Below are 230,686 nucleotides of genomic sequence, written 5' to 3'. Positions count from 1 at the left end.
AGGCCGAGGACGACGTCTGGGTGCTGCACATGGACGACGACACCGGCGTCGGCCCGGACACCGCCGCCGCCGTCGCGCAGTTCGTCAACCGGCAGCGCCGGGCCGGGGACGACGCCAAGCACATGGCGCAGGGCATCCTGACGTACCCGCGGGAGAACGCCGTCTCCACCTTCACCTGGCTCGCCGACGCGATCCGCCCGGCCGACGACATCGCCCGCTTCCGCGCGATGACCGGCACCGGCACCCCGATCGCCGGCGTGCACGGCGAACTGCTCCTGATGCGCTCCTCGGTGGAGGCCACCATCGGCTGGGACTTCGGCCCGAAGACCATCGTCGAGGACGCCCAGATGGCGCTGAACTTCTGCCAGCGCTACCCGGGCCGCAGCGACTGGTTCAACGGGCGCTGCTACGGCGCCTCGCCGGCCGGCGTCAAGGACTTCCTCAAGCAGCGCGAGCGCTGGGCCTGGGGCCTGGTCGCGCTCTGCTTCAACAGGACGATCCCGCTGCGGTACCGGCTGTTCATCGGGATGGGCATGGTCAGCTGGGTGCTCGGTCCGCTCCAGCACGTCGGCCTGGTGCTGCTGGTCGCCTGGTTCACCGGCACCTGGAACACCTCCCCGGTCACCCAGTCCGTGGTGCTGGTCTGGTCGATCAACTTCGCCTACGTCATCTGGACGTACTGGGAGGGCCTGCGCCTGAACGTCGTCGCCTCGGCGAACCACCGGCGCAAGTGGTGGGAGCCGATCGTCGTGGTGGCGGCCATCCCGCTGTTCTCCTTCCTGGAGGGCTGGGGCGGCCTGCGCGGGCTGATCAAGTTCCTCAAGGGCGAGGAGAACAAGTTCGTCGTCATCGCCAAGCCGGCCTGATCGGAGGTCACCGCTGTGAAGCGCCCCGCCATCTTCATCCTGCCGACCGTGGTGGTCGCCGTCACCGTCGCCGTCCCGGTGGTCTGGGGGGACCACCCGCTCAAGTTCGTCCACCAGCGCCCGACCGCCGTGCACTGGGCCGGCTCCGCGACCGAGCAGGGCCGGGTCTGGGGCTTCGGCAAGGACGCGCCGCCGGCCGAGGACACCGGCCCCAAGGTGGCCCGCCCGTGGGCCAAGGGCAGCCCCGAGTGGGGCGTGCAGGTGTACTGGCTGGACGATCCGGCGGACCCGGACAACTTCGTCCAGGGCAAGGTCGACCGCATCGTCAAGTACGTGGTCGGGCTGAACGCCAACTCCCTGTCGGTGACCTTCCCGTACTACACGACGGGCACCCGGTCGAACGCCGTCGCCGCCCGGCCGACCACCCCCACCCCGGAGCGGCTGGCCCTGCTGCTGGACGCCGCCCACCGGGCGGGCCTGCGCACCACCATCCGTCCGATCATGGACGAGGACGTCTTCGACTACCTCAACACCCTCAAGTGGCGCGGCAACATCGCGCCGACCGACCGGGACGCCTGGTTCGCCAGCTACGCCGCCTTCCTGACGCCCTACCTGAAGACCGCCCAGGAGCACTCCGCGGCCGAGGTCACCATCGGCACCGAGTTCAACTCGCTGGAGGGCGACCCGCGGTGGCCCGGTCTCATCGACCAGGCGCGGAAGACCTTCCACGGCGAGCTGGTGTACGACGCGAACTTCGACAACTGGTCCAAGGGCCCGATAGCGGTCCCGGCGGACGGCACGGGCGTGGACGCCTACCCGCCGGCCAAGTCGGCCGGTGACGACGCCCCGGTCGCCGACCTGAAGGCCAGCTGGAACGCCTGGCTCGACAAGCGGGGCAGCGGTCCGCAACCGACCACCAAGCTCACCGAGGTGGGCATCCCGGCGCAGAAGGGCGCCTACAAGACGCCCGGCGAGTACTACAAGAAGACCGAGCTGAACGAGGCCGTCCAGGCGACCTGGTTCACCGCGGTCTGCCAGGTGGCGCAGGAGCGCAAGCTGCGCGGACTGTACTTCTGGTCGCTGTACTTCGGCATCGACCCGAACCTGCCGACCAACCAGGACACCCCGCGGATGGACTACGCCGGGCGCCCGGCCTCCGAGCAGGCGATCCGCGACTGCTTCGCGCAGACCTACGAACTGCCGCCGTCCTAGGCCCCGGTTACGGCGTGGTCCGGCCGGGCTTGGTCGAACTCGGCTGGCCCGTGGGCTTGGTGGCCGTCGGAGTCGGAGTCGGCGTGGGCGTGGGCGTGGGTGCGGGCGTCGGTGTCGAGGCCGGCGTCGGGGCGGCGGTGGGCGGCCCCGCCGGCGGTCCGGTCAGCCCGTCCGCGATCTGCTGCTCCAGCCACGGCGTCACGAACCGCATGCCGGCCGGAGTGAGGTGCACCCCGTCGTTGGCGGGGGTGACCCAGTGGCCGTCGCGGTCCCTCCACACGCACGTCTCGTACGGGCAGAAGAAGGTGTTGAGGTCGACCAGCCGGACGGCGCCGGCGGTGGCCTTCACGTAGGCGGCGACCTGCTGGTCGTAACAGGTGCCCCAGCCCTTGTTGATGGCGCCGTTCTCGACCCGTTCGTTCATCAGCAGCACCCGGGCGCCGGGCGCGCGGCGACGGACCTGGTCCACGGCCTGGGTGAGCTGGACGGTGTAGCGGCTCCGGTAGTCCTCCTCGCAGGGGCTGAGCCAGCTGCCGTCGAGGTACTGCTCGGCGGCGTCCCAGCCGAGGTGGATCACGACGGCCTGCGGGGCGGCGCCGGTGAGCTGCCGGTCCCACGCGGCGGCCCGGTCGCGGCACTCCCGGCTGGTGTCGAACTCCTCGCCGGAGGTGGTGCGCACCTTGTCCGGGTCGAACACGCCGCAGCCGCTGATCCCGCCGTCGACCACCCGGTAGCGGTCGCCGTGCCGGTAGAGGCCGGTGGCGAGGTCCTGGGCGAAGGAGTCGCCGAGGACGAGGACCGCGGGCTTGCCGCTCGGCCCGGACCGCATGTCGTACTGGACCCAGGCGGGCAGGTACCAGGCGCCGGTGGTGGCCACCGCCGTGGCGACGGCCAGCAGCGGGACGGCCGGGAAGGCCCGCCAGCGCAGCACCCGCAGCTTCTCGGTGCCGGTGTGCATCAGCCAGGCCAGTACCCAGGAGAGCGGCGCGCCGATGGCGAGCAGCAGTTGCGGCGAGATGTCGTCGACGTAGTGCTGGAGCAGCCAGTACACCGGCAGGTGGAGCAGGTAGAGGCTGTAGGAGATGGTGCCGGTGAGCCGCAGCGGGGGCAGCGACAGCAGCCGGACCAGCGGGCCCCGGTCGTGGCAGAGCGAGGCGGCGAGGACGGCGGCCAGCGCCGCGACCACGGCCAGACCGCCCTGGTAGAGCAGCGGCTCGTGGTAGCCGCTGACGGACAGGCTGGCCCAGACCAGGCCGCCGAGGGCCGCGGTCCCGAGCAGGGCGGGCGCCAGGGTGCCGGCCGCTGCGGAGCGGTCGAGCAGGCGCCGCCGGGAGCGGGTGGCACGGTCGCCGTCGGGGGCCGCCGCGCGGACCTGGCGGCGCAGCCGCAGGTAGACGGCGAAGGCGGCGGTGGCGCCGGCCGCGAAGCCGACCGCGCGGGTCTCGGTGCCGAGGTAGAGGCGGTCGCTGTTGTCGCCGTTCCACAGCAGCGGGGCGGCGAGCGCGGCGACGATGAACAGCCCGGCGGTGACGACGCCGGTCGCGCGCAGCGAGCGGCGGCAGAGGCCGAAGACCGCGAGCAGCAGCAGCGGCCAGAGCGCATAGAACTGCTCGGTGATGCTGAGCGACCACATGGCCGCGAGCGGGTCGATGGAGGCGAAGTGCTGCCAGTAGGCGTCGCCGCGGGCCAGTTGGGCCCAGTTGGCGACCTGGCCGAGCGCGGCGAGCGCCTGCGGGCGGAGGTCCCTGACGTCCCGTAGCGGGCTGACCAGTGCGGACAGCGCGACGACGAGGAGGACGGTGGCGAGCAGTCCGGGCAGCAGCCGCTTGGCCCGGCGGCGGTAGAAGACGCCGAGCCGGATGCCGTCGGTGCGGTCCAGTTCGCGGATCAGCACCAGGGTCACCAGGAAGCCGGAGAGGACGAAGAAGACGTCCACGCCGAACAGGCCGTTCTGGAACCAGTTGGTGTGGTACAGCAGGACGGAGGCGATGGCGAGGCCGCGCAGCCCGTCGACCGCGGGGAAGCGGACGGAGGGCGGCAGCGGCCCGCGCGGCCGGGGCGTCGGTGCGGGGATCGCGTAGCGGCTGGTGGCCGGGGGCTCGATGCCCCGGGAGGTGCGCATGTCCTGGAGCGTGGGGCCGCTCGCGGGCGTGCCGAGGCGGGGCCCGTCGTCCATGTGGTGCGTCCCCCCGGGATCGGTCGGCTGCCGCGACGTGGCATCAGACGTGATCTGTGGTTTATATCAAAAGACGTCCGTTGATCGTCTGTTGGTCACCGGGGAGGAGGAGGGCCGACGGCGCCCCGGCCGGGCTCAGAACGCCAGGCTGTAGACCATCAGGTCCATGCCCGGGTACGGGGACCAGTCGCGCTCGGGGGTGCGGCGGAAGCCGGTCCGCTCGTAGACGCGGTGGGCGGCGGTCATCTGCGGGCGGGTGGAGAACGCCATGCCGTCCAGGCCGAGTTCGCGGCTGCGGGCGATGGTGGCGCGGACCAGGGCCTCGCCGACGCCCCGGCCGCGGGCGGCCGCGGCGGTGGCGAGCATCCGGATCTCGCCCTCGCGCGGGCCGGCGATGTCGGCCCACTCGGTGCCGCCGACGGCGTAGGTCACGCAGCCGAGGACCCGTCCTTCGGCCTGGTCGACCGCGACCAGGAGTTCGGCCTCCCGGGCCCGGCGGGCGGCGTCGCGCAGGAGCTCGACGTAGCTGCTCTCGGGCGAGGTGTGGCCGTCGCCGACGAAGGCTTCGACGGTGATGCGGCCGGCGTCGTCGAGGTCCTCCGGAAGGGCCTGGCGGATGAGGATGTCCATCCCGTCAGTGTGCCGGAGCCGTCCGGGGTGGTGATCTCCGGGGTGGCCCGGACCGGGAGGGTGGCCGGGTCGGCGGAGGGGCGCAGCGAGGCGGCGGGCATGGTGCCGTACAGCCGGTCCAGGCGTTCCGGGCCGGCGGGGTAGCCGCCCGAGCGGTGCCAGTTGTCGCGGCCGGTGGCGGCGCTGCGGGCGACCTCCCGGCCGATCAGGGTGCCGAGCAGGCCGAAACTGCCGACGGCCCCGACCAGGGCGATTGCGCTTGCGAGAGTCCCGGTGTCCATGGCTCCACTCTGGCCGGGCCGGGCGGCGGCCACGAGTGGCAGGAATGACTGATCCCATCGAAAAACTGCCATCCGGCCCTTCCGTCCCCGGTGCCCGCCGGGGCATCCTGGGCGGCATGCTGAAGAACGTGGTCGCGGTGGTGCTGGAGGAGATCCACCCCTTCGAGCTCGGTGTGGCCTGCGAGGTCTTCGGCCTCGACCGCACGGCCGACGGCCTGCCCGGGTACGACTTCGCGATCGCCGGCGCCCGCCCCGGGCCGCACACGACGCACTCCGGGTTCGCGGTGGACGTCCCGCACGGCCCCGAGCGGCTGGCCGGGGCCGACCTGGTGGTGGTCACCGCGACGACGATCCGCCCGGAGTACCCGGAGCCGCTGCTGGCGGGGCTGCGCTCGGTGGTGGCGGACGGCGGCAGGGTGCTGTCGATCTGCAGCGGCGCCTTCGTGCTCGGCGCGGCCGGGCTGCTGGACGACCGCCGCTCCACCACCCACTGGCGGCACAGCGAGGACCTGGCCCGGCGCTTCCCGCGGACCGCCGTCGAGCCGGACGTGCTGTACGTGGACGACGACCCGGTGATCACCTCGGCCGGGACGGCCGCCGGCATCGACGCCTGCCTGCACCTGGTGCGCAAGGTGCAGGGCGCCGAGGTGGCCCGGGGGATCGCCCGCCGGATGGTGGTGGCGCCGCACCGGGAGGGCGGGCAGGCCCAGTTCGTGAGCCGCCCGCTGCCCGGCGGCGACGGCGACTCGCTGGCGCCGCTGCTCGACTGGATGCGCCACCACCTGGACCGGGACTGCACCGTCGAGCAGTTGGCCGCCAGGGTCCACATGTCCCCGCGCACCTTCGCCCGCCGCTTCCAGCAGGAGACCGGCACCACGCCGCACCGCTGGCTGACCGGGCAGCGGGTGCTGCTCGCCCAGCGGCTGCTGGAGTCCACCGCCGAGCCGGTGGACGCGATCGCCGCCCGCTGCGGCTTCGGCAACGCGGCCGCGCTGCGGCACCACTTCGGGCGCCGGCTGGGGACCACGCCGCTGGCCTACCGGCGCTGCTTCGCCGGCCCGGACGACGAGGCGCGACCGGACGAGCGGGCGTGACCGGACGACGAGGCGTGACCGGACGAGGCGGCGTGACCGGGCGAGGAAGTGCGACCGGACGGGGGAGTGCGGCGGCGCGTCAGTTCCCCGGGGCGAGGTGGTCGACGCTGTTCCAGCGGTCCGGGTGCAGCCGCCCGTCCTGGGCGCGCCACAGGCTGGTGGAACAGTTGCGCACCGGCGCGAGCGCGGTGAGCCGTTCCTCGGTGAGCCGCTCCAGCACGTAGCGCAGCATCAGCACCGTGCAGTCGTGCGCGACCAGCAGGACGGCCCGCCCGGCCTCCTCCTCGCAGACGTCCCGCAGCAGGCTGCGCACCCGCAGCGCGACGTCGGCCCAGGACTCGCCGCCGGGCGGCCGGTAGTACAGCTCGCCCATCTTGCGCCGCCGGGCGGACTCCTCCGGGTGCTTGGCCTCGATCGCGGCCCGCGTCAGCATCTCCAGGACGCCCAGTTCGCGGTCGCGCAGCCGTTCGTCGTGGCGCACGGCGAGGGTGACCGGGACGGCGCCGAGCCCGGCGGCCTGGGCGAGCGCGATCCGGGCGGTCTCGGTGGTGCGCACGTACGGCGAGCACCAGACGCTGCGCGGGCGGTCGGCGCTGGGCAGGGCGGCCCACCAGCGGCCGAGCGCCTGGGCCTGCTGCTGGCCGTGCAGCGACAGCGGGATGTCGGCGTCCCGGCAGCTGATCGGGACGCTGAGCGCGCCGGCGGCCTCGGCCAGCTGGAACTCGACGTTGGCGGTGGACTCGCCGTGCCGGGTGGCGATCAGCACGGACGGCAGCCGGGTGGCCGACGCCGGGCGGTGGGTGGTGAGGTGGTGCGGGCTCTGGGTGGACTGGTGCTGGCCGTTGAGGGTGGTGCCGAGTTCTGCCATGGCCGCGTGCTCCCCGTGGGTCGATCAGTTGCCGGCCGGTCGCCGGTCCGGTCTGGTGGTGCCCTGCGAAGGCGGCTGTTCATACATATGATCGCGCCGCCTTCTCCAGTGTTCACGGAGAGGGCGGCGCGATCACAGGGCGCGTGCGGCGCGAATCAGTGCGCCGCTACGGGCTCCGGCGCGTTCTTCGGCTCCTCGTCGCCGGCCTCGGCGCTGTAGTCGGCGGGCCTGGTCTCGTCCGGGCCCTCGGGCGCCTTGACGGCGCGCAGCACCAGGGTGAGCGCCACCGCGACGATCAGGTTGAGCGCGAAGGCGGTCAGGCCGATGTAGCCGATCTCGCCGATGCCGGGGATCGCGGCCGCGTTGCCGCCGAAGTGCTTGGTGGCGGGGCTCGCGATGCCGTAGGCCTTCCAGGTGCCGTAGGCCATGCCGGCCGCCCAGCCGGCGAACAGCGCCCAGTGGTGGAACCAGCGGGTGAACAGGCCGCCGACGATCGCCACGAAGGTCTGCAGGATCCACAGGCCGCCGAGCAGCTGGAGGTTGATCGCGGCCTGCTTGTCCATGCCGAGCACGAAGACCAGCGCGCCGACCTTCACCAGCAGCGAGACCAGCTTGGCGATCCGGGTCTCGTCCGCCGGGGTGGCGGCGGGCTTCAGCCACTCCTTGTAGACGTTGCGGGTGAACAGGTTGGCCGCCGCGATCGACATGATGGCGGCCGGCACCAGCGCGCCGATCCCGATCGCCGCGAAGGCCACGCCGGTGAACCAGTCCGGGAACATGTCGGCGAACAGCTGCGGCACGGACAGCTGGGCGTTGAACTTCTTGTCGCCCTTGCCGACGCCCGCCGCGATGGCCATGAAACCGAGCAGCGCCAGCAGGCCCAGCATCAGCGAGTACGCGGGCATGATCGCCATGTTGCGGCGCACCGTGCCGCGGGACTTGGAGGCCAGCACACCGGTCACCGAGTGCGGGTACATGAACAGCGCCATCGCCGAGCCCAGCGCCAGCGTCGCGTACGTCCACTGCTTGTCGCCCGGGAGGGTCAGCGAGCCGGCGGACTTGGGGGCGCTGAACTTGTGCGCGGCCGCGTCGAAGATGTGCCCGTAGCCGCCGAGCCGGATCGGGATGTAGATCACCGCGACGATGATCACGATGTAGATCAGGGCGTCCTTGACGAAGGCGATCAGCGCCGGGGCGCGCAGCCCGGAGGAGTAGGTGTACGCGGCCAGCACGCCGAAGGCGAGGAACAGCGGCAGGTCCTTGACGAACCAGTTGGCGTTCTCGCCGCCGCCGACGCCCAGCACGTCCAGCACCGCCTGGATGCCGACGAGTTGGAGCGCGATGTACGGCATGGTGGCCAGGATCCCGGTCAGCGCGACGACCAGGGAGAGCGGCCGCGAGCCGTACCGGCCGCGGACGAAGTCGGCCGGGGTGACGTACCCGTGCACCCGGGAGACCGACCAGAGCCGGGGCAGGAAGAGGAAGACCAGCGGGTAGGCGACGATCGTGTACGGCACCGCGAAGAAGCCCGCCGCGCCGGTCGCGTAGACCGCCGCCGGGACGGCGACGAAGGTGTACGCGGTGTAGAGGTCGCCGCCGAGCAGGAACCAGGTGACCCAGGTCCCGAAGCTGCGGCCGCCCAGGCCCCACTCGTCCAGGTGCGCCGCGTCGTCCGCGCGCCGCCAGCGGGCGGCGAGGAAGCCCATCACGGTGACCAGGACGAAGAACAGCACGAAGACCGTGAGGGCCGGCACGTTGACGTGGCTCATCGCGCGCCACCCGCCTTCCGCGCGGCCTTGCGGGCCTTCTCGTCCCGGTTGATCAGCAGGTACGCGGCCACGGTGAACACGGCCGACACCGGCACCCAGAGCAGCTGGTACCAGTAGAAGAACGGCACCCCGCCGACGCCGGGGTCGGTCTTGTCGTACGAGGACACCCACAGCATCGCGACGATCGGCACCAGCAGGGCGAGCCCGGCCAGCACCCGTTCGGGGGTCACCGCGGGCACCCGGTCCCCGGGTGGCTCGGGCATGACAGGTTCGACGGTATCGGGATCAGACGGCATCTTCGGCTCCGCTCCGGAGGGTTCTCCCCGTCGGCGCCGCAGCCCTCGGGGCACCGCACGCCCCCGCGAACCCGCCGAGCAGCACCATCGGTGATCGACAGTCAGTACGGCTGCGCAATCTAGGGCATGGAGTGATCCATGTCACCGGGGTCGGTGCAACTTCCCGCCATCCGGACGGCATCCGGTCGCATTCGACCGGTACCGCCCCTCCCGTGACGCGAACGGGCACCGGCGCGCGCGGGTCGCGCGCGCCGGTGCCCGTGGTGCGCGGGGGGAGTGCCCCGCCCGAACTGCTTCGCCTCGAACTGCTCCGTCCGGAACTGCTCCGCCCCGGACTGCTCCGCCCGGACTACTCGGGGCGCTTGAGCCGGGTGATGAACTTGTAGCGGTCGCCGCGGTAGATCGAGCGGACCCACTCCACCGGGTCGCCGTCGGCGTCGAAAGAGTGCCGGGAGAGCTGGAGCATCGGCAGCCCGAGGTCGGAGCCGAGCAGGCCGGCCTCGCGCGGGTTGGCGAGGGTGGTCTCGATGGTCTCCTCGGCCTCGGCCACGGTGACCCCGTACACCTCGCGCAGCGCCGCGTACAGCGAGTTGTGCTTGGCGAGGTTGCGCCGCAGCGCGGGGAAGCGCTTGGCGGACAGGTGGGCGACCTCGATGGCCATCGGGTCGCCGTTGGCCAGCCGCAGGCGCTCGATCCGCAGCACCCGGCCGCCGGGCTTGATGTCGAGCAGCGGGGCGAGCCGGTCGTCGGCGGTGATGTAGCCGATCTCGATCAGCCGCGAGGCGGGCTCCAGGCCCTGGGCCCGCATGTCCTCGGTGTAGGAGGTGAGCTGGAGGGCCTGGGCGACCTTGGGCTTGGCGACGAAGGTGCCCTTGCCCTGGATGCGCTCCAGCCGGCCCTCGACGACCAGTTCCTGCAGCGCCTGGCGCACGGTGGTGCGGGAGGTGTCGAACTGGGCGGCCAGCGCGCGCTCGGGCGGGACGGGGGTGCCGGCCGGCTGGGTCTCGGTGAGCTGGAGCAGGTGGCGCTTGAGACCGTAGTACTTGGGGACGCGCGCGGTCGGGTCGGCGCCGGCCTGCGTCGGGAGGTTTTTCACCTCGGGGTCGTTGACCTGGGCGGTGGTTCCCCCGTCGCTGCTCATCGGACCTGTTCTCCCGCTTCTCGCGGGGCCTTTACGGGCCCCGCCACATAGTTAACGGGTGACATCGTTGCATGTATGGCTACGGAACGAATACCTCATCACGCGATGAACGATGTGCGGTGTCGGCTTGATAACGGGTGGTCCGGATCGGTCGAACAGCCGTTGACAGGCCCATTGGTCTAGGCCAAGCTCCAGGCATCTGGTCTACACCACTAGGCCGGTCACTATGAATCCCCCCACCCGCTCGAAGGGGTCCGCGGCACCTTTCCCCCCGCTTTACGTGGGTCTGCCGCTGCCGCCCGACGGGGGTAACCCAGGCATCCCTCAGGAGGATGGCGTGAAGCGTCAGCTCATCGCGGCGGTCGGCGTCGCAGCAATGGTCGTCGGCCTGGCGGCCTGTGGCTCGGACGGCAAGAGCAAGGACAACGCCGGTTCGAACTCGTCGTCCGCGGCGGGCGCCAAGAACTACAGCGGCAAGACGCTGAAGGTGTGGCTGATGACCGGCTCCGCCCCGAAGGGCTGGACCGACGCGGTCAAGAGCGAGTTCGAGACCACCTACCCGGGCTCCAAGGTCGACTTCCAGATCCAGGAGTGGGACGGCATCGGTCAGAAGGTGACCGCCGCGCTGTCCGAGGGCTCGGTCGACGTCGTCGAGCTCGGCAACACCCAGACCTCCGGCTACGCGGCCTCGGGCGGCCTGCTCGACATCACCAAGGACAAGTCCGCCCTGGGCGGCGACGGTTGGAACGCCAACCAGAACGAGGCCGCCCAGCTGGACGGCAAGCAGTTCGCCGCCCCGTGGTGGGTCTCCAACCGCGTCGTCGCCTACAACAAGGACCTCTGGGCCAAGGCCCAGCTGACCGACGCGCCGAAGACCCTGGACGAGTTCTACGCCGACCTGGACAAGCTGAAGGCCACCGAGGGCGTCGTCGACCCGATCTACCTGCCGGGTCAGGAGTGGTACACCTACTTCGGTCTGCTCACCGGTGAGGGCGGCAAGATCGCCAAGAAGGACGGCGACAAGTGGGTCGGCGGCCTGTCCTCGCCCGAGGCGCAGAAGGCCTTCGAGACCTACAAGAAGCTGCAGGGCTACTCGGCCACCGGTCCGAAGGACAAGGACGAGGCCACCCCGCAGCAGAAGGACGTCTTCGGCAAGGGCAACGTCGGCACCATGATCGCCCTCGGCTGGGAGCTCCCGGCGGAGAAGGACATGCCGAAGGACAAGATCGGCTTCTTCCCGCTCCCGGGCAAGACCGCTGACAAGCCCTCCGGCGTCTTCCTCGGCGGCTCGAACCTGGCGATCGGTGCGCAGAGCAAGAACACCGACATGGCCAAGGACTTCCTGAAGATCGCCCTCAACGACAAGAACGAGGGTGCGGTCGCCGCCGCCGGCAACATCCCGAACAAGGCCGCGCTGAACAGCCAGCTCACCGGCGACTTCGCGAAGGCCGCCCAGTCCGCCTCGGCGGTCGGCGCGGTCACCCCGATCACCCCGAACTGGGCGAGCGTCGAGGACAAGCCGAACCCGATCAAGGAGTTCCTGACCGCCGCCCTCCAGGGTGGCGACTACGCGGCCACCGCGAAGAAGTACGACGACGAGATCGCGAAGCGGCTCAACCAGAAGCAGTAGGCACCGAGCGGCGTCGCTCACCGACCCCCGGCGGGGGGTCGGTGAGCGACGCCTGTCCGTCGTGGTTCGGGTTGTGAGGAAGTGAGAACGATGGCTGTGCATTCGGAGCGGGTGCAGACGCAGTCCCCGGATTCAGGGAAGGCTGCCGTGGCCGGAATTGAGACGAGTGCCGCCGGTGGTGGCGCCGACGGCACCCCCCGCAAGGGCGCCAGACCCGCGGGCGGGCCGAGCCTCGGCGCACGCCTGGCACCGTACCTGCTGCTGCTGCCCGCCACCGTGGCGACCCTCGCCCTGCTCGGCTGGCCGCTGGTGAAGACGGTCCTGCTGTCGTTCCAGAACCTCAACAAGCGCCAGTTCGTCCAGCACCTGACCGAGTGGAACGGCTTCGACAACTACAAGGAGCAGCTGACCGACCCGGACTTCTGGGCGGTCACCGGGCGCACGGTCGTCTTCACCCTGGTCAACGTCGTGCTGATCATGGTCGGCGGCACCCTGATCGGCCTGCTGCTCAACCGCCTCGGCAAGCGGATGCGGCTGCTCCTCTCGGTCGGCCTGCTGATGGCCTGGGCGATGCCCGTGGTCGCCGCGACCACCGTCTACACCTGGCTGTTCGACCAGCAGTGGGGCGTCGTCAACTGGTTCCTGGACAAGCTGGGTTGGCACGCGATGGCCGACTACAACTGGATGAGCGACCAGTACTCGACCTTCTTCGTGGTGATCCTGCTGATCGTCTGGCAGTCGGTCCCCTTCGTGGCGTTCAACATGTACGCCGGACTGACCACCATCCCCAAGGAGCTCTACGAGGCCGCCCGGATGGACGGCGCCGGCGCGTCCAAGATCTTCGGTTCGGTGATCTTCCCGAACCTGAAGCCGTTCTTCCTGGCCACGACGTTCCTGGAGATCATCTGGGTCTTCAAGGCCTTCACCCAGGTGTACGCGATCAACGGCGGCGGCCCCGAGAACCTGACCCGCACCCTGCCCGTGCACGCCTTCCTGGAGGGTTCGTCCGGGCAGCACTACGGCATCGGCTCCGCGATCGCGGTGCTCACCATCCTGATGCTGGGCGCGATGATGGCGTACTACTTCCGCATCATGATCAAGCAGGAGGACGAGCTGTGAGGCGCTCGCTCATCGGACGTACCTGGCCGAACGTGATCGCGGTCGTCCTCTTCGTCTTCTTCATCTTCCCCGTCTACTGGATGATCGCGACTGCCTTCAAGCAGGACAACGACATCATCAGCAAGACGCCGGTCTTCATCCCGTTCAACGGGACCCTCGACCACTTCACCACCGCGATCAACGCGCCCAACTTCTGGACGTACGTCACCAACAGCCTCATCGCCACCATCGGCGCGGTGCTGATCTCGCTGGTGATCGCGACCCTCGCGGCCTTCGCCATCGCCCGGATGAAGTTCCGCGGCCGCAAGGCCTTCGTCCTGGTCGTCATGGTCGCGCAGATGGCGCCGTGGGAGGTCATGACCATCGCGGTCTACATGATCTCGCGCGACAACGAGATGCTGAACAGCCTCGTGCCGCTGACCTTCTTCTACATGATGATGGTGCTGCCCTTCACCATCTGGACGCTGCGCAGCTTCATCGCGGCGGTGCCGAAGGAGCTGGAGGAGTCGGCCATGGTGGACGGCTGCACCCGCTCCCAGGCCTTCGTGAAGGTGATCTTCCCGCTGCTGGCCCCCGGCCTGATGTCGACCTCGCTGTTCGGCTTCATCACCGCGTGGAACGAGTTCCCGCTCGTCCTGATCCTCAACAAGGAGGAGGGCAAGACCCTCCCGCTGTGGCTGTCGTCCTTCAAGACCGCCTTCGGCAACGACTGGGGCGCCACCATGGCGGCGTCCACGATGTTCGCCATCCCCGTGCTGATCCTGTTCGTCTTCCTGCAGCGCAAGGCGGTCGGTGGACTGACCGACGGCGCCGTGAAGGGCTGAGAAACGTGAGCATCCTCGTCCCCACCGCCCCGGTCAGCGACCAGCTGCACCGCGACGCGCTGACCGTCCTGCAGCCCGGCTTCGTCGGCACCGAGCCGCCGCAGTGGCTGCGCCGCCACCTCGCCGCCGGGCTCGGCTCGGTCGCGCTGTTCGACCGCAACGTGGTCGACCTCGACCAGCTCGCCAAGCTCACCAAGGCGCTGCGCGAGGAGAACCCCGACCTCCTGATCGCCATCGACGAGGAGAGCGGCGACGTCACCCGGCTGGAGGCGGGCTCCGGCTCGTCCTGGCCCGGCAACCTCGCGCTCGGCGCGATCGACGACCCGGCGCTGACCCGGGACGTCGCCCGCGAGCTGGGCCGGGCGCTGGCCGCGGCCGGCGTCAACTACAACTGGGCGCCCACCGCGGACGTCAACTCCAACCCGCGCAACCCGGTCATCGGCGTCCGCTCCTTCGGCGCCGACCCGGAGCTGTGCGCCCGGCACACCGCCGCCTGGGTGGAGGGCCTCCAGTCGGCCGGCGTGGCCGCCTGCTCCAAGCACTTCCCGGGCCACGGCGACACCGCCGTCGACTCGCACCACGGGCTGCCGGTCATCGACGTCGACCTGGACGTGCTGCGCTCGCGCGACCTGATCCCGTTCCAGGCGGCGATCGCGGCCGGCACCAAGGCCGTGATGACCGCCCACATCATGATCCCGGCGCTCGACCCGAAGCTGCCGGCCACCCTCAGCCCGCTCGTGCTGCGCGACCTGCTGCGCGCGGCCCCGGCCGACGGCGGCCTCGGCTACCAGGGCCTGATCGTCAGCGACGCGATCGAGATGGGCGCCATCGCCGACACCTTCGGGATGGGCCGGGGCACCGTGCTGGCCCTGGCGGCCGGCGCGGACGCGATCTGCGTCGGCGGCGGGCTGGCCGACGAGGAGACCGTGCTGATGCTGCGCGACGCCATCGTGGCGGGCGTGCGGGCCGGCGTGCTCTCCGAGGAGCGGCTGGCGGACGCCGCCGACCGGGTCCGCTCGCTCGGCAGCTGGGGCCGGATCTCGGCCCAGGGCGAGCGGCCGGAGCCGGACCTCGCGGTCGGCCTGCGGGCCGCCCGCCGGGCGCTGAAGGTGGTCCGGGCGCCGGGCCACGAGCCGCAGCCGGTGTCCGAGCGCCCGTTCGTGGCCTCGTTCTCGGACGAGCCGAACATCGCCGTCGGCGACGTCACCCCGTGGGGCGTGGCCGGCATGCTGGCCGACCGCTTCCCCGGCACCCGCACCCGCGCGGTCTCGGCGCCCGAGGCCGCTCCCGAGCTGCTGGACGCCCTGGTCGCCGAGCTGGTGGCCGGCGCCGAGGGCCGCCGCCTGGTGCTGGTGGTCCGGGACGCGCACCGGCACGCCTGGATGTCCGCCGCGCTGGGCCGCCTGGTGGCGGCCCGGCCGGACGCCGCGGTGGTCGAGATGGGGCTGCCGCAGTCCGAGCCGGTCGGCGCGCTCTACATCGCCACCCACGGTGCCGCCCGGGTCTGCGGGCTGGCGGCCGTGGAGGTGCTCACCGGGCAGCCGGGAGCCATCGGCTGAGACCGAGGGGGGCGTCACCGGGAGTGTCCGGGAGGCGTCGGCCGACGGGCCCGTCATGCGCATGTCGCATGGCGGGCCCGTTCCGTTTTCCCGCCGTTCGACCTGCGGATCCGTCAGGTGACCGTGCTCTCTCAAGTGGGCCTTAAATCCACCTTAAGTCCCACTTAGGGTGACGGTACGGCGACTGATCGCCACGGGGTACAACGGCTCTGCAACGGCCGTGGCGACGGGGCCATTTGGCCGTTGACACCACCTATGGTCTAGGCCAGAGTCCAGTCATCCGGTTCGAAATTCAACCTCACCGGATGTGGTATCGGCCCTCCCCGAAGCTCTTCGCCCCTGCCCGGACCCTCCGTTGCGGGCGCCATCACGCTGCCGGCGGGCAACACGGCTCTAGCACCCTCGGAGGATGGCGTGAAGAAGCGTCAGCTCATGTCGACGTTCGGAATCACTGCGCTGGCGATCGGGCTGACGGCCTGTTCATCGGCCGGTACGGCGTCGAAGGACGGCAAGAGCCCCGGCGCCGACCCGAAGGCCGCGAGCGGCACCGTCACCGTCTGGCTGATGGACGACGCCCAGAAGAACTGGCCCGACCTGGTGCAGCAGGTCAACGACCAGTTCGCGGCGAAGTACCCGAACGTCACCCTCAAGCTCGCCTACCAGGGTTGGGCCGACAAGGTGACCAAGCTCGACAAGGCGATCGCCGACGGCTCCGCGCCCGACGTGGTCGAGCTCGGCAACACCGAGACCATGAAGTACGTGCTCTCCGGCGCGCTGGCCCCGGTCGACCGGACCACCTTCGACAACTCCGACAGCTGGATCAAGGCGCTCGCCAACACCTGCACGTACCAGGACAAGCTCTGGTGCGTGCCCTACTACGCCGGCGCCCGGGTCGCCATCTACAACGCCGCCACCTTCCAGCAGGCCACCGGCAGCGCCGAGTTCCCCAAGACCGAGGCCGACCTGACGGCGGCCCTGGACAAGGTCGCCGACAAGAACAAGGCCGACAAGAGCTACTCCTCGCTCTACCTGCCCGGCCCGTACTGGTACGCCGCGATGAGCTACGTGGCCGCGTACGGCGGCAGCATCGCCAAGTTCGACAGCTCCGGCAACTGGCACGGCACCCTGCACGACGCCAAGTCCCAGCAGGGCATCAGCCACTTCGTCGACCTGGTCCGCAAGTACACCAAGGGCGACCTGACGGTGAACGAGCAGAACCAGTTCGAGTCGATGGCCCGCGGGCGCGCCGGGTCCTTCTACGGCAACGGCTACGAGGCGGCCAGCGTCGTCGCGCCGGGCACCGGCGACCCGAGCCTCAAGGACACCGTCAAGATGGCCACCATGCCCGGCCCGGACGGCAAGCCGCTGCCCACCTTCATCGGCGGCTCCGACCTCGCGGTCACCGCCAAGTCCACGCAGGTCGAGCTGGCCACCGACTGGGTGCGGATGTTCACCAGCACCAAGTCCCAGCAGACGCTGGCCGACAAGGACATCCTGCCGAACAACCTCACCCAGCTGAACCCGCTGAAGAACAAGCCGACCACCGCCGCGGCGGCCAACGCGGTGCCGGACGCCTGGTTCACCCCGCTGGCCCCCGGCTGGGGCGCGATCGAGAAGCAGAAGATCCTGCCCGACATGCTGACCGGCATCCTCAAGGGCAAGTCGGTGGACCAGGCCACCAAGGACGCCGACGCCGCGATCGACCAGCTGATCAACAAGGCGTCCTGACCCCGCGCCGCCGTCCAGGCCCGAGGGCCCGTCCCGTCCGGGGCGGGCCTTCGGGTGTGCCCGCCGGGGGCGCCCCCCGTAGGATTGCGGCAGGAAACCACCGCAGCGAGTGTGCGGACTCGCCGCCGTAGAGGTCCCCTCCGGGCAACCTGCCCGGAGGGGTCGAACCATCTCATCGGAGGCACATCCTGATGTCCGACCCGCAGACTGTTTCCGTTCCCGGCCGGATCATGGCGGCGGAGATGGCCGAGCAGCCGGCCGTCCTCCAGCGCATCCTCGACGAGGGTGCCCCGAAGATCCGCCAGATCGCGGCCGAGATCGCCGCCCGCAACCCTCGCTTCGTCCTGCTGACCGCGCGCGGCACGTCCGACAACGCGGCGCTGTACGCCAAGTACCTGATCGAGATCCTGCTCGGCAAGCCGGCCGGCCTGACCTCGATGTCCACCACCACCGCCTACGGCGCCAAGCCGGACCTCACCGACGTCCTGGTCGTCACCGTCAGCCAGTCCGGCGGCTCGCCCGACCTGGTGGCCTCCACCAAGGCCGCCCGCGAGGCCGGCGCCATCACCCTCGCCGTCACCAACAACGCGTCCTCGCCGCTGGCCGAGGTCTCCGAGTTCCACATCGACGTGCTGGCCGGCCCGGAGAAGGCGCTGCCCGCCACCAAGACCTACACCGCCGAACTGCTGGCGCTCTACCTGCTGGTCGAGGGCCTGCGCGGCGGCGACGGTGCGGCGGCCAAGGACCTGCCCGGCCTGGCCGCCGCCGTCCTGTCCCGCCACGCCGAGGTGAAGGCGCTGGCCGAGCGGTACCGCTTCGCCCAGCGCCTGGTCATCACCTCGCGCGGCTACGGCTACCCGACCGCCCGCGAGGCGGCGCTGAAGCTGATGGAGACCACCTACATCCCGGCCTCCCCGTTCTCCGGCGCCGACCTGCTGCACGGCCCGCTGGCCATGGTGGACAACGTCTCGCCGGTCATCGCGATCGTCCCGGACGGCAAGGGCGGCGAGGCCCTGCAGCCGGTGCTGGACCGCCTGCGCGGTCGCGGCGCGGACCTGGTCGTGGTCGGCCAGCAGGCGCAGGTGGACGCCGCCTCGGCCGGCTTCGCCCTGCCGGCCGGCGTGCCGGAGGAGGTCCAGCCGATCCTGGAGATCCTCCCGCTGCAGCTGCTGGCCTACGAGGTCACCATCGCCCGCGGCCAGGACCCGGACGCCCCGCGCGCCCTGGCCAAGGTCACCGAGACGCACTGAGGCACGGCGCCACGCGATCGGGCCCCCGTCCACAGGCTGTGGACGGGGGCCCGACTCGTTGAGCGGCGGAGCATGGCTTCGGCGGGGGAGTGCCCGGAGAACGCGCCGCACCCCCGGAGCCCGGCGCACCCGGAAAGCACTACGGGCCACGGCGCCGACACGGGACCCTCAACCCATGCGGCACCGCAGCCCGGAGCTGTCGTCGGTCGCCGGAGTCGATCGAGAACTGTGCGGGGTCCTCGTTCGGCGGCGTCCGACCGAGGAAAGGCCTCGCGCGGTCAGGGCAGTTGCGCGGTGGGCCTCTCCTTGGTGCCCTTTCATTGTGGACTAGACCAATCTGGGTTGTCCAGGCCGCTCCCGAAATTGGTCTGGACAACTTCGGGCAGCGGGCTCCGCCGCAGGCCCGGCGCATGATCCCGTTCCCCGGTCCGCCGCGCCCCGCCCCGACCGGCGGCGCTACCCTCGCCATGTGCCCTCGCTGAACGAACTCGTCCGCCGCCACACCACCCTGACCGGGGCCGATGTGGAATGGCTCCACATGCTGGTCTCGGAGTGGCAGCTCCTCTCCGACCTCTCCTTCGCCGACCTGGTCCTGTGGATCCCCACCTGGGACGGCATCCGCTACGTCTCGGTGGCGCAGATGCGGCCCAACACCGGCCCCACCTCCTACCAGGACGACATGGTCGGCCACCTCGTCCCGCGCGGGCGCCGCCCGCTGCTGGACGCCGCCTTCGACGAGGGCCGCATCGTGCGCGAGGGCGACCCGGAGTGGCGCGAGGAGGTGCCGGTCCGGGTCGAGTCCATCCCGGTCCGGCGCGAGGGCAAGGTGCTGGGGGTGATCGCCCGCAACACCAACCTGCTGACGGTCCGCACCCCCAGCCGGCTGGAGCTCACCTACCTGCAGAGCGCCTCCGACCTGGCCCAGATGATCGCCGCCGGCAGCTTCCCGTTCCACGGCGTCGAGCAGATCGACATGGACGCCGCCCCCCGGGTCGGCGACGGCCTGATCCGGCTCGACGCGGACGGCATCGTCACCTACGCCAGCCCCAACGCCCTGTCCGCCTACCACCGCCTCGGCCTCACCACCGACCTGGTCGGCAGCCACCTGGGCCGGGCCACCGCCGAACTGGTCCCGCCCTCCCGGGCGGCCGTGCACGAGGCGCTGGTGAAGCTGGCGAGCGGCTGGGCGCCGCGGCAGACCGAGGTCGAGGTGCAGGGCGGGGTGGTGACCCTGCGGGCCATCCCGCTCAAGCCCAAGGGCACGCTGACCGGTTCGCTGGTGCTCTGCCGGGACGTCACCGAACTGCGCCGCCGCGACCGCGAGCTGATGACCAAGGACGCCACCATCCGGGAGATCCACCACCGGGTGAAGAACAACCTGCAGACCGTCGCCGCCCTGCTGCGGCTGCAGTCCCGCCGGATGGAGTCGGAGGCCGGCCGGGCCGCGCTGGACGAGGCGGTGCGCCGGGTCGGCTCGATCGCGATCGTGCACGAGACGCTGTCCCAGGCGCTGGACGAGCAGGTGGCCTTCGACGAGATCGCCGACCGGGTGCTGGCGATGGTGATGGAGCTGTCCCAGGACGGCCGGGTGGCGACCCGCCGCAGCGGCAGCTTCGGCATCCTGTCCGCCGAGGTGGCCACGCCGCTGTCGATGGTGCTGACCGAACTGCTGCAGAACGCGCTGGAGCACGCCTTCGGCCCGTCCGCCTCCGGGAACCTGGAGGTCAGCGCGCTGCGCGGGCGGGCCCCGGCGACCGGGGCGGGCTGGTCGGACAGCTGGAACGGCGGCGCCCGGCCGGAGGAGTTCCTGCTGATCACGGTGCAGGACGACGGCCGCGGCATGCCCGAGGGGTTCGACCCGCAGACGGCCGGCAACCTCGGCCTGCAGATCGTCCGCACGCTGGCCACCGGCGAGTTGGGCGGCACCTTCGACATGGTGGCCGGTCCGGACGGCGGCACCAAGGTGGTCCTGGAGATCCCGGTCCGCTGATCCGCCGGCCGGTCCGAGGTACCGGTCCGCGGTGCGGGCCTGCGGTGCGGTCCGCGAAAAGGTGCATCGAGGCGCGCGGTGGGGGCGTGCACTCGGCGAAAGCGCCGGGTGCCCACCCCACGAGCCCGGTACGGGTCGGCCCGCGCGGGGGCGCGCCAGGGTGCGGGCGCGCCGGGGCGCGCACACGGACCGGGGTGCGAAAACAGAAACGAGGCCCTGTCGACCGGGGGGGGTGGGTCGACAGGGCCTCTCAACCCGTTCCGGCCGTCGGGGGGAGTCGGCCGGAACGGGGGCTCTGGGTGGTGCGACACCTCGCCCGTGCGTTGCACACGGTGAGCGCCACAGCTCCACGATATTGCTCTAAGTGAACAGTATCAAGTGGCTGGACGGTCCGGTGTCGCGGGACCTCGCCAGGCAAGGCCCTTTGTGCGGAAGGCTTCACCAGGAGGTGCAGGGAAGCCTTTGATCATGTGTTGATCGGTGTTTCGGTTACTGCTGGTGTTACGGCGTGTGATCAGGCGGTGCGGGCGCGGTTGCGGGCGGCACGGCGCTTCATCGCGCGACGCTCGTCCTCGCTCATACCGCCCCAGACGCCGGCGTCCTGGCCGGTCTCAAGAGCCCACTGCAGGCACTGCTCCATGACCGGACAGCGGCGGCACACGGCCTTGGCTTCCTCGATCTGCAGCAGAGCAGGACCGGTGTTCCCGATCGGGAAGAACAGCTCCGGGTCCTCTTCGCGGCAGACAGCGCGGTGGCGCCAGTCCATGGTCGTCCAACTCCTCCTGCCGGCGGGGGTCACCCGGTCGGCATAATCGATGGCTTGTGAATGTGGCTTGTGAATGTGAACGCTTTCACGAATCCCGCAATAGCAAAAGAGACCAAAGGCCCGCCGGGGCCCGGGTGGTCTGTGCTAGGGAGGGATTCGGCGATTCGAGGGACGCTCCGCGGTCGACACCCGTCAGGTTCTGAGGTTGCCGTCGCTGCGATGCGTCCCGATCGCCATGTAGAGGTTCGCAAACCTCGGGCCCGGATACAACCCCCTTCAGGGAGGAATTTTTGATTCTTCGGTGTCGCCTAGCTCACAGCCAGTACTTCTATGGAGTGAAGGGGGCTTGTGCGTTCGAGAAGAAGGGTGAAACCCCCTTCCGGTCACACAATCACACGCAGTGCCCGCCGTACGCCTGTGAAACTGACGCGACTCCTGTCTCCAAGGTGGTCCCCGTCAACCTGGAACGGGGCCGGTTCCTCTGAAACCAAGGTGAAGTGTCTGACGTCGTGATAGGAGACGACGTGCTTGCCGGACGGGCCGGCCGGCGGGGCGCCTTCGCTCGAAGAGGCGTACGACCGCAGGATCTGACGGATCGTTCGGACGGTGCCGAACGCCGTCATCCGGGTGATCCCGAAGACGTCGAGATCGGTGTCGAAGGAGGCGAGCGGTGAGGGGTACACCGGGCGGTTGCCGAGGAACGTCCACGGCGAGGTGTTGCTGACTATGGCCAGGGCCAGGCCCGGCACGCCCTCGCGGCCCGGTAGTTCCAGGGCCACGGGGCCGGAACGACGCTGCTCACGCTGGGTGACGTAGTGCCGCAGCGCCTGCCCCACGTAGAGCGCGTGGGTGGACTTGCGCCCCAACCGGCGCTGTTCCTCGACCCGGCCGACCACCCCGGCGTCGAAGCCCAGGCCGGCGGTGAAGGTGAACCAGCGGTCCGGGAGCCCGTCGGTCATCGCCTTGCCCAGGCCGACCGGCCGCTCGCTCCCGTGCTCCAGCGCGTACAGCAGGGCGCCGGTGGCCTCCACCGGGTCGTTGGGCAGGCCCAGCGCGCGGGCGAACACATTGGTCGAACCGCCCGGCACCACGGCCAGTCGCGGGACCTTCTCGCCCGGGCCGTGCGCGAGCAGCCCGTTCACCACCTCGTTCACGGTGCCGTCGCCGCCGAGCGCCACCACCAGGTCGACCGTGCCGTCCTCCGAGGCCTCGCGGGCCAGGTCGCGGGCGTGGCCCCGGTACTGCGTCTCGGCCACCTCCAGCTTGAGGTCGCTGCGCAGCGCGTGGATCAGTACGTCCCTGGTGCGGCCACTGGTGGTGGTGGCCTTGTGGTTCACGACCAGGAGAGCGCGCATGGGGAAAGCCTACGGGTCGGTACGGACCAACCGGCGGCTACCCTGCTGGAGTGACCGCAGAATCCTCCGCACCCGTACCCACGGCGGGCCCCGCCCGCCCCCTGCCGCTGACCGTGGGCGCCGCCATCACCGCCCTGGAGGGCGCCGCGCTGGCCGTCGTCGGCGTCTGGGACATGGTGTCCGCGCTGTCCGGCCAGTCCAAGCAGCTCGCCCTGAACGAGTTCGGCGGTCTGGTCATCGTGCTGCTCGGCGTGCTGCCGGTGCTGGCCGCCCGCGCGCTGCTCAAGGAGCGCCGCTGGGGCCGCAGCCCGGCCGTGCTCACCAACTCGATCTGCCTGCCGATCGGGTACTACATGCTGGAGAGCGGCGGCGCGATGATCGGCGTCGGCGTGCTGGTCGCCCTGCTCGGGCTGGTCGGCATCGGCGCGCTGCTGAACCCGAAGTCGACGGCGGCCCTGTACGCGTCGCACGAGGGCTGAGCGCACAGGGCCGTCGGGGGCCGGCCGCCGGCTGAGCGGCCGTCAGTCCTACTCCTCCACCAGGAGCTTCTCCCGCAGCTGGGCCAAGGTCCGGGCCAGCAGGCGGGACACGTGCATCTGGGAGATCCCCACCTCGGCGGCGATCTGCGACTGGGTCATGTTCCGGAAGAACCGCAGCACCAGGATCTTCTGCTCCCGGGGCGGCAGTTGGGCGAGCAGCGGCTTGAGCGACTCGCGGTACTCGACGCCCTCCAGCGCCTCGTCGGTGGCGCCGAGGGTGTCCGCCACGGCCGGCGACTCGTCGTCGCTGTCCGGGACGTCCAGGGACAGCGTGGAGTACGCGTTGGCGGACTCCAGGCCCTCCAGGACGTCCTCCTCGGAGATCCCCAGGTGCTCGGCGAGCTCGTGCACCGTGGGGGAGCGCCCGTGCCGCTGGGAGAGCTCGCTGGTCGCCGTGGTGAGCGACAGCCGCAGCTCCTGGAGGCGGCGCGGCACCCGGACCGCCCAGCCCTTGTCGCGGAAGTGCCGTTTGATCTCGCCGACGATGGTCGGCGTGGCGTAGGTGGAGAACTCGACCCCGCGCTCGTGGTCGAAGCGGTCCACCGACTTGATCAGGCCGATGGTGGCGACCTGGGTCAGGTCGTCCAGCGGCTCGCCCCGGTTGCGGAACCGCCGGGCCAGGTGCTCGACCAGCGGGATGTGCATCCGCACCAGCTGGTTGCGCAGCTCGACGCGCTCCGGGGAGCCGTCGGGCAGCGCGGACAGCCGGACGAACAGCGCGCGGGCCGCCTCCCGGTCCGGTGCGCCCGAGCGGTGCGGGGCCGGGGCCGGTGCCTGGACGGGCACCGCGGTGCGGAGGTCCGCGGCCTCGTCCGCCGGATCGGACGGGGGCGGGGATGCGGGCGACGGTTCAGACGTCGGCTCGGTCGGGTGGCTCATCCGGTGGGCGTCCTTCGGGTGCGCATCGTCGTTGGCGGCGAGGCCAGGAACGCTCGCCTGGGTCGGTACGGCAGGTCCCGCCGTCGCGAGGCCGGTACGGTCCAGATCACTCACGGCCATTCCCCCGTTCCGTTCCGGGAGCACCGGGGCCCTCGGGCCCCGGCATCGTCTCGTTGGTCGTACCGCGTGGGGGGCGGTACCGGGCGCCGCCCGCCCGGCCCCTGATCGGGGACCTGGCGGACGGCCCTTGTGCGGTGCTGGTCGACGCCCCGGCTAGTGGGCGACGGGGCCGCCGCGCTTCTTGTGCAGGCTGATCGACACGGTCTTGTCCTCGCCGACCGAGGAGTCGACCTCGCCGGCCAGGGCGGAGAGCACCGTCCAGGCGAAGGTGTCCCGTTCGGGCGCCTTCCCGTCGGTGGTGGGGGCGGCGACGGTCACCTTCAGCGAGTCGCCGACCAGCCGGAACTCGCAGGTCAGGACGGAGCCGGGCACCGCCTGCTGGAGCAGGATGGCGCAGGCCTCGTCGACCGCGATCCGCAGGTCCTCGATCTCGTCGAGGGTGAAGTCGAGCCGTGCCGCCAGGCCGGCCGTCGCTGTTCGCAGGACCGAGAGGTAGGCACCCGCCGCGGGCAGCCGGACCTCCACGAAGTCCTGCACTCCGGGCTCGCCGTCGATCTGGGACACCCTCACCTCCTGGGTGACGCGCTGTGCTTCCGGGCCGGTGGCCGCGGCACTGTCTGTTGCTTGGCTCAACTGCTTCGCCCCAACTGTCCAGAGGGGTGGTGCGGTACGTACCGGTCATACCCTTCGCGGGGCGACCGGACGCCGCGTATCCGCCTGAGACCTTACCGCCTTCCGCACGCCGGCCGGGGCTCGGGAGTCACTCATGGTAAGCCATCGCGACGCAGGGTGGCAGGGGTTCGGACGGTCCGTTCAGTGTCCGCCGCCGCCGGCGGCGGCGAGCGCCTCGCCGGTGAGCCGGTAGACGGTCCAGCCGTCCATCGGCACCGCGCCGAGGGACTTGTAGAAGTCGATCGAGGGCGTGTTCCAGTCGAGCACCGACCACTCCACCCGCGCGTAGCCGCGTTCGACGGCGATCCGCGCCAGTTCCAGCAGCAGCGCCTTGCCGTGGCCGCCGCCGCGGGACTGCGGGCGGACGTACAGGTCCTCCAGGTAGATCCCGTGGGTGCCGCGCCAGGTCGAGAAGTTGAGGAACCAGAGCGCGAAGCCGACCGGCTCGCCGGTGGCGTCGTCCTCGGCGATCAGGCCGAACAGCGCCGGGTCGGCGCCGAACAGGGCGTCGCGCAGCTGCTCCTCGGTGGCCACGGCCTCCTGCGGGGCCTTCTCGTACTCCGCGAGCTCGCGGATCAGGGCGAGGATGACGGGAACGTCGGTCACGACGGCGGTGCGGATCATGCCGCGAGCCTACTGCGCGCCCCCGCCTCCGGCCCAGGCCCGGATCGGGGCCCGGGCCGGAGGCGGGCGGGTCAGCGGGCGGGGACGGTGCGCAGGTAGTCGGCCAGCGCGGTGATCGCGGCCGGGTTGCGCGGGCTCTCCACCAGGTCGACGTAGTCCAGGACGAAGATCCGGTCGTTCCTGACCGCCGAGACACCGGCCAGCGGGGGGAAGGACTTCAGGAAGGCGCGCTTGGCGTCGGCGCCGGTCTCGCCGTAGTTGTTGATCAGGATCACCTCGGGGTCGCGCTGGACCACGCTCTCCCAGCCGGCGGTGACCCAGGTGTCCGCGAGGTCGCCCATCACGTTGGTCCCGCCGGCCTTGGCGATGATCTCGTCGGCCGCGGCGAACTTCCCGGCGGTGTACGGCTTGTCCTGCCCGCTGTCGTACAGGAACACGGACGGCCGGCGCTCGGGCTGCGGGGCGGCGGCGACCTGCGCCTTGAAACCGGCGACCAGCTTGTCCGCCCGGTCGCGGACGTCGAAGATCTCGCCGAGGTTGGCCAGGTCGGTGTAGAGCGCGTCCAGCGGGGACATCACGCCGCGCTCGGTGCCCTTGCCGCTGCGGCAGGACTCGCTGAGCACGTACGAGGGGATGCCGAGGTCCCCCAGCGCCTGCGGGGTGAAGCCGCGGCCCTCGTCGAAGCCGTAGTGCCAGCCGGCGAAGACCAGGTCGGCCTTGGCGCCCAGCACGATCTCCTTGGTGATCTCCTTCTTGGAGAGCCACGCGGTCTGCTGGTAGCCGTCCTTCCAGGCGACCTGGTCGACCCGGCCCTTGTCGTCGGGCATCACGTAGCCGGCCATCCGGTCGGCCAGGCCGAGGGCGAGCATCAGCTCGGTGATGCCGACGTCGTTGGTCACCGTCCGGGCGGGCTTCTGCGGGAAGGTGAGCTTGGTGCCGCAGTTCTCCACGGTCACCGGGTAGTGGGCGGAGGCGGCGGTGGCGTCGCCGCTCGGGGCGATCTCGGCGCCGCAGGCGGTGAGCCCGAGGGTGAGCAGGGCGGTGATGGCAACGGCCTTGGTGCGCACGGGGGTTCCTTCGGGGGGTGGGTCAGATCCGGTCGAAGAGCAGTTGGACGGCGCCGGTCACCGGGTGCCGGACGGGAGTGGCCCGGACGCCGAACACCTCGGCCAGCAGGGCGGGTCGGAGCACCTCGGCGGGCGGCCCCGAGGCGACGATCCGGCCGGCCCGCAGCACGTACAGCAGGTCGCAGTGGCCGGCCGCCAGGTTGAGGTCGTGCAGCGCGGTGAGCACCGTCGGGCCGGCCTCCCGGACCAGCGCCAGCACGTCCAACTGGTGGGCGATGTCCAGGTGGTTGGTGGGCTCGTCCAGCACCAGCAGCCGGGGCTCCTGGACCAGCGCGCGGGCGATCAGCACCCGCTGCTTCTCGCCGCCGGACAGGCTCAGGAAGCCCCGCCCGGCCAACTGCTCGGCGCCGGCCCTGCGCAGCGCCTCGGTGCAGCGCGCGTGGTCGTCCGCGCCCGGGCCGCCCAGCCCGCGCCGGTGCGGCAGCCGGCCCATGGCGACCACCTCGGCCACCGTGAAGTCGAACTCGGCGGAGTGCTCCTGGGGGAGTGCGGCCACCCGCCGGGCGGCCTCGCGCGTGGTCAGCGCGTGCAGGTCCGCGCCGTCCAGCCGGACGGCCCCGGCGGCCGGCCGCAGCGCCCGGTAGACGCAGCGCAGCAGCGTCGACTTGCCGCTGCCGTTCGGCCCGACCAGCCCGACCACCTGCCCGGCGGCGGCGTCCAGGGTGACGTCGTGGACCAGCCGGGCGCCGGCCAGCTCGACCGAGACGGAGTCCAGGGCGAGATCCATCAGCGGCCTCCGAAGGAATAGCCGCGACGGCGCATCAGCAGCAGGAAACAGGGCACCCCGAGCACCGCGGTGACCACCCCGACCGGCAGTTCGGCGGGCGCCAGCAGGGTGCGCGAGACGATGTCCACCCAGACCAGCAGCAGCGCCCCGGCGAGCGGCGCGACCAGCAGCACCCGGCGGTGCCCGGCGCCGACCAGCATCCGGGCCAGGTGCGGCACCATCAGCCCGACGAAGCCGATCGCCCCGCTGACGGCCACCACCGTGCCGGTGACGGCGGCGGTCACCACGAACAGCTCGCGGCGCAGCCGATCCGGGTCCACGCCCAGCGAGGCGGCCGTCTCGTCGCCCATCGCGAGCGCGTCCAGCCGGCCGGCGGAGCAGGCCAGGTACGCCAGGCCGGCCAGCACGGTGGCGGCGGCGATCGGCACCGAGCCCCAGGTGGCGCCGCCGAGGCTGCCGAGCAGCCACATCATGGCGTCCCGGGCGGCCTCGCCGCGGGCGGCCGCGAAGACCATCAGCGCGGTGACGGCGGAGAAGCCGTAGGAGAGCGCGGTGCCGGTGAGCACCAGCCGCAGCGGGGTGAGCCCGTAGGCCGTGCGCGCCGCGAGGTAGACCAGCACCATGGCGACCAGCGCGGAGCCGAACGCGGAGGCCGAGATCGCCCACACCCCGAGCGAGGCGAAGGCGCCGAGCAGCAGCACGGCGTTGGCGCCGACGGCCGCGCCGGAGGAGATGCCGAGCACGAACGGGTCGGCCAGCGCGTTGCGCACCAGGGCCTGGACGGCGACCCCGGTGGCGGCCAGCCCGGCGCCGACCACGGCGGCCAGTACGGCGCGCGGCAGCCGGATCTCCCAGACGATCGCGTAGGCGGCGGCCTCCTCCGCCTCCAGCCGTCCGCCCGTCAGCCCGGCGGCCAGCAGCCGCAGGGCGCGGGGCAGGCCGATCCCGGAGGCGCCCAGTGCCACGCCGCAGAGCAGCGAGAGCAGCAGGGCGGCGGCCAGGCCGACGGCGAGCGGGAGGGCGGGTATTCGGCGGGCGGGCGGGCTCGTTGCGCCACTGCCCGCGGCTGCGGTGCTGCTCACGGTGCGCCTTGCCTCGGGCCGCGGGTGCGCGGGGGAGGCACCGGTCGGGGGCGGGTCCGGGCGCCATCCCCTCGCAGTCCACGGCGAGTTGTCGGGAGTTCAGCGGCCGGGGGCGATCGGGCTGGCGCGGCCACCAGGGCCGCGCTCACCGTTGCGGGTCAGCGCCGGATTCGCACCGGACTTCCCCCTCGGACGCCCTGGCAGCATAACAGTCGTAAAGGCTAGGCAACCCTTACCGGGCCCGGATGGGGCGTGGACGCACGACCGCCCCCGTCCGGGCTCGCGGACGGGGGCGGTCGGGTGGCGACGCGTCAGGCTCAGGCCTGCTTGGTCTCCCAGAAGATCTTGTCGACCTCGGCGATCAGGTCCAGCAGGGCCTGGCCGGTGGCGGGGTCGGTGGACGCCTTGGCGGCCGAGGCGGCCTTCAGGGTGTCGTTGATCAGCTGGTGCAGCTGCGGGTACTTCTCGAAGTGCGGGGCCTTGAAGTAGTCGCTCCACAGCACCGAGATGTGGTGCTTGACGGCCTCGGCACGCTGCTCCTTGATGATCAGGGCGCGGGTGCGGAAAGCCGGGTCCTCGTTGGCCTGGTACTTCTCCTGGGTGCCCTTGACCGACTCGGCCTCGATCCGGGCCTGCGCCGGGTCGTACACGCCGCAGGGCAGGTCACAGTGGGCGTGGGCGGTGGCGCGCGGTGCAAACAGACGAGAGAACATGGGAGTCCTTCCTTAGATCGTCTTCCCGCGCCCGAGATTACCCTTCCGCACCCGGGGTTTCGCGATCGGGCGGTGGGCCTAGGGCAAAAGGCGGACCCGGAACCGGGGTAATCCGGACATCGAACGGATCGAACGGGGTGACGGTCCGTACGGCAGACTGGGACCGGGCGGTCCGGGAGGAGGAGTCGTGGCGCGGAGCACGGAACCGGCGGGCGCGGAGCCGATGGGCACGGAACCCCGGGGGCGGGGCGGCGGCGCGGTGCCGTTCGGGCTGGTCGACGTGGCGGGCCCGTCGATGGTCCCGACCCTGCGCGAGGGCGACCAGCTGCTGGTGCGCTACGGCGCGCCGATCCGGCCCGGCGCGGTGGTGCTCTTCCGGCACCCCTTCCAGCAGGACCTGCTGGTGGTGAAGCGGGCCGCCGAGCGGCGTCCGAGGGGCTGGTGGCTGCTGTCCGACAACCGGCCGGTGGACAGCGACAGCCGCAGCTACGGCCCGGTCCCGGACGAGCTGGTGCTCGGCCGGGTGCTGCTGCGGCTGCGCCCGCGCCCGGCCTGGCTGGCGCCGGGGCGGCGGCTGGAGCGGCTGCTGCTGGGCACCCGGCTGGCCCGGGTGCCGGGCCTGGCCCGCCGCCTGGGCGTCTGGGCGGACGAGCTCTGACCCCCTGAGTCCTGCCCTGCCCTGCCCTGCCCTGCCCGGCCAGTGCCTAGCCGGCGGCGCCGAGTGCCGCGGCCTCGGCCTCCTGGCGCTTGCGGGCCCGGTACGCGGCGACGTTGGCGCGGGTCGCGCAGCGGTCCGAGCAGTAGCGGCGGGAGCGGTTGGTCGAGGTGTCCAGGTAGGCGTTGCGGCAGGGCGCGGCCTGGCAGATGCCGAGCCGGTCGGCGCCCAGCTCGGTCAGGTGGACGGCCAGGCCCATGCAGGCGACCGCGCTGAAGTGCGCGGTGGCGGTGGGCGAGTTGTCGGCCAGGTGCAGGTGCCAGCGCGGCCGGCCGGCGTCGTCCAGGTAGTCGTGCCCGGAGACCAGCGGGCTGACCGGGTACTCCATCAGCAGGCTGTTCAGCAGGTCGACGCCCCGGATCTCGTCGCCCTCGGCGGCGGCCTCGAAGACCCCGCGCAGCCTGGTCCGCACCGCCCGCAGCCGGGGCAGGTCGGACTCGTCGGCCTGTGCGGCGGCCCGCGAGGAGTCGGAGAACAGGCCGCGCACCGCGTCCACGGACGTCAGGGTGTCGGTGCCGCGCCCGGGCTCCTCGGTGTTCACCAGCCGAACGGCGAGATCGGCGTAAGAGGCGAGCTCCACGGAGGTCCTTCCAGAAGGTCGGTAACGGGCTGATTGCGTCCAGCCTATTACCTGGGTGGGGAAAACGTCGGCGCCCGGCAGGAGCAGCCTGCCGGGCGCCGGTCGGTACGGTTCTACAGCACCTTGGAGAGGAAGGCGCGGGTGCGCTCGTGCCGGGGGTCGGTGAGCACCTCGCGGGGGTTGCCGGACTCGACCACCACGCCGCCGTCCATGAACACCAGCGCGTCGCCGACCTCGCGGGCGAAGCCCATCTCGTGGGTGACGACCACCATGGTCATGCCCTCCTCGGCGAGGCCGCGCATGACGTCGAGGACGTCGCCGACCAGTTCGGGGTCGAGCGCCGAGGTGGGCTCGTCGAACAGCATCAGCTTGGGCTTCATGGCCAGAGCGCGGGCGATCGCGACGCGCTGCTGCTGGCCGCCGGAGAGCTGGGAGGGGTAGTTCTTCGCCTTGTCGGCGAGGCCGACCCGCTCCAGCAGGACCATCGCCCGCTCCCGGGCGGCGGCCTTGCTCTCGCCCTTGACCTGGACCGGCGCCTCCATGACGTTCTCGACGGCCGTCATGTGCGGGAACAGGTTGAAGCGCTGGAAGACCATGCCGATGTCGCGCCGCTTGACGGCGACCTCGCGGTCCTTGAGCTCGTAGAGCTTGTCGCCCTTCTGCTGGTAGCCGACCAGTTCGCCGTCCACCCAGAGGCGTCCGCCGTTGATCTTCTCCAGGTGGTTGATGCACCGCAGGAAGGTCGACTTGCCGGAGCCGGAGGGGCCGATCAGGCAGAACACCTCGCCCTGCTTGACCTCCAGGTCGATGCCCTTGAGCACGTGCACGGAGCCGTAGGACTTGTGGACGCCCTCGGCGCGGACCATCGGCTGTCCGGTGGCGGCGGCCGGGGTCTTGCTCAGGTCGGTCATACGTGACCACCTCCCTCGAGCCCCGGGACGACGTCGGCGCCGGTCTTCGGGGCGGGCTTCCCGGCGAACAGGCCCCGCAGCCGCTGCAACGGGGTGGGCGGGAGGGTCCGGTTGGAGCCGCGGGCGTAGTAGCGCTCGATGTAGTACTGGCCGATGGTCAGCAGCGAGGTGAAGAACAGGTACCAGAGGCTGACCACGATCAGCAGCGGGATGTTCTGGTAGTTCCGGGAGTAGATGACCTGACCGGCCCGGAAGATCTCCTCCAGGGAGATCACGCTGACCAGCGAGGTGGTCTTGAGCATCGAGATGGTCTCGTTGCCGGTCGGCGGGATGATCACCCGCATGGCCTGGGGCAGGACGATCCGGCGCATGGTCTGGAACCGGCTCATGCCGAGCGCGTGGGCGGCCTCGGTCTGGCCCTCGTCCACCGACTGGATGCCGCCGCGGACGATCTCCGCCATGTAGGCGGCCTCGTTGAGGCCGAGGCCCAGCAGGGCGGCGACGAAGGTCGGGATCAGGACGTTGGTGTCCGCGGACCAGAACTCCGGCCCCCACGGGACGCCGATCGACAGCTTGGCCCAGATCAGGCCGAGGAAGTTCCAGAACACCAGCTGCACCAGCACCGGGGTGCCGCGGAAGACCCAGATGTACATCCAGGCGGTGCCGGAGAGCAGCGGGTTCGGGGACAGGCGCATCACGGCGAGGACGATGCCGCCGATCACGCCCATCAGCATGGAGAGGACGGTCAGTTCCAGCGTGACGACCATGCCGTGCACGATGCTGTCGTGGAACAGGTACTGCCCGACGATGTCCCACTTGAAAGCGGGGTTGGTGAAGAGGGCGCTCAGCAGCATCGCCGCGAGCAGGGCGATGACGACGGCGCCCACCCAGCGTCCGGGGTGGCGGACCGGGACGGCCTTGATGGTCTCAGGCCGTCCCTCCTCCGCCTTCCCCTTGTCCAGAGAGTTCACGGTGTGGCCTCGGGGGAGAGATGGAGCAGGCGGACGGTCAGTTCACGGCGCCGTTGACGGTCGACTTGTCGAGGGCGCCGGACTCGACGCCCCACTTGGTGAGGATCTGCTTGTAGGTGCCGTCGTCGATCAGCGACTGGACGGCGCCCTGGATCGCGGGGGTGAGCTTGGAGCCCTTGGCGACGGCGACGCCGTAGGGGGCCACGCCGTAGGTGGAGCCGAGCTTCTCCAGCTGGCCGCCGGCCTGCTTGATCGCGTAGTCGACGACCTGGGAGTCGGCCATCATCGCCTGGTCGCGGCCGGAGACGACGGCGTTGGTGACGTCCGTCTGGAGGTCGAACTTGTCGCCGTCGTTCTGGATGCCCGGCTTCCCGGCCTTGGCGCAGTCCGGGTTGCGGGTGTCCTTGATCTCGTCGGCCTGGGTGGTGCCGGTCTGGACGGCGACCTTCTTGCCGCACAGGTCGGCGGGGTCGACCTTGTCGGGGTTGCCCTTCTTGACCGCGATGGCGCTGCCCGAGTTGAAGTAGGTCACCATGTCGACGATCTGCTCGCGCTCCTTGTTGTCCGTGAAGGACGACATGCCGAGCTGGAACTTGTTCGACTGGATGCCGGGGATGATCGCGGTGAAGCCGGAGTCCTGGACGTCGGCCTTCAGCCCGAGCTTGGCCGCGATGGCGTTGGCCAGGTCCACGTCCATGCCGATGACCTTGCCGCTGTCGTCCTTGAACTCGTCCGGCGCGTACGAGGCGTCCGCGCCGACCACGAGCTTGCCGGAGGACTTGACGTCGGCGGGGACGAGGGCGGCGAGCTTGTCGTCGGCCTTGACCGCGTTGACGGTCGCGGAGGCGTTGGGCGCGCCGCTGCCACCGTCGCTCTTGCTGCTGCTGCAGCCGGTCAGGACGAGGGTGACGGAGGCGGCGACCGCGCCGGCCGCGAGAAGCCGGGTGCGCTGGGTACGCGGGGTCATGAGGGGGATCTCCTCCTGAGGGAGAGGGGCGGGCGGAGCGCGCCGCGGGGGGCGGCACACCGGGCTGGCAGGGCCGTGCGGCGCTGTACGGGTGTATTTCGCTGTACGTCGTCGTACGTGCAGGGCCGGGTGGTGCGATGCCTGCGCGGCAGGGCCGCACAGGTTGCTACGGGGTACTGCTTCCGCCACCCTCCGCCGAGGTGGACGTCGAGCGAACCGCCTCGACCAGTGGCCGGCTCGATCCGAGATGGGGGGAATCCTGCCATCTGTGGACGGTCAGATGGCCCTCATCCAGATCAAAATCGGATAACGAGGGCCCGGGCTGTCCGCTATTCGGACTTATTCCGTGTTCCTGTCACCCCGTGCATAAGTATGCAGATCCCTCCGCCCGGTGCCCGGAGGCCCGCCGCCCCGGCGCGGATGCCGCCGTCGGCCACGGCGCAGGGGCGTGCGGCCGCCACGGTGACGCGCGGGTGTACGCGGAATGGCGGACACGCGATCCGGCCATCCCGCCCTGCCGGGCCCGGCGGCGGGTGTGTCAGAATTCGGTACCGGGTGACCCCCGAACGCTCGAACCAGACCGACGAGCCCCGACAGGCTCGGGGTGTCCGGGAACGGAAGTCATCACGTGGCTCCGTATCCGGGACGCCGACTCCCCAGCGCGTCTGCGTTCACTCCTGCGGGTGCGCGTGCCGCCATCACCGTTGCCGCCGCCGGAGCCCGGCGCTTCCGACGCCGGGCCCCAATGAGGCGACAGCTCGGCGATGAACTGCACGTGACGAGGACGAAAAGGCATAGGTGCGATGCCTTGGTCCGTCCTACGCTCGGCCCGGAAGCACTACGCGGACCAACAAGACCCATAAAACCCTCATCCGAGGGCGCCGCCCGACGGCAGCGCCCCGACCCAGCCCCCCGGGTCCGCTTCGGCGTACCCGGTTTCCGGTTTCCGGACGGGTCGTCCTGTCCGTCGGTCGCGCACCCTCGCCAGATCAATGACGAAGAGGTCATCGTGGCAGCGGAGATCATCAGCAGCACCCAGGACACCGTCGATCCGGTCGACGCCGTTTTCGCGCTCCACCGCGGCGGCAAGATGGAGATCCGGGCGACCGTCCCGGTGCGCGACGCGGACGACCTGTCCCTCGCCTACACGCCCGGTGTCGCCCGCGTCTGCACGGCCATCGCCGAGCAGCCGGAGCTGGTCAACGACTACACCTGGAAGTCCAACACCGTCGCCGTGGTCACCGACGGCACCGCCGTGCTGGGCCTCGGCGACATCGGCCCGGAGGCCTCCCTGCCCGTGATGGAGGGCAAGGCCATCCTGTTCAAGCAGTTCGGCGGCGTGGACGCGGTGCCGATCGCGCTCGCCTGCACCGAGGTCGACGAGATCGTCGAGACCGTGGTGCGGCTGGCGCCCTCCTTCGGCGGCGTCAACCTGGAGGACATCTCCGCCCCCCGCTGCTTCGAGATCGAGCGCCGGCTCCAGGAGGCCGTGGACATCCCGGTCTTCCACGACGACCAGCACGGCACCGCGATCGTCACCACCGCCGCCCTGTGGAACGCGGCCAAGGTGACCGGCCGTGAGATCGGCTCGCTGCGGGCCGTCATCTCCGGCGCCGGCGCGGCCGGCATCGCCATCGCCAAGATGCTGGTGGCGGCGGGCATCGGCGACGTCGCGGTCTGCGACCGCAAGGGCGTGGTGTACGACGGCCGCGGCGACCTCACCGACGTCAAGGCCGAGATCGCCGAACTGACCAACCGGACCGGCCTCAGGGGCACCCTGGCCGACGCGCTGGCCGGCGCCGACGTGTTCATCGGCGTCTCCGGCGGCACCGTGCCGGAGGAGGTCGTCGCGACCATGGCCGCGGGCGCGTTCATCTTCGCGATGGCCAACCCCACCCCGGAGATCCACCCCGAGGTCGCGCACAAGTACGCGGCGGTCGTCGCCACCGGGCGCAGCGACTTCCCGAACCAGATCAACAACGTGCTGGCCTTCCCCGGCATCTTCGCCGGCGCCCTCCAGGTGCGGGCCAGCCGGATCACCGAGGGCATGAAGCTGGCCGCCGCCAAGGCGCTGGCCGGTGTCGTCGCCGACGAGCTGACGCCGCAGAAGGTCATCCCCTCGCCGTTCGACGAGCGGGTCGCCCCGGCGGTCACCAAGGCCGTCGCCGAGGCCGCCCGGGCCGAGGGCGTGGCCCGGATCTGACGATCCGGGCGCCGCTGCCGGGCAGGCCCGGAGCGAGCGGCGCCGCCGACACGGCCGGGGCCGGGACACGCGTCACACCCGCGCGTGGTTCCCGGCCCCGGCCGGCGCGGCTATCGTCCGCAGCATGTTTGCTGCCTACGCCGCACGTATCGACGCCGATGACCCGCTCGGCGGACTGGAGTTGGGTGAACTCCCCGAGCCGCAGGCCCGCCCCGGATGGAGCGTGGTCACGGTCAGGGCCGCCAGCCTCAACCACCACGACCTGTGGTCGCTGCGCGGGGTCGGCCTGCCCGCCGGACGGCTGCCGATGATCCTCGGCTGCGACGCCGCCGGTGTCGACGAGCACGGCAACGAGGTCGTCCTCCACTCGGTGATCGGCCAGAGCGGCCACGGGGTGGGCCCGGACGAACCCCGGTCCATCCTGACCGAGCGCTACCAGGGGACCTTCGCCCAGCAGGTGGCCGTGCCGACCTGGAACCTGCTGCCCAAGCCCGCCGAACTCAGCTTCGAAGAGGCCGCCTGCCTGCCCACGGCCTGGCTGACGGCCTACCGGATGCTGTTCACCAACGCCGGGGTCAAGCCCGGCGACACCGTCCTGGTGCAGGGCGCGGGCGGCGGCGTGGCGACCGCGCTGATCGTCCTCGGCAAGGCCGCCGGGCTGCGGGTCTGGGTCACCGGCCGGGACGAGGCCAAGCGCCGCCGGGCGGTCGAGCTCGGCGCCGACGCCGCCTTCGAGAGCGGCGCCCGGCTGCCCGCCCGGGTGGACGCGGTGATGGAGACGGTCGGCGCCGCGACCTGGGCGCACTCGGTGAAGGCGCTGCGCCCGGGCGGCACCGTGGTCATCTCCGGTGCCACCTCCGGCCCCAACCCGAGCGCCACCGAGCTGAACCGGATCTTCTTCCTGGAGCTCAAGGTGGTCGGCTCGACGATGGGGACCAAGGAGGAACTGGCCGGGCTGCTCTCGCTGTGCGCGACCAGCGGCGTCCGGCCGGTGATCGACTCGGTGCTGCCGCTGGCCGAGGCCCGGGACGGCTTCGCGCGGCTCGCCAAGGGCGACGTCTTCGGCAAGATCGTGCTGACGCCGTGACGCCGTGACGCCGTGACGCCGTGACGCCGTGACGCCGTGACGCCGTGACGCCGTGACGCCGTGACGTCTTGTGGTCCTGGCGTCGTCCGGCCCCGACGCCGGTGCGGCCCTGACGCGGACCGGCCCGGCACGCTCCGCGGAGCGTGCCGGGCCGGTGGTGGTCCGGCGGCCTGCCGGTCAGCCGAGCAGGCGCTTCAGCCGCTCGCCGGCCGAGCCCAGCACCGAGCGGGCCTCGGCCAGCTTGTCGCCGCTCACGCCGCCGTCCCGGGCCGCGTCGCGGACCTGGTCGCGGAAGCGGTCGAGCAGCCGCTCCAGTTCGCGGGCCGGGTCGCCGTCCGGGTCGGTCCGCGCCCACGGCGGCAGGTCGGCCGGGGCGGTCGGCGTGGTCGGCTCGTCCTTGTCCAGGTCGATCTGGGTGACGGTGACCTCCTCGGCCGGCCCGTCGGCCGGATGGCCCCAGCGGGCCGCGTCGGCCAGCCCGGACAGGCCCTTGGTCAGCTCGGCCAGGCCCTCGGCCAGGCCGGTCGGCCAGTCGCCCTTCGCGGCGTGTTCGCGCACCTGCTGCTCGACCCGGCGCTTGATCCGCAGCGCCTCCTGCTGCGCGGCCGTCCGCGAGGCCTTGGCCTGCTCGCGCAGCCGGTGGGCCTCCTCCTCGGCGGCCTTCGCCTTGGCCTTGGCGGCCTTCTCCTGCTCCCGGGCGCGCTTGGCCTGGTCCTTGGCCTGCCGCTTGAACTGGGCGAACTCCTCCTTGGCGCGCTGCCAGGACTCGTTGTCGCCCCACGGGCCGGACCACGGGTCCCCGCCCTCGGCGCGGTCCGGCCGGGGGGCCTGCCGGGCGGCCTGCCACAGCTCCTCGCGCAGGTCCTTGGCGCTGTCCCGGACGTCCTCGCGGATCGCCCCGGCGAGCTGCGCCACGGAGTCGTGGATCTCCACTTCCAGGTCGTCCAACTCGCCCTGTCGGGCTTCCAGTTCGGCGCGCCCGGCGTCGGTCAGCCGGTAGACCTTGCGGCCGCCCTCGGTGCTGTGGGTGACCAGGCCCTCCTGCTCCAGCTTGGCGAGCCGGGGGTAGACCGTCCCGGCGGAGGGTGCGTACAGGCCCTGGAAGCGCTCCTCCAGCAGGCGGATCACCTCGTAGCCGTGCCGCGGGGCCTCGTCGAGCAGCTTCAGCAGGTAGAGCCGGAGCCGGCCGTGGCCGAACACGGGCGTCATCTCACGCCTCCTTGGTGAGGTCGGGCTTGCCGAGTCCGGCCGGGAGCTCCTTGACGACCACCGGCGTCTCGTCCTCGGGGTCGGGGCGGCGCAGCACGGTGACGCCGCCGGAGACGGTGGTCACGGCGAGGCTGCCCCGGCCGTCGCCGAGCTGGCCGGACAGGCGTTTGGCGCCCCAGCTGCCGCTGAGCTTGAGGCCGTCGAAGGTGCTGGAGATGTCGCCGCTGGTGGAGCCGGCCTCGACCTTGGCGTCGGCCAGCGAGGGGATCCGGATGACGACCGGGCCGCTGACGGTGGTGACCTTGATGTCGGCCGGGTTGGCGACGTCGAGGTCCAGGGTGACGGCGCCGGTGACGGCGTTGGCCTGGATCCGGTCGGCGGTGCCGGCGACGACGGTGAGCTGGCCGGAGACGGTGTTGACCTTGAGCTGGCCGGCCACCGACTGGGCGTCGACGTCGCCGGTGACGGTGTTGGCCTCGGTGCGGCCGGTCAGGCCGACCAGGGTGGCGTCGCCGCTGGCGCTCTGCACCGAGACGTGCCCGGTGATCCCGGAGACGGTGGCGCCGGCCGAGACGGTGCCGACCTTGACCTCGGCGTCGGCCGGGACGGTCAGGGTGACGCCGGCGACGCGCTTGCGCTTGAAGGAACTGAAGAAGCCCTTGACCGCGTCGACCGACTTGAGCCGGTCGCCGAACTCGCCCCAGCTGTTGATGTCCTTGTAGGTGACCGTCAGGACGCCGTCCACCAGGGTCACGTGCAGCGGCTCGCCCTGGAGCTCGGTGACCTCCAGGCGGGCCGGGCCCTCGGCCGCCACCACGTTCACCGTGCCCTCGATGATCCGCACGTGCAGCGCCCGGACCGCCTCGTCGATGGTGATCCTCTCGGGACCCTCGACCGTCCACTGGCTCATCTCTGCCGCCTCCCGTTGCCGATCGCGATGTATCGCGTTCTCTTTTAAAGACGATATATCGCGTGACGCGCAAGTCAAGCGTGCCGTCCCGGATCCCGCCCCTGAGCCGGCCCGGAGCCGCCCCCGAAGCGCCCCCTACGGGCGGGCGCGGATGCGTGAGGGGCCCGGCAGGCGATCGCCTGCCGGGCCCCTCGTCAGCGGTTCAGTGCGACGGCACCGCACCGGTCACTCGTCGTCCTCGTCGTCGAGCCGGGCCAGCCAGGTGGCCAGCCGCTCGACCGGGATCTCGAAGTCCGGGTTGAGGTCGACGAACTCGCGCAGTCGCTCGGCCAGCCACTCGAAGGTGACCTCCTCGTCGCCGCGCCGGTTCTGCAGCTCCTCGATGCCGCGGTCGGTGAAGTACACGGGTTCACTCCGGTCCGGTGGGGATTGACCTGGTCAGGATAGTCGGGGACGCCCGCGGCCCCCGTCTCCCAGGGGAGGACGGGGGCCGCGGGCGTCGGTGCTCCAGCGCCTCGGGGCGTCAGGGCCTCAGAGCGAGTAGACCTCTTCGATCAGCGCCTGCTGCTCGGCGGCGTGCCGCTTGGCCGAGCCGACCGCCGGGGACGAGGCCGTCGTGCGGGCGACGCGGCGCAGCCGCGAGCCGTTGGCGCTGCGGCCGACGACGACCTGGAGGTGGTCGACCAGGTTCATCGCGATGAACGGCCAGGCGCCCTGGTTGTCCGGCTCCTCCTGCGCCCAGACGAACTGGACGTCGTCGCCGTAGCGGGCGAGCTCCTCCTGGAGCTCGGCCACCGGCAGCGGGTAGAGCCGCTCGACCCGGACGATCGCGGTGTCGGTGACGCCGCGCTCGGTGCGGGCCGCCGCCAGGTCGTAGTAGAACTTGCCGGCGGTGATGACGACCTTGCGCACCTGCGCCGGGTCGACGGTGTTGTCACCGATGACCGGGCGGAAGGAGCCGGACAGGAACTCCTCGGTCGCACTCGCCGCGGCCTTGAGACGCAGCATCGACTTCGGGGTGAAGACGACCAGCGGCTTGTGGTGCGGGTTGTGCGCCTGCCAGCGCAGCAGGTGGAAGTAGTTCGACGGCAGGGTCGGCATGGCGACCGTCATGTTGTTCTGCGCGCACAGCTGCAGGAAGCGCTCCGGGCGGGCGGACGAGTGGTCCGGGCCCTGGCCCTCGTAGCCGTGCGGCAGCAGCAGGGTGACGCCCGAGTGCTGGCCCCACTTCTGCTCGGCGGAGGCGATGTACTCGTCCACCACGGTCTGCGCGCCGTTGACGAAGTCGCCGAACTGCGCCTCCCACATGACCAGCGAGTTCGGGCGGGTCAGCGAGTAGCCGTACTCGAAGCCCATCGCCGCGTACTCCGACAGCAGGCTGTCGTAGACGGTGTAGCGGGCCTGGTCCTCGGTGAGGTACTGCAGCGGGGTGTAGTCCTCGCCGGTGTTGCGGTCGATCAGGACGGCGTGCCGCTGGCCGAAGGTGCCGCGGCGGCTGTCCTGGCCGGCCAGGCGGACCGGGTGGCCCTCCATGAGCAGCGAGCCGATGGCGAGGGTCTCGCCCGTCGCCCAGTCGATGGTGTTGTCCTCGACGGAGGCGGCGCGGCGCTGGAGCTGCGGCAGCAGGCGCGGGTGGACGGTCAGCCAGTCCGGCAGGTTGACCTGCGAGGCGGCGATCCGCTTGACCATCTCCTGGGAGATGCCGGTCTGGATGTTGACCGGGAAGTCGGCGACCGGCTTGCCGGCGGTGGCCGGGGCGGGGGTCTGGGCGGCGTCGCGGACCTCGGCGAAGACCTTCTCCAGCTGGCCCTGGAAGTCCTGGAGCGCCTGCTCCGCCTCTTCCATGGTGATGTCGCCGCGACCGATCAGGCCCTCGGTGTACAGCTTGCGCACCGAGCGCTTCTTGTCGATCAGGTCGTACATCAGCGGCTGGGTGAACGACGGGTTGTCGGCCTCGTTGTGACCGCGGCGGCGGTAGCAGATGAGGTCGATCACGACGTCCTTGTGGAACGCCTGGCGGAACTCGAAGGCGAGCCGCGCGACGCGGACCACGGCCTCCGGGTCGTCGCCGTTGACGTGGAAGATCGGGGCCTCGATCATCCGGGCCACGTCGGTGCAGTACATCGAGGAGCGCGAGGACGCCGGGGCGGCGGTGAAGCCGACCTGGTTGTTGACCACCAGGTGGATCGTGCCGCCGGTGCGGTAGCCGCGCAGCTGCGACATGTTCAGGGTCTCCGCGACGACGCCCTGGCCGGCGAAGGCCGCGTCGCCGTGGATCTGGATCGGCAGCACCGGGAAGGTGGTGCCGCCCTGGTCCAGGATGTCCTGCTTGGCGCGGGCGATGCCCTCGACGACCGGGTCGACCGTCTCCAGGTGGGAGGGGTTCGCGGCGAGCGAGACCTTGATGGTCTCGCCGTCCAGGCCGGTGAAGGTGCCCTCGGAGCCGAGGTGGTACTTCACGTCGCCGGAGCCGTGCATCGACTTCGGGTCGAGGTTGCCCTCGAACTCGCCGAAGATCTTGCCGTACGGCTTGCCGACGATGTTGGCCAGCACGTTCAGGCGGCCGCGGTGGGCCATGCCGATGACGGCCTCGTCGAGGCGGTGCTCGGCGGCGGCGTCGATGGTGGCGTCCAGCAGCGGGATGAGCGACTCGCCGCCCTCCAGCGAGAAGCGCTTCTGCCCGACGTACTTGGTCTGCAGGAACGTCTCGAAGGCCTCGGCCGAGTTCAGCCGGCGCAGGATGCGCAGCTGCTCCTCGCGTTCGGGCTTGGAGTACGGCTTCTCCAGGCGCTCCTGCAGCCACTTGCGCTGCTTCGGGTCCTGGATGTGCATGTACTCGACGCCGACGGTGCGGCAGTACGTGTTGCGCAGCAGGCCGAGGATGTCGCGGAGCTTCATCATCTTCTGGCCGCCGAAACCGCCGACCGCGAACTCGCGCTCCAGGTCCCACAGGGTGAGGCCGTGGGTGGTGACGTCCAGGTCGGGGTGCTTGCGCTGCTTGTACTCCAGCGGGTCGGTGTCGGCCATCAGGTGGCCGCGCACGCGGTACGCGTGGATCAGCTCCATGACGCGGGCGGTCTTGTTGACCTCGTCGTCGTGGGTGGTGGCGACGTCGGTGGCCCAGCGGACCGGCTCGTACGGGATCCGCAGCGACTCGAAGATCTCGTCGTAGAACCCCTTCTCGCCGAGGAGGAGGCGGTGGATCTCGCGCAGGAACTCGCCGGACGCCGCGCCCTGGATGACGCGGTGGTCGTAGGTCGAGGTCAGCGTCATGATCTTGGAGACGCCCAGGCGGGACAGGGTCTCCGGGGCGGAGCCCTGGAACTCGGCCGGGTACTCCATGGCGCCGACGCCGACGATGGTGCCCTGGTTCTGCATCAGGCGCGGCACGGAGTGCACGGTGCCGATGCCGCCGGGGTTGGTCAGCGAGACCGTGACGCCGGTGAAGTCGTCCATGGTCAGCTTGTTGGCGCGGGCCCGGCGGACGATGTCCTCGTAGGCCTGCCAGAAGCCGAAGAAGTCGAGGGTCTCGGCCTTCTTGATGGCCGCGACGACGAGCTGGCGGTCGCCGTTCGGCTTGACCAGGTCGATGGCCAGGCCGAGGTTGACGTGCTCGGGCTTGACCAGGAAGGCCTTGCCGTTCTCCACCTTGTAGCTGTAGTTCATGCCCGGGGCGGCCTTGATGGCCTGGACCAGGGCGTAGCCGATCAGGTGGGTGAAGGAGACCTTGCCGCCGCGGGCGCGCTGCAGGTGGTTGTTGATGACGATGCGGTTGTCGATCAACAGCTTCGCGGGCACCGCGCGGACCGAGGTCGCGGTCGGCACCTCCAGCGAGGCGTCCATGTTGGTGGCGACGGCCTTGGCCGGGCCGCGCAGCTGGATCAGCTCGGGGCCGGCGGGCGCGTCCGCCGCGGCGGCGGCCGGAGCGGCCGGGGCCGGGGCGGCGGCCTTGGGGGCCGGGGCCGGGGGCGCGACGGGAGCTGCGGCGAGCGGCGCGGGGGCCGGCGCCGGAGCGGCCGGGGCGGCCGGTGCGGCGGGGGCGGTCGCGGCCGGAGCAGCAGCAGCGGGCGCGGGGGCAGCGGCAGGGGTCGGCGTGGGGCCGGCCTGGGTCGCGGCCTGGGTCACTGGGGTCACCTCGGTACCGGGCTTGTAGTCGGCGAAAAAGTCCCACCAGGCTCGGTCGACCGAGTTCGGGTCCTGGAGGTACTGCTGGTAGATCTCATCGACGAGCCACTCATTGGGACCGAAGCCAGTGGAGCTAGCCGAGCTATTGGGGGTTTCAGGGGACTGTGGCGACACGGCGGCAACCGCCCTCTTCCGCTTCCTTTTGGGATGTTTGGACAGCGGGGATTAAGGCTACGCCCCTGACCAGTGATCGCGCAGTCCCCGGGCCCCAGGCGTCGCCCAGATCACAGTCCTGACCTGCAGTTTGGCTGAAAATGTGCGTTAGAAAGCCGTATCTGAGGGGAACCGACCGCCTCCATCCATAGGGCATATCCGGACAAAACCGGACAAAGCCCCATGGGGATCATCCAATGATCTTCGTGTACGTCTGTGTCGCTTCTGTGACACATCCGACCCTCAGCGCTGCCCCGGCAGCCGGACCTCGATCCGGCAGCCGCGCGGCGACTCGGCGACCGCGATCCGACCGCCGTGCAGGTCCACCGCCCAGCGGGCGATGGCCAGGCCGAGGCCGGTGCCGCCGTCCGAGCCGGGCCCCTGGGCGGTCGCGGTGCCGCTGCGGCTGAACCGCTCGAACACCCGGCCGCGGTCGGCCGGCGGGATGCCCGGGCCCTCGTCCTCGACCTCCAGCAGCAGGCCGCCGGGCCCGCCGTCGGGCCGCGCGCGCACCGTCACGGTGCCGCCGGGCGGGGAGTGCTTGCAGGCGTTGTCGACCAGGTTGGCGACCACCTGGTGGAGCCGTTCCGGGTCCGCCACGCCGGTCAGGCCGGTCGGGCTGACCTCCAGCGCCAGCCGGACGTCGCCGCGCCGGGAGAACGCCCCGCCGGCCGTCGCGCCGTCCACGGTGACCCCGCGCAGCACGCCGTCCAGGAACTCGCGCACCTCGAAGGGGCGGGCGTCCAGGTCGACCACGCCGTCGTCGATCTTGGAGAGGTCCAGCAGGTGGGTGACCAGGCGGCCGAGCCGCTCGGTCTGCTCCAGGGCGGCCCCCAGGGTCGCCGGATTGGGCTGGACGACGCCGTCCACCACGTTCTCCAGCACGGCGCGCAGCGCGGCGATGGGCGTACGCAGCTCGTGCGAGACGTTGGCGACCAGCTCGCGGCGGTGCCGGTCGGCGGCCCCCAGGTCGGCGGCCATCTGGTTGAAGGTGGTCGCCAGTTCGCCGATCTCGTCGCGCGAGTTCACCTCGACCCGGCGGCTGTAGTCGCCGGAGGCCATCGCGCGGGCGGCGGCCGTCATCTCGCGCAGGGGGGCGGTCAGCCCGTGCGCGAGGAACTGCATGAAGAGCAGCGAGGCGATCATGGAGAAGACCATGATGATCCGGATCTGGGTCTCGGACCGGATCGCCACGACCACCATGCCGGTGGCCAGGAAGACGGAGACGATCACCAGCAGGGCGAGCTTGCCCTTGATCGAGCGGACCGGGTCGAGCGGCCGGATGTCGGCCCAGACCCGGCGGGCGGCGCGGGCGGCCAGCGTCTGCGACCGCGTGCCGCCGGTGTCCCCGTTGCGTTGCTGTGGAAAGGTCATTGGTCCCCTGTGATCCCCGCGTACGTCCCCCGCGTGGTGCGCGGCAGTTCGGGACACGGGCCCCCCGGAGGCCCGTCGCCCGAGGCTCGCCGCTAGGAGAGCGGGGCCTCCAGCGCGTACCCGACGCCGTGGACGGTACGGATCCAGCTCGCGCCGATCTTGCGGCGCAGCGCCTTGACGTGGCTGTCCACGGTGCGGGTGCCGGACGCGTCCGTCCAGTCCCAGACCTCGGCCAGCAGCTGCTCGCGGGTCAGCACGGCGCGCGGCTGCGCGGCCAGGCAGGCGAGCAGGTCGAACTCGGTGGGCGTCAGGTGGACGTCGCCCGAGGCGAGCCGGACCCGGCGCTGCACGTGGTCGATCTCCAGCTCGCCGAAGCGCAGCGAGCCGAGCGCGGGCGTGCGGGCCGCCTGCTGGGCGCGCTCGACGCGGCGCAGCAGCACGTTGACCCGGGCGGCCAGTTCGCGCATCGAGAACGGTTTGGTCATGTAGTCGTCGGCGCCCACGCCGAGGCCGACCAGCAGGTCCGTCTCGTCGTCGCGCGCGGTCAGCATCAGCACCGGCACCGGGCGCTGCGCCTGGATCCGGCGGCACACCTCAAGGCCGTCGAAGCCGGGCAGCATGATGTCGAGGACCACCAGGTCCGGCTGCCAGGTGTGGAAGCCGTCGACCGCGCCCGGCCCGTCGTGGGCCACGGCGACCTTGAAGCCCTCCGCGCCCAGCCGGGCCGCGATCGACTCCGCGATCGTCGGTTCGTCCTCCACCACCAGCACTCTGCGTTGGCTGCTCACCGTGCCGCCGCTGTGGTTGTTGTCCTGCTGAAGTTCTGTCACGGTCACGCCACCGCCCCCAGGGCTGCGGGCCGGCCACCTGTGGGGATGGCGGGCTCCGCTCGTAGTCTTGTTCCGTCGTGGACTGTGCCGGGTCCGCCGTCCCGTCGTGCGTGCGGGTCGGCGGGCGGATTGTCGCCCGCCCACTTCTCCCGCGCACTTCGCAGCGTACGGACAGCGGATGCCTCCCGGCAGGTGGACCGGACGTTTCCGGCCCGTGGGCCGGCCGTCGGGCCGCCCTCGGAGCCCACTGCACGAGTGGGCACGGGCCGATACCTTACCCGGCGATTTTTCTCTGCGTAACGGTACGTATGCAGTCGAGTTGACGCCAAGTCGCCGGTCAGAGCCCCTGTCGGCGCGCTCACCGGAAGAAGGTCTGGACCAATATCAGGAATCCGGTCGACCGGTTTCCTGACGGTCTTCACCGGCTTTTCTCAGATGCCTCTCAGAACCTCGACGTAACGTGGCCACGACAACGCCCCGCAGGGCGGGATCCGCGGCGCGCGCCGGTACGTTGGGCACCTGGGTGAGGGGCCGGTGGCTGCCGGCGTGGAGCGGAGGGCGGCATGGCTGGACTGCGGCGAGGTGCCGGACGGGTCGGGGCGTCGACCGCCGGCCCGCCGTACGGGATGCTCCGGCACGGTCTGCGCACCGGCGTCGTCGAGTGGCTGCTGGCGCGGGTGCCGACACCCCGGCGGAACCCCTTCACCCTCGGCTACCTCGCCGTGGTGGGCGCCACCACGACCTTTGCCAAACTCGCCGATCCGGAACTCGTGCAGCGGCTGCAGGAGGCCTCCAGTTCCGACGGCCACAACCTCCTGCAGCACCCCCTGCGCGCGCTGGTGCTCAGCGGCTTCTGGGTGGCCGGCGAGGTGTGGATGCCGTACCTGTGGGGATTCGCCGTCACCCTCGCGCCGCTGGAGCGCCGGATCGGCCCCGCCCGGGCGGCGGCGGTCTTCGCGATCGGGCACGTCACGGCCACGCTGCTGTCCCAGGGTGTGGTGATCACCGCGGTGGAGACCGGGCGGATGGAGGCCGGGGCGCTGGACTACCTGGACATCGGCGTCAGTTACGGCGTGCTCACCTGCCTGGGCGCGGTGGCCGGGCTGCTGCCGTGGCGCGGGCGGCTGGTCGCGCTCGGCGGCGCCGGGCTGCTGATCGCCGAGCAGATCCTCACCGAGCGGGACCTGGTCACCGCCGTGGGACACCCGGCCGCGGTGCTCACCGGGGTGGCGCTGTGGCGCTGGCTGCGCCGGGCCCAGGCCCGCCGGCCGCGGCCGAAGCCGCGGACGCGCCGGGTCGAGGCGCCGGCCGCGGGCTCCTCGCCCGCGCCGGGCGGCGCTCCGGTCCTGGACGTGCGCTGACCCTTCCGGGCGCCGCCCCCGGACGCTTTTGACGGCACTTCCCGCGCCCTTCCCCTGCTCGCTCCACACCCCCTCCTGTTCGCTCACGGCGAACACCGCCCCGGGAACATCCGGCGCGCGCCAGGCCTTAGTCAGGTCGACTCAACTTCACTGACTGGGGAGAGATCATGGCATCGACGTCCACACCGCTCACCCTGCCCGTGCTGCCGCTCGACGACGAGGTCGTCCTGCCGGGCATGGTCGTCCCGCTGGACCTCAAGGACACCGAGGTGCGCGCCGCGGTCGAGGCCGCCCGCGCGGCGGCCACCGGCACCGGCAAGCCGCAGGTCCTGCTGGTCCCGCGGGTGGACGGCTCGTACGCGGCGGTCGGCACCCTGGCCACCGTCGAGCAGGTGGGCCGGCTGGCCGACGGGGAGCCGGCCGCGCTGGTGCGCGCCGTGCGCCGGGTCCGCATCGGGGCCGGCACCACCGGCCCCGGCGCCGCCCTCTGGGTGGAGACCACGCCCTTCCGGGAGTCCGCGGTGGACACCCCGGTGGCCGGCCGGGCCGCCGAGCTGGTCAAGGAGTACAAGGCGCTGTCCACCCAGTGGCTGCGCAGGCGCGGCGCCTGGCAGATCGTCGACCGGGTGGCCCAGATCGAGGGCGTCGGCGAGCTCGCCGACAACATCGGCTACGCGCCCTTCGCCACCGCCGAGCAGAAGCTCAAGGTGCTGCTGGAGGCCGACCAGGTCGCCCGCCTGGAGTACGCGCTGACCCTGCTGCGCGACCACCTCGCCGAGGAGGAGGTCAACGACACCATCCGCAAGGACGTCGAGGAGGGCGTGGCCAAGCAGCAGAAGGAGTTCCTGCTCCGCCGTCAGTTGGAGGCCGTCCGCAAGGAACTGGCCGAGCTCAACGGCGACCCGACCGACGAGGAGGGCGACTACCGCGCCCGGGTCGAGGCCGCCGACCTGCCCGAGAAGGTCCGCGACGCGGCCCTCAAGGAGGTCGACAAGCTGGAGCGGGCCTCCGAGCAGTCCCCCGAGGGCCCCTGGATCCGCACCTGGCTGGACACCGTCCTGGAGCTGCCCTGGAGCGAGCGCACCGAGGACGCGTACGACATCGCCGGCGCCCGCGCGGTGCTGGACGCCGACCACGCCGGCCTGGCCGACGTGAAGGACCGCATCGTCGAGTACCTCGCGGTGCGCAAGCGCCGGGCCGACCAGGGGCTCGGGCTGGTCGGCGGCCGGCGCGGCGGCGCGGTGCTGGCGCTGGTCGGCCCGCCCGGCGTCGGCAAGACCTCGCTCGGCGAGTCGGTGGCCCGCGCCATGGGCCGCACCTTCGTGCGGGTCGCGCTCGGCGGCGTCCGGGACGAGGCCGAGATCCGCGGCCACCGGCGCACCTACGTCGGCGCGCAGCCCGGCCGGCTCGTGCGGGCGATCAAGGAGGCCGGCTCGATGAACCCGGTCGTCCTGCTCGACGAGATCGACAAGGTCGGCTCCGACTACCGGGGCGACCCGGCCGCCGCCCTGCTGGAGGTGCTGGACCCGGCGCAGAACCACACCTTCCGGGACCACTACCTGGAGGTCGAGCTCGACCTCTCGGACGTCGTCTTCCTCGCCACCGCCAACGTGCTGGAGGCCATCCCCGAGCCGCTGCTCGACCGGATGGAGCTCGTCCGCCTCGACGGCTACACCGAGGACGAGAAGGTCGTCATCGCCCGCGACCACCTGCTCCCGCGCCAGCGCGAGAAGGCCGGACTCGGCGGCGACCAGGTGAGCGTCGACGAGGCGGCGCTGCGCCGGCTGGCCGGGGAGTACACCCGGGAGGCCGGCGTGCGGAACCTGGAGCGCTCGATCGCCCGGGTGCTGCGCAGGATCGCCGCCCAGGCCGAACTCGGCGAGCGCGAACTGCCCGCCGCGATCGGCCCGGACGACCTGCGCGCCCTGATCGGCCGGCCCCACCACGTGCCGGAGGCCGCCCAGGCGCCGGCCGAGCGGCGCACCGCCGTCCCCGGCGTGGCCACCGGCCTCGCCGTGACCGGCGCCGGCGGCGACGTCCTCTACATCGAGGCCTCGCTCGCCGACGCCGAGACCGGCGGCACCGGACTCACCCTCACCGGGCAACTGGGCGACGTGATGAAGGAGTCCGCGCACATCGCGCTCTCCTACCTGCGCTCGCGCGGCGCCGAACTGGAGCTGCCGGTCACCTCGCTGCGCGACCGCGGCGTGCACCTGCACGTCCCCGCCGGGGCCGTCCCCAAGGACGGGCCGAGCGCCGGCATCACCATGACCACGGCGCTCGCCTCGCTGCTGTCCGGCCGCAAGGTGCGCACCGACCTGGCGATGACCGGCGAGGTGTCGCTGACCGGGCGGGTGCTGCCGATCGGCGGGGTGAAGCAGAAGCTGCTCGCCGCCGACCGGGCCGGCGTCACCACGGTGATCATCCCCAAGCGCAACGAGGCCGACCTGGACGACGTCCCGGCCGAGGTGCTGGAGCGGCTCACCGTCCACCCGGTGGCGGACGTGCGGGAGGTGCTGGAGCTGGCCCTGGAGCCGGCCAAGGTCCTGGCCGCGGCGGCCTGACCGGGCCGCGCCGGGTCGACGGGAGGACCGGCGGGAGCATCGACGGGAGGACGGCGTCTGCGCGTGCCACACTGCGGAGATGCCGTCCCCCACGCAGCGCGCCCTGGCCCGGGTGCCGGCCCGGCTGCGTCCGTTCCTGGTGCGGCACCGCAGGCTGGTGAAGTTCCTGCTGGTCGGCGGCGCCTGCTTCACCCTCACCCTGGTCATCGACTTCGAGCTGAAGTTCACCGTGCTGGAGCACAAGCCGGTGGTCGCGCTGACGGTCGCGACGGTGATCTCGACCGTCGTCTCCTACGTGCTCAACCGCCGCTGGGCCTTCCGGACGGCCGGGCACCCGCGCGAGGCACTGCTGTTCTTCCTGGTCAGCGCCATGGCGATCGCCGTCAACGACCTGCCGCTGGCACTCTCCCGCTACGCCCTGGACCTGCGCGAGCCGTACGTCGGCCCGTTCGTCCAGGAGACCGCGGACTTCCTCAGCGGGATGGTCGTCGGCACCTTCGCCGCGATGCTGTTCCGCTTCTGGGCGATGCAGCGGTGGGTCTTCACCCGGCCCGCCGAACGGGCGCACCCGAGGTACGAACCCGGTTACGCTGCACCCGAGATGCCACGGGATGCGCCATAAGGCCGTGAGGTGAGGGTTATGCGCGGGGAACCGGACGCGGTTCGGAGCGGGCCCGCCAGCCAGCAGGGGATGCGCCGGGCCAACCTGGCCCTGGTGCTCGGGGTGATCGCGCGCGCCCCGCGCTCCCGGGCCGAGGTGGCTGCCGAGACCGGGCTGACCAGGGCCGCCGTCTCCTCGCTCGCCGAGCAGCTGATCGCCGGCGGCCTGGTCGTCGAGGAGGGCCCGGCCACGCCCAGCGGCAAGGTCGGCCGCCCCGGCACCGCGCTCGGGCTCAACCCGCTCGGGCCCGGCGGCCTCGGCGCCGAGATCGGCGTGGAGCACCTCGGCGCCTGCGTGGTCGACCTGAGCGGCGAGGTCCGGACCTGGCGCCGCCGCGAGGTCCGCAACCGGGGCCGCCGGCCCGCCGCGGTCATGGCCGACCTCGCCGAACTGCTGCACGCGGCCGTCGCCGAGTCGGGCCTGCGCCCGGCGGGGCTGACCCTGGCCGTCCCCGGGCTGGTCGGCACCTCCGGCGGGGTGCTCCAGCGGGCCGCCAACCTGGGCTGGCGGGACGTCCCGCTGGCGGCCGAGCTGCGCCCGGCGCTGCGCGCGGCCGGCGCGGCCGAACTGGCCGAGCTGCCGGTCGAGGCGGACAACGAGGCCAACCTGGGCGGGCTGGCCGAACGGTGGCTGGGCGGCGGCCCGGAGGACTTCCTGTACGTCTCGGCCGAGGCCGGTGTCGGCGCGGCGATCGTGGTCGGCGGGCGGCTGCTGCGCGGGGCGCGCGGCTACGCGGGCGAGTTCGGCCACGTACCGGTCCACCCGGACGGCCACCGCTGCGCCTGCGGCGCGCACGGCTGCCTGGAGCAGTACGCGGGAGAGGCGGCCGTGCTGCGGGCGGCCGGGCCGGCGGGCGCGCGGGGCGACTGGGTGACGCTGCTCGCCGGGCGGGCCGGGGCCGGGGACGGGCCGGCCCTCGCGGTGCTGGCCGGGGCCGGTTCGGCGCTGGGCATCGCGGCCGCCGGGGCGGTCAACCTGCTGGACCCGGCCGAGGTGGTGCTGGGCGGCGGCTACGCCCGGCTGGCGCCCTGGCTGCTGCCGGCGATGCGGGCCGAGCTGGCCGCCCGGGTGACGGTGCGGCCCTGGTCGGACGAGCGGCTGACGGTGTCCCGGCTGGGCCGGCGCGGGCCGCTGTTGGGCGCCGCGGTGGGCGTGGTGCGGGCGGTCGTCGCGGACCCGGGCCGGCTCGCCTGCGGCTGACCTCCCGGCCCCGGACGCACCCGAGCCCCCGGCCGGGCGGCCGGGGGCTCGGGGTGGGCAACGCGGGGGGTCAGGCCTCGGAGGACGCCTCGGCGGCGACGATCTCGCGGCCGCCGGAGCGCGGGCCGCGCAGCACGGCCAGGTAGGCAACGCCGATGCCGACCAGCGCCCAGACCACCAGGACCACGATCGGCATGGCCAGGTTGGTGGAGCCGAAGTAGGCGATCGACTTGGTGGCACTGGTCCCGGCGCCGTTCGGGATCAGCGAGCCGATGGCCCGCCAGAACGGCGGCATCATCGGTGCCGGGTAGACGCCGCCGGCGCTCGGGTTGCCCAGCACCACGAAGATCAGCACCGCGACGCCGATGCCGATGACGTCGAACAGGCACTGCAACGCCATGGTGAACGCGCCGACCGTGAACACCACCAGGGCGCCGATGCCGGTCAGGGCCAGGATCGAGCCGGGCAGCGCGTCCAGCACCGGTCCGGCGATGATCGTGCCGCCGAGGCCGGCGCCGACCGAGTACAGCGCCAGCACGCCGAGGCGGATCAGCAGGCGGTGGACGTTGGCGGGCTTGGAGCCGGCGCTGATGCCGAGGATCGAGGCGACCAGGTAGCCGCCGACGCACCAGCCGATGACCAGGTAGAACGCGGAGAGGCCGTTGGTGTCGCCCTTGGCGAGCGGCACGACGTCCTCGACCTTGACGGTGCGGCCCTGGGACTTGTCCAGCGCGGTGGTGATGGACTCGGCGGCCTTGGCGGCGGAGGTGCCGCGGGCGCCGCCGACCAGCAGGGTGTCCTCGGTGCCGGTCGGGTTCACGACCAGCGCGGCGTAGATCTTCTGGTCCTTGATCTGCTGGGTGGCCGTCTCGGCGTCCGGGGCGGTGACGGCCTTGACGGCGTCGTCCGGCACGGATTCCAGCCCCTGGACCAGCTTGGGGGTGACCTGCGGCGGGGCGACCACCGCGATCGACAGCTCGTGCGGGGCCGGGTGGTGCAGCGCCCCGACGTACGAGGTGATGAAGCCGAGCTGCAGCAGCAGCACGCCGATCACGAGCAGTGCCGCACGCGGTGTGACCGCGCCCTTCAGTTCAGCGACGAAACCCTGCCCCGGGGCGGCCATCCACATCTCCTTGTGTATTGGGGGAAAACGGATACTTCATACCATGAACTAGTTGGCTTGTCGCACCCCGCGCGCCGCGTTCCAGCCAGTGTGGCTGCGGGATACTGGCGCGGTGAGTGACGAGGAATCCCTGCTGGCGGTGGAGCGCGAGGTCGCGTTGATGTTCCGGCGGGGCCGGGCCAGAGTGGCGGAGCTCTCACGCCGGGTGCACCCCGAGCTGGAGGGGATGGCCTACAGCATGCTCGGCTACATCGAGCAGGCCGGGCGGGTGCGGGTGACGGACGTCGGCGTGCACTTCGCGGTCGGCAAGGCCACGGTGAGCCGGCAGATCCGGGCGCTGGAGGAGCTGGGCCTGGTGGCCCGGGAGACGGATCCGCTGGACCGTCGGGCCGCGCTGGTCTCGCTGACCGAGGACGGGCGGCGGCGCTACCTGGCGGCCCGGGACGTCCGGATGCGGCGGGTGCGGGAGCTGCTGGGCAGCTGGTCGCCGGAGGACGTGGACCGCTTCGCGGTGCTGCTGCACCGCTTCAACGACGTGATCGGGGAGCCTCCGGCGGAGTGACCGGGGGCCGGGCCGCGGGGCGGGGGCCGGTCCGCGGCGGCCGGGACCGGGTCCGGGGCGGTGGCCGGGGCGGTGGTCGGGGCGAGGACTTTACTTGGGCTTGAAGAAAGTTGCCTTAGTCAACCATCGGGCCTATGGTTGCGTAAGGCAACGATTTTTTCCTGCCCGCGCACCCCCCGCCCCCGCCCACTCCTCCCGCCGAAGGACCCAGATGACCGTCACAGCCGAGGCGACCGTCGGAGCCGCCGTCGACGATCAACCGATGACCCACCGGCAGGTGATGGAGGCGCTGTCCGGCCTGCTGCTCGGCCTCTTCGTGGCCGTGCTCTCCTCGACCGTCGTCTCCAACGCCCTGCCGCACATCCTCACCGACCTGCACGGCGGCCAGTCCGCCTACACCTGGGTGATCACCGCGGCCCTGCTGACCCTGACCGCCTCCACCCCGATCTGGGGCAAGCTCTCCGACCTCGTCAGCAAGAAGCTGCTGCTCCAGATAGCCCTGCTGATCTACATCGCCACCTCCGCCCTGGCCGGCCTCTCCCAGAACACCGCCGAGCTGATCGCCTGCCGCGCCCTCCAGGGCATCGGTGCCGGCGGTGTGGTCGCGCTGGGACAGATCTGCCTGGCCGCGATGGTCCCGCCGCGCGAGCGCGGCCGTTACAGCGGCTACTTCGGCGCGGTCTTCGCACTGGCCACCATCGGCGGACCGCTGATCGGCGGCGTCATCGTGGACACCTCGTGGCTGGGCTGGCGCTGGTGCTTCTACGTCGGCATCCCGTTCGCGCTGGCCGCGATCCTGGTGGTGCAGCGCACCCTCAAGCTGCCGGTGGTCAAGCGCAAGGCGAAGATCGACTACCTGGGCGCGCTGGTCATCACCGGCGCCGTCAGCCTGCTGATGATCTGGATCACGCTGGCCGGCACGAACTACGACTGGCTGTCCTGGCAGACCGCCGCGATGGTCGGCGGCGGCCTGCTGCTGGGCGCGCTGGCCGTGGTGATCGAGCGCCGCGCCGCCGAGCCGATCATCCCGCCGGACCTCTTCAAGTACCGCACCGTCACCCTGGCCGCGGTGGCCAGCGTGCTGGTCGGCGTCGGGATGTACGGCGCGACCACCTTCCTCAGCCAGTACTTCCAGCTGGCCCGCGCCAAGTCCCCGACCATGGCCGGCCTGATGACCCTGCCGATGATCCTCGGCCTGGCGCTCGCCTCCACCGTCGCCGGCCGGCTGATCACCAAGTACGGCAAGTGGAAGGCCTACCTGGTCGCCGGCACGGCGCTGCTCGCGATCGGCTTCGGCCTGCTCGCCACCGCCCGTGTCGACACCGACTACAAGCTGCTCTGCGTCTACATGGCGATCACCGGCATCGGCCTCGGCCTGACCAGCCAGAACCTGGTGCTCGCGGTGCAGAACACGGTGCCGCGCCACGAGCTCGGCGCGGCCAGCTCCGTGGTGACCTTCTTCCGCACCATGGGCGGCGCGATGGGCGTCTCCGCGCTCGGCGCGCTGATGAACAGCAAGGTGACCCACTACCTCGCGGAGAACCTGGCCGCCGCGCACATCCCGGCCGCGAGCGCGGCCGGCGGCGGGGGCATCCCGGACCTGCACAAGCTGCCCGCCCCGATCGTCCCGCTGGTGACGGACGCGTTCGGGCACGGCGTCGGCACCGTCTTCCTGTGGGCCGCGCCGTTCGCGGCGCTGGCCTTCGTCACGGTGCTGTTCATCCGGGAGACCGCGCTGAAGACCAGCCAGCAGGGCTGACTCCGGGCGGGGACGCGCGAACGGGCCGGGGAGTGTGGATCACACTCCCCGGCCCGTTCGGTTCGTCCCGCGCGCGGGACGGCGGGAACCGTCGGACCGCGCCCTACGGCGCGGCGATCAGGACCAGGCCGTAGACGACGGCCGCGGCGCAGAGGCCGAAGCAGGCGTAGGCGCCGGCCAGGGCCAGCCGGCCGCCGCCCGGCTCCTGGGCGGCCTCGCCCTCGCGGGCGCTCAGCGCGGCCTCGCGGCGGGACAGGGCCAGGATGCCGAGTGCGAAGACGGAGACCACGGCGACGGTGATGCCGAAGCTGGCACCGGCGGTCTGGGCCAGGGCGTTCCACTTGATGTGCATGGCGGGTGCTCCTCAGCCTGCGGCGCTCAGGCCGCGACCGTGGTCGAGGCGGGGGTGGGGGCGTTCGCGGGGGCGGCGGTGGCGGGGACTTCCACCGGGGTGACCTCGTTGACGTCGTTGACGTTGTCCGCGCCGACCGGCTGGCGGCGGGAGATCAGCCACATCGCGCCGGAGCCGGCCACCAGCACGGCGCCCACCAGGACGATGCCCCAGGTGCCCTGGCGGACCAGCAGCGCGGCACCGCCCGAGACCAGCGCGGCGGCCGGCAGGGTCAGCGCCCAGGTGTAGACCATGCGGCGCACCAGGCTCCAGCGCAGCTCGGCCTTCGGGCCGCCGAGGCCGGCGCCCATGATGCCGCCGGAGCAGACCTGGGTGGTGGAGAGGCCGAAGCCCATGTGCGAGGAGGTCAGGATGACGGTCGCGGCGGCCGACTCGGAGGCGAAGCCCTGCGGCGCCTTGATGTCGGCGAGGCCCTTGCCCATCGAGCGGATGATCCGCCAGCCGCCCATGTAGGTGCCGAGCGCGATCGCGGCGCCCGCGGAGATGATCACCCAGGTGGGCGGCAGCGCGCCGTGCGGCAGGGCGCCGACCGACACCAGGGTCAGGGTGATGATGCCCATCGTCTTCTGGGCGTCGTTGGTGCCGTGCGCGAGCGAGATCAGCGAGGACGAGAAGATCTGGCCGGTCTTGAAGCCCTTGGTGGCGGTGGCCTCGTTGCCCTTGCGGGTGATCGCGTAGGCCAGCTTGGTGGCGCCCCAGGAGGCCAGGCCGGCGACCAGCGGGGAGGCGATCGCCGGGATCAGGATCTTGGAGACGACGGTGTCGAAGTTGACGCCGTTCATGCCGACGCCGACCACGGTGGCGCCGATCAGGCCGCCGTACAGCGCGTGCGACGAGCTGGACGGGAGGCCGCGCAGCCAGGTCAGCAGGTTCCAGAGGATCGCGCCCGCCAGTGCGGCGAAGATGATCTCGGGGTGGATGCCGCTCTTCTCGTTGACGATGCCGCCGGAGATGGTGGTGGCGACCTTCACGGACAGGAACGCGCCCGCGAAGTTGAGGACGGCCGCGATGGTGACCGCGACCTTCGGCCTGAGGGCTCCCGTCGCGATGGAGGTGGCCATCGCATTGGCGGTGTCGTGGAACCCGTTGGTGAAGTCGAAGGCGAGCGCCGTGATGATCACAACGGCTACCAGGAACGAGATGTGTTCCATACCCAAACAATCGTCGTAGTTGTCGCACGGACGTTGGTGTCGTCGCGACCGTAGGTCTGTTTGGTAAACGGAAGGTGAACTGAGCCGGGAATCGTGGTTCCGCTGGTGTCCCGGCGGTGTCCGGAAGCTTTCGGAGGGGTGTCGGCGGTCGCGCTGAGCTGGACATTAGCGAAGTTCGCCCCGGTTCGCTCCGGTTTGCTGAGAGCTGTCTCACAGATCAACCGAGAATTAACCTCCCAGTCCGGATGCGCCCTGTTTCCGGTGAGTAACCCGTGGGAGGATCTGCGGGATCCGGGGACGCCGGTGACCGGCTGGGGCGGGGAGGACCAACCCATGGGTGGGGCTGCACAGCGCACTGAATCGGCAGTCGTACGGCCCTGGCTGCGGGCGGCACTGCGCTGCGGAGCCGCCCTCGCGGCCGCCGCGCTCGCCCTCCCGCTCGCCGCCCAGGCCGCGTACGCCGCCCCCGATCCGGGCTCCTCGATCACCGCGGCCAGCCCGGGCGACGACCCGCTCGCCGCCGCCAAGGCCACCCTCGGCCCGCTGCTCGACCAGCTGCACACGCTCTACCAGAGCGCCGAGACCGCCACCGAGCAGTACAACGGCGCCGTCGCCAAGGTCGCCGAGCAGCAGGCCGCGCTCACCGACCTCCAGGGTCGGCTGGACCGCCAGCAGAAGCAGGTCGACGCCGGCACCGACATCGCCTCCCAGCTCGCCGCCGCCCAGTACCGCAACGGCGCCGCCTCCGCCTACGCCGAACTGCTGCTCTCCAAGGACCCGTACGAGGCCGTCACCATCGCGGAACTGCTCACCGCCGCCAGCCGCTCGCAGTCCGAGTTCCTGGACCGGCTGAAGACCGACCGCGAGGCCCTCGCCGGCCTGACGAAGCAGACCGAGGACGCGCTCAAGACCTCCCAGACGCTGGTCACCCAGCAGGACGCCGCCAAGGCCAAGGTCGCCACCGACCTCGCCTCCGTCGAGCAGCTGGTCTCCTCGCTCACCGGCGCCCAGCGCACCGAGCTGGAGAAGCTGGAGAAGGCCAAGGCCGACGAGGCCCAGCTCCTCTTCCTCGCCTCCGGCGTCCTCGGCAAGGGCGAGCGCACCCCGTCGGTGGCCGGCCGCGCCGCTGTCGCCTTCGCGCTCGCCCAGCTCAACAAGCCGTACCTGTGGGGCGGCACGGGGCCGGACTCCTACGACTGCTCGGGCCTCACCTCGCAGGCCTGGCTGCACGCCGGGCTGCCGATCCCGCGCACCAGCCAGGAGCAGTGGGCCCAGCTCCCGCACATCGCGCTGAACCAGCTGCGCCCCGGCGACCTGGTCATCTACTTCGAGGGCGCCACGCACGTCGCGATGTACATCGGCGGCGGGCTGGTCGTCCAGGCACCCCGGCCGGGCGCCGTCATCAAGGTGTCGCCGATCGGCTCGATGCCGATCCTCGGGGCGGTGCGGCCCGACCCGTCCGGCGCGGCGGACGAGGCCGGCGGCAGCTGGAAGGTGCCCGACCTGCCCGCCGGCTGGGACGCCGTCACCCCGATCGCGCCCAGCCCGGCCAACCAGGTCCCGACCGCCCCGGCCCCCGGCACGCCCGCCAACCCGCCGGCCACCACCCCGGGCACGCCGGCCACCACCCCGGGCACGCCCGCGGACACCGGCACCGGCACGCCGTCCGGCACCGGAACGCCCACCGATCCGGGCACGCCGTCCGGCACCGGCACCACCGCCCCCGGCACGCCCACGCCGACCCCGACGCCGACCCCGACCGGGACCGGCACGGGCACCCCGACCGGGACGGGCACCCCGGCGCCGACCGGCACGGGCCCGGCGACGCCCGCCCCGACCGGCACCGGCACCCCGGGTTCCACCGGCACCAGCACCGGCACCGCCGCCGCCAGCGGCTCGGCGAGCGCCGGGGCCCCGGGCAGCGCCACCGCGACACTGCCGCTCGGCAGCAACTGAGTCACGGCGAAGGCCGCCCGGCGTCCACGGACACCGGGCGGCCTTCGCGTGCGTCACGCCGGGGCGCCGGTGTCCGGCTCGAAGCGGACGACCACGGCCTTGGAGGTCGGCGTGTTGCTGATGTCGGCGGTGGAGTCCAGCGGGACGAGCACGTTGGTCTCCGGGTAGTAGGCCGCCGCGCCGCCGCGGGCCGCCGGGTAGTGGACCACCCGGAAGTGCGGGGCGCGCCGCTCGACGCCGTCCCGCCACTCGCTCACCAGGTCGACGAAGTCGCCCTCGGCCAGGCCGAGTTCGGCGGCGTCGGCCGGGTTGACCAGGACCACCCGGCGGCCGCCCTTGATACCCCGGTAGCGGTCGTCCAGGCCGTAGACGGTGGTGTTGTACTGGTCGTGCGAGCGCAGCGTCTGCAACAGCAGGCGGCCCGGCGGGACCTCGGGGGCGGTGAGCGGGTTGACGGTGAAGTTGGCCTTCCCGGTCGCGGTGGGGAAGGTCCGGGAGTCGCGCGGGCCGTGCGGCAGGGTGAAGCCGCCGGGGCGGCGGACCTTCTCGTTGTAGTCCTCGAAGCCGGGGACGACCCGGGCGATCCGGTCCCGCAGGGTGTCGTAGTCGGTGGCGAAGTCCTCCCACGGCACGGTGTCCCCGGGGCCGAGGACGGCGCGGGCCAGCCGGCAGACGATCGCGGTCTCGGAGAGCAGGCCGGGGGCGGGCGGGCGCAGGCCGCCGCGCGAGGAGTGCACCTGGCCCATCGAGTCCTCGACGCTGACGAACTGGGCGCCGGCGCCGGTGACGTCCCGGTCGGTGCGGCCCAGGGTGGGCAGGATCAGCGCGCGGGCGCCGGTGACCACGTGCGAGCGGTTGAGCTTGGTGGAGACGTGCACGGTCAGCCGGCAGCGGCGCATCGCCGCCTCGGTGACATCGGTGTCCGGGGTGGCCGCGACGAAGTTGCCGCCCATCGCGAAGAACACTCCGACCCGGCCGTCGCGCATCGCCCGGATGGTGTCCACCGAGTCGAGGCCGTGCGCGCGCGGCGGCTCGAAGCCGAACTCCTTGCCGAGCGCGTCCAGGAAGGCCGTCGAGGGCCGCTCGAAGATGCCCATCGTCCGGTCGCCCTGGACGTTGCTGTGCCCGCGCACCGGGCAGACCCCGGCGCCCGGGCGGCCGACGTTGCCGCGCAGCAGCAGGAAGTTGACCACCTCGCGGATGGTCGGGACGGCGTGCTTGTGCTGGGTGAGGCCCATCGCCCAGCAGACGATGATCTTCCGGGAGCCCAGCACCAGTCGGCCGAGCTCCTCGATCTGCTCCCACGGCAGGCCGGTCGCGGCGAGCACCTCGGCGCGGTCGGTCGCGCCCGCCTGGGCCTCGAACTCCTCGAAGCCGTGGCAGTGTTCGGCGACGAAGGCGCGGTCGACGCCGTCCTGCTCCAGGATCGTCCGGTTGAGCGCGCGGAACAGCGCGAGGTCCCCGCCGAGGCGGATCTGCAGGAACAGGTCGGTCAGCTTGGTGCCGTGGCCGACCAGGCCGCGCGCGTGCTGCGGGTTCTTGAAGCGCTCCAGGCCGGCCTCCGGCAGCGGGTTCACGCTGACGATGGTGGCGCCGGCCCGCTTGGCGCGCTCCAGCGCGGAGAGCATCCGGGGGTGGTTGGTGCCCGGGTTCTGGCCGGCCACGATGATCAGGTCGGCCTGGTAGAGGTCCTTGAGGCTGACGCTGCCCTTGCCGACGCCGAGCGTCTCGGTGAGCGCCGAACCGGACGACTCGTGGCACATGTTGGAGCAGTCCGGCAGGTTGTTGGTGCCCAGCCGGCGGGCGAACAGCTGGTACGCGAAGGCGGCCTCGTTGCTGGTCCGCCCGGAGGTGTAGAAGGCGGCGCCGTCCGGGGTGTCCAGGGCGCGCAGCTCCTCGGCGATCAGCGCGAAGGCGTCGTCCCAGGAGACCGGCGTGTAGTGGGTGGCGCCCTCGTCGAGCAGCATCGGCTGGGTGAGGCGGCCCTGCTGGCCCAGCCAGTAGCCGGAGCGCTCGGCCAGCTCGGCGACCGGGTGGGCGGCGAAGAACTCGGCGCGGATCCGGCGCTCGGTGGCCTCCTCGGCGACGGCCTTGGCGCCGTTCTCGCAGAACTCCGCGGTGTGCGTCCTGCCCGGCTCCGGCCAGGCGCAGCCGGGGCAGTCGAAGCCGTCCGGCTGGTTGACCTTGCGCAGCGTGGCGAGGGTGCGGAGGGTGCCCATCTGCTCGGCGGCCATCCGCAGGCTGTGGCCGACCGCGGGCAGCCCGGCCGCCGCGTGCTGGGGCGCGGACACCTCGGGGGCGTCCTGCGCCGGGTCGCTCTGCGGGGCCTGCTTGGCCATGACCGCTTCTCCTCGGCTCTGCTCGTCCGGCGGCCGCGACACCGGGGCCGCCGGGCCCGCCGCTTCGGCACGGGGGCTCGGGGCCCCATCCTTCCACCCGGGTGCGGACGGGGGGAGGGGGGTCGAACGGATCTTCGGGCCCCGAACCCGCTGCCGGGCCACCCCGGGGCCCGCCTTCAGGCCCCCCTCGTCCGGCCGGAGGGCGGGCGCGGCGGTGGCGGGGTGCGCTGCCCGCACGGCGGAGCAGGGGCGGCGACTGCCGACAGCGCTAGACGGGTGCCCTGGCGGCGGCGGGCGGGCGGGGGGTCGTCGACGGGCTCCGGGGCGGCGGCCGGGAGCGCGGCCAGCGCCCGCAGCAGCGCGCGGGCGGCGGCGTCGTTCTGCCGGAATCCCGGGGAGTCGGTGCGGGGCCGGGCGAAGGCGGCGGCGGCGCGCAGGCTGGTGTGCGGGCCGAGTGCGGTGCGCCGGGGGTGCGGGGCGCCGCCCAGGGCCGGGTCGAGCAGCCGGCTGTCGCCGGGGGCGATGGTGACCAGGCCGGAGCGGTGGGTGTACTCCTCGTCGGCGACCACCTCCTCCACCAGCCGCCCGGCGCGGTGCAGTTCGCGCAGCACCGGGTCGAGGGTGCGGGTCAGCTGGTGCTTGGGCAGGTACGCCTCGACCAGGGCGGTGGCGGTGACGGTGTGGCCCGGCACGGTGTCGCCGCCGGCCCGCCAGGTGCCGGTGGCCTCGTCCCGTTCGACCCGGACGCCCGCGCCCAGGAAGTGCACGATCCCGGCCTCGGAGAGGGAGAGCAGTTGGCGCAGCCGGAAGCCGGGCGGGCCGGAGGCGAGGTAGCTGAAGTAGCCGAAGAACCATCCGTCCACCTCCTCGGCGACCGAGCGGGCGGTGAGCCGGCCGGTCGCGAGGATGCGCGGGAGCTGGCCGAACAGCGAGAGCAGGGCGAGGAAGGCGCCGAGGTCGGCGCTGTGCGCGGGGTCGGCGCGGCGGTCGGCGTCGGCGGTGACGTAGGCGCGCAGGTACTGCTGGAGCTCCTCGGCGGAGCCGAGTTCGAGGCCGGCCAGCGGGTGGTCGAGCCGTTCGAAGTCGATCCGGTCGGCCGGGTCGGGTACGGCCTCGGCGACCAGGGCGGCCAGGTCGGGGGAGTACCAGTCGTGCCGGTCGAACCGGGCCAGGAACTCCGGCCAGGGCAGCGCGGTGCGTCCGGGGTGGGCGTGGAACAGCTCGTGGTAGTGCCCGAAGGCGGTCTCCTTGGCCATCAACGGCCAGAAGTCGCGCCGGAGTTCGAGCGGACCGCCGGTGGCGAGGACGGCGTCCACGGCGGCCGCGTCGAAGTACCGGGGGAGCGGGGCGGGCGGCCCCTGGAGGCGGTAGCCGGTCTTGGAGTGGTACGGGACGCCGCGCCGGGAGCCGAGGTGCAGCACCGGTTCGCGGCCGGACGGGCGGTAGCGCAGCCCGCCCCCGGTGGGCTCGAAGCGGCCGCCGCGCCCCTCGGTGAGCAGGGCGACCAGGTCGACGGAGGCCAGGCCGAGGCCGCGCAGCACGACGTGCTCGCCGGGGGCGATGCCGTCCAGGTCGGCGTCGGCGGAGTAGGCGGGCGGGAGGTGGAAGCGGCCGTGCCGGGCGGCGAAGTCGGCGTCGGCGGCGTACCGGGGGTGCGGGGCGGAGTCGAGGTGGCCGAGGGTGAGGGCGACGTGGTCGGCGGTGAGCGTCCGGCCGGTGAGGTGGACGGTCTGCGGGCCGTCGGGCGGGCCGTCGATCCGCCGGACGGTGTCCCGGTGCACGGTGACCGTGACGTGCGGGGGCAGGTCGGCGACGGCGCGGCGGAACGCCCAGTCCAGGTAGGCGCTCTGGGCCCGGCGGGTGGGGAAGTCGGTGGGCGCGAGGGTGTCCAGTTCGGCCCGGACGGCCGGGTCGGCGACCTCCCGGTAGGGCGCGAACTCCCGCCGCCGGAGCGCCCATTCGGCCAGCGAGGGGCCCGGGCGGACCGGCCCGTCGATGGTCGAGCGCTCGTCGGTGAACATGGTGACGTCCTCGGCCATCGAGTTCATCCGCAGCAGCGGGGACTGTTCGTGGCGCCAGATCCGGCCCGCGCCGGGCGGGTGCGGGTCGACCAGGTGGACGTGCAACGGCCTTTCGGCGGGCAGGAGTTCGGCCGCGTTGGCGGCGATCCGCTCCAGCAGCCCGGTGCCCCGCGGGCCCGCGCCGACGATCACCAGAAGACTCATGCCGCCACCTCGCGCAGCCGCCGCAGGGCGGCCCGGGCCCGCTGGAGCGGGGTGGGCGGCAGGCCGTCCCGGGTGGCGCCCTTGGCGTAGTGGCGCTCGACGTAGTACTGGCCTACGGACAGCAGGGTGGTGACCACCAGGTACCAGATGGTGGCGACCACCAGCATCGGGATGACCCGGTACGACTGCAGGTAGACCAGCTGCACCGAGTAGAGCAGGTCGGAGACGGCCAGCACGCTGACGATGCTGGTGCCCTTGAGGGCGCTGATCAGCATGTTCCCGGCGGTCGGCACGATCGAGCGCATCGCCTGCGGGACGACGATCCGGCGCAGCACCCGCCACCGGCCGAGGCCGAGCGCCGAGGCGGCCTCCAACTGGCCGCGGTCGACGGACAGGATGCCGCCGCGGATCACCTCGGCGGCGTACGCGGTCTCCAGCAGGGTGAGGCCGATGACGGCGGTCAGGGTGGGGCCGATCAGGTTGACGGTCTTGACGGTGACGAACTCGGGGCCGAACGGGATGCCCAGGCCGAGGGTCGGGTAGAGCGCGCCGATGTTGAAGAAGAACAGCAGCTGCACCAGCGGCGGGGTGGAGCGGAAGATCCAGATGTAGCCCCAACCCAGCGTGCGCAGCACCGGGTTGCCGGACATCCGCATGACGGCGAGGCCGGTGCCGAGGACGAAGCCGAGGGCGAGGGTGACGGCGGTGAGCCAGAGGGTCAGGGTGAGGCCGTTGAGCACCGACCCGGCGGTGAACCAGTCGGCGACCACGTCCCACTGGAAGGCCTTGTTGCGCACCACGGAGTTGACGGCCATCGCGGCCAGCAGCAGAGCGATCCCGGCGCAGACCCACTGCCCGGGCCGGCGGCGGGCGACGATCCGGGCGCCGGGGTCGGGCGGCGGTCCGGGGCGGTCGGTGGCGCCGGCGCCGGTGGGGGCGCCGACGGGGGCTGCTGTGGAGCGGGCGGGGAGGAGGTCCTGCGGGCTGGCCATGGCGGCGGCTCCTGGCGGAGGTGCGGGCGGGCGGGAGGTACGGGTGTGGTCACGTACGGCCGTCGCACCGGCCCGTGTCCCTCAACACGGCCGGCGCTGTGCACTGCACTCCGCCGTGATCGTACGCATGCGCGATCGACGGCTGTCAAGGGTGGTCCGGGCCCCGACCGGGGCCCGGCGCGGACCGGTCGCAGGGCGACAGGAGATCGCAACAGAGCGGCAATGATGGGTGGTTGACGGACCACTTGGCAGGCTGTTCAACTTGAGGCCATGTACGCCGAGCAGCCCCTGGTCACCCGCGACCACATCGACTTCGGTCGGGTGTGGTCCGCGGCGTGTCGCGGCTGACCCGGCAGCGGGCCGCCCGTCCGGCCCTGATCTCCCGCGGGGAGCCCTCCCTCGGTCTGCCCCGCCGCGGGCCGGGACCAGCCGTCCGCAGCTGACGGCGTCCCAGGCGCACGCTGCCGTCCGACGACCGCGCACTGAACTCCGGCAGTACTCCCTCGTCCACGCCTGCCTCCCACCTCCTCCCGCCGTGCGCGCGCCGACCCCACCGTCGGCGCGCCCGCCGCGCACCCGTGTCCACGGCCGCCCCGCCCCGGCCGGCTCCGGCCTGCCCACCCGCAGTCCACCGGACTCCGCTCACCCCGAAAGGTTCCGCCATGCCCGTCGAATTCCTCGGTATCGCCGCCACCGGCGACGGCTCGGAGACCACCCCCCGCTCCACCGCAGCCTTCGACCGCGACTACACCCTGCGGCTGGCCCGGGCCCACGAGGACCACGGCTGGGACCGGGTGCTCTTCGCGTACGGCGCAGGCTCCCCGGAACCCGCGGCCGCGGCGGCCTTCCTCGCCTCGCACCTGGACCGGCTGCAGATCCTGCTGGCGCACCGGCCGAACGTCTCCTACCCGACCTTCGCCGCCAAGACCTTCGCGACCCTGGACCAGATCAGCGACGGGCGGCTGACCGTCCACTTCATCACCGGCGGCAGCGACCACGAGCAGCAGCGCGAGGGCGACTTCCTGTCCAAGGACGAGCGCTACGAGCGCACCCGCGAGTACATCGGCATCGTCAAGAAGGCGTGGACCAGCCGGGAGCCCTTCGACCACGAGGGCGCCCACTACCGCTTCAACGACTTCGTCTCCGACGTCTTCCCCGTCCAGCAGCCGCGCCCCGGGGTCTCCTTCGGCGGCTCCTCGGACGCCGCCTACGCGGCCGGCGGCGCCGAGGCGGACGTCTACTGCCTGTGGGGCGAGCCGCTGGCCCGCACCGCCGAGCAGATCGAGCGGGTGAAGGAGGCGGCCCGGGCCGCCGGGCGCACCGACGTGCCGCGGATCCAGGTGGCGTTCCGGCCGATCATCGCGCCGACCGAGGAACTGGCGTGGGAGAAGGCGCACCGGACGGTGGCCGCGATCAGGGCCCGCCGGGAGTCCGGGGAGCTCGTCCGCCGGGGCCGCCCGCGCGGCGCCGCAGCGCCCGAGGCGGTGACACCCGAGAACACCGGCTCCCAGCGGCTGATCGAGATCGCCGAGGCCGGCGAGCGCTACGACCGCGCGCTGTGGACCCCGACCGCCGCGGCCACCGGCGGGGCCGGCAACTCCAACGCCCTGGTCGGCACCCCGGAGACGGTCGCCGAGGCGCTGCTCGACTACTACGACCTCGGCGTGGACATCCTCTCCGCCCGCGGCTACCACCTGCTGGACGACGCGATCGACTTCGGCCGCCACGTCATCCCGATCGTCCGCGAGGAGGTCGCCAAGCGGGACGCCGCCAAGGCCGCGGCGGCGGCCGAGCACGCCGAGCGGACCGAGCGGGACCGGCACCAGCTGATCGCGGTGCAGGCGTGAGCGCTCCGGACCGGTGGGCCGGCCCGGCGGCCGGGTTCCGCCGGGTCACCATCGACGACCCGCTGGTCGAGCCGCTGCTGCGCGAGCTCACCCACGAGTACGTCAGCCGCTACGGCCCCGAGGCGCACCAGGAGATGACCCGCTACCCCCGGGACGCCTTCGCCGAGCCGCACGGCGTCCTGCTGCTCCTGCTGGAGGACGGCGAGCCGGTCGCCGGCGGCGCGTACAAGCGGTACGACGAGCGCACCGCCGAGCTGAAGCGGATGTGGACGCACTCCGCGCACCGCCGCCGCGGCCTGGCCCGCCGGGTGCTGGCCGAGCTGGAGCGGACGGCGGCCGCCGCCGGTTACACCCGGGTCTACCTCACCACCGGTCCGCGCCAGCCCGAGGCCAGGGGCCTCTACCTGGCGTCCGGCTACACCCCGCTGTTCGACGTCGCCGCCGATCCCCTGACCATCGGCCCGCTCCCCTTCGAGAAGCACCTGCCGGTGCTGGCTCCGACCCCCTGAAAGGCCCCCCGTGAGAAGCACCACCGTCCGCCGCCGCCTGCTCGCGGCCACCGCCCTGCTGCCGGTGCTGGCGCTGGCCGCGTGCGGCTCGGACCCGAAGATCGCGGGCCCGGCGGGGGCGAGCGGGCCCGCCGCCACCGCCGTCTCCCAGGACGTCGTCTCCGGCCTCGCGAAGTCGGACGCCGCCGCCGCGCTGCTGCCCGAGGAGGTCCGCAAGGCCGGCACGCTGACCTTCGGCACGTCCTTCGGCTCGCCGCCCACCGCCTTCTACGCCGACCAGGCCACCAAGAAGCCGGCCGGGATCGACGTGGACTTCACCGACGCGGTGGCCAGGCTGCTCGGGCTGACCGTGCAGCGCCAGGAGGCCGCCTTCGAGACCATCCTGCCCGCCCTGGACAGCGGCAAGTTCGACGTCGGCACCGGCAACTTCGGGGTCACCACGGCCCGGTTGAAGACCATCGACTTCGTCACCTACATCGACGACGGCCAGGGCTTCGCCGTCCGCAAGGACAACCAGGCCGTCCAGCCGGTCACCGACCTGCTCCAGCTCTGCGGGCTGACCATCGGCACCGGCGCCGGCACCACCTTCGAGACCACGCTGAACGCGAAGCGCACCGCCTGCACCGACGCCGGGAAGAAGCCGTACGAGGTCAGGGCGTTCAGCGACCCCGGGGCCGTGCTCACCGGCCTCCAGCAGGGCCGGGTCGACGTCCTGATGTCCACCATCAACGGCCTGCGCTACCAGGCCGCGCAGGAGGCCTCCGGGACGCGCTTCCTCGGCGAGTTCCACCGGCTGGACGTCGGCTTCGCGTTCAAGAAGGGCTCGAAGCTCACCCCGGCCTTCCAGGCGGCGGTCAACCAGCTGATCAAGGACGGGACGTACGAGCGGATCCTCAGGAAGTGGGGGGTCGCCGAATCGGCGATCAAGGAGTCCCTGATCAGCCCGCCCGAACACCAGTGATCCCCGGGTCTGCCGAAGGAGCCCCCCGATGACCGCCAGCACCACCGCGACCTCCCAGGCCCAGGCCCAAGCCCAAGCCTCGGCCAAGGCCCGGGCCGAGCGGGCACCGGCGTCCGGACCCGATCCCGGTCCGGGCACCGGCACCGGCCCCGGCCCCGGCTTGGACCTCGACGAACTGGCCGGCCTGCGGGCCGTCCCCGCCCGGCACCCCTGGCGCTGGGGGATCGGGGTCGCCGCCCTCGTCGTGCTCGCCCAGTTCGCCCACGGCCTGGCCACCAACCCCGGCTGGGACTGGGCCACCTTCCGGGTCTACTTCACCGCCGACACGATCGTCCAGGCGGTCGGCCGCACCCTCGAACTCACCGTCTACGGCACCGGGCTGGGCTTCCTGCTGGGCGCCGTGGTGGCCGCGATGCGGCTGTCCCGCAGCGCGATCCTCCAGTCCGTCGCCTGGGCGTACGTGTGGGTGTTCCGCTCGATCCCGCTGATCGTCCAGCTGGTGTTCTGGTTCAACCTGTCGTACCTCTACAAGCGGTTCGGGATCGGCATCCCGTTCGGCCCGACCTTCGGGGACTTCGAGACGGTCGGCGTGCTGAGCGCGCTCGGCGCCGCCGTGCTCGGCCTCGGGCTGCACCAGGCCGCGTTCGCCGCCGAGATCATCCGCGGCGGCGTCATCGCGGTGGACGCCGGCCAGCGGGAGGCCGCCACCGCGCTCGGCATCCCGCGCTGGCGCCAGAGCTGGCGGATCGTGCTGCCGCAGGCGATGCGCGGCATCCTGCCGTCCGCCGCCAACGAGGTGATCTCGCTGCTCAAGGGCACCTCGGTGGTCTACGTGATGGCCATCGGCGAGCTCTTCTACCAGGCCCAGGTGGTCTACGGCCGGACCGGCCGGGTGGTGCCGCTGCTGATGGTCGCCACCGTCTGGTACGTGCTGCTGACCACGGTGCTGTCCATCGGCCAGTACTACGTCGAGCGCTACTTCGCCCGCGGCGCGCAGCGCACCCCGCCGCCCACCCCGCTCCAGCGCGCCCGGGCCTTCGTCCGGAGCCTGCCCGCCCGCACGCCGACCACCCGCACGCCGACCACCCGCGCGGCGACCGCGGGCACCACCGGAGGACGTCGATGACCACGCTCACCAGGACCGGACCGGCGGCCGCACCGATGGTGCAGGTCCGCGGGCTGCACAAGAGCTTCGGGCCGCTGGAGGTGCTGCGCGGCGTCGACCTGGACGTCCCGGCCGGCTCGGTCACCGTGGTGCTCGGCCCGTCCGGCTCCGGCAAGTCCACGCTGCTGCGCGCGATCAACCACCTGGAGAAGCTCGACGGCGGCTACGTCGCCATCGACGGCGAGCTGATCGGCTACCGGCGCTCCGGCGACCGGCTGTACGAGCTCAAGGAGCGCGAGGTGCTGCGCCAGCGCACCCACATCGGCTTCGTGTTCCAGAACTTCAACCTGTTCCCGCACCTCACCGTGCTGGAGAACCTGGTCGAGGCGCCGATCGCCGCGCTGCGCCGCCCCCGGGCCGAGGCCAGGGCGACGGCGCTGGCGCTGCTGGAGCGGGTCGGGCTGGCCGACAAGGCCGCCGCGTACCCCCGGCAGCTCTCCGGCGGCCAGCAGCAGCGGGTGGCGATCGCCCGGGCGCTGGCCCTGGAGCCGAAGGTGCTGCTGTTCGACGAGCCCACCTCGGCGCTCGACCCGGAGCTGGTCGGCGAGGTGCTGGACGTCATCAAGGACCTCGCCCGGACCGGCACCACCATGATCGTGGTCACCCACGAGATCGGCTTCGCCCGCGAGGTCGCCGACACCGTCGTCTTCATGGACGGCGGCGTGGTGGTCGAGCAGGGCCCGCCGGCCGAAGTCCTGGACCGCCCCCGGCACGAACGCACCCGGGCCTTCCTCGCCAAGGTGCTCTGAGCCGAGGCGTTCCTGAGCCGAGGCGTCCTGAGCCGAGGGCCTCCGGTCCTTCCCGCCGCACCGAAACCCCCTTCACCGAGCAGGAGTTCCGCCATGCCCCTACCCCGTCGCGCCCTGGTGGCCGCCGCCGGCGCCCTCGCCGCCGCCCTCGCCCTGACCGCCTGCGGCGGCGCGTCCTCGGGAGCCACGGCGGAACTCGCCCCGGCCAAGGGCAGCACCGCGCCGAACGGCGCCGTGGTGAACCTGGCGGCCGACCAGAACCGGGTGACCACGGCCAAGGTCGACGCGATCGCGGCGCTCGTCCCGGAGGAGATCAGGAGGAAGGGGACGCTGGCCGTCGTCGACTCCCTCGGCACCACCCCGCCGCTGGACTTCTACGCCAACGACGACAGGACCATCATCGGCGTCGAGCCGGACATCGCCACCCTGGTCGGCAACGTGCTCGGCCTCAAGGTCGAGTTCAACCCGGTCTCCTGGGAGAACATCTTCGTCGGCCTGGACAGCGGCAAGTACGACGTCGGCCTCTCCAACATCACCGTCACCGAGGCGCGCAAGGAGAAGTACGACTTCGCCACCTACCGGCTGGACGTCCTCGGCTTCGAGGCCAGGAAGGGCAGCGGCCTCAAGGTCGCCGGCGCCAGGGACCTGGCGGGCCGGTCGGTCGGCGTCTCCTCCGGCACCAACCAGGAGAAGCTGCTGATCTCCTGGAGCGAGGAGAACACCAGGAACGGCCTCAAGCCGATCGACATCAAGTACTTCCAGGGCACCGAGTTCTACCTGGCGCTCTCCTCCGGCCGGATCGACGCCTACGTCGGCCCCAATCCCAGCCTGGCCTTCCACGTCGCGCAGACCGGCGAGACCGAGATCGTCGGCACCTACTCGGGCGGCGGCGCGGACGTCCTCGGCAAGATCGCCGCGACCACCCGCAAGGGCAACGGGCTGGTCCAGGCGCTCAACGGGGCGCTGAACGAGGTGATCAGGAACGGCAGCTACGGCCAGGTGCTCAAGCGCTGGGGCCTGGACAACGAGGCGGTGCCGGCCTCCGAGGTCAACCCGCCCGGGCTGCCCAAGCCGTAGGGCCCGTCCGTTCACCCGTTCGCCGCCCCCCGCCGCTATGGTGACCCCTCCGGCGGCGAACACCGCCCGGACACGGCGGACTTGGGGGAGGACATGCAGCAGGGGGAGGTGCTCGACGGCCGGTACCGGCTGGACGAGTGGCTGGGCAGGGGCGGCTTCGGCGTGGTCTGGAAGGCGACCGACCAGCGGCTCGACCGCGAGGTCGCGGTCAAGCTGCTGCTGGCGGAGCACGCCGCCGACCGGGAGGCCGTCGGGCGGTTCGTCCGCGAGGCCCGCACGGCCGGCGGCCTCTCCAACCCGCACATCGTGACCGTGTACGACTACGGCCTGGTCACGACCGCCGCCGGGGGGACCCACTACCTTGTGCTGGAACTCGTCCGCGGCCGGGCCCTGTCCGACATCCTCAAGGACGGCGTCCCGGACCAGGAGGCCGCGCTGAAGTGGATGCGCCAGGTCTGCAAGGCACTGGACGCCGCGCACCGTTCGGGCGTCGTCCACCGCGACATCAAGCCCGAGAACGTGATGGTCGACGCGGGCGGCAAGGCCAAGGTGCTGGACTTCGGCATCGCCCGGCTGCTCACCCAGTCCGCGGTGCTCACCTCCACCGGCAGCGTGGTCGGCACCGTCCCGTACCTGGCGCCCGAGTGCTGGTCCGGCGCCGCCGTGGACGGCCGGGCCGACCTCTACGCGCTCGGCGTCATGCTGTACGAACTCTGCGCCGGGCGGCGCCCGTTCCGCGCCTCCTCGGCCGCCGAGTACATGTACAAGCACCTGGAGGAGACCCCGCCCCGGGTGCGCAGCACCGATCCGGCGCTGGCCGACCTGGTCGCCGGGCTGCTCGCCAAACGGCCCGCGGACCGGCCGGCCACCGCCGCCGAGGTGCTGGAACGGCTGCGCCGGATCCGACCGGGGGTGCTCCGCCCGGACGACCCCAGCCCGGAGCAGCTGCGCCGCCGGGCCGACCAGGCCTGGCGGCGCGGCGCGCAGGGCGCCCCCGGGGAGGCCGTCGAGATGCTCACCGCGCTCATCCCCGACCTCGCCCGGATCTGCGGCCCGGCCGACCCGCGCACCCTGCGCACCTGCCACGACCTGGCCATCTGGCTGGCCCAGGACGGCAGCCCGGGCACCGCCGTCGCGCTGCTGCGCGAGCTGGCCGCGGAGCCGGCCGCCGAACCGGACGTCCGGGCCGACGCGCTGCGCGACCTGGACCGCTGGCTCCGGGAGGCCGCCCGGAGCGGGCCGGGCCGGCCGCGGGCGCTGAGCCTGGCCGGCCTGCTCGGCGGCGGCCCGCAGGGCGGCTGAGGGCCCTCGCCGCCGTACGGGCGGGAGGCTGTCAACCGTGCGGGCCGCTGATTCGGCGTCTGCGGCGACTGTGGGAATTGATAGGAATCCGCCCACCGGGACTGTCTGGTTCACGGCCGGTGGCGTTGATATACCTCGTTGCCGGAGTCGGGTGCGGTGTCTTCGGCCGCCCCGGCGAGCTGCGACGAAAAGGCTGGTGACGGATCGATGAAGCTCCTCCGCGTCGGACCCCCGGGCGCCGAGCGCCCGGTCGTGCTGGGCCAGGACGGCATCGGGTACGACCTCTCCGGGCGTGCCCGGGACATTGACGGGGCCTTCCTGGCCGGGCTGGACACCGCCGCCCTGGCGCGGGACGTGGCCGCCGGGGCGCTGCCCCGGGTGGACCTCGCCGGGCAGCGGGTGGGCGCGCCGGTCGCCCGCCCGGGCAAGGTGGTCGGCATCGGGCTCAACTACCGCGACCACGCCGCCGAGGCCGGGGTCGCGGCCCCGGACGAGCCGGTGATCTTCCTCAAGCCGAGCTGCACCGTGGTCGGCCCGTACGACGAGGTGCTGGTGCCGCGCGGCGGCGAGAAGACCGACTACGAGGCCGAGCTGGCCGTCGTGATCGGCCGCACCGCCCGCTACCTGGCCGGGCACGAGGAGGCCGCGGTGGTGATCGCCGGCTACACGATCGCCAACGACGTCACCGAACGGGCCTTCCAGTTCGAGCGCGGCGGCCAGTGGGACAAGGGCAAGTCGGCGGAGACCTTCACCCCGCTGGGGCCCTGGCTGGTCACCGCGGACGAGGTGGCCGACCCGCAGCAGCTGCCGCTGCGGCTGTGGGTCAACGGCGGGCTGCGGCAGGACGGCAACACCGGAAAGATGATCTTCCCGGTGCTCGAACTGGTCCGCTACGTCAGCCAGTTCATGGTCCTGGAGCCGGGCGACGTGATCGTCACCGGCACCCCGGCCGGCGTCACCCTGGGCCACCCCGGCACGCCGTTCCTGGCCCCGGGCGACATCGTCGAGATCGAGATCGAGGGCCTCGGTCGCCAGCGGCAGGTGCTCGGCAGGGCGTAACTCCCCGCCGGCGCGGCACCGGCCGCCCCGACCCCGGGCACGGGGGTCGGGTCACCGGGCCGCCAGCACCTCGCGCAGCCGCTCGGCCCGCGACGCCTGCGGCCCCTCCAGCGCGAGCAGCACGGCCAGCACCTGCGCGGTCTGCGGGTCGTGCAGCGCGGTCGCCGCCGCCATCGCCGTGAACTGGTCCACCAGCCAGTCGCGCAGCTCGCCCACCGGCAGCGTGCGCCCCTCGTCCAGCCAGGTCAGCGACGCGCCCTCGACCACCGCGATCCACGAGCGCACCAGCAGCGTCAGCCGGGGCCCGGCCTCCCGCACGCCGAGGTGCCGCAGGGTCCGCTTGAGCGCCGCCCGCCGGACGTCGTCGACGATCGCCGAGGTGCGGGCCGTCTCCACCACCGAACCGCCGCGCAGCAGCGCGGAGTAGCCGGCGTCGTGCTCGGCCACGAAGGCGAAGTAGCCGTCCAGGACGGCCGCCAGCTGCTCGGACGGGGTCCCGGCCAGCGGGACGGCGAAGCGGCTGGTCAGCTCGTCGGCCGCGCTGCGCAGCGCGGCCTCGTACAACTGCTGCTTGCCGCCCGCGAAGTAGCGGTAGACCAGCGGGCGGGAGGCTCCGGCGGCCTCGGCGACGTCGTCCAGGCCCACCTCCTCGGGCGGCCGGGCGGCGAACAGTTCCAGGGCGACCGCGATCAGCTGTTCGCGGCGCTGCTGCACCGGCAGCCGCCGGTAGCCGGTGCGGCGCGGGCGGGGGCCGGGTGCGGCCGGGGCGGGCACCTGGCCGGTTGCCGTGGCGGGGCGGGCTTCCATGGCGGTCAGCGTAATGGGCGTGGGCCCGATCGGATCCTGTCGTGTGCGGTGGTTTCCCGAACGTGTGTTTGCGTGCGTCCGCCCGGCGGGTTCGACCGGTGCATGTCACCGATCGCCCGGTTATGGCTTGCAATCGGCCCCCGCCACGCCATGATGTCCGAATGGTTGAAGAACTGATCACCTCCGACGCCACCACCCCGCGTCGCGTCGCCGACGGTTACGTCCGGGCCCTGGCCGAACTCGACCCGCTGACCGCGGTCTACCTGGGGTTCAGCCCCGAGGACGACCGGCTGCCCGACCTCTCGCCGGCCGGTGCCGAGGCGATCGCCGACCTCGGCCGCCGCACCCTGTCGGCCCTCGCCGAGGCCGAACGCTCCGACGCCGCGCAGGACGAGGCGGAGCGCCGCTGCGCCCGGCTGCTGCGCGAGCGGCTGACCGCCTCCCTCGCCGTCCACGAGGCCGGGGAGAACTTCCGCGCGGTGCGCAACCTGGGCTCCCCGGTGCACGAGGTCCGGGACGTCTTCACTCTGATGGGGACCGACACCGAGGCCGAGTGGCAGGTGGTCGGCCGCCGGATGGCCCGCGTCCCGCTCGCGCTGGCGCAGTACCGGGAGACGCTGGCCGCCGGCATCGAGCGCGGCCTGCTGTCCGGCCCGCGCCAGGTGGCCACCGTGGTCGGGCAGCTCGGCGAGTGGCTGGAGGGGGACGTACCCGGCGGCTGGTTCGGCGAGTTCGTCCAGGGCGCGCCGGAGGGCCTGCGCGCCGAGCTGTCCGGGCCCGCGCTGGCCGCCGGGGAGGCGCTGGCCGAGCTGCGCGACTGGCTGCGCGACGTCTACGGCCCGGCCGCCGCCGACACCCCCGACACCACCGGCCGCGAGCGCTACCGCCGCTTCGTCCGCTTCTGGACCGGCTCCGACCTGGACCTGGACGAGGCCTACGCGTGGGCCTGGGGCGAGTTCCACGACCTGCTCGCGCAGATGGAGGCCGAGGCCGAGAAGGTCCGCCCGGGCGCCGACCCGATGGCGGCGATGAAGTGGCTGGAGTCGGACGGCCCGGCCGTGGAGGGCGCCGAGGCCACCCGGGTGTACCTCCAGGAGCTGATGGACCGGGCGGTCCGGGACCTCCAGGGCACCCACTTCGACCTGGCCGAGCCGATCACCCGGGTCGAGTCGAGGATCGCCCCGCCCGGCAGCGCGGCCGCGCCGTACTACAGCGCGCCCTCGCTGGACTTCAGCCGCCCCGGGCGGACCTGGCTGCCGGCGCTCGGCCGGGAGCGCTTCCCGGTCTGGGACCTGGTCTCCACCTGGTACCACGAGGGCGTCCCGGGCCACCACCTGCAGCTCGCGCAGTGGAACTACGTTGCGGACCGGCTCTCCACCTACCAGGTCAGCCTGGGCGGGGTGAGCGCCAACCTGGAGGGCTGGGCGCTGTACGCCGAGCGCCTGATGGACGAGCTCGGCTACCTCACCGACCCGGGCCACCGCCTCGGCTACCTCAACGCGCAGATGATGCGCGCGCTGCGGGTGATCGTCGACATCGGCATGCACGCGGGCCTGGACTTCCCGGCCGACTCCCCGTACCTGCCGGGCGAGCCGGTCAGCCCGGAGGCGGCCCGGGAGTTCTTCGGCCGGTACTGCGGCCTGACCCCCGACTACCTGGACAGCGAACTGGTCCGTTACCTGGGCATGCCCGGCCAGGCCATCGGCTACAAGCTGGGCGAGCGCGCCTGGCTGCGCGGCCGGGCGGCGGCGCGGGCGGCGCACGAGGCGCGCGGCGAGGAGTTCGACCTCAAGGCCTGGCACATGGCGGCGCTCTCGCAGGGCTCGCTGGGGCTGGACGACCTGGTCGACGAGCTGTCCGCGCTGTAGGGCGGACGCCGGCCCCGGGCCTCGTCCGCGAGTCCCGGGGCCGCTGGTCCTTTGGTCCGAAAAGGTCGATTTGGTGAGGTTTTTCCTTGCCATCCGCCCGTGCGGGAGCTTCGCTTGAAGGCGACTGCGTGACATCCCCGACTGCGTGACCCCTCCGTACCCCTCCGGAAGGCTGACCAGTGTCTGCGCAAACCGCCACCGGTCATGAGAACGCGGACAGCCGCCGCTGGTGGGCGCTGGCCGTCATCGCCGTCGCCCAGCTCATGATCGTCCTCGACGTCACCATCGTGAACATCGCGCTGCCGTCGGCCCAGCGGGACCTGGGCATCTCCGACGCCGACCGGCAGTGGGTGATCACCGCCTACACGCTCGCCTTCGGCGGCCTGCTGCTGCTCGGCGGACGGCTGGGCGACCTCTTCGGCCGCAAGCGCGTCTTCACCGTCGGCCTGCTGGGCTTCGCCGCCGCCTCCGCCCTCGGCGGCTCGGCGGACGGCTCCGCCATGCTCTTCGGCGCCCGCGCCCTCCAGGGCGGGTTCAGCGCCCTGCTCGCCCCCTCGGCCCTGGGGCTGCTCTCCACCACCTTCACGGACCCCAGGGAGCGCAGTACGGCCTTCGGCGTCTTCGGCGCGATCGCCGCTGGCGGCTCCGCGCTCGGCCTGATCCTGGGCGGGCTGCTGACCGAGTACCTGGACTGGCGCTGGTGCCTGTTCGTCAACGTCCCGATCGCCGCCGCCGCGGCCCTCGCGGCCACCGGCCTCCTGGAGCGCGACAGCGCCGCCAGGGGGCGCCGGGTCCGGCTCGACCTGCCCGGCGCGCTGCTCGGCTGCGGCGGCCTGCTGGCGATCGTCTTCGGCACCTCCGAGGCCGTCACCCGGACCTGGGGCGACGGGCTGGTGCTCGGTTCGCTGGCCGCCGGCCTGGCGCTGCTCGCGGTGTTCGTCCTGGTCGAGCGGCGCACCACGCACCCGCTGCTGCCGCTGTACATCGTCGCCGACCGCAACCGCGGCGGCGCCGCCCTCTCGGTCGGCCTGGCCATGATCGGCATGTTCGGCCTGTTCCTCTTCCTCACCTACTACCTCCAGGTCATCAAGCACTTCTCCCCGGTGCTGTCGGGCGTCTCCTTCCTGCCCATGACGGCCGCCATCGTGCTCAGTTCGACCGGCTTCGCGGCCCGGCTGATGACCAGGGTGCCGACCCGGAACCTGGTCTGCCCCGGGCTGCTGCTCGCCGCGGCCGGCATGGCCTGGCTGACCCGGATGACGGTCGACGGCCCGTGGGCCGGCACGGTGCTGCCCGCCGAGCTGCTGCTCGGCTCCGGCATGGGCCTGGTCTTCATGCCGTCGATGAACCTGGCCACCCTCGGGGTCTCCCCGCGCGAGGCGGGCGCGGCCTCGGCCACCATCAACTCGGCCCAGCAGGTGGGCGGTTCGTTCGGCACGGCGCTGCTGAACACGGTCGCGGCCAGTGCCACCGCGTCGTTCCTGGCCACCCGGATCGCCTCGTCGCCGGTGGTACGGGCCCAGGCCACGGTGCACGGCTACGTGGTCGCGAACTGGGTGTCGACGGGCGTCCTGCTGCTGGCCGCGCTGATCGCCTTCCGGGTGATCGACCACCGGCCGGCGCCCACGGTGACCACCGTGGGCCCGGGTGAGGCGCACGCGGGCGCCTCCGCGACCGTCCCGGCTGAGCCCCGACGAGAACCCTGAAATTTTCAGCAAGTCCTTGCAGTCAACCTCCGGCGCCTGCTTGACTCCTGGCCACCGTCCAGGAACCGAGGAGGCGCCGTCGTGCTGCCCGAGTTCGACCTGCTCGTCGTCGGCGGCTCCGGCGTCGACACCATCGTCCGGGTGGACCGGCTGGAGGTCCCGCCCGGCGACTCGCTGTTCGTCGGACCCGTCCGCGACTACGTCGGCCACACCGGAAACGGCGTCGCCCTCGGCGCCCACCGCCTCGGCCTGCGCACCGCCTTCCTCGACTTCCTCGGCGACGACCCGCAGGGCGCCCTGGTCCGCGCCTCCTACGAGCGCCACGGCCTGCACTTCGCACACCTGGTGAGCCCGCACGGCACCCCGCGCGGGGTCAACCTGGTGGACGCCGACGGCCGCCGGTTCTCCTTCTTCGACGGCCGCCACCCCGCCGACCTGCGGCTGCCGCCCGAGTTCTACCTGCCGTACGCGCGGCGCAGCCGGCACGTCCACCTCTCCATCACCGGCGTCAACCGGGACATGTACGCCGACCTCCACCGGCTCGGCCGCACCACCTCCACCGACCTGCACGACTGGGACGGCGCCAACCCGCACCACCGCGACTACGCGCTCGGCTCGGACCTGGTGTTCCTCTCGGTGGCCGGCTGCCGCGGCCGGCACGAGCAGCTGATGCGCGCGATCCTCGCCGAGGGCCGCGCCGCTGTCGTCACCGCCACCGCGGGCGCCGACGGCTGCTACCTGCTCACCCGGGACGACGACGAGGTGCACCACCTGCCGGCCGTCGACCCGGGCCGCCCGGTGGTGGACACCAACGGCGCCGGGGACGCCTTCGTCGCGGGCTTCCTCGCCGCCTGGTTCCGGGGCCGCCCGCCGCTGGAGTGCGCCCGGGCCGGCTCGGTCGCCGGTGCCTTCACCTGCACCGTCGCCGGGACGCACACCGCCTTCATCGGGGCCGAGGAGCTGGGGAGCGCGCTGGACCGCTTACGCGCCGCCGGGTGAGCTTTTTCTCATGGATATCCCAGCCACCGGTAACGACCTTTCCAGGCTGAAACGGCATAGTCGTTGATCGCACGCAGCCCCCGGAAAACCGTCGACCACTGGCAGGAGAGACAGACATGGGTCAGCACCGCCGCCCGACGTCGCGCCGCCGCCGCAGCCTGCTGGGGCCGACCCTGTTCACCGCGCTCTCGGCGGTGGTGGTGGCCGCCGTGGTCACCGGTACGCACGGGCTGAGCCTGTCCGACGCGACGGCCGCCGGGAAGGCGGCCCGCAGCTCCCGGGCCGCCGTCGCTCCGGCCGCGACCGGGCCCGCGTCCGAGGCGCCCGCCGCACCCGCACCGGTCGACGCCGCCGCTCCGACCGACAGCCCGTCCGCCGCCCCGGCCGACGGCCCGTCCGCCGCTCCGACCGACAGCCCGTCCGCCGCCCCGGCCGACGGCCCGGCCGACAGTGCGAGCGCCGACCCCGGCAGCGCCCCGGCGGCCGCCCCGACGCCCTCCGCGCCGGCCACCCCCGACACCCGCGGCGCCGTCCTCGGCACCACCGCCACCGCCGCCGCCACCCCCGAAGCCGCCACCGTGGGCGCGCTGTTCAGCGGCACCGTGGCGGCCGGTAACCACTTCTGCACCGCCAGCGTGCTGCACAGCCCCGGCGGCAACCTGCTGCTGACCGCCGCGCACTGCCTCAGCAGCGCCGGCGGCGTCACCTTCGTCCCCGGCTACCGCGACGGCTCCGCCCCGTACGGCAGCTGGCAGGTCACCGCGGTCCACACCACCACCGGCTGGTCCCAGAAGGGCGACCAGGACGAGGACTTCGCCATCCTGGAGACGGCCCCGAGCAACGGCCGCAAGGTCGAGGACGTGGTCGGCGGCAACCGGCTCGGCGCCGACGAGCCCTTCGGCGCGACCGTCCGCCTCTACGGCTACCCCGGCGACGCCGAGGAGCCCATCCTGTGCACCAACACCACCGGCCGGCAGAGCACCTACCAGCGCGTCATCGACTGCCCCGCCTACCCGTCCGGCACCAGCGGCGGCCCCTGGATCAACGTCGCCACCGGTGACGTGGTCGGCGCCATCGGCGGCTACCAGCAGGGCGGCGACACCGACGACGTGTCCTACAGCGCCTACTTCGACCACACCGTCGCCGGGCTGGTCTCCCAGGTCGAGGGCGCCTCGTCCTGAGCCCGGCCGGGCCCGCGCCGCGCGCCGCCGACCGGGCCCGGACATGACGAAGGCCCAGATCCGTGGATCAACTCCACTGATCTGGGCCTCAGTTGCACTCCTTGCGAAGTGCCCCCGGTAGGATTCGAACCTACGCACCCGCCTCCGGAGGGCGGTGCTCTATCCCCTGAGCTACGGGGGCCTGCTCGGTGTCGTCGGCGTTTCGGCCTCCGACGTGAAGAACACTACCAGGCTCCGGGCGTGGTCCGTGCACGGGTTTGCGACGGGGGCGCCGGAGTGGGTGCGAGGTGCGTCGGCGGGCGGCGAGGGGGCGGTGGAAGTGCCCAAAGGCCGGACGGGGCGGCGGGGGCGCCGATACCCTCGGTGAGGTGTCGGGAGTGTCCGGGCGGGTCCTCGTGGTGGACGACAGCGAGGTGATCCGCCAGCTGATCAGGGTCAACCTGGAGCTTGAGGGCTTCGAGGTGGTGACCGCCGCCGACGGCGCCGAGTGCCTGGAGGTGGTCCGCCGGGTGAAGCCGGACGTCGTGACGCTGGACGTGATGATGCCGCGCCTGGACGGCCTGCGGACGGCGGCCCGGCTGCGCGCGACCCCGGGGACCAGTCGGCTGCCGATCGCGATCGTGAGCGCCTGCACCCCGGCCGATCTGGACCTGGGGGAGGCCGTCGGGGTGGACGGCTACCTCGGCAAGCCCTTCGACCCGGCCGATCTGGTGGCGCTGGTGCGGCGGCTGATGACCCTGGGGGGACAGCCGGGCGGGTTTCGCCCTGAGCGAACGGAGCGGACCGATCGGGGCTGACACCGCTGACGGGAGGGCCCGCGGGCGTCCCGACCGGCAAACCGGGTGGCGGGCGGGTACCCCGTCTCGCCTACGCTTGGCGTCGTGACACCCGCAGAGCTTTCCCAGGCAGTCCAGGCCGCAGTGAGCGCCGCCGTCGAGGCGGGCGAGCTGACCGTCGCCGTGCCCGAGCACGTGATGGTCGAGCGACCCAAGAACAGGGACCACGGCGACTACGCGATCAACGTGGCCCTCCAGCTCGCCAAGGCGGCCGGCCGCCCGCCGCGAGCCGTGGCGGAACTGCTGGCCGACCGCCTGCGAGGGATCACCGGCGTCGCCAAGGTCGACATCGCCGGGCCGGGCTTCCTGAACATCACCATGGACGCCGCGACCCAGGGCGCGCTGGCGCGCACCATCGTCGAGACGGGCGAGGCCTACGGGCGCAACGAGGCGCTCAAGGGCCTGAAGATCAACCTGGAGTTCGTCTCCGCCAACCCGACCGGCCCGATCCACATCGGCGGCGTCCGCTGGGCCGCCGTCGGCGACTCGCTGGCGCGCGTGCTGCGGGCCAGCGGCGCCGACGTCACCACCGAGTACTACCTGAACGACGCCGGCGTGCAGATCTCCAAGTTCGCCGGCTCGCTGAAGGCCGCCGCGAACGGTCAGCCCGTCCCTGCCGACGGCTACGTGGGCGAGTACATCGGCGACATCGCCAAGGCGATCACCGACGGCGTCCCGGGCGTGCTCGACCTGCCCGACGCCGAGCAGCTGGAGGCCTTCCGCACCGAGGGCCTCAAGCTCATGGTGGCCGAGATCCAGCGCTCGATGCAGGAGTTCGGCACCCACTTCGACGTCTGGTTCTCGGAGAAGACGCTGCACGAGTCCGGCGCGGTCGAGAAGGCCATGGACCGGCTGCGCGAGCAGGGCCACGTCTTCGAGCAGGACGGCGCGGTCTTCCTGCGCACCACCGACTTCGGCGACGACAAGGACCGCGTCCTGGTCAAGGCCGACGGCGAGACCACCTACTTCGCCGCCGACGCCGCGTACTACCTGTCGAAGCGGGACCGCGGTGCCGAGGTCTCCGTCTACATGCTGGGCGCCGACCACCACGGCTACGTCAACCGGCTGAAGGCCATCGTGGCCTGCGCGGGCGACGACATGAACCGCAACATCGAGGTCAAGATCGGCCAGTTCGTGAAGATGCTTCGCGACGGCGAAGAGGTCCGCATGTCCAAGCGGGCCGGCAACATCATCACGATCGACGACGTGATCGAGTGGATCGGCGTGGACGCCGCCCGCTACACCCTGACGCGGTCCCCCACGGACTCCACCATCACGCTCGACATCAACGTGCTGACCAGCCAGTCGAACGAGAACCCGGTCTACTACGTCCAGTACGCGCACACCCGGATGTGCGGCGTGGCCCGCAAGGCCGCGCAGCTCGGCGTCGACAAGGGCGCGGCGGAGGACTTCAAGCCCGAGCTGCTCGCCACCGTGTGGGAGAACGACATCCTCGGTGCCCTCGGCGAGTTCCCGCGGATCCTGGCCACGGCCGGCGAGCTGCGCGAGCCGCACCGGGTCGCCCGCTACCTGGAGGACCTCGCGGGCAAGTACCACCGCCTGTACGAGAACTGCATGTTCCTGCCCAAGGGCGACGAGGAGCTCACGGACACGCACCGCGCCCGGCTCTGGCTGGTCGAGGCCACGCGAACGGTGATGGCCAACGGCCTGACGCTCCTGGGCGTCACGGCGCCCGAGCGGATGTAGGCACCACCCCCAAGTGCGCAGCGGGGGCGGCTGACGGTCAACGGAGACCGTCGCCGCCCCTCGCCATAGGTCAAGGAAGCAGAGGACATGTCTCGCTCCGCACACCCCGCAGGCCCCCGTCACGGTGACGTGCTGCCCGAGGGCCACTACGCCGCCCCGCCGGCCGACCTGAACGCGCTCGACCCCAAGGTCTGGTCGCGCACCGTCGCCCGCGACGCCGAGGGCGTGGCCACCGTCGGCGGGATCGACGTCAAGTCCCTGGCGGCCGAGTTCGGCACGCCGGCCTACGTGCTCGACGAGGACGACTTCCGGGCCCGGGCGCGGGCCTGGCGCGACGCCTTCGGCACCGAGGCGGACGTCTTCTACGCCGGCAAGGCGTTCCTCTCCAAGGCGATCGTGCGCTGGCTGCACGAGGAGGGCCTGAACCTCGACGTGTGCAGCTCCGGCGAGCTGACGGTGGCGCTGGCCGCCGGGATGCCGCCGCAGCGGATCGCGCTGCACGGCAACAACAAGACGGCGGACGAGCTCGAACACGCGGTGAAGACCGGCGTCGGGCGCATCGTGGTCGACTCCTACGAGGAGATCGAGCGGCTGGCCGCCATCGCCGCCCGCCAGGGCGTCCGCCAGCAGGTGCTGATCCGGATCACCGTCGGCGTCGAGGCGCACACCCACGAGTTCATCGCCACGGCGCACGAGGACCAGAAGTTCGGGTTGTCCCTGGGCAACGGGTCCGCCGCCGAGGCGGTGCGCCGGGTGCTCGGGCACGAGGGCCTGGAGCTGCGCGGCATCCACTCGCACATCGGCTCGCAGATCTTCGACACCGCCGGTTTCGAGGTGGCCGCCCGCCGGGTGGTCGGCCTGCTGGCCGAGATCCGCGACGAGCACGGCGTCCAGCTGCCCGAGATCGACCTGGGCGGCGGCCTGGGCATCGCGTACACCAGCGAGGACGACCCGCGCGAGCCGGCCGAGATCGCGGCCGCGCTGGCCGACATCGTGCGCCGCGAGTGCGCCGCCGCGAACCTGGACACCCCCCGGCTGAGCGTGGAGCCGGGCCGGGCGATCGTCGGCCCGACGGCGTTCACGCTGTACGAGGTCGGCACCGTCAAGCCGCTGGAGGGCCTGCGCACCTACGTCAGCGTGGACGGCGGGATGTCCGACAACATCCGGACCGCGCTGTACGACGCCGAGTACTCGGTGGCCCTGGTGTCGCGCCGCAGCGACGCCGAGCCGATGCTGGTGCGGGTGGTCGGCAAGCACTGCGAGTCCGGCGACATCGTGGTCCGGGACGCCTTCCTGCCGGCCGACCTGGCCCCGGGCGACCTGATCGCGGTGCCCGCCACCGGCGCGTACTGCCGCTCGATGGCGAGCAACTACAACCACGCCCTGAAGCCTCCCGTGCTGGCCGTCAAGGACGGCGCCGCGCGGGTGATCGTCCGGCGCGAGACGGAGGAGGATCTCCTGCGTCTCGATATCGGATGACGAAATCCTTGTCTCAGATCATGGAACGACCGTAGATCCGTGCGGGAAGTCCCCGAGACTGGTACGGACCGAAGTTCCCGGCGGCCCCCAGAATCCCGCCGGAATTACCGAAGCACGAAGAATGCAGAGCGGAGTCGGATGATGCGTACGCGCCCGCTGAAGGTGGCGTTGCTGGGTTGTGGTGTGGTGGGCTCCGAGGTGGCGCGCATCATGACGACGACGGCCGACGACCTCGCCGCGCGCATCGGTGCCCCGGTCGAGCTCGCGGGGATCGCGGTCCGCCGGGCCGGCCGGGTGCGCCCGGGCGTGCCCGAGCACCTGATCACCACCGACGCCGAGGCCCTGGTCAACCGGGGCGACATCGACGTGGTGGTCGAGGTCGTGGGCGGTATCGAGCCGTCCAAACACCTCATCCTGTCGGCGTTCCGGCGGGGCGCCTCGGTGGTCAGCGCCAACAAGGCGCTGCTCGCCAAGGACGGCACCGAACTGCACGCCGCGGCCGCCGCGGCCGGGGTGGACCTGTACTACGAGGCCGCGGTGGCGGGCGCGATCCCGCTGCTGCGCCCGCTGCGCGAGTCCCTCGCGGGGGACAAGGTCAACCGGGTGCTGGGCATCGTCAACGGCACCACCAACTTCATCCTCGACAAGATGGACACCACCGGCGCCGGCTACTCGGAGGCGCTGGAGGAGGCCACCGCGCTGGGCTACGCCGAGGCCGACCCGACGGCCGACGTCGAGGGCTTCGACGCCGCCGCCAAGGCCGCGATCCTGGCCGGCATCGCCTTCCACACCAAGGTCACCGCGGCGGACGTCTACCGCGAGGGCATCACCGAGGTGACGGCCGCCGACATCGCCTCCGCCAAGGAGATGGGCTGCGTGGTCAAGCTGCTCGCGATCTGCGAGCGGGCGGCGGACGGCGAGTCCGTCACCGCGCGGGTCCACCCGGCGATGATCCCGCTGTCGCACCCGCTGGCCTCCGTCCGCGAGGCGTACAACGCGGTGTTCGTCGAGGCCGAGGCGGCCGGCCGGCTGATGTTCTACGGCCCGGGCGCGGGCGGCTCGCCGACCGCCTCCGCGGTGCTCGGCGACCTGGTCGCGGTCTGTCGCAACAAGCTGGCCGGTGCCACCGGTCCCGGTGACTCGGTGTACACGCAGCTGCCCGCCAAGCCGATGGACGAGGTGGTCACCCGCTACCACGTCAGCCTGGACGTGGACGACCGTGCCGGTGTCCTCGCCCAGGTCGCGTCCGTCTTCGCGGAGCACGGCGTCTCCATCGACACCGTGCGCCAGCAGGGCCGCGACGGCGACGCCTCGCTCGTCGTGGTCACTCACCGTGCCACCGACGCCGCGCTGTCGGCGACGGTCGACAAGCTCCGCGCGCTGGACAGCGTGCGGGACGTGGCCAGCATCATGCGGGTCGAAGGGGAGTAAGGAACAGCCATGAACGCCGTTGCCGAGAACGTCGTCCGAGGCGCGCACACCCACCAGTGGCGCGGCCTGATCGAGGAGTACCGGGACCGCCTGCCGGTCACCGCGGCCACCCCGGTGGTCACCCTGCTGGAGGGCGGCACGCCGCTGGTCCCCGCCCAGGTGCTGTCCGAGCGCACCGGCTGCGAGGTCTACCTCAAGGTCGAGGGCGCCAACCCGACCGGCTCCTTCAAGGACCGCGGGATGACGATGGCCATCTCCAAGGCCAAGGAGGAGGGGGCGCAGGCCGTCATCTGCGCCTCCACCGGCAACACCTCGGCCTCCGCCGCCGCGTACGCGGTGCGGGCCGGGATGGTCTGCGCGGTGCTCGTCCCGCAGGGCAAGATCGCCCTCGGCAAGATGGGCCAGGCGCTGGTGCACGGCGCCAAGATCCTCCAGGTGGACGGGAACTTCGACGACTGCCTCACCCTCGCGCGTGAACTGTCCGAGAAGTACCCGGTGGCGCTGGTCAACTCGGTGAACCCGGTGCGGATCGAGGGCCAGAAGACGGCTGCCTTCGAGATCGTCGACATGCTCGGCGACGCCCCGGACATCCACGTCCTGCCGGTCGGCAACGCGGGCAACATCACCGCGTACTGGAAGGGCTACCGCGAGTACTCCGCCGACGGCCTGGCCACGCGCACCCCGCGGATGTGGGGCTTCCAGGCCTCCGGCTCGGCCCCGATCGTGGACGGCGCGCCGGTGCTCAAGCCGCAGACCATCGCCACCGCGATCCGGATCGGCAACCCGGCCTCCTGGGACTTCGCGCTCGCCGCGCGGGACGAGTCGGGCGGCCTCATCGACAAGGTGACGGACCGTCAGATCCTGTCCGCCTACCGGCTGTTGGCCGCGCAGGAGGGCGTCTTCGTGGAGCCCGCCTCGGCCGCCTCGGTGGCCGGCCTGCTGGCCAAGGCGGAGGCCGGCCTGGTCGACCCGGGCCAGCGCATCGTCTGCACCGTGACCGGCAACGGCCTCAAGGACCCGGACTGGGCGGTGGCCGGCGCGCCGCAGCCGCAGATCGTCCCGATCGACCCGGAGGCGGCGGCGCAGCGCCTGGGCCTGCTCGACTGACCTGCCGTCGGGCCCCGCGGGCGCCCGACGCCTCGACGGGCCGACCCTTTCGGGGGTCGGCCCGTCGATGTTCTCCGGTGACACTTTTGTGTCAATTACGCCGCGCATTCCGATCTGATTCCGGTACGCATTCCGGCCAGAAGCGGCAACACACCAGATCGGAGGACCACGGGGTGTACCACTGGGGAACCTCTCTTCGATACTCTGGGTTCGGCCGTGTGGCACATGCCCCGGGTCCGGCCTTCTCCAGGCCGCGCCAACGACCGTGACCGCCCGCCCCGCCGGGGCCTGTGGTCCATTCCCCGCCTTCGCACCGACGACGCGATCCGCGCCGCCCGATTTCCCCAGGAGAGTCCACCGCATGGCCGGTCCCGCGTTCCGTGCCGCCGCCGTCCGGGTCCGGGTTCCCGCGACCAGTGCCAACCTCGGCCCGGGCTTCGACGCCTTCGGCCTCGCGCTGGGCCTGTACGACGACGTGGTCGTCCGGGTCGCCGACTCCGGGCTCTCCATCGACATCGCCGGCGAGGGCGCCGACACGCTGCCCCGCGACGAGCGCCACCTGCTGGTCCGCTCGATGCGCGCCGCCTTCGACCGCCTCGGCGGCCAGCCGCGCGGCCTCGAAGTGGTCTGTGCCAACCGGATACCGCACGGCCGCGGCCTCGGCTCCTCCTCGGCCGCGATCTGCGCCGGCATCGTGGCCGCCCGCGCGGTCACCATCGGCGGCCCGTCCGCGCTGGACGACGACGCGCTGCTGGCCCTCGCCTCCGAGCTGGAGGGCCACCCCGACAACGTCGCGGCCTGCCTGCGCGGCAACTTCACCATCGCCTGGACGGACGAGGAGTCGGCCAAGGCGGTCAGCCTGGAGCCCTCCGACCGGGTCGTCCCGGTGGTGTTCGTCCCCGCTGACGAGGTGCTCACCGAGACCGCCCGCGGCCTGCTGCCGAAGACCGTCCCGCTGACCGACGCCGCCGTCAACGCCGGCCGCGCCGCGCTGCTGGTCGAGGCGCTGACCAGGCGGCCCGAGCTGCTGCTCGCCGCCACCGAGGACCGCCTGCACCAGGACTACCGCTCCTCCGCCATGCCCGACAGCGCCGCCCTGGTGGGCGCGCTGCGCGCGGAGGGCGTCCCCGCGGTGATCTCCGGGGCCGGCCCGACCGTCCTCGCGCTCACCGACGAGGCGGGCGCCGACAAGGTGCTCTCCTTCGCCGGGCACCACGGCCACGGCGGCGACCCGGCGTTCGCCGCGCACCGCCTGGAGCTCGACCGGACCGGGGCCACCGTGCTCCCGCTGGACGGCTGAACGGCCCGTCCGGGCTGCTCTTCCGGCCCGGCCCGGCCACCTGAGAGCCGGGCCGTCCGGACACGATTGGCAAGCGCAAGGCTGGGGAATGTCTGAGGGGGTCGGTAGTGTTAACCTCATTGCTGCACCAGGTGCCCTCCGGGGCTCGGTGCGCCGCGTCCCGATCCCAGCACTCCACTGCCGTGGAGTCGCGGCGATGCACGGGGCGACGATTCTCCGGGAGCCCACCGCAGCGCGTACGCAGCCTGCCTGCGCGACACGCGGCCGCATCCCGAAGCCGTGACGGCACCTGACTCCCACCCGCGGCCTCCCACCTTGAGGCCAGGACGGGCGGAGCGCGGTCCACCGTCACGCGACGGGGGCCCGGGATTCGCAGGCAAGCGTGGGGGTACGCCCGGTCGGCACACGACCGACCGGCCCGCCGCGCCACTCAGCACCACCGTGCTTCACGCACCGCACCTCGCAGCTCTCCCTCGACCGGCTTCCGCCTTTCGGGGGATCACCGCCTCGGACCGACGCAGTCGAGCGTTGGTCAGGACAGCACAACCGGTCGCCGAGCCAGACAGGCCGACGTCCGCTCCAGGGAAGGACCCTTAGTGAGCGACTCCACCGATCTGATGGGCGCGCGCCAGGACGCAGAGGCGTCGGACGCAGCCGCCGCCCCCGCGGCCCCGGCGCGGCGCCGCCGTACCGCCGCCGCCGGCCTGGACGGCATGGTCCTGGCCGAGCTCCAGAAGCTCGCCGGAGACCTGGGCATCACCGGTACCGGACGCATGCGCAAGAGCCAGCTGATCGAGACCATCAAGGAGAAGAGCGGCGGAGACCCGCTGCTCGCCGCCGGTGGTGCTCCGGCCGCCGCCAAGCGCACCGCCGCCAAGGCGGACGCCGCCGAGGCGCCGGCCGAGAAGCCGGCCCGCCGCACCAAGGCCGCCGCCGCTGCGGCCGCCGCGGCCCCGGCCGCCGCCGAGTCGCAGGCCCAGATCGAGATCCCGGTCCAGGCCGCCGCCGAGACCGCCGCGCCCGCCCGTGCCGAGCGCACCCGCCGCCGCGCCACCTCGGCCGCCGGTGCCCCGACCGCCGACGCCACGGCCGACGCCGCCGTCGCGGTGGCCGAGCCCAAGCAGGCCGAGACCCGCCAGGCCGAGACCCGCGCCTTCGAGGGCCGCGAGGAGGGCCGCACCGAGACCCGTCGCGACCGCCGCGACCGCCGCGACCGCGGCGACCGCCCGGAGCGGGCGGAGCGCCCCGAGCGCGCCGAGCGCCAGGACGGCGGCGAGGGCCAGGACGGCGACTCCCGCGAGTCGCGCCGCGACCGCCGCAACCGCCGCGAGCGCACCGACCGCCAGCCCCAGCAGGGCGGCGGCCAGCAGCAGGCCGGTCAGGGCGACGGCCAGCAGGCCCGCCAGGGCGGCCAGCAGACCCAGCAGCCGCAGGTCCAGCAGGGCGGCTACGACGACGACGAGTTCGGTGACGGCCGCCGCGGCCGCCGTGGCCGCTACCGCGACCGCCGGGGCCGTGGCGCCCGCCGCGAGGGCTTCGAGGCCGGCCCCGCCGAGCCGCAGGTCGGCGAGGACGACGTCCTGATCCCGGTCGCGGGCATCCTCGACATCCTCGACAACTACGCGTTCGTGCGCACCTCCGGCTACCTGCCGGGCCAGAACGACGTCTACGTCTCGCTCGCCCAGGTCCGCAAGAACGGCCTGCGCAAGGGTGACGCCATCACCGGCGCGGTGCGCCAGCCCAAGGACGGCGAGCGCCGCGAGAAGTTCAACGCCATGGTGCGGCTGGACTCCGTCAACGGCATGGACCCGGAGAGCGGCCGCGGCCGCCCCGAGTTCAACAAGCTCACCCCGCTCTACCCGCAGGACCGGCTGCGTCTGGAGACCGACGCGGGCATCCTGACCACCCGGATCATCGACCTGGTGTCGCCGATCGGCAAGGGCCAGCGCGGTCTGATCGTCGCGCCGCCGAAGACCGGCAAGACGATGGTGCTGCAGGCGGTCGCCAACGCGATCACCCACAACAACCCCGAGTGCCACCTGATGGTCGTCCTGGTCGACGAGCGTCCGGAAGAGGTCACCGACATGCAGCGGTCGGTGAAGGGCGAGGTCATCTCCTCGACCTTCGACCGCCCGGCCGAGGACCACACCACCGTCGCCGAGCTGGCCATCGAGCGCGCCAAGCGCCTGGTGGAGCTGGGCCACGACGTGGTCATCCTGCTGGACTCGATCACCCGCCTCGGCCGCGCCTACAACCTGGCGGCGCCGGCCTCCGGCCGCATCCTGTCCGGTGGTGTCGACTCGACCGCGCTGTACCCGCCGAAGAAGTTCTTCGGCGCCGCGCGCAACATCGAGAACGGCGGCTCGCTGACCATCCTGGCCACCGCGCTGGTCGAGACCGGCTCGCGCATGGACGAGGTGATCTTCGAGGAGTTCAAGGGCACCGGCAACATGGAGCTCAAGCTCGACCGGAAGCTCTCGGACAAGCGCATCTTCCCGGCCGTCGACGTGGACGCCTCCAGCACCCGCAAGGAGGAGATCCTGCTCGGCAGCGAGGAGTTGGCCATCGTCTGGAAGCTGCGCCGGGTGCTGCACGCGCTCGACTCGCAGCAGGCGATCGAGCTGCTCCTGGACAAGATGAAGCAGACCAAGAGCAACGCCGAGTTCCTGATGCAGATCGCCAAGACCACCCCCGGCTCCAACGACTGACCGTAGCCGGACGGTTGTCGCCCACCGAACCCCGGACCGCGCGAGCGGTCCGGGGTTCGGTGCGTCCACCCGGCTTTGTTCCAGAGTTGGGACATCATGAGGCTTTTCGATCATCTTGTCCGTTTTACTCTGGACCGTATGGCCGAGCACAAGAGGGTCCTGACCCGCCGCCGCAAGATCCTGCGGGTGGCCGCCTGCGCGTTCGCCGCGCTCGTCGTCCTCGGCGCCGGAGCGGCCGGGTACGCGTACGTCAAACTCAACGGCAACATCAAGAGCGTCGACATCAACGCCCGCCTCGGCGACGCCCGCCCGCCGGCCGCCACCGACGGCTCGTTCAACGTCCTGGTGCTGGGCTCCGACTCGCGCAACGGCGAGAACGGCGACCTGGCCGGCGGCGACACCGGCGACACCGCCCGCTCGGACACCGCGATGGTGCTGCACGTCAACCAGGACCACTCGCACGCCGAGGTCGTCTCGATCCCGCGCGACACCCTGGTCACCCGGCCCGACTGCACCGACGCCGCCGGCAAGGCGGTGGCCGGCGCCAAGCGCGCGATGTACAACAGCGCCTTCGAGGCCGGCGGCGCGGCCTGCGCGGTCAAGACCACCGAGCAGCTCACCGGGCTGCGGATGGACCACTACGTGCAGATCGACTTCGCCGGCTTCGCCCGCGTCGTGGACGCGATAGGCGGGGCCACCGTGAGCACCACGGTGGCCATCCACGACAAGGACAGCGGGCTCGACCTGCCGCCGGGCGAGCACCACCTCGACGGGCAGCAGTCGCTGGCCTTCGTCCGCACCCGGCACGGCGTCGGCGACGGCAGCGACCTCGGCCGGATCGAACTCCAGAAGCAGATGGTGAAGTCGCTGCTCCAGCAGGCCGGCGGGATCGGGATGTTCTCCAACCCGGTCAAGCTCTGGTCGATCGGCGACACCATGACCCGCAGCATCACCACCGACTCCGCGCTGGGTTCGGTGAACGCCCTGGTGGGGCTCGTCCAGGAGCTCAAGGGGATCGGGCCGGACCAGCTCGGCATGGTGACCCTGCCGGTGGTGACCGCCCCCGGCGACCCCAACCGGGTGGTCGAGCAGCAGCCGCAGGCGGACCAGCTCTGGGCGGCCCTCAAGGCCGACCGGCCGGTCCCGCAGGCGATCGTCTCGGCACAGCCCGAGAACCCGGCCCAGGCCGCCCCCACGGCCGCCCCCACGGCCCCGGCGAAGGCTCCCGCCAGGCGCTGAGCGGCGCCCGGAATATCCCGGAACACGACCCGGTTTGGGAAGATGCGGCCGGCCCTGGCAGACTGGTCCGTCGGTCCCGGTTCACGTGCGGCGTTCCCGCCGCCGACCCGGTGCCCTCCCGAACCTAGGAGAACCCCTTGAAGCCCAACGTTCACCCCGAGTACGTGGTCACCCGTGTGACCTGCACCTGCGGCGCCGAGTTCACGACCCGCTCGACCGAGGCCAGTGGCGAGATCCGCGCCGAGGTCTGCTCGCAGTGCCACCCGTTCTACACCGGCAAGCAGAAGATCCTCGACACCGGTGGCCGCGTGGCCCGCTTCGAGGCCCGCTTCGGCAAGCAGCACAGCGCGAAGGCCTAGCGCTCCCACGGCGCCGGTTCCCGGCGCCCCCGTACTCGTTCCGGGGGCGCTGGGGACCGGCGCCGTTCGCATCCCCCAGCACCCCCTCCAGCGGTTCGCACGACCGGCCGGTCCTCACCGGCTTCCAACGGTTCTCACGGGAAGAAGGCCCACGCCATGTTCGAGGCAGTCGAAGAGCTCCTCGTCGAGCACGCCGACCTCGAGAAGAGGCTGGCCGACCCGTCCGTCCACGCCGACCAGGCCAACGCTCGCAAGCTGGCCAAGCGGTACGCCGAGCTGACCCCGATCACCCGGGTCTACCGGCAGTGGCGACAGGCCGGCGAGGACATCGAGGCCGCGCGCGAACTCGCCGCCGAGGAACCGGAGTTCCTCGCCGAGGTGAAGGACGGCGAGCAGCGCCGCGAGGGGCTGACCGAGGAACTCCGGCTGCTGCTGGTGCCGCGCGACCCGAGCGACGACAAGGACGTCATCCTGGAGATCAAGGCGGGTGAGGGCGGCGAGGAGTCCGCGCTGTTCGCCGGCGACCTGCTCCGGATGTACCTGCGCTTCGCCGAGCGGATCGGCTGGAAGACCGAGATCATCGACGCCAACGAGTCCGACCTCGGCGGCTACAAGGACGTCTCGGTGGCCGTGAAGACCAAGGGCAACGCCGAGCCCGGGCAGGGCGTCTGGGCCCGGCTGAAGTACGAGGGCGGCGTGCACCGCGTGCAGCGCGTCCCCGCCACCGAGTCCCAGGGCCGCATCCACACCTCCGCGGCGGGCGTGCTGGTCACCCCCGAGGCGGAGGAGGTCGAGGTCGAGATCGTCGCCAACGACCTGCGGATCGACGTCTACCGCTCGTCCGGCCCCGGCGGCCAGTCGGTCAACACCACCGACTCCGCGGTCCGGATCACCCACCTGCCGACCGGTATCGTGGCGTCCTGCCAGAACGAGAAGAGCCAGCTGCAGAACAAGGAGCAGGCGATGCGCATCCTGCGGTCGCGGCTGTTGGCCGCCGCGCAGGAGGAGGCCGAGCGCGAGGCCTCGGACGCGCGTCGCAGCCAGGTCCGTACGGTGGACCGCTCCGAGCGGATCCGGACGTACAACTACCCGGAGAACCGCATCTCGGACCACCGCACGGGGTTCAAGTCGTACAACCTGGACCAGGTCCTGGACGGCGAACTGAACGCGGTGATCCAGTCCTGCGTCGACGCGGACGCGGCGGCCAAGCTCGCCTCGGCCCAACAGAACTGAGACCGGCGCGCCCCAGCCCGAGCGACGGCGCGAGCCGGAGCGCAGAAACAAGAGGTCGTACGGATGAACCTGCTGCTCGCCGAGGTGGCCCAGGCCACCCAGCGGTTGGCCGCGGCCGGCGTGCCGTCGCCGCGCTTCGACGCGGAGGAACTCGCCGCCTACGTCCACAACGTCAAGCGCAGCCAGCTGCACTCGGTGAAGGACGCCGACTTCGACGCCCGCTACTGGGAGGCCGTCTCCCGCCGCGAGGCGCGCGAGCCGCTCCAGCACATCACCGGGCGGGCGTTCTTCCGCTACCTCGAACTGGAGGTCGGCCCCGGGGTGTTCGTGCCCCGGCCGGAGACCGAGACGGTCGTCGAGTGGGCCATAGACGCCGTCCGCGACATGGACGTGGCCGAGCCGCTGGTCGTCGACCTGTGCTCCGGCTCCGGCGCCATCGCGCTCGCCCTGGCCCAGGAGCTGCCGCGCTCGACCGTGCACGCCTTCGAACTCGACGAGGGCGCGCTGCAGTACACCCGGCGCAACATCGAGGCCAGCCCCGACCGCGCCCGGGTCACCCTGCACGCCGGTGACGCCACCCGGGCCTTCGCCGACGACCGCTCCTGGGACGGCCGCTTCGACCTGGTGATCTCCAACCCGCCGTACATCCCGCTCACCGAGTGGGAGTACGTCGCCCCGGAGGCCCGCGACCACGACCCGCAGATGTCGCTGTTCTCCGGCGAGGACGGCCTGGACACCATCCGCGGCATCGAGCGGGTGGCCGCCCGGCTGCTGCGCCCCGGCGGCGCGGTGGTGATCGAGCACGCCGACCAGCAGGGCGGGCAGGTCCCGTGGATCTTCAACGAGGAACGCGGCTGGACGGACACCGCCGACCACCGCGACCTGAACAACCGACCGCGTTTCACGACAGCCCGCAGGGCGTCGTTGTGAACGATCGAGCGCAGTACGACAGCCCGCAGGGCGTCGTTGTGAACGATCGAGCGCAGTACGACGGCCCGCAGGGCGTCGTTGTGAGCGGTCGAGTGCCGTACGCCCACCCGAGGGGCGTCGTCGTGACCGGCCGGGCCGCGGCAGCGCCGCTCGCCCGGCCGTGCCGTGAAGACCGTGCTGTGAACGCTGTGATGAGCCATTCCGGAAGGGGACCGCACCGATGAGCCGCCGTTACGACTGTGCCGACGCCGGGGACCGCGCCACCGGCCTGCGCGAGGCCGCCTCGGCCATTCGCCGGGGCGAACTCGTCGTGCTTCCCACCGACACCCTGTACGGGGTCGGTGCGGACGCCTTCTCGCCGGAGGCCGTCGGCGACCTGCTGGCCGCCAAGGGCCGCGGCCGCAACATGCCCTCGCCCGTGCTGGTCGGCTCGCCGACCACCCTGCACGGCCTGGTCACCGACTTCTCCGAGCAGGCCTGGGAGCTGGTCGACGCGTTCTGGCCGGGCGGGCTCACCCTCGTCGCCAAGCACCAGCCCTCGCTGCGCTGGGACCTCGGCGAGACCCGCGGCACCGTCGCCGTCCGGATGCCGCTGCACCCGGTCGCCATCGAGCTGCTGAACGCCACCGGCCCGCTCGCCGTCTCCAGCGCCAACAAGACCGGTGGCCCGTCCCCGGCCACCTGCGACGAGGCGCAGGCGCAGCTCGGCGACGCCATCTCGGTCTACCTGGACGGCGGACAGGCGGACCACGCGACCGCCTCGTCCATCGTCGACGTCACGGGCAAGGTCCCGGTCCTGCTGCGGGCGGGCGCGATCAGCGTCGAGCAGCTGAGGGAGGTCGTCCCCGACCTGGAGGCCGGCAGTTGACGCCGATCGCCTCGCTCCACGCCGGGCCCGGCATAGCGCCGTACCTGAGCGTGGGCCCCAGGCCGCTGGACCACTTCCGGATCCTGTTCGTCTGCACCGGCAACATCTGCCGCTCGCCGATCGCCGAGCGGCTCACCCGGCGTGAGCTGGACACCCGGCTCAGCCCCCGGGTGGCCGGCCGGATCCTGGTGGAGAGCGCCGGCACCTGGGGCCACGTGGGCGCGCCGATGGAGGACCACGCCGCGACCGTCCTGGACGAGTACGGCGCCGACAGCGGCGGCTTCACCGGCCGCGAGCTGCTGGACGAGCACGTGGTCGAGGCCGACCTGGTGCTCACCGCGACCCTGGACCACCGCGCCCAGGTCATCTCGATGGGCCACGAGGCGGGACTGCGCACCTTCACCCTGAAGGAGTTCACCCGCCTGGTGCGGACGATAGACCCGGGCACCCTGCCCGACCCGCGCCGCGGCGCCGACGTCACCGAGCGCGCCCGCGCCCTGGTCCGGGCGGCCGCCGCGCTGCGCGGCTGGCTGCTCGCCGCCACCCCGGAGTCCGACGAGCTGGACGACCCGTACGGGGCCCCGATCGGCATGTTCCGCAACTGCGGCGAGGAGATATTCCACGCGGTCGACCCGGTGGTCACCGCGCTCACCGGCGTGCCCGCGCTGCGCTGACCGCCCGCGCCACGAGCGGGCCCGGAGGCCCCCTGACGGCCCCCCGACGGCCCGGGGACGGCCCGCGGCGACCGAGCGCCGAATGGCCCCGCGCCGACGAGCCGCCCGGCCCGGCCGGTCCTACGCTGGAGGAACCCACCCTTCCCGGCCCACGCCGGGAGGCGCCCCCACGCCGCCCCGGAGCCCCGCCATGACCGTCACCGACGCCCCGACCGGCCCGACCGCGACCAGAGGGCGCCCGTGGGCCTCCGAGGCACTGCACCGGGCCGATCCGCAGGTGGCCGACCTGCTGGCGGCCGAGGCCGAGCGGCGGGCCGAGACGGTCCAGCTGCTGGCGGGGGAGAACCTGACCTCCCCGGCCGTCCTGGCGGCGCTGACCGGGCCGCTGATCGACAAGTACGCCGAGGGCTACCCGGGCCGCCGGCACCACACCGGCTGCGCCCTGGCGGACGCCGCCGAGCTGCTGGCGATCGACCGGGCCCGTGAGCTGTTCGCCGCCCCGCACGCCAACGTCCAGCCCCGGTCGGCGACTTCGGCGATGCTGGCGGCGTACGCGGCGCTGCTGCGGCCCGGCGACGGGGTGCTGGCGATGTCGCTGGAGCACGGCGGCCACCTCAGCTGCGGCTCGCGGGCGAACTTCTCCGGCCGCTGGTTCGCCTTCACCGGGTACGGGGTGCGCGAGGCCGACGGCCTGATCGACCTCGACCAGGTGCGCGACCTGGCCCGCGAGCACCGCCCGAAGGCGATCGTGGCGGGCTCGATCTCGCACCCCCGGCACCCGGACTGGGCCGCCTTCCGGGAGATCGCCGACGAGGTGGACGCCTACCTGATCGCCTCGGTCGCCCAGACCGCCGGCCTGGTCGCGGCCGGGGTGGCGCCCTCCCCGGTGCCGTACGCGGACGTCACCGTGGCGGCCACCCACAAGCTGCTGCGCGGCCCGCGCGGGGGCCTGCTGCTGTCCACCGCGGAGCTGGCCGAGCGGATCGACCGGGCGGTGTTCCCGTTCACCCAGGGCGGGGCGGCGATGAACGAGGTGGCCGGCAAGGCGGTGGCGCTGGCCGAGGCGGCGACGCCCGCCTACCGGGCGTACGCGCAGCGGACGGTGGACGGGGCGCGGGTGCTGGCGACAGGGCTCGCGACGGCCGGGATGCGCCCGCTGACCGGCGGTACCGACACCCACCTGGTGACGGCGGACGTGAGCCCGCTGGGCGTCACCGGCGCGGAGGCCGAGCGGCGCTGCGCCGCGGCCGGACTGCTGCTGGGCAAGTGCGCGCTGCCCTACGACCCGGCGCCGGCCGCCGAGGCCTCCGGGATCAGGCTGGGCACCGGCACGGTGACCAGCCAGGGGATGGGCGGGGCGGAACTCGCCGAGCTCGCCGGGCTGATCGCCCAGGTGCTCGCCGGGGGCACGGGCGCGCGGGTGGCGAACCGGGTCCGGGAGCTGGCCCTGTCCTTCGCCGACCGGCGGTGACGAGAGCGTCATCGACGGATATTCGGATCTCCTACCCGGGAGAGCGAACCGCGATGCATGCCTTGAGCGTCCGACTCAATAAGGTGTGGGGCGTGGCGACGCACCTCGAACCCCGGGAACGCAGGGGAGTACCTTCGGTACCTCCCCGTTGGACAGTGACGCAGGAGGCCGGTGGTGCGTGAGTATCTGCTGGTGCTGTTCTGCACCGCCGCCGTCACCTACCTGTTGACCGGCCCGGTACGGAAGTTCGCCATCGCGGCGGGCGCCATGCCGCCGGTCCGCGCCCGGGACGTGCACCGCGAGCCGACGCCGCGGCTCGGCGGGATCGCGATGTTCGGCGGGCTGTGCGCGGGCATCCTGGTCGCCTCCCAGCTGGACAACCTGAGCAAGGTGTTCTCCCAGGGCACCGACATCCGCGCGCTGCTGTCCGGCGCCGGGATCATGTGGCTGCTCGGGGTGCTCGACGACAAGTGGGGCGTGGACGCGCTGGTGAAGCTCGGCGGCCAGATGATCGCCGCCGGTGTGATGGTCTGGCAGGGCGTCACGGTGATCACCCTCCCGGTGCCCGGTGTCGGCGCGGTCGCGGTGAGCCCCACCCAGGGCATGGTCATCTCCGTCACCCTGGTCGTCGTCATGGTCAACGCGGTGAACTTCATCGACGGCCTGGACGGCCTGGCGGGCGGCATGGTCTGCATCGCCGCGATGGCGTTCTTCCTGTACAGCTACCGGCTCTGGTACGGCTACACGATCACCGACGCGGCGCCCGCGGTGCTGTTCAGCGTGCTGCTGATCGGCATGTGCCTGGGCTTCCTGGCGCACAACATGCACCCCGCGCGGATCTTCATGGGCGACTCCGGCTCGATGATGCTGGGCCTGATGCTGGCGGTGGCCGCGATCTCCATCACCGGCCGCGTCGACCCGGACCTGATCAGCAGCGAGACCGGTTCGCAGACCGCGACCGTGCACGCCCTGGTGCCGATCTACATCCCGCTGCTGCTGCCGCTGACGGTCATCGCGCTGCCGCTGGCGGACCTGCTGCTCGCGGTGGTGCGCCGCACCTGGGCCGGCCAGTCGCCGTTCGCCGCGGACAAGCGCCACCTGCACCACCGGCTGCTCCAGGTCGGGCACTCGCACAGCCGTGCGGTGCTGATCATGTACTTCTGGGCCGCGCTGATCGCCTTCGGCACGGTGGCCTTCTCGGTCACCAACACCGGCCGCACGGTGGTGCTGACGCTCGCCGGGCTCTGCCTGGTCGGCCTGGTGGTGCTGCTGACGCCGCAGTTCCGGCCGCGCGCGCCGAGGGCGGTGCAGTCCTTCGTCCCGCCGCGCTACCGGCGCCGTCCGTCCGCCCCCATGGCTGAACTGTCGGCAAAGGACAAGCAACTTCTTGGTGAAGCCGACCGGGGAGCCTCCGCGCTCGACGACCACGGCCGGGCCAGCGGCCGTCGCTAGCAAGGCAGTTGATGTTGCGTCAAATGGCCTCACCCGTTCGGCTGCACCGTTGCGCCGTCGGTGTGACAGGTGCCACACATTCATGGTAAAGCTCTCATCAAATAGTTTGTGATACCGTTCACGAGTACCGAGAACACGCCGAAAGACCTGACAGGTGGAGGACTTCCGTCCCTGGTCGGTCTCCCTCGACGGGCCCGCCGCTCCAGCGGGCGGCCCGGGCGGCGGCCTCTCGGTCCGGTGTCACCCACCACCTTCTGTGCCCCGTCCCCCGTCACATCGACATGCCGCCGGAGCTGCCGACATGCCGTCCACCGACGCCCGGATCCTCCGAGGCGCCGCGATTCCCACTGCGGCCGCCGGGATCATCGCCATGGCGATCTCGTTCGCCGTCGCCGGTGGGAAGGGGCTGCTCGGCGCCCTCTTCGGCGCACTCCTGGTGATGGCCTTCTTCAGCTTCGGCCAGGTCGCGCTCGACCGGCTGACCAGGTCGAACCCGCACATCATGATGGCCGCGGCGCTGCTCGTGTACACCACGCAGATCCTGCTGGTCGGCATCGTGCTGGCGGTCTTCAAGAACACCGAGCTCTTCAACCGGCAGGCCTTCGCCTTCACCCTGCTCGGCTGCGCGCTGATCTGGACGGGGTTCCAGGTGCGCGGTGCGCTGAAGGCCAAGACCTTCTACGTCGACCCCGACGCCTCCGAAAACAAGGGCGACAAGCCCTCCGACTCGGGGCGTCAACAGTGACGAGCCCTGGCTGTCCCCCCAACGAGGGGGGCGGTGTTTATGCCGCACTGACGGACTGCTATCGTCCGTCGCAACAACGGAGTACGGGAAGCGGCCAGGTCTGTCCGAACAGCGGACGGATCGCCCCCCGGATCCGCGCAGTCTTCGATGATCCCGCTGTGGTGCGGCGCACCGGCGCGCGGGATCCGCGAGAAACCCATCAAGTTCCAGTGCCGCTCCGTGGCCGCAAACCACGCCGACACACCGAGGTTGCCGTAACCATGCGTCACGACGAAGGAGTCCGTGGTGAGTGCTGATCAGCTCACGTTCCTCGCCTCAGGCAGTTGCCACTTCGGGGACGCTGGCTGCGGCTTCCCGGCCCCGGGTCTGAACGAGTTCCAGTTCAAGCCGATCTTCTCGATCGGCAGCATCGAGTTCAACAAGCCGATGCTGCTGTCGGTCATCGTTGCTCTGCTGGTCGTCGTCTTCTTCTGGGCCGCCTTCGCCAAGCCGCGCCTGGTCCCCGGCAAGCTGCAGCTCGTCGGCGAGATCGGCTACGACTTCGTCAAGCGCTCCATCGTGCTGGAGACGATCGGCAAGAAGGGCGAGAAGTACGTCCCGATGCTCGTCTCGATGTTCTTCTTCATCTGGCTGATGAACATCATGTCGATCATCCCCTTCGCGCAGTTCCCCGTCTCGGCGGCGATCGCGTTCCCGGCCGGCCTCGCGGCGGTCGTGTGGATCACCTACATGACGCTGACCTTCAAGAAGCACGGCTTCGTCGGCGGTCTGAAGAACCTCTGCTGGCCCTCGGGCATCCCCGGCTGGGTCATGTTCATCCTGGTGCCGATCGAGTTCTTCTCGAACATCTTCGTGCGCCCCTTCACGCTCGCGGTCCGAGCCTTCGCGAACATGTTCGCCGGCCACCTGCTGATCGTGATGTTCTCCATCGCCTCCTGGTACCTGCTCAGCCCGACCCTGGGCGCGCTCTACGGCTCGGCCTCGTTCATCGTCGCCGTCGCGCTGACCGCCTTCGAGCTGCTGGTCCAGTTCCTGCAGGCCTACATCTTCGTGATGCTGGCCAGCAGCTACATCGCCGGTGCCCTCGAAGAGGCGCACTGAGCCAGGGGGCTTCGGCCCTCCTTGAACCAACCTCTCCGGATTGCCCGGTGGCCAATCACCACCGGTTCACCACCCCTGCAAAGGACAACGTCAATGAGCATCCTCGCTGAGGGCAACGTCTACGGTTCCGTCGCCTCCATCGGCTACGGCCTCGCCGCGATCGGCCCCGGCATCGGCGTCGGTCTGATCTTCGGCAACGGTGTCCAGGCCATGGCCCGTCAGCCCGAGGCTGCCGGCCTGATCCGCTCCAACATGTTCATCGGCTTCGCGCTGACCGAGGCGCTCGCCCTCATCGGCATCGTCATGCCGTTCGTCTTCGGCAACAAGTAATCCTGCCGCAGACCCATTCGAGGAAGGTCCAGATATGAGCATCGCGGTTACGCTCGCGGCCGAGGAGAAGATGAACCCTCTCCTCCCCGCGTGGCCCGAGATCATCATCGGCCTGCTCTGCTTCTTCATCGTCTTCGGTCTCCTCGGCAAGAAGCTCCTCCCCAGCATCGAGAAGGTGCTGTCGGAGCGTCGGGACGCCATCGAGGGCGGCATGGAGCGCGCCGAGGCCGCTCAGGCGGAGGCCCAGGCCCTGCTTGAGCAGTACCGCGCCGAGCTCGCCGAGGCGCGTCACGAGGCTGCCCGCATCGTCGAGCAGGCTCGCGAGCAGGGCGCTGCCCAGCTCACCGAGATGCGCGAGGAGGGCCAGCGTCAGCGCGAGGCCATCGTCGCCGCCGGCCACGCGCAGATCGAGGCCGACAAGAAGCAGGCGACTGCCGTCCTGCGCCAGGACGTGGGTTCGCTGGCCTCCCAGCTGGCTTCCCGCATCGTGGGCGAGTCCCTCGAGGACAGCGCTCGGCAGAGCGGCGTGATCGACCGCTTCCTGGACGAGCTGGAGGCCAAGGCCGCCGTTGCTCAGGGCGCGGCCAAGTGATCGGCGCCAGCCGCGAGGCCCTCGCCGCCGGCCGGCAGAACCTGGAGAGCCTGACCGACTCCACCTCGGTGGACGCGGCCAAGCTCGCCGAGGAGCTCACCGCCGTCACGGCCGTGCTGGACCGTGAGGTGTCGCTGCGCCGTGTCCTGACCGACCCGTCCCGGTCGGGTCAGGACAAGGCCCAGCTGGTCTCCTCGCTGCTGACCGGTCAGGTCTCCGGCGAGACCGTCGACCTCGTCTCCGGTCTGGTCCGCTCCCGCTGGTCGGGCTCGCGCGACCTGGTGGACGGGACCGAGGAGCTGGCCGCGTACGCCGAGGTCATCGCGGCGGACAGGGCAGGCGCCCTGGACGACGTCGAGGACGAGCTGTTCCGGTTCAGCCGGGTGGTGAGCGGCTCGCACGAGCTGCGCGCCGCGCTGACCGAGCCGAAGGCCGGCATCGCCCCGAAGGCCGCGCTGATCAAGAAGCTGCTCGGCGGCCGCGCCCACGCGGGCACCGTCCGGCTGGTCACGGCCATCGTCAACGCGCCGCGTGGCCGTAGCCTGGAGCAGGGCCTGGAGTCCTACTCGAAGCTCGCCGCCGCGCGCCGCGGCCGCGTGGTGGCCCTGGTCACCACCGCGGTGCCGCTGTCGGACACCCAGAAGGAGCGCCTGTCCGGTGCTCTGGGCCGGATGTACGGCCGCCAGGTCCACCTGAACATCGACGTCGACCCCGAGGTCGTCGGCGGTGTCCGGGTGCAGGTCGGCGACGAGATCATCGACGGCACCGTGTCGAGCCGCCTCGAAGGCGCTCGCCAGTCGCTCGAAGGCTGAGCACACCGAAGCAGCAGCACATCCGACCCTCGGTCGGGAAACCGGCTCCCCAAGGAGCCGGCACATCGGACGGCCGGTTCGGTAGACCCGGCCGAGAGTCGAATACTTGCGGCCCTCAATGGCGGGCCGAGGATCGCAAACTAGGAGAGCAGGGAAGCCTGATGGCGGAGCTTACGATCCGTCCGGAGGAGATCCGGGACGCGCTGGCCGACTTTGTCCAGTCGTACCAGCCGGACGCCGCTTCTGTGGAAGAGGTCGGCACGGTCACTGACGCGGCGGACGGCATCGCGCATGTCGAGGGCCTGCCCTCGGTCATGGCGAACGAGCTGCTGAGGTTCGAGGACGGCACGCTCGGCCTCGCGCTGAACCTCGACACCCGCGAGATCGGTGTCGTCATCCTCGGTGAGTTCGGTGGCATCGAAGAGGGCCAGACCGTGCGCCGCACCGGCGAGGTCCTCTCGGTTCCGGTCGGCGACGGCTACCTCGGCCGCGTCGTGGACCCGCTGGGCAACCCGATCGACGGTCTGGGCGACATCGCCTCCAGCGGCCGCCGCGCCCTGGAGCTGCAGGCCCCCGGCGTCATGGCCCGCAAGTCGGTCAAGCAGCCGCTGCAGACCGGCATCAAGGCCATCGACTCGATGACCCCGATCGGCCGTGGCCAGCGTCAGCTGATCATCGGTGACCGCCAGACCGGCAAGACCGCGGTGGCCGTCGACACGATCATCAACCAGCGCGACAACTGGCGCTCGGGCGACCCGGAGAAGCAGGTCCGCTGCATCTACGTCGCCGTGGGCCAGAAGGGCTCCACCATCGCGTCCGTCCGCGGCGCCCTGGAGGAGGCCGGCGCGCTGGAGTACACCACCATCGTGGCTGCTCCCGCCTCCGACCCGGCCGGCTTCAAGTACCTCGCCCCGTACACCGGTTCGGCCATCGGCCAGGAGTGGATGTACGACGGCAAGCACGTCCTGATCATCTTCGACGACCTGTCGAAGCAGGCCGAGGCCTACCGCTCCGTGTCGCTGCTGCTGCGCCGTCCGCCGGGCCGCGAGGCCTACCCGGGTGACGTCTTCTACCTGCACTCCCGCCTGCTGGAGCGTTGCGCCAAGCTGAACGACGCCCTGGGCGGCGGCTCGATGACCGGTCTGCCGATCATCGAGACCAAGGCCAACGACGTCTCGGCGTACATCCCGACCAACGTCATCTCCATCACCGACGGCCAGTGCTTCCTGGAGTCCGACCTGTTCAACGCCGGCATCCGCCCGGCCGTGAACGTCGGTATCTCGGTCTCCCGCGTCGGTGGCTCCGCCCAGATCAAGGCCATGCGCTCGGTCGCCGGCCGTCTGCGTCTGGACCTCGCCCAGTACCGTGAGCTGGAGGCCTTCGCCGGCTTCGGTTCCGACCTGGACGCGGCCTCCAAGGCCCAGCTGGCGCGCGGTGCGCGCATGGTCGAGCTGCTGAAGCAGGGTCAGTACCAGCCGTTCCCGGTCGAGGAGCAGGTCGTCTCCATCTGGGCCGGCACCACCGGCAAGCTGGACGACGTCCCGGTCGCCGAGATCCGCCGCTTCGAGCGCGAGTTCCTGGACCACGTGCGCCTCCAGCACAAGGACCTGCTCGCGGGCATCGTCGAGACCGGTCTGCTCGCCGAGGGCACCGTCGACGCGCTGACCACGGCCATCGACGCCTTCAAGCAGGGGTACCAGACCGCCGACGGCAAGCTGCTCTCCGAGCAGGCCTGAGTCCGGTAGCGAGGGAAAGGACGTAACGACCCATGGGAGCACAGCTTCGGGTCTACAAGCGCCGGATCCGCTCTGTCACCGCGACGAAGAAGATCACCAAGGCGATGGAGATGATCTCCGCGGCGCGCATCGGCAAGGCGCAGCGCGCGGTGGCCGCCTCCGCTCCGTACGCCGATGAGCTCACCCGGGCGGTGACGGCGGTGGCCACCCGGTCCAACGCCAAGCACCCGCTCACCACCGAGAACCCGAACGCCACGCGTGCCGCCGTCCTGCTGATCACGGCGGACCGCGGCCTGGCGGGCGGTTACTCGTCCAACGCCATCAAGGCGGCGCTGGCGCTCACCGAGCGCCTGCGCGGCGAGGGCAAGGACGTGGTGACCTACATCGTCGGTCGGAAGGGTCTGTCGTACTACACCTTCCGTGACCTGGCGGTCGGGAACTCGTGGACGGGCTTCTCGGACAAGCCGACCTACGGTGACGCGAAGACGGTCGCGGGCGAGCTGATCGAGGCCTTCACGGCCGAGACCGGCGGCGTGGACGAACTCCACGTGGTCTCGACAGAGTTCGTGTCCATGCTGACGCAGGACGCGGTGGACGCCCGACTGCTGCCGCTGAAGCTGGACGAGGTCCAGCTCAGCGACCAGACGTCGGCCAAGGCCGAGATCTTCCCGCTGTACGACTTCGAGCCGTCGGCGGAGGGCGTCCTCGACGCACTGCTGCCGCGGTACGTCGAGAGCCGGATCTACAACGCGCTGCTGCAGTCGGCCGCCTCCGAGCACGCCGCCCGCCGCCGCGCGATGAAGAGCGCGACGGACAACGCCGGCGAGCTCATCAAGTCGCTCACGCGGCTTGCCAACTCGGCCCGTCAGGCCGAGATCACCCAGGAAATCAGCGAGATCGTCGGCGGTGCCAACGCCCTCGCCGACGCTAGCCGCGGGAGCGAATGAGAATGACCACCACTGTTGAGCCGACCACGGCGACGGGCCGCGTCGCGCGGGTCATCGGCCCGGTCGTCGACGTGGAGTTCCCCGTCGACGCCATTCCGAACATGTTCAACGCCCTGCACGTCGAGGTGGAGAACCCCGACGGCTCGGGCAAGAAGACCCTGACCCTCGAGGTCGCCCAGCACCTGGGCGACGGCATGGTCCGCGGCATCTCGATGCAGCCGACCGACGGTCTGGTCCGTGGCACCCAGGTCACCGACACCGGTGCCGCCATCTCGGTGCCCGTCGGCCAGATCACCAAGGGCAAGGTCTTCAACGCCCTCGGCGACGTGCTGAACGTGGACCAGAAGGAGTTCGACCAGCAGGTCGAGGTCCGCTGGCCGATCCACCGCAAGGCGCCGGAGTTCAAGGACCTCGAGTCCAAGACCGAGATGTTCGAGACCGGCATCAAGGTCATCGACCTCCTCACCCCGTACGTCCAGGGTGGCAAGATCGGTCTGTTCGGTGGTGCCGGTGTCGGCAAGACCGTTCTGATCCAGGAGATGATCTACCGCGTCGCCGAGAACTTCGGTGGTGTGTCGGTGTTCGCCGGCGTCGGCGAGCGCACCCGTGAGGGCAACGACCTCATCGACGAGATGGTCGACTCGGGCGTTCTGGACAAGACCGCGCTGGTCTTCGGCCAGATGGACGAGCCGCCGGGCACCCGTCTGCGCGTCGCGCTCTCCGCGCTGACCATGGCGGAGTACTTCCGTGACGTCGAGAAGCAGGACGTGCTCCTCTTCATCGACAACATCTTCCGGTTCACCCAGGCCGGTTCCGAGGTGTCGACCCTGCTCGGCCGCATGCCCTCCGCGGTGGGCTACCAGCCGAACCTGGCCGACGAGATGGGCCTCCTCCAGGAGCGCATCACCTCGACCCGCGGTCACTCGATCACCTCGATGCAGGCGATCTACGTCCCCGCGGACGACCTGACCGACCCGGCCCCGGCCACCACCTTCGCCCACCTGGACGCGACGACCGTTCTGTCGCGCCCGATCTCGGAGAAGGGCATCTACCCGGCCGTCGACCCGCTGGACTCCACGTCCCGCATCCTCGACCCGCGGTACATCGCGCAGACCCACTACGACACGGCCCTCCGTATCAAGGGGATCCTGCAGAAGTACAAGGACCTCCAGGACATCATCGCCATCCTCGGTATGGACGAGCTGTCGGAGGAGGACAAGATCACGGTCCACCGGGCCCGTCGCATCGAGCGCTTCCTCTCGCAGAACACCTACGTGGCGAAGCAGTTCACCGGTGTCGAGGGTTCGACCGTGCCGCTGTCGGAGACCATCGAGGCCTTCAACTCGATCGCCGACGGCAAGTACGACTCCGTCCCGGAGCAGGCCTTCTTCATGTGCGGTGGCATCGAGGACCTCGAGAAGAACGCCGCCGAGCTGGCGAAGAAGTAATCGCGGCCGGTAGCAGCTGAGTGACCGTGAGGGGTGGCCCCGAGCCCGGGACCACCCCTCGCGTCGCATCGGCTGTGATTCCGGTCAAATCCGTGCCGCCGGTTTCATGCCGGGGGCGCGCGGCCGTTATTCTTACCGAAACTCCCGAGTAATCGGGGGTTGCATGAGCCTAGGAGCCCACGTTGGCTGAGCTGCACGTCGAGCTGGTCGCAGCCGACCGCAAGGTGTGGTCCGGTGCGGCCACCATCGTCGTCGCCCGTACGGCCTCCGGCGACACCGGCATCATGCCGGGTCACACCCCGGTGCTGAGTGTGCTGGAGACCGGTCCGGTCACCATCCGCACGACGGACGGCGGCACCGTGATCGCCGCGGTGCACGGCGGCTTCATCTCCTTCGCCGACAACAAGCTGTCTCTGCTCGCGGAGATCGCCGAGCTGGCGGACGAGATCGACGTCGCCCGCGCCGAGCGCGCGCTGGAGCAGGCCAAGTCGGGCCTGGACGAGCACGCCGAGCGGCGCGCCGAGGTCCGCCTGTTCGCGGCGCGCGGCCTCAAGGCCCACGTCTGAGTGCGCCAAGACCCTGGTTCAGCGGGGTCGACCGACGGTCCCGGGGACGCGTGAGCGTGACCCCGGGACTGTCGTCGTAGTTGGTAGGTCAACGCGGTCGCTTGATACGACCGATACGGGGAACGCGGGTAGCGAGGAGGTAGGTGAGCATGGTCCTCGCGCTTGTGGTGTGTGCGGCGGTCGTGGCGCTGGGTGTGATCGGCCTGGTGGCGTTCGCGGTACGACGCCGCCTGATCCAGCGGGTCGGCGGCACGTTCGACTGCAGTTACCGACTCAAAATGCCCGCCGACGCCTCGACGCAGCCCGACCTCGACGAGAACGGCAAACCCACCTCGGCCCCGGTCCCCCAGACCGACGGCAAGGGGTGGGTTTTTGGTATCGGCCGCTACAGCGGTGACTCGATCGAGTGGTTCCGGGTCTTCTCCTACGCCCCGCGCCCGCGCAGGGTGCTGCCGCGCCGGGAGATCGAGGTGCTCGGCCGGCGCTACCCGGAGGGCCAGGAGGAGCTCGCCCTGCTCTCCGGCTCGGTGGTGCTGCGCTGCCTGCACAACGGGGAGCCGCTGGAGCTGGCGATGAGCGAGGACGCGCTCACCGGCTTCCTCGCCTGGCTGGAGGCCGCCCCGCCCGGGCAGAGGGTCAACGTCGCGTAGCGACGGGACCCTCGGGGGGCAACGTCGGGCAGGGCTGGTCCCGCTCGGGGTTAACGCCGCCTAACCCGTCCGGCTACGCTGGCCGCATGGTGAATCTGACGCGTATCTACACCCGTACCGGCGACGACGGCACCACCGCGCTGGGCGACATGAGCCGGACCACCAAGACCGACCCCCGCCTGGTCGCGTACGCCGACACCAACGAGGCGAACGCGGCGATCGGCGTGGCCGTCGCCGCCGGATCGCTGCCCGAGGACATCGTCACGGTGCTCGTCCGGATCCAGAACGACCTGTTCGACGTCGGCGCGGACCTGTCCACGCCGGTGGTCGAGGACCCGAAGTACCCGCCGCTGCGGGTGCTGCCGTCGTACGTCGACCGGCTGGAGGGGGACTGTGACCACTACCTGGAGCAGTTGGAGAAGCTGCGCAGCTTCATCCTGCCCGGCGGTACGCCCGGCGCGGCCTACCTGCACCTGGCCTGCACGGTGGTGCGGCGGGCCGAGCGGGCCACCTGGGCGGCGATCGCGGAGTACGGGGACAGCGTCAACCCGCTGACCGCGAAGTACCTGAACCGGCTCTCCGACCTGCTGTTCATCCTGGCCCGGGCGGCCAACAAGGAGCGCGGCGACGTGCTCTGGGTGCCGGGCGAGAACCGCTAGCCCCGTACTTCGCGGGTCGCCGTTTCAGGTCATTGGCCAGCGGGTTTGAGTGACTTCGATGCCGAGGAGGTCGAGGAGGTGGAGCTGGACTCCTCGGCTGATCTGGACGGTGGGTGGATCGGTGACATTGCCGATCCGCAGGGTGAGTTCGCTCAGGTGGTAGAGGATCATGCGGCCTGTGGGCCGCACCCGGCGGTTGTCCGGGTAGAGGCCGACCATCGTCTGCTCGGGGCCCAGGGCTTGTCTGACCTGGCGCTCGATCAGGCTGAAGACCAGCAGGGCCAGGCAGATGACCTGGATCAAGGCGGCGACGCGGTGGTTGTGCTGCACGAACAGCGGGGTGACCGCCAGGGGGCCCTTGAAGTCCGCGTAACGGCGCTCGACCGATCCCTGGCCCTTGTACTGGATCAGGACCTGCCCAGGGTCGGCCTGCTCGGGGGCCAGCGCCGTCAGCAGCGCGTACCAGCCGTCGGCTGCCGCCTCGTCGTCCAAGACCTGCTGGTCGAAGTGCCAGGCCAGGGTGGGCCTGCCGTTGTCGTCCTCGCCGATCTCGGTACGCAGGCAGGAGGCGACCCGCCGGGTCTTGGCGATCACGCCGATACGGGCCGCGATCTTCTCGACGGTGTTGTAGTACTTGCCGCCGGCTCCGCGCTGGACCTTGTCCAGGTCCTCGGCCGCGCGGGTGAGACGTTTGTTGCGGGCGGCCTGCTGGCCCGCAGCGTTGCCGGTGGAGTGGACCAGGATTCGGCGAACGCTCAGGACCGGGTCGCGCTTGCGCGGACCGTTCAGGGTGTGGACGTCCTCCAGCACCCGGTAGACCTCGCGCCGGGCGGGGTCCTTGCCCGCGTCGCGGTCGGGCACCCAGTCCACGACAGTGGCGGCCTCCAGGTCCAAGGCGGCATAGAAACCGTCCTTGACCTGGGCCGCCGGGACAGGGGCGATGAACGCCGTCCCGGCTGCCAGCAGTGCGGCGACGTTCGGGTAGGAGACCAGTTTGGAATCGGCAACCAGCAGGAAGTCCTGTTCGCCGGCCAGCTTCCGCAGATCCTTCATCGCCCCGACCACCTGGGACACCTCAGCCGCGCCCCCGCCGAAGACCCGGGCGTGGACCGGGATACCGCCGTCACCGGTAACCGCGAGCCCGGCCTGGACCTGCTTCAGGTCCACCCGGCGGTCCTTGGGATGACCGTGCTTGATCACCGGGAACGCGTCGTCCTGGTCTTCCAGCGGGTAGGCCCCGTGGACGGACATGGACGTCATGTCCCAGTGCAACCGCGACACGTCGATGCCGAACTCGGTGATCGCCCGCGCGCCGACGGTGCCCGCGAGTTGCTCCAGCTTCGGGGCGATCGCGTCCAGTGCCCGCGCGAGGCGGTCGTCGTTGAGCAGGCCCGCCTCGATGCCCAGGACCTCCTCCACTGCCCAGGTCCGGGCCCAGTCGCCAACCCGGAACAGCGGTATCGGCGAGGTCAGCCGGTTCGCGACCAGCGCCTCGATGACCTGCCCGTGCGTCAGGTGAGCGCTCGGCGCGGACGGGCACAACCCGTCGACGATCCCGGCCACGTCCAGCCGGCGCAGAAACTCGGCAGCGACAGGCAGAGCGCCCAGACGCTTCTCCACCACAGACGTCACCACGCACTCAAGGCGCTGACGCTGGGACCGAGGCCGCGGGGACCGGGAAGTCATCGACACACCCGGCTAACGCCCACAGCCTCGCCCCGGATACGACCGAACCCCCTACTCCAACCGATTCAACGACCCGCGAAGTACGGGGCTAGCGGGCCCTCGGAACCGCAGGCAGGCTCCTCGGAGCCGCTTCTCAGAGCCGCTTCTCAGAGCCGTTTCTCCGGGACGCCGGCGACGGGCTGTTCGGCGATCGGGTCGTCCGCGTCCTGCTCGCCGGCCGGCGGCCGCTTCGGCCAGAGCGTGTAGCTGACGGCGACGACCACGTTGACCACGGCGGCGATGCCCAGCTTGAGGTACCACTGGAGGAAGGTGTCGAAGTGCGCGGAGCCTCCCGACAGCGGCACCAGCAGGGTGATCAGGCTCAGCGTGATCGCGGCCGAGACCACCGTGCGGCGGCAGATCTGCCACTCGTACCGGGACCGCGCCAGGCCGTACTTGGGTGAGGGCGGCGGCTTGGGGCCGCCGGCGAAGCGGTACATGAAGTGCCGGTCGGCCCAGCGGACCAGCGAGGGCCCGTACCCGATCGAGAAGCCCGCGTAGCTCGCCGCGAGGGCGTGCGTCCAGCTCGCGGCGGCGCCGCCGCGCAGGTCGAGCACGGTGAGCACGTACAGGGTGAGGTCCACCACCGGCAGGCCGACCAGCAGGGCGGTGCTGGTGCGGCGCCACCGCAGCAGGTAGCGAGCGGTGAGGCCGAGGCCGAGCAGGATCCAGAAGGAGATCTCGGCCGCGACGATGAGGGTGACGATCACGTTGTGCTCCCGGGCGGTCGGCGGTGCCTCCAGCCTGGCGCGCGGGCGTGGCCGCGTCGTCGTCGCCGGGTGCCGTCCCGGCCTGCACCTTTCGATGTAGGGCGGCTCCTCCGGGGACCGGAGCCGGGCGGCGCCCGGGGATGGTGAGATGGAGGTGTGCTGAGACCGACCCTCACCCCGCGCCAGGAGGACCGGGGGATCGCCCTGCTCGGTCTGCTCGGCGGAGCACTGCTGATCGCGCTCCAGGTCTACGACAACTCCTCGCGGATCCCGCGCGGGGCGGTGGTGCCGGCACTGCTGGTGATGGCGGTGCTGGAGCTGTTCCGCCGGACCAGGCCGGTGCTCACCACGACGCTGGGCGGGCTCGCCTTCGGGTACAGCATCTTCACCGGCGCCCTGCTGGCGACCAGTCTGATGTACACCGACCTGCTCTACGCGGCGGTGCTCTACGGGACCCCGAGGATGTCCCGGATCCTGCACCTGACCGGCACGGGCTCGGTGCTGGTGCTGTCCACCCTGGTGCTGATCTACAGCGACGCCTCGAACGCGGTGGCGGTGGTGGTGCTCACCGTGCTGATCTACCTGGCGCCGGTCTGGACCGGGGACGTGGTCCGCAAGCACCGCGACCGGGCGGTGAGCGAGCGGCTGCGGGCCGAACAGACCGCGCTGCTCTCGGAGATGGACCGGCGTGAGGCCGTCGTCGCCGAACGAGCCAGGATGGCAAGGGAGTTGCATGACGTGGTGGCCAACCACCTGTCGGCGATCGCGATCCACGCGACCGGCGCGCAGTCCGTCGCCCGGCGCCGCCGGCTGGCCGGGGACGACCCGCTGGTGGAGGTGCTGGCGGTGATCCGGGAGAGCAGCGTCCAGGGTTTGGCCGAAATGCGCCGCATGATCGGACTGCTGCGCGACAGCGGCGGGGGAGAGGCGGACGAGTCGTACGCGGCGCCCGACCTGGCCGCCGTGGACGCCCTGCTGGCCAAGGCCCGGGCGGCCGGCCAGGACGTCGGGCTGGACTTCGAACTCGCCGAGCAGGGCGAGCGCGGGGAGGTCCCGGTGCCGGTCCGGCTGGCCGCGTACCGGATCGTCCAGGAGTCGCTGACCAACGCGCTCAAGCACGCCGGGCCCGGACTGGTCAGCGTGCGGCTGGAGTTCGGCCCCGAGGAACTGCGGATCGCCGTCGACAGCCCGTACCGGCACGGGCCGGGCCGCGAACTGCCCGGCGCCCGGGCCGGGCTGGTCGGCATGGCGGAGCGGGCCGGGCTGCTCGGCGGCAGCTTCGAGGCGGGGCCGCGGAACGACTACTGGAGCGTGCGCGCGGTGCTGCCGCGCGGGCGGGAGAGCGGGGCAGGGGCATGACGATCCGGGTGCTGGTGGCCGAGGACCAGGCGGCGGTACGGGCGGCGCTGGTGATGATCCTGCGGGCCGAGCCGGACATCGAGGTGGTCGGGCAGGCCGCCGACGGCGAGGAGGCCGTCCGGCTGGCGCTGGAGCTGCGGCCCGACGTGGTGCTGATGGACGTGCAGATGCCCCGGCTGGACGGCGTCTCGGCGACCCGGCAGGTGGTCGCCGCCGGCGCCGGCCAGGTGCTCGTGCTGACCACCTTCGACCTGGACGAGTACGTCTACGGCGCGCTGCGGGCCGGCGCGGCCGGGTTCCTGCTCAAGGACCTGGAGGCGGACACCCTGGTCGAGGGCGTCCGGACGGTGGCGCGCGGGGACGGCATGCTGGCGCCCTCGGTGACCAGGCGGCTGATCGGCGCCTTCGCCCGGCCGGACCGGGCGGTCGGGCCGGAGACCAGGGAGGCGGTGGCCGGGCTGACCCCGCGTGAGCGGGAGGTGCTGGCCTGCATCGGGGCCGGGCTGTCCAACGGGGAGATCGCGGCCCGGCTGGAGATGGCGGAGGCGACCACCAAGACGCACGTCAGCCGGATCCTGGCGAAGCTGCGGCTGCGCAACCGGGTGCAGGCGGCGATCCTGGCGCAGGACCTCGGGCTGACCGGCTGACCATCCGACCGTCCGATGGCCAGGTCGGCCGGTCCGGTCGGACGGCCCCATCGACCGGTCTGATCGGCTGGTCACGGCGGGTCTGGGTCGCCCGACCAGGTCGGGCGCAGATCACACTCCCGATTGACACCACGGGGCCGGATTGGGCATTAGAGTCCCGGCAACGAGCGACGCGGCTCTCCGGCGGTGACCCCTGCCCTGAGCCGCCTTCAGGGCCCGCCCCAGGGCGGCGACGGCATCGGGAGACCCAGCCATGAGCAATGCGTCCAGCAAGCAGATCGCCGTGATCGGTGCCGGCCTGATGGGCGCCGGCATCGCCCAGGTATCCGCGCAGGCCGGCCACCCGGTGGTGCTGCGGGACGTCACCGAGGAGGCCCTGCAGCGCGGTCTCACGGGCATCCGCGCCTCCTACGCGAAGTTCGTCGCCAAGGGCCGGATGAGCGCCGAGGACGCCGAGGCCGCGCTGGGCCGGATCACCACCACCACCGACCTGGGCGCCGTCGCCGAGGCCGACATCGTGGTCGAGGCCGTGTTCGAGCAGTTCGAGGTCAAGGAGGGCGTCTTCCGGGAGCTCGACAAGCTCGCCAAGGACGGCGCGGTGCTGGCCTCCAACACCTCCGCCATCCCGATCACCCGGATCGCCGCCGCCACCCGGCGCCCCGAGTCGGTCGTCGGCGTGCACTTCTTCTCGCCGGTGCCGCTGATGAAGCTGGTCGAGCTGGTCCGCGGCTACAAGACCAGCGACGAGACCCTGGCCGCCGCCCGCGCCTTCGCCGAGGGCGTCGGCAAGGACGTCGTGGTGGTCAACCGGGACGTGGCCGGCTTCGTCACCACCCGCCTGATCACCGCGCTGGTCGTCGAGGCCGCCAAGCTGTACGAGTCGGGCGTCGCCACCGCCGAGGACATCGACACCGCCTGCCGCCTCGGCTTCGGCCACCCGATGGGCCCGCTGGAGACCGCCGACCTGACCGGCGTGGACATCCTGCTGCACGCCGCCCGCAACATCTACGACGAGACCCAGGACGAGAAGTTCGCCGCCCCGGAGATCATGGCGCGGATGGTCACCGCCGGCGACCTCGGCCGCAAGAGCGGCCGCGGCTTCTACCCGTACGAGGGCAAGTGAGCCCCCGCCGGAACGGGTGAACGACGACGCCCGGCGACCGGGCGGGCCGTGCGGCGGAACACCGTACGGCCCGCCCGCCCGGGGTCGGGTGAGTTTCCTCACGCCAGGTGCCGCAGACGGGTGATTTGGGCGGTAATCGAGCGTAGGTGTGGAGACTGACTGCGTATATTCCCTCGGACGAGTGAAGTTGCTTCAGATCTGGCCGGAACCAGCAACCTGCGCTGCTGGTTCGCCGTCAGAAGAGGGAGACCCGGCCCAGCACGACGAGGCTGAGACCGGACCCGGGCGAGGGGCCACGGCCCGCCCGGATGGACACCCCCACCCCCCGACCCGGCACGGCCGGGTCGGACCACCCCCGTACCGGACCGGTCAGGCGAAGGAGGAGAGCATGCGCATCACCGGCGACCACAGGGCGCTGGCCATCGAAGGCCGCCTCGACGTGCGCACCGCCGCCGATGCGCGCGCCCGGCTGCACCAGGCCGTGGACGGCGGCCTCGGCGACCTCGTGCTCGACCTCGCCCGGCTGGAGTTCTGGGACGCCACCGGCCTCGGCGTGATCATGGGCACCCACCGCAGGGCCGGCCGGATCGGCCGGCGGCTGGTGCTGCGCTCCGTCCCGGCCCAGCTCCAGCGGCTGCTGGTGGCCACCAAGCTGCACCGCATCCTGGCCGTGGACGGCGTCACCGAGGCCCACGGGATCGCCCTCTAGGGCCTGTCCGGTCCTGCCCCCGCCTGGCCCCGGCCCTCGTTCGTCCCCTGCCTTCGTTCGGTCCCCGCCCGCTCTTCGTCCGGCTCCGACCCGGCTCCGACCCGGCTCCGACCCGGCTCCGACCCGGCTCTGACCGGCCGTCGCCCGGCCCCCGACCGGGCCGCGCCTGCGCGGGCGGGCCCGGATGTGCAAGAGTCTGCCCGTCAGATGACGGCCGCCCCAGCCAGCTGCCCCCAGCCCGCGCGCGGCCGCGACCGAGACGTCAGCCGCCGGCGCGGGACGCCGGCGGCCGAGCAGGATGCGGAGCAGAACGTGGCACAGCCAACCGGGGAGTTCCGGCAGGAGGCCGCCCGCACCCGCGGCGGCGAACTCGTCTCCGGCGCCCTGCTGGTCGGCGTCGGCGCCCCGGACGGCTCCGAGGTCAGGCCCTGCCCCGAGGAGTGGCGGCCCCGCCCGCGCCGGATCGAGCGCAGCGAGCCCGCCCGGGGCCCGGTCGGCGGCGTCGGCCGTGCGGTCGGCCCGCTCGCCCTCGGTGCCGGGCCCGCCGACCTGCCGCTGCTCGACCGCGAGGCCGACGTCGCCGAACTCCTCGGCCTGCTGGCCGAGGGCCGCTCGATACGCCTGGTCGGCCAGGCCGGCTCGGGCCGCAGCGCACTGCTGTCGGCCGTCGCCGAGGCCGCCGCCGACCTCGCCCCCGGCGGCGTCGTCCAGCTCTGCGGGCACCGCCGCACCGCCGCCGACCTGCTCCAGGACCTCTTCGCGGCCACCCACCACGCCCCCGGCTACCGGCCCGACCCGGGCCAGCTGGCCGTGCACCTCGCCGAGGTCGGCGCGATCGTGGTCGTCGACGGCGCGGAGCAGTCCGGCGCCGAGCTGGAGGACCTGCTCGCCCTCGCCCCCGGCTGCGCCTTCCTGATCTCCGCCGCCCCCGGGAGCCCGGCGCTGTCGCCCGGCTCCCGCTTGCAGGACCACCTCGTCGCCGGGCTCTCCCGCTCCGCCTGCCTCGCCCTCGCCGCCCGCCAGGCCGGGCGGCCGCTGGACGTCGAGGAGAAGGCCTGGGCGGTCGACCTCTGGTTCGAGTCCGAGGGGCTGCCGCTGCGCTTCGTCCAGGCCGCCGCGCTGCTGCGCCAGCGGGACGTGGCGGTGGACGCGCTGGTCGCCGCCGAGGAGGACCGGATGGGGGTCTTCGGCGCGGTCGAGGAGCCCGTCCACGACCCCGACCCGGCCGTCCGCGAGAACGCGCTGCGCCGCACCGTCCCGCTGCCGTCCGTCGCCGAGACCGCCTCACCCGCCGTCCGGCTCGCGGAGGGGCTCAGCGAGCCCGCCCAGGCCGTCCTGAGGCTCGCCGTCGCGCTCGGCGGCGAGTGCCCCACCGCGCCGCACCTGCCCGCGCTGATCGACGTCGGCCAGGGCGAGAGCGCCCTCGCCGAACTCGCCGACGCCGGGCTGGCGGTGTCCATCGGCGGGCACCACCGGCTGACCGCCGGGGTGCTGGACCTGCTCGCCCCGCACTGGCCGGCCCGCGGCTGCCTGGACGGCGCCGCCCAGCACTTCGCCTGGTGGGTCGGGCACAGCTCGGTGTCGCTGGAACAGGTCGCGGCCGAGGCGGAGGTGGTGGTCGGCGTGCTGGTCGCGGACCGGGAGGCAGGCCGGCACGACGCCGTCGTGCGCCTGGCCCGGGCGGCCGCGCCCGCGCTGGCGCTGGCGCTGCGCTGGGGCGCCTGGGAGCGGGTCCTGCAGCTGGGGCTGGAGGCGGCCCGCCGGACGGGCTCCGGCACCGACCAGGCCTGGTTCCACCACGAGGCGGGCGTGCACGCGTTCTGCGTCCGGGAGCCGTCCCGGGCGATGGCCGAGCTGGAGACGGCGCTCACCCTGCGGGCCGCCGCCGGCGAGCAGCGCGGCGTCGCGGCGGCCGGCCGGATGCTGGACCTGCTGCGCGCCGACGGGCGGCAGCTGCCGCCCGCGGCGTCCCCCGGGCCGGCGCCCGTGCGGCGGCCCGTGATCCGCGCGATAGCCAAGGTGCCGTCCAGCCTGCGCTCCGGGACGAGGCGCCGGGTGATCGCCGCGTCGGCGGCTGTCCTCGCGCTCGGGGCGCTCGGGACGGCGGTGGCGATGAGCGCCACCGGTCCGGAGCAGCACCCGGGCAACGATCCGCACACCCGGCTCGACGACCCCGACGGCGGGCAGGGCGGGCCGCTCCCGTCCCCGCACGTCGGTGTCGGTGTCCCGACCGCGGGCGCCGGTGCCACCGGTACGGGGGCGCCAGGGGCGGGGGCGCCGGGGACGGACGCGGGGGGCGGTCCGGCGGCGGGCGGGACCAGCCCGGAGTCGTCGGCGAGCGGTGGCGCCTCGCACTCGCCGAGCGCGTCGAAGAAGCCGGGCCGTGGGCCGAGCGAGACCGCGGGGGCCACCGAGCAGTCGCAGCAGCCGCAGCCGCCCGCACCGGGACAGTCGCAGCCGCCGGCCCAGCAGTCCGGCCCGCCGCCGGGCGGCAGCGGCGGCAGTGGTGGCGGCACCGGCGGTGGCAGTGCCGGCGGTGGCAACTCCGGGGGCACTCAGCCCGGCGGAGGCACCAGCACGCCGCCCCCGTCGAAGTCGTCGACCACGCCGCCCCCGGCGACCGCGACCACCCCGCCGCCCGCCACGACGGGCCCCTCGACCGGGACGTCCAGTCCTCCGCCGACGACGCCCTCGCCGTCCGCGAGCTGACCGGTCAGAACAGCTTGAGCTTGTCGTCGTCGATGCCGCGCAGCTCGTCGTAGTCCAGCACCACGCAGCCGATGCCCCGGTCGGTGGCCAGCACGCGGGCCTGGGGCTTGATCTCCTGGGCGGCGAAGATGCCCTTGACCGGGGCCAACAGCGGGTCCCGGTTGAGGAGTTCGAGGTAGCGGGTGAGCTGCTCGACGCCGTCGATCTCACCGCGGCGCTTGATCTCGACGGCCACCGTGGCGCCGTCCGAGTCGCGGCAGAGGATGTCGACCGGGCCGATCGCGGTGGGGTACTCGCGGCGGATCAGGGACCAGCCGGCGCCGAGCACCTCCATCCGGTCCGCGAGCAGCTCCTGGAGGTGCGCCTCGACGCCGTCCTTGATCAGGCCCGGGTCCACCCCGAGTTCGTGGGAGGAGTCGTGCAGCACCTCCTCCAGCGTGATGATGAGCTTCTCGCCGGCCTTGTTCTCCACCGTCCAGACCCCGTCCGCCTCCTTGAGGGCGCACGGCGGGGACATCCAGTTGAGCGGCTTGTAGGCGCGGTCGTCGGCGTGGATGCTGACGCTGCCGTCGGCCTTGACCAGGATGAGCCTGGTGGCGGAGGGCAGATGGGCGGAGAGCCGACCGGCATAGTCGACTGAGCAGCGGGCAATTACGAGACGCACGGTCGACCACGCTAGCCCACCGGGGCCAGTTGATGCGATTCCACGACGACCGGGTGAAGAAACCGGGAACCCCGCGAACATGGAGGTTCGGCAATTCCGCTCACCGCCCGTCGCGGTCTGGCGCCCACCCCCTGGGGTCGCTACCGTACGTGACGGCACGCGTGCGGGATCGCTGTCAACGGGGACGGAGACTTCAGATGAACGATCCGACGGGATCCGGCCAATGTGGTGCACCGCCGGGTATTTCCGAAGCAATCCACAGGAATGACGGGCCCGTTCCGCCGTTGACTGCCACGCTGTTCCGAGCGCGGTCGGTGTCCGGGACGTCACGTCCCGTGGTGCCGCCGCTTTCGCAGGGTGTCAAAAACGCCCGTTCCACGGCGTTCCGGACACCACGCGCGATCCGCCCACCCTCACTGTGAGCTTGGACTACGCATGACCACCCGGGCGCCGCGCGGGTGGACCGCGAGAGGAGAATCCATGTCGCTCGACGTCTCACCGGCCCTGCTGGAAAAGGCCGAGCGGGGCGAGGTCGACGAGCGGGAATTCGTCGACTGCGTCCGCGTCTCGCTGCCGTACGCCTGGGACCTGATCAGCTCGCTGGTCGCCCAGGCGAAGGTCGACGGTACCGACTTCGCCGACAACCAGGTACCGCCGCCCAGCGAGCAGGCCCGCGGCCAGCTCCTGCGGGCCCTCGCCAGCGACGCCATCCGGGGGGCCCTGCAGCGGCACTTCGGGGTGCGGCTGGCCTTCCAGAACTGTCACCGGGTGGCGGTCTTCCTGCCGTCGGACGCCAACGAGGCACGGCACGCACGCTTCACCTCGGTCCGGGAGCAGCTGCTCAACCAGTCCGAGCAGTTGCGGGACTGCTGACCCGGCAGCACCGCCGATGCCGGGTCCTGGGTCCTGTCCGGCCCTAGCGGCCCGGAAGGTCGTCGGGCCGCCCCCGTCCCCCGGTGCGGGGGGAGGGGCGGCGGCCCGGACCGGGCCCGGCGGCTCCACCCCCGGGCTCACCCCAGCTGCGGCAGCACCTCGGAGCCGAGCCGGGCGATGTTGTGCAGGGTCGCCTCGCCGTCGCCGCTGCCCTCCGCGAGCAGCGCGAAGCGGCGGATGCCGGTCCGCTCGGCGGTGGCCAGCAGCCGGTCGGCGCACTGCCGCGGCGTGCCCACCGCGTGCAGGTCGCAGAGGAGTTCGGTGTACTCGCGCGGGTCGCGCATCTTGCGCTCCCGGCCGTCCACGGTGCGGTGGGCGCCGAGCCCGTACTCGAACCAGCCCGGCATGGCGTTCAGCAGGGTGGCGCGGGCCGCCGAGGTGCGGTCGTCGACCTGGGCCACCCCGGCCGCGACGTGCCGGCGGTTCACCCGGCGCAGCTGCTCCTCGCCGCGCCCAGCGGCCAGCCAGGCGTTGCGGTACAGCTCCAGCATGCGCAGCTTGTCGTCGTCGCCGGAGTGCATGCCGAGCAGCATCGGCAGGCCGCGTTCGGCGGCCAGCCGCACCCCGCTCGGCGAGGTGCACGCGACCACCATCGGCGGGCCGGCCACCGGCCGCCCGGACGCGTCGAGTTCATCGCCGAAGCCCTCGCCGAGGCCCTCGACGTCCTGCCGCTGGCGCGGGAACCGCACCGGGCCGGACCGCTCGCCGAGACCGAGCCAGCTGCCCAGTTCGGACCGCCGCACCGGTTCGGTGGCGCGCGGCACCACCGCCACCTCGGGGAAGGCGAACTGCGGGCCGTCCGCGCCGACCCGGGAGCCGCGCAGCCAGCGCAGCAGCAGGTCCAGCCGCTCCGGGAAGCCGTTCTCGAAGGCGTCCACGCCGCCGCCGAACACGTCCAGGTCGATCCAGGGGCCGCCGCGGCCCACCCCGAGCGTGAAGCGCCCGTCCGAGGTGAGGTGCAGCAGCGCGGCCTGCTCGCCGAGCGCCACCGGGTGGGCGGTGGAGAGCACGCTGACCGCAGTGCCGACGCCGATCCGGCGGGTGCGGCCGAGCAGCAGCGCGGCCAGCGTGGCGGCGTTGGGGCAGACCCCGTACGGGACGAAGTGGTGCTCGGCCAGCCAGACGCTGTCCAGGCCCGCGCGTTCGGCCTCGACGGCGGCCCGGACGGTGCGGTCCAGCGCCTCGCGGTGGCTCTGCCCGGGGAACTGCGCGGACAGCAGGAACGCGCCGACCCGCACCGGCGCGGTGTCCGGCGGGAGCGCGCCCGCCCGCTGCGGCACGGGCAGCGGCTCGCCCGCCGCTGCCGTGACCGGGGCGGGCGAGGTCAGCACGGGCCCGGCGGTGGGCGGTCGGACTCCGACGGGCCGACGGGTCTCGGCGCGGGCGCTGGTCTTGGTCATGGTGGGGCCTCCTCGGGTGCGCGCAGGGTCTGCGGGCCCCGCCTGTTCCCCTTGTGGGTATCCGATGTCATGTGCCAATGGCACGCGGAAACCCCGATTTCCTCGAAGATCGGGTGGATCTCGGCAAAAACGAGGGAGCGTCGGACGATGCCGTGATAGTGGCCTGTCGGAAGGGCGGCCGGCCGTAGGCTTGAACGGACCCGAAACCCGGAAGAGAGGTAGTCCGACGTGTCGCCGCGCCGCAACCGGATCAAGAGCGCCGACCCGGGCGGGAGCGCCGAGCAGGCCTCCCCGCTCGGCGGATCGCTGCGCCGCACCGAGAGCCACCAGGGCGACGACTGGGTGGTCCAGACGGTCGCCGGGACGGCCGGGCGGCACTACCGGTGCCCGGGCTGCGACCAGGAGATCCCGCCCGGGATGGGCCACGTGGTGGCCTGGCCGATGCACGGCGCGGGCGTGGACGACCGGCGGCACTGGCACCGCGCCTGCTGGGGCGCGCGGGAGCGCCGGGCCTCCAACGTCCTGCGGGGCCGCGGCGCTCCGCGGTACTGAGCCGGTCAGGCGTCCCGGTTCTTGAGCACCAGCGCGCCGCCGACCAGGGCGGCGAGCGTCCAGGCCAGGCAGATCACGAAGCCCGCCCACGGCCCGTACGGCTGGCCGTGCTGCTCGTATACCAGCAGCATCCGCGAGCCCGCGTAGTCCGGGAAGTAGTGGGCCAGGGTCCTGACCTTCGGCACCGCCGAGAGGATCGGCGAGAGCAGGAAGAAGAACGGGACCAGGACGCCCAGCGCCAGCGTCTGGCTGTGCAGCATCGTGGTGACGCCGGCCGAGAACAGGCAGAGCATCGTCAGGTACAGCGCGGCGCCGAACACCGCGCGCAGCACGTGCGGTTGGTCGAGGCTGGTGGAGTGCGAGCCGAGCAGCGCCTGGCCGGTGAAGAAGGTGACGAAGGCCGTCACCACCGACACCGCCAGGGCCATCGCGCCGAGCACCACCGCCTTGCCGGTGAGCAGGGTGCCGCGCTGCGGGACGGCGGCCAGGGTGACCCGGATCATGCCGGTGCTGTACTCGTTGCCGATGGCCAGCACGCCGAACACGATGATGGCGAGCTCGCCGAGCATGATGCCGGAGAAGGCCGTGCCGGTGGCGTCGAAGACGGCCTGGTCGCCCCGCCGGAACTCGCCGAAGTTGCTGTTGGTGAGCAGGGACAGCAGCGCGCCGATGCCGACGGTGACGACGAAGGTCAGCGCGAGCGTCCAGATCGTCGAGCGGACGCTGCGGATCTTCGTCCACTCGGAGCGCAGGATCGCCGGGAAGGACGTCATCTCAGTTCTCCTCCTGCTGGGCCGCCGCGGTCCGCGGGGCGCCGTCCGCCTTCCACTCGGCGCCCCAGACGCCGGGTGCGCCGGCCGCGTCCCGGCCCGGGCCGTCGCCCGCGTGGTACTCCACCGAGTCGGCCGTCATCTGCATGAACGCCTCCTCCAACGAGGCCTGCTGCGGGCTGAGTTCGTGCAGGACGACGCCGTGGGCCGCGGCCAGGTCGCCGAGCCGGGCGAGGTCGCCGTCGACCACCTCGTAGGAGCCACCGGGCCCGGGTTCGGACCGGAGCCCGGCGCCGGACAGGGCGTCGAGCAGGCGCTCGGGGTGCGGGGTGCGAATCCGGACGGCGGAGCGGGAGTTGCGTCGGATGAACTCCGGCATCGGCAGGTCGGCGAGCAGCCGGCCCTTGCCGATGACCACCAGGTGGTCGGCGGTGACGGCCATCTCGCTCATCAGGTGGGAGGAGACGAAGACGGTCCGGCCCTCGGTGGCGAGCCGCTTCATCAGGTTGCGGATCCAGAGGATGCCCTCCGGGTCCAGTCCGTTGACCGGCTCGTCGAACATGACGATCTCCGGGTCGCCGAGCAGTGCGGAGGCGATGCCCAGGCGCTGGCCCATGCCGAGCGAGAAGCCGCGGGCCCGCTTGCGGGCGACCGGGGTGAGGCCCACCAGGCCGAGCACCTCGTCCACCCGGCGGGTCGGGATGCGGTTGCTCTGGGCGAGCCAGAGCAGGTGGTCGCGGGCGGTGCGGCCGGGGTGGACGGCCTTGGCCTCCAGCAGCGCGCCGATGTACTTGAGCGGTTCGCTGAGCTGCCCGTAGCGCTTGCCGTCGATGGTCACCCGGCCGCTGGTGGGGCGGTCGAGGTCGAGGATCATGCGCATGGTGGTGGACTTGCCCGCGCCGTTGGGGCCGAGGAATCCGGTCACCACGCCCTGGGGGACCTGGAAGCTGAGCCGGTCCACCGCGAGGGTCCTGCCGTAACGTTTTGTCAGGTCGTGCAACTCGATCATTCGCGCTCCCTTACTCCTTGTCAGGCTAGGACAAAGCGGATATCGCGGCCCGCTGAGTGGGCCCGCCGGGCGTGCCGGAATACGGTGGGCCCATGACCCAGCCCCCCTCCGCAGTGTCCGTCCGCGAGAGCGGCACCGGAACACCCCTCGTGCTGCTGCACGCCTTTCCGTTGAACGCCTCGATGTGGTCCGCCCAACTGGACGCGCTGCCCGGTCTGACCGGCGACGAGGCCCGGGTGATCGCCCCGGACCAGCGCGGCTTCGGCGGCACCGAGCTGGGGGCCGACGAACCCTCGCTGGACCTGGTCGCCGACGACCTCGCCCTGCTGCTGGACGCGGCCGGGATCGAACGCGCGGTGGTCGGCGGGCTCTCCATGGGCGGCTACGTGGCGCTGGCCTTCGCCCGCCGCCACCCGGACCGGCTGGCCGGACTGCTGCTGGCCGGCACCCGCGCCACCGCCGACACCGACGCCGTCCGGGCCAACCGGGAGCGGATCGCGGCCGCCGTCACCGCCCGGGGCAGCGTCCAGTTGCTGCTCGACGAGGAGGTCGCCGCCGGGCAGCTCGGGCCGGACTCGCTGCACCTGGTGGAGCGGGTGCGGTCGCTGGTCGCCGCCGCGTCGCCGGCCGCCGTCGCCTGGGCCCAGCGGGCCATGGCGGCCCGGCCGGACGCGCTGGACGTGCTGGCCGGGCTGCGGGTGCCCACCGCCGTCGTCGCGGGCGCGCAGGACGGCCTGGTGGCACCGGAGGAGGCCGAAACGATGCTCCGGGCCCGTCCGGACGCCGAACTGACCGTCATCCCCGGGGCGGGCCATCTGAGCGCCCTGGAGGCACCGGAGGCGTTCAACACCGCCGTCCGCGACCTGCTGGCCCGGGTGACGGCCGGATGAGGGAGGAATCGACCGGCTGGGACTTCTCGGCGTTGGAGGTGACCGGCCGGATGCCCGTGACCAACCGCGGCGAGGGCCTGGTCGAACTGACCCTGGAACCGCTCGGCGAGGACTACTGGCTGCGCCCCGGCGAGACCTTCATCGTCACCTCGTACGGCGACCACGGCTCCGGCCACCCGTTCGAGGTGCAGTACTGGCCGGACTCGGTGTCGGTCTGGTGCACCTCGTGGTTCGGCACCGTCTCCGACGACGAGGGCAACCAGCTCAGCAGCGGGCACCAGCGGCCCGACGGGGCCTACCCCAGGTGACGCCCGCTCACCCGGGTCACCCGAGATGATGACGGTGGAAAGACGGCAGGCCCTCACCCGGGTGGGTGAGGGCCTGTCTGCTGTTCCGTACGTGCCGTCCGTTCCGCACGTACCGCCGGGCACTGCTGCCCGGCGGCGGCGTCAGCGCGACTGCTGGGCGGGCACGCCCATGGTGTCGTCGCCCGGCAGCGAGGCGGCGGCCACGGCCGCGCCGGTCAGCGTCGCCAGCATCTCGCGGACGTTGGTCAGCTGGGCGTTGATGCTGTCGCGGCGGTTGGTGAGCGCCGCCAGCTCGCGCTCGGACTCGCTGCGGATCCGGTCGGCCTTGGCGTTGGCGTCCGCCACGATGTCCTCGGACTGGCGCTGCGCCGTCTCGACGGTCTGGCGGGCGCGGCGCTCGGCGTCGGTGCGCAGCTTCTCGGCCTCCAGGCGCAGCTGCTCGGCCCGGTGCTCGATCTCGGCCAGGCGCTTCTCGGCCTTGGCCTGACGGGCGGCCAGGTCGCGCTCGGACTGCTCGCGGCGCTTGGCCAGGTTGGTCTCGAACTCCAGCGCGGCCTGGGCGGCCTTGGTGCGGGTCTCCTCGAAGAGGGCGTCCGCCTCCTCGCGCTTGTTCTGGGCGTCCTTGTTGGCCTCGGCGCGCAGCTGGGCGCTGTCGCTCTTGGCCTTGTCGACGATCCGCAGACCCTCGTCCTCCGCCTTGGCCTTGCGGTCCTTGGCGTAGTTCTCGGCCTCGGTGCGGACCTGCTGGGCAGCGGCCTCGGCGAGCTCGCGGTGCTGCTCGGAGGCGCGGTGCGCCTCGTCGCGCAGGTCCTTGGCCTCCTCCTCGGCCAGTCGCAGGATCTTCTCGACCCGGGCGCCGAGACCGGCGTACGAGGGCTCGGCCTCGGTGACCGCCGCCTGCGCGGTCTGGGTCTCCAGGTGGAGTTCCTCGATGCGCTTCTCGAGCGCGCTGATCCGGGTCAGGGCACTGTCACGGTCGGCCACCAGCTTGGTGATCCGCTCGTCGACCTGGGCGCGCTCGTACCCACGGCGCACCAGGTCGAAGCCGTGAGGGGAGTGACTGTCGCTCATGGGGTTCTGGGCTTCCTGTCGTCAAACCGCTGAGGTGGTTGAGGGAATCCTGACACGGTACCGGAGTGTCGACGGCGAGATGCCGTCGTCCCGCGGACAATGTCCGCTCAATCGGGTGGTGCGTTCTTGGAACGATTGCCGCCCGACCGGGGGGAACCAATTCCGGCACCCGCCTTGGCACCCCCGTCCTTCTTGGTGCTGCTTCCCCCGTTGGTCTGGGCGACCGGTGCCGGTGCCTCGAACGCCTCCAGCGCGGACAGCACGTCCTGCACCCTGGAGATCTCGGTGTTGATGTCCTTGCGCCGCCGCACCAGCTCGTCCAGCTCGCGCCGGCCCTCGTCGGTGACCCGCTTCGCCTCGGCCTGCGCCTCGGCGAGCAGCCGCTCGGCCTCCGCCTTCGCCAGCTCGACCTGCTCGTCCGCGCTGCGGTCGGCGTCCCGCAGCCGCTTCTCCGCCTCGGTGGCGGCGTTCTCCAGCCGCTCCTCGGCCTCGGCCTCGGCCGACTGGAGCTTGGCCTCGGCCTTGACGATCAGCGCCTCGGCGCGGCTGGTGGAGTCGGCGAGCTTGGTCTCCGCCTCCTTCAGCAGCCCCTCGGCCTTGCGGACGGCCGAGATCCGGACCTTGCTGGCCTCCGCGGACGCCTCCGAGGTGAGCTCGCCCGCGCGGTCCTCGGCGGCCGCGACCAGCGCCGCCGCCCGGTCCTCGGCCTCGGCGACGGTGGCCACCGCCTGCTCCTCGGCCTCGGTCAGCTGCTCCTGAGCGGCCGTCACCAGGGCGTCGACCCGCTCGCCGGCCGACTTCATGGCCGCCGCGTTCTCCTTGCGGGCGCGCTCGTGCAGCGCCTCCACCTCGGCGTCGGTGCGCTCGCGCAACTCCTCGGCGCGCTCGCGGATCGCGGTGGAGTCCCGGCGGGCCTCGGCGAGCAGCGTGTCGGCGTCGGACCGGCCCTTCTCCACCTCGGCCTGGCCGGCCGCCTCGCCGGCGGCGACCAGCCGGTCGGCCTCCTTGCGGGCGGCGGCGACCATCGCGTCCGCCTGCTCCTCGGCGGCGGCGGTGGTGGCCAGCGCGGTGGTCTGGGCGTCCTCGCCGAGCGACTCGGCGTCCGCGAAGGCCTTCTCCAGGACGGAGTTGGCCTGCTCGCGGGTGGCCTTGTCGAACTGCTCGGCGGCCTCCCGGGTCTCCGCGTCGTACGCGTCGGCGCGGCCGTGGGCGGCGGCGTCGTACTCGTCGGCGAGGGTGCGGGTGGCGAGCGCGTACTCCTCGGCCTCGGCGCGCAGCGCGGCGGCCAGCTCCTCGGCGTCGGCGACCAGGCCGGCCGAGCGCTCGTCGGCGGCGGCCATCGTCCGGGCGGCCTGGGCCTCGGCGTCCGCGCGCAGCTGCCCGGCGCCCTCCCGGGCCGCGTGCAGTACGGCGTCGGCCTCCGCCCGCAGGTGCTCGTCGTAGGCCTGGGCCTCGGCGCGCTGACGGCCCAACTCGGCCTCGTGGGCCTCGCGTTCGGCGGCCAGCTCGCGGTCGGTCAGCTCGCGCAGGGCGGTGGTCTCGGCGTCGGTGCGGGCGCGCAGTTCGGTGGTCTCGTGGTCGGCCAGGGCCCGCTGCTCGGCGGTCTCGGCGTCGGCGAGTTCGCGCAGGGCGGTGGTCTCGGCGTCGGCGAGGGCCCGCTGCTCGGCGGTCTCGCGCTCGGCCAGCTCGCGCAGTTCGGCGGCGGCCTGCTCGGCCCGGTCGCGGACCTCGGCGGCCTCCCGCTCGGCGGCGGCCTTCCGCTCGGCGATCTGCTCGGCGGCGGCCTCGTGCATGCCGGCCACCGACTGGCGGACCTCGGCGGCCTCCTCCTCGGCGGCCTCGACCAGGGCGGCGCCCTCGACGCCGGCGGCGGCGACCAGCTCCTCGCCGTCGACCCGGGCCTGCTCCAGGACGGCGGTGGCCTCGGCCCGGATGCTGTCGGCGGTGGCGCGGGCCTCGGACAGCTCGCGGCCGGCCTCGGCGCGGACCGTCTCGGCCTGCTCGGCGGCGAACGCCAGCTCGGCGGCGGCCTTCTCCCGGACGGCCTTGGCGTCCCGGGCGGCCTCGGCCTGGCGCTGCTCGGCGGCGCTGCGGGCGCCCTCCAGCAGTTCCTCGGCTTCGGCACGCTGGGCGGCGACGTGCTGTTCGGTCGCCTCGCGCTGCTCGGCGGTCTCGCGTTCGACGAGGGCGCGCAGTTCGGCGACGTGCTGTTCGGTCGCTTCGCGCTGTTCGGTGGTTTCGGCGGTGGTGCGTTCGGTGAGTTCGGTGGCGGCCTGTTCGGCCTTGGCCCGGACGTCGGTGGCGTACGCCTCGGCGGCGGTGCGCTGTTCGGTGGTCTCGCGGTCGGCGAGCTCGCGCAGTTCGGCGCTCTCCCGCTCGGCCAGCTCGCGCAGCTCGGTGGTCTCGCGTTCGACGAGGGCGCGCAGTTCGGCGACGTGCTGTTCGGTCGCTTCGCGCTGTTCGGTGGTTTCGGCGGTGGTGCGTTCGGTGAGTTCGGTGGCGGCCTGTTCGGCCTTGGCCCGGACGTCGGTGGCGTACGCCTCGGCGGCGGTGCGCTGTTCGGTGGTCTCGCGGTCGGCGAGCTCGCGCAGTTCGGCGCTCTCCCGCTCGGCCAGCTCGCGCAGCTCGGCGCTCTCCTGCTCGGCGAGGGCCCGCAGCTCGGTGGCGGTCTGCTCGGCCTGCTCGTGGGCGGCCTGGGCGGCGGCCAGCTGCTCGGCGGTCTCCTCGCGTTCGCGGTGCAGCCCGGCGGCGGCCTCCTCGTGCTCGCGCCGGCTCTCCTCCCGCAGCGCGTTCGCGGCGGCCTCGGCCTCGCTGCGGGTACGGGCGGCCTCGGTGTCGGCCTCGGTGCGCACGCGCTCGGCGTCGGCCACCGCGGCGTCCCGGACGGCGCTCGCCTCGGCCTGCGCCTCGGTGCTGAGGGCGGTCGCGGCGGCGTTCGCCTCGGCCCGGACCCGCTGGTCGAACTCGGTCGCGTCCCGGCGGAGTTCGGCGGTCTCGCGCTCGGCGGCGGCGCGGTTCTCGGCGGCCGCGGCCTTGGCGGCGGCGAGGGCGTCCTGGCCCTGCTGCTCGGCGGCGGCGGTGGTCTTCTCGGCCTCGGTACGGGCCCGGGCGAGGGTCTGCTCGGCCCGGCCCTGGGTCTCGGCGGCCTGCTCCTGGGCCTGCGCGCGCAGCCGCTCGATCTCCCCGGCGGCACCCGCGCGCAGCTCGTCGGCGTCGGCCTTGGCCCTGGTGAGCAGTTCCTCGGCGTTCTTCGCCGACTCCTCGATCTGCACGACGGCCTGGCGGCGGGCCTCGCCGCGCACCCGGTCGGCCTCGGCGGCGGCCTGGGCGCGCAGCTCCTCGGCCTCGGCCCGCAGCCGGGCCGCCTCGTCCTGCATCTGCTCGATCCGCTCGCGGATCGCGGCGGCGTCGTCGAGCGCGGCGTTCTGGGCCTGCTCGACGGCGGCCTGGGCCTGCTCGCGCAGGCGCTGCGCCTCGGCGGCGGCCTCGGTGCGGATCCGCTCGGCCTCGGTGGCGGCCTCGGTGCGGGCGGTCTCGGCGTCCTGGTTGGCCTGGCCGAGCACCTCCTCGGCGGTCTTGGCGGCCTTGGCGAGGTGGACGGTGGCGTCCTTGGCGCCGGCCGCCCGGCCCTCCTCCTCGGCCGCGTGGCGCAGCCGCTGGGCCTCGGCCTCGGCGTGGGCGCGGAGTTCGGCGATGTCCCGGTCGGCCTGGGCGCGGAGTTCGGCGATCGCGGCCTCGGCCTCGGCGCGCAGCTCGCCGGCCACCGATTCGGCGGTGGCCCGCAGCCGTTCGCTCTCCTCGGCGGCGGCGGCCTTGGCGGCCTCCGCCTCGGCCTGCTTGGTGGTGGCCTCGGCGCGGATCGCCTCGGCCTCCTTGGTGGCGTGGGCGACCATCCGGGCGACCTCGGCACGGGCGGTCTGCGAGCGCTGCTCGTTGGCGGCCTCGCCGTCGGCGGCCTTGCGTACGGCGGCGGCCTCGGCGTCGGCCTGGAGCTGTTCGGCGGCCTGTTCGGCCTGGGCCCGCAGCTCGGCGGACTCGCGGCGGGTGCGTTCGGCCTCGGCGATCGCCTCGGCACGCAGCCGCTCTATCTCGGCCTGGGCGTGGGCGAGCTGCTGCTCGGCCCGGATCTGCTCGGCGGAGGCCTGCTCCTTGAGCCGGCCGATCTCGGCCTTCGCGACGGCGAGCTGCTGCTCGGCGGCGGCGTGCGCGGCGGCCAGCTGCTGCTGGGCCTCGCCGCGGGCGGCGTCCACGTCGGCGGCGGCCTGGGCGCCGGCCTGCTGGGCGTGCTCGGAGGCGGCGCGCAGCAGGCGCTCGGCGTCGCTCTGGGCCCGCTGGAGGGCGGCCTCGGCGGCGGCCTGGGCCTCGCCGCGGGCGGCGTCGACGTCGGCGGCGGTCTGGGCGCGGGCCTGGTCGGAGAGCGCGACGGCCTCCGCGCGGGCGGCGGCGACCATGCGCTCGGCCTCGGCGCGGGCGTCCTGGAGCAGGCGCTGGGCCTCCTGCTCGGAGCCGGTCCTGGTCTGCTCGGCCCAGCCGTTGACGTGCTGCTCGGCGGTGCGGCGCAGCTCGGTGAGCTCGTCCTCCAGCTGGCGGCGGCGGGCGGTGAGCTCGGCCTCCAGTCGGGCGGTGCGCTCGGCGGCCTCGGCCATGATCCGCTGGGTGGCGGCCTGGGAGTCGCGCAGCTGGCGTTCGGCGTCGGCGCGCAGCTGCTGGGCCTGCATCTCGGCAGTGCGGAGCATCTGCTCGGCCTGGCCGGAGACGGCGTCGAAGGCGCGCGGCTGGGCGAGCATGCGGCGGGACTCGTGCAGCTTGGCCCGGAGCACCTCCACCTGGTAGGCGAGGTCCTCGGCATGCTCGACTGCCTTGTCCCGCTCCTTTCGAGTCCGACCCATCTCGGCCTCGAACTGGGAGAGGTGATCGTCAACCTCGTAGCGGTCGTTGCCCCGCACTCCGCGGTCCCATCCATCTCCTGGTCGCGTCCTCGACCCGGCCGGTCCAGGGCACCCGTTGTCCGGGTACTGGTCCGACTGGCTCCTTGCATCCGCAGCCGGTGGACGGCCCGCCGGTCAAGCCGGGGCCGCCCGCCGCGGTCGTCGGAGCCCTGGGCGTGGAAGCGCGGTGATGCCGCGTTCCCCCGTCCGGGTGGACTCCTGGGCGAACTCTTGCCTTGTGGAGAATGGTGACAGATCAGTGTTGCGACTGTTCAGCCGTGCCCGCGTTGTGGACTCCCCTGCGACGGGCCGGCCACCGTTGGGCGGACGGGCCTGTCATCGGCCGTGCCCGTCGCCTCCGTCCCCCGGAGCCTTCGCGCACCTGGGCATTGTAGTGGGAGCGCACTGCGGGGGAATGGCCGCGTGGTGGTTTTCCGGCTGTCGGACGAGGTTACTGACGGGTCATGACCGGCGATTCGGGGGTGCCGCCCGGTCGTGGGCGGCACCTGGCGGGGGTCAGTGGGCGTCGTGGGCGCCCGGTTCGGCGGAGGTGACCAGCTCGGTCAGGACGCCGCCGCAGTCCTTGGGGTGCAGGAAGGTGATCCGCGAACCCATCGAGCCGATCCGGGGCTCGTCGTAGAGGACCCGCACGCCCTTGGCCCGGACGGCCTCGGCGTCGCCGTCCACGTCGGCGGTGCCGAAGGCGATGTGATGCACGCCCTCGCCGTTCTTCTCCAGCCACTTGGCGACGGTCGAGTCGGGCCGGGTGGGCTCCAGCAACTGGAGGTAGGAGGCGCCGCCGTCGCCGGTGTCGTTGATCTTGAGCATGGCCTCGCGGACGCCCTGCTCCTCGTTGACCTCGGTGTGGAACACCTCGAAGCCGTAGGTGGCGCGGTAGAACTCGACCGTCCTGTCGAGGTCGCGGCAGGCGATGCCGATGTGGTCGATACGGGTCAGCACGGTGACCTCCGGGGGGCGGGTTGGGTACCTCGGGAACCAGGTGGCACCAGTGCAGCGCATCGCTGCTGACCGGCGCCAGCGCCGGACGTGCGAGTCTGCTCACACGCCGGGGGTCCACCCGGGCCGCACGCCGGGGGCTCGCCCGCGGCGGACGCCGGGGTTCACCCGGGCCGCGTTGACACGGTGTTGACTGGAAGGTGCCAGTGCGCTCGATCACACCGTCGCTCCGGTGACGGGCGGGTAACGGGTCAGTACATTGAGCGCATCCTCACCTGGCCACGACGTGCGAAGGGGCTCGTCCCATGACCAACACCACCTCTGTGATCGTTGCCGGTGCGCGGACCCCGATGGGTCGCCTGCTCGGTTCCCTCAAGGGCTTCTCCGGTGCCGACCTCGGCGGCTTCGCGATCAAGGCCGCGCTGGAGCGGGCCGGCATCACGGGTGAGCAGGTCCAGTACGTGATCATGGGCCAGGTGCTGCAGGCCGGCGCCGGCCAGATCCCGGCCCGCCAGGCCGCCGTCCAGGCCGGCATCCCGATGAGCGTCCCGGCGCTCACCATCAACAAGGTCTGCCTCTCCGGCCTGGACGCCATCGCGCTGGCCGACCAGCTGATCCGGGCCGGCGAGTTCGACGTCGTGGTGGCCGGCGGCCAGGAGTCGATGACCAACGCCCCGCACCTGCTGCCGAAGTCCCGCGAGGGCTACAAGTACGGCGCGATCGGGATGCTCGACTCGATGGCCCACGACGGCCTCACCGACGCCTACGAGAACATCCCGATGGGCGAGTCCACCGAGAAGCACAACACCCGGCTGGGCATCGCCCGCGAGGTGCAGGACGAGATCGCCGCGGCCTCCCACCAGCGGGCCGCCAAGGCGCAGGCCGACGGCGTCTTCGACGCCGAGATCACCCCGGTCGCGATCCCGCAGCGCAAGGGCGAGCCGGTGCTGTTCGGCCAGGACGAGGGCATCCGCGCGGACACCACCGTCGAGGGCCTGGCCAAGCTGCGTCCGGCGTTCGCCAAGGACGGCACGATCACGGCCGGCACCTCCTCGCAGATCTCCGACGGCGCCGCCGCGGTGGTCGTGATGAGCAAGGCCAAGGCCGAGGAGCTGGGTCTGAGCTGGATCGCCGAGATCGGCGCGCACGGCAACGTGGCGGGCCCGGACAACTCGCTGCAGTCGCAGCCGTCCAACGCGATCAAGCACGCGCTGGCCAAGGAGGGCCTGGAGGTCTCCGACCTCGACCTGATCGAGATCAACGAGGCGTTCGCGGCCGTCGCCCACCAGTCGACCAAGGACCTGGGCGTCTCCTCGGACATCGTCAACGTCAACGGCGGCGCGATCGCGCTCGGCCACCCGATCGGGATGTCCGGCGCCCGCGTGGTGCTGCACCTGGCGCTGGAGCTCCAGCGGCGCGGCGGCGGCGTCGGCGCGGCCGCGCTGTGCGGCGGCGGCGGCCAGGGCGACGCCCTGATCGTGCGCGTCCCCAAGGACGCCAGCCCGAAGGCCTGATCAGCTGACATGCCTTCGGGGCTGCGGACCGCCACGAGCGGCGCCGCGGCCCCGAAGGCATCCGCGCGAGGAGCTCCCGATGATCGATGTCGCCACGCTGGTCGAACAGGCCCGGGCGGGCCGGCCGCGGGCGGTCGCCCGGCTGATCACGCTGGTCGAGAACGCCGCCCCGCAACTGCGCGAGGCGATGGCCGCGCTCGCGCCGTACACCGGTCAGGCCTACACGGTGGGCCTGACCGGCTCGCCCGGGGTCGGCAAGTCCACCTCCACCTCGGCGCTGGTCTCCGCCTACCGGCGGCTCGGCAAGCGGGTCGGGGTGCTGGCCGTCGACCCGTCCTCGCCGTTCTCCGGCGGCGCGCTGCTCGGCGACCGGGTCCGGATGCAGGACCACGCCACCGACCCCGAGGTGTTCATCCGCTCGATGGCCACCCGCGGCCACCTCGGCGGGCTGTCCTGGACGGCGCCGCAGGCCCTGCGGGTGCTGGACGCGGCCGGCTGCGACGTGATCCTGGTCGAGACCGTCGGGGTGGGCCAGTCCGAGGTGGAGATCGCCGCCCAGGCCGACACCACCGTGGTGCTGCTCGCCCCCGGCATGGGCGACGGCATCCAGGCCGCCAAGGCCGGGATCCTGGAGATCGGCGACGTCTTCGTGGTCAACAAGGCCGACCGGGACGGCGCCGACGCCACCGCGCGCGAGCTCAACCACATGCTCGGCCTCGGCGAGGCCCGCGGGGCGGGGGACTGGCGCCCGCCGATCGTCAAGACCGTCGCCGCCCGCGGCGAGGGCGTCGACGAGCTGGTCGAGGCGCTGGAGAAGCACCGCGCCTGGCTGGAGGAGCACGGCGAACTGGCGGCGCGCCGCCGCCGTCGGGCCTCCGACGAGATCGAGGCCATCGCGCTGGCCGAACTGCGCACCCGGATCGGCGACCTGCGCGGGGACCGCCACCTGGCTGGCCTGGCCGAGCGGGTGGTGGCGGGCGAACTGGACCCGTACGGCGCGGCCGACGAACTCGTGGCCGGCCTCACCCGGGGCTGAGGACGGCGCGGGGCCGGCCCCCGGTGGGGCCGGCCCCGGTGTGCTGGGGGCGGCGCGTCAGGCGCGGCCGCGCAGGCCGCGGAGGTGTTCGGCGACCGGGGCGAGGGCCTCGTACATGGCGTCGAGCTGCTCCTGGGTGAAGCGGTCGATGAAGTGGGCCCGGACGCTGCGCACGTGGTCGGGGGCGACCCGCTGCATGGTCTCCCAGCCGTGCTCGGTGAGGTGGGCGTAGAGGCCGCGGCGGTCGCCGGGACACTCCTGGCGCAGCACCAGGCCGGCGTTCTCCATCCGGGTGATCTGGTGCGAGAGCCGGCTCTTGGACTGGAGGGTGGCGGTGGCGAGGTCGGTCATCCGCATCCGGCGGTCGGGGGCCTCGGAGAGCACCACCAGGATCTCGTAGTCGTTGATCGCCAGGTTGTGCGGCTGGAGTTCACGGCTGAGCTGGTACTCCAGCAGCTTGGCGACCTCCAGATGGGCGCGCCACATCCGCTGCTCCCTGGCGGTCAGCCAGGGAGTCTCCTCCTCGGGCTGCGACGGAGGGGTGTCCGCAGTGTTGATCGTGTGCGTATCCATGGGCTCAGCATACCCTATTTAGTTCAATCTTGTACAAGTTTACAGGCCGAAACGTCGCCCCAGATCGCCCAGATTACCGAGACCCGGCACGTTGAGGTTGCCCCCGCCGTGGCCCGACGCCGCCGGCTGCGACGGCACCCCGCCCACCGGCACGCCCGCCTCGGCGTCCACCTGGCCCACCGACCGCTCGGCCATCAGTTTCTCGCTGGACTGCAGCAGCACCTGGCCGGCGCCGATGAACTCGAACTGGTGCTCCTCGCCGGAGGCCCCGCCCAGCCCGGTCAGCCGCCGGATGCCGCCGATCAGCCCGTGCATGTAGTCGTGGTCGTAGTGGTGGCACGGCGCCGGGCAGTCCGCCCAGCCCACCAGCGCCTGCGGGTCCACCCGGATCGGCGGCTCGACGAAGTGCACCGGCCCGTTGGAGGCGGCGACGAACTTCCCGGTGCCGATCAGGGTCAGGAAGCCCGGGATGATCGACTGCTTGAGCCGCAGCGACGGGTCGAAGGCCAGCAGGTTGCCCGAGCGGACGGTCAGGTTGCCGTCGTCCAGGTCGTAGGAGTTGAGGTCGAAGGCCCGGTCGGCCAGCAGCAGCTTGCCGCGGCCCTGGGCGACCACCCAGTCCGCCGCGTGCATCGGCGAGTTGAAGTGCTGGCCGATCACCCGGTCCAGCATGCCGGCGCCGACGCCCTTGAAGGTGATGTCGCCGTAGTAGGCGACCATCTTGCCCTTCTGCAGGAAGTACGAGCCGTTCAGGTCGACCGAGAAGGCGTACGGGTTGACGTTGTCGTTCACCGGCAGGCTGTACGCGTCGTGCACCACCGGGCCGGAGCCGCCGTGCGCGCTCGGCAGCGGGGCCTGCTGGCCGCCGAACTGCTCCTGGGCGTAGGCCTGTTGGGGCTGCTGCGGGGGAGGCGGCGGCGGGTACCCGCCCTGCTGGGGGTAGCCCTGCGCGGGCGGCGGCGCGTAGCCCGGCGGGGGAGGGGCGGCGAAGCCGGGCTGGGTCGGCTGGTCGTACGGCGACTGCCCGTACGGCGGCTGCGGCGGGTAGGACATCAGAGCTTCTCCTCGCTCGCCTGGACGTACACCGCGCCCTGTCCGGACAGCTCCAGCTGGAAGGCCTCGCCGGAGCCGCGGCCGATCATGTCGCGCCAGCCCAGCGCCGTGGACAGCTTGTTCTGCACCTGGCCGCGGTGCGCCACGTACGCCTGCGGGTCGACGTGCACCGGTTGGCCCGGGACGATCGGCAGCTCGAAGACGCCGCCGTGCGCCATCACCGCGACCGAGCCCTTGCCGTCCAGCTGGGTGGTGAACAGGCCCTGGCCGGTGACCTGGCCGCGGACCATGCCCATCACCCCGCCCTGCGAGCCCATGAACATGGTGGACTGGCGCAGCGTGCCCTCGAAGGCCAGCAGCCGGTCCGCCTCGACGTACAGGGTGTCGCCGGCCAGGTCGATCACGTGCACGTGGTGGCCGCCGTGGCCGAACATCACCCGGCCCTGGCCCTCGACGGTCATCAGCGGGGTGTCCTCGTTGGCCACCCGGCGGCCGATCATCGACATCACGCCGCCCTGCCCGCCGGTGATGTTCGGCGTGAAGCGGACGTCCCCGGTGTACGCGAGCATCGCGCCGCGCTGGCTGAACAGTCGCTGCCCGGGCAGCACCACGGCCTCGACCATCTTGCCGTTGATCTTCGTGAAGCCCATCAGACGTCGCCCCCGATGGTGACCTTCTCCGACGGCTGCACGTACACCAGGCCCTCTCCGGTGAACTCCACCTGGACGGCCTCGCCGCCGCCCTCGCCGATCACCGTCGTCCAGCCCGCGCCCGACTTCAGGCTGCGGTGCAGGCTGCCGGTGTGCGCCACGTAGGCGCCCGGGTCCACCCGCAGCGGCTGGCCCTGGCCGACCCGCAGGATGATCGCGGGCCCGTTCGAGGTGACGGCGGCCCAGCCGTGCCCCTCCACCTTGGTGGTGAAGAGGCCGTTGCCGGAGGACATGCCGTTGAGCCCGGTGAAGGTGGTGCCGGTGCGCAGCGAGCCCTCCGTGCAGAGCAGGTTGTCCGCCTCGACGAACAGCGTCTCGCCGTTCAGCCGGACCAGGTTGATCTCGGTGGCCTTGTCGGCGAAGTAGCAGGTGCCCTGGCCCTTCACCTCCATGACGGTCATCTGCTCGCCGGTGAGCCGGCGGGCGACCATGCCGCGCAGGCCGTCCCCGCCGCCGGTCAGCTTCTTGAAGCTCATCTGGCCGGTGTAGGCGACCATCGAGCCGTGTCTGGCCTTGACGGCCTCGCCGGCCAACTCGACCGCGAGTACCCGGGATCCCTGGAGTCTGAACTGTGCCACGGCCGCAATCTAGCGGGCGCGGCCGGTGCGGGGGGAGGGGGAACGGCGGAACTGGTACCGGTCTGCGACAAACGCGCCGGTCACGCCCGCGCGTGCGCCCCCCGGGCGGCGTGCGGGACGGTGCCGGCCGCCTCCTCGACCTCCAGCAGCGAGGCCGAGTGGCGCTCCGCCTCGAAGGCCACCACCCCGCCGCGCAGCCCGAACAGCCGCTTGGACAGCATGATCCAGAGCACCGCGGCGATGTTCAGCACCAGCGTGCCGATCTTCACGGCGCTGACGTGCTCGCTCAGCTCGTAGCCCTCCAGCGGCAGGAAGGCGGCGGTGGCCACGACGGTGAGGTACTCGGCCCAGCGCCTGCCGAGCCAGAGGCCGACCGCCTCGACGATCTCGATCAGCGCGTAGGCCAGCAGCGCGCCCGCGACGATCAGCAGGGTGCTCTTCCGGTAGTCGAAGGTCTTGCGGATGGTGTCGACGATCGGGGAGTGTTCGAGGTCCCAGTGGAAGTGGTCGGTGACCGGCCGGAAGACCGACAGGTTCTCGTCGAAGACCCGGTGCACGGCGTCCTGGCTGTTGGAGAACTTCCAGACGGCCCAGGCCACGATGATGATCAGCAGACCGCGCAGCACCCGCTCGACGGCGAGGAAGCGCAGGATGAAGAGGTCCCGCAGCGCCTTGCCGCGCGGCACCAGCGGGGCGTCCTGCGCCGGGCCGGAGCCGTGCGGGGTGCCGAGCGCGAAGTCGCCGCAGCGCAGGCAGCGCCAGGCGTCGCCGAGGGCGGTCGCGGCGTGCAGCCGGGCGGCCAGCTCGGGCTCGGTCGGCGCGTAGGTGGTGTGGCCGCGCTTGGCGCAGGTCCTTCGGTCCCAGTCCCGCTTGAACATGTGGTCGCTACCCCCGGTCGTCCGATGTCTACGGCGCCCGGTGCGTCGGGCGCGGGCAGCAGGATAGGGGCAGCGGGTGACGGGCCGGCGCGACGAGCCGGGTTCTGGCGCACAGCTGTGACACGGACACGACGGCCGTGGGGTCGGGCACGACGGCCGTGCCGCCGGGGCGGGACACGGCGGTTGTGACGTCGGGCACGGTGCCCACCCCGGCCGGGGCTTCGGACAGGTGCTCGGTGATAATGGCCGGAAGGCTTGTGAGTCGCTTCACAAGCAGGTACGCCTCCGACCCCCGTATTGAGGTATCCATCGTGAACAGCAGCGCCGTCCACCGCCTGCGCCTGGTCTCCGGCCCCGAAGGGGTCTCGTTCATCCTGCTGCTGATCTGCTCCGTGCTGAAGCGGACCACGTCCTTCGACGGCGTCCCGGTGATGGGCATGGTCCACGGGATCCTGTTCATCCTGTACGTCGTCTTCTGGATCCAGGCCTGGCAGGCGCAGAAGTGGGACGCCAAGCGCGGCGTGCTGCTGTTCGTCCTCTCGGTGCTGCCCACCGGCGGCTTCTTCGCCGAGCGGATGCTCGCCAAGGAGGAGCGCGGAGAGCTGAAGCCGGCCACCGCGTAGCGACGAACCCCCGCCACGCGACGGTCGACAGGCTGCCGCGGCCTCCTCTCCCAAAGGGCCGCGGCAGCCTGTCGCCGTTTCTTACCGGGGGTGGCTGGGGTGTGCCGGCGCGCGCACTAGTTGACGTTGACGCCGCTCCACGCGGCCGCCACGGTCTTGTACTCGGTGCTGGTGGCGCCGTACAGGTCGGTCGCGGCCTTCAGGGTCGCCGTGCGGGCGGCCTTGTAGTTGGTGGTGGAGGTCATGTAGACGGTCAGCGCGCGGTACCAGATCGCGGCCGCCTTGGTCCGGCCGATGCCGGTGACCGTCGAGCCGTTGGAGGTCGGGCTGTTGTAGCTGACCCCGTTGACCACCTTGGCGCCGCTGCCCTCGGACAGCAGGTAGAAGAAGTGGTTGGCGATGCCCGAGGAGTAGTGGACGTCGAGGTTGCCGACGCCCGAGTACCAGGAGTCCGCGGAGCTGCCGTCCTTGGAGGGCTTGTCCATGTAGCGCAGCGGCTTGCCGTTGCCGAAGATGTTGAGCTTCTCGCCGATCAGGTAGTCCGGCGGGTCCGCGGGCAGGTTGGCCGACCACTCGACCATGGTGCCGAAGATGTCGGAGGTGGCCTCGTTGAGGCCGCCGGACTCGCCGGAGTAGTTGAGGTTCGCCGTGGCGGAGGTGACGCCGTGGGTCATCTCGTGGCCGGAGACGTCGATCGCGGTCAGCGGGTTGGTGTTGCCGGAGCCGTCCCCGTACGTCATGCAGAAGCAGGAGTCGTCCCAGAACGCGTTGACGTAGTTGGAGCCGTAGTGGACGCGGCTGGCGGCGCCGACGCCGTTGTTCTTGATGCCGTTGCGGCCGAAGGTGTTCTTGTAGTAGTCCCAGGTGGCCGCGGCGCCGTACTGGGCGTCCACGGCGGCGGACTCGCGGTTGGAGGCCAGGCCGTTGCCCCAGGAGTTGCTGGTCTTGGCGAACAGCGTGCCGTTGCCCGAGGTGGCGCCCTTGAGGTCGGTGGTGGACTGGCCGCCGCGCGTGGCGTCCTTCAGCGAGTAGGTCGAGCCGCTCTGGGTGGTGGTCAGCGTGACGCTGCCGACGTTGACGCCCTTGCCGGTGCCGGAGGCGGTCTGCACCTGCTCGCGGGTGGACAGCACCTGGCCGGTGGCGGCGTCGGTGACGACCTGCTGGCTGCTCGGGGTGCCGTCGGCCCGCTCGCCGTGGACCACCGTGCGGTGGGCCAGCCGCGGCGCGCCGTCGGCCGCCCACACCACCAGCTCGGCCGCGCCCGCGCCGTCGACCCGGCTGAGCGCCGCCTCGTCCTCGTCGGCGGCCGTCCCGACGGTCGCCTGAACCGCGGCGGTGGCCCGCTCGGCCGCCTGCCCGGCGGCGAGGCCCGGGGCCAGGCTCGGCAGCGACAGGCTGCCGTCGAAGGCCCGGTCGACCGAGTCCACCGAGCCGTCGGCGCGCTGGTGGACGACCAGGTCGCCGCCGAGCACCGGCAGGCCGGCGTAGGTCCGCTCGTAGCGCAGGTGGCGTTCACCGTTGGCGTCGGCGACGACGTCCTTGACCACCAGCCGCTCCTGGCCGCCGAGGGCCAGGGCCTGGGCGACCGGGCTGCTCTGCCCGGCGGCCACCGCGAGCAGCGCGGCGCGCTGCTGCTCCGGCGACGGGGCGGCGGCCTGGGCGGCGGGGACGATGGCGATCTGGATCACGCCGGCGAGCAGGGCGGTGGAGGAGAGTATGGCGCCGGCTGTCAGCTTTCGCTTCACGTGCGGGGGTTCCTTCCACGAAACCGCGTGTGCGCGCGGTTGCGCCGCGTACCGGGGCGCCGGGGTTGGCGCCGGGGGGCGGTAGGGCGCGGACGTGCTGCTCCCGTGCGGTACCTGACGATCCGTCGACGGGTGGGGGTGACGGATGTCGGACGGGGCTTGGGCAGAAGCATGACAATCGATGGCAGGAAATGACAGACCACGGACAGGGATTGGCCGGGATCCGCCAGTGTTGGTACGGATGGTTCGGCTGCCGCCCGGTGCCCGCTACGGGCGGTTCGTCCGGCCGGCGGGGCTCCGCCACCCCGGGAACGGGGAGGGTGGGCGTGCGAGGGCGGGCGGGCAAGAGGGTGTGCGGACGCCCGGGGCCGCCCTCCACAGGGGCCCCGGACGTCCTGTCACCGTGCGCCGTACGTCAGTTGACGTTGACGCCGCTCCACGCGGCCGCGACCGCCTTGTACTCGGCGCTGGTGGCGCCGTACAGGTCGGAGGCGGCCTTCAGGGTGCCGGTGCGGGCACTCGCGTAGTTGGTGGTGGAGGTGAAGTAGACGGTCAGCGCGCGGTACCAGATCTGCGCGGCCTTGTCCCGGCCGATGCCGGTGACGGCCGAGCCGTTGGAGGTCGGGCTGTTGTAGCTGAAGCCGTTGATGCTCTTCGCGCCGCTGCCCTCGGACAGCAGGTAGAAGAAGTGGTTGGCGATGCCCGAGGAGTAGTGGACGTCCAGGTTGCCGACGCCCGAGTACCAGGAGTCCGCCGAGGCGCCGTCCTTGCTGGGCTTGTCCATGTAGCGCAGCGGGGAGCCGTCGCCGTTCAGGTTGATCAGCTCGCCGATCCAGTAGTTCGGCGGGTTGGAGGGCAGGTTGGCGTAGAACTCGACCATGGTGCCGAAGATGTCGGAGGTGGCCTCGTTGAGGCCGCCGGACTCGCCGGAGTAGTTGAGGTTCGCCGTGGCGGAGGTGACGCCGTGGCTCATCTCGTGGCCGGCCACGTCGATCTCGGTGAGCGGGTGGGTGTTGCCGCTGCCGTCGCCGTAGGACATGCAGAAGCAGGCGTCGCTCCAGAACGCGTTCACGTAGTTGGAGCCGTAGTGCACCCGGCTGGTCGCGCCGACGCCGTTGTTCTTGATGCCGTTGCGGCCGAAGGTGTTCTTGTAGAAGTCCCAGGTGGCGGCCGCGCCGTACTGGGCGTCCACGGCGGCGGACTCGCTGTTGGAGGCCAGGCCGTTGCCGAAGGCGTTGGTCGAGTTGGCGACCAGCGTGCCGGTGCCGGAGGTCTTGTTCTTCAGGTTGACGGTCGACTGGCCGCCGCGGGTGGCGTCCTTCAGCTGGTACGAGGTGCCGCTCTGGGTGGTGGTCAGCGGGACGTTGCCGACGAAGACGCCCTTGCCGGTGCCGGAGGCGGTCTGCACCTGCTCGTGGGTGGACAGCACCTGGCCGGTGGCGGCGTCGGTGACCAGCAGCTGGCTGCTGGGGGTGCCGTCGGCGCGCACGCCCTCGACGGTGGTCCGGTAGGCCAGGCGCGGGTTGCCGTCGCTCGCCCAGACCACCAGCTCGGCCTTGCCGGTCTGGTGCACGGCCGCCAGCGGGGACTCGTCCTTGTCCGCGGCGACGCCGACGGTGGCCTGGACGGCGCCGGTGGCCTGCGCGGCGGCCTTGTCGGCGGGGATCTGCGGGGCCAGGCTCGACAGGCTCAGCTGCGCGGAGACCGCCTTGTCGACCGACTCCACCGCGCCGCGGGCGCTCTGGTGGACGACCAGGTCGCCGCCGAGCACCGGCAGGCCGGCGTAGGTGCGCTCGAAGCGCAGGTGCCGGGTGCCGTCCTTGTCCACCACGGCGTCCTTCGCCACCAGTTGCTCCTGGCCGCCGAGGGCGAGGGCCTTCGCCAGCGGGCCGGACTGGCCGCCGGCCAGGGCGAGCGCGGCCGCCTGCTGCTCGGCGGCCTGCGCCTGCGCCGCGGGGACCGGGCTGGCCTGGGCGGCGGTGCTCACCTGGACGACGCCGGTGAGCAGGGCGGTGGCGGAGAGTACGGCGACTGCTGCGAGCTTTCGCTTCACGGACGAGTCCTTCCGGGTAACCGCGTGTGGGCGGTCGCGCCGCGTCCCGGGGGCCGGGGTCGGCACCTGAGGGGCGGGACGGGCGCTGACGTGCGGACCCCGTGCGGTCGAGCGGCGGGCCACCGGTGGGTGGGGGTGGTGGCTGCCGACGGGGTTGGCGGAAAGCATGACAATCGAGCAAATCAAATGACAGGTCTTGCTCATGAATTGGCCAAGTCCCGCCAGCCGGAGGGATTGTGAACGGGCGGACAAAAGGTGCGAATCACCCGGTCTTTCAGCGGGTTACCATCCGAACCGAGGCCTGATAGTGCGGCTGCGGACCGATCGGCCGTCAACTCCGCCGCGGCCCGGTCCTGTTGCCCCGCATTCACACCGGTGCAATGTTCTGGTACGGACCTGGCAGCCCTTTTGGCGGGTTCCCGCCACGCGTCGTGCTTGTCCACCATCAGGACGGCTGGTAGCGCCCGCCCCCTCCGCCGGTACGGTAAGGAGGTGCCCAAGCCCCTAGCCCTCGACTTCGACCCGATCGCCCGCGCCGACGAGCTCTGGACCCGCCGCTGGGGCGGGGTCCCCTCGATGGCGGCGATCACCTCGATCATGCGAGCCCACCAGATCCTGCTCTCCCGGGTCGACGCGGTGCTCAAGCCGTACGGGCTGACCTTCGCCCGGTACGAGGCGCTGGTGCTGCTGACCTTCAGCCGGACCGGCGAGCTGTCGCTGTCCAAGATCGGCGAGCGGCTCATGGTCCACCCGACCAGCGTCACCAACACCGTCGACCGGCTGGAGCGGGCCGGCCTGGTCGCCCGCCGCCCCAACCCGCTGGACGGCCGCGGCGTGCTCGCCACGATCACCGGCCGCGGCCGCGAGACGGTCGAGGAGGCCACCCGGGAACTCATGGCGATGGACTTCGGGCTGGAGGAGTACGACACCGAGCAGTGTCGGCAGGTGTTCGAACTGCTCAGGCCGCTGCGGATCGCCGCCGGCGACTTCACCGACGAACGCGGCGAGGGGGCTGCGCGGGAGCGGCCGTGAGGACGGTTACCCTCGTGTGAGCGGTGCGCGGATCCGGGCGTACCGGTCGATCCCTGCCGAACGAGGCGATGAAGAGTATGAAGGCGACCCCCCTGCTGGGCTGGTACCGGGCCCTGGCCATTGCGACAGGTGTGGCCCTGCTGGTGTTCTGCGGCTTCATGGTCACGAAGTACGGCTTCGACGCGGCCGAGGACCTGACCACGTACGTCGCGATGCTGCACGGCTACCTGTACATCGGGTACTTCGTGGTGACCTTCCTGCTCGGGCAGAAGCTGAAGTGGCCGCTCGGCCGGATGATCCTGACCCTGGCCGCCGGCTGCATCCCGTTCGCGTCCTTCGTCTTCGAGCGCAAGGTGGTCCGCGAGGCCGCCGAGCGGCTCCCGGCCGGCGGCGACGCCCGCCAGCCCGCCGGCGTCTGATCCGACGCCCCGGCGAGTGCCCCTTCCCCCGCGGGGGAGGGGGCACCGCGCGTTTCCGGGCCCCGGGAGGGCGGCCCGCGGCGTTTCGGCCCCGGCATCCATCGACAGCTGCTAGGACGTCCGAGTAAATTAGTAGGACGTCCTAATAGCTGTGCCGCCCCGGTGCCGTGGCGGCCGTACGGAGCGGAGTTCGGGGTCATGGACGCCGAGGAGATCGAGCGCGGACGGCAGCGCTGGCAGCAGCGGTACGACAGCGCCCGCAAGCGGGACGCGGACTTCACCACCCTGTCCGGCGACGAGGTCGAGCCGGCGTACGGTCCCGCCCCCGGGCAGGCCGTCGAGGGCTTCGAACGGATCGGCTGGCCGGGCGAGTACCCCTTCACCCGCGGACTGCACCCGACCGGCTACCGGGGCCGCACCTGGACCATCCGCCAGTTCGCCGGCTTCGGCAACGCGCAGCAGACCAACGAGCGCTACCGGATGATCCTGGAGGCGGGCGGCGGCGGCCTCTCGGTCGCCTTCGACATGCCCACCCTGATGGGCTACGACTCCGACGACGCCAAGTCGCTCGGTGAGGTGGGCCACTGCGGCGTCGCCATCGACTCGGCCGCCGACATGGAGGTGCTGTTCAACGGCATCCCGCTCGGCGAGGTCACCACCTCGATGACGATCAGCGGCCCGGCCGTCCCGATCTTCTGCATGTACCTGGTCGCCGCCGAGCGCCAGGGCGTCGACCCGGCGGTGCTCAACGGCACCCTGCAGACGGACATCTTCAAGGAGTACATCGCCCAGAAGGAGTGGCTCTTCGCCCCCGAGCCGCACCTGCGGCTGATCGGCGACCTGATGGCGTACTGCGCCCAGGGCATCCCCGCGTACAAGCCGCTGTCCGTCTCCGGCTACCACATCCGCGAGGCCGGGGCGACGGCCGCGCAGGAACTCGCGTACACCCTCGCCGACGGCTTCGCCTACGTCGAGCTGGGCCTGTCCCGGGGCCTGGACGTGGACGTCTTCGCGCCCGGCCTGTCCTTCTTCTTCGACGCGCACCTGGACTTCTTCGAGGAGATCGCCAAGTTCCGCGCCGCGCGCCGGATCTGGGCCCGCTGGATGCGCGACCGCTTCGGCGCCAAGACCGACAAGGCGCAGTGGCTGCGCTTCCACACCCAGACCGCCGGCGTCTCGCTGACCGCGCAGCAGCCGTACAACAACGTGGTCCGCACCGCCGTGGAGGCGCTGTCCGCGGTGCTCGGCGGCACCAACTCGCTGCACACCAACGCCCTGGACGAGACCCTGGCGCTGCCCTCCGAGCAGGCCGCCGAGATCGCCCTGCGCACCCAGCAGGTGCTGATGGAGGAGACCGGCGTCGCCAACGTGGCCGACCCGCTGGGCGGTTCCTGGTACGTCGAGGCGCTCACCGACCGGATCGAGCAGCAGGCCGAGGCGATCTTCGAACGGATCCTGGACAAGGGCCGCGAGGACCACGGGATCGGCCCGATCACCTCCGGCATCCTGCGCGGGATCGAGGAGGGCTGGTTCACCGGCGAGATCGCCGAGGCGGCCTTCCAGTACCAGCAGTCGGTGGAGAAGGGGGACAAGCGCGTGGTCGGCGTCAACTGCCACCCGCGCAGCGTCACCCCCGAACTGGAGATCCTGCGGGTCAGCCACGAGGTCGAACGCGAGCAGGTGCGGGTGCTGCGCGAGCGCAAGGAGGCCCGGGACGAGGCGGCGGTGCGGGCCGGGCTGGACGCCATGCTGGCGGCCGCGCGCTCGGGCGAGTCGATGATCCCGCCGATGCTGGACGCGGTGCGCGCCGAGGCGACCCTGGGCGAGATCTGCAACGCGCTGCGCGAGGAGTGGGGGACGTACCGGGAGAACGCGTCCTTCTAGGACGTGCCGGTGGGCCGCCCCGTACGGAGCTCCGTGCGGGGCGGCTTCGCCGTACTCTCAGTCGCCCAGCAGGCTGGGGAAGGGGCCGAGCAGCAGGTTGGTGAAGCGGCGGGTCCAGTCGGCGGTGATCGGCTCGCCGCTGACCAGGACGCGGTGCTCGACCGTCCCGGCGATGGTGTCGAAGATGATGTCGATCTCCTCGCGGGCCGTCCGCGGGTCGGCGTCCGGGGCGAGTTCGCCGCGCGCCTGGGCGGCCGCCCGGCCCTGCCGGACCAGGCGCTTCTGCGGGTCGACGATGGCCTCCCGGATCCGGCGGCGCAGGTGCGGGTCGCGGGTGCCCTCGGCGAACAGCGCGAGCAGCGCGGCCTGGGTCTCGGGGCGGGCCAGCAGGTCGGCGAACTGGGCGACCACCGCCTCGATGTCGGCCCGCAGGCTGCCGAGGTCGGGCATCACCAGGTCGTCGAAGAGGCTGGCGACGGCGTCCACCACGAGTTCGTTCTTGGACGGCCAGCGGCGGTAGAGGGTGGTCTTGGCGACCTTGGCGCGGGTCGCGACGTGGCCCATGGTCAGCCCGCCCCAGCCGAGTTCGGCGAGGGCCTCGCGGGTGGCGTCGAGGATGGCGCGGTCGGCGGCGGCGCTGCGCGGGCGCCCCTTGGCCCTGGTCGTGGCACCCGCCGAGGGGGCGGGGCCGTCCGCGGTCTCCGGGCCCGTGACGTCCGGGTTCGCGGGGGGCTGGGGGGCCGGCAACCGGGCCTCCTTGCGCTCTACTGGTGAGTAACATGGGTGGGGCTGGTAACGGTAGCGGCTGTTCGCCCGTTCGGGCAGCCGGGCCGCCCCGGAAAGTGGGGCAGGTCACGTCGCGGAACCGCCGGTGGGGCTTGCGGGCGGGACCCCGGCTCCAGTTACGCTACGACTCGTAGCGAAAGCAGTGACAACCAGGCGCCGCACCCGTGGGACGGGGCGGCGCGGGCGCGGGTGGGGATCCGCGCCGAACGGTTCAGGCTACCGGGGGAGGGCCGCCGCGCCCGGGAATCCGCGCCGCACGGCCCGTGCGGGGCGACTTTCCCGAGGTTGGTTGCCCGCAGGCGGCGCGGACGGGGGAGGATGGTGCCATGCAGCCACGGAATTCGCGTCTCAACAGCTCCGCCCTGCGCGGTGCGGTCGACCTCGCCGCAGTGAAGGCAGCCGGCGAGGCTGCCCAGAAGGCCGAGCAGGCCCGGGTCGAGCGGGCCCGCCAGGCGGCCGCCGACGAAGCGGCCGGAGTCGCCCCCGCGCAGTCCGCCTACGCGCTCGTCATCGATGTCACCGAGGACACCTTCGAGGCCGAGGTCGTCCAGCGCTCCACCGAAGTGCCGGTCGTCATCGACTTCTGGGCCGAGTGGTGCGGCCCCTGCAAGCAGCTCAGCCCGATCCTGGAGGGCCTGGCCGAGGAGTACGCCGGCCGGTTCGTGCTCGCCAAGATCGACGTGGACGCCAACCCGCTGATCTCCCAGCAGTTCGGCATCCAGGGCATCCCGGCCGTGATGGCCGTGGTGGCCGGCCAGCTGGTGCCGCTGTTCCAGGGCGCGGAGAGCGCGGCCAACGTCCGCAAGGTGCTGGACCAGCTGATCCTGGTCGCCGAGCAGCGCTTCGGCGTGGTCGGCGGCGCCGGGGCCCCGGGCGAGGCGCCGGACGCCGCCCCGCAGCGGCCGGAGGACCCGGCCCTGGCCGCCGCGCACGACGCGCTGGACAGCGGCGACCTGGGCGGCGCCGTCCAGGCCTACCGGAACGTGCTGGCCGACCAGCCGGGCAACACCGAGGCCAGGCTGGGCCTCGCCCAGGCCGAACTGCTGCAGCGGATCGAGAGCGTGGACCCGCAGGCCGTCCGCGCCGCGGCCGCGGCCGACCCGAAGGACGTCGAGGCCCAGCTGCGGGCGGCCGACCTGGACCTGGTGGGCGGTCACGTCGAGGACGCCTTCGGCCGACTGGTGGACACCGTCGGCCGGACCGCCGGCGAGGACCGGGACGCCGCCCGGCTGCGCCTGCTGGAGCTGTTCGAGGTGATCGGCCCGGAGGACCCTCGGGTCACCGCGGCCCGCACCGCGCTGGCGCGCGTGCTGTTCTGACGCCTCCTCCGGTCCGGGCCCGGCCCGTCCCGGGCGGGTCCTGGCACGTCGGATGACCTGCGGTGTCGCCGGGTGATTTGGCGACAATCCGGTCAACCGGACAGAGGTTTACCAAATCTTGACAACACCCGTGGACAGTCACACTTGGTGACTGTCCACGGGTGTTTCGTTCATGTTTCCGGCGGATTTCTTCGTCACGTTTCCTTCAAGACGTCACACACGGTGCATGGCACGCCGATTTCACGGTCAACGCCGTCGGGTGTTGCATTACCCGTCAGTAAGGAACCTCTTGTGCTTCGCCCGGGATTCGAGCACGATCGGCGACGCCCGGTCCCTGACTCCACACCCTCCGATCCGGTCGGCACACCCTCCGATCCGGTCGGCCACGTGGAGCACGGGATCCCCACCGGGTGATCCGCCGACCCCGGTCGGCGGTAGGGAGGGCAGGGGGGTATCCGCGGTCCCACGGCGGTTCCTGTCCTTCGACCGGCCGCGCGGCCCTGCGCGGTCGCTGGTTGTCGCTCGGGGGTGATCGCCGATGTCGTCGGTCCTGCCCGCCGCCCCGCAAGGACGGCCGGTGGAGGGTCGGGAGTGCCGCTGTGTGCCGGCCGCTCCCGCGTCCGACGACGCCCAAGGCGCTCTCCGCTACCGAGGACGTAGCTCTCTCCCATCCCAGTCCCCCACCGGCGCGGGCGCGCCGCCGGGGAGCCGGAGATGTACGTCCTAGAAGGAGGACTCGCATGTCCCAGACCTACGGCAAGACCCGCTGGAAGCGCTTCGCCCTGGTGATGGTGCCGAGCATCGCGGCCACCGCGATGGTCGGCGCCGCCATGGCCAACAACGCGCTGGCGGCTTCGTTCAGCGTCTCCGGCCAGAGCTTCAAGGTCACCACGCCGGAGCTGCACGGCAAGAACTTCGCCCAGTTCGGCTCGATCGACGCCGAGGTGAACGGCACTCCGCACCCGGTCGCCGTCTCGGCCTTCGACGAGGCCACCATCAAGGGCCTCTGCCAGTCGGTGGTGACCGACCCCAACGTCATCCCCGGCCTGCCGTGGAAGCTGCCCAAGATCATCCTTCGCCTGGAGGCGGGCAACAGCGACGACGTCAAGAAGCAGGTCTACGCCAAGAACCTGCTGATCGACCTCGACCAGCTGAACGCGGACGCCGAGTTCACCAACATCAACATCGGCCAGGACGCCTCGACCCTCAAGGGCGAGGCCACCCAGGGCTGGAAGTCCAAGCTCGGCGGCCTGCCGTCCGGCGCGACCGGCTTCGCCCAGGCCGCCGACAAGGCCGACCTGTACAACGTGCAGCAGACCGCCTGGGCCACCTCGGCCGGCACCTTCAAGCTCCCCGGCCTGAAGCTCGCGCTGCACACCGACGGCACCGGCGAGTGCTACTAGGCCTTTGACGGGCGGCGGACCGGGCCCGGTCCGCCGCCCCGACGGCACCTGTGGGACCGGTGGCGGCGCGCGCGCCGTCGCCGGATCCCGTGTCTCGTCCATCCCTCGTTCACACCATCGAGGAGCTGCACCGTGTCCAGCGCCCTTGCCTCATTCCGGCCCGCCGAGCACGAGAACCCCGTCCAGTGGCTGCGCCGGGTGTTCCGTACCTTCCGTCGGACGCGGCCGTACTACGGCGGCCTGCTGGCCATGATCGCCGGCGTCCCGATCATGTACTTCCCGTACGCCAAGCTCTCGTTGGGCGGCATGACGGTGGCCATGGCCACCACGGCGGGCGCCGGATCGCTGATCATCGGCGTGCTGCTGATCGTGCTCGGGCTGACCGCGTGGTTCCAGCCGACCGTGCGGGTCTTCGCGGGGGTCGCCACCACCCTGCTGACGCTGGTCTCGATCCCGGTCTCCAACCTGGCCGGGTTCGGCCTGGCGCTGCTGCCGGGGCTGATCGGCGGCGGTCTGATGGCGTCCTGGGCGCCGCTGCCGGAGCCGAAGGCGCCCAAGACCGCCGTCGCCGCGAGCGTCGCCACCGAGGCCCCCGCCGCTGAGGCACCTGCCTCCGCAACACCTGCCTCCGAGGCCGCTGTCGCCGAGACCGCTGTCGCCGAGACCGCTGTCGTCGCCGAGAACGTCGCCACCGAGCCCGCGGCGGCCGAAGCGCCCACCGCGAAGCTGCCCGCACAGGCCGCGTCGAACGAGCAGGCCGCCGCCGTGGACCCGAAGGAGGCGCGGTGAGCGCGTCGGATGACCAACCGCAGCGCGCCGGTCGACACGCGGCGCCGCGCACGCCCGTCCGGGTCCGGCTGAGAGGCCGCGCGCTGGCGATGGCCGCGGTGCCGACGGCGCTGCTGATGGCCGCCGCGTACACCCCCAACCCGGCCGTCGCCGAGTCCACGGCGGGCAAGCCCTGCGGGACCGCGCCCGCCACCGTGCCGGACGTCGCGCCGCTGGAGACGCCCGTCCCCAAGAGCGAGCTGCCCGAGCCGCCGCCCGGTCCGTCCACGGCGCCTTCCACCGTTCCCTCGACGGCGCCCTCGACGGGGCCGAGCGCGATCCCCACCCAGACGCCGACCGCCGCTCCCACCCAGCAGCCCTCCGCGCCGGCCGGTACGCCGAGCGCCGGCGCGACGCCGACCGGCGCCCCGACCGGCACGGCCACCACCCCGGCGACCACGCCGCCGGCCGCCCGCTCCGCCGCCCCCGGCGGTTCGGACACGGTGCACCAGGCCGGGCTGATCGGCGACGTCCTGGGCGGCGCCAACCACCTGCTGGAGCCGGGTGGTTCACCGAGCCCGACGCCGAGTGCCAAGTCGACCGGCGCCCCCGCGCCGGAGACCACCCAGGCCCCCGCGCCGGCCGCCCCGGCCCCGCGCGCCGGGACGCCGGCCCAGCCGCAGGCCCCGACGGCCGGGGCCCCGGCCGACACCCAGCCCGGCAGCGCGCCGCCCGCCGCCCACAGCGGCGAGCAGACTCCGGCGGGCGACCAGGCCTCGCCCACCGCGCCGGCCCCCGCCGCCGGTGGCCCGGCCGGCGCCACCACGGGGAAGCCGAGCGGCAAGGCGAGCCCGAGGACGGCCTCCGCCACCCCGTCCGCCGCCGACACCCCGTCCTCCTCGCCGACCGCCAACCCCAACTGCGCGGTGGACACCCGCGGCCTGACCGCCGGCGCGCCCGCCACCGGGGACGTCGTCCCGCAGCAGAACTGGACGCTGGCGACCAGCCGGCTGGCGCTGCACGGCGCGGCCTTCCACGGCGTCTACGACGTGCGGACCCCGACCGGCACCAAGCGGGTGCTGAAGTTCGTGGTGGACAGCGTCGACATCGACAACCTCGACATGTCGACGTTGCAGGGCAACGGCAAGACCTTCCACGTGAAGGGCGCCCCCGGCTCGACCTCGACCATGCGCAAGGGCCCGGTCACGATGTACGTGGAGCGGCTGTCCGGCCACCTCTCCAAGGTGCTCGGCCTGCCGATCCCGATCGACCTGGGCGAGATCACCCTCACCCCGGACACCCTGCCGCGCTGGCTGTACGACCTGATCGGCTCGATCCCGATCCCGCTGGACCTGGAGCTGACCGGGGTCACCGCCAAGCAGGCCGGCCAGTTCGGCGGCACGCTGACCATCCCCGGCATGCGCCTGTTCAACGACGACGCGCCCTACAGCGACAAGTAGGCGACCGGCAGCCGCGCCACGGCGGCGGCGACGTCGCGAGAACGCCCGTGGGGCGGCCCTCCAACGGAGGACCGCCCCACGGGCGTCGGTGCCAGGGGGTTGGTGTTACTCGCCCCGGGTGCCCAGGTGGTGCACCTGGACCATGTTGGTGTTGCCGGGGATGCCGGGGGGCGAGCCGGCGGTGACGATGACGGTCGCGCCCTCGGCGAGCTTGCCCATGCGCAGCAGCTCCCGGTCGACCTGGGCGACCATCTCGTCGGTGGACCCGACCTGCTCGGTGACGTGCGCCTCGACGCCCCAGCTCAGCGAGAGCTGGTTGCGGGTGGCGACGTCCGGGGTGAACGCGACCACCGGGATCGGCGAACGGTAGCGGGACAGGCGGCGGGCGGTGTCACCGGACTTGGTGAACGCGACCAGCGCCTGGCCGTTCAGGAAGTCGCCCAGCTCGCACGCGGCGCGGGCGATCGAGCCGCCCTGGGTGCGCGGCTTGCGGCCCGGGTTGAGCGGCTGGAGGCCCTGGGACAGCAGCTCCTCCTCGGCCTTCTCGGCGATCCGGCTCATGGTGCGGACGGTCTCGATCGGGTACTTGCCGACGCTCGACTCGGCGGACAGCATGACCGCGTCGGTGCCGTCCAGGATGGCGTTGGCGACGTCGGAGACCTCGGCGCGGGTGGGGCGCGAGGCGTGGATCATCGACTCCATCATCTGGGTGGCGACGATGACGGGCTTGGCGTTGCGGCGGGCCAGCGTGATCAGCTGCTTCTGGACCAGCGGCACCCGCTCCAGCGGGTACTCGACGGCCAGGTCGCCGCGGGCGACCATGATGGCGTCGAAGGCGAGGACGATCTCCTCCATGGCCTCGACGGCCTGCGGCTTCTCGATCTTGGCGATGACCGGCACGCGGATGCCGACCTCGTCCATGACCTCGTGGACGTCCTTGATGTCGTCCGCGTTGCGGACGAAGGACAGGGCGATCATGTCGACGCCCAGGCGCAGCGCGAAGCGCAGGTCGTCCTTGTCCTTCTCGGACAGGGCGGGCACGTTCACGGCCGCGCCGGGCAGGTTGATGCCCTTGTTGTTCGAGAGCACGCCGCCCTCGATCACCACGGTCTTCACCCGCGGGCCGTCGACGCTGACGACCTCCAGGGCGATGACGCCGTCGTTGATCAGGATCGGGTCGCCGGGCTTGACGTCGCCGGGCAGGCCCTTGTAGGTGGTGCCGCAGATGTGCTGGTCACCGGGGACGTCCTCGGTGGTGATGGTGAACTCGTCGCCGTTGTCGACGGTCACCGGGCCGTTGGCGAAGGTCGCCAGACGGATCTTGGGACCCTGGAGGTCGGCCAGGACGCCGATGGCCTTGCCGGTGTCCTCCGAGACCTGGCGGACCTTGCGGTACCGCTCCTCGTGGTCCGCGTGGTTGCCGTGGCTCATGTTCAGTCGGGCGACGTTCATGCCCGCCTCGACGATGGCCTTCAGCTGTTCGTAGGAGTCCGTCGCCGGACCCAGGGTGCAGACAATTTTCGCTCGGCGCATATGGATCAGTCTATCCGTTCGTGTTATAGGTGCATTCGGCACGAATCGTGAGGAATCGCCGACGAAGGATTCCGAGGGGCGAGACGGCGGCCGGTCACTCCCCGGGCCGCCGGTGCACCAGGGCGAAGGCCTGCCGGGCGATCTCCAGTTCCTCGTCGGTGGGCACCACGGCGACCGCCACCCGGGCGTACGCGGGCGAGATGATCCGGGCCTCGCCGGAGCGCACCGAGTTCAGCTCGGGGTCGACCGCGATGCCCAGTTCGTCCAGCCCGGCGGTGGCCGCCGCGCGCACCGGCGCCGCGTTCTCCCCGACACCCGCGGTGAACGCGATCGCGTCCACCCGGCCGAGCACGGCGTAGTAGCCGCCGATGTACTTGCGCAGCCGGTGGATGTACGCGTCGAAGGCGAGCTTCGCGTCGGCGTCCCCGGCCCCGGCCCGGCGCATGATCTCGCGCATGTCGTTGTCGCCGCACAGGCCGCGCAGACCGCTGCGGCGGTTGAGCAGGTCGTCGATCTCGTCGATCGACAGCCCGCCCACCCGGTGCAGGTGGAACACCACGCCGGCGTCGATGTCGCCCGAGCGGGTGCCCATGACCAGGCCCTCCAGCGGGGTCAGGCCCATCGAGGTGTCCAGGCAGCGACCGCCGGCGACCGCCGAGGCGGAGGCGCCGTTGCCCAGGTGCAGGACGATCACGTTCACCTCGGCCGGGTCCTTGCCGAGCAGCCGGGCGGTGGCCCGCGAGACGTACTGGTGCGAGGTGCCGTGGAAGCCGTAGCGGCGCACCCGGTGCTCGTCGGCCACGGCCTTGTCGATCGCGTACCGGGCCGAGAACTCGGGCATCGAGGCGTGGAAGGCGGTGTCGAAGACGGCCACCTGGGGGAGGTCCGGGCGCAGCGCGCGGGCCACCTCGATGCCGGTGATGTTGGCCGGGTTGTGCAGTGGCGCGACCGGGATCAGCCGGCGGATCTCCTTGAGCACGTCGTCGGTGACGACGGTCGGCTCGGTGAACCGCTTGCCGCCGTGCACCACCCGGTGGCCGATCGCGGCCAGCTCGGGGGAGTCCAGCCCGAGGCCGTCGGCGGCCAGCTCCTCGGCGACGGCCTTCAGGGCGGCGGAGTGGTCCGGGAAGAGCTGCGGCAGCTCGCGCGGCCCGCCCGAGTGCGGGGTGTGCACCAGCCGCCCGCCGGGCTCGCCGATCCGCTCCACCAGGCCGGAGGCCAGCCGGGCGCCGTCCAGCATGTCGATCAGCTGGTACTTCACCGACGAGGAGCCGGCGTTCAGCACGAGAACGCGCGTTCCATCGCTCATGCCTTCGACTCCTTGTCGTCCTGGGCCTGGATGGCGGTGATCGCGACGGTGTTGACGATGTCCTGGACCAGCGCGCCGCGCGAGAGGTCGTTGACGGGCTTGCGCAGGCCCTGGAGGACGGGGCCGACCGCCACCGCGCCCGCCGAACGCTGGACCGCCTTGTAGGTGTTGTTGCCGGTGTTGAGGTCCGGGAAGATCAGCACGGTCGCCCGGCCCGCCACCGCGGAGCCCGGCAGCTTGGTGGCCGCGACGTGGGCGTCCACCGCCGCGTCGTACTGGATCGGGCCCTCGACCAGGATGTCCGGCCGCAGCTCGCGGACCAGCTCGGTGGCCTTGCGGACCTTGTCGACGTCCGCGCCGGACCCGGAGGTGCCGGTCGAGTACGAGAGCATCGCGACCCGCGGCTCCACCCCGAACTGGGCGGCGGTCGCGGCGGACTGGATCGCGATGTCGGCCAGCTGCTGGGCGTCCGGGTCGGGGTTGACCGCGCAGTCGCCGTACACCAGCACCTTGTCGGCCAGGCACATGAAGAAGACGCTCGACACGATGGCCGCGCCGGGCGAGGTCTTGATCACCTCGAAGGCGGGCCGGATGGTCGCGGCGGTGGAGTGCACCGCGCCGGAGACCATGCCGTCCGCGATGCCCTCCTGGACCATCAGGGTGCCGAAGTACGAGACGTCGGTGACCACGTCCAGCGCCAGCTCGACGGTCATCCCCTTGTGGGCGCGCAGCCGGGCGTACAGCTCGGCGAACTGGCGGCGCAGCGGGCTGGTGGTCGGGTCGACGATCCGGACCTGGGCGCGGTCGGTGCCGGGCTGTTCCTGCGGGAGGTCGATGCCGAGGCCCGCGGCCTTGCGGCGCACCGCGTCGGCCTCGCCGAGCAGGGTGAGGTCGCAGATGTTGCGGCGCAGCAGGATCTCGGCCGCGCGCAGCACCCGCTCCTCGGTGCCCTCCGGCAGGACGACGTGCCGCCGGCTCGCCCGGGCCCGCTCCAGCAGCTCGTGCTCGAACATCATCGGGGTGACGCGCTCGGACCGGCCGACCTCGATCAGGTTGGTCAACTCGGCCGTGTCGACGTGGAGTTCGAACAGTCCGAGGGCGATCTCGGCCTTCCGCGGACTGGCCGCGGTGAGCTTGCCCTCCAGATGGGTGAGGGTCGCGGCGGTCGGCCAGCTGCCCTCCGGGACGACCGCGACCGGGGTGCCGGGGGCGAGCCGGGCGGCCAGCGCCATCACGTTCGGGCCGGGGTGCTGGCCGAGCGTCAGCAGCACGCCGGCGATCGGCGGGGCGCCGGCGGCGTGCGCGGCCAGCGAGCCGATCACCAGGTCGGCGCGGTCCCCGGGGGTGACGACCAGGGCGCCCTCGGTCAGGGCGTCCAGGAAGGTGGGCAGCATGGCGCCGCCGAAGACGAAGCCGCGGACGTCCCGGGCCAGGCCGGCGGCGTCCCCGAGCAGGACCTCGGCGCCGGTCGTCTCGACCAGCTGGGCGACGGTCGGCGCGGCCAGCGCCGGCTCCTCCGGGATGACGTAGGCGGGGATCGGCAGCTTCTCGGTGAGCTTGCGCTGGATCCGCTGCTTGGCGCCCGGGGCGACCCGGTTGGCGATCATCGCCAGGGTCTCGCAGCCCAGGTCGGTGAACGCCCGGTGGGCGTTGCGGACCTCGGCGATGACGGCCTCCGGGTCCTCGGCGTGCCCGCCGACCACCGGCAGCACGGCGGCGCCGAACTCGTTGGCCAGCCGGGCGTTGAAGGCCAGCTCGTCCGGGATGTTGGTGTCGGCGAAGTCGGTGCCGAGCACCAGCACCGCCTGGCAGCGCCGCTCCAGCGCGCGGAAGCGGTCGACCAGGGCGGAGACCAGCTCGTCCTGCCCCCGGGCGGCCTGCAGCGCGGCGGCTTCCTCGTAGCTGAGTCCGTACAGCTCGGAACTCGGCAGGTCGATCCGGTACCGGCCGCGCAGCAGCTCCACCACGTGGTCCGAGCCCGGCTCGCCCCCGGCCCGGCGGCCGGGAGCCGCCCCCGCGTGCGCGTGCACCAGCGGCCGGAACACCCCGACCCGGTCCACCTGGCGGGTGAGCAGTTCCATGACCCCGAGTTCGACCGCCTGCCGGCCGTCCCCCCGGTCGATACCGGTCACGTACACGCTGCGCGCCACGTGGGTGTCTCCGTCCCGTCGTCTCGGAATATGGCCATATCGACCATACCTTCGCACCACGAACGGACGTCCGCGAGCAGAACGGCCGAGCCGGGGCAAGGGCCGAACGTCACGGTCCGCACGACCGGCGACCCCCGCGCGGCGAACGGCGGCACTCCGGACGTCAGGGGTCCGGGTGCCGCCGTCGGGTTCCGGTACGGAGGTCCGGGGGCCCTCAGCGGGCCGGGCGGAGCCAGAGGGTGGCGAGCGGGGGGAGGACCAGTTCGGCGGAGCGGGGCTGGTCGTGCCAGGGGGTCGGTTCGGCCTTGACCGGGTGGGAGTTGCCGATGCCGCCGCCGCCGTAGGCCTCGGCGTCGGTGTTGAGCAGTTCCTCCCACAGCTGGTCGCGGCCGTCCAGGTCGGGCAGGCCGATCCGGTGGCCGTGCCGGACGACGGGGGAGAAGTTGCAGACCGCGACCAGCGGCGAGCCGTCGGCCGCGTACCGGACGAAGGAGAGCAGGTTGTCCTCGGCGGCGCCGCCGTCGAGCCAGCGGAAGCCGTCCGGGGTGGTGTCCCGCTCCCAGAGGGCGGGGGTGTCCAGGTAGTGCCGGTTGAGGTCGCGGACCAGCCGGCGGACGCCGCGGTGGTCCTGGTGGGCGGGCCACTGCTCGTCGAGCACCCACCACTGCGGGCCCTGCTCGTGGTCCCATTCCGCGCCCTGGGCGAACTCCTGTCCCATGAAGAGCAGTTGCTTGCCCGGGTGGGACCACATGAAGCCCAGGTAGGCGCGGTGGTTGGCGCGCTGCTGCCACCAGTCGCCGGGCATCTTGGAGACCAGCGCCTGCTTGCCGTGCACCACCTCGTCGTGCGAGATCGGCAGGACGTAGTTCTCCGAGTAGGCGTACACCATCGAGAAGGTGATCTCGTTGTGGTGGAACTTGCGGTGCACCGGCTCCTTGGACATGTAGACCAGCGAGTCGTGCATCCAGCCCATGTTCCACTTGAGCCCGAAGCCGAGGCCGCCGGCGTCGGTCGGGCGGGTGACGCCGTCCCAGGCGGTGGACTCCTCGGCGATGGTGACCACGCCGGGGCAGCGCCGGTAGACGGTGGCGTTCATCTCCTGGAGGAACGCGGCCGCGTCCGGGTTCTCCCGGCCGCCGTGCTGGTTGGGCGTCCAGGCGCCGCCCTCGCGGGAGTAGTCGAGGTAGAGCATCGAGGCGACGGCGTCCACCCGCAGGCCGTCGATGTGGAACTCCTCGCACCAGTAGACCGCGTTGGCGACGAGGAAGTTGCGCACCTCCGTGCGGCCGTAGTCGAACTCCAGGGTTCCCCAGTCGGGGTGTTCGGCGCGCAGCGGGTCGGCCGGCTCGTACAGCGGCTCGCCGTCGAAGCGGGCGAGTGCGAAGGCGTCCTTGGGGAAGTGGGCGGGCACCCAGTCGACGATCACGCCGATGCCGTGCCGGTGCAGGGTGTCGACCAGGTGGCGGAAGTCGTCGGGGCTGCCGAGCCGGGCGGTGGGGGCGTAGTAGCCGGACACCTGGTAGCCCCAGGAGCCGCCGAAGGGGTGCTCCATGACCGGCATGAACTCCACGTGGGTGAAGTTCAACTCCTTGAGGTAGCGCGGCAGCTCCTCGGCGATGGCGCGGTAGCCGGTGAGGTCGGGCCGCCAGGAGGCGAGGTGCAGCTCGTAGACGGACATCGGCGCCCGGTGGTGCGCGGCGCGGGCCCGGCGGGCCATCCACTCGCCGTCCTGCCAGCGGTAGTCGGAGGAGGTGACCACCGAGGCGGTGGCGGGCGGGCACTGGGCGGCCCGGGCGAGCGGGTCGGCCTTGTCGAGCACCCAGCCCTGCCGGGTGTGGATCTCGTACTTGTACGCGGCGCCCTCGGCGAGGCCCGGGACGAAGAGCTCCCAGATGCCGGACGAGCCGAGCGAGCGCATCGGGTGCCCGGTGCCGTCCCAGTGGTTGAAGTCGCCGATCAGCCGGACGCCGACGGCGTTCGGCGCCCAGACCGCGAAGGCGGTGCCGGCGACGCCGTCGACGGTGCGCACGTGCGAGCCGAGGGCCTGCCACAGCTGCTCGTGCCGGCCTTCGGAGATCAGGTGCAGGTCGAGTTCGCCGAGGGTGGGCGGGGTGCGGTAGCCGTCGTGCTGGGCCAGCGGCTCGCCGCCGGGGTAGGTCACCAGCAGCCGGTAGTCCACGGCGTCGGCGCCGGCCACCAGCCCGGTGAACAACCCGCCCTGCTGGTGGGTGAGTTCGGCCGGTCCCTGGGTGGTCTCGACGACCACCCGCTCGGCGAACGGGCGCAGCACCCGGATCGCGGTGCCGCCGTGCACCGGGTGCGCGCCGAGCAGGGCGTGCGGGTCGTGGTGCTGCCCGCCGACCAGCCGGTCCACCTCGGACGGCGGCAGCGGCGCCTCGGGCAGGCGCAGCGAGGCCGTGGGCGGAGCCGTGACCGGTGCGGACTGCGTGACCGGTGCGGACTCCGCGACCGGTACGGACTCCTCGGTCGGGGCGGGTTCGCCGGCCGGCGCGGACTCCTCGGCCGGGACGGGCTCGGGCCGGGGCGAGTCCGGGCCGGCCAGGAAGGTGGCCGGGACGGGGCGGGTGGTGCGGCCGGGCGGGTCGAGCGGCGTCACGGCTGGGTCCTCCTGCGACGGGGGGTGGGCTAACTCCAGGGCGGCGGAACCGGGGGTGCGGGTGGGACAGGGGGGCGGGCAGGGCAGGGGGTGCGGGCGGGGCCGGGGCGGTCAGACGGTGAGGGCGAGCCGGTTGATCGCGGCGAGCGGGATCGGCAGCCAGCTCGGCCGGTGCCGGGCCTCGTACACGACCTCGTACACCGCCTTGTCGATCTCCAGGGCCCGCATCAGCTCCGGTGAGGCCGCCGGGTCGGCGCCGCCGCCGGCGGTGTAGCCGGCGCAGAAGGCGGTGCGGTTGCGCTGGGCCCAGGAGGCGGCGAGGTGGGCGAGTTCCGGGTCGACCGGGCCGCCGGCCAGCAGGTGGGCGGCCGCGTAGTCGAAGGAGCGGAGCATGGCGGCGACATCGCGCAGCGCGGGCTGGGGTTCGCGGCGTTCGTTGACGGACTTGGCGGGTTCGCCCTCGAAGTCCAGCAGCACCCAGCCGTGCGGGGTGCGCATGGCCTGTCCGAGGTGCAGGTCGCCGTGGATGCGCTGGACGGGCAGGCCGTCGGGGTGGGCGTCGGCGAGTTGCTGGAAGGCGGTGCGCAGTGCGGCCCGGTAGCGCAGCAGGCCGGGGACGGCGGCGACGGCGCTGTCCAGCCGGTCGGCCATGGTGGTGGCGAGCCGGCTGGTCTGGGCGCGGTCGAGTCGGGCGACCGGCATCGAGCGGGCCAGGACCCGGTGGACTTCGGCGGTGGCCCGGCCGAGCCGGTGGGCCTCGATGGCGAAGTTGCCGGGGGAGGGGTCGCCCTTGAGCCGGCCGACCTGGTCGAGGGCGAGCTCCCAGCCGTCCTCGGCGTCCGGCAGGTAGCGCTGGAGCAGCCCGAGGGTGGCGGGTTCGGCGCGTTCCAGCCGGCTCTCGAACCAGGCGGCGACCCGGGGGATCCGGGTGGAGCCGGCCCGGGAGAGGGCGAGGGAGAGTTCGAGGTCGGGGTTGGTGCCGGGGTGGATGCGGCGGAACAGCTTGAGGATGTACGAGGTGCCGTAGATGACCGAGCTGTTGGACTGTTCGGCGGTGGAGGCGCGGCCCGGGAGGTTGGCGGGGAGCCCGGAGCCGGGGGTCCGGCGGAAGGACAGCGAGCCGAACCGGTCGCCGGTGGCGAGGTGTTCCAGCAGCCGCCCGGTGAGTTCGGGGTCGTGGACGGCGTCGTAGAGCGCCGCGCCGTCGTACGGGCCCTGGCTGAGCCGGCCGAGCACGGCGCTGGGCTCGATGTCCGCGGGCCCCTCCGAGCGGATGCCGAGCAGGAGTTGGTAGATGTCGCCGTGCGGGGCGCCGGCCGTGGTGGCGTGCTCGACCCGCAGCAGCAGGTGCAGCAGGGCGGGGTCGCCGACCTGGAGCGGGGTTCCGACCATCGGGGTGAGGCCGGTGATGGGCCGTCCCTTTCCGGCGTACCACCGCTGGGTGGGGAGCCACTCGGCGATCAGCGGCAGCGCGGCCTGGACGAGTTCGCTGACCCCCAGGGCGGTTCTCCGGGCCCCGGTGCTCCGCGCGCCCGCCGGTGCGGCGGGGTCGGCGGGGGCGTCCTGCTGCACATGGGCTTGAGAACGGGAGGTTTCGGACATGACTCCCTTTCCCCGGAAGCGGGCGGACTGCCCGACGGGTCTGGCCGGGTCCGTCAGTCTTCCGGATTTCGGCGGCGCGGCGGCGGCGGCACGCGAGCGGGGCTCAGGTGTCACGCCTTCGTGTGGGTGGCCGTTGGGCTGTTCTCCGTACGCGGCGGTGCAGAGAACTCCGGGGGCGCAGGGGTTCAACTCGCGCCCCCGGAGGGTCTGGTGGTGCTGTGGGGCAGGGTGTGGCGGATCGTTACTTCGAGCGCCTGGTCCCGCTCAGTCGCGGCGGCTGCCGGAGCTGGAACCAGTAGAAGCCGTGGCCGGCCAGCGTGAGCAGGTAGGGCCACTCGCCGATGGAGGGGAAGCGCACCCCGCCGATCAGCTCGACCGGGTACCGTCCGCCGTACTGCCGCAGATCCAGCTCGGTCGGCTGCGCGAACCGCGAGAAGTTGTTCACGCACATGACCAGGTCCCCCTCGTGTTCGCGCACGAAGGCCAGCACGGCGGGGTTGCTGGAGGGCAGTTCGGTGTACGTGCCGAGGCCGAACGCCGGATTGAGCTTGCGGATCTCGATCATGCGACGCGTCCAGTGCAGCAGCGAACTCGAACTGCTCTGCTGTGCCTCGACGTTGGTCACCTGGTAGCCGTACACCGGGTCCATGATGGGCGGCAGACTGAGCCTGCCCGGGTCGGCGGAGGAGAAACCCGCGTTGCGGTCCGGGGTCCACTGCATCGGCGTGCGCACGCCGTCCCGGTCGCCGAGCCAGATGTTGTCGCCCATGCCGATCTCGTCCCCGTAGTAGAGGACCGGCGAGCCGGGCAGCGAGAACAGCAGGGCGGTGAACAGCTCGATCTGGTTGCGGTCGTTCTCCAGCAGCGGGGCGAGCCGGCGGCGGATGCCCACGTTGGCGCGCATCCGGGGGTCCTTGGCGTACTCCGCGTACATGTAGTCGCGCTCCTCGTCGGTGACCATCTCCAGGGTCAGCTCGTCGTGGTTGCGCAGGAAGATGCCCCACTGGCAGCCGCCGGGGATCTGCGGGGTCTTGCTGAGGATCTCCGACACCGGGTAGCGGGACTCCCGCCGCACGGCCATGAAGATCCGGGGCATCACCGGGAAGTGGAACGCCATGTGGCACTCGTCGCCGCCCGCGGTGAAGTCGCCGAAGTAGTCGACGACGTCCTCGGGCCACTGGTTGGCCTCGGCCAGCAGCACGGTGTCGGGGTAGTCGGCGTCGATCTCCTTGCGGACCCGCTGGAGGAACTCGTGGGTCTCCGGCAGGTTCTCGCAGTTGGTGCCCTCGCGGGCGAACAGGTACGGCACCGCGTCCAGCCGGAAGCCGTCGATGCCGAGGTCGAGCCAGAACCGCAGTCCGGCGATCATCTCCTGCTGGACGCGGGGGTTGTCGTAGTTGAGGTCCGGCTGGTGGGAGAAGAACCGGTGCCAGAAGTACTGCTTGCGGACCGGGTCGTAGGTCCAGTTGGAGGTCTCGGTGTCGACGAAGATGATCCGGGCGTCCGGGTACTGCTTGTCGTCGTCGGCCCACATGTAGAAGTCGCCGTACGGGCCGTCCGGGTCCGTCCGGGAGGCCTGGAACCACGGGTGCTGGTCGCTGGTGTGGTTCATGACGAAGTCGATGATCACGCGCATGCCGCGGGCGTGCGCGGCGTCCACGAACTCCATGAAGTCGGCGAGGTCGCCGAACTCCGGCAGCACCGACTTGTAGTCGGCCACGTCGTACCCGCCGTCGCGCAGCGGCGAGGCGAAGAACGGCGGGAGCCAGAGGCAGTCGACCCCGAGCCACTGCAGGTAGTCGAGTTTGGTGGTGAGCCCCTTCAGGTCCCCGACCCCGTCGCCGTTGCTGTCCTGGAAGGACCGCACCAGCACCTCGTAGAAGACCGCACGCTTGAACCACTCCGGGTCCAGGTTCTTCTTCGAGGTCTCCGGGAAGGTGTCGGGGACGGGCTCGTTCACAGTCACGCTGGGTTCCTCCGAACCGTGAGGAGGTGAGCCGGCTCGGCTGAGGGATCGAGCCGGACGTAGTTGTGCCGGCCCCAGGTGTAGACGGCGCCGGTGAGCTCGTCGTGCACCGCGTACGGGCCGTCGCCGTCGAGGGTGACGGTGGCCTCCTGGACGTGGTGCGGGTCGAGGTTGACCACGGTGACGACCTGGTCGGTGAGGCCCTCGGGGGTGGTCGCGCTCTTGGAGTAGGCGAGCACCTGGTCGTTGTCGGTGGGGTGGAAGCGCAGGTTGCGCAGCTGCTGGAGGGCCGGGTGGCGCCGGCGCAGCCGGTTCAGCACGGTGAGCAGCGGGGCGAGGGAGTCGGTGCGGGTCCAGTCGCGCGGGCGCAGCTCGTACTTCTCCGAGTGCAGGTACTCCTCGGAGCCGGGGTGGGCGGGCTCGTCCTCGTACAGCTCGAAGCCGGCGTAGACGCCGTAGCTGGGGGCGAGGGTGGCGGCGAGCACGGCGCGGACCGCGAACGCGGCGCGGCCGCCGTGCTGGAGGTAGCCGTGCAGGATGTCCGGGGTGTTGGCGAAGAAGTTGGGCCGCATGTAGGCGGCGGCGTCACCGGTGAGTTCGGTGAGGTACTCGGTGAGTTCCGGCTTGGTGGTGCGCCAGGTGAAGTACGTGTACGACTGGTGGAAACCGATCTTCCCCAGGGTGTGCATCATCGCGGGGCGGGTGAAGGCCTCCGCCAGGAACACGACGTCCGGGTCGGTGCGGGCGATGTCGGCGAGCACCTTCTCCCAGAACGCCACGGGTTTGGTGTGCGGGTTGTCGACCCGGAAGATCCGAACGCCGTGGGACATCCAGAACCGGAGGATCCGGATGGTTTCCTTGACGATTCCTTCCATGTCCTGGTCGAAGTTGATCGGATAGATGTCCTGGTACTTCTTCGGCGGGTTCTCGGCGTACGCGATGGTGCCGTCCGCGCGGTGGCTGAACCATTCCGGGTGCTTGTTCACCCACGGGTGGTCGGGGGAGCACTGGAGGGCGAAGTCCAGCGCCACCTCCAGGTGCAGGGCCTCGGCCTCGGCGACGAAGTGGTCGAAGTCCTCGATCGTGCCGAGGTCGGGGTGGACGGCGTCGTGGCCGCCCTCGGGGGAGCCGATCGCCCAGGGCGAGCCGACGTCGTGCGGACCGGCCGTCAGGGCGTTGTCCGGCCCCTTGCGGAAGGCTCGTCCGATCGGGTGCACCGGCGGCAGGTAGACCACGTCGAAGCCCATCGCGGCGACGGCCGGCAGCCGCTCGGCGGCGGTGCGCAGGGTGCCCGAACGCGGCGGCTCGACGCCGCTCGGGTCCACCACCGCACCCTCCGAGCGGGGGAAGAACTCGTACCAGGAGCCGTACAGCGCGCGCTCGCGGTCCACCTGGAGCGGCAGCGGGCGGGAGGCGCTGAGCAGTTCGCGCAGCGGGTACCGGGACAGCAGGTCCAGCACCTCGGGGGCGAGCGCGGCGGCCAGCCGGGACAGCGGCGGCAGGCCGGGGTCGCGCAGCGCGTCGGCGGCCGCCAGCACGTGCGCGCGGCCCTCCTTCTTCGGCACGCCGACCGCGGCCTGCTCCAGCAGCCGGGCGCCGTCCTCCAGGACCAGCGCGGTGTCGATCCCGGCGGGCAGCTTCACGGCGGCGGTCCGGCGCCAGGTGGCGACCGGGTCGCTCCACGCCTCGACCAGGTACGACCAGCGGCCGGGCGCGGTCGGGGTGACGTGCGCGCCCCAGCGGTCGGTGCCCTCGGCCAGCTCGCGCATCGGCGTCCACGGGCCGCCGCGGCCGCGCGGGTCGCGCAGCACCACGTTGGCGTTGACGGCGTCGTGGCCCTCGCGGAACACGGTCGCGGTGACCAGGAAGGTCTCGCCGACGACGGCCTTGGCCGGGCGGCGGCCGGAGTCGACGAGGGGGCTGACGTCCAGGACGGGGATGCGGCCGATCACGGTGTCGCTCTCTGTCGTCTTGCGGGCGGCGGGCTTGCGGGCGGAGGCCTTGCGCGGCGCGGCGCCGGAGGCGCCCTCGGCGGTGGTCCCGGCGGTCCCGGCGTCGGCGGTGGCCTTCGCGGTGGCGGCGGCGCGGCGCGTGGTGGTGGTGCGCCTGCGCGGTGCCGCGGTCCGGCCGTCCTCGGCCCCGGGTTGTCGGGCCGCTTCGGCCGGCTCGGTGCGGACCGCCCCGGCGGCCCGCGGCGCCGGCATCGCCGGATCCGTCCGAGTGTCAGAATCCATCCGTCCGGCGGATTCCGCGACCGCTGCGTCGTGGCTGTCGGCCACCGGTGTGGACTGGTCCCGCGTGTCGCCGTGCATGTCAAACTCCTGCCCGAGATCGGCGGCAGCTCCCGCGGGCCGGGGATGGGCCAGGGGAGTACCGGGAGGACTGCTGGGTGGGGAGGACGTGCGACCGGAAGCCTGCCCGCGCCGCCGTCCCCGGCAACCTGCCCGGCGCCCGCCGAGCCCTCGACGGGGGGCCCTGGAGCCGCGCGCGTCCCGGCGCGCGCCTCCAGGGGGCACGCCCCTGGGCGACCCGGTCGACCCGTGAACGAGCAGGCCGAGTACGAGGACACGCGTCGGTGCGAGGTGAGCGCCGAATGGGCTAAGAAGAAGGGGAACGATCAACGCGAAAAGGATTCGGACGTGCTGCTTCAAGGCGGACGCCACCCGCCGCCGCACTCCCCGCAGCATCAACGACCTTGAGTCATCCTCGCACCGGGGACAAGACTTTTGCAGCGGTACGACAGTAGTTTCGGGCTTTGTCCTGAGCGGATGAGCCATCGGAAATGGACCTGTTCCGCAGTGTTCATGCATTGGTAGCGCAGGACCCCGGAAATGTGCGCCGCGCGCGCCCCCCGTGCAGACCAATGCGCCGAATGCGATCTCATCAATAGGCCGAACGGATGCCCAATAGCCCACTTGACGCACTGTCATGACGGACATCGCGGCTACGCTTCACGCCGTGAAGGCAATCCGCAGATTCACCGTCCGCACCGTCCTGCCCGAACAACTCCAGCCGCTGCACGAGCTGGCCCTCAACCTGCGCTGGTCCTGGCACCCCGAGACCAGGGACCTCTTCCGGTCCGTGGACCCGGAGGTCTGGGCCGCGACCGGCGAGGACCCGGTGCGGCTGCTCGGGGAGGTCCCGGCCGCCCGGCTCGCCGCCCTCGCCGCCGACCGGCGGTTCCTGCGCAGACTCGGCGACCTCGCCGACGACCTGCGCGAGTACCTCAGCGGCCCGCGCTGGTACCAGGCCCAGCAGGAGGCCGGCGCCACCCCGCCGCCCGCCGCCATCGCCTACTTCTCCCCCGAGTACGGCATCGCCGCCGCGCTGCCCCAGTACTCCGGCGGGCTCGGCATCCTGGCCGGCGACCACCTCAAGGCCGCCAGCGACCTCGGCGTCCCGGTCATCGGCGTCGGCCTGTTCTACCGGCACGGCTACTTCCGGCAGTCCCTCAACCGGGACGGCTGGCAGCAGGAGCGCTACCCGCTGCTCGATCCGGACGAACTCGCGGTCAGCCTGCTCCGGGAGGACGACGGCACCCCCGGCCGGGTCGACCTCGCCCTGCCCGGCGGCCGCACCCTCGCCGCGCACATCTGGAAGGCCCAGGTCGGACGGGTCCCGCTGCTGCTCCTCGACTCCGACATCGAGGCCAACTCGCCCGCCGAGCGCGACGTCACCGACCGGCTCTACGGCGGCGGCAGCGAGCACCGGCTGCTCCAGGAGATGCTGCTCGGCATCGGCGGCGTCCGCGCCGTCCGCGCCTACTGCCGGCTCACCGGGCACCCCGCCCCCGAGGTGTTCCACACCAACGAGGGCCACGCGGGCTTCCTCGGCGTCGAACGGATCCGCGAGCTGGTCGCCACCGGCTCACCCGGCCCCGACAGCGTCGGCCTGGACTTCGCCGCCGCCCTGGAGTCCGTCCGGGCCGGCACCCTGTTCACCACCCACACGCCCGTCCCGGCCGGCATCGACCGCTTCGACCGCGAGCTGGTCGCCCGCCACTTCAGCGGCGACGCCGCGCTGCCGGGCGTCCCGGTCGAGCCGGTGCTCGCGCTCGGCGCCGAGACCTGGCCCGGCGGGGACCCGAAGCTCTTCAACATGGCCGCCATGGGCCTGCGGCTCGCCCAGCGCGCCAACGGGGTCTCCACCCTGCACGGCGAGGTCAGCCGCTCCATGTTCAACGGCCTCTGGCCCGGCTTCGACGCCACCGAGGTGCCGATCACCTCCGTCACCAACGGCGTCCACGCCGCCACCTGGATCGACCCGGCGGTCGTGCGGCTCGGCGCCGCCGAGATCGGCGCCGACCGCGCCGAGGACGCCATGACCACCGGCGACGCCAAGCGCTGGACGGGCCTGGAGCGGATCGGCAACACCGAGATCTGGGACCTGCGCCGCAGCCTGCGCGCCCAGCTGGTCGACGAGGCCCGCCGCCGGCTGCGCGACTCCTGGCGCCAGCGCGGCGCCGGCGAGGCCGAACTCGGCTGGGTCTCCTCGGTGCTCGACCCCGACGTGCTCACCATCGGCTTCGCCCGCCGGGTGCCCTCGTACAAGCGGCTCACCCTGATGCTGCGCGACCCGGACCGGCTGCGCGCCCTGCTGCTGCACCCCGTCCGGCCGGTGCAGATCGTGGTCGCCGGCAAGGCCCACCCGGCCGACGACGGCGGCAAGCGGCTGATCCAGCAGATGGTCGCCTTCGCCGACGACCCGGCCGTCCGGCACCGGATCGTCTTCCTGCCGGACTACGACATGGCGATGGCCCGGCACCTCTACCCGGGCTGCGACGTCTGGCTGAACAACCCGCTGCGCCCGCTGGAGGCCTGCGGCACCTCCGGGATGAAGGCCGCGCTCAACGGCTGCCTCAACCTGTCCGTCCTGGACGGCTGGTGGGACGAGTGGTACGACGGCCAGAACGGCTGGGCGATCCCCACCGCCGACGAGACCGGCGGCGTGCTCGACCCGGAGAGCAGCGAGGCCGAGCGCCGCGACGACATCGAGGCCGCCGCGCTGTACGACCTGATCGAGGACCAGGTCGCCGGCCGGTTCTACGACCGGGGCACGGACGGGCTGCCGCACCGCTGGATCGCCATGGTCCGGCACACCCTCGTCACCCTCGGCCCCAAGGTGCTGGCCGGGCGGATGGTCCGCGAGTACGTCGAACGGCTGTACACCCCGGCGGCGCTGGCCCAGCGGGAGCTGGCGGCGGCGGAGCACCACGGCGCCCTGGAGCTGGCGGCCTGGAAGGCGAAGGTCCGGGAGGCCTGGCCGGCCGTCCGGGTCGAGCACGTCGAGGCGGACTGTCCGGACGAGGCGCAGGAGCTGGGCAGCTCGCTGGCGCTGCGGGTGCAGGTCGCGCTCGGGGCGCTGGAGCCGGGCGACGTCGAGGTGCAGGCGGTGTCCGGCCGGGTGGACGAGACGGACGGCATCTCGGACGGCTGCGTGCTCGCCCTCAAGCCGGTCGGCGGGTCCGACCTGGACGGCCGGACCCGCTACGAGGGCTCGCTGGAGCTGTGCCGGACCGGCCCGTTCGGCTACACCGTCCGGGTGCTGCCGGCCCACCCCCGGCTGGCCTCACCGGCGGAGCTGGGGCTGGTGGCCCTGCCCGCCGAGTCGTCGGGGATGGACGCGGGGGTGCTGCGCTGAGGCCCTGCCGCGGGGAGCGCCGAACCAGGAGGACCTAGACCAGGCTGTCCCGCCAGGCCTGGTGGAGGGCGGCGAAGCGGCCGGATCCGTCGATCAGCTCCTGCGGGGAGCCGTCCTCGACGATCCGGCCCTGGTCCATCACCAGGACGCGGTCGGCGATCTCCACGGTGGAGAGCCGGTGCGCGATGATCACCGCCGTCCGGCCGGCCAGCACCGTGCGCATGGCCCGCTGGACGGCCTGCTCGCCGGGGACGTCCAGCGAGCTGGTCGCCTCGTCGAGGATCAGCACCGCCGGGTCGGCGAGCAGGGCGCGGGCGAAGGCGACCAGCTGGCGCTGCCCGGCGGAGATCCGGCCGCCGCGCTTGCGCACGTCGGTGTCGAAGCCGTCCGGGAGCGCGGCGATGAACTCGTACGCGCCGATGTCCCGGGCGGCCTGCTCGACCTCCTCGCGGCCGGCGCCGGGGCGGCCGATGGCGATGTTCTCGGCGACGGTGCCGGAGAACAGGAAGGACTCCTGGGTCACCATCACCACGCCGCGCCGCAGCTCGGGGGTGGCGAGGTCGCGCAGGTCCACGCCGTCCAGCCGGATCCGGCCGTCGGTCGGGTCGTAGAAGCGGGCCAGCAGCTTGGCGACCGTCGACTTCCCGGCGCCGGTCGCGCCGACCACCGCCACCGTCTGCCCGGCCGGGATCACCAGGTCGAACGGGGGCAGCACCTGCTTGCCGGTGCGGTAGGCGAAACGGGTCTCCTCGAAGCGGACCTCGCGCCCCTTGCCGGCGGCCTGCGGCAGTTCGGCGGGCGCGGCCGGTTCGGCGACGGTCGGCTCGTGGGCGAGCAGGCCGGCGATCTTCTCCAGCGCGGCGGCGGCCGACTGGTAGCTGTTCAGGAACATCGCCAGCTGGTCGATCGGGTCGTAGAGCCGGCGCAGGTAGAGCACGAAGGCGGTGAGCACGCCCAGCTCGACCGTGCCGTCGGCGACCAGGTAGGCGGCGAGCAGCACCACGCCGGTGGTCCACAGGTTGGCGGTGACGCGGGAGAGGCCGACGTAGCGGGCGATCTCCAGCAGGCCGTCCGCCGTCGCGGTGGCGGACTGCCGGTTGACCACGGCGAAGGCCTCGTCGTTGGCCTTCTCGCGGCGGAAGGCCTGCACCGGGCGGATGCCGTTCATGGTCTCGGTGAAGCGGACGATCAGCGAGGCGGCCGAGGTGCGGGAGCGGCGGTAGACCCGGCGCGATCGGCTGCGGAAGGAGCGGGCGATCAGCGCCAGCGGCAGGATCGACGCCAGCGAGACCAGGCCGAGCCGCCAGTCCAGCACCAGCAGCAGCACCGAGATGTAGCAGACCGACAGGAGGACGGTCAGCAGCTCCTGGAGGCCCTCGGAGAGCAGCTCGCGCAGCGCGTCCACGTCGCTGGTGGCGCGGGAGATGATCCGGCCCGAGGTGTAGCGCTCGTGGAAGTCCAGGCTCAGCCGCTGGGCGTGCCGGAAGATCCGGCCGCGCAGCTCCAGCAGGATGTCCTGGTTGACCCGGGCGCTGATCTTGATGAACGCCCACTGCAGCAGCAGGCTGAGCAGCGCGCAGCCCAGGTAGGCGCAGACCACCGCGACCAGCGGGCCGCTGTCGCTCTCGCGCAGTGCCGGGATGCCGCGGTCCATCGCGATGGCGACCAGCAGCGGGCCGGACTGCAGGGCCGCCTGCTGGACGAGGATCACCAGCATCGCGACGGCGATCCGGGCCCGGTGCGGGCCGAGCAGCGAGCGCAGCAGGGCCCGGGGCGCGCCGGGTGGGACGGGGATGTCCTCCTCGTCGGCCGGGGGCGGCGGCAGCTGTTCCTCGACCGGCTCGGCGGTCTCCCGTTCGGCGGGGCCGACGGGCGAGATGGTGGTGGTCATCGGGTGGTGCCCCCCTCGGAGACCAGGACGGCCTCGGGCGTCAGGGCGGACTCGCCCGACATCAGTTCGCGGTAGTGCGCGCAGTCGCGCAGCAGGTCCTGGTGGGTGCCGACGGCCTCGATCCGGCCGTCGGAGAGCACCGCGACCCGGTCGGCGAGCAGCACGGTGCTCGGGCGGTGGGCGACCACCAGGGCGGTGATGGCGCCGAGGACCTGGCGCAGCGCCCGTTCGACCAGGGCCTCGGTGTGCACGTCGAGGGCGGAGAGCGGGTCGTCCAGCACCAGGAAGGCCGGGTCGCCGACCACCGCACGGGCCAGGGCGAGGCGCTGGCGCTGGCCGCCGGACAGGCTCAGGCCCTGCTCGCCGACCTCGGTGTCCACGCCGTCCGGGAGCTTCTCCACGAAGGAGGCCTGGGCGGTGGCCAGGGCGGCGCGCAGCTGCCGGTCGTCCGCGCCCGGGGCGCCCATCAGGACGTTCTCCCGGACGGTGGCGGAGAACAGGGTGGGCTCCTCGAAGGCGACCGCGACCAGCTCGCGCAGCCGCTCCCGGGGGAGGTCGCGGATGTCCCGGCCGTCCAGGGTGATGGTGCCGGCGGTGGCCTCGTAGAGGCGGGGGAGCAGTGCGGTGAGCGTGGTCTTGCCGCTGCCGGTGGCGCCGACCAGGGCCATCGTCTCGCCGCTGCGGATGTGCAGGTCGATGCCGGCCAGCAGGTCGGGGGTGTCGTCGGGGGCGTCGGGGTAGCGGAAGCGGACGCCGGTGAAGCGGATGCCGTCGGGGGTGGTGCCGAGCCCTTCGGCGGTGCCCGGGTCGGCGGTCTCGGGCTCGTCCAGCACCTCGAAGAAGCGGTCGGTGGCGGTGGCGGCCTCGTTGGCGTAGGCGAGCAGCCAGCCCAGGGACTCGACCGGCCAGCGCAGCGCCAGCGCGGTGGAGAGGAAGGCGACCAGGGTGCCGGCGCTCAGCTCGTCGTGGGCGACCAGGTAGGCGCCGGCGGCGAGGGCGCAGCCGAGGGCGATCTCGGGCAGACCGACGATCACCGCCCAGAGGTTGGCGAGCAGCCCGGCCTTGCGCAGTTCGGTGCGGCGCAGGTCGTGGGTCTGGGCGCGGAAGCGCTCGGCCATCGTGCGGTGGCGGCCGAAGGCCTTGAGGATGCGGATGCCGAGGACGGACTCCTCGATGACGGTGGCGAGGTCGCCGTTCTGGTCCTGGGCGCGGCGGGAGGCGCCCGAGTAGCCGGCCTCGAACCGCCGGGTGAGCACGAACAGCGGGACGGCGGGCAGCAGGATGATCAGGGCGAGCCGCCAGTCCTGGGTGAACATCACCGCCGTGCCGGCGAGGAACATCACCGAGTTGACGACCAGGAAGACCAGCGGGAAGGCCAGAAACAGCCGCATGGTGTACATGTCGGCGGTGGCCCGGGAGAGCAGCTGGCCGGATCCCCAGCGCTCGTGGAAGGAGATCGGCAGCCGCTGGAGCTTGGCGAAGAGGTCGCCGCGCATGGCCGTCTCCAGCCCGGCCAGCGGGCGGGCCAGGACCACCCGGCGGGTGTAGAACAGCGCGGCCTCGACCAGTCCGAGGACCAGCAGCAGGCCGATCAGCGGCCAGAGCCCGCTCAGGTCGTGCTCGGCGAGCGGGCCGTCGACGATCCGGCCGAGGACCAGCGGGACGCCGAGGACGCTCAGCATGGCGACCAGGGCGGCGGCCACCGAGGTGGCCAACCGGCGGCGGACGGCTCGGGCGTAGGGCCACAGGCGGAGTAGGGAGCGGACCGTGGAGCGGTGCCCGGTCGCGGTGTCGTCGTCTTGTCGGTTCTCGGCCATCGTCGTGAGGGTAGGACGAGGGCGCGTCATTTCTCATCAGGTTTTTCACCCCTGACAGAACACTTCGGCGAGAACCGGCCACCCGTACGGGTGGGGCCGCGGGTGACCAGCGGGGCGCGCGGGGCCGGCCGCACGGGCCGGAGCGCGCCGCACGCGCGGCCTACACCGCTCAGGTCGTGGCGGCGGGCGCGCGCAGCAGCCGCAGCGAGCGCCCGGCCAGCAGCGTCGCGCCCTGCGGACGGGGATCGCCGCCGCCCTCGACGGTGGTGTCGACCACCGTCTCGTACGCCTCCTCCGGCGCGGCCCAGGGCTCGCCGGGGAGGGTGAACAGCACCGGTTCGTGGCCGGCGTTGAGCAGCAGCAGGAAGCTGTCGTCCAGCGTCGGCCGTCCGGCCTCGTCCCGTTCGGACATCGCGGTGCCGGACAGCAGCATGCCCAGGCAGGCGGTCGGGGTGAACCAGTCGGCCTCGGTCATCTCCTTGCCCAGCGGCGTGAACCAGGCGAGGTCCGGCTGGCCGCCCGGAGCGGCGGCCCGGCCGGAGAAGAACGCCCGCTGCCGCAGCACCGGGTGCGCCCGGCGCAGCCGGATCAGCCGGGCGGTCAGCTCGCACAGCCCGCGCCAGCGGGGATCCGCCAGGAGCGACCAGTCCAGCCAGCCGAGCTCGTTGTCCTGGCAGTAGGCGTTGTTGTTGCCGCCCTGGGTGCGGCCCAGCTCGTCCCCGGCGGTGAGCATCGGGACGCCGGTGGAGAGCAGCAGCGTGGCCAGCAGGTTGCGCAGTTGGCGCAGCCGCAGGGCGTTCACCTCCGGGTCGGTGGTCTCGCCCTCGACGCCGTGGTTCCAGGACCGGTTGTCGTCGGTGCCGTCCCGGTTGGCCTCGCCGTTGGCCTCGTTGTGCTTGCGGTCGTAGCTGACCAGGTCGCGCAGCGTGAAACCGTCGTGCGCGGTCACGTAGTTGACGGAGGCGTACGGGCGGCGGCCGCCGCGCTGGTAGAGGTCGGAGGAGCCGGACAGCCGGTAGCCCAGCTCGCGGACGTCCGGGCGGGCACCGCGCCAGAAGTCCCGCACGGTGTCCCGGTACTTGTCGTTCCACTCGGCCCACAGCGGGGGGAAGCCGCCGACCTGGTAGCCGCCCGGGCCGACGTCCCAGGGCTCGGCGATCAGCTTCACCCGGCTGAGCAGCGGGTCCTGGGAGACGGCGGCGAGGAAGGGGTGGTCCATGTCCACGCCGTCGGTGCCGCGGGCGAGGGCGGCGGCGAGGTCGAAGCGGAAGCCGTCCACGCCCATCTCGGTGACCCAGTACCGCAGCGAGTCGGTGACCAGCCGGACCACCTGCGGGCGGCGGGTGTCCAGGGTGTTGCCGCAGCCGGTGAAGTCGGCGTAGCCGCGCGGGCGGTGCGGGGCCTGGCGGTAGTAGGCGGTGTTGTCGATGCCGCGCAGCGAGAGCATCGGGCCGAGTTCGGCGCCCTCCGCGGTGTGGTTGAACACCACGTCGAGGATCACCTCGATCCCGGCGGCGTGCAGGGCGCGGACCATCCGCTTGAACTCGCCGACCTGGCCGCCGCGCGAGCCGGCCGCCGAGTAGCCGGCGTGCGGGGCGAAGTAGCCGATCGTGTTGTAGCCCCAGTAGTTGACCAGGCCGCGCGACTGGAGGTGGTCCTCGCTGGCGTACTGGTGCACCGGCAGCAGCTCGACGGCGGTCACGCCGAGGCGGGTCAGGTGGGCGACGGCGGCCGGGTGGGCCAGGCCCGCGTAGGTGCCGCGGAGCTCCGGCGGGATGTCGGGGTGGCGCATGGTGAAGCCGCGCACGTGGAGTTCGTAGAGCACCGTCTCGGCCCACGGGGTCTTCGGGCGGTGGTCGTCGTACCAGTCGTCGTCGTCGTGGACGACCACGGATCTGGGCACGTAGCGGGCCGAGTCGCGGTTGTCCCGGACGGTGTCGGCGACGTCCGCCTCCGGCCAGTTGCGGACGGCGGCGCAGACCGCGTCGTGGCTGGTGTAACAGCCGTCCACGGCACGGGCGTACGGATCGAGCAGCAGCTTCGCCGGGTTCCAGCGGGCGCCGGTCCACGGGTCCCACCGGCCGTGCACGCGGAAGCCGTACCGGGTGCCGGGGCGGACGCCGGGCAGGAAGCCGTGCCAGGTCTGGAAGTCCTGCTCGGTGAGGCGGTGCCGGGCCTCCCGGCCGTCCTCGTCGAACAGGCAGAGGTCGACCGCCTCGGCGCCGGCCGCCCAGAGCGCGAAGTTGGTTCCCTGGCGGCCCTGTTGGTCGGTCCGGAAGCGGGCGCCGAGCGGCTGCCAGCTGCCGGGCCACGGTGGCTCGGCGGTGTCCCCGCCGGGCGGCCGCACTCCGGCTTCCAGCTCCTGCCCTGACGCCATGGCCGCACCCTCCCTGGACGGGGTGTCCCGGACCCCGTTCACTTCCTCTTTCCCGGATTGCGCAGATCGGAAGCGGCTGAACGGGGGCTTACCGGCGGATGGCGGCCGATGGATGGGGGGATTTCGCGCGGCCGCGCGTGTCCCCGCCGTGATTGCCCTCGTTGTTCCCGGTATCGGGCGGTCCCGGTACCGGAGGCTCCCGGCATCGGGCGTCCCCGGTGGCGGAGGCTCCCGGTACCGGACCTTCCCGGTACCGGACGTGGACAGTGGGAGGCCCCGGAATGCGGCGCCGAGGACGGGTGTGGGCGCGGCGGGCGGCGGCGGTGGCCTGGGGCCTCGCCGTCCTGACGGGGTGCGGCGGCTCCCCGGCGGCCCCCGCGCAGGACGCCGCCGGGCCCGGGGCGCACACCCCGCCCCCGCCGCCGTCCCGGGCGGTCGTCACGGCGCTGCCCGCCGACGGCGCCCAGGACGTGCCGCCGGAGGGCCCGGTCCGGGTGACGGCGGCGCAGGGCCGGCTGGTCACCGTCCGGCTGGCCGACACCAGGGGCACCGAGGTCCCCGGCACGATCGCCCCGGACGGCGCCGCCTGGACGCCCGACGGCCCGCTGCCGCTGGGCACCGCGTACACCCTGGACGCCGTCGCCGAGGACGACCAGGGCCAACGGGCGGCCCAGCACTCGGCGTTCTCCACGATGGCCCGGGCGCACACCTTCGTCGCCTTCTTCACCCCGGAGGACGGTTCCACCGTCGGTGTCGGCATGCCGGTGTCGCTGCGCTTCAGCCGGCCGATCACGGACCGGGCGGCGGTGGAGAAGGCCGTCCAGGTGAGCGCCGACCCGCCCGTCCCGGTGGCCGCGCACTGGTTCGGCAACCAGCGGCTGGACGTCCGCCCGCAGCAGTACTGGTCGGCCGGCACCAAGGTGACGGTGTCGCTGCGGCTGAAGGACGTGCAGGGCGCGGCGGGCGAGTTCGGCACCCAGACCAAGGACCTGCACTTCACCGTCGGCCGGGCCCAGGTCTCCACCGTCGACCTGGACGCGCACACCCTGACCGTCCGGGCGGGGCAGGGCGGCAAGGTGGTGCGGGTGCTCAAGGTGTCCGGCGGCAGCCGGGACCACTCCACCTACCGGGGCGTCATGGTGGTGTCGGAGAAGTACAAGGTGACCCGGATGAACTCGCAGACCGTCGGGATGGGCGACGAGTACGACATCAAGGACGTGCCGCACGCGATGCGGCTGACCAACTCCGGCACCTTCGTGCACGGCAACTACTGGGCGGACCCGGGGGTGTTCGGCGCCGCCAACACCAGCCACGGCTGCATCGGCCTGGCCGACGCCAAGGGCGGGGCGAGCAAGGACTCCCCGGCGGGCTGGCTGTTCGAGCACACCGTCCCGGGGGACGTGCTGGAGGTGAAGGCCTCCGCGGGGGACTTCGTGCCGCCGCAGAACGGCCTCAACGGCTGGAACATGCCGTGGGAGCAGTGGGTGGCGGGCAGCGCCCTCGGGCCGGTTGCCGGGCCGGTTGCCGGGCCTGCGGTCGGGCCCTCGGTCGGGACCGCGGTCGACCCCGCCGCCGGCCCCGTCGCGCAGTAGTCGATCTTCACCGCCGATTCACCCCCGATCCACCCACCTCCCCCCGGGATCCGCTCGGACGGCCCGGCTATCCTGCTCCGGCGCGCCCTGGTCCGGCGCGAAAGATCGGCGTCCGGTGCAACTCATGGGGGCGCTCAACGCGTCAAGAGAGTGGATACCGGGAGGGGAGAAAGCGTGAAGACGGGGAAGACGGCTGACGCCGCGATACGTACCACCAGCCGTTACGGGCGCAGGGGTGCGATGGCGTTGGTCATGGGCGGGGTGCTGCTGCTCACCGCGGCCTGCGGCGACGACAAGGGCGGGACGGGCGGCGGGGGCGACAACGCGGCGCCCGCGGCGACGGCGGGTGCGGGCGGGACGGCGGCCCAGGCGGGCGCGTCGGGCGAGCCGAAGGCCTCCGCCGCGGTGCTGGCCGTCGAGCCCAAGGACGGCGCCCAGGACGTCGCACCGAGCAACGCGTTGCAGGTGTCCGTCTCGAACGGAAAGCTCACCACGGTCGAGGTGACCGACAAGAACGGCAAGCCGGTCGACGGGGCGATCACTCCGGACGGCATCGGCTGGAAGCCCGCCGCCGCGCTCACCGTCGGCATGGCGTACAAGGTGAACGCGCAGGCCAAGGACGCCGACGGCCTGGTGACCGCGTCCACCACGACGTTCACCACGCTGACGCCGGACAAGAAGGTCTCCACCAACGACAACATCAGCGACGGCGCCACCTACGGCGTCGGCATGATCGTCTCGGTGAACTTCAGCAAGACCGTCAAGAACAAGGACGCCGTCCTCAAGGGCATCACCTTCGAGACGAACAACGGCACCGAGGTGAAGGGCCACTGGTTCGGCGACAACCGGCTGGACTTCCGCCCGGCCGAGTACTGGAAGCCGGACACCAAGGTCACCATCAAGTACCGGCTGAAGAGCGTCGAGGTCGCCCCGGGCGTCTACGGCGACGTGGACAAGGACGAGCCGTTCACCATCGGCCGCTCCCAGATCGCCACCGCCGACGCCAAGGCGCACCAGATGACGATCGAGCGGGGCGGCAAGAGCACCACCGTGCCGGTCACCATGGGCGCGGAGGCCACGCCGTCCTGGAGCGGGACGATGGTGATCATGTCCAAGGAGAAGGTCACCCGGATGAACTCGCAGACCGTCGGCCTCGGCGGCGAGTACGACATCCAGGACGTGCCGCACGCGATGCGGCTGACCACCTCCGGCACCTTCGTGCACGGCAACTACTGGTCCAACGCGACCAATCCGTTCGGCAGGACCAACGCCAGCCACGGCTGCGTCGCGATGATGGACGAGAAGGGCGGCAGCGACACCTCCGTCGCGGGCAAGTTCTTCAACGACTCGATGATCGGCGACGTGGTCAAGGTCGTGAACAGCAAGGAGAAGACCGTCGCGCCCTCCAACGGGCTCGGCGGCTGGAACATCGCCTGGGCGAACTGGTAGATCCTGCCCGCCGATTGACCGGATAGTCCCGGTTCGTCGGCGCGGTGCGGACGAGCGGCCCGATCCTCACCCGTTGGGGTCGGGCCGTTCGCGTTTTCGCAGCGCACCGGGCCCCGGATGGCGCAACCTTTCCGGAGGCCGGCGCGTGTAGTGGTCGGGTCCGTGGTGTGCGCGGGGTTTTGTGCGGGGCTCCGGGTCGTGGGGTTTCGGCCCGCGGGTTTCGGTTCGCGGGTTTCGGTCTGTGGGTTTCGATCCGCGGGTTTCGGTTCGCGGGTTTCGGTTCGTGGGGTTTCCGAGGGAGGGATCGACGTTGAGGTCGATACGCAGAGTGGTGGCCGTCGGCCTGGTGGGCGGCGCGATGGCGCTGACGGCCGCGTGCGGCGGCGGGAGTGGCGGGAGCGGTAACGGGGGCGGGAGCGCGGCCAAGGCGGACCTGGGGGCCGGAACGGCCGCCGGAACGCCCTCCCCGGGCGCCGCGGCGGCGAGCAGCGCGGCGCCGAAGGTGTCGCAGGCCGTGGTGAACATCGAGCCCAAGCCCGGCACGGTGGACGTCGCGCCCGACGCGCTCAAGGTCGGCGCGACCGGCGGCAAGCTCACCACCGTCAAGGTCAGTGACAAGACCGGCGCGGAGGTGCCCGGCACCATCGCCGCCGACGGCTCCAGCTGGACCCCGTCGGCCGGCCTCGCCGTGGGCAGCACCTACCAGGTCAGCGCGATGGCCGCGGACGCCAACGGCGTGGTCGCCAGCGCGGACAGCAACTTCTCCACGCTGACGCCGACGGCCCTCGCGAAGGCCGCCGACAACGTGGACAACAACGCGACGTACGGCGTCGGCATGATCGTCTCGGTGAACTTCAGCAAGGACGTCAAGAACAAGGACGTCGTCGCGAAGGGCATCACCTTCGAGACCGACAACGGCACCGTGGTCAAGGGCCACTGGTTCGGCAACCGCCGGCTGGACTTCCGCCCCGAGCAGTACTGGAAGTCCGGCACCAAGGTGACCGTGCACTACCGCCTCAAGAGCGTCGAGATCGCCCCTGGGGTGTACGGCACCGACCGGGACGAGCCCTTCACGATCGGGCGATCTCAGATTTCGACGGTTGACGCCGCCGCGCACAAGATGACCGTCGAACTGGACGGCAAGCCGTCGGACATCGACATCACCTCCGGCTCGCCCGAACACCCGACCTGGAACGGCACGATGGTCGTCATGTCCAAGGAGGGCGTGGTGCGGATGCAGTCCAGCACCCTCCCCGGCATGAGCGGCTCCCCGTACGACCTCCAGGTGCCGCACTCGATGCGGCTCACCGACAGCGGCACCTACCTGCACGGCAATTACTGGAGCAAGCTCATCGGCGAGGACAACGTCAGCCACGGCTGCGTCGCCCTCAAGGACGTCGAGGGCGGCGGCGAATCCACCTCGATGGGCAAGTTCTACGCCGGCTCGCTCGTCGGCGACGTGGTGGTCGTGAAGAACTCCACCAAGAAGGAGACCCTCGACCCGGCGAACGGCCTGAGTGGCTGGAACGTGCCCTGGAGCGCCTGGTAGGCCGACCGGTAGCCGCCCTGGTCGGGGCGGTTCCGTGGCAACCCGGGATTGACGGCGGACGCGTCCCGGGTTGTCTGCTCCCCACCCTCGCCCCACCTTCCCCCGGCCCCTTCCGGACCCCCTCCGGGCCCCCGCCTGGCACTCTTCGCGGGGTCTCCTTGCACGCGGCATATGCCGACTCGGAGGAGATCGTTTGCTCATTGTCCGTACGCGGCCGCTTGCGTTCCGCAATGATGGACCGCATGGCGGGTTGGGGCGAAACAGATCAGTCATCAGTTCCCGGGGCCGGATTGGTCGCCGAGGCGTCGTGGATCGATGTCCAGGGCGCGCTGGCGGCGCTGGAGCGGCTCAGCTCGGAGGAACTGGAGGAGATGTATTGCGGCAGGCTGAGCGATCAGTCCGTGCCGAACGAGGTACGACTGCCGTCCCGGCCGGAGACCGGCCCGGTGGCCCGCCGACTGGTGCTGTCGGTCCTGGAGTCCTGGGACCTCCACCAGCACCTGGAGGCCGGTGAGTTACTCACCAGCGAACTGGTCTCCAACGCCGTCCGGCACGCCGCCGGACGCACCATCGGACTCCAGGTGATCCGCAAACCGGGCTGGCTCCGCGTCGAGGTCCGCGACTCCTCCCGGGCGCTGCCCTGCATGATCCTCGCCGAGCCGAAGCCGGTGACCGAGCGGGGGCGGGGCCTGCGGGTCATCGACGACCTGGCCGACCGCTGGGGTGCCGACCTGCTGCCGCGCGGCAAGGGCGTCTGGTTCGAGCTGAAGGTCCGTGAGCGGCACTGACCGTTCCGGGCTTCCCGGGTTGGTCTTTCTTGGCTTTCCGGGCCGTCCGGCCGTCCTGGTCGTCCGGGTCGTCCGGGTCTTCCCGGGAAAACGCGCAGGGCCCCCGAAGTCGCCGTGGTCCGGCGGATGGGGGCCCCTGCAAGTCATCGCGCCGGCCAAGGGGGTGCGTGCCGCGCGATGGGCGTCGGCCGTGCCAGGTCGGGCCAGCCGAAGTCTCCACGCCCAGGCCGGCGTGCTGTGCCGCCCGCCGTTGGGCTGCTTCGACTATCGCACGGATCTCAGCATGTGGGCAAACCAGGTGGCTTTGATTGAAAGGTTTGTAACCTAGTTCACCTTTGGATTTTGCATAGGTTCACGCTATTGCCTGTGAATATTCACCATCCTCGCTGTTGGGCCTCCGGTGCTTCGTCGCCCGGCCGCCAATTCCTCCGTACACCCCGCCACGCCGGAACTGCCGGGTAGCATCAGGCCCGTGAACCTGTACTGGCACGTCGTACTGCCACCGCTCAGCGCCTGATCGGGCGCACACGCCGGTGGCTCGCCCCCCTGCGCTCCCTGCTGCGGCCCCCTTCGGCCGCCGGGGGCTGCCGTGTGTGCCCGGTGCGAAACCAACTCCCTTGACGGTCTTCGACGACGGAAGTTCACGACTGTGCCGAACCGCACCTCCACTCCCGTGCCCACCCGGCCCGCCTCCTCCGCCACCGCCCGCCGCACCAGCCCGCTCGGCGGTCCGGTCCCGATCCTGGTCGCCGCACTGCTGTGGGGCACCACCGGGACGGCCAGCTCCCTCGCACCCGACGGCGCCCCTTCGGCGGGCATCGGCGCCGCCGCGCTGGTCCTCGGCGGGCTCCTCCTCTTCCTCTCCACCCGCAGCGCCCGCGCGCTGCCCCGGGCCTGCGGCCGCCGGGAGCGGTGGCAACTCGCCGTCGGCGCCGTCGCGGTGGTCGGCTACCCGGTCACCTTCTACCCGGCGGTGACCCGCGCCGGGGTGGCGGTGGCCACCGTGATCGCCCTGGGCAGTGCCCCCGTCTTCGCCGGCCTGCTCGGCTGGATCACCCGGCAGGGGCGGCCGAGCGGCCGGTGGGCCGGTGCCACGGTGACGGCGGTCGTCGGCTGCGCCGTCCTGGTGCTGGGCCCCGAACTCACCGGCGGTGGCGCGGCGGTGGACGCCGTGGGGGTGGGGCTGGCCGCGCTCTCCGGCCTCTCGTACGCCGTGTACTCGCTCATCGGCGGGAGGCTCATCTCGCGCGGGCACCCGTCCGCCGGGGTGATGGGGGCGATGTTCGGCGCGGCCGCACTGCTCGTCCTGCCGGTGCTGTTCCTCGGCGACCTGCAGTGGCTCGCCTCGCCGCGCGGCGCGGCGGTGGTGCTCCACCTCGCGGTGATCACCACCTTCCTCGCCTACCGCCTCTTCGGCCACGGGCTGCGCCGCACCTCCGCCCAGACCGCCACCACCCTCACCCTCGCCGAACCCGCCGTCGCCGCCCTCCTCGGCGTCGCCGTCCTCGGTGAACGCCTCCCCGCCGCCTCCTGGTGCGGCCTCGCCATCCTCGCCGCGGGCCTCGCCATCCTCACCGTGCCCATGGGCGCCCGCCGCCGCTGACCCCCGGGTGGCCCCACGCGCAGGAAGTCGGACGGGCCGACTTCCTGCGCAGGTGCCGTTCGGCGGTCGGCGGGCCAACACGCGGTGCCTCACCCGCTCTTGCGCCGAACCGCTTGCCGCCGGGCGCCCCGCTTGGTGGGCTTGACCGCATGGAAGAGACCACGGACAGCCGACCGCAGGCGACGTACGACCGCATCGGGGTCGGCTACCGCGCCATCCGCCGGCCCGATCCCCGACTGCACGCCCTGATCGGTTCCGCCCTCCAGGGCGCCCGGTCGGTGGTGAACGTCGGTGCGGGCGCCGGATCCTACGAACCCGAGGGCGCCGACGTCATCGCCGTCGACCCCTCCCAGGTCATGCTCGACCAGCATCCGGGCCGGCGGAAGGTCAAGGCCGGAGCCGAGCAACTGCCCTTCCCGGACGGCTCCTTCGACGCGGCGATGGCCGTCCTGACCGTCCACCACTGGCCGGATCCGGAACGGGGCCTCGCGGAGCTGCGGCGGGTCGCCCGGCGGCAGGTGGTCTTCACCTGGGACCCGGCCCACCGTCCGCAACTGTGGCTGCTGGAGGAGTACCTGCCCGAGATCCGGGAGCTGGAGGAGAGCCGCTTCACACCGCTGGCCCAGGTCGTCGACGCGCTGGACGCGCACACCGTGCTGCCCTTCCCCGTCCCGCACGACTTCACGGACGGTTACCAGATCGCCTACTGGCGGCGGCCCGAGTTCTACCTCGACCCGGTCGTCCGGCGGGCCAGCTCGACCTTCGCCCAGTTGCCGGCCGCGGTGGTGCAGCCGGCGATCGCCCGCTTGCGCGCCGACCTCGAATCCGGCGCCTGGCACCGCCGCCATGCCGAACTCCTCGACCAGGACCACATGGACTACGGGTACCGGCTGCTCATCGCGGGGGAGGTCTCCTCGGAGTAGGAAGTCGGCGGGGCCGACTTCCTGCGCGGGAGGTGCGTGGGGGTGCACTGAAGAAGTAGACCGGTCTGCATATTCCGCGCCTGGAATGTAGACCGGTCTACATAATTTCCCTCCACCCGTCGGAGGCCCGGGGCGGCGCGCTCAGATGCCGAGGTGGGTGGCGATGCCGGTGAGGACGCAGCCGAGGCCGGTTTCGAACTGCCAGGTGGGGTCGTCCTTGCGGGTGGCCTCGTGGAGGTAGCGCTGGTAGGTGGGGTAGCGGCCGGTGTCCATCAGGAAGGACATCCGGGGGGCGAGACCGGCGCGGGTCTCGTCGCCGTCGGACCAGCCGTGTTCGCGCTGGAGGGTGCGCAGGGCGAGCTCGGCGGCGACGGAGCCGTGGACGTAGCCGGTGACGGTGCGGAAGACCGCCATAGTGGTGTCGGCGTCCAGGCCGTGGTCGGCGAGGGCGGCGAAGGCGCGTTCGGGGATGGCGAGCTGGTTCGGGGTGAGGGGGACGGCGCCGGCGCGGACGATCCACGGGTGGGCCAGGTTCATGGCGCGCAGGTGGAGCGCCAGGGCGCGCATGGTGTCGCGCCAGCCGCTGGAGGGAGTGTCCAGGGGGAGTTCGCCGTGGACGAAGTCGACCATCAGGTCGATGAGTTCGTCCTTGCCGGAGACGTACCGGTAGGCGGCCATCGGGGCGACGCCGAGGGTGGTGGCGAGTCGGCGCATGGTGACGGCGTCGAGGCCTTCGGCGTCGGCGATCGCGACCGCGGCCTCGGCGATCCGGTGCGGGGTGAGGGTGGTGCGCGGCGCGGGGGCCGGGCGGGCGAGGCGCTCCCAGAGTGAGGCCTGGGGCTTGGTCTGGTCGTCGTCTCCGGTGGGGGCCTGCTGGGCGGGCATGACGGCGGGCTCCTTCCGGCTGGGGCTTCCACCGTACCACCCGGCGTGTACGGCGTATTGGAAGTAGACGGCGTACGCGCCGATGTGTACGTTGTATCTGGCAGATGCGTTGTACACATCGTCCCGGAGGGGGAACATCCATGGCCAAGGACGTTTCGGAGAAGAGCCTGAAGATCGCGGTCGTCGTCGGCAGCACCCGGAGCGGCCGGTTCGCGCCCGTCGTCGCCGACTGGCTGCTCGGCCACCTCGGTGCGCGCGGCGACATGACCGCCGACCTGGTCGATCTGGTCGAGACCCCGCTGCCGACCACCTTCCCGTCCTTCGGTGGCGAACTGGAGCCGGGCGCGGCCGAGTTGCTCGCCGCCGTCACGCCCCGGCTGGAGGCCGCCGACGCCTTCGTGGTCGTCACGCCCGAGTACAACCACAGCTTCCCGGCCCCGCTGAAGAACGCCATCGACTGGCACAACAGCCAGTGGCACGGCAAGCCGGTCGGCTTCGTCTCCTACGGCGGCCTCTCCGGCGGTCTGCGCGCCGTCGAGCAACTGCGCGTGGTGCTCGCCGAGTTGAACGCCATGACGATTCGCAACACGGTCAGCTTCCACGGCGCCGCCCAGTGCTTCGACGCCGACGGCAAGCCGCTCGACCCGGCCGCCGACGTCGCCGCCAAGAGCATGCTCGACCAACTCGCCTGGTGGGCGGAGGCGTTGCGCGACGCCCGGCACGTCCGCCCGTTCGCGGCCTGACCGGGCGGCGCAGGCGTGACCACCTCCGGTGAGAGCGCGACCGCCTCCGGTGCGGGCGTGGACACCCCCGACGAAGGGGCAACCGCCCCCGGCGAAGGGGCGACCGGCGAACGCCCGAAGCCGCCGTTGCTCGGCATCGTCGGGCTGATGCTCGGCATCTTCCTCTCGGCCCTCGACGGGCAGATCATCGGCACCGCGCTGCCGACCATCGTCGGCGACCTCGGCGGCCTGGACCAGCTCTCCTGGGCGGTCACCGCCTACCTGCTCACCTCCGCCGCCGCCACCCCGCTCTGGGGCCGGCTCGGCGACCTGTACGGACGCAAGGGCGCGTACCAGTGGGCGGTGCTGCTGTTCCTGGCCGGCTCGGCGCTGTCCGGACTGTCCCGGAACATGGGCGAGTTGATCGCCTTCCGGGCGGTCCAGGGGGTCGGCGCCGGCGGGCTGATGGTCGGCGCGCTCTCGGTGATCGGGGTGCTCGTCCCGGCCGGCGACCGGGGGCGGGTGCAGTCGGTGATCGGGGTGCTGATGCCGATCGCCTTCGTCGGCGGACCGCTGCTCGGCGGCTTCCTCACCGACCGGCTGAGCTGGCGCTGGGCGTTCTACGTCAACCTGCCGGTGGGCCTGTTCGCGCTGGCGGCGGTCGGCCTCGGCGTCCGGCTGCGGACGGAACGCGTCCGCGCGCCGTTCGACTGGGCCGGGGTGGTCCTGCTGACCGTCGGTATCCTCTCCCTCACCCTGATCGGCAGCTGGGGCGGCGTCACCTACTCCTGGACCTCGCCCCAGGTCCTCGGCGCGGTGGCCGTCGCGGCGGCGGCACTCGCCTGGTTCGCCCGGGTGGAGCGGCGGGCGCCCGGACCGCTGATCCCGCCGGCCCTGTTCCGCGACCGCAACTTCACGGTCGCCCAGATCCTCGGCTTCCTCACCGGCGCGGTGATGCTCGCCCTGGTCGGCTACCTGCCGCAGTACCTGCAGTTCGTCCAGGGCGCCTCACCGACCACCGGCGGCCTGCTCCTGCTGCCGCTGATGCTCGGCATGATGGGCGCCCAACTCCTCACCGCCCGGCTGATGGGCGGGCCCGGGGGCGAGCGGCGCTATCCGCTGATCGGCGGCGTTCTGGCGCTCGTCGGCGCGGCGCTGCTGCTGCTCCTCGGCACCGGTACCCCGACGGCCGTGGCCTCCGGGCTCACCGCCGTCGCGGGGGTGGGGATCGGCCTGTTGATGCAGAGCACCATGCTGACCTCGATGGGCGCCGTCCGGCCCCGGGACATGGGCGCCGCGATGGGGGTGGTCACCCTGCTCCGCAGCATCGGTGGCTCGCTCGGCATGGCGGCGCTCGGCGCGGTCTACGCGGCCCGGATGACGGACGTCCTCACGGAGCGGCTCGGCGCCGACCAGAGCGCCCGGCTGACCGGCGGCGGACTGACCCCCGCCGCGCTCACCGGACTGCCGGCCGGGGTCCGGGACGCGGTGGGGGAGGCGGTCACCGGCGGCCTGCACGGCGCCGTGGTCGGCGGGGTGGTCCTGGCCGCCATGGCCACCGCCGTCGCCTGCCTGGCCCGCCCGAACCCGAACCCGGGCGGGGCCGACGAGCAGGGGCCCCGGGACGGCGCGCCGACCGCGGCGCCGGCGGGCTGAACCCCGTACGCCGCCGCGAGGGGCGGCAGGAGGAACACCCCGGAACACCCCGGAACACCCCGGAACGCCCAGGAACGCCCCGGGACGCCGAGAGCCCCGGAACGCCGAGAGCCCCCGGACGGGTCCGGGGGCTCAGGCGACAGCGGGTGTGATCAGCACTCGATGACGTTGACGGCGAGGCCGCCGCGCGAGGTCTCCTTGTACTTGATCTTCATGTCGGCGCCGGTCTCCTTCATCGTCTTGATCGCCTTGTCGAGCGAGACGTGGTGCCGGCCGTCGCCGCGCAGGGCCATCCGGGCCGCGGTGACGGCCTTGACGGAGGCCATGCCGTTGCGCTCGATGCAGGGGATCTGGACGAGGCCGCCGACCGGGTCGCAGGTGAGGCCGAGGTTGTGCTCGATGCCGATCTCGGCGGCGTTCTCGACCTGTTCGGGGGTGCCGCCGAGGACCTCGGCGAGGCCGCCGGCGGCCATCGAGCAGGCGGAGCCGACCTCGCCCTGGCAGCCGACCTCGGCGCCGGAGATGGAGGCGTTCTCCTTGAAGAGCATGCCGATGGCGCCGGCCGCGAGGAGGAAGCGGACGATGCCGTCCTCGTCGGCGCCCGGGATGAAGTTCAGGTAGTAGTGCAGGACGGCGGGGATGATCCCGGCCGCGCCGTTGGTCGGCGCGGTGACCACCCGGCGGCCGGAGGCGTTCTCCTCGTTGACCGCCATCGCGTAGAGGGTCACCCACTCCATCGCGTTGGCCGGGCCGATGCCCTCGGCGCGCATCGCGCGGGCGGCCGCGGCGGCTCGGCGGCGGACCTTGAGGCCACCGGGCAGGATGCCCTCGCGGGACATGCCGGCCCGCACGCACTCCTGCATGACCTGCCAGATCTCCAGCAGCCCGGTCCGGATCTCCTCCTCGGAGCGCCAGGCCTTCTCGTTCTCCAGCATCAGGCCGGAGATCGACAGCCCGGTCTCCCGGGTGAGCCGCAGCAGCTCCTCGCCGGTGCGGAAGGGGTAGCGCAGCGCGGTGTCGTCGGGCTTGACCCGGTCCGCGCCGATGGCGTCCTCGTCGACGACGAAGCCGCCGCCGACCGAGTAGTAGGTCTTCTCCAGCAGCGTGGAGCCGTCCGCCGCGTACGCCCAGATGGTCATGCCGTTGGCGTGGTACGGCAGCGAGCGGCGGCGGTGCAGGACCAGCTGGGTGCCCGGGTCGAAGTCGATGGGGTGGGTGCCGAGGAGGTTGAGCCGCTTCTCGGTGGTGATCCGCTCGACGTCCTTGTCCGCCTGGTCGACGTCGACCGTGCGGGGGGAGTGGTTCTCCAGGCCGAGCAGGACGGCCTTCGGGGTGCCGTGGCCGTGGCCGGTGGCGCCCAGCGAGCCGTACAGCTCGGCGCGCACGCTCGCCACCTGGGCGAGCAGGTCCTCGGACCGCAGGCGCCGGGCGAACATCCGGGCGGCGCGCATCGGGCCGACGGTGTGGGAGCTCGACGGGCCGATGCCGATGGAGAAGAGGTCGAAGACGCTGAGGGCCACGGGGGACGTCCTTGTCTGTCTCGTGGAAGGACTGGCGGGCGGGGGACGACACGGGTCGGGGCACCGCGCGCACTGTCCAGTGTGCGCGGTGCCCCGGGATCCCAGGTGCCGCGGCGGGGTGAGGCCGGTCACCCCGCCCGAACGATCACCGAGGTGATCAGAGGTTCGGGTAGAGCGGGTACTTCTCGGCCAGCGCGGTGACGCGGGCCTTGAGCGCGGTGGCGGCGTCCTCGTCGAAGGCGGGCTTGAGCGCCTCGGCGATGATGTCGGCGACCTCGCGGAAGTCCTCGGCCTGGAAGCCGCGGGTGGCGAGCGCGGGGGTGCCGATGCGCAGGCCGGAGGTGACCATCGGCGGCCGCGGGTCGTTCGGGACGGCGTTGCGGTTGACCGTGATGCCGACCTCGTGCAGGCGGTCCTCGGCCTGCTGGCCGTCGAGCTGGCTGTTGCGCAGGTCGACCAGGACCAGGTGCACGTCGGTGCCGCCGGACAGCACCGAGGCGCCGGCCTCGGCGACGTCGGCCTGGAGCAGGCGCTCGGCGAGGATCTTGGCGCCCTCCAGGGTGCGCTGCTGGCGCTCCTTGAACTCCTCGGACGCGGCGACCTTGAAGGCGACGGCCTTGCCGGCGATCACGTGCTCCAGCGGACCGCCCTGCTGGCCGGGGAACACCGCGGAGTTGATCTTCTTGGCGTACTCGGCCTTGGACAGGATGACACCGCCGCGCGGGCCGCCCAGGGTCTTGTGGGTGGTGGTGGTGACCACGTCCGCGTACGGCACCGGGTTGGGGTGCAGACCGGCGGCGACCAGGCCGGCGAAGTGCGCCATGTCCACCATCAGCAGCGCGCCGACCTCGTCGGCGACCCGGCGGAACGCGGCGAAGTCCAGCTGGCGCGGGTAGGCGGACCAGCCGGCGATGATCAGCTTCGGCTGGTGCTCCTTGGCCAGGCGCTCGACCTCGGCCATGTCGACCTGGCCGGTCTTCTCGTCCACGTGGTACGCGACCACGTTGTAGAGCTTGCCGGAGAAGTTGATCTTCATGCCGTGGGTCAGGTGACCGCCGTGGGCCAGGTTCAGGCCCAGGATGGTGTCGCCCGGCTTGATCAGCGCGAACATCGCGGCGGCGTTGGCCTGCGCGCCCGAGTGCGGCTGGACGTTGGCGTGCTCGGCGCCGAACAGGGCCTTGATGCGGTCGATCGCGATCTGCTCGACCACGTCGACGTGCTCGCAGCCGCCGTAGTAGCGGCGGCCGGGGTAACCCTCGGCGTACTTGTTGGTGAGCACCGAGCCCTGGGCCTCCATGACCGCCACCGGGGCGAAGTTCTCGGAGGCGATCATCTCCAGGGTGGTCTGCTGGCGGTGCAGCTCGGCGTCGACCGCGGCGGCGATCTCCGGGTCGAGGGAGTGCAGGGACTGGTTCAGAACCGTCATGGTGTGGTCTTCCCGGGAGGAGAGAGACGGGAGCAGAGAGGGGGGAGCCTGGCGGGGCGGCCGCCGCGCTGCGGCCGCCCCGTCACGAGCGGGTCAGCCGCCGATGAAGGCGGTGTACTCGTCCGCGCTGAGCAGCTCGTCGGTGGACTCCACCTGGACCTTGAACAGCCAGCCGCCCTCGAACGGGGCGCTGTTGACCAGGCTGTTGTCGTCCAGGACGTCCTGGTTGATCTCGACGATCTTCCCGGTCACCGGGGAGAACAGGTCGCTGACCGACTTGGTGGACTCCAGCTCGCCACAGGACTCGCCCGCGGTCACGTCGTCGCCGACCTCGGGCAGCTGCACGTAGACGATGTCACCGAGCGCGTCGGCCGCGTGGGCGGTGATGCCGACCGTGGAGACACCGCCCTCGATGGCGGTCAGCCACTCGTGCTCCTTGGTGTACTGCAGGTGCTGGGGGTTGCTCATGGCGTCATTCTCCAGGATGGGAAGCGGGTACGACGAAGCGGGCCGCCGCACGGACGGCTTCGACGTGGATCAGGCGTGGATCAGGCGTGGTCCAGGCACGGTCCAGGCACGGTCCAGGCCCGGGTCGGACCTGGGCCTGGCGTGGCCCGAGCCCGGGTCGGGCATGGTGCGGGCCCGGGTCCACGGGGTCTACGGGGAGGGCTGGGCCTCAGCGGGCGCGCTTGTAGAACGGCAGCGCCACGACCTCGACCGGCTCGTGCTTGCCGCGCACGTCCACCGCGACGGTGGTGCCGGGGGCGGCGTGGGCCGCGTCCACGTAGGCGATCGCGATCGGCCGGCCCAGGGTCGGGGACGGGGCGCCCGAGGTGATCCGGCCGATCGGGGCGCCGTCGGCGGAGACCACGGTGTACTCGGCGCGCGGGACGCGCTTGCCCTCGGAGACCAGGCCGACCAGCACCCGCGGCGGGTTGGCCTCGGCCTCGGCGGCGGCCTTCTCCAGCGCCTTGCGGCCGACGAAGGTGCCCTCGTTGGTGGTCTTGTCGAAGCGCACGACCCGGCCCAGGCCCGCGTCGAACGGGGTCAGGTCGGTGGAGAGCTCGTGCCCGTACAGCGGCATGCCGGCCTCCAGGCGCAGCGTGTCGCGGCAGGACAGGCCGCACGGGACCAGGCCGCGGCCCTCGCCGGCGGCGGTCAGCGCCTGCCAGACCCCCTCGGCGTCGCCCGGGTTGCAGAAGATCTCGAAGCCGTCCTCGCCGGTGTAGCCGGTCCGGGCGAGCAGCACGTCGCGGCCGGCGACCTGGGCCGGGAGGATCGCGTAGTACTTCAGGCCGGGCAGGTCGGCGTCGGTGGTCCCGGCCAGGATCGCGGTGGCCTCCGGGCCCTGGACGGCGATCAGCGCGTAGGTGTCGCGGTCGTCCGTGACGACGGCGTCGAAGCCCTTGGCACGGGCGATCAGCTCGTCCAGCACCAGCTGGGCGTTGGAGGCGTTGGCGACGACCAGGAAGGCGTCCTCGCGCAGGCGGTAGACGATCAGGTCGTCCAGGATGCCGCCGTCCTCGGCGCAGATCATGGTGTAGCGGGCGCGCAGCACGCCCAGCGCGGAGACGAAGCCGACCAGCGCGTGGTCCAGCATCTCGCCGGCCTGCGGGCCGGTGACGGTGATCTCGCCCATGTGGGAGAGGTCGAACAGCCCGGCCCGGGTGCGGACGGCGAGGTGTTCCTCGCGCTCGCTGCCGTAGCGCAGCGGCATGTCCCAGCCGGCGAAGTCGGTCATGGTCGCGCCGAGGGCGCGGTGCAGCGCGTCGAGCGCGGTGAGGCGGAGGGACGACATGGCCTGGAACTCCTCGGTCGGGGCACTCATGGGTGCACGCGCCGGAACCGGACCCGCTCGGGGGCCGACCCTGCGCGCGGGCATGCGGCGGCGTGGGTCTCCCCATCTGTCGTCGAACCTGAGAGCTTCACCGCCCACGCGCCCGCAGCTGTTTCCAGCATCCAGGACAGCATGGTGGCTTGCACCGTGGGTGGGCGCGCGACAGGGCCGTGCGCCACTTTCCAGATGTGCCTAACCCGTGCGGTAAGGGGGCCTGAGAGATTCCGGGGAGGAGTTGCTCCTTCGGCGCCGGCTGTGCCGCCTGACGGGGCACTCCGGGCTCTCCCGCGCGGGTTCGAGCGGCCGGTATGGAGTTGTCGGTCCGCCGGCGCGCCGCGCCGTCGAACGCGCACATCATGGCACGTCCGCGCCGACGGCGGGAGAGGGGACCCGGTCACACCCCGCCACCACGGACGCAGCCCTAGACTGCTGCGCGTCGGCGCAGCAGAGGGCGGCCGACCGGCAGAGGGCGGATCAGGCGCGCATGGGGTACCCGGTGGAGCAGCAGCAGGGGTGGGGCGGGCCGGAGTCGGCGCCGCCGGGCGGCGGGTGGCCGGCCAACGAGCTGGAGCAGGTGCTGACCGCCGCGCTGGGCGACCCGGGTGCGACGCCGCGGGTGATCGAGGTGCTGGCCCGCAGCCAGGTGTGGATCCCGCTGCCGGCCGGCGGCGACCCGCAGGGGCCCGCGCTGGACCTGCCGACCATCGAGCTGGCCGGCGAGCCGTACGTACCGGTGTTCTCCTCGCAGGAGGTGTTCCTGCGGCAGGCGCCGGGGATGGCCTTCGCGGTGGCGCCGGTCTGGGAGTTCGCCCGCGGGCTGCCGCTGGGCGTGGGCATCGCGGTCAACCCGGAGGCGGCGGTGGGCATCCCGGTGCCGCCGCAGGGTGTGGCGGAGCTGCGGCGCGGCCCGCGCGAGGAGCGCCTGGCCGACCAGGAGCAGGGCCGCAACCAGGGTCGGAGCCAGGACCGGGGTCAGGGCCCGGAGGCGCCGACCGGTGGCCGGGTGGCGCTGCGCGAGCCGGTGCCGGGGGAGGACCCGGAGCACTTCCTGGCCGCCTGCCGGGTCGAACTGTCCGCCCTGCCCGGAGTGCTGACCGCACGCCGGGCGCTCGCCAGCATCGAGGGCGAGCCGACCGTGATGTTCGTGGGCGTCCAGCTGGACCAGACGGCCCCGGCCGACCCGGGTGCGGTGAACGAGGCGCTCGGCCGAGCGCTGGGAACCGCGCCGCTGCCGGGGGGCGTCCACCTCGTACTGCTCGATCTCGCCGATGACCCGGTGGTCGAGTGGCTGCTCACCCGGGTACTCCCTTTCTACGCGCGGGGTTGAGCGGGGTTCGTATCGGAGGCACGTCGCCGTGGCGGTGGCCGGTGCCGCGCCATAGGGTGCGTGCAGACGGCCGACGGACCGGCAGGCTTGAGGAAAGAGGCGCGGCGAGGTGGGCGCATGAGTGCGGGAGCGGTAGCGGGCGGTGCACCGGGGCCCTGGGGCCAGGCACCCGCCGGGCGCCCCGGAGCGGATCCGGGCGCGCTGGAGCGCGCCCTGCGCGAGGTCGCGCCGGAGCGCTACGAGGCGTACGAGCAACTGCTGCACGCACTGGCCGACGGCCAGGTCTGGATGCTGCTGTGGCACGGCACGCCGGGCAGCGCCGACGCCCAGTACGGGAACATGGAGATCAGCGGCCACGGCTACGCGCCGGCCGTCACCTCGTCCGAGCAGCTGGCGTCGTCCGGCTGGGCGCGGGCCCACGAGGTCATCTCCGGGCGGGAGATCGCCGCTTCGCTGTACCGGACCCGCTGGGGCCTGTGGCTCAACCCGCACGCGCCCGGCGGCGGGGTCGGGGTGCCCTGGGCGGACCTGCGGCGGATCGCCGCGGGCCTGGACCGGCTGCCGGCCGGGCCGTTGAAGCTGAGCGAGCCGCAGCTGAACGCCCAGCCGTTCTTCGCGCTGCTGGAGCGGCAGGCCGGTGAGGTGCGCGCGGTGCGGGCGCTGCGCCGGGCCTGGGTGCAGCCGGCCGTGGGGGAGCCGTACCTGGCGATCGGCCTGGAGCTGTACGAGAGTTCGCCGCCGGCGGTGGAGGCCGTGCGGGCGCTGATGCAGCGGGCGATCGCGGTGGCCCCGGAGGGGCTGGCGGTGTCCACCGTGGCGATGGCGGACGAGTACGACCCGGTGGCGCTGTGGATGCGGGCCCATGCGCGCCCGTTCTTCGACCGGGAGGCGGGGCGCCCGCCGACCGGCCCGTACCCGCCGGTGCCGCCTCCGCCGTACCCCGCGCAGCAGGGGCCGGGCTACGGCTACGGCACGCAGCAGCCCGCGCCGGGCTGGACCGGGCAGCCGCAGCAGCCGTGGCCCGGATACCCGGGGCGCTGACAACCAAAACCTTTCTCCAGAAGCCGACTTGATCTTGCATCAGGTCGGCTTCGGTGCTTTCCGGGCGAACTTCCGGCCGTTACCGTCGATCACCTTGACACGCCAGTTGCACCCGTGTGAAGAGGGATATGCCGAAGACGTAGGAGGTGCATGCGCACAGATCACAGTTGGGCATCTGTCGGTTGTCAGGGCTGGCGCAAGCCAGTTCGGATGGCAGAGAGTTCTGCGCAACGCACCGCGCGTACTGGGAACCCCACGAAGGTGAACGCGCACGCCGACCGCCAGAACCACGCGAAGCCCATCCCGCGTTGGGGCAGTACCCGTGCACGACGTACTGCCGCGAACACCCGTTCCAAGCACCTCCGCACGTCCGCAGCCGTACCGCCGAACCGGTGACCGGCGCCCGTGGGCCGGCCACCGTCGGCGAGGGGACCAACTGACCATGACCGCACCCATCGCAACCACCGGGAACGAACCGGAGGCACCCGCCCCCGCGAGCCCGGCCAAGAAGATCGAGGGCCGCTCCCTCGGCCAGATCGCCTGGACCCGCTTCAAGCGCGACAAACTCGCCGTCGCCGGCGGCGTCGTGGTGATCCTGCTGATCCTGCTGGCCGTACTGGCCAAGCCCATCGAGGCCCTGTTCGGCCTCGACCCCGACGCCCTGAACCAGGACCTGCTCGACGCCAACCTGGGCGGCATCCCGCTCGGTGACTGGGGCGGGATGAGCTGGGACCACCCGCTCGGCGTCGACCCCCTCCAGGGCCGTGACCTGCTCTCCCGCGTGATCGAGGGCTCCTGGGTCTCCCTGCTGGTCGCCTTCGGCGCGACCCTGCTGTCGAACACGATCGGCACCGTGCTCGGTGTCATGGCCGGCTACTACGGCGGCTGGGTGGACACCGTGATCAGCCGCATCATGGACGTCTTCCTCGCCTTCCCGCTGCTGCTCTTCGCCATCGCGATCTCGACCTCGCTGCAGGGCGGCGCGTTCGGCCTGCACGGCCTCCCGCTGCACATCATGGTGCTGATCTTCGTGATCGGCTTCTTCAACTGGCCCTACATGGGCCGGATCGTGCGCGGACAGACGCTGTCGTTGCGCGAGCGGGAGTTCGTCCACGCGGCCCGCAGCCTGGGCGCCCGAGGCCCGTTCATCCTGTTCAAGGAACTGCTGCCGAACCTGGTCGGTCCGATCCTGGTCTACTCGACCCTGCTGATCCCGACCAACATCCTCTTCGAGGCCGGCCTCAGCTTCCTCGGCGTCGGCATCCAGCCGCCGCAGGCCTCCTGGGGCGGGATCCTCCAGGACGCGATCAAGTACTACCAGGTGGACCCCCAGTACATGGTGGTCCCCGGTCTGGCGATCTTCCTCACCGTGCTCGCCTTCAACCTGCTCGGCGACGGGCTGCGTGACGCCCTCGATCCCAAGAGCAACTGACGCAACGTCAGGCCCTCCCTCCTTCCCATCCTCAAGGGGTTGATCTCACCCATGCGCAGGTCCCGTACCGTCGCCCTGACCGCGGCGGCAGCCGCCGCGGTCCTGATCGTGACCGGCTGCACCTCCGGCAGCAAGGGCTCCGGCTCGTCCTCCTCCGCCAGCGGCAGCAGCGCCGGTGGCGGCGGTGCCGACGCCGCCACCAAGGGCATCGTCAACGCCTCGGACAAGAAGGGCGGGACGGTCACCTACGAGATGAAGGGCGCCCCGGACTCCTTCGACCCGGGCAACACGTACTACGCCTACATCTACAACTTCTCGCGCCTGTACGGGCGTCCGCTGACCACCTTCGCCCCGGGCGCCGGCTCGAACGGCAACAAGCTGGTCCCGGACCTCGCCGAGAGCCTGGGCAAGGTCAGCGCGGACGGCCTGACCTGGACGTACAAGCTGCGCGCGGGCCTGAAGTTCGACGACGGCACCGCGATCAGCTCCAAGGACGTCAAGTACGCCGTCGAGCGCTCCAACTTCGCGCCGGACGTGAACTCCAACGGCCCCACCTACTTCCACGACCTGCTGGTCGACAACGAGACCCCGTACCAGGGCCCGTACAAGGACAAGACCGGTGGCCTGAACTCGATCGAGACGCCGGACGACCAGACCATCGTCTTCCACCTGAAGCAGCCGTTCGCGGACTTCGACTACCTGGTCGGCTCCCCGCAGACCGTGCCGGTCCCGCAGGCCAAGGACGACGGCGCCGGCTACGTGAAGCACGTGGTCGCCTCGGGTGCCTACAAGTTCGAGTCCTACGAGGACGGCAAGCAGCTCACCCTGGTGCCGAACACCAACTGGGACGCGAGCACCGACCCGATCCGCAAGCAGCTCGCGGACAAGATCGTGGTCCGGATGGGCATGGAGCAGTCCACCATCGACAAGGACCTGATCGCGGGCAACGCCCAGGTCGACCTGGTCGGCAGCGGCGTCGACCCGCAGACCCAGGCGCAGATCCTGCAGAACCAGAAGCTCAAGGCGAACACCGACAACGCCTACGGCGGCCGCCTGGCGTACGTCGCGATCAACAGCAAGGTCGCGCCGTTCGACAACCTGGAGTGCCGCAAGGCCGTCCAGTACGCGATCGACAAGGTCTCCGTGCAGACCACGCTCGGCGGCCCGATCCGCGGCCAGATCGCCAACACGGTGATCCCGCCGGACGTCCCGGGCCACCAGGACTTCAACACCTGGGCGACCAACGGCAACAAGGGTGACGAGGCCAAGGCCAAGGACGCCCTCAAGGCCTGCGGCAAGCCGGACGGCTTCAGCACGGTGATCACCGCCCGCACCGAGCGCGACCCGGAGGTCCAGGCCGCGACCGCGATCCAGGCCGCGCTGAAGAAGATCAACATCAACGTCGAGATCCAGAAGTACGCGCAGGGCAAGTACTTCTCGGACGCGGCCGGTGTCCCGCAGTTCACCCAGGACCACAACATCGGTCTGATGATGATGCAGTGGAGCGCCGACTGGCCGACCGGCTACGGCTTCCTGCAGCAGATCTCCGACGGCCGCGCCATCAAGGCCTCCGGCAACAGCAACCTGGCCCAGCTGAACGACCCCGAGGTCAACAAGCTGCTCGACGACGCCATCACCAACACCGACCAGTCGGCGCGCGAGAAGATCTACGGCCAGATCGACAAGAAGATCATGGACCAGGCGGTCTACGTCCCGCTGACCTACTTCAAGGTCTTCCTGTACCGCCCGGACAACGCCACCAACCTGGTGTCCACCTCGGGCTTCTCGGGTGAGTACGACTACCTGAACATCGGCACCACCAAGTAAAGAGCCTGGCTCCACATCCCTGAAGGCAGGTGAAGGCAGCGGCCGCCCGCCGCCGTCCGGAAGACCCCGGACGGCGGCGGGCCGCCGGAGCCGCCCAACTGTGTTTGCCTACATCATCCGCAGGATCTTCGCGGCCGTCGTGCTGCTGCTGGTGGTCAGCGCTGTCACCTTCGCGATCTTCTTCCTGCTCCCGCGCATCGCCGGCGAGACCACCGACCAACTGGCCACGCAGTACGTCGGGAAGAACCCCTCCCCCGAGGCGATCGCCGCGGTCAAGAAGAACCTCGGGTTCGACCAGCCGCTGTACACCCAGTACTGGAACTTCCTCAAGGGCCTGGTCAGCGGCGCCGAGTACAAGTTCGGCCCGGACCCGGTCACCTGCCACGTACCGTGCTTCGGCTACTCCTTCAAGAACCACCTGGAGGTCTGGCCCGAGCTGATCAAGCGCGTCCCGATCACCCTCTCGCTCGCCGTCGGCGCGGCCGTGCTCTGGCTGGTCTCCGGCGTCGCCACCGGCGTCGTCTCCGCGCTCAAGCCGCGCTCGGTCTTCGACCGGATCGCCATGGGCATCTCCCTCGCCGGCGTCTCGCTGCCGGTCTTCTTCACCGGCGCGGTGCTGCTCACCCTGTTCAGCTACGAGTGGCCGATCCTGGACAACCTCCAGTACGTCGACTTCGCCGACGACCCGCTGATGTGGGCCCGCAACCTGATCCTCCCGTGGATCTCGCTGGCCTTCCTCTACTCGGCGCTCTACGCCCGGCTCACCCGCGCCGGAATGCTGGAGACCATGAGCGAGGACTACATCCGCACCGCCCGGGCCAAGGGCCTGGTCGAGCGCAAGGTCGTCGCCCGGCACGGACTGCGGGCCGCGCTGACACCCGTCATCACCATCTTCGGCATGGACCTCGGTCTGCTCCTCGGCGGCGCCCTCATCACCGAGCAGGTCTTCTCGCTCCAGGGCGTCGGCGCCTTCGCCGTCCAGGCGATCGCCGACAACGACCTGCCCAAGATCCTCGGCGTCACCCTGCTCGCCGCCTTCTTCATCGTCGCCTGCAACCTCGTGGTCGACCTCCTGTACGCACTCGTCGACCCCCGGGTGAGGCTCTCGTGACCGAGCTCCAGAAGACCGAGGCGGTCGCCGCCCAGGCCCCGTCCGGCGACCCCTTCCTCTCCGTCCGCGACCTGCGGATCCACTTCGACACCGACGACGGCCTGGTCCGCTCGGTGGACGGGGTCAGCTTCGACCTGCACAAGGGCCGCACCCTCGGCATCGTCGGCGAGTCCGGCTCCGGCAAGTCCGTCACCTCGCTCGGCATCATGGGCCTGCACCGCACCAAGCGGGCCCGGATCACCGGCGAGATCCGGCTGGACGGCGAGGACCTGATCGCGGCCGGCCCCGAACGGGTGCGCCAACTGCGCGGCCGCGAGATGGCGATGATCTTCCAGGACCCGCTGACCGCGATGCACCCCTACTACACCGTCGGCGCGCAGATCGTCGAGGCGTACCGGGTGCACCACCCCCAGGCGTCCAAGAAGCAGGCCCGGGCCCGCGCGGTCGAGATGCTCGACCGGGTCGGCATCCCGCAGCCCGACCGCCGGGTGGACGACTACCCGCACCAGTTCTCCGGCGGCATGCGCCAGCGTGCCATGATCGCCATGGCGCTGGTCAACGACCCCTCGCTGCTGATCGCCGACGAGCCCACCACCGCCCTGGACGTCACCGTCCAGGCGCAGATCCTGGACCTCATCCGCGACCTCCAGGACGAGTTCGGCTCGGCCGTCATCATCATCACCCACGACCTCGGGGTGGTCGCCGAACTGGCCGACGACATCCTGGTCATGTACGGCGGCAAGTGCATCGAGCGCGGCCCCGCCGAGACCCTCTTCGACGCGCCCGAACACCCCTACACCTGGGGCCTGCTGGGCTCCATGCCGCGCCTGGACCGCGAACTCCAGGACCGCCTCGTCCCGGTCAAGGGCACCCCGCCCAGCCTGATCAACGTGCCGTCCGGCTGCGCCTTCCACCCGCGCTGCCCGTACGCCGACCGGACCGGCGGGCGCTCCACGAGCGAGCTCCCGGTGCTGGCCGAAGCCGCGCCCGGCCACCACGCGGCCTGCCACCTCCCGGCCGCCGAACGGCACCGCATCTTCGCCGAAGAGATCGCGCCCCGGCTGTGAGCCCGGCCTCGTACCACCTTTCTGGAGAGAACCGATGACGGACACTCAGGCGGCAACGGCCACCGCGCCCGCGCCCGCCCCCGACCGCGAGCCGCTGCTCCGGGTGACCGGCCTGACCCGGCACTTCCCGATCCGCGGCGGACTGCTGCGCCGCCAGACCGGTGCGGTGCGGGCCGTCGACGGCATCGACTTCACCGTCAACGCCGGTGAGACGCTCGGGGTCGTCGGCGAGTCCGGCTGCGGCAAGTCGACGATGGGCCGACTGGTCACCCGGCTCGACGAACCGACCGGCGGGAAGGTCGAGTTCGAGGGCACCGACATCACCCACCTGGGCGTCGGCGCGATGCGGCCGCTGCGCCGCGACATCCAGATGATCTTCCAGGACCCGTACTCCTCGCTCAACCCGCGGCACACCGTCGGCACCATCGTCGGCGCGCCGTTCCGGTTGCAGAAGGTGGAGCCCGAGGGCGGCACCAAGAAGGCCGTCCAGGAGCTGCTGGAACTGTGCGGGCTCAGCCCCGAGCACTACAACCGCTACCCGCACGAGTTCTCCGGCGGCCAGCGCCAGCGCATCGGCATCGCCCGGGCGCTCGCCCTCCGGCCGAAGATGATCATCGCGGACGAGCCGGTCTCCGCCCTGGACGTCTCCATCCAGGCCCAGGTGGTCAACCTGCTGGACGACCTCCAGCGCGAACTCGGCCTGACCTACCTGATCATCGCGCACGACCTCTCGGTGGTCCGGCACGTCTCGGACCGGGTCGCGGTGATGTACCTCGGCAAGATCGTCGAGATCGCCGACCGCGACTCCCTCTACGCGAGCCCGCTGCACCCGTACACCAACGCGCTGATGTCCGCGGTGCCGGTGCCCGACCCGCGCCGGCGCCAGCGGGCCGGCCGCGAGCGGATCCTGCTCACGGGCGACGTCCCCTCGCCGATCAACCCGCCCAGCGGCTGCCGCTTCCGCACCCGCTGCTGGAAGGCCCAGGACGTCTGCGCGAGCCAGGAGCCGCCGCTGACGGCGCTGAAGACCGGGCACGAGGTGGCGTGCCACTTCCCCGAGTCGGGCGAGGGGAACGCCTGACCGGCGCTGCCGCACGCACGATGCGCCGCACCGGAACACCGGCTTCATCAGCCGGTCGTTCCGGTGCGGCGCATCGTGGTGTCCGGGACTCTCAACCCGGTCGGGACGGTGCTGTGCTGATCACGCGTCAGAAGCCTGGCCCTTGCCGGCGGGCAGCCGGGTCGCCGCGGGCATCGTGAGCCCGGCCGCGAGGAAGACGGCCGCCAGCGCCACCCACCCGTACTGACCGGCCCCGACGACCGCGACCAGGGCGACCGGCGCGGCCACGTTGGCGGCTCCGCGGCCGATGGCCAGGACGCCCTGGTACTGGCCGGTGGCGTGCTCGGGAGCGAGCTGGAAGCTGAGCCCCCATTCGCCGGAGACCTGGTACATCTCCCCCCACGTGTGGGCGATCATCCCCAGGGCGAGGATGCCGGTCGCGACCAGGGTGTTCCCCCAGCCGGCGGCGCCGTACAGCAGGCAGGCGCAGCCGAGGAAGAACCCGCCGAGGCGGGAGATCCGCCCCCACAGGCCCGGGGTGGTGTCGTTGCCCTTGGAGCTCACCTGGACCTGGAAGATCACCACCAGGACCGTGTTCAGGACGATCAGGGCGCTGAACAGCCAGGCGGGTGCCTTGGTGTGGGTGACCAGCCACAGCGGAAGGGCGATCTCCATGAGGGCGCCGTTCAGCGACAGCACGGCGTTCAGCCCGGTGAACCGCAGGTACCGGAGGTCCTTGAGCGCCGCCCCCAGCGGCTGCTTCTCGCTGTGCGCGGGCGGCGGATGCCGTACGGGCATCCGGTTCAGCACGAGGGCCGACCCCGCGTAGGCCAGCGCCGCGACGACCACCATCGCCTCGTACGCGGCCCGGGTGTCCAGGTACAGGGCCAGGCCGGCGGCTCCCGCGCCGAGCGAGATCCCGATGTTGCTCACGACCTGCTGGTGCGCACGCGCGGTCACCCGCTCCTCGGGCGAGGCGATCAGGGACACCAGGGCGGGCAGGACCGTGCGGCAGCCCCGCTGCACGACGCCCACCGCGCACGCCGTGACGGCGAAAGCCCAGAAGGAACCGACGGCCAGGTAGCACAGCACCGCCGGCCCCGCGGCGACGGTGAGGACGAGCAGGACCCGCCGCGGCCCGATGCGGTCGGAGAGGTGTCCGATCGGCAGGGCCGCCAGCAGGCCGGCCAGGCTGGCGACCGTGAGCCCGATGCCCACGTCCACCATCCGCAGACCCACCACCCGTGTGAAGAACAGCACGCTGACGGTGGCGAACAGCCCGTCCCCGAGGGTGGTCAGGAACGTGGACAGCGTCAGCCCGCGCACCGGCCCGGCCGGCGGGACCGCCCTGGCGAGGGCCAGTCGGGCAGCGCCCGCCCGGGTCGGGGGAGCGGTCGTATCCGTTTTCGTCACGTGGCGGCAGCCGCCTGGAAGGTGACCGGCAGCGTCGCCAGGTAGCGCATGGTCGCGGTGCGCTGGCGCAGTGGCTCCCCGGCCGTCCGCAGGCGGGTGGGGCGCCGCAGAATGGCCTTGATCAGCGCCTGCAGCGTCACCTGGGTGAACAGGTTTCCGACGCAGGTGTGCGGGCCCCGGCCGAATGCCATGTGCTGATTCGGTGTCCGGTCCAGAATGATTTCGTCGGGGCGGGTGAATTTTTCGGGATCGCGGTTTGCCGCGCCGAAAAGCACCACGACGACGTCTCCGCGCTTGAGCTGGACGGATCCGATGACGACGGGCTCGGTGACGATGCGGCTGGTCCCCTGGACCGACGCGTCGTAGCGCATGAGTTCGTCGAAACCGCTCGACAGCAGCGCCGGGTCGCGCATCGCCTCGAATTTGTCGGGGTTCTCCAGCAGCGCCAGCATGGCATTTCCGGCGCCGGCGACGATCGAACTGTATCCGGACTGGAAGACGACCCGCACCGTGTTCCGGACGAAGGAGTCGGCGACATCCACCTCGGCGCGGTTGCCGGCGACGTGGGCCAGCAGTCCGGGGCGCGGATTGGCCGTGAACCAGGACTCGACCATTTCGCTCAGTCGGCCGCGCGCCTCGATGCCGAGTTTCCTGAGTTCCGCACCGGTCTCGATTCCGTCCCCGCCGGTTTCGGGCGCCAATCCGGCGTCCATGCTCCGCACGATGGCGTCCGATATCGCGGCGAAGGTCCTGACGTCCGGCTGCTCGATGCCCATGAGCTCCGAGATGGTCGCCAGGGCGAGCGGCTCGACGACCTCCGACATGAGGTCGAACTCCGCCCTGCCCTCCAGTCCGTCGAGCAGCGACCCGACCAGGGCCTCGCCCTGCTCGCCGACGGCCTCCAGGTCCTGGGCGCGCAGGGCGTTCATGAAGAGGCTGCGGAGCGGGCCGTGGTCCGGCGGGTCGAGGGTCTGCAGGCTCAGCCACGGCTCGGAGACCGACTCGCCGGCACGCCGCCAGTCCGTCGCGAACACCGTGGGGTCCTGCAGCACCATCTGGCAGTCGCGGTACCGGGTCAGCACCCAGCTCTGCATCTTCTCGTGCCAGTGCACGGGCTCCGACGCGCGCAGCTCCGCGTAGACCGCGTAGGGGTCGGCGAGGGTCGAGCTGTCGAGGGGGTCATAGCGGACCGGGAGTTTCATGGACAATTCCTAGGATTCTTGAACGGCCTATGAGGCCCATGTTCTCGCTGGGCCAAGAGCGCGCGCCGGACCCGGACGTATCCGGGTCCGGCGCCAATTCTCGCCGACGATACCGGGCTCTGCCGCGGTTCGGGCAATATAATTAGTCGTTGTAACGCATGGAAATTCACCTACCCGAGCTAAATGTCCCGGCCATTGCCGCGGACTGTCGACGTTCGGACATCGGGGATGCCGGTGCAATCGGCATCAGGGATTTCAGTCGTTGTAGCGCACGGAAGTCTCCTCTCCGGTTGTTCATGTTCGAAGCCCCAGTGCTTCTCTCGATGGAAATGAAACTACCACCGCCATTCGGCCCCGTCCATGAGTTAATTCCGGGATCAATTTCCCAAACCAGCCAACCCGGGCAAAGGGTGCATCGAATTCGGGAAGGAAATGCGAATTGTATTCTCCATACCGCACGACCCGCAGTATTTCGCGAATATGTCGAAATTTGGTGTTCACGTCAACTCTGCGCAGAGTGTCCGGACCGGCGGCGGTCGTCGCCCGGGCCCGCGCGTCCGGGGCGGGCCACGGAGTGCGGCCGTACGCGGAGGGGGGGAGGGTTCCGAACGGGTCATAGTTGTTCGGTGACCTCGCAGATCTTTCCCTCCGACGTGCAGCAGTCGCTGGACCTCGTCGGCATCTTCGTCTTCGCCCTCTCCGGAGGGCTGCTCGCCGTCCGCAAGAACATGGACATCTTCGGCATCGCGGTGCTGGCCGAGGTCACCGCGCTCGGGGGCGGCGTGATCCGGGACCTGGTGATCGGGGCGACGCCCGTCGCGGCGTTCAGCAACCTCGGGTACTTCATCACCCCGCTGGTCGCCGCGCTGGTGGTGTTCTTCCTGCACCCCGAGGTCGAGCGGATCAACCGGGCGGTGCAGACCCTGGACGCCCTCGGCCTCGGCCTGTTCTGCGTCACCGGCACCGCCAAGGCGCACGACTACGGGCTCGGCGCGGTGTCGGCCGTCGCCCTCGGCATGGTCACCGCGGCCGGCGGCGGGGTGATCCGCGACGTGCTGGCCGGCGAGATCCCCTCGCTGCTGCGCTGGGACCGGGAGATCTACGCCGTCCCGGCCCTGGTCGGCGCCGCCCTGGTGGCGGTGCTGATCGGCACCGACCGGCTGACCGGGGCCACCGGCACCGCCGCCGCGCTCACCGCCTTCGGGCTGCGGATGCTCGCGTTGAAGTACGGCTGGCGCGCCCCGCGGGCCTGGCACCGCAACGGTTCTCGCACCAGCGAGGAGTAGGCGAGCCGCCGTACGCGAGCGAGATCGCCTCCGCTGTGCAGAGCAGTTCCGGCACCATCCGGGCGAGTTCGGCCGGCGGCACCTGGCTCGCCGGGGCGCTCAGCGCGCAGGCCGCGACCGTCCGGCCGCCGCTGCCCGCCACCGGCGCGGCCACGCACGTCACCGGCTCCCGGTGCTCGGCCGACTCGGCCGCCCAGCCCCGCAGCCGCACCGCGGCCAGTTCGGCCGGCAGCTCCTCGGCGGGGGTGCCGTCCTCGGGCAGCCCGGCCAGCAGCACCCGGCCGATCGCCGTCCCGCCGGCCGGCGCCCGCCGCCCGATCCGGGACGCCCGGGCGGCGCCCGGCCCGGCCCAGCTCCCGGCCACCTCGTCCAGGTACAGCACCTCGCCGTCCTGGAGCACGGCCAGCTGGACGGTGTAGCCGCAGCGCGCGTTGAGCGCCGCCAGGTACGGCGCGGCGACCTGCCGGACGTCGATCTCCTCCAGCGCCCGGTGGGCCAGGGAGAGCACCCGGCCGCCGAGGCGGTAGCGCAGGTCGGGCTGGCGCTGCGCGAAGCCGTGCTCCTCCAGGGTGCGCAGCAGCCGCAGCGCGGTGGACTTGTGCACCCCGATGCTGCTCGCGGCCTGCTCCAGGGTGACCGGCCCGTCGCCGAGCGACCCGAGCAGGGTCAGGGCGCGGTCGACCGACTGCGACATGGCGCACCGCTCCTGTCCGCGCCGATGGGAAGTGAGAGATGGGACGTGGTCCCGGGAGGTGCCCGCGGGCCGGGCCGGGGCCCGTCCGCGGGAAGCGTCCGTCAGGCTAACCGCTCGGCCGCGCGCCGGGTCAAACGGGTGCCGGACACCGGTGTCCGGTGGGCGCGCGGTCCGGGAACGGCCCGGGTGACGCCCGGGAGTCGTCCGGTGGCCGTCCGGTGGCCGGATCGGTGCGCACACCGGGACGGGGCCCGGGGAGCGCCCTCTACAATCGGATGGTTATGCCATACCTGGACCATGCGGCGACCACGCCGATGCTGCCCGAGGCGATCGCCGCGATGTCGGCGCACCTGGGGGTGGTCGGCAACGCCTCGTCCCTGCACGCGGCCGGCCGCCGGGCCCGCCGGGTGGTCGAGGAGGCCCGCGAGTCGCTGGCCGACTCGCTGGGCGCCCGCCCGAGCGAGATCGTGCTCACCGGCGGGGGCACCGAGTCCGACAACCTCGCCGTCAAGGGCCTGTACTGGGCCCGCCGGGACGCCGACCCGGCCCGCACCCGGGTGCTGTGCAGCCCGGTCGAGCACCACGCGGTGCTGGACGCGGTGCACTGGCTCTCCGAGCACGAGGGCGCCGACGTCGAGTACCTGCCGGTCGACCCGCTCGGCCGGGTGCACCCGCAGGCGCTGCGCGAGGCGATCGAGCGGGACCCGTCCTCGGTCGCGCTGGTCACCGTGATGTGGGCCAACAACGAGGTCGGCACCGTCCAGCCGGTGCGCGAACTCGCCGCCGTCGCGGCCGAGTACGGCATCCCGATGCACGCCGACGCGGTGCAGGCGCTCGGGCAGGTCCCGGTCTCCTTCGCCGGGTCGGGGCTCACCGCGCTCACCGTCACCGGGCACAAGATCGGCGGCCCGTTCGGCATCGGCGCGCTGCTGCTCTCGCGCGGCGCCGCGCCCGTCCCGCTGCTGCACGGCGGCGGCCAGGAGCGCGACGTGCGCTCCGGCACCCTGGACGCGCCGGCCGCCGCCGGCTTCGCCGCCGCCGCGGCCCTCGCGGTCGAGCGCCAGCCGGAGCACGCGGTCGTGCTCGGCGCGCTGCGCGACGAGCTGATCGCCGCCGTGCTGGCCGCCGTCCCCGCCGCGGTGCTCAACGGCGACCCGGCCGCCGAGGGGCGGCTGCCCGCCAACGCGCACTTCTCCTTCCCCGGCTGCGAGGGCGACGCGCTGCTGATGCTGCTCGACGCCCAGGGCATCGAGTGCTCCACCGGCTCGGCCTGCTCGGCCGGGGTGCCGCAGCCCAGCCACGTGCTGCTCGCGATGGGCGTCGACCCGGCGCTGGCCCGGGCCTCGCTGCGGTTCTCGCTCGGGCACACCTCGGTGCGCGAGGACGTGGCGGCGCTGGTCGAGGCCATCGCCCCGGCCGTCCAGCGGGCCCGCAACGCGGGCCTGGCGTCGGTGCGGCGGTAGTTCCTCCGGGCGGTCGGGCATGTACGGCGGCCCCGTACTCTTGTAGTCACCATGACTGACTTCCCGGGTGCCCCGACCGCTCCGTCCACCGGCCGTCTGCGCGTGCTCGCGGCGATGTCCGGCGGCGTCGACTCCGCCGTCGCCGCCGCCCGCGCCGCCGAAGCGGGGCACGAGGTGACGGGTGTCCACCTGGCGCTGTCCGCCAACCCGCAGTCCTTCCGCACCGGGGCCCGCGGCTGCTGCACCATCGAGGACTCCCGGGACGCGTGGCGGGCGGCCGACGTGATCGGCATCCCGTTCTACGTCTGGGACCTCGCCGAGCGCTTCCGCGAGGACGTCATCGACGACTTCGTCGCCGAGTACGCGGCCGGCCGCACCCCCAATCCCTGCCTGCGCTGCAACGAGAAGATCAAGTTCGCCGCGCTGCTCGACAAGGCGATCGCGCTCGGCTTCGACGCGGTCTGCACCGGCCACTACGCCCGGATCGTCGACCTGCCGTCCGGGGAGCGCCAGTTGCACCGCGCCGTCGACGCCGCCAAGGACCAGTCCTACGTGCTCGGCGTGCTGGACGCGGACCAGCTCGCCCACTCCCTCTTCCCGCTCGGCGACACCACCAAGGACGTCATCCGCGAGGAGGCCGAGCGTCGCGGCCTGGCCGTCGCCAAGAAGCCGGACAGCCACGACATCTGCTTCATCGCCGACGGCGACACCCAGGGCTTCCTGGCCAAGCACCTCGGCACCGCCACCGGCGACATCCTCGACGCCGACGGCACCAAGCTCGGCGAGCACGACGGCGCGTACGGCTTCACCATCGGCCAGCGCAAGGGCCTGCGGATCGGCCGGCCCGCCGCGGACGGCAAGCCGCGCTACGTCCTCGACATCTCGCCGGTCGACAACACCGTGACGGTCGGCCCGCTGGAGGGCCTGGACGTCACCGGGCTCACCGCGATCCGGCCGCGCTGGTGCGGCACCGAGCCGCTCGCCGACGGCCGGTACACCGCCCAACTGCGCGCCCACGGCGAGGAGGTGCCGGTGAGCGCGTCGGTCGTGGACGGCGAGCTGCGGGTGCGGCTGGACACCCCCGTCCGCGGCATCGCCCCCGGCCAGGCCGTCGTCCTCTACGACGGCACCCGCGTCGTCGGCTCCGCCACCATCGCCGGCACTGAGCGCCCGGCCGTCCGCGCCTGAAACCGGGGTGAGCGCGGCCCGGCCCGCGTGATAGACCAGGTAGCACTATGAATATCTGCGTCTTCTGCTCCGCGTACTCGCTCGACGACCGCTACTCCGTCCCCGCCGCCGAGTTCGCGCGGCTCCTCGGCGAGGGCGGGCACACCCTGGTGTGGGGCGGCTCGAACGCCGGCCTGATGGGGCTGCTGGCCGACGAGGTGAAGGCGGCGGGCGGCAGGCTGGTCGGGGTGCTGGTCGAGATGCTGAGGCACAAGGCGTACGTCGGCGCCGACGAGCTGGTGATGACCGGGGACCTCGCCGAGCGGAAGGCGGAGCTGGCCGCCCGGGCGGACGCGATCGTCGTGCTGGTCGGCGGGCTGGGCACCCTCGACGAGGTGACCGAGGTGCTGGAGCTCAAGAAGCACGGCATGTTCGACAAGCCGGTGATCGTCCTGGACACCGAGGGCTTCTACGCGGGCCTGCGCACACAGATGGAGCGGATGGACGCCGAGGGCTTCCTGCCGCGCCCGCTCGCCGAGCTGATCAGCTTCGCCGACACCCCGGCTCAGGTGTTTGAGCAGCTCAAGGCCTGATTAGATCAGCACCATGGCTGCACATCTGATCACCGGCGCCGGTTCCGGCATCGGCGCCGTCCTGGCCGAGCGTCTCGCCGAGCGCGGCGACGACCTCTGGCTGTTCGCCCGCGACGCCCGCCGCGCCGCCGAACTGCGCGAGCGCTTCCCCGGGGCGAAGACCCTGGTCGGCGACCTCGGCGACCCGGCCAAGCTCTCCTGGGCCCTCGGCCACCAGGCGCTGCCCGTCGAGCTCGACTCCCTCCTGCACGTCGCGGGCATGGTGGAGCTGGGGGCGGTCGGCGAGCTGCCGGTCAAGGCCTGGCAGAGCACCCTGGCCGTCAACCTGGTCGCCCCCGCCGAGCTGACCAGGCTGCTGCTGCCCTCGCTGCGCCTGGTCAAGGGGCACGTGGTGTTCGTCAACTCCGGTGCGGGCCTCAGCGCCTCCGCCGAGTGGTCGGCCTACGCCGCGAGCAAGCACGGCCTCAAGGCGCTCGCCGACGCGCTGCGCCAGGAGGAGCACGCGAACGGCGTCCGGGTCACCTCGGTCTACCCGGGCCGCACCGCCACCGCGATGCAGGCCAAGGTGCACCAGCAGGAGGGCAAGGCCTACGACGAGAACCGCTTCATCGCCCCGGAGTCGGTGGTGAAGGCGATCCTCGCCGCCCTCGACGCCTCCCGCGACGCGGAGCTCACGGACATCACCGTCCGCCCCGGGCGCTGACCCCGCCGGGGCGGCGGCGCACTAGGCTCGGGCGGGTGAGCACCGGAGACACCTTCCCCGACCTGCGCGGCGCCGCCACCGGCGTCGGTTCGCTGCCCGGCACCGACGCGCGGGAGGCCGCCAAGACCTCCACCGGCGCGCTGGAGCAGCTGCCGTTCCTGCCCGAACTCCCCGCCCGGGGGCCGGGCGCCGACATGATCGGCCGCGGCGCCGGCCTGCTGGTCGAGCTGTTCGCACAGACCGAACCGTCCGGCTGGCGGTTCGCCGACCGCCCCGGCCGGGACACCCGGCGCGCGCACTCCTGGCTGGGCGAGGACCTGGACGCGCTGGAGGAGTTCACCCAGGGCTACCAGGGCGCGCTCAAGCTCCAGGCCGTGGGCCCGTGGACGCTGGCGGCGAGCATCGAGCTCAGGCACGGCGAGAAGGCGCTCTCCGACCACGGCGCCTGCCGGGACATCGCCGGCTCGCTCACCGAGGGACTGCGCCGCCACCTGGCGGACGTCCGCCGACGGGTGCCCGGCGCGCAGTTGGTCCTCCAGCTCGACGAGCCCTCGCTGCCCGCCGTGCTGGCCGGTTCGGTGAAGACCGCCAGCGGCTTCCAGCGGTTGCGCTCGGTGGACCGGCAGGTCGCCGAGGAGGTGCTGCGCGAGACGATCCGCGGCCTGGACGTGCCGGTCGTGGTGCACTGCTGCGCCCCGCAGGTCCCGCTGCCGCTGCTGCGCCGGGCCGGGGCGGCCGGGGTCTCCCTCGACTTCTCCCTCCTCACCGAGCGGGAGGACGACGACCTCGGCGAGGCGGTCGAGGCGGGCACGGCGATCCTCGCTGGTGTCGTGCCCTCCACTGACCAGGAGGTGTCCGACCCGGCCGGTAGTGTCCAGGGTGTCAGGACCTTGTGGCGCAGGCTCGGGTTCGCCCCGGAGCTGCTGGGCCGCCGCGTGCTGGTGACGCCGACCTGCGGGCTGGCCGGGGCGTCCCCGGCGTACGCGCGCAAGGCGCTCTCGCTTGCGGCGCGGGCGGCGCAGAGCCTGGTGGACAACCCGGAATGAGAACGTAGGAGGGCTTGCGGTGGTGGCTGTCGAGGGCTGGGAGGACGTCCCTGCGGAGGTGCGCAGGCGGCACGCCGAGCTGGTCGTGGAGATCACCGAGCACCGCGCCCGGTACTACGTGCAGGACGCCCCGGTCGTCAGCGACGCCGAGTTCGACGTCCTGATGCGCGAGCTGGAGGCGATCGAGGCCGCGCACCCGGCCCTGGTGACGCCGGACTCGCCGACGCAGGAGGTCGGCGGCGACGTCGCGGAGGGCTTCACCAAGGTCGAGCACCGCGAGCGGCTGCTCAGCCTCGACAACGCCATGGACGACGAGGAGCTGGCGGCCTGGGCGGACCGGGTCGCCCGCGAGCTGGACGGCATCGACTACCACTACCTGTGCGAGCTCAAGGTGGACGGCCTGGCCGTCAACCTCACCTACGAGCGCGGCCAGTTGGTCCTCGCCGCGACCCGGGGCACCGGCCGGGTCGGCGAGGACATCACCGCCAACGTCCGCACCATCAAGGAGATCCCGCAGCAGCTCACCGGCGACGACCTGCCCGAGCTGGTCGAGATCCGCGGCGAGGTCTACCTGCCGACCGAGGCCTTCGAGGAGCTGAACGCCTCGCTGGCGGCGGAGAACGAGCGCCGCCGGGCGGAGAACGAGGAGCGCGCCAAGGAGGGCAGGCGCCCGCAGGCGCTGGTCCACCTGTTCGCCAACCCCCGCAACGCCGCCGCCGGTTCGCTGCGCCAGAAGGACCCGCTGGTCACCGCGTCCCGTCCGCTGCACATGGTGGTGCACGGCATCGGCGCCCGGGTCGGCTTCGACATCGACTGCCAGTCGCACGCCTACGACCTGCTGCGCGCGTGGGGCCTGCCGACGGCCCGGCACAACAAGGTGGTCGGGACGCTCGACGAGGTGCGGGCGTTCATCGGGCACTTCGGCGAGCAGCGGCACTCGGTCGAGCACGAGATCGACGGCGTCGTGGTCAAGGTGGACGAGATCGCCCTGCAGGGGCGGCTCGGTTCCACCTCCAAGTCCCCGCGCTGGGCGATCGCCTGGAAGTACCCGCCGGAGGAGGTCACCGGCAAGCTGGCCGCGATCAAGGTCGGCATCGGCCGCACCGGCCGGGCCACCCCGTACGCGGTGCTGGCCGAGCCGGTGAAGGTGGCCGGCTCGATGGTGCAGTACGCGACGCTGCACAACCAGCAGGTCGTCAAGGCCAAGGGCGTGCTGCTCGGCGACACCATCGTGCTGCGCAAGGCCGGCGACGTCATCCCGGAGATCCTCGGCCCGGTGGAGAGCCTGCGGGACGGCACCGAGCAGGAGTTCGTGATGCCCTCGCACTGCCACGAGTGCGGGGCCGAGCTGCGCCCGATGTCCGAGGGGGACATCGATCTGCGCTGCCCCAACGCGCAGTTCTGCCCGGCGCAGATCCGCGAGCGGATCGCCTTCCTGGGCGGCCGTTCCTCGCTGGACATCGAGGGCCTGGGCTACGTCGCGGCGACCGCGCTGACCCAGCCGCTGGAGCCGGCCGAGGCGCCGGTGCGGGACGAGGGCGACATCTTCGGCCTGACGATGGAGCAGTTGCTGCCGATCGAGGTGCTGGTCCGCGACCAGAAGACGGGCATGCCCAAGCTGGACGACCGCACCGGCAAGGAGAAGAAGGCCACCTTCTTCGCGAACCAGAAGGGCGAGCCCAAGAAGACGGCGGGCGTGCTGCTGGAGAATCTGGAGAGGGTGAAGGAACGTCCGCTGTGGCGCTTCCTCAACGGCCTCTCGATCCGGCACGTCGGGCCGGTCGCGGCGCAGGAGCTGGCGCGGGAGTTCCGGGACCTCGACCGGATCTTCTCGGCCACCGAGGAGGAGCTGGCCGCCGTCGAGGGGGTCGGGCCGATCATCGCCCGCTCCGTCGTCGAGTGGTACCAGGAGGAGTGGCACCGGGAGATCCTGGAGAAGTGGCGCGCGGCCGGCGTCCGCTTCACCGAGGAGCCCGCCGACGAGGAGGAGGCGGAGCGTCCGCTGGAGGGCCTGACCGTCGTGGTCACCGGCACCCTGGCCGGGCACACCCGGGACGGGGCCAAGGAGGCGCTGACCTCGCGTGGAGCGAAGGTGACCGGTTCGGTATCGAAGAAGACAGATTTTGTCGTGGCCGGTGACAACCCCGGGTCCAAGTACGACAAGGCCGTTCAGCTCGGACTGCCGGTCCTGGACGACGCCGGCTTCGCCGTGCTGCTCGCCGACGGAGCGGCCGCGGCCCGTGCCCACCTCGGCCTGCCCGAGGTCGGGAAGGCTCCCGTCGAGGCCGCTCCGGAGGCCGACCCGAGCGGAGCGTGACCGAGCCCGTCTTGTTATCGTCCTGATGCAACGTCACCGGGTGTCGCGCCGTGGAAGCGGGCATTGTGTCACTGTGCGACACCCGGGCGCGGTGGCGCGTTTCCGGTTGTCCGAAAGTCTGCCCACCGGGTGGACCCCGGCATACCCTGGAGCGCAACAGAGTGTCAGCAGGGGTGGGGGCACCGGCTGAGCCGGTGCTCCGCGGGGTCGCTCCATGCCCGGCAGCTGTCGGTACCGGCACGGTGCCTCACCGTAAGGCGGCCTGACGGGGCGGGCCCGACGGAGGACAGGGCTTATGGATCGTACGACCGGCGGTGCGCCCACACGCCCGCCGCAGGGGGTGGCAGGTGCGGTCCTGCTGCTCGGCGTGCTGCTGGCCGGTGCCGCGCCGCTCATCCCGCTGGCCGTCCTGGTCTACCGGTACGAGCCCGAACTGCTGCCGCTGTTCGCGGTGCCGCTGGCGGTGCTGGTCGCCGCCTGGCGGATCGCCCGCGACCGCGCCCGTGACCAGCTGACCGACCCGCTGACGGATCTGCCCAACCGTCAGGCCCTGTTGATGGCCGCCCAGGAGGCGATCGCGGAGCGCGCGGAAGGTTACAGCGTCGGTCTCATCCTGCTCGATCTCGATCGCTTCCGATCGCTCAATGACACCCTCGGTCACACCGCCGGTGACCGGCTGCTGGTGCACATCGCCCGCCGGCTGCACCGCGCGCTGCGCTCCGGAGGCCCGGCCGGCAGCGCCACCCGGGAGTCCATCGACGACGTCTTCGCCGGCCTGCCCCGGAACTACCGGCGCGGCCGCCCGATGGTGGCCCGGATGGGCGGCGACGAGTTCGCCGTGCTGCTGCCCGGCATCAACTGCCCGGACAGCCTGGAACGGGTCGCCAAGGCGCTGATCGCCGAACTCGCCGCGCCGATCCGGCTGGACGGGCTGCTGCTCGTGCTGGAGGCCAGCGCTGGCGTCTGCGTCTACCCGCAGCACGCCCAGGACGCCGAGGCGCTGCTGCGCCGCGCCGACGTGGCGATGGGCCACGCCCAGCGCGGTTGCAGCGGCGTCGCGCAGTACGACGAGACCCAGGACGCCGACACGCCGTACCGGATAGGGCTGCTCGGCGACCTGCGGCGGGCCCTGGAGACCGGCGAGGTGCAGCTGCACTACCAGCCCAAGGTGGCCTTCGACGGCCGGGTGGTCGGCCTGGAGGCGCTGCTGCGCTGGGAGCGCCCCGGCCAGGGCCGGGTCTCGCCGGACGAGTTCGTCGGGCTCGCCGAGTCCAGCGGCCTGATGCCCCGGCTCACCGACTACGTGCTGGAGGCCGCCGTCGGGCAGCTCGCCTCCTGGCGGGAACAGGGCCTCCAGGTGCAGGTCGCGGTCAACGTCTCCCCGCGCGACGTGCTCAACCCCGGTTTCGCCCAGCGCGTCGCCGGCCACCTCGTCCGCCACCAGGTGCCCGCCCACGCGCTCCAGCTGGAGATCACCGAACGGCTGCTGCTGGACGACTCCCGCCGGGCCGCCGACACCCTCGCCGAACTGCGCGGCTACGGCGTCGGGATGTCCCTGGACGACTTCGGCACCGGCCACTCCTCGCTGGTGCGGCTGCGCAGCCTGCCGGTCGGCGAGTTGAAGATCGACCGGTCCTTCGTCTCCCGGATGGTCGCCGACGACCACGACGCGGCGGTGGTGCGCTGCTCGGTGGAGCTCGCCCACTCGCTGGGCCTGACCGTGGTCGCCGAGGGCGTCGAGGACGACGAGACCTGGGAGCGGCTGCACTGCATGGGCGTGGACGCCGTCCAGGGCTGGCTGGTGTCGGCGGCGCTGCCGGCCGAGCAGGCCACCGCCTGGCTGCGGGTGCACCGCACCGGCGCCCCGCCGGCGGAGCGGCTGGTCCCCCCGCCGGGCCGGCTGCCGTCGGCCCTCCACTCGGTGCAGGGGGGCCAGGGCCTGCCGGTCCAGCCGGTGCTGCCGCCGGCCGTCCAACCGGCGGTCCAACCGGCGGTTCAGCAGGCGGTCCAGCAGGTGGTCCAGCAGGCCATCGCGCCGGTGCTGCCCCCGACCCTCCCGTCGGTGCTGCCCTCCGTGCTGCCTCCGACCCTCCCGCAGGCCGTGCAGGCCGTGCAGGCCGTGCAGGCCGTTCAGACGGTCCAGGCCGTGCCCGCGCCTCAGCCCGTGTCGGCCGCGCAGATCGAGATCAAGGCGCCGGGCACGCAGAGTTGGGCCCGTACCAGGCCGCAGTGACGGGCGCGCACGCTTACTCGTTGGCCGGTGGCCGGGCCGGGCCCCATAGGATGGGTCCAAAGACCACGAGGACGGAGCACCGGACCGGTTGCTCCTGCCCGGGCCCGGCACCGCCTGCGCGCGGCACCGGGCCTCACCAGAACTCACCCTGAGGATCGCTGCATGCCTGGCATCACGCGCGAGGAGGTCGCCCACCTCGCCCGGCTGTCGCGTCTTGAGCTGAAGCCCGAAGAGCTGGACCACTTCGCCGAGCAGCTCGACGTGATCATCGGCGCGGTCGCCCGCGTTTCCGAGGTCGCCGGACAGGACGTCCCGCCGACCTCCCACCCGCTCCCGCTGACCAACGTGATGCGCGCGGACGAGGTGCGGCCGTCGCTCACCCCGGAGCAGGCGCTGTCCGGCGCCCCCGCCGCCGAGGAGCAGCGTTTCCGTGTGCCGCAGATCCTCGGGGAGGACTGACCGAGATGACCGAGTTGATCAAGTACACCGCCGCTGAGACGGCCTCCGCCATCGCCAAGGGCGAGGTGTCCGCCGTCGAGGTGGCGCAGGCGCACCTGGACCGCATCGGCGCCGTCGACAAGAAGGTCAACGCCTTCCTGCACGTCGACACCGAGGGCGCGCTGAACGCCGCCAGGGCCGTCGACGAGAAGCGCGCCAAGGGCGAGGAGCTGGGCCCGCTGGCCGGCGTCCCGCTCGCGCTGAAGGACGTCTTCACCACCAAGGGCGTGCCGACCACCTGCGGCTCCAAGATCCTCGAAGGCTGGATCCCGCCGTACGACGCCACGCTGACCACCCGTCTCAAGGACGCCGGCGTGGTCATCCTCGGCAAGACCAACATGGACGAGTTCGCGATGGGCTCCTCCACCGAGAACTCCGCCTACGGCACCACCGGCAACCCGTGGGACCTCTCCCGCATCCCCGGCGGCTCCGGTGGCGGTTCGGCCGCCGCGCTGGCCGCCTTCGAGGCCCCGCTGGCGATCGGCACCGACACCGGCGGCTCGATCCGCCAGCCCGGCGCCGTCACCGGCACCGTCGGCGTCAAGCCGACCTACGGCTCGGTCTCCCGCTACGGCCTGGTCGCCTTCTCGTCCTCGCTGGACCAGGGCGGCCCGTGCGCCCGCACCGTGCTGGACGCGGCGCTGCTGCACGAGGCCATCGCCGGGCACGACCCGCTGGACTCCACCTCGATCGACGCGCCCGTCCCGGCCGTGGTCGAGGCCGCCAAGCTGCGCGACGTGCGCGGCATGCGGATCGGCGTGGTCAAGGAGTTCGCCGGCGAGGGCTACCAGGCCGGCGTGATGGAGCGCTTCAACGAGTCGGTGGAGCTGCTGCGCGAGCTGGGCGCCGAGGTCGTCGAGGTCTCCTGCCCGTCCTTCACCCTGGCGCTGCCCGCGTACTACCTGATCGCGCCCAGCGAGGCCTCGTCCAACCTGGCCCGCTTCGACGCGATGCGCTACGGCCTGCGGGTCGGCGACGACGGCTCCCGCTCGGCCGAGGACGTCACCGCCCTGACCCGCGAGGCCGGCTTCGGCCCCGAGGTCAAGCGCCGCATCATCCTCGGCACCTACGCCCTCTCCTCGGGCTACTACGACGCCTACTACGGCTCGGCCCAGAAGGTCCGCACGCTCATCTCGCGCGACTTCGACGCCGCCTTCGCGGGCGTGGACGTGCTGGTCTCGCCGACCACGCCGACCACCGCCTTCCCGATCGGCGAGCGCGCCGACGACCCGATGGCGATGTACCTGGCCGACCTCTGCACGATTCCGTCGAACCTCGCGGGCAACGCGGCCATGTCGCTGCCCTGCGGTCTGGCCCCGGAGGACAATCTCCCGGTTGGCCTGCAGATCATCGCACCCGCGATGGCGGACGACCGCCTGTACCGGGTGGGCGGCGCCGTCGAGGCCGCACTCAACGACAAGTGGGGGCACACCCTGCTGGAGGAGGCACCGGCACTGTGAGCAAGATCGAGAAGGCCAAGGCCCCGTCGTCCCTCAAGGCACCGTCGTCCCTGAAGGGCTTCAAGCACAGCAAGCCGGGCCTGTGGCTGTCCATCGGCACCAGCGCCTTCGGCGCGGTCTCGGTCGTCAAGGACGTCCGGAAGGCCCGCGAGGAGAGCGACACCCTCAAGCTGGTCAACGCCCTGGTCGGCGCCGCCGCGCTGATCACCGGTACCGCCCTGCTGGTGCGCGAGCTGCGCCAGCTCGGCTCCGACGACGTCCTGCTGGGCTGAGCTGAGCGCCCCGGCCCGGCCCCGCGCGAGCGGCGGCCGGGCCCGTACCTCCCAAGTCTTTTAGTGAAGGGGACGCTGTGAGCGTCATGAACCTGGTCTCCTACGAGGACGCTCTCGCGTCGTACGACCCGGTGATGGGCCTTGAGGTCCACGTCGAGCTGGGCACCAAGACCAAGATGTTCTGCGGTTGCTCGACCGAGCTGGGCGCCGAGCCGAACAGCCAGACCTGCCCGACCTGCCTGGGCCTGCCCGGCTCGCTGCCGGTGGTCAACGCGATCGGCGTGGAGTCGGCCGTCAAGATCGGCCTGGCGCTGAACTGCGAGATCGCCGAGTGGTGCCGGTTCGCGCGGAAGAACTACTTCTACCCGGACATGCCCAAGAACTTCCAGACCTCGCAGTACGACGAGCCGATCGCCTTCAACGGCTACCTCGACGTGCAGCTGGAGGACGGCTCGACCTTCCGCGTGGAGATCGAGCGCGCCCACATGGAGGAGGACACCGGCAAGTCCAGCCACGTCGGTGGCGCCACCGGCCGCATCCACGGTGCCACCCACTCGCTGCTCGACTACAACCGGGCCGGCATCCCGCTGATCGAGATCGTCACCAAGCCGATCGTCGGGGCCGGCGAGCGCGCCCCCGAGGTCGCCAAGGCGTACGTCGCCGAGCTGCGCGAGCTGATCAAGGCGCTGGGCGTCTCCGAGGCGCGGATGGACAAGGGCCAGATGCGCTGCGACGTCAACCTGTCGCTGCGCCCCAACGGCACCGAGACCTTCGGCACCCGTTCGGAGACCAAGAACGTCAACTCGCTGCGCAGCGTGGAGCGGGCCGCCCGGTTCGAGATCCAGCGGCACGCCACGGTGCTGACCGACGGCGGCACGATCATCCAGGAGACCCGGCACTTCCACGAGGAGGACGGCAGCACCACCTCGGGCCGGATCAAGGACAACGCCGAGGACTACCGCTACTTCCCCGAGCCGGACCTGGTGCCGATCGCCCCCGCCCGCGCCTGGGTCGAGGAGCTGCGCGCGGGCCTGCCCGAGCTGCCGCGGGTGCGCCGGGCCCGGCTGCAGGCCGAGTGGGGCCTGTCCGACAAGGACATGCAGTCGGTGCTGAACGCCGGCGCCGTCGAGCCGATCCAGGAGACCATCGCCGCCGGCGCCCCGGCCGACCAGGCCCGCAAGTGGTGGATGGGCGAGCTGGCCCGCCGGGCCAACGAGACCGGCACCGAGCTGAGCGAGCAGCCGATCACCCCGGCGCAGGTCGCCCGGGTCACCGCGCTGGTCGCCGAGGGCAAGCTGAACGACAAGCTGGCCCGTCAGGTCATCGAGGCCGTGCTGGCCGGCGAGGGCGAGCCGGACGAGGTCGTCGAGAAGCGCGGCCTGGCCGTCGTCTCGGACGACTCCGCGCTCGGTGCGGCCGTCGACCAGGCCATCGCCGAGAACGAGGCGATCGCCGCCAAGATCCGCGACGGCAAGGTCGCCGCGGTCGGCGCGCTGGTCGGTGCGGTCATGAAGGCCACCCGCGGCCAGGCCGACGCGGCCCGCGTCAAGGACCTGATCCTGGAGCGGCTCGCCGTCGAGGGGCAGTAAGCACAACCCAGGGAATCTGGGCATCTTTGCCTGGGGTCCTAAGGCGCCTAAGGCGCCTAAGGCCCTCTAAGTAAGGCCTAAGGCCCGGTCTCACCTCTAAAACGAGGTGAGACCGGGCCTTTGTCGTTCCCCGGGCCCCGATCTAAGGCATCCGGGGCCCGGAAGATCGGTAGGGCTTCCGATGCGGCACCCCCCGCTGGGAGAGGAAGCTCTTACTCGACAGCGAAACGCAGTGAAACCCACAGGGGGAACCGAAAGTGATCGAGTACGAGCTCATCCAGCAGCACGCCCACGAGCTGGCCGTCCGCGCCGAGCACGAGCGCCTGGTCCGGGAGGCCAAGGAGGGACGCCGCCTGCGGCAGCGTCCGGTGGCCGCCCGCTTCCAGCGGCGCCCCGCGCGCCAGCGCGAATGCTGACGGACCGGCACCACGACGGTGCCGGGGGAGTTTCGGAGGGGGAGGCGCAGCAGGGGAGCGCCTCCCCCTCCGGGCGTTCGCCAGGGGAGATAACCCCTCGGCCCGCCACCTCCGGCTATGGCATGCTCGCCTCCATGCAGCAGATATCGGTGAGTCCCGTCTTCGTCGGCCGCGGCAGCGAGATCACCGAACTGACCGACGCGCTGCGCCGGGCCGGCTCCGGCAGCCCGCAGGCCGTGCTGATCGGCGGCGAGGCGGGCGTCGGCAAGACCCGGCTGCTGGAGGAGTTCCTGCAGCGGGCCGCCGCCGGGGGAGCGGTCACCACGCTCGGCGGCTGCCTGGAGATCGGAGCCGAGGGCCTGCCGTACGCCCCGCTGGCCGCGGCGCTGCGCCGGCTGCACCGCTCGCTGGGCGCCGAGCTGGAGGCCGCGGCGGCCGGCAGCGAGGGGCACCTGGCCCGGCTGCTGCCCGAGTTCGGCGAGGCCGACGGCGAACCCAACGACGAGTACGGCCGGGCCCGGCTGTTCGAGCACACCGCGAGGCTGTTCGAACGGCTCGGCGCGGAGCGTACCCTCGTGTTCGCCGTCGAGGACCTGCACTGGTCCGACCGCTCCACCCGCGAACTGCTCGCCTTCCTGGTCCGCACCCTGCACCGGTCCCGGGTGCTGCTGGTCGCCACCTACCGCTCCGACGACCTGCACCGCCGCCACCCGCTGCGCCCCTTCCTGGCCGAGCTCGAACGGCTGCGCACCGTCCAGCGGCTGGAGCTGGAGCGGTTCGGCCGCGGCGAGGTCGCCGCCCAGCTGGCCGGCATCCTCGGCACCGCCGACCCCGACCGGAAGCTGGTGGACCGCATCCACCGCCGCTCCGAGGGCAACCCGTTCTTCGTCGAGGAGCTGGCCACCGCCTTCGAGGACGGCTGCGGCGCCGGGCTCACCGACTCGCTGCGCGACATCCTGCTGGTCCGGGTGGAGAGCCTGGACGAGGAGGCCCAGCGGGTGGTGCGGATCGCCGCCGAGGGCGGCTCGCACGTCGAGCACGCCCTGCTGGCGGCCGTCCTGCACGACGACGAGGAGGCGCTGATCGAGGCGCTGCGGGCGGCCGTCGGCGCCAACATCCTGCGCCCGGACGGCGAGGGCGAGGGCTACCGCTTCCGGCACGCGCTGGTCCGCGAGGCGGTCTCCGACGACCTGCTGCCCGGTGAACGGCACCGGATCAACCGCAAGTTCGCGCTCGCCGTGGAGGCGAAGCCGCAACTGGTCTCCTGCGACGCCCTGCCCGCCCGGCTGGCCAACTACTGGTACCACGCGCACGACCCGGCCCGCGCCCTGCCGACCGCCCTGGACGCCGCCCGGGCGGCCCGGCGCCGCAACGCCTTCGCCGAGCAACTGGGCATGCTGGAACGGGCCCTGGAGCTGTGGGACATGGTCTCCGAGGAGGTGCTGGCGCACACCCTGCGCCCGTACGACTGGGCCGAGACCTACCCGCCCGGCTCCTGCGACCACAGCACCGCCGACGGGGACTGCGACCGGATCCAGCTGGTCGACGTGCTGGCCGAGGCGGTGGTCGCGGCCCGGCGCTGCGGCGACCGCGAGCGCGGCCTGAGCCTCGCCAGACGGGGGCTGCGGCTGGTCGACGAGGCCGTGCACCCGGTGCGCGCGGCCTGGTTCCGGATCAACCGGGCCCGGATGCTGGGCAATCTGCGCCGCTCCGGCGACGACGAGGAGATCCTGCACGCGCACCGGCTGGTCGACCACCTGCCGCCGTCCGCCGTCCAGGCCGAGGTGTTCGCGCTCGGTGCCGGGGTGGCGATGCTCAAGAAGCCCGGCCCCGAGCACATCGAGCTGGCCGAGCGGGCGATCCGGATCGCCCAGGAGGTCGGCGCGCACTCCGTCGAGGTGCACGCCCGGATGACGCTCGGCGGCCTGCGCTACGACGTGCACGGCGACGCCGACGGCGGGCTGGCCGAACTGGCCGGGGCGGTCGAGGCGGCCCGCCGGCTGGGCGTGCCCGACCTGCTGCTGCGCGGCGTCAACAACCTGGCCAGCATGCAGCGCGGGGTGGGCCGGGCCGAGGAGGCGGTGGTGCTGGCCCGCGAGGGCCTGGTCTACGCGGACGGCAACGGCCTGCTGCGCAACATCGGCACCATCCTGACCGGCAACCTGGCCGAGGCGCTGACCGACCTGGGGCGGATCCGGGAGGCCGCCGAGGTGCTCGACGCCTGCGAGCTGACCAGCCTGACCGGCACCCACGCCGAGTTCCTGGACCGGATGCGCGGCGACCTCGCGCTGCTGCGCGGGGACCTGGCCGGCGCGGCGACCATGCTGGCGCAGGCCCGGTCGGCCAACCGGGTCGGCCAGCTCCAGCACAGCGTGCCGATCAGCCGGCTGGCGGTGCGGATCGCCGCGCTCGCCGGGCGGCCGCTGGAGGCCCGGGAGGAACTGCTCGCCGTGCTGGCGGAGGAGGGGCGGCTCGGCCACGAGTCCGACGTGTACCCGCTGCTGGTCGAGGCCGCCACGGTGGAGGCCGACAATCGGGGCCTGCCGGAGGCCGCGGCGGGCCGGGCCGAGGCGCTGGCCGCGATCGCCGCGCGGGCGGCCCGGCTGCGGCCGCGGGCGCCGGTGCACCACGGCTGGGCCCGGCTGCTGGAGGGCGAACTGGCCCGCGCCGAGGCCGCCGACACCCCGGAGCAGTGGGCGGCCGCGGTCGCCGCGCTGCGCCCGACCGGGCTGCCGTACCCGCTGGCGGTCGCCCTGCTGCGGGCCGGCGAGGCCGAGGTGCTGGCCGGGCGGCGCGAGGCGGGGGCCGAACTGCTGCGCGAGGCGCGGGAACTGGCCACCGTCCGGGGCGACCGTCCGCTGCTGGCGGAGGTCGCGGGCCTGGCCGACCGGGCCGGGCTGACGCTGACCCCGGTGGCGGCCGCGCGCCCGGCCGCCGGGCCGGCCGCGATCCCGCCCGCCGGGGAGTCCTTCGGCCTCACCCCCCGTGAGCGGGACGTGCTCCGGTTGCTGGCGCGCGGCTGGAGCAACCGGCAGATCGCGGAGGAGCTGTACATCTCTCCGAAGACCGCGAGCGTGCACGTTTCCAACATCCTGGGCAAGCTCGCGGTCGCCGGCCGGGGTGAGGCGGCGGCGCTGGCGCACCGGTTGCGGCTGTTCCCGGACGATCCGGCGTAGGCCGGACCGGACCCGGGCCCTGTCCGGTCCGGGCCTCCCGCTGACCCGTGCGCCCGGCGCCGGGCCCCCGACCGTCTCCGGACCGGGTGGCCCGGGGCCGGGCGCCGTTGCGTGCTCCCGTGCGCGCCGCGTGAGCCCCCGGCCGCGCGCCGCCGCCAACCGGGCCGATCCGCCGGAATCGGGTGTATTTCCCCACTCCCTCGCCATTACTCTAAGTTGAGTGCATGTGTCATTGAGTGACGGATTTGGTGTAGGGTCCCGATCGGGAACATCGGTGCGGTGTGGTGACCGGAAGGCCGCCCACCCCCTGGGCCTCCGTCCTGACGGGGCGCCAGGCCACCGCGTACGGGCAAGAGGCGCGCGGCCGGTGGCCCGTGGCCGGGGCGCCAGGCCCCGGGCCGGAGGGGGAGAGGCCGAGTGAGCTCCACCGATACGGTGCTGCCCGGGGCCGGACGGCCGGGCGTGCCACCCGCCGACGCGTCCGAGCCCGACACGTCCACGCCCGGCGCGGCCGCAGCCGGCGCGTCCGCCCCCGGCCGGCGCGGCCCGCTGTGCCGGCTCCGGGAGAGCCGGACGCTGCCCGGCCTCGTCCTCGGCGCGCTCTGCCTGGCCTACGCCCTGGGCGCCGCCACCGGCTGGGGCTCCTACCAACTCTCCATCTTCATGGGCGACTTCGGCCTGGCCGCGGCGGCGCTCGCGGCCGCGCTGTCCTGCCTGGTGTACGGCTGCACGGCCGGCGGGCGCGCCCGCCCGGCCTGGCTGCTGTTCGGCCTCTCCTCGCTCATGGTGGCCTGCGGCAACGGCACCTGGGGCTGGTACGAACTGGTCGCCCGCAGCCCGCTGCCGCAGGACTCGCTCGCCGAGTACGCCTTCCTGCTGTTCTCCCCGCTCGCCATCACCGGCGTGCTGGTGCTCGCCCAGCGCCCGCGCTCGGCCGCCGGCTGGCTCTGCCTGCTGCTCGACGGCTGGCTGATCGCCGGCTCGCTGTTCACCCTCAGCTGGAGCCTGGCGCTCGGCCGGATCGCCGCCGGCGAGGCCGGCTCGCCGCTGCGGCTGGCCCTCAACCTGGCCTACCCGGTCCTGGACATCCTGCTGGTCAGCCTGGTCGTCGGGCTGCGCTTCGGCGGCCGGGACGGCAACCGGGCGGCCGTGCACACCGCGATGGTGGCGCTGGCCGTCACCGTCCTGTGCGACGCCCTGTTCACCTCCCCGGAGCTGCGCAGCAGCTACCGCTCGGGCGAACTGCTGGACGCCGGCTGGTTCTCCGGCAGCCTGCTGCTGGCCTGGGCGCCGTGGTCGCCGCGCTGGCGCCGCCCGCTGCGCGAGCACCCCTCGGCCGGAGGCCTGCCGCGCCGCCGGGTGGCCACCACCTTCAGCGCGCTCACCCCGTACGCGGCCGCCGCGGTGTGCACCGCCGGGATCCTCTACAACGCCCTCGGCGGGCGGGAGTTGGACCGGGTGGTGGCCGCGGCGGCCTGCACCGTCGGCCTGGCGCTCATCCTGCGCCAGGGCGTGATGCTGCTCGACAACCTCTCGCTCGCCCAGGAACTCGCCCACAAGGAGGCGCACTTCCGCTCCCTGGTGCAGGGCTCCAGCGACGTCATCATGATCGCCGGTGCCAACGGCGTGCTCTCCTACGTCTCCCCGGCCGCGCTCGGCGTCTACGGGCGGGACCCGGAGGAACTGGTCGGCGGCAACCTGCTGGACCTGGTCCACCCGGAGGACGTGGACCGGGTGCTCGCCGAGGTCCGCCGCTACCTGGCGAGGGTCCGGCTCACCGCCCACCGCTCCCCGGGCACCGCCGAGCCGTCCGCCCGGGTGGAGTGCCGGATCAGCTCCGGCGGCGGCGAGTGGCTGCACGTCGAGTCGACGGTCAGCCGGCACCGCGACGGCCTGATCCTCAACAGCCGGGACGTGACCGAACGCGTGATACTCCAGGCCCAGTTGCAGCACAACGCCTTCCACGACCCGCTCACCGACCTGCCCAACCGGGCGCTGTTCGCCCAGCGGCTGCGGGCCGCCCTCGGCGCCCGCGGCCAGCAGGGCGAGGGCGGCGCCGGGGTCGCGGTGCTCTTCCTCGACCTGGACGGCTTCAAGGCGGTCAACGACACGGCCGGCCACCAGGTGGGCGACGAACTGCTGGTGCAGGCGGCCCGCCGGCTCCAGGGGGCCGTCCGCTGCGGGGACACCGTCGCCCGGTTCGGCGGCGACGAGTTCGCCGCGCTGGTCTGCGGCCCGCTCGGCCGGCTCCAGGTCCAGGAGCTCGCCGAGCGGCTGCGGGTCGCGCTCTCCGAGCCGTACTGGATCGGCGGCGCCGAACTCGGTGTCGCCGCCAGCATCGGCATCGCCTTCGGCACCCCCGAACGCGGCCCGGCCGCCGACCCGAGGGCGGCCACCGACGAGCTGATGCGCAACGCCGACCTCGCGATGTACCGGGCCAAGTCCGAGGGCAAGGGCCGGGTGGTGCTCTACAACCCCGCGATGCGGGCCGATCTGGAGCGCCGCACCGAACTGGAGGAGCGGCTGCGGGCCGCCGTCCGCGAGGGCGGCTTCACGCTGCTCCACCAGCCCGTGGTGGACCTCGCCAGCGGCGCGGTGACCGGCGTCGAGGCGCAGGCCCGCTGGCGCTCGGCGGGCGGCCTGCTGCTCACCCCGGCCGAGTTCCTGCGCTCGGCCGACCACGGCGACGCGGCCACCCGGTTCTCCCGCTGGCTGGTCCAGGAGGCGGTGATGGCCGCGGCCAACCGGCGCGGCCAGTCCGGCCGCAGCCGCAGCGGCCCCGCGCCCGTCCCGGTCGCGGTCCGGCTCTCCACCGAGCGGCTGTGCTCGCCCGGCCTGTACGAGACGGTGGCCGCGGCGCTGCGCGACAGCCGGCTGCCGGCCGGCGAACTGGTGATCGAGGTGGCCCGGATGGGCCCGGACTCGCTCGCCGACGAACTCGGCCGCCGGCTGGCCGCCTTGCGCCGGCTCGGGGTGACCACCGTGCTGGCCGGCTACGGCGCCGGCAGCGGCTCGCTCGGCGAGCTGGCCCGGCTGCCCCTGGACGGCCTCAAACTGGACCGCACGCTGGTGCAGGACCTCGGGGAGTCCGCGCTCAGCCGCACGCTCGCCGGGCACGCCCTGCGGCTCGGCCACGACCTCGGCCTGGTCACCGGCGCCGAGGGGGTGGACCTGCCCCGCCAGGTCGCCGCGCTCCAGGAGCTGGGCTGCCGGCAGGGCCAGGGTTCGGCCTTCGCACCGCCGCTGGACGAGACCCGGCTGCGCCGGGCGCTGGTGCGCCGGGGCTACCCGCTGCCCAGGCCGCTCGGCTCGGTCTCGGCCCGGCGCGCGTACCTGGCCGCGGAGGCCCGGACGGGTGGCCGCGGGGAGGGCGGCGGGGGACGTGTCGTGCATCACCACGGTGCCCCCGACCTGCCCGAACGCCGCGCGGTGACCGGTCCAGGGCAGGGTCCGCATGGCGAGACGGTCATCCCACCTGCTTGACACGCGCCCCCGGACAGGAGGAGGGTCGTTGCCATGCGCACCCGAATTCTCGTACTTGGCGGGCGCGTCGGCTGAGCGGGCTCACACGCCCCGCTCGTGACAGACCGACGCGCCACCCCTCGCATGCCCTTGGCACGAGGGGTTTTTTGTTGCACTGACGCTGTTCCACCACCGCAAGACCCCTGGCTCCGACCGCCCGATCCGCTCCGATTCCCGGGGAGGAAGCGGGACGATTGGGGCAGAGCCGGCGATCGGCCCGAAACCGGGACCCCACCCTCGCACCACGGGGCCCGCAACCACCGGGCCGGCACATTCCGAGAAGAGACAGGCAGATGACTGAGCACGCCGCATCCCCCCGCCGCGGGGACGCCACGGCCGCCCACGCTCCCGCTCCCCAGCACGTCGTCGAAACCATGACCGGCGCCCAGTCGCTCATCCGCTCGCTGGAGGCCGTGGGCGCGGACACCGTCTTCGGCATCCCGGGCGGGGCCATCCTTCCCGCGTACGACCCGCTGATGGACTCGGCCAAGGTGCGCCACATCCTGGTCCGGCACGAGCAGGGCGCAGGCCACGCCGCCACCGGCTACGCCCAGGCCACCGGCCGGGTCGGGGTCTGCATGGCCACCTCCGGCCCGGGCGCGACCAACCTGGTGACCCCGATCGCCGACGCCTACATGGACTCGGTGCCGATGGTCGCGATCACCGGCCAGGTCTCCTCCAAGGCGATCGGCACCGACGCCTTCCAGGAGGCGGACATCTGCGGCATCACGATGCCGATCACCAAGCACAACTACCTGGTGACCGACCCCGCCGAGATCCCCCGGGTGATCGCCGAGGCCTTCCACATCGCCGCCACCGGCCGCCCCGGCCCCGTCCTGGTCGACATCGCCAAGGACGCGCTCCAGGCCACCACCACCTTCCGGTGGCCGGTCGAGCTCTCGCTGCCCGGCTACCGTCCGGTCACCAAGCCGCACGCCAAGCAGATCCGCGAGGCCGCGAAGATGCTGGTGGGCGCCAAGCGCCCGGTGCTGTACGTCGGCGGCGGCGTGATCAAGGCGCAGGCCACCGCCGAGCTGCGGATCCTGGCCGAGCTGACCGGTGCCCCGGTGGTCACCACCCTGATGGCGCTCGGCGCCTTCCCCGACAGCCACCCGCAGCACCTGGGCATGCCCGGCATGCACGGCTCCGTCCCGGCCGTGACCGCGCTGCAGAAGGCGGACCTGCTCTTCACCCTCGGCGCCCGCTTCGACGACCGCGTCACCGGCAAGCTGGACGGTTTCGCCCCGTACGCCAAGGTCGTCCACGCGGACATCGACCCGGCCGAGATCGGCAAGAACCGCCCGGCCGACGTGCCGATCGTCGGGGACGCCCGCGAGGTGCTGGCCGACCTGATCGTGGCCGTCCAGGCCGAGTTCGACGCCGGCCACAAGGGCGACTACTCGGACTGGTGGGAGAAGCTCGACGCGTGGAAGAAGACCTACCCGCTGGGCTACGAGCCGGCCCCGGGCGGCCGGCTCTCCCCGCAGCAGGTCATCGAGCGCATCGGCCGGCTCGTCGGCCCGGAGGCCATCTACGCCGCGGGCGTCGGCCAGCACCAGATGTGGAGCTCGCAGTTCATCCGCTTCGAGAAGCCGGGCACCTGGCTCAACTCGGGCGGCGCGGGCACCATGGGCTACGCCGTCCCGGCCGCGATGGGCGCCAAGGCCGGCCGGCCGGACACCGCGGTCTGGGCGATCGACGGCGACGGCTGCTTCCAGATGACCAACCAGGAACTCGCCACCTGCGCCCTGAACGACATCCCGATCAAGGTCGCGGTCATCAACAACGGCTCGCTCGGCATGGTCCGCCAGTGGCAGACGCTGTTCTACAACCAGCGCTACTCCAACACCGTGCTGCACGCGGGCCCCGACCACGACGGCATCGCGCCGCCGGCCCAGGGCACCCGGATCCCCGACTTCGTCCTGCTGTCCGAGGCCATGGGCTGCGTCGGCCTGCGCTGCGAGCGCCCCGAGGACCTGGACGCCGTCATCAAGCAGGCGATGGAGATCAACGACCGCCCGGTCGTCATCGACTTCATCGTCCACCAGGACGCCATGGTCTGGCCGATGGTCGCCGCCGGCACCAGCAACGACGAGATCCAGTTCGCCAAGGGCGTCCGCCCCGACTTCGGCGACGACCTCGACTAACGCCCCCCTCCAACTCCAGAGCGCCTGAGGAACCCCATGTCCAAGCACACCCTCTCCGTCCTGGTCGAGAACAAGCCCGGCGTGCTCGCCCGCATCGCCGCCCTGTTCTCCCGTCGGGGCTTCAACATCGACTCCCTCGCCGTCGGCCCGACCGAGCATCCGGACGTGTCCCGGATGACCATCGTGGTCAACGTCGAGGACCTCCCGCTGGAACAGGTCACCAAGCAGCTCAACAAGCTCGTGAACGTGATAAAGATCGTCGAACTCGACCAGTCCGCTGCGATCCAGCGGGAACTGGTCCTGGTGAAGGTCCGCGCCGACAACGAGACCCGGTCGCAGATCGTCGAGATCGTCCAGCTGTTCCGTGCCAAGACGGTCGACGTGTCCCCGGACGCGGTGACCATCGAGGCCACCGGAAGCTCGGACAAGCTGGAGGCCATGCTCCGGATGCTGGAGCCTTACGGCATCAAGGAGTTGGTCCAGTCCGGCCTGGTCGCCATCGGGCGCGGCGCCCGTTCGATCACGGACCGCTCGTTGCGCGCCCTCGACCGCAGCGCCTGAGCACCCCCGAGACGCCGGCCGTCTCACACCCTGAAGCACCGCCCCACACCCACCGCCGGTACGCCTACCGTAGAGAGCGCGTACCCGGCAACCACCACGCAAGGAGATGTGCCCCCGTGGCCGAGCTGTTCTACGAAGACGACGCCGACCTGTCCATCATCCAGGGCCGCAAGGTCGCGGTCATCGGCTACGGCAGCCAGGGCCACGCCCACGCGCTGTCCCTGCGCGACTCCGGCGCCGACGTCCGGGTCGGCCTGAAGCCGGAGTCCAAGTCCCGTGCCAAGGCGGAGGAGGCCGGCCTGCGCGTCGTCACCCCGGCCGAGGCCGCGGCCGAGGCCGACGTCATCATGATCCTGGTGCCGGACCCGATCCAGGCCGACGTGTACGAGGCCGACATCGCCCCGCACCTGAAGGCCGGCGACGCCCTGTTCTTCGGCCACGGCCTGAACATCCGCTTCGGCTTCATCAAGCCCCCGGCGGACGTCGACGTCTGCATGGTCGCCCCGAAGGGCCCGGGCCACCTGGTCCGCCGCCAGTACGAGGAGGGCCGCGGCGTCCCCGCGATCGTCGCCGTCGAGCAGGACGCCTCCGGCAAGGCCTTCGACCTGGCGCTGTCCTACGCCAAGGGCCTGGGCGCCACCAAGGCCGGCGTCATCAAGACCACCTTCACCGAGGAGACCGAGACCGACCTGTTCGGTGAGCAGGCCGTCCTCTGCGGTGGCACCGCCGCCCTGGTGAAGGCCGGTTTCGAGACCCTGGTCGAGGCCGGCTACCAGCCGGAGATCGCCTACTTCGAGTGCCTGCACGAGCTGAAGCTCATCGTCGACCTGATGTACGAGGGCGGCCTGGAGAAGATGCGCTGGTCGGTCTCCGAGACCGCCGAGTGGGGCGACTACGTCACCGGCCCGCGGATCATCACCGACGCCACCAAGGCCGAGATGCGCAAGGTCCTCGCCGAGATCCAGGACGGCACCTTCGCCAACACCTGGATCGCCGAGTACAAGGCCGGTCTGCCCAAGTACAACGAGTACAAGAAGGCGGACGAGGACCACCTGCTGGAGACCACCGGCAAGAAGCTGCGCTCGCTGATGAGCTGGGTCGACGACAAGGCCTGAACCGGCCTCGGGCTCTGTCCGATTTTGTAACTTCCTTGTACAAGTAGGCTGCTCTCGTCCGGGTGATTTCGCCGGACGGGAGCAGCCTGGTACCCAGCCCGTCGATACACTCCGAGTGCGCGTCAGGCCCACAGCGTCGTGCGTCTACCTACGCGGCATGCCACCTTCCCCCCGCCGTCCACGCCACCCACGTGCCGGGGGGAACCGCAGAGTTAAGGACACACTGTCGTGAGCACTGTGACATCCAAAACCGCCGTCGTCCTGATCGCCGAAGAGCTGTCGCCCGCCACCGTCGACGCCCTCGGCCCCGACTTCGAGATCCGCCACTGCAACGGCGCCGACCGCACCGAGCTGCTCGGCGCGATCGCCGACGTCGACGCGATCCTGATCCGCTCCGCCACCAAGGTCGACGCGGAGGCGCTGGCCGTCGCCCGCAAGCTCAAGGTGGTGGCCCGGGCCGGGGTCGGCCTGGACAACGTGGACGTCGCCGCCGCCACCAAGGCCGGCGTGATGGTCGTGAACGCGCCGACCTCCAACATCGTCACCGCCGCCGAACTCGCCTGCGGCCTGCTGATCTCCGTCGCCCGCAACATCGCGCCGGCCAACGCCGCGCTCAAGCAGGGCGAGTGGAAGCGCAACAAGTACACCGGCGTCGAGCTGAGCGAGAAGACCCTCGGCGTCGTCGGCCTCGGCCGGATCGGCGTCCTGGTCGCCCAGCGGATGTCCGCGTTCGGCATGAAGATCGTCGCGTACGACCCCTACATCCAGGCCGCCCGCGCCGCCCAGATGGGCGTCAAGCTGGTCACCCTGGAGGAACTGCTGGAGGTCTCGGACTTCATCACCGTCCACCTCCCCAAGACCCCCGAGACCATCGGCCTGATCGGCGACGAGGCGCTGCACAAGGTCAAGCCGACCGTGCGCATCGTCAACGCCGCCCGCGGCGGCATCGTGGACGAGGAGGCGCTCGCCAACGCCCTGCGCGACGGCCGGGTGGCCGGCGCCGGCCTGGACGTGTACGCCAAGGAGCCCTGCACCGACTCCCCGCTGTTCGGCTTCGACAACGTGGTCGCCACCCCGCACCTGGGCGCCTCCACCGACGAGGCGCAGGAGAAGGCCGGCATCGCCGTCGCCCAGTCGGTGCGCCTGGCGCTGGCCGGCGAGCTGGTGCCGGACGCCGTCAACGTCCAGGGCGGCGTGATCGCCGAGGACGTGCGCCCGGGCCTGCCGCTGGCCGAGAAGCTCGGCCGGATCTTCACCGCGCTGGCCGGCGAGGTCGCCGTCCGGCTCGACGTCGAGGTCCGCGGCGAGATCACCCAGCACGACGTGAAGGTGCTCGAACTGTCCGCGCTGAAGGGCGTGTTCGAGGACGTGGTGGCGGAGACGGTGTCCTACGTCAACGCCCCGCTGTTCGCCCAGGAGCGCGGTGTCGAGGTCCGCCTGACCACCTCCAGCGAGAGCGTCGAGCACCGCAACGTGATCACCGTCCGCGGCACGCTCGCGAACGGCGAGGAGATCGCCATCTCCGGCACCCTGGCCGGCCCGAAGCAGACCCAGAAGATCGTCGGCGTGGACGCCTTCGACGTGGACGTCGCGCTCACCGACCACATGGCCTTCTTCAAGTACGAGGACCGCCCCGGCGTGGTCGGCGTGCTCGGCCGCCACCTCGGCGACGCCGGCATCAACATCGCCGGTATGCAGGTCGCCCGCGACGGCGGCGGCGCGCTCGCCTCCATCACCGTGGACAGCCAGATCCCGCAGGACGTGCTGTCGGCGATCGCCGCCGAGATCGGCGCCCGCTTCGCCCGCTCGGTCGACCTGGGCGCCTGAGCCCGACGCCCCCGGGGCCCGGACCGCCGTTCGCCGGCGCTCCGGGCCCCGCTGCGTTCCCCAGGGTGGCTCCCGTCTCAGATACTAGGAAATCCAAGTATTCGTGCAGACACGGCCCGGGCCCGGTCGTACCGTGGAAGGGCGATACGGCGTGCCGACCCTGTAGACAGGGCGTTCGGCCCGTGTCCGCGTGCGCCTTCACGGGCAGGCGATCCCTGCCCCCGCGCGTACCCCTCCCCTTCCCGCGCCCTCTTCGGGGCGCCGCTTCCAAGGAGCCCGGTATGCCCCTCACCGCCGACCGCCACGCCACCCCCACCCCCGCCGCCACCCCCGTCCGCGCCCCGCGCCGCCGCCGGGCCGCCGAGCGGAACCCCTTCGCCGCCGCCGCCCTGCAGCGGGCGCTGGACCGCCGCGACAACGGCGGCTCGACCGGGCACCTCTGACGGGGACCGCCGGCGGGACTGCCTGTCAGGTGCTGTCGGGCGGCGCCCCCGGCGGCTTCGCCGGCCCGGCCGTTCATCCGCCGAATAGGCCGCTCGGGCTGCCGCCAGGTCACCCGGTCGAGTGCAACCGGCGTCCGTCCGAGGGAAGTTGCTCGCGCTCCCCAGCGCGATCATCCTAATTTGGGGCCCCCGGAAGGGTGATCGACGTTCGCGCGGGCGGGCGTCAGCGACACGGTGTGCGGATCAGTCCCCCTGCCGGGGGAAGAGGGCCCAGTGCGTCTGCCATCCGTCCGCCGACCCGTCACCCGGATCGGCCTCACCCTGGCCCTGCTGGCCGGGAGCGCGGCGCTCGCCGCCACCCCGGCCTCCGGCGGGCCCCCGGCGGAGCCGTCGAGGGCCGGCCGAACGGCCTCCGTCCTGCTCGAACTCGGCACCGAGCCGGTCGGCCCCGCCTGGCGGCGCGCCGCCGACGGGGCCCGGCGGGCCCAGCGCTCCCCGGAGGCCGCCCGCCGGGAGGCCGCCGACGCCGGCGCCGCCCAGCGGGCCAGGGCCGGCGACGCCCTCGACCGGCTCGCCGCGGCCGTCCACCGGGCGGCGCCCACCGCCGGCGAGCTCTACCGCACCCGCACCCTGATCACCGGCCTCGCCGTCGACGCGCCCGCCGACCGGCTGCCCGCCCTGCGCGCGCTGCCCGGCGTCCGGGCCGTCCACCCGATCGTCCGCAAACAGCGGGACAACGCCTACTCCGTCCCGCTGCTCGGCGCCCCGCAGGTCTGGGCCGGTGCCACCGGCGACGGCAACACCGGCCAGGGGGTGCGGATCGGCATCATCGACAGCGGCATCGACTACACCCACGCCGACTTCGGCGGCCCCGGCACCGAGGCCGCCTTCCGCTCCGTCGAACGCGGCAAGCCCGCCCCGCCCGACCTGTTCCCCAACGCCAAGGTGATCGGCGGCAAGGACCTGGTCGGCGACGACTACAACCCCGACCCGTCCTCCCCGCACCACCAGCCCGTCCCGCACCCCAGCGACAACCCGATCGACTGCGACCGCAACGGGCACGGCACCCACGTCGCCGGCACCGCCGCCGGCTACGGCGTCACCGCCGACGGCCACCCGTACACCGGCCCCTACCGGCCCGGACTCGACCCCGCCGGGTTCAAGGTCGGCCCCGGCGCCGCCCCCGGCGCCCAGCTGTACGCGATCCGGGTCTTCGGCTGCGACGGCTCCACCGACCGGCTCGCCCAGGCCCTCGACCTCGCCGCCGACCCCAACGGCGACGGCGACCTCGGCGACCGCCTCGACGTCGTCAACCTCTCCCTCGGCAGCCGCTTCGGCAGCCCCGACGACACCGACGCCCTCGCCGTCGACCGGCTCGCCGCCCTCGGCACCGTCGTGGTCGCCGCCGCCGGCAACGACGGCGACGTCTACGGCATCGGCGGCAGCCCCGGCACCGCCGCCCGGGCCATCGCCGTCGCCGCCTCCGTCGACCCGCACAGCGACACCGACGGCCTCACCGTGCTCGCCCCCGCCGACCTGGCCGGCGTCGTCCCGGCCCACTGGAGCGAGCGCTACAAGGGCTGGTCCAGCGCCGACGTCAGCGGCCGACTCGTGCTGCCCGCCGACCAGTCCGACGGCTGCGCCGCCTACAGCGAAGCCGACCGGCAGCGGCTCGCCGGAAAGATCGCCGTCCTCACCTGGCGCACCCGCGACTCCGAACGGGCCTGCAACTCCGGCCCCCGCGCCGACCACGCCGCCGACGCCGGTGCGATCGGCGCCCTCTACGCCGCCGACACCGACCACCTCGCCGAGATCTCCGGCAACGACCGCATCCCGGCCGCCCTGCTCGCCCACGCCGACGGCGAACGGCTCCGGCAGGCCGCCGCGGCCGGGTCGGTCGAGGTTCGTCTCGCCGCCCCCGGCAACCCGCTGCACGGCTCCGTCTCCCAGAACCAGCCCGCCCGCACCGACACCCTCACCGACTTCTCCTCCCGCGGCATCGGCGTCCCCGGCATCGTCAAACCCGACCTCGCCGCCCCCGGCGAGACCATCTGGTCCGCCCTCGTCGGCAGCGGCAGCGGCGGCCAGCGCGAGGACGGCACCTCGATGGCCACCCCGCACATCGCCGGCCTCGCCGCCCTTGTCCGCGCCGCCCACCGCGACTGGCCGGTCGAACAGCTCAAGGCCGCGCTCATGAACACCGCCGTCGACACCTGGCTCGGCGACGACCACGGCGGACCGGTCTACGGCCCCGAGCGCACCGGCGCCGGCCGCGCCCAGGTCGACCGGGCCGTCCGCACCCCCGTCGTCGCCTACGCGGCCGGCGACGGAGCGGCCGAAGGCAGCGTCGGCGTCTCCTACGGGCCGGTCGAGATCGCCGGGCCGACCGCCCTCGGCCGCGACATCGAGGTGCGCAACCACGCGGACCGGCCGCTGAGCTACCGCACCGGCTACGCGGCCGCCACCGAACTGCCCGGCGCC

General features: G+C 72.4%; 182 protein-coding genes, 1 tRNA gene and 2 riboswitches (2 of these 185 only partly in view). Of the genes, 115 read left to right on the top strand and 68 right to left on the bottom strand.

The annotated features are described in order from the left end of the window. Both OG556_RS12900 and OG556_RS12895 read left to right on the top strand, forming a co-directional pair. A protein-coding gene (locus tag OG556_RS12900; RefSeq protein ID WP_063347871.1) for a glycosyltransferase family 2 protein crosses the window boundary here: on the top strand, positions 1–866 show its 3' portion. The gene continues 586 nt to the left of window position 1, outside the view; the window shows 866 of its 1,452 coding nt (coding positions 587–1,452); the start codon falls outside the window, past its left edge; its stop codon occupies positions 864–866. A 15-nt stretch (positions 867–881) separates the two neighbouring features. Further along, positions 882–2,078 (top strand): hypothetical protein, encoded by a 1,197-nt coding sequence (locus OG556_RS12895; RefSeq protein ID WP_371517180.1) that lies wholly within the window; start codon positions 882–884, stop codon positions 2,076–2,078. Positions 2,079–2,085: 7 nt separating this feature from the next. Here the strand turns inward: OG556_RS12895 and OG556_RS12890 are convergent, their stop codons facing one another. Together OG556_RS12890 and OG556_RS12885 are read right to left on the bottom strand one after the other, a co-directional pair. Beyond that, entirely contained in the window at positions 2,086–4,254 is a 2,169-nt protein-coding gene (locus OG556_RS12890; RefSeq protein WP_371517179.1) for an acyltransferase family protein, read from the bottom strand. A gap of 135 nt (positions 4,255–4,389) precedes the next feature. After that, positions 4,390–4,884, bottom strand: a complete 495-nt coding sequence (locus tag OG556_RS12885) for a GNAT family N-acetyltransferase (RefSeq protein ID WP_371517178.1) — start codon at positions 4,882–4,884, stop codon at positions 4,390–4,392. A 397-nt stretch (positions 4,885–5,281) separates the two neighbouring features. On the opposite strand from OG556_RS12885, the gene OG556_RS12880 reads away from it, so the two are divergent. Then, complete coding sequence (locus OG556_RS12880) at positions 5,282–6,259, top strand: helix-turn-helix domain-containing protein (RefSeq protein ID WP_371517177.1); 978 nt, start codon at positions 5,282–5,284, stop codon at positions 6,257–6,259. 79 nt (positions 6,260–6,338) lie between these two features. Here OG556_RS12880 and OG556_RS12875 read toward each other — a convergent pair whose 3' ends face one another. From OG556_RS12875 to OG556_RS12860, 4 genes are all read right to left on the bottom strand, one after another. Next, a complete protein-coding gene (locus OG556_RS12875; protein WP_371517176.1) occupies positions 6,339–7,127 on the bottom strand; it encodes a histidine phosphatase family protein in 789 nt (262 codons plus the stop codon). Between the two features lie 155 nt (positions 7,128–7,282). Further along, complete coding sequence (gene mctP / locus OG556_RS12870; RefSeq protein ID WP_350879664.1) at positions 7,283–8,896, bottom strand: monocarboxylate uptake permease MctP; 1,614 nt, start codon at positions 8,894–8,896, stop codon at positions 7,283–7,285. Then, complete coding sequence (locus OG556_RS12865) at positions 8,893–9,159, bottom strand: DUF3311 domain-containing protein (RefSeq protein ID WP_350879663.1); 267 nt, start codon at positions 9,157–9,159, stop codon at positions 8,893–8,895. Before OG556_RS12865 ends, mctP begins: the two co-directional genes overlap by 4 nt. A gap of 382 nt (positions 9,160–9,541) precedes the next feature. Further along, on the bottom strand, positions 9,542–10,333 hold the full coding sequence (locus tag OG556_RS12860) for a GntR family transcriptional regulator (RefSeq protein WP_244293370.1): 792 nt from the start codon (positions 10,331–10,333) through the stop codon (positions 9,542–9,544). Between the two features lie 337 nt (positions 10,334–10,670). Between OG556_RS12860 and OG556_RS12855 the strand changes: the two genes are divergently transcribed. From OG556_RS12855 to OG556_RS12825, 7 genes are all read left to right on the top strand, one after another. Continuing rightward, the gene (locus tag OG556_RS12855) at positions 10,671–11,963 is read left to right on the top strand and encodes an extracellular solute-binding protein (RefSeq protein ID WP_363619340.1); all 1,293 of its coding nucleotides are present in this window, start codon (positions 10,671–10,673) and stop codon (positions 11,961–11,963) included. A 90-nt stretch (positions 11,964–12,053) separates the two neighbouring features. Further along, complete coding sequence (locus tag OG556_RS12850; RefSeq protein WP_371517174.1) at positions 12,054–13,082, top strand: carbohydrate ABC transporter permease; 1,029 nt, start codon at positions 12,054–12,056, stop codon at positions 13,080–13,082. Next, the gene (locus OG556_RS12845; protein ID WP_350879660.1) at positions 13,079–13,906 is read left to right on the top strand and encodes a carbohydrate ABC transporter permease; all 828 of its coding nucleotides are present in this window, start codon (positions 13,079–13,081) and stop codon (positions 13,904–13,906) included. Before OG556_RS12850 ends, OG556_RS12845 begins: the two co-directional genes overlap by 4 nt. A 5-nt stretch (positions 13,907–13,911) precedes the next feature. Next, the gene (locus OG556_RS12840; RefSeq protein WP_371517173.1) at positions 13,912–15,465 is read left to right on the top strand and encodes a glycoside hydrolase family 3 protein; all 1,554 of its coding nucleotides are present in this window, start codon (positions 13,912–13,914) and stop codon (positions 15,463–15,465) included. Positions 15,466–15,897: 432 nt separating this feature from the next. Continuing rightward, positions 15,898–17,193: an extracellular solute-binding protein gene (locus tag OG556_RS12835; protein WP_363588830.1), complete on the top strand. Its 1,296-nt coding sequence runs from the start codon at positions 15,898–15,900 to the stop codon at positions 17,191–17,193. A 191-nt stretch (positions 17,194–17,384) separates the two neighbouring features. After that, positions 17,385–18,443 carry an SIS domain-containing protein gene (locus OG556_RS12830; RefSeq protein WP_371517172.1) on the top strand — a complete coding sequence of 353 codons (1,059 nt, stop codon included), beginning with the start codon at positions 17,385–17,387 and terminating at the stop codon, positions 18,441–18,443. 469 nt (positions 18,444–18,912) lie between these two features. Further along, positions 18,913–20,433 carry a PAS domain-containing sensor histidine kinase gene (locus tag OG556_RS12825; protein WP_350879656.1) on the top strand — a complete coding sequence of 507 codons (1,521 nt, stop codon included), beginning with the start codon at positions 18,913–18,915 and terminating at the stop codon, positions 20,431–20,433. 514 nt (positions 20,434–20,947) lie between these two features. Here OG556_RS12825 and OG556_RS12820 read toward each other — a convergent pair. Both OG556_RS12820 and OG556_RS12815 read right to left on the bottom strand, forming a co-directional pair. Next, entirely contained in the window at positions 20,948–21,199 is a 252-nt protein-coding gene (locus tag OG556_RS12820; RefSeq protein ID WP_014138019.1) for a WhiB family transcriptional regulator, read from the bottom strand. 383 nt (positions 21,200–21,582) lie between these two features. Then, complete coding sequence (locus tag OG556_RS12815; RefSeq protein WP_363588834.1) at positions 21,583–22,554, bottom strand: diacylglycerol kinase family protein; 972 nt, start codon at positions 22,552–22,554, stop codon at positions 21,583–21,585. Between the two features lie 50 nt (positions 22,555–22,604). On the opposite strand from OG556_RS12815, the gene OG556_RS12810 reads away from it, so the two are divergent. Beyond that, positions 22,605–23,033: a hypothetical protein gene (locus tag OG556_RS12810; protein WP_371517171.1), complete on the top strand. Its 429-nt coding sequence runs from the start codon at positions 22,605–22,607 to the stop codon at positions 23,031–23,033. A gap of 48 nt (positions 23,034–23,081) precedes the next feature. Here the strand turns inward: OG556_RS12810 and OG556_RS12805 are convergent, their stop codons facing one another. The 7 genes from OG556_RS12805 to sodN all read right to left on the bottom strand — a co-directional run bounded on the left by OG556_RS12805 (position 23,082) and on the right by sodN (position 29,037). Continuing rightward, complete coding sequence (locus tag OG556_RS12805) at positions 23,082–24,086, bottom strand: RNA polymerase sigma factor SigF (protein WP_350879654.1); 1,005 nt, start codon at positions 24,084–24,086, stop codon at positions 23,082–23,084. A gap of 159 nt (positions 24,087–24,245) precedes the next feature. Then, positions 24,246–24,656 (bottom strand): anti-sigma regulatory factor, encoded by a 411-nt coding sequence (locus tag OG556_RS12800; protein WP_350879653.1) that lies wholly within the window; start codon positions 24,654–24,656, stop codon positions 24,246–24,248. Between the two features lie 249 nt (positions 24,657–24,905). Continuing rightward, the gene (locus OG556_RS12795) at positions 24,906–25,388 is read right to left on the bottom strand and encodes an N-acetyltransferase family protein (RefSeq protein WP_371517169.1); all 483 of its coding nucleotides are present in this window, start codon (positions 25,386–25,388) and stop codon (positions 24,906–24,908) included. A 71-nt stretch (positions 25,389–25,459) separates the two neighbouring features. Continuing rightward, positions 25,460–26,455, bottom strand: coding sequence for an ABC transporter substrate-binding protein (locus tag OG556_RS12790; protein ID WP_371517168.1), 996 nt, complete (start codon positions 26,453–26,455; stop codon positions 25,460–25,462). Between the two features lie 22 nt (positions 26,456–26,477). Then, positions 26,478–27,242, bottom strand: coding sequence for an ABC transporter ATP-binding protein (locus tag OG556_RS12785; RefSeq protein ID WP_371517166.1), 765 nt, complete (start codon positions 27,240–27,242; stop codon positions 26,478–26,480). Beyond that, positions 27,242–28,324 carry a FecCD family ABC transporter permease gene (locus OG556_RS12780; protein ID WP_371517165.1) on the bottom strand — a complete coding sequence of 361 codons (1,083 nt, stop codon included), beginning with the start codon at positions 28,322–28,324 and terminating at the stop codon, positions 27,242–27,244. The genes OG556_RS12785 and OG556_RS12780 overlap by 1 nt, the downstream gene beginning before the upstream one ends. Before the next feature lie 89 nt (positions 28,325–28,413). Then, positions 28,414–28,553: riboswitch (cobalamin riboswitch) on the bottom strand. A gap of 88 nt (positions 28,554–28,641) precedes the next feature. Further along, positions 28,642–29,037 (bottom strand): superoxide dismutase, Ni, encoded by a 396-nt coding sequence (gene sodN, locus OG556_RS12775; RefSeq protein ID WP_063347853.1) that lies wholly within the window; start codon positions 29,035–29,037, stop codon positions 28,642–28,644. Positions 29,038–29,260: 223 nt separating this feature from the next. On the opposite strand from sodN, the gene sodX reads away from it, so the two are divergent. Next, entirely contained in the window at positions 29,261–29,695 is a 435-nt protein-coding gene (sodX, locus tag OG556_RS12770) for a nickel-type superoxide dismutase maturation protease (RefSeq protein ID WP_363588859.1), read from the top strand. A 46-nt stretch (positions 29,696–29,741) separates the two neighbouring features. On the opposite strand, the gene OG556_RS12765 is transcribed toward sodX, so the two are convergent. The 4 genes from OG556_RS12765 to OG556_RS12750 form a co-directional block, all read right to left on the bottom strand. After that, positions 29,742–30,332, bottom strand: coding sequence for a CGNR zinc finger domain-containing protein (locus tag OG556_RS12765; protein WP_363588848.1), 591 nt, complete (start codon positions 30,330–30,332; stop codon positions 29,742–29,744). Positions 30,333–30,445: 113 nt separating this feature from the next. Then, a complete protein-coding gene (locus OG556_RS12760) occupies positions 30,446–31,243 on the bottom strand; it encodes an amino acid ABC transporter ATP-binding protein (protein WP_363588850.1) in 798 nt (265 codons plus the stop codon). Continuing rightward, entirely contained in the window at positions 31,240–32,214 is a 975-nt protein-coding gene (locus OG556_RS12755; protein ID WP_350879646.1) for an amino acid ABC transporter permease, read from the bottom strand. The genes OG556_RS12760 and OG556_RS12755 overlap by 4 nt, the downstream gene beginning before the upstream one ends. A 37-nt stretch (positions 32,215–32,251) precedes the next feature. Beyond that, on the bottom strand, positions 32,252–33,181 hold the full coding sequence (locus OG556_RS12750) for an ABC transporter substrate-binding protein (protein ID WP_371517164.1): 930 nt from the start codon (positions 33,179–33,181) through the stop codon (positions 32,252–32,254). A 1,009-nt stretch (positions 33,182–34,190) separates the two neighbouring features. On the opposite strand from OG556_RS12750, the gene OG556_RS12745 reads away from it, so the two are divergent. Both OG556_RS12745 and OG556_RS12740 read left to right on the top strand, forming a co-directional pair. Then, a complete protein-coding gene (locus OG556_RS12745) occupies positions 34,191–35,384 on the top strand; it encodes an NADP-dependent malic enzyme (protein WP_363588855.1) in 1,194 nt (397 codons plus the stop codon). Positions 35,385–35,508: 124 nt separating this feature from the next. After that, the gene (locus OG556_RS12740; RefSeq protein WP_371517163.1) at positions 35,509–36,471 is read left to right on the top strand and encodes a zinc-binding dehydrogenase; all 963 of its coding nucleotides are present in this window, start codon (positions 35,509–35,511) and stop codon (positions 36,469–36,471) included. Positions 36,472–36,648: 177 nt separating this feature from the next. Here OG556_RS12740 and OG556_RS12735 read toward each other — a convergent pair whose 3' ends face one another. The 6 genes from OG556_RS12735 to OG556_RS12710 form a co-directional block, all read right to left on the bottom strand. After that, on the bottom strand, positions 36,649–37,680 hold the full coding sequence (locus OG556_RS12735; protein WP_371517162.1) for a PadR family transcriptional regulator: 1,032 nt from the start codon (positions 37,678–37,680) through the stop codon (positions 36,649–36,651). 1 nt (position 37,681) lies between these two features. Next, complete coding sequence (locus OG556_RS12730; protein ID WP_371517161.1) at positions 37,682–38,590, bottom strand: DUF4097 domain-containing protein; 909 nt, start codon at positions 38,588–38,590, stop codon at positions 37,682–37,684. Between the two features lie 225 nt (positions 38,591–38,815). Beyond that, on the bottom strand, positions 38,816–38,995 hold the full coding sequence (locus OG556_RS12725) for a DUF6104 family protein (protein ID WP_063347844.1): 180 nt from the start codon (positions 38,993–38,995) through the stop codon (positions 38,816–38,818). 126 nt (positions 38,996–39,121) lie between these two features. Continuing rightward, entirely contained in the window at positions 39,122–42,889 is a 3,768-nt protein-coding gene (locus OG556_RS12720; RefSeq protein ID WP_371517160.1) for a multifunctional oxoglutarate decarboxylase/oxoglutarate dehydrogenase thiamine pyrophosphate-binding subunit/dihydrolipoyllysine-residue succinyltransferase subunit, read from the bottom strand. 282 nt (positions 42,890–43,171) lie between these two features. Continuing rightward, positions 43,172–44,302, bottom strand: a complete 1,131-nt coding sequence (locus OG556_RS12715; RefSeq protein ID WP_063347842.1) for a cell wall metabolism sensor histidine kinase WalK — start codon at positions 44,300–44,302, stop codon at positions 43,172–43,174. 92 nt (positions 44,303–44,394) lie between these two features. Then, positions 44,395–45,132: a response regulator transcription factor gene (locus OG556_RS12710; RefSeq protein WP_063351140.1), complete on the bottom strand. Its 738-nt coding sequence runs from the start codon at positions 45,130–45,132 to the stop codon at positions 44,395–44,397. 563 nt (positions 45,133–45,695) lie between these two features. Here OG556_RS12710 and OG556_RS12705 point away from each other — a divergent pair. From OG556_RS12705 to OG556_RS12690, 4 genes are all read left to right on the top strand, one after another. Then, positions 45,696–46,493 carry a rhomboid-like protein gene (locus OG556_RS12705; RefSeq protein ID WP_371517159.1) on the top strand — a complete coding sequence of 266 codons (798 nt, stop codon included), beginning with the start codon at positions 45,696–45,698 and terminating at the stop codon, positions 46,491–46,493. A gap of 167 nt (positions 46,494–46,660) precedes the next feature. After that, on the top strand, positions 46,661–49,057 hold the full coding sequence (gene lon, locus OG556_RS12700; protein WP_371517158.1) for an endopeptidase La: 2,397 nt from the start codon (positions 46,661–46,663) through the stop codon (positions 49,055–49,057). A 79-nt stretch (positions 49,058–49,136) separates the two neighbouring features. Continuing rightward, positions 49,137–49,679, top strand: coding sequence for a GtrA family protein (locus OG556_RS12695; RefSeq protein WP_371517157.1), 543 nt, complete (start codon positions 49,137–49,139; stop codon positions 49,677–49,679). Between the two features lie 18 nt (positions 49,680–49,697). Further along, on the top strand, positions 49,698–50,918 hold the full coding sequence (locus OG556_RS12690; RefSeq protein ID WP_371517156.1) for an ROK family protein: 1,221 nt from the start codon (positions 49,698–49,700) through the stop codon (positions 50,916–50,918). A 70-nt stretch (positions 50,919–50,988) separates the two neighbouring features. Here OG556_RS12690 and OG556_RS12685 read toward each other — a convergent pair whose 3' ends face one another. Continuing rightward, positions 50,989–52,041, bottom strand: coding sequence for an ABC transporter permease (locus OG556_RS12685; protein ID WP_371517155.1), 1,053 nt, complete (start codon positions 52,039–52,041; stop codon positions 50,989–50,991). Positions 52,042–52,153: 112 nt separating this feature from the next. Here OG556_RS12685 and OG556_RS12680 point away from each other — a divergent pair, with 112 nt between their 5' ends. Both OG556_RS12680 and OG556_RS12675 read left to right on the top strand, forming a co-directional pair. Continuing rightward, positions 52,154–52,603 (top strand): MarR family winged helix-turn-helix transcriptional regulator, encoded by a 450-nt coding sequence (locus OG556_RS12680; protein WP_371517154.1) that lies wholly within the window; start codon positions 52,154–52,156, stop codon positions 52,601–52,603. A 211-nt stretch (positions 52,604–52,814) separates the two neighbouring features. Beyond that, a complete protein-coding gene (locus tag OG556_RS12675) occupies positions 52,815–54,362 on the top strand; it encodes an MDR family MFS transporter (protein ID WP_371517153.1) in 1,548 nt (515 codons plus the stop codon). 103 nt (positions 54,363–54,465) lie between these two features. On the opposite strand, the gene OG556_RS12670 is transcribed toward OG556_RS12675, so the two are convergent. Next, a complete protein-coding gene (locus OG556_RS12670; RefSeq protein ID WP_063347835.1) occupies positions 54,466–54,714 on the bottom strand; it encodes a hypothetical protein in 249 nt (82 codons plus the stop codon). A 26-nt stretch (positions 54,715–54,740) separates the two neighbouring features. Further along, positions 54,741–55,925, bottom strand: a complete 1,185-nt coding sequence (locus tag OG556_RS12665; RefSeq protein WP_371517152.1) for an anion permease — start codon at positions 55,923–55,925, stop codon at positions 54,741–54,743. A 333-nt stretch (positions 55,926–56,258) separates the two neighbouring features. Here OG556_RS12665 and OG556_RS12660 point away from each other — a divergent pair, with 333 nt between their 5' ends. Then, the gene (locus OG556_RS12660; RefSeq protein WP_371517151.1) at positions 56,259–57,881 is read left to right on the top strand and encodes an NlpC/P60 family protein; all 1,623 of its coding nucleotides are present in this window, start codon (positions 56,259–56,261) and stop codon (positions 57,879–57,881) included. A 53-nt stretch (positions 57,882–57,934) separates the two neighbouring features. On the opposite strand, the gene OG556_RS12655 is transcribed toward OG556_RS12660, so the two are convergent. From OG556_RS12655 to OG556_RS12645, 3 genes are all read right to left on the bottom strand, one after another. Next, positions 57,935–60,220: an FdhF/YdeP family oxidoreductase gene (locus OG556_RS12655; protein ID WP_371517149.1), complete on the bottom strand. Its 2,286-nt coding sequence runs from the start codon at positions 60,218–60,220 to the stop codon at positions 57,935–57,937. A 176-nt stretch (positions 60,221–60,396) separates the two neighbouring features. Next, entirely contained in the window at positions 60,397–62,445 is a 2,049-nt protein-coding gene (locus OG556_RS12650) for an FAD/NAD(P)-binding protein (protein ID WP_371517148.1), read from the bottom strand. Next, complete coding sequence (locus OG556_RS12645; protein ID WP_371517146.1) at positions 62,442–63,437, bottom strand: amino acid ABC transporter permease; 996 nt, start codon at positions 63,435–63,437, stop codon at positions 62,442–62,444. The genes OG556_RS12650 and OG556_RS12645 overlap by 4 nt, the downstream gene beginning before the upstream one ends. A 662-nt stretch (positions 63,438–64,099) precedes the next feature. On the opposite strand from OG556_RS12645, the gene OG556_RS12640 reads away from it, so the two are divergent. The 8 genes from OG556_RS12640 (at position 64,100) to OG556_RS12605 (ending at position 72,106) form a co-directional block, all read left to right on the top strand. Then, positions 64,100–65,284: an LLM class flavin-dependent oxidoreductase gene (locus tag OG556_RS12640; protein ID WP_371517145.1), complete on the top strand. Its 1,185-nt coding sequence runs from the start codon at positions 64,100–64,102 to the stop codon at positions 65,282–65,284. Further along, positions 65,281–65,793 (top strand): GNAT family N-acetyltransferase, encoded by a 513-nt coding sequence (locus OG556_RS12635; protein WP_371517144.1) that lies wholly within the window; start codon positions 65,281–65,283, stop codon positions 65,791–65,793. The genes OG556_RS12640 and OG556_RS12635 overlap by 4 nt, the downstream gene beginning before the upstream one ends. 10 nt (positions 65,794–65,803) lie before the next feature. Then, complete coding sequence (locus tag OG556_RS12630; protein WP_350879626.1) at positions 65,804–66,754, top strand: ABC transporter substrate-binding protein; 951 nt, start codon at positions 65,804–65,806, stop codon at positions 66,752–66,754. Between the two features lie 28 nt (positions 66,755–66,782). Then, positions 66,783–67,880, top strand: a complete 1,098-nt coding sequence (locus OG556_RS12625) for an amino acid ABC transporter permease (RefSeq protein ID WP_371517143.1) — start codon at positions 66,783–66,785, stop codon at positions 67,878–67,880. Further along, the gene (locus OG556_RS12620) at positions 67,877–68,668 is read left to right on the top strand and encodes an amino acid ABC transporter ATP-binding protein (protein ID WP_371517142.1); all 792 of its coding nucleotides are present in this window, start codon (positions 67,877–67,879) and stop codon (positions 68,666–68,668) included. The genes OG556_RS12625 and OG556_RS12620 overlap by 4 nt, the downstream gene beginning before the upstream one ends. A 93-nt stretch (positions 68,669–68,761) precedes the next feature. After that, the gene (locus OG556_RS12615) at positions 68,762–69,745 is read left to right on the top strand and encodes an ABC transporter substrate-binding protein (RefSeq protein ID WP_371517141.1); all 984 of its coding nucleotides are present in this window, start codon (positions 68,762–68,764) and stop codon (positions 69,743–69,745) included. 93 nt (positions 69,746–69,838) lie between these two features. After that, a complete protein-coding gene (locus tag OG556_RS12610; RefSeq protein WP_371517140.1) occupies positions 69,839–71,047 on the top strand; it encodes a serine/threonine-protein kinase in 1,209 nt (402 codons plus the stop codon). 207 nt (positions 71,048–71,254) lie between these two features. After that, complete coding sequence (locus tag OG556_RS12605; protein WP_371517139.1) at positions 71,255–72,106, top strand: fumarylacetoacetate hydrolase family protein; 852 nt, start codon at positions 71,255–71,257, stop codon at positions 72,104–72,106. Positions 72,107–72,157: 51 nt separating this feature from the next. Here the strand turns inward: OG556_RS12605 and OG556_RS12600 are convergent, their stop codons facing one another. Beyond that, the gene (locus OG556_RS12600) at positions 72,158–72,913 is read right to left on the bottom strand and encodes a TetR/AcrR family transcriptional regulator (RefSeq protein WP_371517137.1); all 756 of its coding nucleotides are present in this window, start codon (positions 72,911–72,913) and stop codon (positions 72,158–72,160) included. 161 nt (positions 72,914–73,074) lie between these two features. On the opposite strand from OG556_RS12600, the gene OG556_RS12595 reads away from it, so the two are divergent. The 4 genes from OG556_RS12595 to OG556_RS12580 all read left to right on the top strand — a co-directional run bounded on the left by OG556_RS12595 (position 73,075) and on the right by OG556_RS12580 (position 78,667). Next, positions 73,075–74,781 carry a DUF885 domain-containing protein gene (locus OG556_RS12595; RefSeq protein WP_371517136.1) on the top strand — a complete coding sequence of 569 codons (1,707 nt, stop codon included), beginning with the start codon at positions 73,075–73,077 and terminating at the stop codon, positions 74,779–74,781. 179 nt (positions 74,782–74,960) lie between these two features. Beyond that, positions 74,961–76,487 (top strand): MFS transporter, encoded by a 1,527-nt coding sequence (locus tag OG556_RS12590; protein ID WP_371517135.1) that lies wholly within the window; start codon positions 74,961–74,963, stop codon positions 76,485–76,487. Positions 76,488–76,568: 81 nt separating this feature from the next. After that, positions 76,569–77,486: a carbohydrate kinase family protein gene (locus OG556_RS12585; RefSeq protein ID WP_371517133.1), complete on the top strand. Its 918-nt coding sequence runs from the start codon at positions 76,569–76,571 to the stop codon at positions 77,484–77,486. Positions 77,487–77,602: 116 nt separating this feature from the next. Further along, positions 77,603–78,667: a trypsin-like serine protease gene (locus tag OG556_RS12580; protein WP_371517132.1), complete on the top strand. Its 1,065-nt coding sequence runs from the start codon at positions 77,603–77,605 to the stop codon at positions 78,665–78,667. A gap of 109 nt (positions 78,668–78,776) precedes the next feature. On the opposite strand, the gene OG556_RS12575 is transcribed toward OG556_RS12580, so the two are convergent. After that, a tRNA-Arg gene (locus tag OG556_RS12575) sits at positions 78,777–78,848 on the bottom strand. 196 nt (positions 78,849–79,044) lie between these two features. Between OG556_RS12575 and OG556_RS12570 the strand changes: the two genes are divergently transcribed. From OG556_RS12570 to OG556_RS12445, 26 genes are all read left to right on the top strand, one after another. After that, positions 79,045–79,464, top strand: a complete 420-nt coding sequence (locus OG556_RS12570; RefSeq protein ID WP_371522679.1) for a PleD family two-component system response regulator — start codon at positions 79,045–79,047, stop codon at positions 79,462–79,464. A gap of 84 nt (positions 79,465–79,548) precedes the next feature. Beyond that, positions 79,549–81,210 carry an arginine--tRNA ligase gene (argS, locus tag OG556_RS12565; protein ID WP_371517131.1) on the top strand — a complete coding sequence of 554 codons (1,662 nt, stop codon included), beginning with the start codon at positions 79,549–79,551 and terminating at the stop codon, positions 81,208–81,210. An 87-nt stretch (positions 81,211–81,297) separates the two neighbouring features. Continuing rightward, positions 81,298–82,689, top strand: a complete 1,392-nt coding sequence (lysA, locus tag OG556_RS12560) for a diaminopimelate decarboxylase (RefSeq protein WP_371517130.1) — start codon at positions 81,298–81,300, stop codon at positions 82,687–82,689. Between the two features lie 138 nt (positions 82,690–82,827). After that, on the top strand, positions 82,828–84,120 hold the full coding sequence (locus OG556_RS12555; protein ID WP_371517129.1) for a homoserine dehydrogenase: 1,293 nt from the start codon (positions 82,828–82,830) through the stop codon (positions 84,118–84,120). 9 nt (positions 84,121–84,129) lie between these two features. After that, on the top strand, positions 84,130–85,227 hold the full coding sequence (thrC, locus tag OG556_RS12550; RefSeq protein ID WP_063347816.1) for a threonine synthase: 1,098 nt from the start codon (positions 84,130–84,132) through the stop codon (positions 85,225–85,227). Between the two features lie 361 nt (positions 85,228–85,588). Then, a complete protein-coding gene (gene thrB / locus OG556_RS12545) occupies positions 85,589–86,527 on the top strand; it encodes a homoserine kinase (RefSeq protein ID WP_371517128.1) in 939 nt (312 codons plus the stop codon). Between the two features lie 596 nt (positions 86,528–87,123). Further along, complete coding sequence (rho, locus tag OG556_RS12540; RefSeq protein WP_371517127.1) at positions 87,124–89,235, top strand: transcription termination factor Rho; 2,112 nt, start codon at positions 87,124–87,126, stop codon at positions 89,233–89,235. 138 nt (positions 89,236–89,373) lie between these two features. Continuing rightward, the gene (locus OG556_RS12535) at positions 89,374–90,474 is read left to right on the top strand and encodes an LCP family protein (RefSeq protein ID WP_371517126.1); all 1,101 of its coding nucleotides are present in this window, start codon (positions 89,374–89,376) and stop codon (positions 90,472–90,474) included. 137 nt (positions 90,475–90,611) lie between these two features. Next, entirely contained in the window at positions 90,612–90,833 is a 222-nt protein-coding gene (gene rpmE, locus OG556_RS12530; RefSeq protein ID WP_350879609.1) for a 50S ribosomal protein L31, read from the top strand. 156 nt (positions 90,834–90,989) lie between these two features. Further along, the gene (gene prfA / locus OG556_RS12525; RefSeq protein ID WP_350879608.1) at positions 90,990–92,066 is read left to right on the top strand and encodes a peptide chain release factor 1; all 1,077 of its coding nucleotides are present in this window, start codon (positions 90,990–90,992) and stop codon (positions 92,064–92,066) included. A gap of 63 nt (positions 92,067–92,129) precedes the next feature. Beyond that, positions 92,130–92,996 carry a peptide chain release factor N(5)-glutamine methyltransferase gene (gene prmC, locus OG556_RS12520; RefSeq protein WP_063347810.1) on the top strand — a complete coding sequence of 289 codons (867 nt, stop codon included), beginning with the start codon at positions 92,130–92,132 and terminating at the stop codon, positions 92,994–92,996. A gap of 220 nt (positions 92,997–93,216) precedes the next feature. Continuing rightward, the gene (locus OG556_RS12515; RefSeq protein ID WP_063347809.1) at positions 93,217–93,864 is read left to right on the top strand and encodes an L-threonylcarbamoyladenylate synthase; all 648 of its coding nucleotides are present in this window, start codon (positions 93,217–93,219) and stop codon (positions 93,862–93,864) included. Between the two features lie 32 nt (positions 93,865–93,896). Then, positions 93,897–94,538: a protein-tyrosine-phosphatase gene (locus OG556_RS12510; RefSeq protein ID WP_363372045.1), complete on the top strand. Its 642-nt coding sequence runs from the start codon at positions 93,897–93,899 to the stop codon at positions 94,536–94,538. Between the two features lie 190 nt (positions 94,539–94,728). Then, entirely contained in the window at positions 94,729–96,009 is a 1,281-nt protein-coding gene (gene glyA / locus OG556_RS12505; RefSeq protein WP_371517125.1) for a serine hydroxymethyltransferase, read from the top strand. A gap of 174 nt (positions 96,010–96,183) precedes the next feature. Further along, the gene (locus tag OG556_RS12500) at positions 96,184–97,461 is read left to right on the top strand and encodes an MraY family glycosyltransferase (RefSeq protein WP_371517124.1); all 1,278 of its coding nucleotides are present in this window, start codon (positions 96,184–96,186) and stop codon (positions 97,459–97,461) included. Between the two features lie 301 nt (positions 97,462–97,762). Next, on the top strand, positions 97,763–98,206 hold the full coding sequence (locus OG556_RS12495; protein ID WP_371517123.1) for a hypothetical protein: 444 nt from the start codon (positions 97,763–97,765) through the stop codon (positions 98,204–98,206). A 285-nt stretch (positions 98,207–98,491) separates the two neighbouring features. Continuing rightward, on the top strand, positions 98,492–99,307 hold the full coding sequence (atpB, locus tag OG556_RS12490; protein WP_350879603.1) for a F0F1 ATP synthase subunit A: 816 nt from the start codon (positions 98,492–98,494) through the stop codon (positions 99,305–99,307). A gap of 93 nt (positions 99,308–99,400) precedes the next feature. Further along, complete coding sequence (gene atpE, locus OG556_RS12485; protein WP_350879602.1) at positions 99,401–99,637, top strand: ATP synthase F0 subunit C; 237 nt, start codon at positions 99,401–99,403, stop codon at positions 99,635–99,637. A gap of 34 nt (positions 99,638–99,671) precedes the next feature. After that, entirely contained in the window at positions 99,672–100,229 is a 558-nt protein-coding gene (locus OG556_RS12480; RefSeq protein ID WP_363581990.1) for a F0F1 ATP synthase subunit B, read from the top strand. Next, positions 100,226–101,041, top strand: a complete 816-nt coding sequence (locus tag OG556_RS12475) for a F0F1 ATP synthase subunit delta (protein WP_371517122.1) — start codon at positions 100,226–100,228, stop codon at positions 101,039–101,041. The genes OG556_RS12480 and OG556_RS12475 overlap by 4 nt, the downstream gene beginning before the upstream one ends. A gap of 161 nt (positions 101,042–101,202) precedes the next feature. Further along, positions 101,203–102,777 (top strand): F0F1 ATP synthase subunit alpha, encoded by a 1,575-nt coding sequence (gene atpA, locus OG556_RS12470; RefSeq protein ID WP_371517121.1) that lies wholly within the window; start codon positions 101,203–101,205, stop codon positions 102,775–102,777. 32 nt (positions 102,778–102,809) lie between these two features. Further along, positions 102,810–103,724, top strand: a complete 915-nt coding sequence (locus OG556_RS12465) for a F0F1 ATP synthase subunit gamma (protein ID WP_063347801.1) — start codon at positions 102,810–102,812, stop codon at positions 103,722–103,724. 2 nt (positions 103,725–103,726) lie between these two features. Next, positions 103,727–105,172, top strand: coding sequence for a F0F1 ATP synthase subunit beta (gene atpD, locus OG556_RS12460; protein WP_063347800.1), 1,446 nt, complete (start codon positions 103,727–103,729; stop codon positions 105,170–105,172). A gap of 182 nt (positions 105,173–105,354) precedes the next feature. Further along, positions 105,355–105,738 carry a F0F1 ATP synthase subunit epsilon gene (locus tag OG556_RS12455; protein WP_063347799.1) on the top strand — a complete coding sequence of 128 codons (384 nt, stop codon included), beginning with the start codon at positions 105,355–105,357 and terminating at the stop codon, positions 105,736–105,738. 149 nt (positions 105,739–105,887) lie between these two features. Beyond that, positions 105,888–106,388 (top strand): DUF2550 domain-containing protein, encoded by a 501-nt coding sequence (locus OG556_RS12450; protein WP_063347798.1) that lies wholly within the window; start codon positions 105,888–105,890, stop codon positions 106,386–106,388. 86 nt (positions 106,389–106,474) lie between these two features. Continuing rightward, positions 106,475–107,047, top strand: coding sequence for a cob(I)yrinic acid a,c-diamide adenosyltransferase (locus OG556_RS12445; RefSeq protein WP_363582002.1), 573 nt, complete (start codon positions 106,475–106,477; stop codon positions 107,045–107,047). Between the two features lie 24 nt (positions 107,048–107,071). On the opposite strand, the gene OG556_RS12440 is transcribed toward OG556_RS12445, so the two are convergent. Next, positions 107,072–108,670, bottom strand: coding sequence for an IS1634 family transposase (locus OG556_RS12440; protein WP_331742799.1), 1,599 nt, complete (start codon positions 108,668–108,670; stop codon positions 107,072–107,074). 209 nt (positions 108,671–108,879) lie between these two features. Continuing rightward, positions 108,880–109,482, bottom strand: a complete 603-nt coding sequence (locus OG556_RS12435) for a hypothetical protein (RefSeq protein ID WP_371517120.1) — start codon at positions 109,480–109,482, stop codon at positions 108,880–108,882. A 156-nt stretch (positions 109,483–109,638) separates the two neighbouring features. Between OG556_RS12435 and OG556_RS12430 the strand changes: the two genes are divergently transcribed. From OG556_RS12430 to OG556_RS12410, 5 genes are all read left to right on the top strand, one after another. Next, a complete protein-coding gene (locus tag OG556_RS12430) occupies positions 109,639–110,841 on the top strand; it encodes a sensor histidine kinase (protein ID WP_371517119.1) in 1,203 nt (400 codons plus the stop codon). Further along, a complete protein-coding gene (locus OG556_RS12425; RefSeq protein WP_371517118.1) occupies positions 110,838–111,488 on the top strand; it encodes a response regulator in 651 nt (216 codons plus the stop codon). Before OG556_RS12430 ends, OG556_RS12425 begins: the two co-directional genes overlap by 4 nt. A 253-nt stretch (positions 111,489–111,741) precedes the next feature. Beyond that, a complete protein-coding gene (locus tag OG556_RS12420) occupies positions 111,742–112,611 on the top strand; it encodes a 3-hydroxyacyl-CoA dehydrogenase family protein (RefSeq protein ID WP_371517117.1) in 870 nt (289 codons plus the stop codon). A gap of 388 nt (positions 112,612–112,999) precedes the next feature. Further along, a complete protein-coding gene (locus OG556_RS12415; RefSeq protein WP_363582008.1) occupies positions 113,000–113,320 on the top strand; it encodes an STAS domain-containing protein in 321 nt (106 codons plus the stop codon). A gap of 312 nt (positions 113,321–113,632) precedes the next feature. Then, entirely contained in the window at positions 113,633–116,029 is a 2,397-nt protein-coding gene (locus OG556_RS12410; RefSeq protein ID WP_371517116.1) for an ATP-binding protein, read from the top strand. A 4-nt stretch (positions 116,030–116,033) separates the two neighbouring features. Here OG556_RS12410 and nucS read toward each other — a convergent pair whose 3' ends face one another. After that, the gene (nucS, locus tag OG556_RS12405) at positions 116,034–116,693 is read right to left on the bottom strand and encodes an endonuclease NucS (protein WP_280676005.1); all 660 of its coding nucleotides are present in this window, start codon (positions 116,691–116,693) and stop codon (positions 116,034–116,036) included. Between the two features lie 480 nt (positions 116,694–117,173). Here nucS and OG556_RS12400 point away from each other — a divergent pair, with 480 nt between their 5' ends. Further along, the gene (locus OG556_RS12400; RefSeq protein ID WP_371517115.1) at positions 117,174–117,566 is read left to right on the top strand and encodes an SCO5389 family protein; all 393 of its coding nucleotides are present in this window, start codon (positions 117,174–117,176) and stop codon (positions 117,564–117,566) included. A gap of 137 nt (positions 117,567–117,703) precedes the next feature. Here OG556_RS12400 and OG556_RS12395 read toward each other — a convergent pair whose 3' ends face one another. Continuing rightward, positions 117,704–118,864 carry an LLM class flavin-dependent oxidoreductase gene (locus tag OG556_RS12395; RefSeq protein WP_371522678.1) on the bottom strand — a complete coding sequence of 387 codons (1,161 nt, stop codon included), beginning with the start codon at positions 118,862–118,864 and terminating at the stop codon, positions 117,704–117,706. A 390-nt stretch (positions 118,865–119,254) separates the two neighbouring features. Between OG556_RS12395 and OG556_RS12390 the strand changes: the two genes are divergently transcribed. After that, positions 119,255–119,578: an ATP/GTP-binding protein gene (locus OG556_RS12390; RefSeq protein ID WP_363371918.1), complete on the top strand. Its 324-nt coding sequence runs from the start codon at positions 119,255–119,257 to the stop codon at positions 119,576–119,578. A gap of 5 nt (positions 119,579–119,583) precedes the next feature. Here the strand turns inward: OG556_RS12390 and OG556_RS12385 are convergent, their stop codons facing one another. Both OG556_RS12385 and OG556_RS12380 read right to left on the bottom strand, forming a co-directional pair. Next, positions 119,584–120,351, bottom strand: coding sequence for an ABC transporter permease subunit (locus tag OG556_RS12385; protein ID WP_371517114.1), 768 nt, complete (start codon positions 120,349–120,351; stop codon positions 119,584–119,586). A 1-nt stretch (position 120,352) separates the two neighbouring features. Further along, positions 120,353–121,357 (bottom strand): ABC transporter ATP-binding protein, encoded by a 1,005-nt coding sequence (locus tag OG556_RS12380; RefSeq protein WP_371517113.1) that lies wholly within the window; start codon positions 121,355–121,357, stop codon positions 120,353–120,355. Positions 121,358–121,449: 92 nt separating this feature from the next. On the opposite strand from OG556_RS12380, the gene OG556_RS12375 reads away from it, so the two are divergent. Both OG556_RS12375 and OG556_RS12370 read left to right on the top strand, forming a co-directional pair. Then, positions 121,450–122,247, top strand: a complete 798-nt coding sequence (locus OG556_RS12375; RefSeq protein ID WP_371517112.1) for an alpha/beta fold hydrolase — start codon at positions 121,450–121,452, stop codon at positions 122,245–122,247. Beyond that, the gene (locus tag OG556_RS12370; RefSeq protein ID WP_350879584.1) at positions 122,244–122,555 is read left to right on the top strand and encodes a hypothetical protein; all 312 of its coding nucleotides are present in this window, start codon (positions 122,244–122,246) and stop codon (positions 122,553–122,555) included. The genes OG556_RS12375 and OG556_RS12370 overlap by 4 nt, the downstream gene beginning before the upstream one ends. Positions 122,556–122,696: 141 nt before the next feature. Here the strand turns inward: OG556_RS12370 and OG556_RS12365 are convergent, their stop codons facing one another. From OG556_RS12365 to mce, 3 genes are all read right to left on the bottom strand, one after another. Beyond that, entirely contained in the window at positions 122,697–123,626 is a 930-nt protein-coding gene (locus tag OG556_RS12365) for a hypothetical protein (RefSeq protein WP_063347784.1), read from the bottom strand. A 107-nt stretch (positions 123,627–123,733) separates the two neighbouring features. Continuing rightward, complete coding sequence (locus OG556_RS12360) at positions 123,734–128,572, bottom strand: hypothetical protein (protein WP_371517111.1); 4,839 nt, start codon at positions 128,570–128,572, stop codon at positions 123,734–123,736. Between the two features lie 498 nt (positions 128,573–129,070). Next, a complete protein-coding gene (gene mce, locus OG556_RS12355; RefSeq protein ID WP_371517110.1) occupies positions 129,071–129,514 on the bottom strand; it encodes a methylmalonyl-CoA epimerase in 444 nt (147 codons plus the stop codon). 302 nt (positions 129,515–129,816) lie between these two features. On the opposite strand from mce, the gene OG556_RS12350 reads away from it, so the two are divergent. Beyond that, positions 129,817–131,025: an acetyl-CoA C-acetyltransferase gene (locus OG556_RS12350; RefSeq protein WP_371517109.1), complete on the top strand. Its 1,209-nt coding sequence runs from the start codon at positions 129,817–129,819 to the stop codon at positions 131,023–131,025. A gap of 79 nt (positions 131,026–131,104) precedes the next feature. Continuing rightward, positions 131,105–132,061, top strand: a complete 957-nt coding sequence (meaB, locus tag OG556_RS12345) for a methylmalonyl Co-A mutase-associated GTPase MeaB (protein ID WP_363371930.1) — start codon at positions 131,105–131,107, stop codon at positions 132,059–132,061. Between the two features lie 57 nt (positions 132,062–132,118). On the opposite strand, the gene OG556_RS12340 is transcribed toward meaB, so the two are convergent. The 5 genes from OG556_RS12340 to OG556_RS12320 all read right to left on the bottom strand — a co-directional run bounded on the left by OG556_RS12340 (position 132,119) and on the right by OG556_RS12320 (position 135,853). Further along, on the bottom strand, positions 132,119–132,634 hold the full coding sequence (locus OG556_RS12340; RefSeq protein ID WP_350879579.1) for a MarR family transcriptional regulator: 516 nt from the start codon (positions 132,632–132,634) through the stop codon (positions 132,119–132,121). Positions 132,635–132,673: 39 nt separating this feature from the next. After that, entirely contained in the window at positions 132,674–133,483 is an 810-nt protein-coding gene (locus OG556_RS12335; RefSeq protein WP_363628739.1) for an AIM24 family protein, read from the bottom strand. A 203-nt stretch (positions 133,484–133,686) separates the two neighbouring features. Next, positions 133,687–134,337, bottom strand: coding sequence for an AIM24 family protein (locus tag OG556_RS12330; protein WP_063347778.1), 651 nt, complete (start codon positions 134,335–134,337; stop codon positions 133,687–133,689). Next, positions 134,337–134,975 (bottom strand): AIM24 family protein, encoded by a 639-nt coding sequence (locus tag OG556_RS12325; RefSeq protein WP_079135621.1) that lies wholly within the window; start codon positions 134,973–134,975, stop codon positions 134,337–134,339. The genes OG556_RS12330 and OG556_RS12325 overlap by 1 nt, the downstream gene beginning before the upstream one ends. Positions 134,976–135,055: 80 nt before the next feature. Next, entirely contained in the window at positions 135,056–135,853 is a 798-nt protein-coding gene (locus OG556_RS12320; RefSeq protein WP_371517108.1) for a DUF2127 domain-containing protein, read from the bottom strand. 311 nt (positions 135,854–136,164) lie between these two features. Here OG556_RS12320 and OG556_RS12315 point away from each other — a divergent pair, with 311 nt between their 5' ends. Then, positions 136,165–136,476: a DUF3817 domain-containing protein gene (locus tag OG556_RS12315; RefSeq protein WP_371517107.1), complete on the top strand. Its 312-nt coding sequence runs from the start codon at positions 136,165–136,167 to the stop codon at positions 136,474–136,476. 116 nt (positions 136,477–136,592) lie between these two features. On the opposite strand, the gene OG556_RS12310 is transcribed toward OG556_RS12315, so the two are convergent. Both OG556_RS12310 and OG556_RS12305 read right to left on the bottom strand, forming a co-directional pair. Continuing rightward, complete coding sequence (locus OG556_RS12310) at positions 136,593–138,221, bottom strand: M4 family metallopeptidase (protein WP_371517106.1); 1,629 nt, start codon at positions 138,219–138,221, stop codon at positions 136,593–136,595. 415 nt (positions 138,222–138,636) lie between these two features. Then, on the bottom strand, positions 138,637–140,274 hold the full coding sequence (locus OG556_RS12305) for a M4 family metallopeptidase (RefSeq protein WP_371517105.1): 1,638 nt from the start codon (positions 140,272–140,274) through the stop codon (positions 138,637–138,639). 492 nt (positions 140,275–140,766) lie between these two features. Here OG556_RS12305 and OG556_RS12300 point away from each other — a divergent pair, with 492 nt between their 5' ends. The 3 genes from OG556_RS12300 (at position 140,767) to OG556_RS12290 (ending at position 143,609) form a co-directional block, all read left to right on the top strand. Next, complete coding sequence (locus tag OG556_RS12300) at positions 140,767–141,306, top strand: MarR family winged helix-turn-helix transcriptional regulator (RefSeq protein WP_371517104.1); 540 nt, start codon at positions 140,767–140,769, stop codon at positions 141,304–141,306. Positions 141,307–141,383: 77 nt separating this feature from the next. Then, positions 141,384–141,725 carry a DUF3817 domain-containing protein gene (locus OG556_RS12295; RefSeq protein WP_371517103.1) on the top strand — a complete coding sequence of 114 codons (342 nt, stop codon included), beginning with the start codon at positions 141,384–141,386 and terminating at the stop codon, positions 141,723–141,725. A 198-nt stretch (positions 141,726–141,923) separates the two neighbouring features. Then, positions 141,924–143,609 carry a methylmalonyl-CoA mutase gene (locus tag OG556_RS12290; protein ID WP_371517102.1) on the top strand — a complete coding sequence of 562 codons (1,686 nt, stop codon included), beginning with the start codon at positions 141,924–141,926 and terminating at the stop codon, positions 143,607–143,609. Positions 143,610–143,666: 57 nt separating this feature from the next. Here the strand turns inward: OG556_RS12290 and OG556_RS12285 are convergent, their stop codons facing one another. Next, positions 143,667–144,227 carry a TetR/AcrR family transcriptional regulator gene (locus tag OG556_RS12285; RefSeq protein WP_371522676.1) on the bottom strand — a complete coding sequence of 187 codons (561 nt, stop codon included), beginning with the start codon at positions 144,225–144,227 and terminating at the stop codon, positions 143,667–143,669. 494 nt (positions 144,228–144,721) lie between these two features. Between OG556_RS12285 and OG556_RS12280 the strand changes: the two genes are divergently transcribed. The 4 genes from OG556_RS12280 (at position 144,722) to OG556_RS12265 (ending at position 149,345) form a co-directional block, all read left to right on the top strand. Continuing rightward, on the top strand, positions 144,722–145,714 hold the full coding sequence (locus OG556_RS12280) for a tetratricopeptide repeat protein (protein WP_350879569.1): 993 nt from the start codon (positions 144,722–144,724) through the stop codon (positions 145,712–145,714). 740 nt (positions 145,715–146,454) lie between these two features. After that, positions 146,455–147,117 (top strand): DUF6230 family protein, encoded by a 663-nt coding sequence (locus OG556_RS12275; protein ID WP_371517101.1) that lies wholly within the window; start codon positions 146,455–146,457, stop codon positions 147,115–147,117. 132 nt (positions 147,118–147,249) lie between these two features. Continuing rightward, positions 147,250–147,906 (top strand): DUF6114 domain-containing protein, encoded by a 657-nt coding sequence (locus OG556_RS12270; RefSeq protein WP_371517100.1) that lies wholly within the window; start codon positions 147,250–147,252, stop codon positions 147,904–147,906. Further along, positions 147,903–149,345 carry a hypothetical protein gene (locus OG556_RS12265; protein ID WP_371517099.1) on the top strand — a complete coding sequence of 481 codons (1,443 nt, stop codon included), beginning with the start codon at positions 147,903–147,905 and terminating at the stop codon, positions 149,343–149,345. Before OG556_RS12270 ends, OG556_RS12265 begins: the two co-directional genes overlap by 4 nt. 105 nt (positions 149,346–149,450) lie before the next feature. On the opposite strand, the gene pyk is transcribed toward OG556_RS12265, so the two are convergent. The 7 genes from pyk to OG556_RS12230 form a co-directional block, all read right to left on the bottom strand. Further along, entirely contained in the window at positions 149,451–150,878 is a 1,428-nt protein-coding gene (gene pyk, locus OG556_RS12260; RefSeq protein WP_363619285.1) for a pyruvate kinase, read from the bottom strand. A gap of 94 nt (positions 150,879–150,972) precedes the next feature. Next, positions 150,973–152,187 carry an acetate kinase gene (locus tag OG556_RS12255; RefSeq protein ID WP_371517098.1) on the bottom strand — a complete coding sequence of 405 codons (1,215 nt, stop codon included), beginning with the start codon at positions 152,185–152,187 and terminating at the stop codon, positions 150,973–150,975. After that, positions 152,184–154,337 (bottom strand): phosphate acetyltransferase, encoded by a 2,154-nt coding sequence (gene pta / locus OG556_RS12250; RefSeq protein ID WP_371517097.1) that lies wholly within the window; start codon positions 154,335–154,337, stop codon positions 152,184–152,186. The genes OG556_RS12255 and pta overlap by 4 nt, the downstream gene beginning before the upstream one ends. Positions 154,338–154,551: 214 nt before the next feature. Next, entirely contained in the window at positions 154,552–156,954 is a 2,403-nt protein-coding gene (glgB, locus tag OG556_RS12245) for a 1,4-alpha-glucan branching enzyme (RefSeq protein ID WP_371517095.1), read from the bottom strand. A gap of 111 nt (positions 156,955–157,065) precedes the next feature. Then, positions 157,066–158,556, bottom strand: coding sequence for a phosphotransferase (locus OG556_RS12240; RefSeq protein WP_371517094.1), 1,491 nt, complete (start codon positions 158,554–158,556; stop codon positions 157,066–157,068). 241 nt (positions 158,557–158,797) lie between these two features. Then, entirely contained in the window at positions 158,798–160,522 is a 1,725-nt protein-coding gene (treS, locus tag OG556_RS12235) for a maltose alpha-D-glucosyltransferase (protein ID WP_063347760.1), read from the bottom strand. After that, positions 160,519–162,474 (bottom strand): alpha-1,4-glucan--maltose-1-phosphate maltosyltransferase, encoded by a 1,956-nt coding sequence (locus tag OG556_RS12230; protein WP_371522674.1) that lies wholly within the window; start codon positions 162,472–162,474, stop codon positions 160,519–160,521. Before OG556_RS12230 ends, treS begins: the two co-directional genes overlap by 4 nt. A gap of 1,006 nt (positions 162,475–163,480) precedes the next feature. Between OG556_RS12230 and glgP the strand changes: the two genes are divergently transcribed. Beyond that, positions 163,481–166,162, top strand: a complete 2,682-nt coding sequence (gene glgP, locus OG556_RS12225) for an alpha-glucan family phosphorylase (protein WP_371517093.1) — start codon at positions 163,481–163,483, stop codon at positions 166,160–166,162. Positions 166,163–166,196: 34 nt separating this feature from the next. Here the strand turns inward: glgP and OG556_RS12220 are convergent, their stop codons facing one another. From OG556_RS12220 to glgX, 3 genes are all read right to left on the bottom strand, one after another. Further along, entirely contained in the window at positions 166,197–168,053 is a 1,857-nt protein-coding gene (locus tag OG556_RS12220; protein WP_371517092.1) for an ABC transporter ATP-binding protein, read from the bottom strand. Beyond that, entirely contained in the window at positions 168,050–169,870 is a 1,821-nt protein-coding gene (locus OG556_RS12215) for an ABC transporter ATP-binding protein (protein WP_371517091.1), read from the bottom strand. Before OG556_RS12215 ends, OG556_RS12220 begins: the two co-directional genes overlap by 4 nt. Before the next feature lie 169 nt (positions 169,871–170,039). Next, complete coding sequence (gene glgX, locus OG556_RS12210; RefSeq protein WP_371517090.1) at positions 170,040–172,247, bottom strand: glycogen debranching protein GlgX; 2,208 nt, start codon at positions 172,245–172,247, stop codon at positions 170,040–170,042. Positions 172,248–172,528: 281 nt separating this feature from the next. On the opposite strand from glgX, the gene OG556_RS12205 reads away from it, so the two are divergent. The 6 genes from OG556_RS12205 (at position 172,529) to OG556_RS12180 (ending at position 180,151) form a co-directional block, all read left to right on the top strand. Continuing rightward, entirely contained in the window at positions 172,529–173,839 is a 1,311-nt protein-coding gene (locus OG556_RS12205) for an Ig-like domain-containing protein (RefSeq protein WP_371517089.1), read from the top strand. A gap of 240 nt (positions 173,840–174,079) precedes the next feature. Further along, a complete protein-coding gene (locus OG556_RS12200; protein WP_371517088.1) occupies positions 174,080–175,288 on the top strand; it encodes an Ig-like domain-containing protein in 1,209 nt (402 codons plus the stop codon). 310 nt (positions 175,289–175,598) lie between these two features. After that, positions 175,599–176,837, top strand: a complete 1,239-nt coding sequence (locus OG556_RS12195) for an Ig-like domain-containing protein (RefSeq protein WP_371517087.1) — start codon at positions 175,599–175,601, stop codon at positions 176,835–176,837. 290 nt (positions 176,838–177,127) lie between these two features. Next, positions 177,128–177,625, top strand: a complete 498-nt coding sequence (locus tag OG556_RS12190) for an ATP-binding protein (protein WP_244293363.1) — start codon at positions 177,128–177,130, stop codon at positions 177,623–177,625. 649 nt (positions 177,626–178,274) lie between these two features. Further along, on the top strand, positions 178,275–179,228 hold the full coding sequence (locus OG556_RS12185; RefSeq protein WP_371517086.1) for a DMT family transporter: 954 nt from the start codon (positions 178,275–178,277) through the stop codon (positions 179,226–179,228). Between the two features lie 149 nt (positions 179,229–179,377). Beyond that, positions 179,378–180,151 (top strand): class I SAM-dependent methyltransferase, encoded by a 774-nt coding sequence (locus tag OG556_RS12180; protein WP_371517085.1) that lies wholly within the window; start codon positions 179,378–179,380, stop codon positions 180,149–180,151. Positions 180,152–180,292: 141 nt separating this feature from the next. On the opposite strand, the gene OG556_RS12175 is transcribed toward OG556_RS12180, so the two are convergent. Further along, positions 180,293–181,036 carry a TetR/AcrR family transcriptional regulator C-terminal domain-containing protein gene (locus tag OG556_RS12175; RefSeq protein ID WP_371517083.1) on the bottom strand — a complete coding sequence of 248 codons (744 nt, stop codon included), beginning with the start codon at positions 181,034–181,036 and terminating at the stop codon, positions 180,293–180,295. Positions 181,037–181,176: 140 nt separating this feature from the next. On the opposite strand from OG556_RS12175, the gene OG556_RS12170 reads away from it, so the two are divergent. Next, positions 181,177–181,779 (top strand): NADPH-dependent FMN reductase, encoded by a 603-nt coding sequence (locus OG556_RS12170; protein WP_371517082.1) that lies wholly within the window; start codon positions 181,177–181,179, stop codon positions 181,777–181,779. A 15-nt stretch (positions 181,780–181,794) separates the two neighbouring features. Then, positions 181,795–183,414: an MDR family MFS transporter gene (locus tag OG556_RS12165; RefSeq protein WP_371517081.1), complete on the top strand. Its 1,620-nt coding sequence runs from the start codon at positions 181,795–181,797 to the stop codon at positions 183,412–183,414. Positions 183,415–183,566: 152 nt separating this feature from the next. Here OG556_RS12165 and OG556_RS12160 read toward each other — a convergent pair whose 3' ends face one another. The 4 genes from OG556_RS12160 to gcvT form a co-directional block, all read right to left on the bottom strand. Then, on the bottom strand, positions 183,567–184,934 hold the full coding sequence (locus tag OG556_RS12160; protein WP_371517080.1) for an L-serine ammonia-lyase: 1,368 nt from the start codon (positions 184,932–184,934) through the stop codon (positions 183,567–183,569). Between the two features lie 157 nt (positions 184,935–185,091). Beyond that, entirely contained in the window at positions 185,092–186,360 is a 1,269-nt protein-coding gene (gene glyA, locus OG556_RS12155; RefSeq protein ID WP_063347748.1) for a serine hydroxymethyltransferase, read from the bottom strand. Positions 186,361–186,453: 93 nt separating this feature from the next. Further along, on the bottom strand, positions 186,454–186,828 hold the full coding sequence (gene gcvH, locus OG556_RS12150; protein ID WP_371517079.1) for a glycine cleavage system protein GcvH: 375 nt from the start codon (positions 186,826–186,828) through the stop codon (positions 186,454–186,456). A gap of 208 nt (positions 186,829–187,036) precedes the next feature. Then, positions 187,037–188,158: a glycine cleavage system aminomethyltransferase GcvT gene (gene gcvT, locus OG556_RS12145; RefSeq protein ID WP_371517078.1), complete on the bottom strand. Its 1,122-nt coding sequence runs from the start codon at positions 188,156–188,158 to the stop codon at positions 187,037–187,039. A gap of 231 nt (positions 188,159–188,389) precedes the next feature. Continuing rightward, positions 188,390–188,495: riboswitch (glycine riboswitch) on the bottom strand. 186 nt (positions 188,496–188,681) lie between these two features. Between gcvT and OG556_RS12140 the strand changes: the two genes are divergently transcribed. The 7 genes from OG556_RS12140 to OG556_RS12110 all read left to right on the top strand — a co-directional run bounded on the left by OG556_RS12140 (position 188,682) and on the right by OG556_RS12110 (position 197,083). After that, positions 188,682–189,524, top strand: a complete 843-nt coding sequence (locus OG556_RS12140) for an enhanced serine sensitivity protein SseB C-terminal domain-containing protein (protein ID WP_371517077.1) — start codon at positions 188,682–188,684, stop codon at positions 189,522–189,524. Between the two features lie 117 nt (positions 189,525–189,641). Continuing rightward, positions 189,642–190,565, top strand: a complete 924-nt coding sequence (locus OG556_RS12135; RefSeq protein ID WP_371517076.1) for an enhanced serine sensitivity protein SseB C-terminal domain-containing protein — start codon at positions 189,642–189,644, stop codon at positions 190,563–190,565. A 442-nt stretch (positions 190,566–191,007) separates the two neighbouring features. Then, on the top strand, positions 191,008–191,997 hold the full coding sequence (locus OG556_RS12130) for an ABC transporter permease (protein ID WP_350884655.1): 990 nt from the start codon (positions 191,008–191,010) through the stop codon (positions 191,995–191,997). 51 nt (positions 191,998–192,048) lie between these two features. Further along, a complete protein-coding gene (locus OG556_RS12125; protein WP_371517075.1) occupies positions 192,049–193,824 on the top strand; it encodes an ABC transporter substrate-binding protein in 1,776 nt (591 codons plus the stop codon). 100 nt (positions 193,825–193,924) lie between these two features. Further along, the gene (locus OG556_RS12120) at positions 193,925–194,935 is read left to right on the top strand and encodes an ABC transporter permease (RefSeq protein ID WP_350884652.1); all 1,011 of its coding nucleotides are present in this window, start codon (positions 193,925–193,927) and stop codon (positions 194,933–194,935) included. Beyond that, positions 194,932–196,002 (top strand): ABC transporter ATP-binding protein, encoded by a 1,071-nt coding sequence (locus tag OG556_RS12115; RefSeq protein WP_371517074.1) that lies wholly within the window; start codon positions 194,932–194,934, stop codon positions 196,000–196,002. The genes OG556_RS12120 and OG556_RS12115 overlap by 4 nt, the downstream gene beginning before the upstream one ends. Positions 196,003–196,036: 34 nt before the next feature. Beyond that, positions 196,037–197,083 (top strand): ABC transporter ATP-binding protein, encoded by a 1,047-nt coding sequence (locus OG556_RS12110; RefSeq protein WP_371517073.1) that lies wholly within the window; start codon positions 196,037–196,039, stop codon positions 197,081–197,083. Between the two features lie 120 nt (positions 197,084–197,203). Here the strand turns inward: OG556_RS12110 and OG556_RS12105 are convergent, their stop codons facing one another. After that, positions 197,204–198,475 (bottom strand): MFS transporter, encoded by a 1,272-nt coding sequence (locus OG556_RS12105; RefSeq protein ID WP_371517072.1) that lies wholly within the window; start codon positions 198,473–198,475, stop codon positions 197,204–197,206. Next, entirely contained in the window at positions 198,472–199,677 is a 1,206-nt protein-coding gene (locus OG556_RS12100) for a cytochrome P450 (RefSeq protein ID WP_371517071.1), read from the bottom strand. Before OG556_RS12100 ends, OG556_RS12105 begins: the two co-directional genes overlap by 4 nt. A gap of 626 nt (positions 199,678–200,303) precedes the next feature. On the opposite strand from OG556_RS12100, the gene OG556_RS12095 reads away from it, so the two are divergent. Further along, positions 200,304–200,963, top strand: a complete 660-nt coding sequence (locus tag OG556_RS12095; RefSeq protein ID WP_371517070.1) for a trimeric intracellular cation channel family protein — start codon at positions 200,304–200,306, stop codon at positions 200,961–200,963. Here OG556_RS12095 and OG556_RS12090 read toward each other — a convergent pair. Continuing rightward, positions 200,869–201,657 (bottom strand): IclR family transcriptional regulator, encoded by a 789-nt coding sequence (locus tag OG556_RS12090; protein WP_371517069.1) that lies wholly within the window; start codon positions 201,655–201,657, stop codon positions 200,869–200,871. The two genes, OG556_RS12095 and OG556_RS12090, sit on opposite strands and share 95 nt — an antisense overlap. Before the next feature lie 281 nt (positions 201,658–201,938). Between OG556_RS12090 and OG556_RS12085 the strand changes: the two genes are divergently transcribed. From OG556_RS12085 to OG556_RS11990, 20 genes are all read left to right on the top strand, one after another. Continuing rightward, on the top strand, positions 201,939–203,120 hold the full coding sequence (locus OG556_RS12085) for a cysteine desulfurase family protein (protein WP_371517068.1): 1,182 nt from the start codon (positions 201,939–201,941) through the stop codon (positions 203,118–203,120). Positions 203,121–203,171: 51 nt separating this feature from the next. Further along, positions 203,172–204,308 (top strand): tRNA 2-thiouridine(34) synthase MnmA, encoded by a 1,137-nt coding sequence (mnmA, locus tag OG556_RS12080; protein WP_371517067.1) that lies wholly within the window; start codon positions 203,172–203,174, stop codon positions 204,306–204,308. Positions 204,309–204,355: 47 nt separating this feature from the next. Beyond that, positions 204,356–204,880: a TIGR00730 family Rossman fold protein gene (locus tag OG556_RS12075; RefSeq protein ID WP_371517066.1), complete on the top strand. Its 525-nt coding sequence runs from the start codon at positions 204,356–204,358 to the stop codon at positions 204,878–204,880. A gap of 13 nt (positions 204,881–204,893) precedes the next feature. Next, positions 204,894–205,583, top strand: coding sequence for an SDR family oxidoreductase (locus tag OG556_RS12070; RefSeq protein ID WP_371517065.1), 690 nt, complete (start codon positions 204,894–204,896; stop codon positions 205,581–205,583). A 35-nt stretch (positions 205,584–205,618) separates the two neighbouring features. Further along, entirely contained in the window at positions 205,619–206,629 is a 1,011-nt protein-coding gene (locus OG556_RS12065) for a methionine synthase (RefSeq protein ID WP_371517064.1), read from the top strand. Between the two features lie 22 nt (positions 206,630–206,651). Further along, a complete protein-coding gene (gene ligA, locus OG556_RS12060; RefSeq protein ID WP_371522672.1) occupies positions 206,652–208,946 on the top strand; it encodes an NAD-dependent DNA ligase LigA in 2,295 nt (764 codons plus the stop codon). 295 nt (positions 208,947–209,241) lie between these two features. Next, on the top strand, positions 209,242–211,179 hold the full coding sequence (locus OG556_RS12055; protein WP_371517063.1) for a putative bifunctional diguanylate cyclase/phosphodiesterase: 1,938 nt from the start codon (positions 209,242–209,244) through the stop codon (positions 211,177–211,179). Positions 211,180–211,341: 162 nt separating this feature from the next. Next, positions 211,342–211,638 (top strand): Asp-tRNA(Asn)/Glu-tRNA(Gln) amidotransferase subunit GatC, encoded by a 297-nt coding sequence (gene gatC, locus OG556_RS12050; RefSeq protein WP_030057414.1) that lies wholly within the window; start codon positions 211,342–211,344, stop codon positions 211,636–211,638. A 5-nt stretch (positions 211,639–211,643) separates the two neighbouring features. After that, positions 211,644–213,137, top strand: a complete 1,494-nt coding sequence (gatA, locus tag OG556_RS12045) for an Asp-tRNA(Asn)/Glu-tRNA(Gln) amidotransferase subunit GatA (RefSeq protein ID WP_363582136.1) — start codon at positions 211,644–211,646, stop codon at positions 213,135–213,137. Continuing rightward, positions 213,134–213,409 carry a hypothetical protein gene (locus OG556_RS12040; protein WP_350884604.1) on the top strand — a complete coding sequence of 92 codons (276 nt, stop codon included), beginning with the start codon at positions 213,134–213,136 and terminating at the stop codon, positions 213,407–213,409. Before gatA ends, OG556_RS12040 begins: the two co-directional genes overlap by 4 nt. Positions 213,410–213,486: 77 nt before the next feature. After that, the gene (gatB, locus tag OG556_RS12035; protein WP_063347730.1) at positions 213,487–214,998 is read left to right on the top strand and encodes an Asp-tRNA(Asn)/Glu-tRNA(Gln) amidotransferase subunit GatB; all 1,512 of its coding nucleotides are present in this window, start codon (positions 213,487–213,489) and stop codon (positions 214,996–214,998) included. 257 nt (positions 214,999–215,255) lie between these two features. Further along, positions 215,256–215,414 (top strand): hypothetical protein, encoded by a 159-nt coding sequence (locus OG556_RS12030; RefSeq protein WP_159398431.1) that lies wholly within the window; start codon positions 215,256–215,258, stop codon positions 215,412–215,414. 134 nt (positions 215,415–215,548) lie between these two features. Further along, a complete protein-coding gene (locus OG556_RS12025) occupies positions 215,549–218,590 on the top strand; it encodes an AAA family ATPase (RefSeq protein ID WP_371517062.1) in 3,042 nt (1,013 codons plus the stop codon). Between the two features lie 549 nt (positions 218,591–219,139). After that, the gene (locus OG556_RS12020; protein ID WP_371522670.1) at positions 219,140–222,073 is read left to right on the top strand and encodes a putative bifunctional diguanylate cyclase/phosphodiesterase; all 2,934 of its coding nucleotides are present in this window, start codon (positions 219,140–219,142) and stop codon (positions 222,071–222,073) included. 332 nt (positions 222,074–222,405) lie between these two features. Continuing rightward, positions 222,406–224,259 carry an acetolactate synthase large subunit gene (locus tag OG556_RS12015; protein WP_371517061.1) on the top strand — a complete coding sequence of 618 codons (1,854 nt, stop codon included), beginning with the start codon at positions 222,406–222,408 and terminating at the stop codon, positions 224,257–224,259. 36 nt (positions 224,260–224,295) lie between these two features. After that, positions 224,296–224,820 carry an acetolactate synthase small subunit gene (gene ilvN / locus OG556_RS12010; RefSeq protein WP_030302941.1) on the top strand — a complete coding sequence of 175 codons (525 nt, stop codon included), beginning with the start codon at positions 224,296–224,298 and terminating at the stop codon, positions 224,818–224,820. A 116-nt stretch (positions 224,821–224,936) separates the two neighbouring features. Then, positions 224,937–225,935 carry a ketol-acid reductoisomerase gene (ilvC, locus tag OG556_RS12005; protein WP_063347727.1) on the top strand — a complete coding sequence of 333 codons (999 nt, stop codon included), beginning with the start codon at positions 224,937–224,939 and terminating at the stop codon, positions 225,933–225,935. A gap of 237 nt (positions 225,936–226,172) precedes the next feature. After that, complete coding sequence (serA, locus tag OG556_RS12000) at positions 226,173–227,762, top strand: phosphoglycerate dehydrogenase (RefSeq protein ID WP_371522668.1); 1,590 nt, start codon at positions 226,173–226,175, stop codon at positions 227,760–227,762. A 281-nt stretch (positions 227,763–228,043) separates the two neighbouring features. Further along, positions 228,044–228,205, top strand: coding sequence for a hypothetical protein (locus OG556_RS11995; RefSeq protein ID WP_350887612.1), 162 nt, complete (start codon positions 228,044–228,046; stop codon positions 228,203–228,205). 273 nt (positions 228,206–228,478) lie between these two features. After that, on the top strand, positions 228,479–230,686 hold the 5' portion of the coding sequence (locus OG556_RS11990; RefSeq protein WP_371517059.1) for a S8 family serine peptidase. 1,128 nt of this gene lie beyond the right edge of the window; only the first 2,208 of its 3,336 coding nucleotides appear in the window; its start codon is at positions 228,479–228,481; the stop codon falls past the right edge of the window.

Source organism: Kitasatospora sp. NBC_01300, from assembly GCF_041435235.1.
In the GTDB taxonomy this organism is placed as follows: Bacteria; Actinomycetota; Actinomycetes; order Streptomycetales; family Streptomycetaceae; genus Kitasatospora.
Note: the sequence above shows the minus strand (reverse complement) of the source record. Positions and strands in the feature narration are given on the sequence as shown.

Coding starts and splice junctions, on each gene's coding strand:
- OG556_RS12890 (WP_371517179.1), bottom strand. CDS start 4,254: ATGGACGACGGGCCCCGCCTCGGCACGCCCGCGAGCGGCCCCACGCTC.
- OG556_RS12885 (WP_371517178.1), bottom strand. CDS start 4,884: ATGGACATCCTCATCCGCCAGGCCCTTCCGGAGGACCTCGACGACGCC.
- OG556_RS12880 (WP_371517177.1), top strand. CDS start 5,282: ATGCTGAAGAACGTGGTCGCGGTGGTGCTGGAGGAGATCCACCCCTTC.
- OG556_RS12875 (WP_371517176.1), bottom strand. CDS start 7,127: ATGGCAGAACTCGGCACCACCCTCAACGGCCAGCACCAGTCCACCCAG.
- mctP (WP_350879664.1), bottom strand. CDS start 8,896: ATGAGCCACGTCAACGTGCCGGCCCTCACGGTCTTCGTGCTGTTCTTC.
- OG556_RS12865 (WP_350879663.1), bottom strand. CDS start 9,159: ATGCCCGAGCCACCCGGGGACCGGGTGCCCGCGGTGACCCCCGAACGG.
- OG556_RS12860 (WP_244293370.1), bottom strand. CDS start 10,333: ATGAGCAGCGACGGGGGAACCACCGCCCAGGTCAACGACCCCGAGGTG.
- OG556_RS12850 (WP_371517174.1), top strand. CDS start 12,054: ATGGCTGTGCATTCGGAGCGGGTGCAGACGCAGTCCCCGGATTCAGGG.
- OG556_RS12835 (WP_363588830.1), top strand. CDS start 15,898: ATGTCGACGTTCGGAATCACTGCGCTGGCGATCGGGCTGACGGCCTGT.
- OG556_RS12830 (WP_371517172.1), top strand. CDS start 17,385: ATGTCCGACCCGCAGACTGTTTCCGTTCCCGGCCGGATCATGGCGGCG.
- OG556_RS12820 (WP_014138019.1), bottom strand. CDS start 21,199: ATGGACTGGCGCCACCGCGCTGTCTGCCGCGAAGAGGACCCGGAGCTG.
- OG556_RS12815 (WP_363588834.1), bottom strand. CDS start 22,554: ATGCGCGCTCTCCTGGTCGTGAACCACAAGGCCACCACCACCAGTGGC.
- OG556_RS12795 (WP_371517169.1), bottom strand. CDS start 25,388: ATGATCCGCACCGCCGTCGTGACCGACGTTCCCGTCATCCTCGCCCTG.
- OG556_RS12785 (WP_371517166.1), bottom strand. CDS start 27,242: ATGGATCTCGCCCTGGACTCCGTCTCGGTCGAGCTGGCCGGCGCCCGG.
- sodN (WP_063347853.1), bottom strand. CDS start 29,037: ATGTTCTCTCGTCTGTTTGCACCGCGCGCCACCGCCCACGCCCACTGT.
- sodX (WP_363588859.1), top strand. CDS start 29,261: ATGGGCACGGAACCCCGGGGGCGGGGCGGCGGCGCGGTGCCGTTCGGG.
- OG556_RS12760 (WP_363588850.1), bottom strand. CDS start 31,243: ATGACCGACCTGAGCAAGACCCCGGCCGCCGCCACCGGACAGCCGATG.
- OG556_RS12750 (WP_371517164.1), bottom strand. CDS start 33,181: ATGACCCCGCGTACCCAGCGCACCCGGCTTCTCGCGGCCGGCGCGGTC.
- OG556_RS12740 (WP_371517163.1), top strand. CDS start 35,509: ATGTTTGCTGCCTACGCCGCACGTATCGACGCCGATGACCCGCTCGGC.
- OG556_RS12735 (WP_371517162.1), bottom strand. CDS start 37,680: ATGACGCCCGTGTTCGGCCACGGCCGGCTCCGGCTCTACCTGCTGAAG.
- OG556_RS12730 (WP_371517161.1), bottom strand. CDS start 38,590: ATGAGCCAGTGGACGGTCGAGGGTCCCGAGAGGATCACCATCGACGAG.
- OG556_RS12715 (WP_063347842.1), bottom strand. CDS start 44,302: ATGACCTTTCCACAGCAACGCAACGGGGACACCGGCGGCACGCGGTCG.
- OG556_RS12705 (WP_371517159.1), top strand. CDS start 45,696: ATGGCTGGACTGCGGCGAGGTGCCGGACGGGTCGGGGCGTCGACCGCC.
- lon (WP_371517158.1), top strand. CDS start 46,661: ATGGCATCGACGTCCACACCGCTCACCCTGCCCGTGCTGCCGCTCGAC.
- OG556_RS12695 (WP_371517157.1), top strand. CDS start 49,137: ATGCCGTCCCCCACGCAGCGCGCCCTGGCCCGGGTGCCGGCCCGGCTG.
- OG556_RS12690 (WP_371517156.1), top strand. CDS start 49,698: ATGCGCGGGGAACCGGACGCGGTTCGGAGCGGGCCCGCCAGCCAGCAG.
- OG556_RS12685 (WP_371517155.1), bottom strand. CDS start 52,041: ATGGCCGCCCCGGGGCAGGGTTTCGTCGCTGAACTGAAGGGCGCGGTC.
- OG556_RS12675 (WP_371517153.1), top strand. CDS start 52,815: ATGACCGTCACAGCCGAGGCGACCGTCGGAGCCGCCGTCGACGATCAA.
- OG556_RS12670 (WP_063347835.1), bottom strand. CDS start 54,714: ATGCACATCAAGTGGAACGCCCTGGCCCAGACCGCCGGTGCCAGCTTC.
- OG556_RS12665 (WP_371517152.1), bottom strand. CDS start 55,925: ATGGAACACATCTCGTTCCTGGTAGCCGTTGTGATCATCACGGCGCTC.
- OG556_RS12660 (WP_371517151.1), top strand. CDS start 56,259: ATGGGTGGGGCTGCACAGCGCACTGAATCGGCAGTCGTACGGCCCTGG.
- OG556_RS12655 (WP_371517149.1), bottom strand. CDS start 60,220: ATGGCCAAGCAGGCCCCGCAGAGCGACCCGGCGCAGGACGCCCCCGAG.
- OG556_RS12650 (WP_371517148.1), bottom strand. CDS start 62,445: ATGAGTCTTCTGGTGATCGTCGGCGCGGGCCCGCGGGGCACCGGGCTG.
- OG556_RS12645 (WP_371517146.1), bottom strand. CDS start 63,437: ATGGCCAGCCCGCAGGACCTCCTCCCCGCCCGCTCCACAGCAGCCCCC.
- OG556_RS12640 (WP_371517145.1), top strand. CDS start 64,100: ATGCCCGTCGAATTCCTCGGTATCGCCGCCACCGGCGACGGCTCGGAG.
- OG556_RS12625 (WP_371517143.1), top strand. CDS start 66,783: ATGACCGCCAGCACCACCGCGACCTCCCAGGCCCAGGCCCAAGCCCAA.
- OG556_RS12620 (WP_371517142.1), top strand. CDS start 67,877: ATGACCACGCTCACCAGGACCGGACCGGCGGCCGCACCGATGGTGCAG.
- OG556_RS12615 (WP_371517141.1), top strand. CDS start 68,762: ATGCCCCTACCCCGTCGCGCCCTGGTGGCCGCCGCCGGCGCCCTCGCC.
- OG556_RS12610 (WP_371517140.1), top strand. CDS start 69,839: ATGCAGCAGGGGGAGGTGCTCGACGGCCGGTACCGGCTGGACGAGTGG.
- OG556_RS12605 (WP_371517139.1), top strand. CDS start 71,255: ATGAAGCTCCTCCGCGTCGGACCCCCGGGCGCCGAGCGCCCGGTCGTG.
- OG556_RS12600 (WP_371517137.1), bottom strand. CDS start 72,913: ATGGAAGCCCGCCCCGCCACGGCAACCGGCCAGGTGCCCGCCCCGGCC.
- OG556_RS12595 (WP_371517136.1), top strand. CDS start 73,075: ATGGTTGAAGAACTGATCACCTCCGACGCCACCACCCCGCGTCGCGTC.
- OG556_RS12580 (WP_371517132.1), top strand. CDS start 77,603: ATGGGTCAGCACCGCCGCCCGACGTCGCGCCGCCGCCGCAGCCTGCTG.
- lysA (WP_371517130.1), top strand. CDS start 81,298: ATGTCTCGCTCCGCACACCCCGCAGGCCCCCGTCACGGTGACGTGCTG.
- OG556_RS12555 (WP_371517129.1), top strand. CDS start 82,828: ATGATGCGTACGCGCCCGCTGAAGGTGGCGTTGCTGGGTTGTGGTGTG.
- thrC (WP_063347816.1), top strand. CDS start 84,130: ATGAACGCCGTTGCCGAGAACGTCGTCCGAGGCGCGCACACCCACCAG.
- thrB (WP_371517128.1), top strand. CDS start 85,589: ATGGCCGGTCCCGCGTTCCGTGCCGCCGCCGTCCGGGTCCGGGTTCCC.
- OG556_RS12535 (WP_371517126.1), top strand. CDS start 89,374: ATGGCCGAGCACAAGAGGGTCCTGACCCGCCGCCGCAAGATCCTGCGG.
- prfA (WP_350879608.1), top strand. CDS start 90,990: ATGTTCGAGGCAGTCGAAGAGCTCCTCGTCGAGCACGCCGACCTCGAG.
- prmC (WP_063347810.1), top strand. CDS start 92,130: ATGAACCTGCTGCTCGCCGAGGTGGCCCAGGCCACCCAGCGGTTGGCC.
- OG556_RS12515 (WP_063347809.1), top strand. CDS start 93,217: ATGAGCCGCCGTTACGACTGTGCCGACGCCGGGGACCGCGCCACCGGC.
- glyA (WP_371517125.1), top strand. CDS start 94,729: ATGACCGTCACCGACGCCCCGACCGGCCCGACCGCGACCAGAGGGCGC.
- OG556_RS12495 (WP_371517123.1), top strand. CDS start 97,763: ATGCCGTCCACCGACGCCCGGATCCTCCGAGGCGCCGCGATTCCCACT.
- atpE (WP_350879602.1), top strand. CDS start 99,401: ATGAGCATCCTCGCTGAGGGCAACGTCTACGGTTCCGTCGCCTCCATC.
- OG556_RS12480 (WP_363581990.1), top strand. CDS start 99,672: ATGAGCATCGCGGTTACGCTCGCGGCCGAGGAGAAGATGAACCCTCTC.
- atpA (WP_371517121.1), top strand. CDS start 101,203: ATGGCGGAGCTTACGATCCGTCCGGAGGAGATCCGGGACGCGCTGGCC.
- OG556_RS12465 (WP_063347801.1), top strand. CDS start 102,810: ATGGGAGCACAGCTTCGGGTCTACAAGCGCCGGATCCGCTCTGTCACC.
- atpD (WP_063347800.1), top strand. CDS start 103,727: ATGACCACCACTGTTGAGCCGACCACGGCGACGGGCCGCGTCGCGCGG.
- OG556_RS12450 (WP_063347798.1), top strand. CDS start 105,888: ATGGTCCTCGCGCTTGTGGTGTGTGCGGCGGTCGTGGCGCTGGGTGTG.
- OG556_RS12445 (WP_363582002.1), top strand. CDS start 106,475: ATGGTGAATCTGACGCGTATCTACACCCGTACCGGCGACGACGGCACC.
- OG556_RS12425 (WP_371517118.1), top strand. CDS start 110,838: ATGACGATCCGGGTGCTGGTGGCCGAGGACCAGGCGGCGGTACGGGCG.
- OG556_RS12420 (WP_371517117.1), top strand. CDS start 111,742: ATGAGCAATGCGTCCAGCAAGCAGATCGCCGTGATCGGTGCCGGCCTG.
- OG556_RS12415 (WP_363582008.1), top strand. CDS start 113,000: ATGCGCATCACCGGCGACCACAGGGCGCTGGCCATCGAAGGCCGCCTC.
- OG556_RS12400 (WP_371517115.1), top strand. CDS start 117,174: ATGTCGCTCGACGTCTCACCGGCCCTGCTGGAAAAGGCCGAGCGGGGC.
- OG556_RS12385 (WP_371517114.1), bottom strand. CDS start 120,351: ATGACGTCCTTCCCGGCGATCCTGCGCTCCGAGTGGACGAAGATCCGC.
- OG556_RS12380 (WP_371517113.1), bottom strand. CDS start 121,357: ATGATCGAGTTGCACGACCTGACAAAACGTTACGGCAGGACCCTCGCG.
- OG556_RS12375 (WP_371517112.1), top strand. CDS start 121,450: ATGACCCAGCCCCCCTCCGCAGTGTCCGTCCGCGAGAGCGGCACCGGA.
- OG556_RS12370 (WP_350879584.1), top strand. CDS start 122,244: ATGAGGGAGGAATCGACCGGCTGGGACTTCTCGGCGTTGGAGGTGACC.
- OG556_RS12365 (WP_063347784.1), bottom strand. CDS start 123,626: ATGAGCGACAGTCACTCCCCTCACGGCTTCGACCTGGTGCGCCGTGGG.
- OG556_RS12350 (WP_371517109.1), top strand. CDS start 129,817: ATGACCAACACCACCTCTGTGATCGTTGCCGGTGCGCGGACCCCGATG.
- meaB (WP_363371930.1), top strand. CDS start 131,105: ATGATCGATGTCGCCACGCTGGTCGAACAGGCCCGGGCGGGCCGGCCG.
- OG556_RS12340 (WP_350879579.1), bottom strand. CDS start 132,634: ATGGATACGCACACGATCAACACTGCGGACACCCCTCCGTCGCAGCCC.
- OG556_RS12330 (WP_063347778.1), bottom strand. CDS start 134,337: ATGGGCTTCACGAAGATCAACGGCAAGATGGTCGAGGCCGTGGTGCTG.
- OG556_RS12320 (WP_371517108.1), bottom strand. CDS start 135,853: ATGTTCAAGCGGGACTGGGACCGAAGGACCTGCGCCAAGCGCGGCCAC.
- OG556_RS12295 (WP_371517103.1), top strand. CDS start 141,384: ATGAAGGCGACCCCCCTGCTGGGCTGGTACCGGGCCCTGGCCATTGCG.
- OG556_RS12290 (WP_371517102.1), top strand. CDS start 141,924: ATGGACGCCGAGGAGATCGAGCGCGGACGGCAGCGCTGGCAGCAGCGG.
- OG556_RS12280 (WP_350879569.1), top strand. CDS start 144,722: ATGCAGCCACGGAATTCGCGTCTCAACAGCTCCGCCCTGCGCGGTGCG.
- OG556_RS12275 (WP_371517101.1), top strand. CDS start 146,455: ATGTCCCAGACCTACGGCAAGACCCGCTGGAAGCGCTTCGCCCTGGTG.
- pyk (WP_363619285.1), bottom strand. CDS start 150,878: ATGCGCCGAGCGAAAATTGTCTGCACCCTGGGTCCGGCGACGGACTCC.
- OG556_RS12255 (WP_371517098.1), bottom strand. CDS start 152,187: ATGAGCGATGGAACGCGCGTTCTCGTGCTGAACGCCGGCTCCTCGTCG.
- OG556_RS12240 (WP_371517094.1), bottom strand. CDS start 158,556: ATGTCCGAAACCTCCCGTTCTCAAGCCCATGTGCAGCAGGACGCCCCC.
- OG556_RS12220 (WP_371517092.1), bottom strand. CDS start 168,053: ATGACCACCACCATCTCGCCCGTCGGCCCCGCCGAACGGGAGACCGCC.
- OG556_RS12215 (WP_371517091.1), bottom strand. CDS start 169,870: ATGGCCGAGAACCGACAAGACGACGACACCGCGACCGGGCACCGCTCC.
- glgX (WP_371517090.1), bottom strand. CDS start 172,247: ATGGCGTCAGGGCAGGAGCTGGAAGCCGGAGTGCGGCCGCCCGGCGGG.
- OG556_RS12205 (WP_371517089.1), top strand. CDS start 172,529: ATGCGGCGCCGAGGACGGGTGTGGGCGCGGCGGGCGGCGGCGGTGGCC.
- OG556_RS12200 (WP_371517088.1), top strand. CDS start 174,080: ATGGCGTTGGTCATGGGCGGGGTGCTGCTGCTCACCGCGGCCTGCGGC.
- OG556_RS12180 (WP_371517085.1), top strand. CDS start 179,378: ATGGAAGAGACCACGGACAGCCGACCGCAGGCGACGTACGACCGCATC.
- OG556_RS12175 (WP_371517083.1), bottom strand. CDS start 181,036: ATGCCCGCCCAGCAGGCCCCCACCGGAGACGACGACCAGACCAAGCCC.
- OG556_RS12170 (WP_371517082.1), top strand. CDS start 181,177: ATGGCCAAGGACGTTTCGGAGAAGAGCCTGAAGATCGCGGTCGTCGTC.
- glyA (WP_063347748.1), bottom strand. CDS start 186,360: ATGACGGTTCTGAACCAGTCCCTGCACTCCCTCGACCCGGAGATCGCC.
- gcvH (WP_371517079.1), bottom strand. CDS start 186,828: ATGAGCAACCCCCAGCACCTGCAGTACACCAAGGAGCACGAGTGGCTG.
- gcvT (WP_371517078.1), bottom strand. CDS start 188,158: ATGTCGTCCCTCCGCCTCACCGCGCTCGACGCGCTGCACCGCGCCCTC.
- OG556_RS12140 (WP_371517077.1), top strand. CDS start 188,682: ATGGGGTACCCGGTGGAGCAGCAGCAGGGGTGGGGCGGGCCGGAGTCG.
- OG556_RS12135 (WP_371517076.1), top strand. CDS start 189,642: ATGAGTGCGGGAGCGGTAGCGGGCGGTGCACCGGGGCCCTGGGGCCAG.
- OG556_RS12130 (WP_350884655.1), top strand. CDS start 191,008: ATGACCGCACCCATCGCAACCACCGGGAACGAACCGGAGGCACCCGCC.
- OG556_RS12125 (WP_371517075.1), top strand. CDS start 192,049: ATGCGCAGGTCCCGTACCGTCGCCCTGACCGCGGCGGCAGCCGCCGCG.
- OG556_RS12110 (WP_371517073.1), top strand. CDS start 196,037: ATGACGGACACTCAGGCGGCAACGGCCACCGCGCCCGCGCCCGCCCCC.
- OG556_RS12100 (WP_371517071.1), bottom strand. CDS start 199,677: ATGAAACTCCCGGTCCGCTATGACCCCCTCGACAGCTCGACCCTCGCC.
- OG556_RS12090 (WP_371517069.1), bottom strand. CDS start 201,657: ATGTCGCAGTCGGTCGACCGCGCCCTGACCCTGCTCGGGTCGCTCGGC.
- OG556_RS12085 (WP_371517068.1), top strand. CDS start 201,939: ATGCCATACCTGGACCATGCGGCGACCACGCCGATGCTGCCCGAGGCG.
- mnmA (WP_371517067.1), top strand. CDS start 203,172: ATGACTGACTTCCCGGGTGCCCCGACCGCTCCGTCCACCGGCCGTCTG.
- OG556_RS12075 (WP_371517066.1), top strand. CDS start 204,356: ATGAATATCTGCGTCTTCTGCTCCGCGTACTCGCTCGACGACCGCTAC.
- OG556_RS12070 (WP_371517065.1), top strand. CDS start 204,894: ATGGCTGCACATCTGATCACCGGCGCCGGTTCCGGCATCGGCGCCGTC.
- OG556_RS12055 (WP_371517063.1), top strand. CDS start 209,242: ATGGATCGTACGACCGGCGGTGCGCCCACACGCCCGCCGCAGGGGGTG.
- gatC (WP_030057414.1), top strand. CDS start 211,342: ATGCCTGGCATCACGCGCGAGGAGGTCGCCCACCTCGCCCGGCTGTCG.
- gatA (WP_363582136.1), top strand. CDS start 211,644: ATGACCGAGTTGATCAAGTACACCGCCGCTGAGACGGCCTCCGCCATC.
- OG556_RS12025 (WP_371517062.1), top strand. CDS start 215,549: ATGCAGCAGATATCGGTGAGTCCCGTCTTCGTCGGCCGCGGCAGCGAG.
- OG556_RS12015 (WP_371517061.1), top strand. CDS start 222,406: ATGACTGAGCACGCCGCATCCCCCCGCCGCGGGGACGCCACGGCCGCC.
- ilvN (WP_030302941.1), top strand. CDS start 224,296: ATGTCCAAGCACACCCTCTCCGTCCTGGTCGAGAACAAGCCCGGCGTG.
- OG556_RS11995 (WP_350887612.1), top strand. CDS start 228,044: ATGCCCCTCACCGCCGACCGCCACGCCACCCCCACCCCCGCCGCCACC.